Raw genomic sequence first — 230686 nt, 5'->3', positions numbered from 1 at the left:
TGACGTGGGCGTTGGTCCCGCTGATCCCGAAGGACGACACCGCCGCACGCCTGGGCCGGCCCGTCTCCGGCCACGGGCGGGCCTCGGTGAGGAGGGAGACCGCGCCCGCCGTCCAGTCCACCTCGGCCGAGGGTTCCTCGGCGTGGAGTGTGCGGGGCAGCTCTCCTCGGCGCAGTGCCTCGATCATCTTGATCACGCTGGCCACACCCGCCGCGGCTTGCGTGTGGCCGATGTTCGGCTTGATGGAGCCCAGCCACAGCGGCTGTTCCGGGTCCCGGTCCTGGCCGTAGGTCGCTAGCAGCGCCTGTGCCTCGATGGGGTCGCCGAGACTGGTTCCGGTGCCGTGCGCGTCGATGGCGTCGACCTGGTCGGGGGTGAGCCGGGCGTCGGCGAGGGCGGCGCGGATGACCCGCTGCTGCGAGGGGCCGTTGGGCGCGGTGAGGCCGTTACTGGCGCCGTCCTGGTTGATGGCGCTGCCCCGGATGACCGCGAGGACGCGATGGTTCTGCCTGCGGGCCTCGGAGAGGCGCTCCAGTACGAGGACGCCGACGCCCTCGCCCCAGGCGGTGCCGTCGGCGCCGGCGCCGAACGACTTGCAGCGGCCGTCCGGGGCCAGACCGCCCTGGCGGCTGAACTCCACGAAGATGCCGGGCGTCGCCATGATCGTGGCACCGGCGGCGAGCGCCATCCCGCACTCGCCGTTGCGCAGTGCCTGGACGGCCAGGTGCATCGCGACGAGGGAAGAGGAGCAGGCGGTGTCGACACTGACCGCCGGCCCTTCGAGCCCGAGGGTGTAGGCGAGGCGCCCGGACACGACGCTGGCGATCATTCCGGTGAGCAAGTAGCCCTCGGAGGCGCCGGCGTCCTCTTGGAGGAGGGAGACGTATTCCTGTCCGGCGACGCCCGCGAAGACGCCGGTGTCGGTGCCGTGCAGGGCGGTGGGGGCGAGCCCGGCGTTCTCTACGGCCTCCCACGCCGTTTCCAGCAGGAGCCGCTGTTGCGGGTCCATGGCCAGTGCCTCGCGGGGGCTGATGCCGAAGAAATGGGCGTCGAATTCATCGGCGTCGTGGATGAAATGGCCGAGGTTCGTGTACGACTTGCCGCGGGTGGTCGCGTCGGGATCGTAGAGTTCGGCGAGGTTCCAGCCGCGTCCGGTGGGGAATTCGGAAATGGTCTCCGTGCCGCCTGCGACGATGTTCCACAGGTCCTCGGGGGACCGTGTGTCGCCGGGGAACCGACAGGCCATGCCCACCACCGCGATGGGTTCGTGGTTGCGGGACTCGATGTCGTTCAGACGCTGACGGGCCTGGTGCAGGTCTGCCGTGACGCGCTTGAGATACCCGCGGAGCCGGTCCTCGTTCGCCATGTGACGCCCAGCCTTCTCGAATGCCTACCGGTCGGTCACGAACCAGTGGATTGGTGGTCGGAGCATTCATGGTCGAGAAGACGTCTTAAGTGGCTCTTGTTTGGGCCTTATGGGGTGTTGGGAGGATTATTTCCGATGTGTTGTGGGACTGTTTTTCGGGGGACCGGATTACCAGGCGACGGGCAATTCCAGTACACCGTAGGTGTTGTGTCCCACGCGTGTCGCGATGTCCTGGGAATCGTCGGCGAGTCGAAGCCCGGGAAGGCGCCTGAACAGCTCGGGAAGGCCGATCCTCAGCTCGGCGCGGGCCAGGTTGTGTCCGATGCACTGATGGATTCCGTGCCCGAAGGCGAGATGGCTGTTCTCGGTACCGTGGAAGTCGAATACGTCGGGGTCCGGGAAACGCCGGGCGTCACGGTTCGCGGCGGAGATGGACAGCGTCACCGTCTCGCCCTTGCGGACGAGGACGCCGCCTATCTCGATGTCGGCGAGTGCGGCCCGTGAGGTGAACTGCACGATGGACAGATAGCGCAGGAACTCGTTGACCGCCTCGTCCGAGAGGACCGTGACGCCCGTGAGGCCGGCGCGGACCTTCTCGTCCCGCAGCGCCAGATACGTGCCGAGGCTGAACATGTTCGCGGTCGTCTCATGGCCCGCGACGAACATGAGGAAGGCCAGTCCGGTCAGCTCCTCGTCGGTCATCTCGCCGTCGGCGATGAGCACGCTCAGCAGGTCGTCCGACGGATCGCGGTGCTTGCCGCGGACGAGCTCCGCCATGACGGCGTTGGTGGCGCGCACCGCCGCGCCGGCCTCCTCCGGGGGCGTGGCCGGGTCGAGCGTGAGGGCGCGCAGGCGCGAGATCTCCTCGCTGATGCCCGGGTCGGCGCCCAGGAGTTCGGAGATGACCTGCACCGGGATGGGCAGCGCGAAGGAGCCCACCAGGTCGGCGGGCGGTCCCTGCCGTTCCATGGCGTCGATGTGCCGCGCGACGATCCGCTCGATGGCCGGTTCGAGCTGCCGCACCCGGCGCACGGTGAAGTGCCGGTTGAGCGGCTTGCGGTAGCGGGTGTGCTCCGGCGGGTCCATGCCGATGAACATGCCCGGCGGGGCCGGCATGGGCTTGATGGCCATGGGCACCGGGGAGCTCCTGAGCTCGTGCCGGGAGCTGAAGTCGGGGTGGGTGAGCAGCTCACGGCCGAGGTCGTGGTCCGTGACCAGCCAGCCCAGGGTTCCATCGGCGTACGACATCCGGGCGATGGGGCGCTTCTCGCGCAGCTCGCCGAGGGCGTCGGGCGGGCTGAAGGGGCAGCTCCGGGCGGTCGGGAGTCCTTCGATGATGATCTCTTCGCTGTCGGTCATGTCCTTGCCTCTCTCGGTGGGGCGGGGTGGTGGCCGGCCCGGCGGGCCCGATGGTGCGTTCTGCGGTGTGCGCCGGAACGGCGTGTCTCAGAGGGGTCTCACAGCTCGTTCTCGATGAAGTCGAAGATCTCCTCGTCCGAGGCCGTGTCCATCCGGTCGGAGATGTCGCGCGGGTCGGGCGAGGCGGGGTCCGAGGCCGAGGAGCTGTCGGAGCCGTCCAGCCGGAAGAGGAACTCCCGCAGCCGGGAGGCGAGTTTGGCGCGGGTGGCCGCGTCGAGGTCGTCGGTGAGCACGGCCGACTGGAGCCGGGCGAGCTCGGCGAGGGCCGGGGCCTCCGCCATGTCCTCCTCGGGGGCGAGCCGTTCACCCAGATAGGCGGCGAGGGCGGCCGGTGTCGGATGGTCGAAGACGACCGTCGCGGGCAGCCTCAGTCCCGTGGCCGTCCTGAGGTGGTTGCGCAGCTCCACCGCGGACATGGAGTCGAATCCGATGTCCTTGAACGCCTTCGCCTCCTCCACATCGGCGGCCCCACTGTGCCCGAGCACCGACGCGGTGAAGCCGCGCACCGCGTCCAGGAGCAGCCGGCCGCGCTCGGCCGCGCTCTTTCCGGCGAGCCGCTGCGGCAGCGTCGCCGCGGCGGGACCGGAACCCGCGGCGGCCGCCGGCCGCGTACGCGGGCCCACCAGCGCGCCCAGCATCGACGGTACGGCCGCCCCGCCGGACGCCTGGCCGCGCAGCGCCGGCAGATTCAGCCGGGCCGGGACGAGCGAGGCCCGTTCCGAGGCGCAGGCCGCGTCGAACAGGGCCAGGCCCTCCTCGGTGGCGAGCGGCAGCACACCGCTGCGGGCCATGCGCGCCCGGTCGGCGCCGTCGAGCTCGCCGGTCAGTCCACTGGTCTGCGCCCACAGTCCCCAGGCGAGGGACTGGGCGGGCAGGCCCTGGGCGCGGCGGTGCTGGGCGAGCGCGTCCAGGAAGGTGTTGGCGGCCGCGTAGTTGCCCTGCCCCGCGTTGCCGAGCACACCGGCGGCCGACGAGAACAGTGTGAACAAGGCGAGATCCCTGTCCTTGGTCAGCTCGTGCAGGTTCCATGCCGCGTCCGCCTTGGGCCGCAGCACCCGATCCAGGTGCTCCGGAGTGAGTGACGGAACGATGCCGTCGTCCAGGACTCCGGCCGTGTGGACGACACCGGTCAGCGGCCGGTCGTCGGGAATCGCGTCCAGCAGGTCACCGAGCGCCCGCCGGTCTCCCGCATCACAGGCGACGATCTCGATGTCGGCGCCAAGGGCCCTGAGTTCCCGGGACAGTTCGGCGGCCGACTCGGCGTCCGGCCCGCGACGGCTGGTCAGCAGCAGATGCCGTACGCCGTGTTCGGTGACGAGATGACGGGCCGTCAGCGCGCCCAGGGTGCCGGTGCCGCCGGTGACGAGCACGGTGCCGTCGGGGTCCAGCGGCGCGGGGACGGTCAGCACGAGCTTGCCGATGTGCCGTGCCTGACTGAGGTACCGGAACGCCTCCCCCGCCCGGCGGATGTCCCAGGTGCGCAGGGGCGCCGGCACGAGCACACCGCTCTCGAACAGGTCCACCAGCTCGGCGAACATCTCCTGGATCAGATCCGGATCGGTGCCGACCATCGCGAACAGGTCGTACGCCCGGTAGCTCACCCCGGGATGGTCGGCCGCCACCTCCTCGGCGTCCCGCAGATCGGTCTTGCCCATCTCCAGGAAATGACCGCCCTTGGGCAGGGTGCGCAGCGAGGCGTCCACGAACTCATGGGCCAGCGAGTTCAGTACGACGTCCACGCCCTGGCCGTCCGTGGCGTCCAGGACGGCGCGTTCGAAGTCGAGGGTGCGGGAGTTCGCGATGTGGGCGTCGTCGAAGCCGTCGGCGCGCAGCACGTCCTGCTTGGGCGGGCTGGCGGTCGCGAACACCTCGGCCCCCGCATGCCGGGCCAGCTGTACGGCGGCCATGCCGACGCCGCCCGTGGCGGCGTGCACCAGCAGCCGCTGCCCCGCCCGCAGCCCGGCCAGCCGGAACAGGCCGTAGTAGGCGGTCAGGAAGGTCACGGGCAGGGACGCGGCCGCGACGAGGTCGAGACCCGCCGGAACACGGCACACCAGCCGCTGGTCCGCCACCGCGACCGGACCGAGCCCGGTGGTGAACAGCCCCATCACCCGGTCGCCCGGCGCCAACCCGGTCACCTCCGGCCCGACCTCGACCACCACACCGGCGCCCTCGCCGCCGATCACCGCGTCGTGCCCGGGCAGCATGCCCAGCGAGATGAGCACATCCCGGAAGTTGAGACCGGCCGCCCGGAGCGAGACCCGCACCTGACCGGGGAGCAACTCCCGGGCGGCTTCGGGGCATTCCTCGTACACGAGCCGGTCGAGCGTGCCGGTCCCGGCGGCGGCCAGCCGCCAGGCCCGGTCGGCCACGGCACCGGAGAGGAGCGGCGCGGCGGTGGCACCGTCGTCCCTGCCCCCGGCGGCCGGGGTGCGGGCCAGGCGGGGGGCCAGGACCTGCCCGTCGCGGATCGCCGTCTGGGGCTCGGCGGAGGCGAGGGCGAGGAGCAGGAGGTGGGTCGGGTCCGCTGCGGTGGCTGAGGGGTGGCCGGCGTCGGCACCGGTGTCCGGCGTGGGGGTGTGGTCGGTGTCGATCAGGAGGAAACGATCCGGGTTCTCGGTCTGGGCGGTCCGGACCAGCCCCCACACCGCCGACCGGGCGAGATCGAGCACGTCCTCGTCGTCACGGGCGGCCACGGCGCGCCGGGTGACCAGTGCCAGACGCGTGCCGCCGAGCCGGTCGTCGGTGAGGAAGCGCTGGAGCAGCCCCAGGACGGCGTGGGTGGCCCGGTGCGCGGCCGTGCCGGGCTCCGCGGAGGTGTCCGGGTCGGCGCACAGTACGACGGCGGTCTCGGGGACGGCTGCCCGCGCGTCGATCGCCGCGACCAACGCGTCCAGACTCGGGTACGCGTCCACGGAGGCGTCGCCGCCCGTGAAGTCGAGGCCGTCACCGACGAGAGCGAGGGCCTTCGGCAGCAGGGCGTCGTCGACGGGAGCGATCGGCTCCCAGGCGACATGCAGCAGGGAATCCTGGCCGCCGCCGTCCCGCACCACGACCTGCTCGGCGGAGACCGGACGGGTCGTGAGGTCCGCGACGCTGATCACCGGAATGCCGTCGAAGTCGGTGACATCGAGCGACACGGACTGTTGACCGGTGACGGCCAGGTGGACGCGCAGGGCCGTCGGCCGCGTGGAGTGCAGGGAGACCCCGGACCAGGAGAACGGCAGCCGCGCCGCCTCCTCCCCGGTGTCGATGAACGCGCTGACATGGAGGGCGGCGTCGAGGAGGGCGGGATGGACGCCGTATCCGGTGGCGTCGAGGTCGTGGGGGAGCTGGACTTCGGCGTAGAGGTCGTCGCCGTGACGCCAGGCGGCGGTCAGGCCCTGGAAGGCCGGCCCGTACGACAGGCCGAGCCCCGCCAGATGCGTATGGACCTCGTCGACGGCCAGCGGAGACGCGGGCGCCGGGGGCCAGGCGGTGAATCCGGCGTCCGTCCGCGCCTCGGTGTTCTCCGTGGTGGTGAGGGTGCCGCTCGCGTGGAGGACCCAAGGACGTTCTACGTCGGCGCTAGGGCCGTCCGCTGCTGTTGCGGGGCGTGGCCGCGAGTGGATGGTCAGGGAACGGGCCCCGCTCTCCTCAGGCGTACCGACGGCGACGTGGAGGTGGACGGCTTGGTCGTCGGAGAGGGTCAGGGGAGCGTGCAGGGTGAGTTCCTCGATGTGAGGCGCGCCGGTCTGCTCACCGGCGTGCAGAGCGAGGTCGAGGAGCGCGGTACCGGGGACGACCGTGACGCCGTGCACCCCGTGATCGGCCAGCCAGGGGTGAGCGGCGGCGGAGAGACTTCCGGTGAACAAGTGACCTGCCTCGTCGGGGAGTTCGGTCATGGCGCCGAGGAGGGGGTGGGTGGTGGGGGTTTGGCCGAGGTGGGTGGCGTTGGTGGGGGTGGGGGTGTGGTGGAGCCAGTAGGGGTGGTGTTGGAAGGGGTAGGTGGGGAGGTCGATGGGGGTGGGGTGGTGGGGGGTGTAGAGGGTGGTCCAGTTGATGGGGGCGCCGTGGGTGTGGGCGGTGGCGAGGGCGGTGAGGAGGGTGTGGTCTTCGGGTTTGTGGGGGTGGAGCACGGGGACGGCTGTGGCGTCGGTGGTGGAGCGGGTGAGTGTGGTGAGGGTGCTGTCGGGGCCGAGTTCGATGTAGGTGGTGGCGTTGAGGTGGTCGATGGCGGGGTGGAAACGGACTGCTTCGCGGAGCTGTCGCGTCCAGTACTCCGGGGTGGTGAGGTCGTCTGCTTCTGCCGCCTGGCCGGTGAGGGTGGAGACGATGGGGATCGTCGGCGGGTGGTAGGTGAGGGTTTCGGCGACTGCTCGGAAGTCGTCGAGGATGGGGTCGAGGTGGGGGGAGTGGAAGGCGTGGCTGACGTGGAGGGATGTGACCTTCCGGCCCTGCTCGGCGAATGAGGCCGCGATGCGTGCGACGGTGTCGGTGTCGCCGGAGATGACGGTGTTGTTGGGGGTGTTGAGGGCGGCGATGGTGACGCCGTCGTGGCCTTGCAGTGCGGTGAGTACTTCTGTTTCGGTGGCTTGGAGGGCGGTCATGGCGCCACCGGTCGGGAGGTCATGCAGCAGGCGGGCGCGGGCGGCGACCAGGGTGCAGGCGTCGTCGAGGGTGAGGATGCCGGCGGCGTGGGCTGCGGCTATCTCGCCGATGGAGTGGCCGACCAGGTAGTGGGGTGTGACGCCGAAGTGCTGGAGGAGGCGGAAGAGGGCTGTCTCCAGGGCGAAGAGGGCGGGCTGGGTGTAGAGGGTGTCTTCCAGCAGGGCTGCCTGTTCGGTGCCTTCCTCGGCCCACATGACCTGGCGTAGGGGTATGTCGAGGTGCGGGTCGAGCAGGGCGCAGACCTCGTCCAGGGCTTGGGCGAAGACGGGTTGGCTGTTGTACAACTCCCGGCCCATGCCGGGGCGTTGGCTTCCTTGCCCCGCGAACAGGAACGCGGTCTTGCCTGATCCGGCAGCTGATCCTCGTACGAGATGGGGATGCTCGCCCCCGTCGGCCAGCGCGTCGAGTCCGGCCAGGAAGTCGTCCCGGTCCTCGGCTACGACGGCCGCCCGCCGCTCCAGATGCGCCCGGGTTGTGGCGAGGGAGAACCCGACGTCCGTGAGCGGAAGGTCGCCGCTCGCCAACTCCCGTACCCGCGCCGCCTGTTCCCGCAGCGCGCTCTCGGTCTTGGCGGACAGTACCCATGCCGCAGGCCCACCGGGCGCTTCCCGCGTCGGCGTTTCCTGAGCGGGCGCCTGTTCCAGGATGATGTGGGCGTTGGTCCCGCTGATCCCGAACGACGACACCGCCGCCCGCCTGGGTTGGCCCGTCTCCGGCCAGTCCCGCTGCTCATCCAGCAGAGCGACCGCTCCCGCCGACCAGTCGACATGCGGAGTCGGCTCGTCGACGTGCAGGGTCTGTGGCAATACGCCGTGTCGCATCGCCTCGATCATCTTGATCACGCCGGCGACACCGGCTGCGGCCTGGGTGTGGCCGATGTTCGACTTGATCGAGCCCAGCCAGAGCGGCCGCTCGGCATCCCGGTCCTGACCATAAGTGGCGAGCAGCGCCTGCGCCTCGATCGGGTCGCCCAGACTCGTCCCCGTGCCGTGTGCCTCGACGGCATCCACCTGATCGGCGGTCAGTTGGGCGCTGTCGAGGGCCGCCCTGATGACGCGTTGCTGGGAGGGTCCGTTGGGGGCGGTGAGGCCGTTGCTGGCGCCGTCCTGGTTGACGGCGCTGCCTCGGAGGACGGCGAGGATGCGGTGGCCGTGGTGTTGGGCGTCGGAGAGGCGTTCGACGAGGAGGAGGCCGATGCCTTCGCTCCAGCCGGTGCCGTCGGCGGCGGCTGCGAAGGGCTTGCAGCGGCCGTCGGGGGAGAGTCCGCGTTGGCGGCTGAATTCGATGAAGGTGGAGGGGGTGGCCATGACGGTGACGCCGCCGGCGAGGGCGAGGTCGCATTCGCCGTTGCGCAATGCCTGCGCGGCCAGGTGCAGGGCCACGAGTGAGGAGGAGCAGGCGGTGTCGATGGTGACGGCGGGCCCCTCCAGGCCCAGGGCGTAAGCGACACGACCAGAGGCCACACTCGCCGAGGCCCCGATGCCGAGGTATCCCTCGAAGTCCTTGGGGATGTGGTTCTGGAAGCGGCTGCCGTAGTCGCCGTACATGATGCCGGTGAAGACGCCGGTGCAGCTGCCGCGCAGGGATTGGGGGTCGAGCCCGGCGCGCTCCAGCGTTTCCCAGGCGGTTTCCAGGAGGAGGCGCTGCTGGGGGTCGGTGGCGAGGGCCTCTCGCGGGCTCATGCCGAAGAAGTCGGGGTCGAAGTGGTGGGCGTCGTGGAGGAAGCCGCCGTGGCGGGTGTAGCTGGTGCCCGTGTGGTCGGGGTTGGGGTTGTAGAGGGTGTCGAGGTCCCAGCCGCGCGTGTTCGGGAAGGGGGTGATGGCGTCGGTGCCGTCGGCCACGAGTTGCCAGAGTTGCTCCGGCGATGTCACGCCGCCCGGGTAGCGGCAGGCCATGCCCACGATGACGATCGGGTCTTGCTCCGGGGTGGCGCGCAGGGCGGTCGGCTGCCGGGCGCCGACTTGCTTCTGAGCGGGTGACATGGGGAGCTGGGTGGCGATGTAGTGGGCCAGACGAGTCGGCGTCGGGTGGTCGAAGACGAGGGTGGCGGGTAGGCGTAGGCCGGTTGCCGCAGTGAGGCGGTTACGGAGTTCGATGGCCGTGAGGGAGTCCACGCCGAGGGACTGGAATGCGGCGAGGGGGTCGACGGTGTGGCCCTGTGCGTGGCCCAGGACTGTGGCGGTGTGGGCGGAGACCAGGTCCAAGAGTGCCTGGGTCCGTTCCTCCTGGGGGAGGGCGGTGAGTTGGTCGACCCACGGCGAGGACACCGTGGCGAGTTTCGGGCGTGCCGGGACGAGCTGTCGGTACAGCGTGGGGAGCTGATCCACCTGGGCGCGGAGGGCGGCCATGTCCAGCAGCGCCGGGACGAGGTGGGGGTGGGGAGTGGTGAGTGCTGTGTCGAGGTGGGTGAGGGCTTGGTGGGTGGGGAGTGGGTGGATGCCGCTGCGGTTGAGTCGGGCGCGGTTGGTGGTGTCGAGGGTGGCGGTGATGGTGCTGGTTTCCGCCCAGGGTCCCCAGGCGAGGCTGGTGGCGGGGAGTCCTTGGGTGTGGCGGTGGTGGGCGAGGGTGTCGAGGAAGGTGTTGGCGGCGGCGTAGTTGGCTTGGCCGGGGTTGCCGAGGACGCCGGCGGCGGAGGAGTACAGGACGAAGGCGGCCAGGTCGAGGTGCTGGGTCTGGTGGTGGAGGTGCCAGGCGGCGTCGACCTTGGGTTGGAGGACGGTGTGGAGCTGGTCGGGGGTGAGGGTGGCGAGGGTGGCGTCGTCGGTGATGCCGGCGGTGTGGATGACGGCGGTGAGGGGGTGTTCCGCCGGGATGCGGGCGAGGAGGTCCGCGAGTTGGTCGGGGTTGCTGGTGTCGCAGGCGGTGATGGTGACTTGGGCTCCCAAGTCAGTGAGGTCCGCTTGGAGTTGGGTGGCGCCGGGGGCGTTGGGTCCGCTTCTGCTGGTGAGGAGGAGGTGGTGGGCGTTGTGGTGGGTGATGAGGTGGCGGGCGGTGAGGGCGCCGAGGGTGCCGGTTCCGCCGGTGATCAGGACGGTCCCGTCGGGGTCGAGGGGACGGGAGCCGGCGGGAATGTCGGCGTGAGTCAGGCGTGGAACCAGGAGGGCGCCGTCGCGCAGCGCCAATTGGGGCTCCCCGGCCGCTACAGCAGTGTCGAGAAGCCCGACCGGGATCTCGGCGCAGTCGACGTCGAGAAGCAGGAGACGGTCGGGGTTCTCCGACTGAGCCGCGCGGACCAAGCCCCAGACGGCGGACGCACCCAGGTCATGGACACTTCCGCTCCCGTCGGCGGCGACGGCTCCGCGCGTGATGACGAGAAGCCGTGTGGACGCCAGAGCATCGGTGCTCAGGAAATCCTGGAGAACGGCCAGGATGTCCTCCGACGAGCGGTGAGCGGATGCCACCGGGTCCGAGTCCCGTTGTGGGAGCGACGCCACCGCGATGGCGGAAGGAGCCGGGCTCCCGTCGCCGATCGCCGCGATGAGCGACGGGAGGTCGCTGTGTGCATTGACCGGCGACGGGTCATCGTCCCCGGTGGCGACGAGCGAACCGGTGCCCTTGCCGACCAGCGCCCATGCGCCGCCGGCTGCCGCCGCGTCGGGGCGAGGGACGGCCTTCCAGGTGACCTGGAAGAGGGAAGTGCGGTGCGCATGTCGCGTGGCGGCGTGCAGGGTGTCGCCGACAGGGCGCGTGGTGAGTGACTCGATCGTGGCGACGGGCAGGCCGTGCGGGTCCGACACGCTGAGGGACAGGGTGTTGGGCGCCGAGGCCGTGAGCCGCACACGCAGGGCTGTCGCGCCCGTGGCGTGCAGGGTGATACCCGACCAGACGAAGGGCAGCCGTAGGTCGCCGTCGGCCTGCTCGGTGAACGCGGCGGCGTGCAGCGCGGCATCCAGGAGGGCGGGGTGCACGCCGTACCCCGTGGCTTCGACCTCGCGCGGCAGTCCGACCTCCGCGTAGACACTGTCCCCGGCCCGCCAGGCCGAGCGAATTCCTTGGAACAGCTCGCCATACTCGTATCCACGATCCGCGAGGGTGCCGTACAGATCCGTGGTGTCGATGGGGGTGGCCTGCGCGGGCGGCCAAGCGGAGCTCTGGAAGGCCGTATCGGGCGCAGCGGATTCGGCAAGAGTAGTGACCGTCGCGACAGCGTGCCGCGTCCACTCGGAACCGGAGTCCGGGTGGTCTCCCTCAGCCTGGGAGTCGATGGTGAGCGAGTGACGTGCGTCGTCGCCGGAGCCCTCGACCGTCACCCTGATGCGCACGCCGGCTTGCTCGGGAAGGAGGAGGGGTGCCTGAAGCGTCAGTTCCTCGATGTGGTTGTGGCCGGTGTGGTGGGCGGCGTGGAGAGCGAGGTCGAGGAGCGCGGTACCGGGGACGACGACAGTGCCTTGGAGTGTGTGTTCGGCCAGCCAAGGATGGGAGTCGAGAGACAGGCGGCCAGTGAACAGGTGGGCGTCGTCCGGGAGTTCCGTCATCGCGCCCAGAAGCGGGTGGGCTGTGGGGGAGAGTCCGGCGGCGGTGACGTTGTGGGCGCCGGTGGGGCGAAGCCAGTAGGGGTGGTGTTGGAAGGGGTAGGTGGGGAGGTCGGTGCGGGTGGGGTGGTGGGGGGCGTAGATCGTGGACCAGTCGACGGGAACACCGCTGGTGTGGGCGGTGGCGAGGGCGGTGAGGAGGGTATGCGTTTCGGGCTTGTGGGGGTGGAGGAGGGGGACGGCTGTGGCGTCGGTGGTCGTGCGGGTGAGTGTGGTGAGGGTGCTGTCGGGGCCGAGCTCGATGTAGGTGGCGTTGAGTTGCTCGATGGCGGGGTGGAAGCGGACCGTTTCGCGGAGTTGGCGGGTCCAGTAGTCGGGGGTTGTGAGGTCGTCAGGTCCGGCGGCTTCTCCGGTGAGGGTGGAGATGATGGGGATGCGGGGTTGGTGGTAGGTGAGGGTTTCGGCGACGGCGTGGAAGTCGTGGAGGATGGGGTCGAGGTGGGGGGAGTGGAAGGCGTGGCTGACGTGGAGGGATGTGGCCTTCCGGCCCTGCTCGGCGAACGCCGCCGCGATCTGGGCGACAGTGTCGGTGTCGCCGGAGATGACGGTGCTGTTGGGGGTGTTGAGGGCGGCGATGGTGACGCCGTCGTGGCCTTCCAGTGCGGCCAGTACTTCTGATTCGGTGGCTTGGAGGGCGGTCATGGCGCCGCCGGTCGGGAGGTCGTGGAGGAGTCGGGCGCGGGCGGCGACGAGGGTGCAGGCATCGGCAAGGCTGAGGATGCCGGCCACATGGGCGGCCGTGATTTCGCCGATGGAGTGGCCGACCAGGTAGTGGGGTGTGACGCCGAAGTGCTGGAGGAGTCGGAAGAGGGCTGTCTCCAGGGCGAAGAGCGCGGGCTGGGTGTAGAGGGTGTCCTGAAGAAGCCCGGCCTCCTCACTGTCGTCATCGGCGAACATGACGTGCTTCAGGGGTATGTCCAGGTGCGGGTCGAGCAGTGCGCAGACGTCGTCCAGGGCTTGGGCGAACACGGGCTGGGTGTCGTACAACTCCCGGCCCATGCCGGGGCGTTGGCTTCCTTGCCCCGCAAAGAGGAACGCGGTCTTGCCTGCACCGGCAGCTGATCCTCGTACGAGATGGGGATGCTCGCCCCCGTCGGCCAGTGCTTGGAGTCCGGCCAGGAAGTCGTCGCGGTCCTCGGCTACGACTGCGGCCCGCTGCTCCAGGTGCGCCCGCGTGGTGGCCAGCGAGAACCCAATGTCCGCGAGCCCGAGGTCGCCGAACGCCAACTCCCGTACCCGCGCCGCTTGTTCCCGCAGCGCACCCTCGGTCTTCGCGGACAGCACCCACGCCACCGGCCCACCCGGCGTAGGCGTCACCCCGGCCGCCGCGGCTTCCTCCTCCGGTGCTTGTTCCAGGATCACGTGGGCGTTCGTCCCGCTGATGCCGAACGACGACACCGCCGCACGCCTCGGCCGGCCCGTCTCCGGCCACGGGCGGGCCTCGGTGAGCAGAGCCACCGCGCCCGCCGACCAGTCGACATGCGGGGTCGGCTCGTCGACATGCAAGGTCTGCGGGAGGGTTCCATGCCGCATCGCCTGGACCATCTTGATGATGCCTGCGATACCCGCCGCGGCCTGCGTGTGGCCGATGTTGGACTTGATCGATCCCAGCCACAGAGGCCGCTCGGCATCCCGGCCCTGGCCATAGGTGGCGAGCAGCGCCTGTGCTTCGATCGGGTCGCCGAGACTCGTCCCTGTGCCGTGTGCCTCGACGGCATCCACCTGGTCGGCGGTGAGGCGGGCGTCGGCCAGTGCCGCGCGGATGACGCGCTGCTGGGACGGCCCGTTCGGTGCGGAGAGTTGGCTGCTGGCGCCGTCCTGGTTGACGGCGGAGCCACGCAGCACCGCCAGGACCGGGTGGCCGTGGCGCCGGGCGTCCGACAGGCGCTCGACCAGCAGCAGGCCGACGCCCTCGGCCAGCACGGTGCCGTCGGCCGAAGCCGCGAAGGACTTGACGCGGGCGTCATGGGCGAGGCCCCGCTGGCGGCTGAACTCCAAGAGGCCGGCCGCGGTGGCCATGACCGTGACGCCGCCCGCGAGGGCGAGGTCGCACTCGCCGTTGCGCAGCGCCTGGGCCGCCAGGTGCAGGGCGACCAGGGATGACGAGCACGCCGTGTCGACGCTGACCGCGGGGCCCTCGAAGCCGAAGGTGTAGGCGACGCGCCCCGACGCGACGCTCTGCGAACTGCCCGTGACGAGGTAGCCCTCGAACCCCGCGGGCACCTGATGCATCACCCGGGACCCGTACTCGCCGTACATGATGCCGGTGAAGACGCCGGTGCGGCTGCCGCGCAGGGACTCGGGGTCGAGGCCCGCGCGTTCGAAGGTCTCCCAGGCGGTCTCCAGGAGGAGGCGCTGCTGGGGGTCGGCGGCCAGGGCCTCGCGCGGGCTGATGCCGAAGAATTCGGCGTCGAACTCATGGGCGTCGTGCAGGAATCCACCCTCGCGGATGTATATCTTCCCCGCCTTGTCCGGGTCGGGATCGTAGAGCGCGTCGAGATCCCAGCCGCGTTCGGTCGGGAAGCCGGACATCGCGTCCGTGCCGTCGGCGGCGAGGCGCCACAGGTCCTCCGGGGAGCGCACCGACCCCGGGTACCGGCACCCCATCGACACGAGGGCGAGGGGTTCCGACGCACCCGACTCCGCCTCAAGGAGCCGCTGCCGCGTCTGGTGGAGCTCGGCCGTCACACGCTTCAGATAGTCGCGAAGCTTGTCTTCGTTCGTCATGGGGCGTTGGCTCTCCGGTGTGGCGGGGGACATTAGGAGATTCCGAGCTCGTTGTCGATGAAGGCGAAGACCTCGTCGTCGCTCGCCGACTCGATGCGTGTCGTGACGGTGGAGTCCGAGGTGTCCTCGGCTGTGGACTCGGCGGCCTCGTTGAGCCTCAGGAGGGCGTCCTGCAGACGGATGGTGAGTGCCGTCCGGGCGTCCTCTGACAAGGTGTCAAGTGCTGTGTCGAGACGGTCGAGCTCGGTGAGTACGGCGTGATGGGCCGTGGACTCTCCGGGTCCGAACGCCTCGTACAGATGCCTGGCGAGCGAGGCCGGTGCCGGGTGGTCGAAGAGGAGCGTGGTGGGCAGGCGCAGTCCGGTGGCCGTGATCAGACGGTTGCGGAGTTCGACCGCGGTGAGCGAGTCGAAGCCCATGTCGAGGAAGCCGCGCCCGGCCTCGACCAGGGCGGGCGAACCGAGACCCAGGACCGCCGCGGCATGTGTCCGCACCACGTCGAGCAGGGCCTCGACGCGCTCCTCCTCCGACAGGGCGCCCAGCCGTTCCCGGAGCGCCGAGGCCGCCCCGTCCGCCGCCGCCGGGGCGGCGCTCGGACGTGCCGGGGCGCGGACGAGGCCGCGCAGCAGCGGAGGCAGGTCGCCGGATGCGGCCTGCCGCTGAAGCGCGGCGAGATCCCAGCGCGCGGCCAGGACGAACGGTAGGCCCTGTCCCGGCGCGAGTGCCGCGTCGAATCCCGCGAGCCCCGCGTCGCTGCTCATGGGAAGCAGACCGGACCGAGCGAGCCGGTCGCGGTCCACGCCGCCGAGAGCCGCGGCCATACCGCTCTCCTGCTCCCACAGGCCCCAGGCGATGGACACGCCCGGTCGGCCCTGCGCCCTGCGGTGCTCGGCGAGGGCGTCGAGGAATGTGTTGGCGGCCGCATAAGCCGACTGACCCGCCGTGCCGAGGCTTCCGGCGGCGGACGAGAAGAGAACGAAGGCGGTGAGATCCAGGTGCGCCGTGCAGTGATGGAGATTCCAGGCCGCGTCGGCTTTCGGACGCAGGACCGCGTCCACCCGTTCGGGAGTCAGCGTGCCGACGGTGGCATCGCCCAGCACGCCCGCCGCGTGGATCACCGCGGTGAGGGGGCGCTCGGGCGGTATCGCGTCGACGACCGCGCGCAGAGCCTGCGCGTCAGCGGCGTCGCAGGCCACCACGGACACCGTGACAGCACCGTCGGAGGTCAGTTCCGCCACGAGTTCGGCGGCCCCCTCGGCGGCCTCGCCCCGTCGGCTGACCAGCAGCAGATGGCGTACGTCGTGCTCCGTGACCAGATGACGGGCCAGCAGGCCGCCGAGGGCTCCGGTGCCGCCGGTGATCAGTACGGTCCCCGACGGGTCGAACGGGGCTTTCGCGCCCGCGACTTCGTCCGAAGAAGCGCCCACAGCGGAACGCACGATCCGGGGAACGAGAACCCTTCCGTGGCGCACTGCCAGCTGGGACTCGCCGCTCGCCACGGCATCGACGAGCCGCTCCAGGTCCTGACGGCCGGGCGCGTCAGGGCCGTCCTCGGGGTCCAGGTCTACGAGGACCAGGCGGCCGGGGTGCTCCGTCTGGGCCGCACGGAGAAAACCCCACACCGAGGAGGCCGCCAGATCCCGGAGTTCGTCCTCGCTCCCGGTGGACACGGCTCCCCGGGTCACGACCACCAGACGCTCCTCGGGACGGCCTGGCGACGGGTCGTCGCTCTTCGCGAGCCACTGCTGTACCTGCGCGAGTGTCCGGTGCAGCAGCCGATGGGTCTCCGCTACGGGCGAGTCGTCGGCCGGAGCCGCGGAAGCGGCGGTGAGGAGAGTGAGGTCGGCCGCCGTGATCCTCGTGTCCCCCGTGCCGGAGGTCTCCGCCAACGGCGTCCAGTCGATACGGGCCAGCTCGGCGCCGGCCCCGAGGTTCGCGGAGGCCGCCGCCACCTGCTGCGCCGAGACCGGACGTACGGCGAACGACTCGACCGTCGCCACCGGCCGACCGTCCGTATCGGTCAACTCCAGAGAGAATACGGCGGGTTCGGCGCCGTCGGTGGACTGGGCGGATTCGCCGGCCGTGAGTCGCACGCGGAGGGTGGAAGGCCGAGTGGAGTGGAGCGTCACGCCGCTCCAGGAGAACGGCAGCAGGATCTGCGGGGCCTGCTCCCCGGTGCTGAGGAAGACCGTGTGCAGCGCGGGGTCGAGCAGCGCGGGGTGGATCAGATGACCGCCGGGGGAGAGTTCGTCGGGGAGGCGGATCTCGGCATAGACGGTGCTGCCCTGCCGCCAGGCGGCGCTCATCCCATGGAACGCGGGGCCGTAGCCGAGTCCGAGATCGGCGAGATGCCGGTACAGCTCCTCGACATCGACCGGCGTGACGTCGCTCGGCGGCCAGGCGGTGCCGCTGTCGCCCGCGTCGAGTGGCTGAGTGGTGGGCGGGGTGGTGAGGGTCCCCGTGGCATGGAGGGCCCACTCGGAGCCGTATGTGGAGCTCTCGGGCTGGGAATGCAGGGTGAACGTCGTCTTGTCGTCGTCGCCGTCGCCGGTGGGGGCGGTGGTGAGACGGAGCCGGGTTGCTCCTTGCTCGGGGAGGGCGAGGGGCGCGTGGAGGGTGAGGTCCTCGATGTGGTGATGGCCGATGTGATCGGCGGCGTGGAGGACCAGGTCGAGGATGGCGGTGCCGGGGAGGATCGTCGTGCCCAGGACGGTGTGGTCGGCGAGCCAAGGGTGGTCGTTGAGGGAGAGGCGGCCGGTGAAGAGGTGGGTGTCGTTGGGGAGTTCGGTGGTGGCGGGGAGGAGGGGGTGGGTGGTGGGGGTTTGGCCGAGGTGGATGGCGTTGGTGGGGGTGGGGGTGTGGTGGAGCCAGTAGGGGTGGTGTTGGAAGGGGTAGGTGGGGAGTTCGGTGCGGGTGGGGTGATGGGGGGTGTAGATCGTGGACCAGTCGACGGGAACACCGTGGGTGTGGGCGGTGGCGAGGGCGGTGAGGAGGGTGTGGTCTTCGGGTTTGTGGGGGTGGAGGAGGGGGACGGCGACGGCGTCGGTGGTCGTCCGGGTGAGTGTGGTGAGGGTGCTGTCGGGGCCGAGTTCGATGTAGGTGGCCTTGAGCTGCTCGATGGCGGGGTGGAAGCGGACCGCTTCGCGGAGTTGGCGCGTCCAGTAGTCGGGGGTGGTGAGGTCGTTCGGTCCGGCCGCTTCTCCGGTGAGGGTGGAGACCACAGGGATGCGGGGCTGGTGGTAGGTGAGGGTTTCGGCGACGGCGTGGAAGTCGTCGAGGATGGGGTCGAGGTGGGGCGAGTGGAAGGCGTGGCTGACGTGCAGCGGTGTTGCCTTCCGGCCCTGCTCGGCGAATACGGCCGCGATCTTGGCGACCGCGTCGGCGTCGCCGGAGATGACTGTGCTGTTGGGGGTGTTGAGGGCGGCGATGGTGACGCCGTCGTGGTCGTCGAGTGCGGTGAGTACTTCTGTTTCGGTGGCTTGGATGGCGGTCATGGCGCCGCCGGTCGGGAGGTCGTGGAGGAGGCGGGCGCGGGCGGCGACGAGGGTGCAGGCGTCGTCGAGGGTGAGGATGCCGGCGGCGTGGGCTGCGGCTATCTCGCCGATGGAGTGGCCGATCAGGTAGTGGGGTGTGACGCCGAGGTGTTGGAGGAGGCGGAAGAGGGCTGTCTCCAGGGCGAAGAGGGCGGGCTGGGTGTAGAGGGTGTCCTGAAGAAGCCCGGCCTCCTCACTGTCGTCATCGGCGAACATGACGTGCTTCAGGGGTATGTCCAGGTGCGGGTCGAGCAGGGCGCACACAGCGTCGAGGGCCTGGGTGAAGACGGGTTGGCTGTCGTACAACTCCCGTCCCATGCCCAGGCGTTGGCTGCCCTGTCCGGCGAAGAGGAACGCGGTCTTGCCTGTTCCGGTGGCTGATCCTCGTACGAGCCGGGGATGCTCGTCCCCGTCGGCCAGCGCGTCGAGTCCGGACAGGAAGTCGTCCCGGTCCTCGGCTACGACTGCGGCCCGCTGCTCCAGATGCGCCCGCGTGGTGGCGAGGGAGAACCCGATGTCTGCGGGCCTGAGGTCGCTGCTCGCCAACTGCCTTACCCGGGCTGCCTGCTTCCGCAACGCACCCTCGGTCTTCGCGGACAGCACCCACGCCACCGGCCCACCCGGCGAGGGCGTCACCCCGGCCGCCGCGGCTTCCTCCTCCGGTGCCTGCTCCAGGATCACGTGGGCGTTGGTCCCGCTGATCCCGAACGACGACACCGCCGCTCGCCTGGGCCGGCCCGTTTCCGGCCAGTCCCGCTGCTCATCCAGCAGAGCGACCGCTCCCGCCGACCAGTCGACATGCGGAGTCGGCTCGTCGACATGCAAGGTCTGCGGCAGTACCCCGTGTCGCATCGCCTGGATCATCTTGATCACGCCGGCGACGCCGGCTGCGGCCTGTGCGTGGCCGATGTTCGACTTGATCGAGCCCAGCCAGAGCGGCCGCTCGGCATCCCGGTCCTGACCATAAGTGGCGAGCAGCGCCTGTGCCTCGATCGGGTCGCCCAGACTTGTCCCCGTGCCGTGTGCCTCGACGGCATCCACCTGATCGGCGGTCAGTTGGGCGCTGTCGAGGGCCGCGCGGATGACGCGTTGCTGGGAGGGGCCGTTGGGTGCGGTGAGGCCGTTGCTGGCGCCGTCCTGGTTGACGGCGGAGCCGCGCAGTACCGCCAGGACCGGATGACCGTTTCGGCGGGCGTCCGACAGGCGCTCCACCAGGAGGAGGCCGACGCCCTCGGCGAAGCCCGTGCCGTCGGCCGAGGCGGCGAACGCCTTGCAGCGGCCGTCCGCCGACAGGCCGCGCTGGCGGCTGAACTCGATGAACGTCGCTGGTGTGGCCATCACGGTGACGCCGCCCGCGAGGGCGAGATCGCACTCGCCGTTGCGCAGTGCCTGGGCGGCCAGGTGCAGGGCGACCAGGGACGACGAGCAAGCCGTGTCGACACTCACCGCGGGGCCCTCGAAGCCGAAGGTGTACGCGATGCGGCCGGAGGCGACGCTGCCGTGGCTGCCGTTGCGGAGGTAGCCCTCCAGTTCCTCGGGTGCGCGTTGGAGCCGGCCGCCGTAGTCGCCGTACATGATGCCGGTGAAGACGCCGGTGCGGCTGCCGCGCAGGGATCGGGGGTCGAGACCGGCGCGCTCCAGGGTTTCCCACGCGGTTTCCAGGAGGAGGCGCTGCTGGGGGTCGGTGGCGAGGGCCTCTCGCGGGCTCATGCCGAAGAAGTCGGCGTCGAAGTGGTGGGCGTCGTCGAGGAAGCCGCCGACGCGGGTGTAGACGGTTCCCGGGTGGTCGGGGTCGGGGTCATACAGGGCGTCCAGGTCCCAGCCCCGGCCTGACGGGAAGCCCGAGCGGGCCTCGCCGCCCTCCGCGACCAGCCGCCACAGTTCTTCGGGGGAGCCGATCCCGCCGGGGAAGCGGCAGCCTATGCCCGTGATGGCGATGGGGTCGGAAGAAGGGGTGGTCGCCGACCGCGTCGACGTGGTGGCCTGTGCCGGGGAGCCGGTGAGTTCGGCGTGCAGGTGACGGGCGAGCGCGCCGGGCGTCGGGTGGTCGAAGACGAGCGTGGCCGGCAGCCGTACTCCGGTGGCCGCGGCCAGCCGGTTGCGCAGGTCGACCGCGGTCAGCGAGTCGAAGCCGAGGTCCTTGAAGGCCCGTTCGTCGGCGATGCTGTCGGCGCCGCCGTGGCCCAGCACGTCCGAGATCTGTCCTCGGACGAGCGTCAGGACGGTCTCCTCCTGCTCGGTTTCCGGCAGGCCCTCCAGGCGGGCGCGCAGGGCGTTCGCGCCGGTGGGCGCGCCGGCCGACGTGCGCCGTACGGTGCGTACGAGGCCGCGCAGCACGTCGGGCAGCGTTCCGGCCGCCGAACTCGCCCGCAACGCACCGGCGTCGAGGCGCGCGGCGACGAGAGCGGCCTGGTCGGTGGTGTGCGCGGCGTCGAAGAGGGACAGCCCCTCCTCGGCGGAGAGCGGTACGAGGCCGGTGCGGGCCATGCGCGTACGGTCGGCGTCGCTCATCCCGGCGGTCATGCCGGAGGAGTCCTCCCACAGGCCCCAGGCGAGTGAGCGCGCGGGCAGGCCCAGAGCGCGGCGGTGGTGGGCGAGCGAGTCCAGGAAGGCGTTCGCCGCGGCGTAGTTGGCCTGGCCCGCGCCGCCGATGGTGCCGATCACGGAGGAGAAGAGCACGAACTCGGTGAGGGGGAGAGACCGCGTGAGGTCGTGCAGCAGCCAGGCGGCTTCGGCCTTGGCCCGCAGGACGGTGTCGAGGCGTTCCGGGGTGAGGGAGCCGATGACGCCGTCGTCGAGGACGCCGGCCGCGTGCACGACCGCGGTCAGCGGGTGTTCGTCCGGCACGGACGCCAGCAGCGCGGCGAGAGTGCCGTGGTCGGCCGTGTCGCAGGCGGCCACCGTGATCCGCGCGCCGAGTTCCGTCAGCTCCGCGACGAGTTCCTCGACACCGTCGGCGGCGAAGCCCCGTCGGCTCGCCAACAGCAGGTGCCGGGCGCCGTGTTCGATCACGAGGTGCCGGGCGAGGAGCCTGCCGAGGGTTCCGGTGCCGCCGGTGATCAGAGTGGTGCCGTTCGTGTATCCGGCGCCGGCGCCGGGCGCGGAGGCGTCCTGCTCGGTGAGGGCGTTGTCCTGCGGCAGGTCGGTCCGGGCGAGCCGTGGGGCGAGGGGCACGCCCCCGCGTATCGCCAGCTGCGACTCCCCGGCGGCGAGCGCGCCGGCCACCACCGGCAGGTGTGCCGCGTCCCATGGCCCGTCGACGTCCAGCAGGGCGAAGCAGCCCGGATGTTCGGTCTGCGCGGAGCGGACCAGCCCCCACACGGGTGCCTCGACCGGTCCTCGTACGGCCGAGGCGTCCCCGGCATCGAGGGCATCGTCGTAGCCCGCCGTGCCGATCGCGCCCTGCGTGACGAACACCAGCCGTGACCTGCGCAGCGACTCCTCGTGGGCCAGCCACTCCTGGACGAGGCCGAGGGCTTGATGGGCGGCGGTCCGTGACTGCGCGAAGGAGCGGTACGCCGCTGCCGCACCCTCGTCCGCCGACGCCGCGTCCTCTTCCGCCGACGGCGAGGCGAACACGTACGCCGGCGCCGCCGCACCCCCCTCGACGGCCTCCAAGACAGCGGCGAGCCCCTCCGTTCCCCGGACGAACAGGACGTCCTCCGCCCCGAAAGGCGGCGGCACCACGGAACCCTCCACCGGCGACCACACCACCCGATGCAGACCACCAGCGCGCGCGCCCCGCCCGTCGCCGAGCCGGTCCACCGCGGCGGGGCGCAGGGCCAGGGCCTCGACGGTGGCCACGGGCACGCCCGAGGGTGTGGCGAGGTCGAGGGTCACCGTGTCCGTGTCCTGCCCGGTCGCCGTCCAGCGGACCCGCAGCGTCTGTGGTCCGGCGGTGTGCAGGGTGACGCCGGTCCAGGAGAAGGGGAGCCGGAGGCGGCCCGTCGCGTCCGCGCGAAGAGGGCCGTCGCCGAGGGCCAGTGCGTGCAGGGCGGTGTCGAGCAGCGCGGGATGGACGGCGAACCGTGCCGCGTCCGACCGTAGTTCCTCGGCGAGCGCCACCTCCGCGTACACACTGTCGCCGTGCCGCCAGGCGGCCCGCAGCCCCTGGAACGCCGGCCCGTACTCGTAGCCCTCGTCCATCAGCCGCTCGTACAGGTCGTCGATCGCGACGGCCGTCGCACCCGGCGGGGGCCATGCCTCGCCGGGCTCCACGGGCCGCCGCCCGCTCGCGGTCAGCGCCCCCGTCGCATGCCGGGTCCAGGCCGGGTCCTGCCCGGCGGCGGCCGATTCGGGCCGGGCGTGCACGGTGAGCGGACGCCGCCCGGACTCGTCCGGTGGGCCCACTGCCACCTGGAGCCAGATCTCGCCCTGTTGGGGCAGTACCAGCGGGCTCTCCAGGGTGAGGTCGTCGAGGCGGTCGCAGCCGGTGTGCCCGGCGGCGCACAGGGCCAGTTCGACGAAGGCGGTGCCCGGCACGACCACGGTCCCGGACACCGCGTGGTCCTCCAGCCAGGGGTGGGTGCGGCGGGAGAGGCGTCCGGTCAGTACGACCCGGTCCTCGTCGGCGATCTCGACGGCGGCGGCGAGAAGCGGGTGGTGCCCGGTGTCGGACAGACCGAGGCCCGCCGCCGACCCGGCCGCCAACGGCGCGGTGAGCCAGTGTCGTTCGCGCTGGAAGGCGTAAGTGGGCAGATCGACGACGCGCGCCGTGCCGTCGTAGACGGTGTGCCACGGCACGTCCGCGCCGTTGACATGGATCTCGGCCAGGGAGGCGAACAGCCGCCGCGGGCCGCCCTCGTCCCGGCGCAGCGAGCCCGTCACGACGGTCGGCGCCGCCCCCTGGGTCGCGTCGATCGTCTCCTGGAGGCCCACCGTGAGCACGGGATGCGGGCTCGACTCCACGAACACGCCGTACCCGTCGCGGAGCAGGGCCCGGGTGGCACGCTCGAACTCCACGGTCTCCCGCAGATTCCGGTACCAGTAGTCGGCGTCGAGTTCCCCGGTGTCGACCGGCTCGCCGTACACCGTGGAGTAGAAGGCGACGTCGCAGGAGCGCGGCGCGATCCCGGACAGCAGGTCCGCCAGGCGTTCCCGGATCGCTTCCACATGGTGCGAGTGCGAGGCGTAGTCGACGGGGATCCGGCGCGCCCGCACCCCGTCCGCCGCACACTGCGCGAGGAGCTCGTCCAGCGCCTGAGGATCACCCGATACGACCGTGGAGGCGGGCCCGTTCACGGTGGCGACGCCCAGCCGCCCCGGCCAGCCGCCCAGAAGGGCGCGGACCTCGGCGGCGGGCAGCGGCACGGAGACCATGCCGCCGGTCCCGGCGAGGGCGACCAGCGCCTGACTGCGCAGCGTGACGATGCGGCAGGCGTCGTCGAGCGTCAGCGCCCCGGCGACGCAGGCCGCGGCGATCTCGCCCTGCGAGTGGCCGACGACGGCGTCCGGTCGTACCCCGAGGGAACGCCACAGCTCGGCGAGCGACACCATCACCGCGAACAGCACCGGCTGCACCACGTCGACGCGATCCAGGCCCGGAGCTCCCTCGCGGCCCCGCAGCACATCGACGAGCGACCAGTCGACGTACGCCGACATCGCCGCCGCGCACTCCTCGACACGGTCGGCGAACACCGGGGCGCTGTCCAGCAGTTCGAGGGCCATACCGGCCCACTGCGAACCCTGTCCGGGGAAGACGAACACGGTCTTGCCCAGCGCGCGGGCCCGGCCCCGCACCACACCGGGTGCGGACTCGCCCCGCGCGAGCGCCGTCAGGGCGTCCGAGAATCCGGCACGGTCCGCCGCCACGATCACCGCGCGCTCCTCGAACACCGTGCGCGTGGTGGCCAAGGAGAGGCCGACGTCGGCGGGGGCGAGCCCCGGATCGGCGTCGAGCAGATCACGCAGCCGCCCGGCCTGCGCGGCCAACGCACCCTCGGACCGCGCGGAGACCGGCCACGCGTTGACCGGCCAGGCGGTAAGCGATCGCGTGGAGACCGACCTCGCGGAGGCGAGCCCCCCGGACGCCTCGTCCGTGGCAGCCGGGATTTCTGCCTCCGCCCCTGGTGCCTGTTCCACGATGAGGTGGGCGTTGGTGCCGCTGATGCCGAACGAGGACACCGCGGCCCTGCGCGGGTGGTCCGTCTCCGGCCAGGGGAGGGCCTCGGTGAGCAGGCGGACCGCCCCCGACGACCAGTCGACGTGCGGCGTGGGCTCGTCGGCGTGGAGGGTTCCGGGCAGCACACCATGGCGCAGGGCCATGACCATCTTGATGAACCCGCCCACCCCGGCCGCCGCCTGAGCATGACCGATATTGGACTTCAACGACCCCAACCACAGGGGACGTTCGGGATCGCGGCCGCGACCGTACGTGGCCAGCAGGGCCTCCGCCTCGATGGGGTCGCCCAGCTTCGTACCGGTGCCGTGGGCCTCCACCACGTCGATCTCGGGGCCGGCCAGCCCCGCCGCGGCCAGCGCCTGCTGGATCACGTCCTCCTGCGCGGGGCCGTTGGGAGCCGCCAGGCCATTGCTCGCCCCGTCCTGGTTGATCGCCGATCCCCGGACCACGGCCAGGACACGGTGGCCCTGGCGCCGCGCGTCGGAGAGCCGCTCCAGCACCACCATGCCCGCGCCCTCGGCCCACCCCGTGCCGTCGGCCGACGCCGCGAAGGCCTTGCAGCGGCCGTCGGGAGACAGCCCGCGCTGGCGACTGAACTCCACGAACATGCCCGGCCCGGCCATCACCGTGACACCCCCGGCCAGCACCAGCGAGCACTCGCCCTGGCGCAGCGCCTGCGCCGCCAGATGCAGCGCGGTCAGCGATGACGAGCACGCGGTGTCCACCGTGACGGCGGGGCCGCGCAGCCCGAGGGTGTAGGCGATCCGGCCGGAGGTGACGCTGGTCGTCGTGCCGGTGAGCAGATAGCCGTCCAGCCCCTCGGCACCCTCGGACAGACGGGGCCCGTACTCCTGGGCCGTGGCGCCGACGAACACTCCGGCCGCCGTGCCCGTCAGGGTCCGCGGATCGATGCCGGCGCGTTCCAGCGCCTCCCAGGACGTCTCCAGCAGCAGCCGCTGCTGCGGGTCCATCGCGGCGGCCTCACGCGGGCTGATGCCGAAGAAAGCCGGGTCGAACAGGTCGGCGTCGTAGAGGAAGCCGCCCTCCCGTACGTAGGAGGTGCCGGGGGTCTCGGGGTCGGGATCGTAGAGCGCGTCCAGGTCCCAGCCGCGGTTGTCCGGCAGCGGACCGATCGCGTCCCGGCCCTGCGCCACCAGGTCCCACAGCTGCTCGGGCGAGCCCACGCCGCCCGGGAACCGGCAGGCCATGCCCACGACGACGATCGGGTCGTCGGCCACCTCGGCGGGTGCCGCCGGCGTGAGGGCGCTGGGCGCGTCGGAGGCGTCGAGTTCGGCCTGGAGCCGGTCCACCAGCGCGCGGGGCGTGGGGTGGTTGTAGAGCAGGGCGGTGGGCAGGCGCAGGCCGGTGACCGCGCCGAGCTGGTCGCGCAGCTGCACCGCCGACATCGAGTCGAAGCCGAGGTCCTTGAACGTACGGCCCGTGTCGACCGCATCCGACGTCAAGTGCCCCAGCGCGATGGCCACTTGGGTACGCACCAGCTCATGGAGGAACCGCTCGCGCTCCTGAGGGGGCATGTCCGCGAGCCGGTGGCGCCAGGAGGCCGCGCCGTCCTCGACGCCGGCGTCCGCGCCGTACGGGGCATCGGGCTCCGCGGCGTACGGGGCATCGGACTCCGGGTGGGCCGCCGCTTCGGAGAGGACGGGGGCCGCCGACGCGCCGACAGGCAGCCCCGCCGACCCCATCGGTGCAGCCGGCCCCGCCGATCCAGCCGACCCCGCCGATCCCACCGCCTCCCTTCGGATCTCCGGCCAGAACCGGCGCCGCTGGAACGCGTACGTCGGCAAGGCGACCCGGCGCGGGGTCCACGGGGCGAAGACGGGCCGCCAGTCGACCGGCACCCCGTGCGCGTGGAGTCGGGCGAGCGTGGCGAGGACCGCCTCCGGTTCGGGCCGGCCGGGGCGCAAGGTCGCGGCCAGCAGCGTGCCGGAATCGGCCGGACCGTCCTGGCCGGCCAGGCACTCGCCGGCCATCCCCGTGAGGACACCACCGGGGCCCAGCTCAAGACAGGCCGTCGCGCCGAACTCCCGCAGGGCCAGGACGCCGTCGTGGAACCGCACCGCCTCGCGCACATGGCGGACCCAGTACGCGGGCGAGTCCACCTGCCCCGCGACCGCGAGCCGTCCGGTGAGGTTGGAGACGACGGGAATGCGCGGCGCCGCGTAGTCGAGCTCCCGCGCGATTCGCTCGAACTCGGCCAGCATCGGCTCCATGTGTGGGGAGTGGAACGCGTGGCTGACCTGGAGACGCCGCACTTTGCGGCCCCGTTCCCGCCAGTGCGCGGCCAGCGCCGTGACGGTCTCCTCGTCGCCGGAGATCACCACGGACCGGGGGCCGTTGACCGCCGCGATCGAGACCTCGTCGGTGTGCTCGGAGACGGCCTCGTTGACTTCCTCCTCGGCCGCCTCGACGGCGACCATGGCACCGCCCTCCGGCAACGCCTCCATCAGCCGTCCGCGCGCGGCCACGAGCGTGGCGGCGTCCGGAAGGGACAGCACTCCGGCGACGTGAGCGGCGGTCAGCTCGCCGATGGAGTGGCCGGCCACGACCTGCGGGGTGACCCCCCAGTGCGCGAAGAGCCGGAACAGCGCGGTCTCCACGGCGAACAGCGCGGCCTGCGTATAGGCCGTCCGGTGCAGCAGACCGGACTCGACGCTGCCCTCGTCCGCGAACACCACGTCCCGCAGCGGCCGTTCGAGCAGCGGGTCCAGGTGGGCGCACACCTCGTCGAAGGCCTGCGCGAAGGCGGGATGCGCGCGATGGAGCTCGCGGCCCATGCCCGGGTACTGGCTGCCCTGACCGGTGAACAGCACGGCCAGGCCGCCTTGTTCGGCGGTCCGCCCCTGTACGACGGCCGCCCCGGGAGCACCCTCGGCCAGGCCCCGCAGCCCCGCCATTGCCCCCTCGCGGTCATGGCCCAGTACGACGGCCCGGTGCTCGAAGGCCGTACGCGTCGAGGCCAGCGACCAGCCGATGTCAGCGAGCCGCTCCTCGGGCCGCTCCCGCAACCAGCCTTCCAGAGCGGCCGCTTGCCCGCGCAGGGCGGCGGTGTCCCGGGCGGAGACCACGAAGGGCAGAGGGGCGCCCCGCACCATCCCCGTCGAGTCGTCGGCCGGAGCCCGATCACTGCCCCCCACCGCCGGCGCCTCCGCGAGGACGACATGGCAGTTGGTGCCGCCCATGCCGAAGGAGCTGACGCCCGCGACCAGCGGCAGCTCGGGTGCGGGCCACGGTCCCGCCTCCGTCTGTACGCGCAGCCCCAGCGCGTCGAGGTCGATGTCGGGATGCGGCGAACGGAAGTTGAGGGACGGCACCAGGCGCCGATGCGCGATGCTCAGCACTGTTTTGACGAGGCCGGTGATGCCCGCCGCGCCCTCCAGATGACCGACGTTGGTCTTCGCGGATCCCACCCTCAGCGCCGTGTCCGGGGTGCGCCCGGTGCCGTGGACCGCGCCGAGGGCCGCCGCCTCGACGGGGTCGCCGACCCGTGTTCCGGTGCCGTGCAGCTCCACGTACTGCACCTCGTCCGGGGTGATCCCGGCCCGCAGGCAGGCCAGGCGCAGTACGTCCGCCTGCGCCTGGCTGCTGGGCACCGTCAGCCCCTCGGACGCGCCGTCGTTATTGACCGCGCTGCCCCGGATCACGCAGTGGATCCGGTCGCCGTCGGCGAGCGCGCGCGACAGCGTCTTGAGCACCACCACGGCGCCGCCCTCGCCGCGTACGTATCCGTTGGCGCGGGCATCGAACGTGTAGCACCGGCCGTCCGGCGAGAGGGCGCCGAAACCGGCGGCCCTGGCGGTGCTCTCGGGGCCGATGATGAGGTTGACGCCACCGGCGATGGCGAGGTCGGACTCGCCGCCGCGCAGGCTCTCGCAGGCCAGGTGGACGGCGACCAGCGACGAGGACTGGGCGGCGTCCACGGTGAAGCTGGGGCCGCGCAGACCGAGGGCGTACGAGACACGGTTGGCCAGCAGTCCCCGGCTGGTGCCGGGCAGCGAGTGCGGGGTGAACGCGCCGTCGCGGTGACGGGCGAGCAGGGCCGCGTAGTCGTCGCCGATGGCACCGACGAAGACCGCGCCGGTCCCGGAGCGCAGGGTGCCCGGCACGATGGCCGCGTCCTCCAGGGCCTCCCAGCTCAGTTCGAGCATCAACCGCTGCTGGGGGTCCATCTCCGTCGCCTCGCGCGGGGAGATGCTGAAGAAGCCCGCGTCGAATCCGTCGACGCGGTCCAGGACGGCACCGTGTTCGATACCGGCGGCGGCGGTGGCCTCGGTGCCGGGCGCGAGCCCCGTCTCGTCCGTCCAGCGCGCGCCCAGGGTGCGCGTGACGGCGCTCGACCCCGTCGACAGCAGCCGCCAGAACGCCTGTGGGTCGGGTGCCTGGGGAAGGCGGCAGGACAGCCCGACGACCGCGATGGCACGGGAAGGTCCGTCCGCGTCGGATGACGTGTGATTGCCGAGGCTCGACATCGCTTTGTGCGCCACCTTTTCTGTCCCCGTGTGCCGGCCGGTGCCACTCGGACGGAGAGCGAGCGCGCGGCGGCCGCACACATCCTGATCGTTCTCACACGCTCACCGACGGGCCTAACCGGGCCCTTTGCAGCGGCTAAAGCGCCCTGGACGAAGCCGCCGGAGCATCGGAGCGCCGGAGCCCCAGCGGCTGAAGCGCCCTGGGCCAGCCTCCAGACCAAGCCTCCCGAGCGCCGTGCCCGCAGGGCTAAAGCGCCTTGGAAGGCGCGCCGAACCAGTTGGTCAGCGCCGAGCGCAGCCCCTGCCGCGGGTCCCGGGCGGGCGGCGACGCCGGCCCCGGCGCCGACATCGCCCACGCCACATGGCCGTCGGGCCGGATCAGCAGGGCGTCGGCCGGGGGAGCGGGCTGTTCCGTGCGCGCGGCCACCACGTCCACGCGGTCCTTCCAGCCCTCCGTCACGATGTCGTGCAGCGGCCCGTTCCCCCCGAGGTCGAGCAGGACGGGCCGTCCGGCGTGCAGCAGTTCGGCGAGCCGGGCCGGGCCCTGCGTGGTCCGCAGCGGCAGGTCGGGCGCCCACCGGCCGAGCAGCGGATGCGCCTCGCCGTCGGGCGCGTGGCCCCCGTACCGTACGTCCTCGCCGTGCAGCCGCTCCGCGAGGTGCTGGATCGCCCGGGGCAGCCGCAGCACCTCCTCGAACAGATCGCGCAGTACGGCGGACTCCTCGCCCACGGCCATCAGGACGGCCTGCGCCTTGGTGTGGGCCAGCACCTGCTCGCCCACCGCGTGCCGCTCGTCGTGGTACGTCTCCAGCAGGCCCTCCGGTGCCGTCCCGTTGACCTGCGCGGCCAGCTTCCAGCCCAGGTTCACCGCGTCCAGCATCCCGGTGTTGAGCGCCGAGCCGCCCGCCGGGAAGAGATGGGCGGCGTCGCCGGCCACCATGACCCGGCCCGCCCGATAACGGTCGGCCAGCCGGCTGCTCGCCACCGTCCGCGACAGCCACAGGGGATTGCTCATCGGCAGGTCCGCGCCGAGGATGCGGCGCACGCTGGAGCGCAGCTCGCCGAGGGTCATCGCCGCACCGGCGTCGACGGGCAGTCGGTCGTTCTCGGCCGCCGTCACCACATGCACACCGGGCTTGAACGACATCAGCCCGATCTTGCCGCGCTCCGTGTACGTCCAGCCGAGCCGCAGCCGTCCCGCGCCCGGCACCTCCACCTCGCCGGTCTCCGGCACGAGCAGGGACGCGGGCAGCGAGACATGCCCGATGCGCGTCACGAGTGAGCCGGTCGACCCCGGGAAGCCGATGCCGGCCTGCTTGCGCACGGTGCTGTGCGCGCCGTCGCAGCCGACCGCGTAGGCGGCGCGCAGAGCCCCGTTGCCGCCGGGCCCCTGGGTCTCCAGCGTCACGCCCTCGGCGTCCTGCGACAGGGCCACCACGCGCTGTCCGCGGCGGATCTCAGCGCCCAGCGCGACCGCGCTCTCGGCCAGCAGACTCTCCAGACGGGGCTGCGGGATCACCAGCAGATGCAGCGGATTGTGCTCCAGGACCGACAGGTTGAGGGGGACCGCGCCGAAATAGAACGAGGGGGCCGGACCCACGTGCCGGGACCCCTCAGCGAACCGGTCGAGCAGGCCCCGGTAGTCGAGCAGCTGCACGATCCGGCCGACCAGCCCGTTCGCCTTGGGCTCGGTCCGCGGCTCACTCTGCTGTTCGAGGACGATGGGGCGCACTCCGGCCAGGGCCAGCTCGTAGGCCAGCATCAGCCCCGTCGGGCCACCGCCGACCACCACGACGTCTGAAGTCATCGGGGTCTTCCGCTTTCTGTCGGGGCTGTCAGTTCCCCGCATGCTCCGCAGCGCCGCTAAAAACGCTCTAGGGCTCGCCTTGGCGCCGGGGCTCGTCCCCAGGGCGTGTCGTGGCGAACACCAGGCCACGAATCCGACGACGACCGGGCCTCGACACCCCCCGACGGGCCGGCCTCGACACGCCCCGACGACCTGGCCTCGACACCCCCGACGGCCCGGCTCGACACACCCCGACGGGAGCCGATTAGCAGCGCTTTGGCGCGGATTCAGTCGCGGCGGATCGTATGGAGCCCGCTCAGCACTCCCCTCACCGTGCGCCCGGCGGCCACGGACGGGGCACCATCCGGCGCCGGCCACCGGCGGGGACACGGAGTAACCCATGCGCGTGCTGTTCATTCCCCTGGCTGCGGCCAGCCACTACTACCCGATGGTGCCGCTGGCGTGGGCGCTGCGGACCGCGGGCCACGAGGTGTGCGTCGCGGCCCAGCCCGGCGTCGCCGACGCCGTGGTCCGTTCCGGCATGCCGGTCTGCCCGGTCGGCGCCTCCTACGACCTGCTCGCCGGACTCGGCAAGGCCCAGGAGGTACTGCGCGAGGAGACCGGCCGCAGCCTCGTCGGATTCGGCGAGATGGCCGCCATTCCGGAGGACGTGCGCAGGCGCTACGTCGCCCAGCGCAACGCGGCCCACATCGGCGCCGCCGTCGCGATGGCCGACGAACTGATCGACTTCGCCCGGTACTGGCGCCCCGATGTGATCGTCGGCGACGTGGTCGCGTTGGTGGGCCCGCTGGTCGCCGAGGTCCTGGGCGTCCCCCTCGTCTACCAGGCGTGGGGGCCGCAGCTGCCGGCGATGGTCCGCTTCCCGGGCCACGGCGCACCGGTGGAGACCTGGCCCGTCGAACTCCGGGCGCTGTACGAGCGGTTCGGGGCCACGCCGCGCGCCGTCGGCGGGGTGCTCACGGTGGACCCGTGTCCGCCGAGCCTGCATGTCCATGAGCTGCCCAACCAGTTGGTCAGCCGCTTCGTGCCGTACAACGGCTCCACGGTGGTCCCCGACTGGCTGCGCACCCCACCGGGGCGGCCGCGCGTCGCAGTCTCGTGGAGCGTCTCCAACTTCGCGCACCTCGTCGGTCAGAAACCGCCGCTCGCCGTGGTGATCGAGGCCCTGGACGGCCTGGGCGCCGACGTGGTGGTCATGGCCGCCGCACAGGATCGCGCGGCGCTCGGCCCCGTCCCACCGGGCGTGCGCGTCGAGGAGGGGCTGCCGCTCAACCTGATCGCCGCGACCTGTTCCGTCGCGGTCAATCACGCGGGCGCCGGCACCCTGCTGACCGTGGCGGCCGCCGGAGTGCCCCAGGTGATGCTGCCCCAGGAGCCGGGCCAGTTGCGCAACGCGGAGACCGTGGCCGCCGTCGGCGCCGGCACCCTGCTCCGCGGCCCGCAGACCGAACCCGCACCGATCCGCGCGGCCGTCCAGGACCTGCTCGCCGAACGCCACTGGTCCGAGGCGGCTCAAAAGCTGCGCGACGAGAACGCCGCCCAGACCACCCCCGCCGAGGTCGCCCGGGTGATCGCGGACCTGGTCGCCGCACGGGAGTGACCCGCCCCGCGCATGCCCGTGGCCCACCACAGAGCCCGACGGGCGGGACATCATGACCGGCCCGCCCCGGCACAGATCGTCCCGTCTCCGAAGGATTGGTGTGAGAGACCCCGATGAAATCCCTCGTTCTGTCGGGCGGCACCGGATCGCGGTTGCGTCCGCTCAGCCACAGCATGCCCAAGCAGTTGGTGCCCGTCGCCAACAAGCCCGTGCTCTTCCACGCCCTTGAGGCACTGGCCGCCGCCGGCGTCACCGAGACCGGCATCGTCATCAACGCCGGCAACACCGCGATCCCGGCGGCCGTGGGCGACGGCGCGCGCTTCGGGATGACCGTCACCTATCTGCCCCAGGAGTCCCCGCAGGGCCTGGCGCACTGTGTGATGATCGCCCGTGACTTCCTCGCCGACGACGACTTCGTCATGTATCTCGGCGACAACATCTTCGGCTCCGGCATCGTCGAGGAGCTGGAGTCCTTCCGCCGTGAGCGGCCCGCGACCCAGCTCGTCCTGTCGAAGGTGTCCAACCCGAGCGCGTACGGCATCGCGGAGCTGGACGGCCAGGGCCGGGTCACCGCCCTGGAGGAGAAGCCCGCCCGGCCGCGCAGCGACCTCGCCGTCACCGGCGCGTTCTGCTTCACACCGGAGATCCATGAGGCCGTACGCAACACCAAACCCAGCTGGCGCGGTGAGCTGGAGATCACGGACGCCGTCCAGTGGCTGGTGGACCACGACCGTGAGGTGCGCGGCACGGTGTATCCGGGCTTCTGGAAGGACACCGGAACCCTGCACGACCTCCTCGACTGCAACCGCGTCCTGCTGGAGGCCGTCGAGCCCGGCGTCCAGGGCACCGTCGACACGCTCAGCAGGGTGTACGGCCCCGTGGTGGTCGAGCCCGGCGCGCGCGTCGAGCGTTCGGTCCTGGTCGGTCCCACCGTCATCGGCGCCGGAAGCATCGTCGAGGACAGCTATGTGGGCGCCTTCAGTTCGCTGGGCCGGGGCTGCCGGCTGCAGGACGCGGGCGTGGAGTCGTCGATCATCCTTGACCACGCCGCCGTCCGCGGAGTCCGCACCCTGTACGACTCCATCGTCGGCAAGGGCGGCGAGGTGCGGCTGTGCTCCGAACCCGTCCCCAGGCACCGGCTGATGGTCGGCGACGACTGCCGTATCGAGATTCCCGCGTGAAGGGCACCGGACCATGAAGTACTTCATCACGGGCGGGGCCGGATTCATCGGCGGCCACTACGTGCGCGCCCTGCTCGCCGGCGCCTTCCCGGGTACCGCCGACTGCGAGGTCACCGTCCTGGACAAGCTGACCTACGCGGCCAACCTGGACAACCTGCCCCTGAACCACGACCGGTTGACCTTCGTACGGGGCGACATCTGCGACGCGGCCCTGCTGGCGGACCTGCTGCCCGGACACGACGCCGTGGTGCACTTCGCCGCCGAGTCGCACGTCGACCGCTCGCTCGCCGACGGCACGCCCTTCGTGACGACGAACGTGCTCGGCACCCAGATCCTCCTGGACGCCTGCGCACGCGCCGGTGTCCCGCGGTTCGTCCATGTCTCCACCGACGAGGTCTACGGCTCGCTGCGGCACGGCTCCTGGACGGAGGAGACGCTCCTGGAGCCCAACTCGCCGTACGCGGCGTCCAAGGCGGCCAGCGACCTGATGGCCCGTGCCTATTGGCGTACCAGCGATGTCGCCGTCTCTGTCACGCGGTGCTCCAACAACTACGGCACCCACCAGTTCATCGAGAAGGTCATCCCGCTGTTCGTGACCAATCTGCTCGACGGCCTGGACGTACCCCTCTACGGGGACGGCCACCATGTGCGGGAGTGGCTGCACGTCGAGGACCACTGTCGGGCCCTGCACCTGGTGCTCACCGACGGCCGCGGGGGCGAGATCTACAACATCAGCGCCGGAACCGAGCTGACCAACCGGGAACTGACGGACCGTCTGCTCACGCTCTGCGGGGCGGACTGGAGCCGGGTGCGCGAGGTACCCGACCGGACGGCCCACGACGAGCGGTACTCGGTCGACACGTCGAAGATCCGTGAGGAGCTGGGCTTCACACCGCGCATCGGGCTGGACGAGGGGCTGGAGGAGGTGGTGGCCTGGTATCGCGACAACCGGGCGTGGTGGGAGCCGCTGCGCGCGCGGGCGGCCCTGCCCGCCTGAACCGAATCGCTCCGGCCACGGGTCGCGGGTGCGGTCGCCCTTACCGCAGCCGCGGCCCGTTGTTGAGATAGAGAACCGGTCGAGCGGCCGTTTTCCCTCGCCTTTTTCCGGCCACCTTCCGTGGCTTGTTCGTCGATCTCGGGAAGGCGCTTTTTGTTTCAATTACTGCCCGGGCCTTATCGTCACCCGCGATATGTGGGGAAGTTGTGATGAGTGCCGCTGGATGCGCCCGTGGAGATCGCGCCGCCATCCGATCGCGGCCCGCCGGGCGCGGATAATGTTCGGGGTGACCGACCCGATTGTGCGCGGTGCGCACCGGAATCGCTCGCCCGCTCGCCGTGGTGCTCTGACCTGGCCATTCATGGGATCGACGGCTTCTTTGGCGTGACCCTGCCGCGAGTGCGGCGCGATGGCGGCATGTAAAGGTTTGGTATTTTTGGAATCGAGTCCAATCGATTTCACGCCTGTTGCGCGCTTCTTCCATGCCCAGCTCGGTGAGGTAATGGACGGGTAAGCGGATTGCTGAAGTCCGGGTTGCCTGGAGTGCGGGCTGTTGCTCTTCGATCTCCGTCGTGTGCATCATCCTGTAAGGACCAAACATATTTCCCGGCGACCTGAACGGGTGTGCGTGTGGCCGATGGCCGCCCTGGCCGAAGCGTCACGCCGGCGCCCGTGGAAGGAGGGGGTTGTTGTGTTCAAGGTCGCCACTCTGTAAGTATTTACCGCACAGGCGTTTGGCGGCCGTGGTAGCGGCCCGCTCGCCGAACCGGGGGCAGGAGCGCATACCGCGCGTGGTCGACGGAGATCCCGCACAACGGTCGCCCCCGGTGATCTTCTCCGGAAGATGCCGCCGGACGAAGGGCGGCATCGTTGTCATGCGTTTCTGACGGAGGGATAAGAGTTGTCTCCTACCCCCGACGCAACAGAATCCTGGATGCGGCCTCTCCGGCCCCACGCTGACGCCGCGGTCCGGCTCGTGTGTTTCCCCCACGCCGGCGGATCGGCCACCTACTACCACCCCCTGGCCCACTCACTCGCGGAGATTCCGGGGGCCGAGGTGCTCGCCGTGCAGTACCCCGGCCGGCAGGACCGCCGCAGAGAGCCATTCGTCGACAGCGTCCCCCTCCTCGCCGACCGTGTCACGGCCGCCCTGGCGCCGCTGGCCGACCGCCCCCTCGTCCTCTTCGGCCACAGCATGGGCGCCACCCTCGCCTACGAAGTGGCGTGCCGCCTGCGTGCCCGACGGGCGGAGAGCGAACCCAGCTGGCTGCTCGTCTCCGGGCGCCGGGCACCGTCCCGCTTCCGCAGCGGAACGGTGCATCTGCGCACCGACACCCAACTCGTCGAAGAACTACGCCGCGTCGGCGGCACCGACCCCGCCTTCCTCGACGACCAGGAACTGCTGGACACCATCCTCCCGGTCATCCGCAACGACTACCGGGCGATCGAGAGCTACCGGTGGACCCCCGCGCCACCCCTGATGTGTCCGATCAGCGTCCTGGTCGGTGATCAGGACCCGCAGACCACCCTCGACGAGGCGGCCGCCTGGCGGGAACACACCACCGGTGCCTTCACGTTGCGGGACTTCCCCGGTGGCCACTTCTACCTGGACGTCCACCGGCGAGGCGTTGCCGACGTCGTCTCCGAGGTGCTGGAGCGCGTGGCCCGCCCGATGGAAAGGCTTGGAGGCAACGGACGATGAGGTACGAAATGCTTGGTCCGCTCCGCGTGGTGGACGGGACCCGGTGTTCGTTTGTGAATGCGCGTAAAGTGGAGATCCTCTTCTCGGTCCTTCTCATCCGCGCCGAACAGGTCGTCTCCTCCGAGCAGTTGATGGCGGAGATCTGGGGCGAGGACCTGCCGCGGCGGGCCACCGCGGGGCTTCATGTGTACATCTCGCAGCTGCGCAAGTTCCTGAAGCGCCCCGGCCGCTCCGGCAGTCCCGTCGAAACCCGCGCCCCCGGCTATGTGCTGCACATCGGCGACGACGAGATCGACGCCCATGTCTTCCCCCAACGGGTCGAGGAGGGACGGTCCTTCCTCAGGCAGGGCCGGTACGAAGAGGCCACGCGGTGCTTCGAGCAGGCGCTCGACCTGTGGCGAGGGCCGCTCCTGGGCCCGGGAGGCAACGGCCGGGACGCCCATGGCCCGATCATCGACGGATTCTCGACCTGGCTCACCGAAACCCGCCTGGAATGCCAGGAGATGCTCGCCGAGTGCCGACTCCATGTCGGGCGCCACCGGGAGACCGTGGGCACGCTCTACGCGCTCACCGCCGAGAACCCGATGCGTGAGACCTTCTACCGCCAGCTCATGCTGGCGCTGTACCGGTCGGAGCGGCAGGCGGACGCGCTGAAGGTGTATCAGGCGGCGCGCCGGACGCTGAAGGACGAACTGGGTCTGGAGCCCGGCCGTGCGCTGCAGGAGCTGCAGCGCGCCATCCTCGCCGGGGACAACAGACTGATGACGGTGCCGGCGGCCCGCTCCGAGCGCTGACCCCCGTCCCATCCGGATCCGCCCCGGCATGACGACCTCCTCGACCCCGTGACCCATGACCGCCCTTGCTCCTCCGTTTCCTCCTCCTCACGCCGAGTCCCCCCACAAGTACCGGCAGGTCGAGTGGGGGAGAGGCGAACCCTGGAGAGAGGAAGGGAGGGGCGCGACGGGGGATACACACCCCTCCCTTCCGGTCAGAGGACGGGGACCGACGCCTCCCCGGCGTGCTGTTGCTGTGTCGGCTTGCGGGACGGGATGAACAGCGCCAGCAGGACGGACACGATCACGAACCCGATGACCCACCAGAAGGTGGTGCCGTAGGCGCCGGCCAGGCTGTCGGGCGTGAGGTTCCGCGTTTCGATCAGATGGTCCATGCGGTTCTGGGCCACCAGGATGAGCACGGCCGAACCGAACGACGAGCCGATCTGCATGATGATCCGGTTGGCCGCGCTGGCCCGTGGAATCACCGGCCCCGGGATGTCCCGGATCGCTCCGGCCATGGCGGGCGCCATGACCATGCCGGTACCGGCACCGCTGAGCGCGAGCGCGGCGCCGAGGAGCACGACGTTGGTGTCCGCCGCCAGTTGTGTGCACACCAGCGCACCGACCGCGGTGAGCGCGAGTCCGCCGATGACGAGCAGCCGCGGCGATGTCCGGTCCGCGACCTTGCCGACGAGCAGCAGCGAGACGGCCATGCCGACGCCCTGCGGAGCGAGCAGCAGGCCGGCCTCCAGGGCGCTGTGGTGCCGCACCTGCTGGAAGTAGAGCGGCAGGACACCGACCGCGCCGAACAGGGCCACACTCGCGAAGAACAGCACGGCCGACGACGACAGGAAGCTGCGCACCTTGAGCAGCCGCAGGTCCAGGATCGGGTTCTCGGTGCGCAGCGCGTGCACCGCGAACGCGGCGAGCAGCGCGATCCCGATGGCGAGCGGGATCACCACATGACGGTCGGCGAACGACCCGTACTTGCTGGCCTGGGTGAGTCCGAACACGACCACCGCACAGGCGGGGGAGAGCAGCAGCAGACCGAGGACGTCGAGGCGGCCGGCGGTCGGCGACTTGCGCGAGGGCATGGTCCGCCAGGCGATCGCGATGGCGGCGATGCACACCGGCACGTTGATGAAGAAGATCCACCGCCAGTTCCAGTCGTCGACGATGGCGCCGCCCACCACCGGGCCGAGCACCGGTCCCAGCGCGGAGGGGATGCCCAGGACGCCCATGACACGGCCCAGCCGGCCCGGCCCGGCCTCCTGTGCGAGGACCGCCATGCCGAGGGGGAGCACCATGCCGCCGCCGAGGCCCTGGATGACCCGGAACGCGATGAGGCTGTGGGCGTCCCAGGCGGCACCGCACAGCACGGACCCGAGGAGGAAGAGGCTGATGCTGGTGATCCACATGGTCCGGGCGCCGAAGCGCTCCATGGCCCAGCCGGACAGCGCCATCACGGCGGCCATCGCCAGGAGGTATCCGGTGGTGACCCACTGGATGGTGAGCAGGGTGGTGTCGAACTCCTTGAGCAAGGTGTTGTAGGCGATGTTGGTCATTGTCGCGTCCATCTGCATCATGATCGACCCGAGGGCCACCGTGATCATGAGGCTGATGAGCCGGGGCGGTAGGCGATCGCCCGCTGCCTCCTTGACTTCCGTGGATGCGCTCATCGCGCGATCTCCTTCGCCATCGATAATGTGCGGTAAATGTTTACTGCGCAAAGGGTGTGTAGGTGCATCGTCCGTAAAAGGGTGGGGTGGTGGGGTGACCGGGCCCCGGATGGTCCGGGACCCAACGGCGGGCGATGTCGCCGGTTCGGCGCTACGCGATGGGTGCGGGGCCGGTCATGCCGTCAAGGAGCTGCCCGAGCGTCAGCTCCCGGGTCTTCTCCACGCCGAGTCCGGCGGTCTGACTGCTGATCAGTGCGTCTCCGCGCGGTCCCAGGATCGCGCTGCCGATGAGGGCGCTCATGGCGACACCGTGCGCTATCTCGAAGGGGCAGTCCGCGCGGAACACTCCTTCCTCCTGCCCGCGCTCGTAGAGCTTCTGCAGTTCGGTGGGGAGGGCGTCCGCCGACGGGAGGGGCAGGGTCTGCCAGTCGTTCAGCGATTCATGGAGCCAGAGGCCCACCAGGGAGGGCAGGCTGGCCAGGGCGTCGGCGAGGGCGGTGAGCGCCATGGCCATGCCGTCGTAGGGCGGCAGCTCCGCGGCTCGCTGCAGCGCTGGATGCCAGGCGTCGTGCAGTGCCTTCATCTGGTCTTCGAGAGCGGCTTTGTAGAGGCCCTCCTTGCTGCCGAAGTGGTGATAGATCATCCGCTCATTGACGCCGGCCCGGTCGACGATCGCTTGGATGCGCGTGCCTCTCAGGCCGTACTGGGCGAACTCTTCAGCGGCTGCCGCGAGCAGTCGAGCCCTACTTCCTGTCATGCAGTAAATGCTTACAGAGATCTGTCGGCGGTGCAAGCGTCCGGACGACACCGCGGCTCGGGCGGACGGGCCGGGCCGCACCATCCGGTCCTTAGCCCTGCTTAAGAGCCGGATTCAACGATGAGGTGCATGGCACCTACACAAAGGGCCCGGGACGACGGACCCGCCGACGCGCCCGGTCAGGCGGACGACGGACTGCGCGGCCGCACCGCCGAGTTGCACGAGATTCGTGCGCGGGCGCTGGCCGGGCCGGGTGAGAAGGCGACCGCGGCGCAGCACGCGAAGGGCAAGCTGACCGCCCGGGAGCGGATCGAGCTGCTGCTGGACGCCGGTTCCTTCCAGGAGGTCGAGCAGCTGCGCCGGCATCGCGCGCAGGGCTTCGGTCTGGAGGCGAAGAAGCCGTACACGGACGGTGTGATCACCGGCTGGGGCACGGTGGAGGGCCGGACGGTCTTCGTCTACGCGCACGACTTCCGTATCTTCGGCGGCGCGCTGGGCGAGGCCCACGCCACGAAGATCCACAAGATCATGGACATGGCCATCGCGGCCGGTGCCCCGCTGGTGTCGCTGAACGACGGCGCCGGCGCCCGGATCCAGGAGGGCGTCTCGGCGCTCGCCGGCTACGGCGGCATCTTCCAGCGCAACACCCGGGCGTCGGGTGTCATCCCGCAGATCAGCGTGATGCTGGGCCCGTGCGCGGGCGGTGCGGCCTACAGCCCGGCGCTGACCGACTTCGTCTTCATGGTCCGTGAGACCTCGCAGATGTTCATCACCGGCCCGGACGTGGTCAAGGCGGTCACCGGCGAGGAGATCACCCAGAACGGCCTGGGCGGCGCGGACGTGCACGCCGAGACGTCCGGCGTGTGCCACTTCGCCTACGACGACGAGGAGACGTGCATCGCCGAGGTGCGCTACCTGCTGTCGTTGCTGCCGCAGAACAACCGGGAGAACCCGCCGCGGGTGGAGTCCACCGACCCCGCCGACCGGCGCTCGGACGTGCTGCTGGACCTGGTCCCGGCGGACGGCAACCGGCCGTACGACATGGTCAAGGTGATCGAGGAGATCGTCGACGACGGCGACTACCTGGAGGTCCACGAGCGCTGGGCGCGCAACATCATCTGCGCGCTGGCCCGGCTGGACGGTCAGGTCGTCGGCATCATCGCCAACCAGCCGCAGACCCTCGCCGGTGTCCTGGACATCGAGGCCAGCGAGAAGGCCGCCCGCTTCGTGCAGATGTGCGACGCCTTCAACATCCCGCTGATCACGCTCATCGACGTCCCGGGCTTCCTGCCGGGCGTGGACCAGGAGCACGGCGGCATCATCCGGCACGGTGCGCAGCTCCTCTACGCCTACTGCAACGCGACCGTGCCCCGGATCTCCCTGATCCTGCGCAAGGCGTACGGAGGTGCCTACATCGTCATGGACAGCCAGTCCATCGGCGCCGACCTCACCTACGCGTGGCCGACGAACGAGATCGCCGTGATGGGCGCCGAAGGCGCCGCGAACGTGGTCTTCCGGCGCCAGATCGCCGCCGCGCCCGACCCCGACGCCATGCGCGCCCGCATGGTCAAGGAGTACAAGGCCGAGCTGATGCACCCCTATTACGCCGTCGAGCGCGGCCTGGTGGACGACGTCATCGACCCCGCCCGCACCCGCGAGACCCTCGTCAGGGCGTTGGCCATGCTCCGCAGCAAGCACGCCGACCTGCCCTCCCGCAAGCACGGCAACCCCCCACAGTAGTTCTGCGAAGGGAACAGCAGATGAGCGCCGCCGACATCCTGCGCGTCGAGAAGGGCCACCCCGACCCCGAGGAACTCGCCGCCGTCACCGCCGTACTGCTCGCCCGCAGCGCCCGGTCCGGCCCGGCGCCGGCGGACGCCGCCCCGGACCGGGCGGTCTGGCGCCGCCTGGAACGCGACGGCGGCTTTCCCGTGGCCCACAGCTGGCGATCGGCGGCCTGACCCGCGAAGGGGGCGCGCCCACCGCCCGGTGCGCGGGCGCCGTCACCCGGCGCGCACGCTGTACGGGCCCCCGGCCGCCCGGTGCGCGCGCCCACCGCACCGCATGCGCAACGCCGCTCGCCGCCGGCCGCCCGCCCCGCCCGCTGTTTTGGCGGCGCGCAATCCCCCCTTCAGCGGCCGCTGTTGAGCTGCCGGTGAATGTCCGGGCAGGCCCTTCAGGAGGCTCTGGGTGACTGAAGCAGCAGCTGATACCCCCTTCCGCGCATGGTGGCGGGAGCGAGCGTCGGCCCAGCGGTCGGAGGTGACACGCATCCCGTTCGAGGAGCTCGACGGCTGGAGCTTCGAACCGCACGGGGGGAACCTGGTGCACACGAGCGGGAAGTTCTTCACCGTCGAGGGCCTGCGCATCGAGCCCGACGACGGCCGACCGTACCGCCAGCCCATCATCCACCAGCCGGAGATCGGCGTACTGGGCATCCTGGTCAAGGAGTTCGACGGGGTCGTGCACTGCCTGATGCAGGCCAAGATGGAGCCCGGAAACCTCAACACCGTCCAGCTCTCACCCACCGTGCAGGCCACCCGCAGCAACTACCTGCGGGTGCACCGCGGCGGCAGTACCCGCTATCTGGAGCACTTCTGGGGAGCGGGACGCGGCAGGGTGCTCGTGGACGTCCTGCAGTCCGAACAGGGCGCGTGGTTCTGGCACAAACGCAACCGCAACATGATCGTCCAGGTGGACGGCGAGGTCCCCGTGCACGAGGCCTTCCGCTGGGTGGCGCTTCCCGAGCTGTTGTCCCTGCTGCACAGCGACAACCTCGTCAACATGGACGCGCGGACCGTACTGGGCTGTCTGCCGAGGGAGTTGCTGCCCCAGCACCGCCGAACGGACGCCTTCGCCGCGGCGCTGCGCCGCTCGTACGAGAGCGATGCCGGCTGTGAGGCCGCGCGCAGCTGGCTGCTCGATGTGAAGGGCCGGGGCCGCTGGACCACCCGGCTGATCCCGCTGAACCAGACCCATGGCTGGACCCGGAGCGGCGACGAGATCGGCGCCGACGACGGCTCGGGGTTCCGGATCATCGCGGTCCGGGTGCGCTCCCGCAGCCGCGAGGTCCCCGAATGGACCCAGCCGCTGCTGGCGCCCCGGGACGAGGGCCTGGCCGCCTTCCTGGTCCGGCGGGCCGGCGACACGCTGTACGTCCTGGTCCAGGCGCGCTACGAACCCGGTCTGCTCGAGCACGTGGAGCTGGCGCCCACCGTCCGCACACCGCCGGTCACCGCCGACGAGGAGGTGCCCTACCTCAAGGACGTGCTGTCCGCCGACCGCGGGAACATCCGCTTCGACGCCCTGCTGTCCGAGGAGGGCGGCCGCTTCCACCACGCGCTGACCCGCTACCAGGTGATCGAGGTACCGGCCGACCGTCCGCTCGAAGTCGGCGACAGCCACCGTTGGATGACGGTACGTCAGCTCATGGAACTGGTGCGGCACGGCCACTACCTGAACATCGAGGCCCGCAGCCTGCTCGCCTGCCTGCACAGCCTGCGATGACCGGGAACCGCGAAGCGAAGGGAACCAGGACCATGAACCCGACCACGGGTGCCACGGCGCTGCGCGTCGGCGTGCTCGGCTGCGCCGACATCGCCTGGCGCAACACCCTGCCCGCGATCCTCAGGACGCCCGGAGTGCGGCTCACCGCCCTCGCCAGCCGCGACCTGGCCAAGGCCCGCGCCTTCGCCGACCGGTTCGGGGGCACCCCCCTTGAGGGGTACGCCGGCCTTCTCGCCCGGGACGACGTGGACGCCGTCTACGTGGCACTGCCCACGGCGCTGCACCACCCCTGGGCACGCCGCGCGCTGCTGGCCGGGAAACACGTCTGGGCCGAGAAGCCGCTCGCCGCCACCGTCAAGCAGGCCGAGGACCTGGTCCGGCTCGCCCGCGCCCACGACCGGGTGCTCCGGGACGGCTTCTCCTTCCCGCACCACAGCCAGCACGCCGCCGTGGCCAAGCTGATCGCCGAGGGGCGCATCGGCGAACCCAGGGCGTTCTCCGGCGCCTTCGGCATCCCGCCCCGCCCGGACGACGACGTGCGCTACAGCGCCGAACTCGGCGGCGGCGCCCTGCTCGACGTCGGCGTCTACACCGTGCGCGCGGCCCAGCTCGTGTTCGGCGACGACCTCGCCGTCGCCGGATCCGTCCTGCGTATGGACCGGTCCCGGGGCGTGGACCTGGCCGGCTCCGCGCTGCTGCACACCCCCGACGGGCGCACCGCCTCCCTCGACTTCGGCTTCGACCGCAGCTACCGCTCCCGGTACGCGGTCTGGGGCAGCGAGGGCCGGCTGTCCCTCGACCGCGCCTTCACCCCGCCCGCGACGCACCGGCCGGTGCTCAGGGTCCAGCGCCAGGACCACTACGAGGAGCTCTCGCTCGCGCCCGACGACCAACTGGCCCACATCGTGCGGGCGTTCGCCGACGCGGTGCGCGAGGGACACGACCGCCGCCCCTACGAGGCCACCCTGCTTCGGCACGCGGCCCTGACCGACGAGATCAGGGTGAGCGCGCGACGCGTCGCCGACTGAAGCAGCCGGGGCGGCGACAGCCGCGTCGCCGCCCGACCGGCTCACGGAAAGGACACACACCCCCATGGAAGTCATAGGCAGGGGTTTCCTTGCCCGGCATCTCGCCTCGCTCGACAGCCGTCATCCCCACGTGACGGCACTGGCCGCGGGCGTGTCGACGACCGGCGACGTGGGACAGGCCGCCTACCAGCGGGAGGCGAGGCTGCTCTACGACGTGATCGAACGATGCCGAGACCAGGACCGCACACTGCTCTTCTTCTCGACGGCCTCCGCCGCCATGTACGGCGGCTCCGGAAGCCAGGGCCGCGAGGACGGGCCGGTCTACCCCCAATCCCCCTACGGGCACCACAAGCTGGCGCTGGAGAACGTCGTCCGGCTGTCCGGCGTACGCCATCTGATCATCCGGCTCAGTCATGTGCTGGGCCCCCATCAGCCCGCCCACCAAATGCTGCCGGCCCTGATCAGAGCGGTGCGCGCCGGCCGCGTCGACGTGCACCGGGGCGCCTGGCGCGACGTCATCGACGTGGCCGACGCGGTGTCCGGCGTCGACACCCTGCTGTGCGCCGGCGCCAGCGGCCAGGTGGTGAACGTCGCCTCCGGGGTCGCGGTCCGCGCCGAGGACATCATCGACCATCTGGAGACCCGCCTCGGTGGTCCCCTGGAACGACGGTTCGTGGATCGCCCCAGCCGCTACGAGATCTCCCTGGAGAAGCTGTCCGAACTGACCGCGGGCAAGGCGGGGCAGCCCTTCCCCGCGGACTACTACAAGCAGGTGATCGACAACTGTCTGAGCATGGCCGCACTGTGACACCTGCTCCCGGGAGGCCGGGCACAGCGGAGGAGGGGCCGGACGGCCCCTCCTCCGCTGTCCCGCGCCGCCGCCGGCTCGGCTATGTGTCCCGCTGGTACCGCTCGTACGAGGAGAGGTCACCGACCGTCAGTACGAGGCTGGTGATGTGGAATCCGGCTGTCCCGCAGACCAGCAGGAGCCGGTCGCCCTCGGACACCTCGCCCGCCGTGATGAGGTGCTCCAGGTCGTACACATGGTCGGCGGCGCCGACATGGCCGATGGAGCGGCCGTGGTCCCAGGTGGACCTGCTGAGCGGCAGACCCAGCTGCTGCATGACGATCGCGTCGATCTGAGCCCCGCCGACATGGGCGAACAGCACCTTGGTGAGATCCTCGGGCCCGATGCCCACGTCGTCCAGCGTCCGTGCCATGACCTTCTGGTACGCCTGGATCTGCAGGCGCTGGAGCTCCAGCCCGCTCTGGGCGCCGAGGGCGGCGTTCTCCCGGGCCCGGGCCAGCACATCGACCTTCGGCCGCAGCGGAGGGGTGGGCTCGATCAGCGGCAGGGCGCCGCGATGGAACTGCTCCATCTCCGGGACGGTGGTGGAGTTGACGGCCGAGATCTCCGCGAGGCCCGGCCGCCGCCCCAGCACGACCGCGCCGGCCCCGTCGCCGATCGCGATGCCGTACCCGGCGCTGCGCCAGCGGTCGATGGTGGGGGAGCCGTCGACCATGGTCGCCGTGGTGAGCAGGGCCGTGGAGTCGCCGCCGCGCAGGGCGAGCCAGCCCGCCGCCATCTCCAGCGAGGCGAGCATCCCGTTGCAGCCCTGGTTCAGTACCTGTCCCGTACCGTCCGGACAGCCGAGCTCCCGCAGGAGATATCCGGCGGGCGACCACTCCTCCGGGCCGTTCCAGAAGCACGGGGCGTGGATCAGCAGGTCGATGTCGGGCGGGCTGACGTCCGCCCGGCCGATCGCCTCCCGGGCCGCGGCCACCGCCATCTCGACCGGAGGGACTCCGGGGGCGATCTGCACGCCCTTCAGGTCGCCCTCGGGAAACTCGTCGTCGCACAGACCGGCCGCTCGCGCCTCGTCCGGGCTCATCCACTGGGTGGCGTGGTACAGCCCGATCGACTGGACGTGGATGCCGCTGACCTTCATTCGCCTCTCCCGATGCCTTCTGCCGCAGGTGACGCACCGGGCTTCCGGCGGAGCGCAGGGGCCGCCCCCGACCGGTCCGCCGGTGGCGACCACTGTCACGCCCGGCCCTTAAGGCTCCCTAACGCTGGATCACCCGACGCGGGCCCCGGCTCAGTCGCGGACCGACAGTTCCAGGCCGGGGGCCTCCGGCATCAGCGCCAGCAGGGGGGAGTCGGCGGGCAGGCCCTTCAGGCCGGCGGCCAGTTCGTCGCGGTCCTCCGGTGTGTGCCGGGGCATCACGCCGATCCAGCTGGAGCGGAAGCCGTTGCGCCGGTCGCGAACGTACTCCAGGTAGTCGGGCTCGGCGTTGTCGTTGACCAGGATGGCCCCGGAACGCAGCTGTGGCGCGAGGAGTTTGAGCACATCGAGGGCCAGCGACGTGCCGCCTTCGGCGGTCCAGCTGCCGTCGGTGGCGTGGAACCCGTCGACGATCGCGTAGTCGACCGGTCCGCCGACGTCGGCGAGCGTCTCACGGGCGTCGCCCTCGCGGATCTCGACGTAGTCCGTGAGTCCGGCCTCGTCGACATTGCGCCGGGCCGCCTCGACCTTGGACGGCACCAGCTCGGAGCCGATCACGAGTCCGCCGCCGTTGTCCCGTACGGCGGCCGCGAGGTAGATCAGTGAGGCCCCGACCGAGGTGGCGAAGTCGACGGCCCGGGTGACGCGTGCCGCCCGCGCCGTCAGATAGATCAGGTCGCCGGTCTCCGCGCCGACCGACAGCGGCAGTCGCGCCAGCGCGAAGGGGTCCCGGCTCCAGGTGCCGGTGGTGAGGGCCTGCCGGAACGAGTCGACGTTCTCCCGGTCGAGTCGCTGGAGGACCTTCTCCACCTTGGGGTCCTGGAGTGCTGCGGAGGTAGCCATGAAGACCGGCCTTTCGTCGGGGGTTCGGCGGTGCGACGGGTGCCATGTCCTGCGGTTCGCCGGACGGTGGCCGGCGCACAGGGGATCCCCGACCGCGATCGGCACGTCGTCGCCGACCGGCACCCGGGCCGGGGGAAGTCAGGAGAGGACGGACGTCGTCCCGCGGAACGCGGGTTCGGGCAGGGGGATGGACCGGCGCGTCCGGGTCATGCGGCCCTGCTCACATCAGCGTATCGACCGGACGCAGCGCGGACCCGCAAGATCTGCGCCATGCTCCTTGGCGCCCCGAAAAGGCCGAATGCGCCCCTCGCTGTTTCCCGGAAAGCGCCGATGAAGGCGCCTGTTGTCGAGAAAGACCCGATGGTGTTGCCTTCGCTGGTGCTTAGACCGCCTTAAGGGTCGGCCGTCACGCTCGTCGCAGCCTGGCAGACCAAGGAGGCGCGGTCGTGCGGACGCCCGACGTATTCATCAAGGCGACGGGGAGATTCCTCCCGGAGACGGTCAGCGTCGAGTGGGCCGTCGAGCACGGCCATTACTCGGCCGAGAACGCTGAACTGCATGAACTGGGCGGTGCCGCCGTCGCCGGGGACACCCCCGCGCCGGACATGGCGCTGTGGGCCGCGCAGCAGGCCGTCAAACGGTGCGGGCACCGGCCGGAGGACCTCGGCCTGCTGCTGTACGTCAACTCCTGGCACCAGGGGCCGGACGGCTGGCAGCCCCAGTACTACCTTCAGCGTCATCTCGTCGGCGGCGACGTCCTGGCGGTCTCGATCCAGCAGGGCTGCAACGGCGTGTTCAGCGCCCTCGAACTGGCCGCCGCACACCTGCAGGCGGGATCCCGGCCGGGCTCGGCCCTGGTGGTCGCCTCCGACAACTTCGGCACCCCGCTCTTCGACCGCTGGACCACGGGACCGGGCTACATCGCCGGGGACGGCGCCAGTGCCGTCGTCCTGACCACCGACCCCGGATTCGCGCGCCTGCTGGCCGTGAGGTCCCTGGCCGTGCCCGAGGCCGAACAGATGCACCGCGGCGCAGAACCGCTGTTCCCCCCGGGACCGACGATCGGCCGCCCGCTGGACTTCGCCTCCCGCAATGCCGCCTTCCGTGAGCTGAGCCTGACGGAGGGCCTGGGCACGGGGGCGCTCATGCGGGTGCACCAGCGGACCCTGGAAGTCGTCGAGAAGACCCTGTCCGACGCGGGGGTCACCCTGGACGCCATCACCCGCGTCGCCTACATGAACTTCTCCCGGGAGATCGTCGAACAGCGCTGCATGGCCGCCCTCGGCCTCCCGATGTCCGCCTCGACCTGGGAATTCGGCCGGACGCTGGGACATCTCGGCGCGAGCGACCAGATCGTCTCGCTGGACGAGCTGGTGACGACCGGAGAACTGGGCCCCGGCGACCACATGCTGATGCTCGGCATGGGGCCGGGCGTCACGCTCTCGTGCGCCGTCGTCAAGGTTCTCGCACCGGCCCCCTGGAGCGACTGACACCCCCGCCCGACCGGCTTCCCGCCGTCCAACCATCGACCGAGGAAGAGGCGATGACAGAAGAAGAATACGCGGCGAAACTCATCCCGTTCATTCAGGAGAACCTTCTGCCGAAAGACTCCGACATCACGGTGGACGCCTCGACTCCGCTGCTGGAGCTGGGAATTCTCGACTCCCTCAAGACGGCGATCCTGATGAACTACATACGCGGTGAACTCGGCGTCGTCATTCCTCCCGAGCAGCTGAGCAGCAGCAACTTCGCCTCGCCCGGCGCCATCGTCGCCGTCATTCACGACCTCGCCGCTGCGAACGCCGGCTGAACGACGACCAGGAGGACAGCATGCAGCCCGATTTCGACGCCGCGATCATCGGCGGCGGCCCGGCCGGTTCGGCCATGGCCTCCTATCTCGCCGACGCCGGTCTGTCCGTGGCCGTGTTCGAGAGCGAGATGTTCCCGCGCCCCCACATCGGGGAGTCGCTCGTCCCCGCCACCATGCCGGTCCTCGACGAGATCGGCGTGATGCCCGACATCGAGGCGGCGGGCTTCCCGAAGAAGTACGGGGCCGCGTGGACGTCCGCCGAGTCCCGCGATGTGCCGCACAACGGATTCACCGGCCTGGACCACGACTTCAAGGCCGCCGAGGTGATGTTCGTCGAGCGGGACCAGCCCGGTGTCCACCGCGACTACACGTTCCACGTCGACCGCGGGAAGTTCGACCTGATCCTGCTCAAGCACGCGGAGAGCCGCGGCGCCCAGGTGTTCCAGAAGACCCGCGTCCTCAAGGCCGACTTCGACACCGACCCCGATCTGGTCACCCTCAACTGCCGTCTGGGCCCGCGCTCGCTGGACTTCACGACCCGCGTGGTGATCGACGCCTCCGGCCGGCAGACGATGCTCGGCAACCAGCTCAAGGTGAAGGTCCCGGACCCGGTCTTCAACCAGTACGCCATCCACGCCTGGTTCGAGGGACTCGACCGCACGGCGATGGCCCTCGATCCCGCCAAGCGCGACTACATCTACATCCACTTCCTCCCGCTGGAGGACACCTGGATGTGGCAGATCCCCATCTCGGACACCGTCACCAGCGTGGGCGTGGTGACCCAGAAGCACCGGTTCAAGGCCGCCAGCGCCGACCGTGAGAAGTTCTTCTGGGACATCGTCTCCAGCCGCAAGGACATCTACGACGCGCTCCAGAAGGCCGAGCGGATCCGCCCGTTCAAGGCCGAGGGCGACTACAGCTACGCCATGCGGCGGATCTGCGGCGACCGGTTCCTGCTCATCGGCGACGCCGCGCGGTTCGTCGACCCGATCTTCTCCAGCGGCGTGAGCGTCGCCCTCAACAGCGCCCGGCTCGCCGCCAAGGACGTCATCGCCGCCCACCGGGCGGGCGACTTCGCCAAGGAGCGCTTCGCGACCTACGAGGACAAGCTCCGGCGGGCGGTGCGCAACTGGTACGAGTTCATCTCCGTCTACTACCGGCTGAACATCCTGTTCACCGCGTTCGTCCAGGACCCCCGCTACCGCATCGACGTACTGAAGATGCTCCAGGGGGACTTCTACGACGGTGAGGAACCCAAGGCGCTCAAGGCCATGCGGGACCTCGTGACCACGGTCGAGAACGATCCCGAGCACCTCTGGCACCCGTACCTCGGCACTCTGCGGGCCCCGTCGGCAGCCCCCACCTTCTGACCACCGACAGCGTCAAGGACCACAAGGAGCTTGATCGTGCACAGTCACGACGCTGCCCGTGCGGGCAGCCCGGACGTCGTCGAGGAGCCGATCGCCGTCCTCGGTATGGCGTGCCGGTTCGCGGGCGGGGCGGACACCCCGGAGGCGTTCTGGGACCTGCTGCTGGCGGGCCGGGACGGCATCAGCGAGGTGCCGGAGAAGCGGTGGCGGGTGTACGAGGAGGCCGGCCCCGATCACGCGGCGGCGGTGCGGCGGGCGACGCGGTGGGGTGGATTCCTCGACGACATCGAGGGGTTCGACGCGGAGTTCTTCGGGTTGTCGCCGCGTGAGGCGGAGTTGATGGATCCGCAGCAGCGGCTGCTGCTCGAAGTGGCGTGGGAGGCGCTGGAGCACGCGGGCATTCCGCCGCGGCGACTGGCGGGCACGGACGCCGGTGTGTTCGTGGGGATCGGCTCGGACGACTACGGCCGGCGGCTGCTGGAGGACCTGCCGGGCATCGAGGCGTGGACCGGCATCGGCAGCGCGATGTGCGCGGCGGCCAACCGGATCTCGTACGCGCTGGACCTGAAGGGGCCCAGTCTGGCGGTGGACACGGCGTGCTCGGCGTCCCTGGTCGCCGTGCACCTGGCCTGCCAGAGCCTGCGGGCGGGCGAGAGCGAGGTGACGCTCGCGGCCGGTGTGAACCTGATGATCTCGCCGGGGCTGACGCTGACGCTGGACGCGGCGGGCGCGACGGCGCCGGACGGGCGGTCGAAGTCCTTCGACGCCTCCGCCGACGGTTACGGCCGGGGCGAGGGCTGCGGTCTGCTGGTGCTGAAGCGGCTGTCGGACGCGCGACGCGACGGCGACCCGGTACTGGCGGTGATCCGGGGCAGCTCGGTGAACCAGGACGGCAGGACCAACGGCATCATGGCGCCCAGCGGTTCGGCGCAGGAGCACGTGCTGGACCTGGCCTGCCGCCGGGCGGGTGTCGACCCCGCCTCGATCGACTACGTCGAGGCGCACGGCACCGGCACCCGGCTCGGCGACCCCCTGGAGGCGGGCGCCCTGAGCGCGGTCTTCGGGCGCGGGCGGCCCAAGGACGAGCCGTGTCTGATCGGTTCGGTGAAGTCGAACATCGGGCATCTGGAGGCCGCCGCCGGCATCGCGAGCCTCATCAAGACGACCCTGGCGCTGAGCAAGGGCGAGATCCCGCCGAGCCTGAACTACTCGCAGGGCAACCCGGCGATCGACTGGGCCGGCTCCGGGCTGCGGGTCGTCACCGAGCGCACCGCCTGGCCGCGACGCGAGGAGCGCCCGGTCCGGGCAGGCGTGTCCGGTTTCGGCTACGGCGGCACCATCGCGCACGTGGTGATGGAACAGGCCCCTGAGCCGGGCCGGCCCGCCGGGACGGAGAGCGACGAGGGAGCCGCCGAGAGCGCCGACGGAGTCGCCGAGATCGCCGAGGGAGCCGGCGCGATCGTCGAGGAGCGGCTGTTTCCCCTCTCCGGCGGCTCGCGGGCGGGCCTGCGCGCCTACGCGGGGCGTCTGGCCGACCGGCTGTCGGCGGACGAACTGCCGCTCGACGCCCTGGGCCACACCCTCGCGCTGCGCAGGTCCGCGCTGGCGCACCGGGCCGCGGTGGTGGCGTCGGACCGCGCGGACCTGGTCGCCAAGCTGCGGCTGATCGCGCTGGGGGAGCAGACCCGGGAGGCCGTGATCGGCACGGTTCCCTCCGACCCCGGCGCCGGACCGGTGTGGGTGTTCTCCGGACACGGCTCGCAGTGGTCGGGGATGGGACGCGAACTGCTCACGTCCGAGCCCGCGTTCGCCGCGGTGATCGACGAGATCGATCCCGTCTTCCGGGAGGAGATCGGGTTCTCGGCCCGGCAGGCCCTGGTCGACGGCGACTTCGACACGGTCGACCGCATCCAGACGATGATTTTCGCGGTACAGGTCGCGCTGGCGGCGGTCTGGCGTTCCTACGGTGCCGCCCCCGCGGCGGTGATCGGGCACTCGGTGGGCGAGATCGCCGCCGCTGTCGCGGCGGGCGCGTTGTCGCTGACGGACGGGGCGCGGCTGATCTGCCGCCGCTCGCGGTTGTTGCGGCGGGTGGCCGGCCAGGGCGCCATGGCGATGGCGAGCATCTCCTTCGAGGAGGCCGGACAGCGGCTGGCGGGCCGTACGGATGTGGTGCCCGCGATCGCCGCGTCCCCGTACTCCGCCGTCGTCGCCGGCGACCCCGCGGCGATCGACGCCCTGGTGGAGGAGTGGCAGGCGCAGGACATCCAGATGCGCCGCGTCGCCTCCGACGTGGCCTTCCACAGCCCGCACATGGATCCCCTGCTCACCGAACTCGCGGCGGCCGCCTCGGACTTGACGCCGCGCGAGCCCGATGTGCCGGTGTACTCCACGGCGATGGAGGACCCCCGCTCCAAGGCACCGCTGGACGGCGCCTATTGGGCGGCGAACCTGCGCAGTCCGGTGCGGCTGCGGGCGGCGGTGACGGCGGCGGTCGAGGACGGCCACCGCGCGTTCGTGGAACTGTCCGCCCACCCCGTGGTCACGCACTCCATCGGCGAGACCCTGTCCGAACTCGGCCTGGAGGACGCCTTCACCGGCTCCTGCCTGCGCCGCAACCAGCCCGAGCGGGCCACCCTCCTCGCCGCCCTCGGCACGGCGCACTGCCACGGCATCACGGTGGACTGGGGGCGCCTGCAACCGGCCGGTGACCTGCTGGGGCTGCCGCCGGTGGCCTGGCAGCGCAGTCCGCACTGGCACGAGCGCGCCTCCGCCGCCACCGGCCAGGGCTTGCAGCACGACCTGGACTCCCACGCCCTGCTCGGCCCCCGGGTGCCCGTCGCGGGGCGGCCGCTGGAACTGTGGCGCACCCTGCTGGACGACGAGACGCGCCCGTACCCGGGCAGTCACACCATCAACGGCACGGAGATCGTCCCCGCCGCCGTCCTGATCAACACGTTCCTCGACGCCGCCCGCACCGCCGACGGAACGCGCCCCGTCCTGCGCGAGATGAGCCTGCGGCTCCCGCTGATCACCGGCGAACGCCGCGAACTCCAGGTCGTCAAGGACGACACCGCCCTGCGTCTGGCCTCCCGTTCCCTGGACGAGGGCGCCGCCTGGCTGACCCACACCACCGCCGCGGCGGCCGAGCCGGGCAGCGCGACACCGCCCGCGGCCGCGTCCGCCGACCTCCCGCTCGCCCCGGCCGACCCGGGAGACGTACGACGGCATCTGACGTCGGTGGGCGTGCCCACCATGGGATTCGACTGGACCATCGAGGAACTCGCTCGGGGCGAGGGCGTGTTGACCGCCCGCGTCAGTGTCGAACAGCCCGCGCGGGCCGAGGCGACGTGGGCGCCCCTGCTGGACGCCGCGCTGTCCATCGCACCGACCGCCATCCCCGGCCCGCCGGCCCTGCGCATGGTCGCCTCCCTGGAGGAGATCGTCACCCACGGCGCCCCGCCGACCGGACCGGTCACCATCCGGGTCGCCGCCGATACGACCCGTGAGAACACCGTCCACGTCCTGGTCGCCGACAGCGACGGACAGGTCGTGGCGTGGGTGAACGGCCTGCGCTACGGCGGCATGGACCAGGGCGCCATGGCGGCCGCGCATCCCAGGGACCTCGTCTTCGAGACGGCCTGGCGGCCGTTCGAGGCTCCCGTACGAGAGGACACGGCCGCCCGCCGGATCGTCCTCGTCGGCGCGCGGGACGCCGAGCCGCTGCGCGCGGCCCTGTCCGCGGCGGGCGTCGACGTCCGGGTCGTGGCGGAGCCGGCCGCACTCGACGGCCTCACCGACCTGGACGAGCACACGGACGTGGTCGTGGTCCCGGCACTCGCCGGGGACACCGCGATCCCGGAGGCCGCCGCCCGCGCCGCCTGGCTGCTGCTGGGCACGGCGCAGCGCGTCGCCGCCCGCGACACCCTGCGCTATCCCCGGCTGTGGTGCCTGACCACCGGAGTCCGCGAAAGCCTCGACGAGGCCGGGCTCGCCCACGCCCCGCTGTGGGGCCTGGGCCGGGTGATCGCGGGCGAGCACAGCGAACTGTGGGGCGGCGTCATCGACCGGGAACCCGGCGACGAGGACGTCACGACGCTGCTCGACGTCCTGCGCACCGGCGGCGGGGAGGACGTCGTCGCCCTGTGCGACGGCGCCGCGACCGTGGCCCGCCTCGCCGCCACCGACCGCGAGCCCACCCGCGCCCCGCTGGAGTGCCGCGCCGACGGGACGTATCTGATCACCGGCGGTCTGGGCACCCTCGGCCTGGAGGTCGCCCAGTGGCTCGCCGAGCGTGGCGCCCGCCGACTCGTTCTCGCCGGCCGCCGGGGGCTGCCGCCCCGCTCCACCTGGGACGAGGCCGTCGACCCCGACACCCGGCAGCGCGTCGACGCCGTCCGGGCCCTCGAAGAACAAGGCGTCACGGTCCGCGTGCTCCCCCTGGACGTCACCGACGCCCGGCGAGCCGCCGAACAACTGGACCCGGACGTCCTCGGCCTGCCGCCCATCCGCGGCATCGTGCATCTCGCCGGCGTCCTGGACAACCGTATGGCCACCGCCGTCGACGAGGACTCCCTGCGCACGGTGCTGCGGCCGAAGGCCGACGGCGCCTGGACCCTGCACACCCTCTTCCCGCCCGGCACGATCGACTTCCTCGTCCTGTTCTCCTCCTGCGGCCAGCTCCTCGGCCTGCCCGGCCAGGCTGCCTACGGCTCCGCCAACGCCTTCCTCGACCACCTCGCCACCCACCGGAACACCACCGGCGGGACCCCCGACACCACGAGCTTCGGCTGGACGTCCTGGCGCGGCCAGGGCATGGCCGTCAATGACGTCGTCGACAGCGAACTGCGCGCCCGGGGCGTCACCGACATCACCGCCCAGGAAGCCTTCGCCGCCTGGGACTTCGCCGCACAGCGCGGCCCCGGACACTACCCCGTCCTGCGCCTGCTGCCCCATGAGCCGGACATGGACCGACTGCCCCTGCTCGACGAGGTCCAGCGGACCCGGGCCGACGCACCCACCGCCGACTCCGGAGCCGGTGCCTACGCCGGTCTCGCCCCCGACGAGCTGCGGGCCCGCCTGATCGAGGAGGTGGCCACGCACATCGCCGCCGAGATGAAGCTGGCCACCGCGCAGCTGGACCCGCGCAAGTCCCTGGTGGAGCAGGGCCTGGACTCCGTGATGACGATCGTGATCCGGCGCCGCCTGGAGAAGTGGTCCGGCCACAAGCTCCCGGCGACGCTCCTGTGGCATCAGCCCACGGTGACCGCGATCAGCGAGCACCTGGCCGAGCTGCTGGCCCCCGAGCCGGCCGGGTCCGACGGCGCCGAGGCGGCCGAGCCGGCGGCGACCGTCTGAACAGCCGAGTAGCGACAGGGGAGTTCTCGTGCGCGTTCTGTTCACGCCGTACGCCTGGGCGAGCCACTACTACCAAATGGTCGGCCTCGTCTGGGCGTTCAGAGCGGCCGGCCACGATGTCCGCATCGCCGTACCCCCGTCCCTCGTCGGCGCGGTGACCGGTACCGGTGCCATCGCCGTCACGGTGGGCGGCGGGTACGACCTCGACGCGGGCATCGCCGACCTCGTGCGGACCCGGCAGGAACTGGACCGGCCCGGCAACAGGAACGCGCAAGGGGAATTCCGCCCGGAGATACGGCGCACCCTGCTCGGCCTGCGCATGGTCCCGCACATCAGGGCGGCCGAGGACATCGCCGGGGACCTGGTCGCCTTCGCCCGCGCCTGGCGGCCGGACCTCGTGATCTCCGATCCGCTGGTCTACGGCGCCCCGCTCGCGGCGGCCACGGCGGGAGCGCCTCTCGTCCGCCATCTGTGGGGTCCGGACATGACGCGGAACATCGTCATGCCCGGCTGCGGGGTCAGCGCGCGGGACGACCCCCGGGCCGCCTGGCCCGCCGAACTGTCCGCGCTCTACGAGCGGTACGGCGCCGAGCCACGGGCCGATGTCGCCGTGCGGACGCTCGACAACTGCCCGGCCAGCATCCAGCTCCCCGGGGTGCCGAACCGGACCCCGATGCGCTTCACCGCCTACAACGGCTCCGCGGTGGCCCCCTCATGGCTGTCCGAGCCCCCCGTCCGGCCCCGGGTCTGCGTCACCTGGGGCTCGGCGGCCACCGCGCTCCTCGGCGACGCGTCCTTCCTGGTGCCGCGGATCCTGGACGCGCTGTCCGGCCTCGACGTGGACATCGTCGTCGCCGTCAAACCGGCGGACGCCGCGCGCATCCCCACGCTCCCGGCCCGGACCCGGATCGTCGAGGGCATGCCACTGGAGCTGATCATGCCGAGCTGCGACGCGATCATCCACCAGTCGGGCGCCGGGACCACCCTCACCGCGGCCCTGCACGGCGTCCCGCAGCTGACCGTTCCTCAGGTCGCCGACCAGGGCCTGGTCAGCGAACGGCTGGCGCGGACCGGTGCGGGCATCGCGCTCGCGTCGGACGAGACCGAGCCCCACACCATCAAGGCCGCCGCGCAGAAGCTCCTCGTCGACGGCGAACACCGCACGGCCGCCGCCCGCCTGCGCGAGGAGATGCTGGCCCAGCCGGCCCCGTCCGAGATCGTCCCCGCTCTCGCGGACCTGGCCGCGGGGCATCAGCTCGGCTGACACCCCGCGGCACCGCGCGCACTCAGACCGTGGCGGCCGTGCGTTCGGGCGTGGTCTCGCCGTCCTGCGACGCGGCGGGCGTGACCGCGGCGGATGTGTCGGCGGCGGGCGAGGGGGTGCTGCGACGGATCGCCAGGCCGAGCATGGCCACGCCGATGACCAGCAGGAACGCCATGCCGGCGAGGGCGAAGCTCAGGGTGTACTGGCTCTCGGCGGGCAGGGCGGGAACGCCGGGAGGCAGGTTGTCGAGCGTCTTGGAGGCGAGCAGGGAGGTGATGACCGCGCTGCCGATCGCACTGCCGGTGGAGCGGGAGATGGAATTGATGCCGTTGGCGATGCCGGTCTGGTGGTGCGGGACGCCGGCCACGATCAGGGCGGGCATCGCGGCGTAGCCGAAGCTGATGGCGATGCCGACGACCATGCCGGCCAGGATCACCGACGCGGTGGTGCCGTGGGCGAGCGTCAGCCAGGCGAAACCGATCACGCCGAAGGCGGCGCCGGTGGCGAGGGTGAGACGCGCGCCGATGCGGCGTACCAGCACGCCTCCGAACTGAGCGGCGACGAGCGAGACCAGGGTGGAGGGCAGCAGGTAGACGACGGAGGCGCGCAGGACGGAGGCGCCGAAGCCGTAACCGGCGATCTCGGAGGGAGTCTGGACGAGGTAGGAGACGCCGATGAACTGGGAGAACATGGCGAATCCGACGAGCAGTCCGGCGAGGTTGGTGAACAGCACCGGGCGGTGGACGAACATCTTCATGTCGACCAGGGGGTCGCTGACCCGGCGCTCGACGAGGACCCAGACCACGGTCATGACGACGGCACCGGCGAAGAGGCCGAGCGTGCGGGCCGAGGTCCAGCCCCAGGTGTGCCCCTGCGAGATGGGCAGCAGAAGCAGAACGAGCACCAGGGCGAGGCCGGCGGCGCCGAGCCAGTCGGTACGCCCGCCCGCCCGGGTACGCGGCGCGGGGACGACGGCGGCGACCGCGATGAGGGCGGCGGTGGCGAGGGCGGCGGCCAGCCAGAAGACCTGGTGGTAGTCGGGGTGCGAACCCTGGGTCAGGAGCCCGGCGCTCACCAGGGCGAGGCCGCTGCCGAACCCGAGCGTTCCGCTGACCAGGGCCATGGCGCCGGGCAGGCGCGCGGGCTCGACCTCGGCGCGCAGCACGGACAGCGCGAGCGGGAAGATCGCGGTGGCGGCGCCCTGCATCACACGGGCCACGATGAGCAGCAGCATGGAACTCGTGCTCGCCGCGAGCACGGATCCCGCGACCATCAGCGCGAGCACGCCGAGCAGGGTCGGCTTGGTGCCGTGCTGGTCGCCGAGGCGGCCGAGGAGCGGCGTGAAGACCGCCGCGGACAGCAGTGTCGCGGTGGTGACCCAGCTGACCTGGGCCGTGGTGGCGCCGAGGTCGTTCTGGATGATGCCCAGGATCGGGACGACCAGGGTCTGCATCATCGACACGACCATGGCGGCGAGGCCCAGCACCAGAACGAGGGTGAGGCTGCCGGTGCGGCGCTCCGGCGCGGTGGCAAGGGAGGACTTCACGGTGTTCTTTCCGATTCGAAGGGCGGCCGAGGACCAACGATGGTCGAGGGTCCAAACCTTTGAGGTACTCGATACTTGAGGACATCAAACAATAAGAGCTGGTGAATGTCAAAGGTTGGGATACTCAAGCTTTCGCGGTACCCTCGACGTATGCCCGCCACCCCGTCCAAGGCGCAGCTCATGGAGCTGCTCGCCCACTCGGTCAGTACGCACTACGCCGACTTCACGGCCGCCGCCGCTGACATGGGCCTCACCGCCAGCCAGGCGAAGACCCTCTCGGTGCTGCGCCGCGCGCCCGCCTCGATGCGCTCGCTCGCGCACACCCTCTCCTGCGACGCGTCGAACATGACGGGGATCATCGACCGACTCGAAAAGCGTGACCTGGTCCATCGCGAGGTCAGCGCCACCGACCGCCGCGTGAAGAACGTCGCCCTCACCGAGGTGGGCGAGAAGGCGATCGACACGATCCGCGAGCGGATGGAACAGACGCAGACCGGACTCGACCAGCTGTCCGACGAGGAGCGCGCCGAACTCTTCCGCCTGCTGACGGTCGTCTTCCCGTACTGACGTCCCAGTGACGTTTCTCCGGTGAACCGGTTGCGCCATTGGGGTGAGGCAGGCGCGCCCAGGGGGAGAGTCATGCCTCGGTAACGAGAGGCTTTTGGCTTGGCAAAGGGGTGCCATCTCTGTACGGCACTCCCGCGCGCTGTGTCTCCCCTCAACCTCATTGGAGGACCCGGACGTTGAGTTACGGCAACAAGCTGCGGGAACAGATCGCCCGTCCGGGGACGACCCCGCTGATCGGCGTCTACGACATGTACTCGGCGTCGATCGCCGCCGAGCACTACGACGGCATGTTCGTCTCCGGATTCGGCTTCGCGGCCTCGTACTACGGGCTGCCCGACATCGGTTTCATCGCCTGGCCGGACATGGTGGCGTTCGTCCAGCGGCTGCGGGGCGCGTTCCCGCGGCACCACCTGCTGGTGGACATCGACGACGGGTACGTCGACCCGGAGGTCGCCTGCCATGTCGTCGAGGGCCTTGAGCGGATCGGGGCCTCCGGCGTCATCCTGGAGGACCAGAAACGGCCGCGCCGCTGCGGCCACGCCGACGGCAAACAGGTGCTGCCGCTGGACGAGTACCTCGCCAAGCTGGACATGGTGCTGCGCACCCGGCGCGACCTGGTCGTGGTGGCCCGCACCGACGCCACCGACGAGCAGGACATCCTGCACCGGGCCGGGACGCTGGCGGCCACCGACGCGGACGTGGTCCTCGTCGACGGCGTGCGCAGCGTCGAGTGGATCCGCCGGATCCGCTCCGTCGTGGGCGACAAGCCCCTGCTGTTCAACCAGATCGCCGGCGGCAAGTCCCCCCGGCTGTCCCTGACCGAACTGACCGAGCTCGGCGTCGACGTGGCGATCTACAGCACGCCCTGCCTGTTCGCGGCCCACGAGGCGATGGACGCCGCGCTGGCCGGACTCAAGCGGGCGGACGGCCGCCTGCCCGACGTCGACGCGGCCGACGGCGTCGGGGTGCGCGCCGCGACCGAACTGCTGGAACGCAACATCGCCCGACTGCGCGGCGAGCCCGGGCGGGTGGGCGTGTGAGCCACCCCGGTCTCCGGCTCGGCACCGCGACCGCGCTGGCCGCCGCCCTGCTCGGCGCGGCCGCGGTCCCGGCGGCCGCCGAGGGCAGCCTGATCACCGTGATCGACAACTCGCACGCGGACTCCGTCCTGGAGATCGACCGCGCCGCCAACATCCAGCAGGGCAGCAGCGGCACGGCAGGCAGCGATCACGACGGCAGCGCCGTCGACATGATGCAGGCACTGGTCGGCGCCGTGGGACCGCGCGACGACGATTAGGTACCCGGGCGCTGCTCGTGCGGTGGCCGGACGTCCGAGGCGGGGCGTTCGGTCGCCGCCTGCCGCGCTGTCCGGCCCATTGGTGGACTGTGCCTGGCATCGCCCCCAGGGACGAGCCTCAGCCGCCGACCGACGACGCGCTCGACTCGTCCGGCGCGGACGGATCGTCGTGCAGTTCGGTCACCGCGACGCCGGGACCGCCGACCGCCACCAGCAGGCCGCCGTCGGGCAGGGGCTGGGCGTCGACGCATGCGATGCCCGTACCGAAGCGCAGTTCGGAGATCAGCCGCCCGGTTCCCGGGTCCCAGACGCGCACGGTGGCGAAGTGCGAGGTGAGCATCACGTCCCGCTCGTCGACACGGGCGAAGGCGATCCACCTCGGCACGCTGGGCATGGGAATGAGCGGAGCGAACGGTCTGCCGGTCGCGGTCACGCGGAGCCGGACGCCCCCGGTCTCGGCGATCGCGAGGACGTCGGTGCCGTCGACGGTGCCCAGGGCGAGCGTCGTCGTCCATGGCGGGACCGGAATCGCGGCACTGCGGCGGCGACCGGTGTCCGGGTCGTACAGGTGCACGTGCTCGGCGAAGACCGCGGCCGGCACCGGCCCTTCGCGGCCGGACAGGAATGCGACGACGCGTGCGTCCTTGCTGGACCGGAGCCTGGTGACGGTCCGGGGGCGGCGCAGGTCGAACAGCTCGACCGGTCGGCGACGGCCGGCCGCCAGGGCGAACAGCATACGGTTCCCGTCGAGGGTCAGGGCGTGGGGCGGCCCGACGGCTCCCTCGAACGGATAGCTGTGCTCCGCGACGACCGGGAGGCGCCCGGAGCGCTCCGTGAGGTCGTGGATCCGTACGTTGCCCACGAAGTCGACGGCGAGCAGCGGCCGGCCGTCGACGACTCCCGGCACGACATGGGCCGTGGGCTCCGGCCCCTTGGCCCAACGGAACCCCGCTCCCGCCGGGACCACGTCCTGCGCCACCAGGGCTCCGTGCCGCGCCGACCAGACGTAGAACCGGCCGTTGTGCCCGGCCGCCGTGAGAGAGACGGAATCGCCGTGACGCAGAAGGGCGACCTGGCTGATCCGGTCGCGCTGGGCGGCCCGGGCGCCGGACGGCCTGACGGGATCCCACAGACGGGTGATGCCGTCCGCGCACGCCGTGGCGAGCATCACCCGACCGTCGACCTCGCCGAAGGCCAGCTGGTGGACGCTCAGCGGATGGGGCAGCGGAGGGAGGGGATCGCCGGTGAACGGCTCCCACAGCACGGCGGCGTGGTCGAAACTCGCCGTCGCCATGTACAGCACTCCGCCGACTTCGCCCAGGGCCACGTCGCGGATCTCCGCCTCGCGATGACACGGCGGTCCGGCGGGATACGCCGCGTCGGCGAGCCAGAGCCGCGCGAAGCCCGCTGAGGTGGCCGTCGCCAGCAGGGCCAGGGCGTTGTCGGGGGCCCACGCCACGGCGTTCACCTCGGCCCCGGCGTCGATCACAGGCCCGTGGATCACCGACTCACCCGTGAGGGTCCAGTGCTCGACCCGGCCGTCCTGTCGGCCTGCGGCCACACGACAGTGCCCCGACGCCTCGGTCGTCACGGCGACGCTCCGTATCGGCGCGCCCCGGCCCAGCGGTTTGCCGACGGGTACACCGCGCGCCGCGTCCCACAGCCGGAGCCGTCCGTGATCTCCGCCCCCGGCGATCACCGGCCGGCCGGCCAATTCTCCGAATGCCATGCTGCGCAGGCGGTCGCCCCGCGTGGGCAACTCGTACCGCAGCAGCCCCGTTTCGGCGTCCCACACGGGGAGGCCCAGGTCCTCGGCGTCGAGGGCCGCCACGACGACCGGTGCGCCCTGAACGGTGCCCATCGCCACCGCCCGCACCAGATCGGGGGCGTCGAACGGCAGCCCGATCGCCTGTCCGGTGGCCGCGTCCCACAGCCTGACCCGCCTGCGCTCACCGACGGCGAGGACCGCTCGCCCGGCGACCGTGCCGAACGCCAGCGTGGCGGGCCCGCGTTCCTCGCTGCTGACGACGGTCCCGCCCCACGACCACTCCGCCCACCGGGGCCGCCAGACGGGCGCCGTGGCCGGCGTGGGCCGTGCCGGGGCCCGGCCTCCGATTGTGGTCAGCGCCATGTCCAGCGCCGCCGCGTTGGCGTCGGGGTTGTCCCACGACCACCGGTGCCGGATGCCGCGCCATGCGCTCAGCAGCAGCCACAGCGGGGACTGCGGGGGCGCCTCGGTCAGCCGCAGCAGCCGGGACAGCCGTGTCTCGTCGAGGTACGGCAGCGACTGAGCGGTGAGGACGGTCTCGTCCAGAATGCCGCCCGCCGCGGCGTGGTCCGCGAGGTGACGGCGTACGTACGGCGGGGGAGGCCGGCACTGCTCGCTGTGGGCCAGGGGCAGCAGACGGCGGGCGATGAGCCGGTGGGCCTCCTCGGCGGTGAGGTGCAGGCCGGGTGAACCCGTCCCCGCCTGTTCCGGGCTGACGTAGCGAGTGAGACTGGCCCGGAGCGCGTCGTGGAACGGCCGGTACACCGTGACGCCGTCCTCGATGTCACGGACCAGGTAGCCCCCGACGCGCTGCCCGATGAGCCACTCGATGTCGCCGTCCCCGACCTGGTGGCCCGGTGGCGCGACGGCGTCGGCGACCGTGGCCCACACCTCCCGCCACGGGATGCCGCGTCCGAACGCGAGCGCCGACGCGGACAGCAGCAGCCCGGCACGGATGCGGGCCGCAGGGTCGGGGAGCGTCGCCGCCAGGTCGCGCTCCAGGAGGCCTGCCACGCCGCCCTCGACCAGCCGGGCCAGCGCCGGATCGCCTGCGTCGATGGGCTGGGGCAGGTCGACGAGGCTGCCGGCCACCAGCCGGGCCAGCAGATACGAGTGGCCGACCCCGGCTTCCACCGCGGCGGCCACCCGGCGCACCCGGTCCTCCTGGCCGCTGTACGGCGAGGACTCCTGGGCCAGGATCTGGGCGACGTAGGCGGCCAGGTCGCCGGGCTCCCAGTACGTCGCCGCGTCGGCGGCGACGCGGTCGGCCGACAGCGCCGTGGTGACCAGGTCCGCCAGCTCCCCGCCCGGACCGCTCTCTTGTGCCTGCGCGCCGCCCTCCTCGCCCTGCTCCGACGAGCGGACCCCGATGACGAGGCGCAGACGGCGTTCACCCGCCGGGTTGAGCCGCTTGAGCACCGACAGGACCACCGCGGCCGGATCGGAGGCCTCATCGAGGGCGTCCACCACGACGGTCGGCGGGTCCTGGCGTCGGCGGAGGGCGGACTCGACGGCCTCCATCACCGCGTCGAGTCGTGCCGTGCCGGGCGGCAGCGGCGCGGGTTCCCGCCCGACGGCCCCCAGCGCGCCCGCGATCTGGTCGGCGATCTGCTCCGGCGTCTTCCCGGTGGCCAGCACCGCGATGTCGACGGCGCCTTCCGGCGGCACCAACGAACCTGGGACGAGCGACGCGCCCTGTGCCGCCCGGAAGGCGGGGTCACTACAGGTGACCAGACGGGCCAGGACCGCCGACTTGCCGCTGCCGGCGCTGCCGCCCACCACCAGGGTCCCCGCCGGTCCCGTCGCGAAGGCGATGAGCCGCGCCATGAGCCGCTCCCGCCCGACGAAGGCCCAGCCGGTGCCGTCCTGAGCCGGGACGACGAGGGCGCGCGGCCCCCAGTGCGCGGCCATGTCCTGCTGGAGCACGGCGAGGTCCTGCCGCGCCGGCTCGGTCTCCACCCGGTCGCGCGGCGTCGGATCGTATTTGGGGTTGGGCAGGCAGTGGGAGAAGCCGTAGGGGTCGGCGAGGGTGACCAGGTCCTGGTCCCGCTCCCGGAGCCGACCGATGACGTGCCGGATGAAGATGCTCGAATCCAAGTACGGTTCGAGCGGGGTGTTGTAGCGGTCCGAGCCCTCCCGCAGCTCGGCCAGGGCCTCCCGCACCGCGTCGGTGAAGGCCCCGACCTTCGCGTCGGTGCCGGCCGCGGTGGTGAGCAGGGCGATCCACCCGCGCTGCAACTTGCGCCGCAGCCCCGCCTTCACCTCGTCGGCCACGTCACCGGCCTCGCACAGGTCGATGACCAGCAGCACGTGCTTGAGCGCGTCGTGCCCGGCCAGCCAGGTGATCAGATCGATGGTGCGCAGTGCCGTGGCGGGGAGATCGTCCGGAACGCTGTGTTCCAGGACGGTGTAGTGGGTGGAGTCCTGGCTCTGTCCGTGACCGGTGACGTAGAGCACCACCGCGTCGGCGGATCGGAACGACGCCGTGCGGCGGCCGTCGACATAGCCCGTCACCATGGTCTTGATGGCGTCGGCGGACGGCTGACGGGCCAGGGGCTCGAAGCCCGACGGGTCGAAGCGCCGATCGCCCAGGGCCGGGTCGCAGAGCCAGTCGCGCAGCGTCCGCACCTCGCCCTCCACGTCCAGAGCGCCGTAGGTGCCATTCGCGTCGAAGGTGCCGGTGGCGATCGCGATGAAGGTCCGCCGCAGGACGTCCCGGTCGCCGGCCATGACACACGACCTTTCGGGGCCCGTCAGGGTGCGAGGCCCGCCACCACGGCCTGCCCTGTCTCCCGCTTGCCCAGGTAGCGGTTGACCGCGTGCGGTGCGTCATCATTGCCGACCAGACGGTCGACCACGTCCGTCCAGTGCGGGTGCAGGCCGCCGCCGCAGGCCACGGCGTCGTGCGGGTCGTAGACATTGACCCAGCGGACGACACCGGGCGGCAGCGCGGGGATGCGGGACCGGGAGCACGGACGCAGCCCGTCGCGCACGCCGCGCAGCGCGAGTGGGGATCCCAGAGTGATCAGGGTGCCGACACCGTGGTCGGGGACCAGACAGAGAACCTCGTACGCGATGACGCTCCCCAGCGAGTGACCGATCAGCACCTTCGGGCGCGCGGCGAGGAGCCGCTTCGCCCGCTCGAACACCTCGGCCGCGAGGTCCTCGTCGCGCTGGTAGCGGCGGACCTGGATCAGGTCGCCGAAGAAGAGGATCTTCCCGGACAGCGAGAACCGGTTGTCGAGCCAGGCGGCCAGCCTGGCCACCGGCGTCGGCAGTTCCTTCAGTCCCTTCCTGGCCACCGTCGGGTCGGTGGGCTCGGAGGGGTCGACGATCTCCTGCTGGAGGTCGATGAGGAAGCGCAGGGAGTCCGGGTCCAGCTCGTCCAGGACAGCGGGTCCCTTGGCCCTCTCCACCGACTTCAGGAAGAGGTCGCCGTAGTACACCAAGTCCAGACTCGGAGGGTTCGAGCCGAAGCCCACGGTCTGCTCGATCCCGTCGCGGAACGCGGGCGTCCAGGCGTCGAGCAACTGGTTGCGGCCGAGCTGCTGCTGCGCGATGCCATGGATTCCGACGACGTCCGTCATCGCAGCCTCCCGTACTTCAATGCTGCTCCTGACGGGGGGAGTTCGCATCTCGCGGGCCGCGTCGCCCGGGGCGGAGGCTACCGCTCCACCGCGACCTCCAACGGGGCGCGGAAGGACAGCAGGCCGAGCATCGGCGGGCTGTCCTTCCCCGTCGCCGGACGGATCCCCGGCAGGTGACGGGCCGCGGCCCTGAGGGCCACGGCCGCCTCGGTGCGGGCCAGGGAGGCGCCGGGACAGCGGTGGCGGCCGGCGCCGAAGGCGAGGTGCCGGCGGATGTCGTCCCGGTGCGGGCACATGTCCTCGGGGGCGGTGAAGACCTCGGGGTCCGAACCGCTGCCCATCAGCATCAGCAGCAGCGGCGCGCCCGCGGGCACCCGCACGCCGCCCAGGTCGACCGGGCGTGCCGTGACGCGGCGCCAGGTGGTGACGGGTGGCTCCCGGCGCAGCACCTCCTCCACCCAGGCCTCCGCCAGGCCGGTTTCGCCGGCGGCGCGGGCCCACAGGCCGGGCTCGGCCAGAGCCCTGCGCAGCACCGTGGCGATGAGCTGTCCGGTGGTGGACTGCCCGGCGATGAAGACGAAGAAGCAGGCGCCGACGGCGGTCTCCACGTCGAGCGGCTCGCCGCCGGGCAGGCGGTGCGCGGCCAGGGCGCCGATGAACGAGTCGGGCGAGGCACGGCCGTCGGTCACGGTCCGGGTCAGCCACTGATGGAACTCGGCCACCAGCGCGGCCAGTTCGAGCTGGCGCTCCGGTGCGGGGCGGCCCCAGAACAGCTCCAGCGAGGCATCGCTCCACCGGATCAGCGTGGCCGGGGAGACGTCCTCGATGCCCAGCAGCTCCATGAGCACGCGGCACGGCAGGACCTGGGCGAAGGAGGAGAAGAGTTCGCCGCTGCCGGAGGCGTCGAGCCGTTCCCGGGCCGGGGCCAGCAGTTCGTCGGCGACCCTCTCGATCACCGGTACGGCGGCCGCGACGCGCCGGGCGTTGAAGAAGCGGTTGACGACGCGGCGCAGTCCGGGGTGGCTGTCCGTGCCGTTGTTGGCGAGCGCGGGCGCGAGTCTGACGCCGGCCCGGGCGAGGATCCGCAGCGCGGCGACGGGCAGGGGAGTGACGGCGTGCTGGGCGTTGTCGGGGTGGAACGTGTCCGGGTCGAGCAGCACACGGCGGATGTCCCGGTGGCGGCTGACCAGCCAGAGCCCGGTGCCCGGATCGAAGTGCACCGGCGCCTGTGCGCGCAGCGCGTCCAGCCAGGGGTAGGGGTCGCGGACGAAGCCGTCGCCGAACAGATCGAGCAGTCCGAGCGGCGGGGACACGTCCGGCTCCAGGGAAGTCACGGCCGGACGCTAACACGCGCTCCGCCCGCCCCCGTCCGCGTGTGCGCGGCATCACTCACGCTCTGTGACGCCCCTGACCTGCGCGCTAGCATGTGCCCCCGGCTCACGTCGTGGCGGTCGGCCGCCGTGTCGTCGCCGCCCGGTTCGACGTGACGTGAGGAGTTGTGATGCAGGTAGCGGTGGTCACCTTCGACGGGTTTAACGAGCTCGACAGTTTCATCGCCTCGGCGCTCATCAACCGGTGCCGCAAGGACGGCCTGGAGGCGTTCATCACGACGCCGACGCCGGTCGTCACCTCGATGAACGGCGTCGAGGTGAGCGGACAGCGCCCGATCGACTTCGTGACCGAGGCGGACGTGGTGCTGATCGGCAGCGGTGTGAAGACCCGTGACGTGGTGGCCGACGACCGGCTGCTGTCCCGGCTGCCGCTCGACCCCTCACGTCAGCTCATCGGCTCGCAGTGCTCGGGCGCGCTGGTGCTCGCGCGGCTCGGACTGCTGGGTGACATGCCCGCCTGCACGGACATGAAGAGCCGGCCTTTCGTCGAGGCGTGCGGCGTCACCGTGCTGGACGTGCCCTTCCATTCCGAGGGGAACATCGCCACGGCGGGCGGCTGTCTGGCGTCCCAGTACCTCGCCGCCTGGGTGCTGGCGCGGACGCTCGGGGAGGACGCGGTGCGCGATGTGCTCGGCTATGTGGCTCCGGTCGGCGAGAACCAGGAGACCGTCGAGCGCGCTCTGCGTGCCGTGCGCACGGGCGAGGTGGTACGGGGCTGACGTCCCGGAGCGGCGGTCATGCGTGTTACGCATACTGCATGAGTCACGGGTGCTACATTCGCCGTCATGGGCATGACTCTTGAGGAACGGGTCCGGTCCGCCGTAGCGGCCCTCCTGCACGCGACCGGCGAGTCGCAGACCGAACTCGCCGCCGCCCTGGGAGTCGGCCAGGCGCAGGTCAGCCGCCGCCAGTCCGGCACCGCCGCCTGGAGCCTGGCCGACTGCGAAGCGGTCGCCGCGCACTACGGCATCGACGTCCTCGACCTCCTCGCGGGACCGACCCGGGCCACCGAGGCGCTGCCGACCCCACGGCGCCGCGCCCCCGGCCGCCACGCGCACCCCGCCCGCTCCGCGGCCGTACCGGACGGGGGAACCCGATGACGGACTTCGACGCGATCGACGCGCTGCTCGCCGGCGCCAAGCAGGAGGTCCCGCTGCCTCCCGCCGGGGAACGGCGTGCCCTGCGCGAAGAGCTGAACGTCTCCCGGGCCCAGCTGGCTCAGGTGTTGAACGTCAGCCCGTCCACGGTCGGGGGCTGGGAGTCCGGACGTGACCCGAGCGGCGAAGTGCGGGAGAAGTACGCGTACTTCCTGGACGGAGCGCGCACCAAACTGGACGCCGTCGCCGCCGCGGACGCCCCGGCGGACGAGACCGGGCCCGAGGAGGACGTTCCCGCGCCCGCGGGCGCGGCCGAGGCCGGGCACGCCCTCGGTCAGGACGACGACGGCGACGACCTTCCCAGCCCCGAGCCGTGTGTGCTGTGCGGGCAGCCGGCCCGGCAGCAGGTCGCGGGATTCCCTCAGCACCTGGACCCGGCGGAGTGCGGCACGACCCGACTGGCGCGCCCGCCCGAGCCCGCGGAGTGCGGCACGACCCGACCGGCGCGCCCGCCCGAGCCCACTCCCGCCGGCAGCAGCCCTGAGCGGGCGGCGCGCGGAGTGAAGATCGTGCCCGTCGGCCGTCGTCTGCGGACCGCCGACACGCCCGACCTGATCGCCGACGCCGTGACGGCCGCGCTCGCCGAGCACGCCGGCGACGTCGACGCGGCGACCAGGGCACTGGTGAGGCGGGCGATCCCGGACGCGATGGCGCTGTTGGACCACAGCCGCATGGGCGGCCGTTACGACATCGTCGCCCACCCCTGGCTGCCCGACATCCTGCGCAAGGAGACGGCGCGGGGCTCCGACCGGATCTGGGAGGCCCGGCCCAGGTGGTCGCGGGCCGAACTGCCGCCCGGCCGGCACGAGGTGACCGCGCTCGACGTCAACGGCGCCTACCTGTCCGCGCTCAAGACGCATCTTCCGCTGGGCCAGTTGGAGCACTCCACCGGCGACCACCACGACCGCCGTCGCGCCGGCGTCCACCTGATCACGCCGCCCGCCTGGGAGCACGACGCCTACCTGCCCAACCCGATCGGCAGCCGGGACGAGCCGGGTCCCCTGTGGGTGACCGAACCGACCCTGCGCCTGCTGCTGCGGCTCGCGGGACCGAAGTACGGACTGTGCGACCCGCCGGAGATCCACGAGTCCTGGACCTCCGGAGCCACGGAAGGCCTGCTGGAGAAGTTCCGCGTCGCCCTGAAGGACGCCCGGGACCGGGCGATCGCCGAGGACGACGAGGTGACGCTGGAGTACGTGAAGGCCATGTACGCGAAGTTCGTCTCCACGCTGGGGGAGTCCAACTACAACCGGGAGCTGTACCGCACCGACTGGATGCATCTCATCCGCTCGCAGGCCTTCGCCAACCTGTGGTGGAAGGCGCATCGCGCCTACGACGAGGGTCTCATGGTGGTCCGCGCGATGGGCACCGACGAACTGCACGTGATCGGCGACTGGCGCGCGGTCTTCCCGGAGGGCCGGGGTGTCACCGAGGTGAAGGTCAAGGACGTCTACACCGTCGGCACCCCGGAGACCACGGAATGAGCACGGCGCCGGAGATCACCGCGGAGCTGGTCCGGGACCTGCTGCGCGACCAGCACCCCGACCTCGCCGACCGCCCCGTGAGGCTCGGGGCGCGCGGGTGGGACAACCAGCTGTGGCGGCTCGGCGACGACCTCGCCGTCCGGCTGCCGTGGGCGACGACGTCGGCGGACGCGTTGCTGCGCAAGGAGCACGCCTGGCTGCCCGCGCTCGCCCCGCGGCTGCCCCTCCCGGTTCCCGTGCCGCAGCGCCTCGGTGAGCCCTCCGAGCGGTTTCCACGGCCCTGGATCGTCACCACCTGGGTGCGGGGAACGCCCGCCGACCGCGCCCCCGTTACGCGCGGCGCGGAGGCGGCCGACACCCTGGCCGCGTTTCTGACCGCTCTTCACCGGCCCGCTCCCGACGGGGCGCCGGCCGGTCGTGACCGGGGCGGGCCGCTGGCCGACCGGGCCGAGGGCTTTGCCCGGGGCCTGGCCGAGGCCGCCGAGTTTGGGCTGATCCCCGACCCGGACGCCGTCCGCGCGGTCTGGGAGGACGCCGTCGCCGCGCCCGAGTGGACGGGGCCGGCGCTGTGGCTGCACGGCGATCTGCATCCGGCCAATGTGCTCACCGCGGACGGCACCTTCTGCGGTGTGATCGACTTCGGGGATCTCTTCGCGGGGGATCCGGCCTGCGATCTCGCCGCCGCGTGGATCCTGCTGCCCGACGGCGCCGCCGACCGCTTCTTCGACGCCTACCGGCCGGCCCCGGACGCGGCGACCCTGCGCCGTGCCCGGGGCTGGGCGGTGCTGAAGGCCCTCGCCTGCCTCCTCATCGGAGAGGCGGGCGTCCGCGGCCGCTCCGGCGGCAAGCCCACCTGGGGCCCGCCCGGCCGGGCGTCGCTACGACGCCTCGCCGGGCGATGAACCGATGGCGAACCGGCCACGCGCATCTCGGGGATCCGTCAGGTGCCGGTGTGGATGGTGATCTCCCAGCTGCGCAGCGTTCCGGCGGCCGGCTTGACCGCATCCGTGATCTTGAGCTGCCAGTTGCCCGCCACCGCGTCGCCGACCAGCGGTGCGAGCAGCGAAGGCGGCTGTGAGGTCAGTGTGAGCCGCAGGTTCTTGGTGTCGCCGCCCGTACGGTTGTGGATCACGGCGCGGCGGCCCGAGGGCGCCAGCAGGACGACCCGCAGATCGCCGATGCGGCCGTGCTCGATGTCGAGCTTCAGCGTCAGGTCCCGGACCGTGCCCAGCCCTTCGAGCGCGATCTCGTCGGTCAGGCCGCCGATGGCCTCGGGGATCGCGGCGTCCGGGGCCGACCGTCCGCTGACCTGCGCGCCGGAGACGGCCTGTTCGCCGGTGCGGAAGGTGATGACATCACCGGGAGGACCGATCTGGGAGAGGGTGAGCCCGGACTCGCTGCCGTCCCACCACAGGGACGCCGGGCGGCTGCTGTGCGAGACCGCGGTGCCGGCGGTCGGTCCGTAGAGGTCCCCGCCGTCGCCCATGTTGCGGCCGGTCTCCAGGTCCAGGTGGCCGTCCGCCTGAAGGAGCGCGCACTGGTAGTGGCGCACCGCGGTGCCCTGCTGGAACTCGTTGGACCCCTTGATGTCGCAGTGGTAGACGGCGAGTCCGCTGGAGGTCAGCCGCGAGTCGAAGCCCAGCCTGCTGCGGTTCTCGACCAAGTAGTACTCCACGCCCGGGCGTTGCGGGTTCTCATAGATCAGCGCCTTGTCGTACTCGCCCTGCCTGGCCTCGTAGGAGCCGGGCGCGGAGATGTCCTCGTCCCGTGTCCAGCCCACCAGACGGCGCAGATAGACGCTGACCGCGGACGGCAGGAAGCCGTTGCCCAGTTGGTTCCCGGCGGACATGGTGTCGTAGGTGCCCAGGCCCGAGCTGGTGAAGTCGTCGCCCTCGCGTTCGACGGTGCCGTAGTCGTAGAGGTCCGGCCATCGGCACAGCAGGTGGCCGCTCTCGTGGCAGAACGTGCCGATGCTCAGGTCGGCCGTCGTCTCGCCGATGCTCGTGAGGGTGTAGAAGTCCGTCTGCACGCCGTCGATCTCCGCGGGGAAACGCGAGTTGTGCGGCCAGAGGTCCTCGCGGAACTCCGTCCGGCCCGCGTACATGATGCAGACGGAGTCGACGACGCCGCGCCCGAGGGAGTCGAAGCGGCTGAAGTCGACACCGGCGTCCACGGCGGCCTGAAGCGCCTCCGGCACCAGCTTGCCCCTGTTCGCGGCCAGCCCGTACGCGAGCCGGCGCCGGCTCATGCGGAAGGGGCCGACGACGGTGTTGGTGAAGACGAGCTTGCCCGTCGACATGGTGCGGAAGAACTCCTTCACGGAGCAGCGGTTGCCGCTGGCCGTGAAGTGGGGGCTGTTGAGCAGCGCGGAGACGTCGTCGGGGGTCACCGCGGTCTGTTCGTCGGGGAAGTCCACGAGGATCGTCAGACCCTGCACCTCGCCCTCCGTCAGGGCGAAGCCGGGCAGCAGGCCCTTGTTCGGGCCGAAGGTCAGGAGCGTGTCGGGGTCGGTGTCGGCCCGCTCCTCCTTCGGGACCATCTGCAGGATCCGCTGCTTGACGACCTCTCTGCGGTAGATCTGCCCCTCTCGCAGATGGCGGGGCAGTCCCTCGGGCGGCGGTTCGGAGATGAGGGTGCCGCTGGAGACGAAGCGGCGTGCGGCGCCGGCGTGGTCGGTTTCCGCGTAGCAGTACGCGCCGCGGTCGGGGTCGTAGACGACCGAGTAGCCGTCGGGGGTCTCGTACCGCGCGTACTTGTCGTCACCGAAGGCGACGAGTTGGACACGGTCACCTTCTTCCTGGCCGAAGGTGAGGGTGTCGCCGAAGATGCCACTCATCGCACACATCTCCCTGAATCGGGGCGCCAGAGGGCTCGTTCTCAGTGTGGCGGGCCCGCGGGGCCTCGCACAGGGCAGAAGAACCCACGGCGGTGCGGGGCAGCGTTACCCCTGCCGGGTGGCCGCGGGGATGATGTCGTGCGTGATCGCGAAGCGCGTCAGATCGGCCCGCCGCCTGGAGCCGATCTTGTCGCGCAGCCGGTCCAGATGGGAGTGCACGGTGTGCTCGCTGATCCCCAGCCGGACCGCGATGCCGTGGTCGGTCTCCCCGTGGGCGACCAGCTCCAGGATCTGCCGCTCGCGGTCCGTGACATGACACGACGGCTCCGTGTCCGGTCGTATGGCGAGGTCGGCGGAGATGTACGAGGAGCCGCCGGCGAGGAGCCGGAGCGCGGCCAGCAGCTCGCGCTCGTCGGCCCGCCGGCTGAGGCAGCCGCGGGCACCGGCGCGCAGGACGGGCACGGCGTGGTCGTCCCGGCCGGAGGAGAGGACCAGGACCGAGACGCCCCGGGCGGCGAGCCGCCCCACCACCTCCGCCAGGCATCCGGACGGCAGCTGGAGGTCGACGAACGCGATGTCGCCCGGCCCGAGGTCCCGCGCGGCCTCGTCGGCCGAGCGGGTGACCAGGGCGAGCGCGAGCCCGTCGGCGGCTTCGACGGCACGTGCCACGCCCCCGCGCAGAAGCGGGCAGTCGCCTACGACGGCGACACGTGGCACGTCCGCACTCATGGGCGCCTCACTCCGACCGGCCGACGCCCGCGCGCGGGCCCGGCCTCTCGACACCAGTCTTGGGCCTCGCGCACGGTCCGGCATGCCGGAGGGCCGGAAGGCGTCCTGGTTCGGCCTGCCCGCCGCCCCTCAGCAGCCGCCGCAGTTGTAGTACAGGACGTCCCAGTGGCTGCCCTCGTCGGCGTAGATGTTGCCGGAGCCCGAACGCCACTGCGGGGCGCCGTCGCCGCGCAGGCCGATGTACGTGAAGTTGTTCTTGATGTAGTTCCCGACGCAGGTGTACTTGCTGTAGTCGAGCTTGTAGCCGTTCCAGTGCGAGTAGGTGCCCGAGGCGTGCCCGGTCTCCGTCCCGCCGGTGATGTTCAGCGCGCATCCACTGGCCCGCTTCAGGGTCTGGGCGCCCTGCGCGGTGGCCAGGTTGAGCTGCTCGAAGGACGTACACGTGGGGGTGTTCCGGTCGGAGCAGTTGCCGGACGACGACCAGGTGATGCCGACCTCGCGGAACATGGATCTCGCGGTGGCGTCAGAGATCTTCGTGACGGCGAACGCGTCGCCCGCGCCACCGATCACGACGGCACCCGGAGCGACGACGAGCGCGAGCGCGGTCAGGATCGATCGGACACGGAGACCTTTCGGAGCCTTCATACGGAGCCCTCCCTGCGATGAGTCATACGGCCGGTGCGGTGACGGTGCAGGCGGTGCAGGGAGATGATGGCGGAGGTCTACGCGTGTTCGCCAGAGGGCACCAGCGTCCCGCCGACCACCAGCCCGACCGCGATGGCCGTCACGATGGTGACCAGCTTCAGCAGGTCCTCGAAGCCCTCGACGGGGTAGCCGCCGGCCAGCGTGGTCAGCCCGCGCATGGTCGCGGCGGCCAGGACGACCGCGGGGACGAACGTCCCGCCCGTCTCCCCGACGAGCTTGGTGAACCCCGACTGCGCCCCGACGGTGACGTAGACGAGCAGGAGCAGCGGCCACCAGAAGCGCGTCGGGATCGCGAAGGCGAACAGCGTGCCCGCCGTGAAGACGATCCACGCCAGGAACAGCGCCCAGCGGGGCAGATCCGCGTCCGCGGCGACGTCGAAGAGGGCGTGGGTGGACGTGCCGGTGACGAAGACGCGCCACGGGCGCGATCCGGCTCGCCTACTCGGTGATCAGTCCCGCCACGGCGCTGAGATAGTCGCCGGGCACGAAATAGAAGAGCGCCGGCAGCATCAGCAGGACCGGGCCGCCGTGCGCCGGGTCGTCGGCGAACAGCTCGAACGTGACGACGGAGACGGCCGTCGACACCACCAGGGGCAGGATCCTGGCCAGCCGCGGCACACGGTCGGCCGTCACGGCCAGCGCCGCGGACAGGGCGCCCAGCACCGCGGTGGTGGCCACCTCGTACCAGGTGGGCTGCATCAGCGGGGCGAAGCCGAGCGCGAACAGCACGATGCCGAGGAATTTCAGCCACCACGGGTACGGCGCCGGCGCCGCCTCGATGGCCGCCAGCGCGCGGTGCGCCCGCGCGATGTCGGTCCGGCCCGAGGACACCGAGACGAGGAGCGGCTTGAGCGCGGCGACCTGGTCGAGCCGGAAGACCTCCGGGAAACCGTGCACGGTGACGGCTCGGGTGCGGCCGTCCGCCGCGGTGACCGTGAGCGCGGCCGCCTCCGGCACCAGCAGCAGGGACGCGGAACCGCCGAAGGCGCGGGCGGCCTCGGCCACCAGCCGCTCGACGAGGTGGGCGCCCTCGCCGGAGGAACGCAGCAGCAGCCCGGTCAGACGCGCCAGGAACGCCGTGAGGTCGTCGAGATCCGCGGCCGCAGGCTGCTCCACGCCCGCCTCCTCGCGCTCCGGGGCACCGGAGTTCCAGGCTGCACGGCCCCGCCTCGCTCGGCACCCCGGGCGGGTCCGGCGGGCGGCGTCAGTCGCGCGCCGACCGGTGCCGTCGCCGCCACTGCCAGACCGCACCCGCCACCAACGAGCCGACGGTCAGCACGATCCCCAGCACCGGCCAGTTGCTCCCGGCGATCTCCAGGTCGGCGAAGACGATCGCGAGGATCAGGACCACCGGCAGCAGCAGCGACAGCAGGGCCTGGCCCGCCCCCGCCAGCGCGGCCGGGTCCAGCCGTCCACGGGGCGGCAGGCGCGCGTCGTCCGTGAAGTAGTAGCGCACGGCCCGATCGGTGAGACGGGTCGTGGCACGGTCGTACGAGACCGCCATGTACGGCAGCCACACCAGCGGGGCCACCAGGCCCACCAGGAACACCGCGCCGACGAGCAGCCAACGACCGGTCTGCGCCAGCCACCGCGATCCACTGGTCGGCTCGGCGGGCGTGACCAGCCCGAGCAGGCGGGCCATCCGCCATGTCACGTCCCACAGCGTCGTCAGGCGCAGCCGGCGCACCGGCGGGGGCGGGCGCAGGCCGGTGAGCGCGGCGCGGGCGGTGTCCAGATCCCCGTACACGCCTTGCAGGACGAGCAGTTCGGCCGCGCGCTCCTCGTCCGTCGGGTCGCGTCCGTCGAGGGCGGCCAGCTCCAGCAGCGTACGGGCCTGACGGAGGATGGCCAGACAGAACGCGAAGGGGACGAACACCAGGAACGGTCCGCCGACGAAGGAGCCCTCGATGGTCGTGGCGCGCCGGCCCCGGCGGATCGACTCGTGGTAGCGGGCGGCCAGATCGGCGTCCGGCGGCAGCGCCGCGACCGTCCGCCGGGCCGGTTCGCCCCGGTGCCGTACGGCGAACAGAGCCAGGTGCTCGGGCAGCCCTCGCGGGTCGGCGAGGACCTGGCGCATCAGCGTTCGTTCCCGGGACGGCACGGTGCGTCAGTACCGCGGTGCTCCGGCCACCGGCCAGCGGGCCATGACGCCTCCCTCGCTCTCGGCCCCCGGAACCAGTGAAGCGCCTCCCGTCGGAGCCCGCATGCCGACGCCACCCTCTGCGACGGGCGCCCGGCGAGGGGTATGAGCCGCACCGCGAGGGGGTCACACGGGCAGGTCGGTGCGGAGCAGCGCGTACAGGACTCCGTCCCGCCACGCGCCGTCCCTCCAGCCGATGCCGCGCATCACGCCCTCACGGCTGAATCCGGCCTTCTCCAGCGCCCGCTGCTCGGCGATGTTGTCGACCTCGGTGTCCGCCTCCAGCCGGTGGGCGGTCGTGTGCGCGAACAGATAGCGCGCCAGCAGCCGGTGCGCCTCGGTGCCGTGGCCCCGACCCCGGGCGTGCGGGAGCAGGGCGATACCCATCGTCCAGCAGAAGGCCCCCGCCGGTGTCGTCTGCTTGCGGCGCCAGTTCACATAGCCGAGCGACTCGCTCCCGCGGACCACCATCAGTGTTCCGCCGTCCTCGCCGATCAGCCGGTTCTCCGCCCACTGGCGCCGGTGACGGCCCGGATCGAACCAGCCGAACCGCGAGAACTCACCCGCCGTCTCCGGATCCTGGGTCAGTCGCTCCAGCACGGTCAGATCGTCCTCGGCCACCGGCCGCAGCGTCACATGATCCGTCACACCCACGATCATGCCGCGATCATGCCGCAGCCGCCGAAGGCGGGTCGTCGGCGCTCACCCCGGCTCCGCCGTCCCGCCCTGCCGGTCCGCCTCCACCAGGCTTCTGGGGCGCATGTCGGTCCAGTGCTCCTCCACCCATGCCACGCACTCCGCGCGCGGCGCGTCGTCCAGCTCGACCGTCCAGCCCTCGGGGACGTCCGCCCACTCGGGCCACAGCGACCGCTGCCCCTCGGCGTTGACGAGGACCTTGAAGATCCCCTCTTCGTCGTCGAAGGGATTCGACGACGAAGAGGAGGCCGCACTGGTCATGACGCGAACTCCGCCACATCGCCCAGCGCCTGGTCGACGGCCACGACGATCTCCTCGATCTCGTCGGAGGAGACCACCAGCGGCGGGATGATCATCACCGCGGGCCACTTGGCGAGCGTCGACACCAGTACGCCCCTCGACTCCATGGCCAGCCGCAGCAGATCCGGTTCGTCCAGCTCGATCGCGTACATCAGTCCCGTGCCCCGCACCGAGGTGACCTGCGGATACCTCTTCACCACCGCGGCCAGACGGCGTTCCAGCTCCGCGCCGCGGGCCAGGACGTTGTCCAGGACACCCTCGGTGGTCAACGCCTCGATGACCGCCATCGACGCGGCGAGGGACAGCGGATGCCCGTCGTTCGTGGAGCCGATGAAGAACTGCTGGTCGTAGGGCAGGGCCCGGACCGTCTCATACACCTCGTCCGACAGCACGACGGCCGACAGCGGGGCATAGCCCGAGGTCAGCCCCTTGCCGAGGGTGAGGATGTCCGGCCGCAGCCCCAGCTGCTCCGAGCGGGTGAACGCGCCGGTCCTGCCCATCCCCGTCGTGACCTCGTCGACGATGAGATGGATGCCGTGCCGGCGGCAGAAGTCCGCCAGTGAGGTCAGGTACTCGCGCGTCAGCACGTGCCCGCCCTCGCCGACCACCGGCTCGACGACGACGGCGCTGACCCGCTCCGGGCCGAAGTCCGTCATCAGCTGTTCGAGATCGCTGGTCCGTCCGTCACCGTGCGACTCGAACGGACCGGGCGCGTGCATGACGTCCGGCAGGAGCGGTCCGGCCTGATAGTGGACATAGGGGATGCCGGTCAGCGCCCCTCCGCCCGCGCCGAGCCCGTGGAATCCGCGCCACATCCCGAAGACCGTGGTGCGCTCCGGCGCCCCCTGGGTCCGGTGCAGGAACCGGGACAGCAGGACCGCCGTCTCCACCGCCTGGGAGCCGTTGCCGCAGTACCGGATCTTGTTGAGGTGCGGCGGCAGATGCGGCACCAGCGCCTCCGCCGCCTCCATCGAGATGGCGCTGGGCCGCCCGTAGCCGATCAGGTTGGCGTACGGCAGCCGGTCCAGCTGCCGTGCGATGGCGGCCTTGACGCCCGCGTGGTCGTAGCCGAGCGTGACGTTCCACAGGCCGGAACGGGCGTCCAGCAGCCAGCGGCCGCCCCCGTCCCGCACCCGCACGCCCCGCCCCTCGACGAGCATCGTCTCCGGGGAGACCGTCTTGAGGTAGGCGGCCATCGCGGGGCTGTTCCACAGCGGATAGTCGTCAGAGCTGATCATTCGTCACCGGCGACAAGCTCGTCGATCGCCTTGGCCAGCTCGGTGATCGTCGGGTTCTCGAAGAGCAGCATCAGCGGCAGCTCGTTGTCGAACTTCTCCCGCAGCTTGTACGTCGCGAGGGTCGCCAGCATCGAGTTGCCGCCGATGGCGAAGAAGTCGTCGCCGGCGTTGAACGTGTCCTTCTTCAGCACCTCGACCCAGACCTCGGCGACCGTCTTCTCGGTCGCGGTCTCGGCACCGTCCACGTTCGGCGTTCCCGTTTCGGAGCTCATGACACGGTTCCCTTCGGTGACGTCCCGGCGAGCCGGGACAGCGGAGTGTGCGGAGCGCGCAGAGCCGTGTTCAGCACGCGTACGAACGCGCCGCACAGGTACTCGACCCGGTCCGGGCCGAAGACATCGAGGCTGTACTCCACGGCGGCGGACACACCGTCGTCGCCGCGGGTGAGCAGGACGTCCAGGTCGAATTTCGACGTCCCGTTGTAGACCTCCAGCACGTCCGCCCGGACGCCCGGCAGCCGCAGGGCGCGGCCGCGCACGTCCTGGAGGGAGAACATGACCTGGAACAAGGGGGAGTAGAGCGTGTCCCGTTTCGGGTTGAGTGCGCCCACGAGGTCGTCGAACGGCAGGTCCTGGTGCGCCCAGGCGCCCGTCGTCGTGTCCCGGGCCCGGTCCAGGATCTCGGTGAAGTCGGGGTCCCCGGACAGATCGGTGCGCAGGACCAGCGTGTTGACGAAGAATCCGATGAGCCCCTCGGCGGCGGGGTCCGTACGGCCGGACACGGCGGTTCCCACCGCCAGGTCCGTGCTGCCGGTGCACCCGGCCAGGGCGGCCTTCAGACCGGCCAGCAGCCCGGTGAACTCGGTCGTGCCGTGCCGCGCGCACAGGGCGGCGAGCCGCTCTGCGCCGTCGCCGTCCAGCAGCCGGAAGCGGTGCAGCCCACCGGCTCCCGAGGGCCGGGACGGCCGGGGAGCCCCGTCCGAGAGGTCCAGGGGCGGCATTCCGGCGAGCCTGGCCCGCCAGTACGCCAGGCTCCCGGCGGCGCCGGACTCCGGGGAAGCGGTGACGTCCCGGTACTGCAGGGGCAGCGGCGGCAGCGCCGACGGACCGCCGCGGTACAGGTCCTCCACCTCGGACAGCAGGATCTCGGCGGACCGCCCGTCGAAGACGGCATGGTGGACGACCAGCGCCAGCACATGCTCGTCGGGGGCGACGCGGATCAGGGTGGAGCGGATCAGCGGGCCCGCCGCGAGATCGAACGGCCGCCGCGCGTCGTCCTCGGCCAGCCGGAGGGCGTCGGCCAGGGAGTCGGCCCGCGCCGGCACCGTACGGAACGTCTCGGCCGGTTCCACCTGTTGCACCGGCCGGCCGTCGTCGCCGAGCACGAACCGGGAGCGCAGCACCTCGTGCCGGGTCACGATCGCGTGCAGCGCGGCGAGCAGCGCGTCACGGTCCAGATCGCCCCGCAGCCGCAGGACGAGCGGAACGTTGTACGTCGCCCGCCCCGGCAGCAGTTGGTCGAGGAACCACAGCCGCCGCTGGGCCGCGGACAGCGGCGCCGGCCCCGCCGGGCGCACCAGGCGGCCGACGTCGGGGACGGTGGCGGCGGGCGGCTCGGACCGGGCCAGCTCCCGGGCGAAGTCCGCCAGGACCGGGTACGTGAACACCGAGGCCAGCGGCACCGTGACGCCGAGCCGGTCGGCCGTGCGGGAGGCGACCCGCACGGCGCGCAGCGAGTCACCGCCGAGCTGGAAGAAGTCGTCCTCCGCGCCCACCTGGTCCAGCCCGAGGACCTCCGCCCAGACGTCCGCCACGGCCGACTCGTAGGGGGTCCGGGGAGCGGTACGGCCCGCCGTCCGCGCGTCGGGGCGGGGGAGCGCGGCGCGGTCCACCTTGCCGTTCGGCGACAGCGGCAGGGCCGGCACCTCGACGAACGTGCCGGGCACCATGTACTGCGGCAGCCGTTCCACCAGGTGGCGGCGCAGGTCCTCGGTCGCGGTGCCGTCGGTCGCGACATACGCCACCAGCTCCGTCGCGTACCCGTCCCCCGCCCGGGTGACGAACGCCTCGCTCACCCCGGGGTGGTCGAGCAGCACCGCCGCGATCTCGCCCGGCTCGATACGGAACCCGCGGAGCTTGACCTGGTCGTCGACGCGCCCCTCGAACTCCAGCACCCCGTCGCGGCGCAGCCGCACCAGATCGCCGGTGCGGTACATCCGCGCCCCCGGCGCGCCGAAGGGATCCGCCACGAACCGGGACGCGGTCAGCCCCGCCCGGCCGACGTAGCCGCGCGCGACTCCGGCGCCTCCGACGTACAACTCGCCGATCGCGCCCGGCGGGACGGGCCGCAGCCGGGAATCGAGCACGTAGGCGTGCGTGGCGCCGATCGGGCGGCCGATGGGCACCGAGCGGGCCCCGTCCAGCGTTTCGACCCGGTAGGTGGCCGCGAACGTCGTGGTCTCCGTCGGGCCGTAGCCGTTCACGACGGTGAGGTCCGGCAGGGTCGTCCGCAGCCTGCGGATGTGCGGCACCGACAGCGCCTCGCCGCCGGTGACGAGCATCCGCAGCGGACGCAGCGCCTCGGGCTCGGTGTCCACCACCAGATTGGTCAGCTGGGACGTCAGCCAGAGAACGGTCACGTCCTCCTCGACCAGCACCGCGCCGAGTTCCTTGGGGCCGACCCGGCCCGGCGGGCACACCGCCAGCCGCGCCCCGTGGACCAACGGCGTCCACACCTCGAAGGTGGCCGCGTCGAAGGCCGCCGGCGCGAAGGACAGGAAGGTGTCCTGCGCGCCGACGTCCAGGTGCGCGAGGCCCCGTACGAGCCGGACCACCGCCCGGTGGGGGACCGCGACCCCCTTGGGCCGGCCGGTCGACCCCGAGGTGTACATGACGTAGGCCACGTCGTCGGGTGAGACGGTCACCCTGGGGCCGGGCGGCGGTGTCCCGGCGGGCAGGGCGTCGACCGCCACGGCGGAGGGGAAGTCCGCCGCCCTGTCGCGGGTGGTGACGACGGTGGAGGCGCCGCTGTCGGACAGCAGGAAACGGGTGCGTTCAAAGGGCTGTTCCGGGTCGATGGGCAGATAGCACGCCCCGGTCATGAGGACGGCGAGCTGTGCGACCATCAGGCCGGTGCCCCGGTCCAGACAGATCCCCACCACCTCGCCGGGACGCACGCCCCGCTCGGTCAGATGGCCGGCCAATCGCCGTGCGGCGGCGTCGAGTTCGGCGTAGGTGAGGCGCTCGGGGCCGCAGGAGAGGGCGACGTCGGCCGGGGTGCGCCGCGCCTGTCCGGCGACGAGCGAGACGATGGTGTCCGTCGAGGTGTCCACCGGGGCTCCGGACAGTCCCGCGGGCTCCTCGTCGGACTTCAGGGCGAGGGCGGAGAGCCGGCGGTCCGGCGCGGCGACCGCGCAGGAGAGCAGGGCGCGGTAGTCGTCGGCGAGACGCTCGGCCGTGGCGCGGTCGAACAGGTCGGTGCTGTGCAGCACGGATCCCGTCAGGCGGCCGTCCTGCTCCTCCTGCACGACGAACGACAGATCGAACTGGCTGGTGCCGTTGTCGAAGGGGACCGGTTCGGCCTCGATCCCGGGCAGCCGCAGCCACCGGCCCGGCGTCTGGTACAGCTGGAACGTGACCTGGAACAGGGGGTTCCGGCTGAGGTCGCGATCGGGGGCGAGTTCGGCGACGAGCCGTTCGAAGGGGACGTCCTGGGCGGCGAACGCGTCGTTCACGGCGGACTGCGTGGCCGTCAGCACCTCGCGGAACGAGGGGTCGCCGGCGCAGCCGACCCTCAGCACGGCCATCGTGGAGAGGAAGCCGATCACCCGGTCGAACTCCTCGCGGGTCCGGTTCGCCAGCGGTGTGCCGAGGACGACGTCCCGTGACCTGGAGTACCGGGCGAGCAGCGCCGCACAGGCGGCGGCCAGGGTGGTGAAGAGGGTGACGCCCGAGGCTCTGCTCAGCTCACGGGCCGCGGCGGCCGCCTCGTCGTCGATCGCGAAACGGACGACGGCGCCCCGATGGCTCGGCACCGCGGGCCGGGGCCGGTCGTAGGGCAGTTCCGCCTCGGCGGGCGCTCCGGCGAGCCGGGCGCGCAGCCGGGCCAGCTGCTCGTCGTACGCGTTCCGCTGCTCCAGCAGGGTCTGCGACCAGGCGAAATCGACGTACCGCGCACCCTGGGCGGGCGGCCGCGGCGGGCGGGCGGCCACGGCCGCGGCATACAGCTCGCCCAGTTCCTCGAAGAGGATCTCCGTGGACCGGCCGTCGGAGACCAGGTGGTGCATCACCAGACACAGCACATGGTCCTGCGCGCCCAGCCGGATGAGGGCGGCGCGCACCGGACGACCGGCGGAGAGGTCGAACGGCGCGGCGAACTGCCGGGCGAGCACCGGGCGTACGGGGTCGGGGACGTTCGCGTCGCCGACCCCCGTCAGGTCGACCTCCGCCCCGTCGATTCCCGTCAGGTCTTCCTCCGCCCAGTCGATTCCCGTGGCCGGGAGGACGACCTGATACGGCACCCCGTCGCGGACCCTGATCGCCGTGCGCAGGGCCGCGTGCCGCTCCACGAGCGTGTCCAGCGCCTGCCGCAGCGCCCCGCCGTCGAGCGGACCGCGCAACCGGTGGGCCTCCAGCACGTGGTAGGCCGAGCGCAGCGGGATGACCGAGTCCGTGAACCACAGGGAGCGCTGTCCGGGCGACAGCGGGAGCTCGTCCTGGCGAGGTGCCCGGGGCAGCGGTTCCGCGTCACCCTTCGCCTCCGCGATGACGCTCGCCAGCCGGGCCGGGGTGGGCCGGCGCAGCAGCTCGGCGACCGGCACCTCCACCCGGAACTCGCTGCGGACCAGCGCGATGAGGCGGATGAGCTGCAGACTGCTGCCGCCCGCGCGGAACATGTCGGTGTCCGGGGACAACTCCACCCCGGGCATGGCCTTCGCGATGCACCGTTCGTACAGCCTGCGCTCCAGAGCGGTCACCGCGGCCGGCCGGGCCGGGCTCCTCCCGGCCGACGACGACACGCTCCGGCGCGCCAGGGCGGCCATGTCGACCTTGCCGTTGGCGGTGAGGGGTATCCCGGATACCGTCACCAGGCGGCTGGGCACCATGGAGCGGGGGAGGCGTTCGGCGAGGTGCTCCCACAGCGCGTCCGGGTCCGGTGAGCGGCCGGGCTCCGGCACCACGTAGGCGACGATCCGCCCGCCGTCCGGTCCGGCCGACAGGTCCACGACGGTGCTGCGCACATCGGCGTGTTCCAGGAGCGCGGCCTCGATCTCGCCCAGCTCGACCCGCTGGCCGCGCACCTTGACCTGGCGGTCGGCGCGTCCGACGAAGACGAGGTCGCCGCCCGTGTCGAGGCGGACCAGATCGCCGGTGCGGTACAGCCGCTCGCCGGGGGTGAAGGGGTCGGCGACGAAACGCGACGCGGTGCGCGCCGGGTCCCCGTAGTACCCCCGGGCGAGCCCGGCTCCGCCCAGGTACAGCTCGCCGACCGCCCCGGCGGGCACGGGGCGCAGCCGCTCGTCCAGGACGAGCGCCCGGTGGCCGCGGACCGGACGGCCGATCGGCGGCGGGACGCGCATGGTGCCGGAGCAGTCCTTGTAGATGACGCCGACCGTGGCCTCCGTGGGCCCGTAGCCGTTGACGACGCGACGGCCGGCGGACCACCGGGTGACGAGGGACCCGGGGAACGGCTCGCCGCCGACCGAGGCGATGCGCAGGTCGGGGAAGGCGCCGGGGTCCATGGTGTCCATCAGGACGGGCGGGAGTTCGGCGACGGTGATCCGTTCCCGGCGCAGGACGCGCGACAGCTCCTCGACCGACAGCCGCTCGTTGTCGTCCACGAGACGCAGGACGGCCCCGGTGAGCAGCGCCGTGAAGACCTCCTGGACCCATACGTCGAAGCCGGGGGAGGCGTACTGGAGGATGCGGTCGTCCGGGGTGAGCGCGAACAGGTCCTGGAGCGACGCCGCGAAGTTGACTGCGTTGGCGTGTTCCACGACGACCAGGCGGGGAGAGCCGGTGCTGCCCGAGGTGAAGATGCCGTAGGCGGCATTGCGCGGCGTGGTGCGCGGCGCAGGGCAGGCGGTGGGGTGGGCGGCGATACGGGGGGCGTCCCGGTCGAGGTCGACCAGGTGCCAGGGCCGTTCGGCGGTGAAGCGCCCGTCGGAGACGACGACCTTGACCTCGGCCTGCCGGAAGAGCCGCTCCCCTCGCGCGGCCGGGGTGTCGGGGTCCAGCGGAACCCAGGCGGCTCCGGCCTTGAGGACGGCGAGACAGGCGGTGACCCAGCGGGGATCGCCCCGGGAGATCAGAAGGCCGACGCGGTCCTCGACACCGACCCGCAGCTCGCGCAACTCGTTGGCCAGACGCCCTGCGTCGGCATCGAGTTGACGATACGTCAGTAAGGATCCGGAGGAGGACGTGACCGCCGGACGGTCGGGGAAGCGGCGGACGATCTCGTCGAAGAGCCGGGTGAGACAGGCATCGGCCGGCGGGGGGCCTTCGGCCGGCTCTCCACGAAGCTCGGGCACGGGGTCGAGGTCCGCGTACGGCCAGGACCACAGCGGGCGTTCCGGGTCGCGCGCACCACGGCTCAGCAGCGCGCTCGCGTGCCGCAGTACGGCCCGGACGGTGGCGGTCTCGTGGCGGTCGGGGTCGAACTCGGCGACCAGGCGGTCCGGGGTCTGTTCGACGTCGATCAGCAGATCGGCGTCGCGCCAGGGATGAGGGTCGAGCAGGACGTCGTACGGGCGCCGCACGCGAAGGACGATGGGCGGGGTCTGGCGCGCCGGGCGGGCGGGGGACCGGGTGATCCGGTCGGCCAGGGCGCCGAGCCCCTCCGCGCCCGAGACCCGGCACTCGATCAGCGCTCCGGGGGCCGAGAGATCCTCGACCAGTCCGAAGTGCAGCTCCCGCTGCCCGGTGAAGTCGCTCAGCGCGGCGACGACGGCGGCGAGGGGGAGCCCGCCCGCCGGTGGCGCGGCCAGCGGTTCCCTCATCCGCACGCGGGTGGGCGCGGGGGGTTCCCCGACCGCCGTGGCCCGGGGAAAACGGGTCGGTGAGTCGTTGACCGGATCTGTCTCGGAATGGGATCCCGCAGCAGTCGTTGCCGTATGAATCCTGGTGAGGAACCGTGTTCGGCGATCATTGGTGCGTAAGAACTCGGGCGCGCGCACAACGGACCCCCTGTCGTCACTCGTGCCCCGGCTCCTGCAGTCCGAGAACGGACTCTACATCCGGTCTCACGGGTGATCCACCCCATCACACTGGTGACATGTGCATTTGCGGTTGGTATGCTGCGGCGCCGCCACCAGTGATCGGGGGACGGATGGATTTCGGCCATTCGGCAGAAGAGACGGATTTCCGTGATCGAGTCGGTGAGGTTCTGGCTGATCCCCGCGTACGCGGCCTGATCGAGCGCGTGAACAGCGCCCACCGCGACGAGCCGGACGAGCGGCCGCTCTACCGTTTGCTCGGGGAAGCCGGACTGCTCGGCGTGGACTGGCCCACGGAATACGGCGGACAGGGACTGTCGTCCGCCCATACGTCGATCGTGAGCGAGGAAATCGTCCGCGCAGGGGTGCCGGATGCGCTTTTCGTGAACAGCGTTCTGACGGTCGGGCGGCTCCTTCTCAAGGTGGGCACGGAGGAACAGAAGAACCGGATTCTGCCGGGGCTGGCCCGTGGTGAATTGTTCGCCGGTGTGCTGTACAGCGAAGCGGGGTCCGGCTCGGATCTGGCGAGTCTGGAAACAACGGCGGAGGAGACCCCGGAAGGATTCTCCATCAGTGGGACAAAAGTGTTCGGACTGAAGTCCCGTATCATCGACATCGGGCTCTGCGCGGCCCGGACATCGGCCGACGACAAATACGGTGGCATCACCCTCTTTCTGGTCGACATGCATGCGGCCGATGTGCATGTGACACCGTTGGACAGCGTGCCCGACGAGCGCTTTCACGTCGTCACGCTCGACGGCGTACCGGTCGTCCCGGCCGATGTGGTCGGCGGAGTCGGGAACGGCTGGCCCGTTCTCGTCGAGGCATTGCCGCTCGAAAGGATCGGATTCGACTTCTCCATGCGGGCCGAGCGCTGGTATGACATGGCACTCTCGGCACCCGCGGAACCCGATTCCGCGGTGGAATCCGCGCGTTATGCCGCCCGCGTCGAAGCGGCCCGGCTCTTGTCCTGGAAAGCGTCCGCGACGGTCGATCCGGTACGCACCAGTGTCGCCAAGTGGTACGGAAGCGAACTCGCCGCGGAATTGGCCGGCTGGGCGCTGCGGCGGCACGCGCCCGAGGTCCCCCCGAGGGTCGACGCCGCCTATCGCGAGGCGCCGGGCCTGCTGCTGTCGGGCGGCACCTCGGAAATGATGCTCCAGACCTTGGCGGAGCATCTGCCGGACGCCGTGGACTGACCCTGCGCCGGGCCTCGGAGGGGCGGGCCCGCTTGCCCGGAACCGGCCCCCCGACCGGAACCGGCTCCCGGACCAGGACCGGGATCGGGTCGCTCGGGACCGGCCCGCCCGACCGGAACCGGCCCCCGACCGGGACCGAGCCACCGAGCCCCCCACCGCCGACCGGAGGATCTGACGTGGATCTGGAGCTGACGGACGCCGAGCGCGACCTGGCGCAGGCGCTGCGCGCCAAGCTGGACAGCGCCGCCCACCCCGACGACGTGCGCGGCTGCCTGGAGGAACTCGACCTGTACGCCCTGGAGGAGCCCGCCGAGCGGGGCGGGCTGGGCTTCGGGCTGGGCATGGGCGTCGTCGTGTGCGAGGAACTGGGCCGGCACGCGGCACAGGACGACTACCGCGACCTCGCACGGACCCGCGACGCGGAACAGCGGGGCGCCGAGCGGGCGACGTGGCGCGATCACACCCGTCAGGCGGCCTATCTGCTCGGCCTCGCGGTCGGCGCCCACCGCCTCGCGGTGCACCGGGCCCTGACCCGGCGGCAGTTCGGACAGCCCCTCGCGGAACACCAGGCCATCGCGTTCCCGCTGGCCGCGCAGTACGCCCACCAGGAGGCCGTACGCCTGCTGGTGCACCGGGCGGCATGGCTGGACGAGCGGGGCGAGGACGCCCGCCGGCCCGCGCTCCGCGCTCTCGCGTACGCCGCCGAACAGGCCCTGGAGACGACCGCGTGGGCCGTGCATGTGCACGGGGCGTTCGGCCTGACGCACCACGCGTCGGTGAGCCGTCACTACACGCTGGCGGCGCGCGAGGCGCTGCGCTGCGGAAGCCCCGCCACGTTGTGGCAGCGGGCAGGAGCCTAGGGAGGAAGTCGCATGGCCGAACGTGTCGCCGTCGTCACGGGGGCGGGCAGGGGCATCGGAGCGGCCACGGCCGCCCGGCTGGCCTCCGACGGGCTGTCGGTGGCCGTTGTCGACCGGGACGGGGCGGCGGCCGAGCGGACCGTGCGGGAGGTCGTCGCCGCGGGTGGGGCCGCGTGGGCCGTCGAGGCGGACGTGACGGACCCGGCGCGGGTCGCGGACGCGGTCGACGCGGTGGCCCGGCAGCTCGGGGCGCCGTCCGTGCTGGTGAACAACGCCGGACTGACCTGCGATCGACCGCTCGCGGAGATGACGGACGAGGACTGGGATCTCGTCCTCGACGTCAATCTGCGGGCGCCGTTCCTGATGTCGCGGGCCGTCCTTCCGTACCTGCGGCAGCACGGCTGGGGGCGGATCGTGAACGTCTCCAGCATGGCCGCCATGGGCACGGCCCATCAGGCCAACTACGCCGCCGCCAAGGCCGGGCTGCAGGGACTCACCCGCACCCTGGCCGTCGAACTGGGGCCCGAGGGCATCACCGTGAACGCGGTCGCCCCCGGGTACATCGCCACCGAGATGACTCAGGCGACGGCCGACCGCTCCGGGCAGGGCTTCGCCCGGGCACAGCGCGTGGCGGCCGCCCAGGCCCCGGTCCGCCGGGTGGGCACGCCCGAGGACGTCGCCGAGGCGATCGCCTTCCTGGCCCACGAGGACTCGGGATTCATCACCGGCCAGATCCTGCCGGTGACCGGGGGGCTCGTCGTGTGACGTTCTCGGTGTCGCGGCGACGTCGGGGGGTCAGCGCCGACGCACGGTCGTGGGCAGACTGAGGAAGCCGCGTGCCTCGGCCGACGTCACCCGTCGGGCCGCCGTCTCGTCGATCTCGAACTCGGCCACCTCCTCGGCCAGCGCGCCCAGCGCCACACGGGCCTGGAGCCGCGCCAGGCGGGCGCCCAGGCAGCGGTGCCGACCGCCACCGAAGGTGATCTTGCCCGGTGACTGCCGGGTCAGGTCGTAGCGGTCCGGGTCGGTGAAGACCTCGGGGTCGCGGTTGGCGGCCCCCGGTAGCAGCAGGATCCGGGCGCCCGCCGGGATCACGACGCCGTGCAGCTCGACGTCCTGGGCCGCGGCGCGCGCGGCGAACTGGTTCGGGGTGTCGAATCGGAGCGTCTCCTCCACCCAGCCGTCGATGTGTCCGGCCAGGGCGAGCCTGCGCTGATCCGGATGGCGGCCCGCCCAGTACCAGGCGTTTCCGAGCAATTGGATGACCGTGTCATTGCCCGCCGCGGCCAGGAGATTGAGAAATGCCACGATCTCCTCGCCCGTGATCCTCTCCCCGGGGCCGGGAACAGAGACGAGAAATGAGATCAGGTCGTCTCCGGGCGCCTGGCGCCGCAGCTCGACCAGTTCCTCGAAATAGGCCATCAGCTGGAGCGTCGCCTCGATGGCCTGGATCGGCGCGTCCGTCGTCCCGCTGTCCCTTTCCACCACCCCGTCGGCCAGCCGCTGCACCATTTCCGCATCGGCGGCCTCACCCGCCATGAGATGGCACAGCACTCGGATGGGAAATTTATTGGCGAAATCACGCACGAAGTCGAAGGAACTCCGGTCGGCCAGCTCGTCGAGGCAGGCCCGCACGGCACTCCGGACGAAAGGCTCCAGGCGAGCCGTGCTGCGATTCCCGAAGAATCCCGTGACGGCCGAGCGGACCCGGGTGTGCATGGGCGGATCCATCGCGAGAACCGAGGCATATTTGTAGGCGTTCGGGCCCCAGCTCGCCGGTTCTATGCTGTTTCCATAGGCGTTGGAGAAACGGGACTCGTCGAGCAGCACACGCAGGACGTCGGCATGCCGGGAAATGGCCCAGAAATCCCGTTCCTCATTACGGTAAACCGGCGCGCGCGACCGCAGCAGCGCATAGTAAGGATAAGGGTCCGCGCACACCAGGGCGTCGTACGGATCGTAGTGGATTTTTTCTGCGGTAACCATGGGTCCTCACTGTCTGGAAACGTCGGGACGCTACCTGGTACGGTCGAGCAATGAATGACGAAAAGAGCTCACCGGTTCTCGCCGGACGTCGTGCACTGGTCACGGGAGGCTCCCGCGGAATCGGGCGCGCGGTCGTCGAACGGCTCGCCGCGGACGGCGCCGCCGTCGCCTTCGGATACCGCAGCAGCGAAAAGGAGGCAGCGGAACTCGTCCAGCAGCTCACCGGTAGCGGAGCCCAGGCGCACGCCATACCGGCCGATCTCGCCCACGTGGCCGAGGTGCGACGGCTCTTCGCGACCGCAGAGGAATTACTGGGGGGTGTCGACATCGTCGTGAACAACGCGGGAGAATCACTCGTCGCGACCATCGCCGAGACCACGGAAGAGGATTTCGACCGGCTCATGGCGGTGAATGCCAAGGCGCCGTTCTTCGTCATCCAGGAAGCGTCGCGCAGACTCAGCCGCGGTGGCCGCATCATCAATGTCTCCTCGACCAATACGGTGCTCCACGCTCCGGGGATCGCCGTCTACGCCGCCGCGAAGGCGGCCCTGGAACAGTTCACCCTGGTGGCCGCCCGTGAGCTGGGGCTCCGGCAGATCACGGTCAACACCGTCTCGCCCGGCCCGGTCGACACGGACATGTTGCGCGCCGCCCAGTCCGAGGCGGCGCTCGACATGGCCGCCGCCATGACCCCGTTGCGGCGGATCGGCCGGCCGGACGACATCGCGGATGTGATCGCGTTCCTGGCGGGACCGGACGGGCGCTGGCTGAGCGGCCAGAACCTGCGGGCCGCCGGCGGACTGGCGTGAGGTGAGGACCATGGAGACGAAGACGGCGGGGACAGCGGGGACAGCGGAGAAGGCGGGGCGCGACGACGGTCGGCGCCGCGGCCTGGTCGGCCAGGTGGCGATCGTGACCGGTGCCGCCCGGGGCATCGGGGCGGCCACCGCGACGCGGCTCGCCGCCGAGGGAGCCGCGGTGGCGGTGGTCGACCTGAAGGCGGGGGACTGCGCGGACACCGTCGATCGCATCACCGCCGCCGGTGGCACGGCCCTCGCCGTGGCGGCCGATGTCACGGAGGACGCCCAGGTGCGTGACGCCGTGGAGGAGGTGGCCGCCCGGCTGGGGCCGCCGTCGGTGCTGGTCAACAACGCCGGGGCCGTGCGCGACCGGCTCCTTGAGGAACTGACCCGCGAGGACTGGGACATGGTGCTCGACGTCAACCTGCGCGGGGCGTTCGCCCTGTGCCAGGCCGTCCGGCCACACATGGTGGCACGTGGCTGGGGCCGTATCGTCAACCTGTCCAGCACCTCCGCGAACGGCAGCCGCGAACAGGCCAACTACGCGTCCGCCAAGGCCGGCGTCCAAGGACTCACCCGGACCCTGGCCATCGAGCTGGGCCCCGCCGGGATCACCGTGAACGCCGTGGCGCCCGGGTACATCGTCACCGACATGACGGCGGCGACCGCGGCCCGACTCGGTGTGGACTTCGCCGAGTTCCAGAAGATCGTGGCCGCCCAGACACCGGTGCGCCGGGTCGGCACACCCGAGGACATCGCGCACGCGATCGCCTTCCTCGCCGGCGAGGGCGCCGGATTCATCACCGGTCAGGTCCTCTACGTGACCGGCGGCACCGTCCGCTGACCCGGCGGCCGAGGGAGGCGGGGCGCCCCGCTCGCCCACGGTCAGCCGACCGTCGCGGGCAGTTGGGGCGTCCACTCGGGCAGCATCGACCGCAGGTGCAGTGTCATGCCCTGGCAGTAGGAGATGTTGTCCTCCAGCGGGCGGTCGGCGAGATAGGGCAGCTTGTCCTGCGGCGGGTGGGTCAGCAGGAGAGGCCCCTCGAGGTTCTGCCCCGACACGTCCAGTTCCACGAGGAGTTCGGTCACCTGGCGGGGCGCCGTCACACGGAAACCGCCGGCGTGCGGCTCGACCGTCAGCTGTTCGAACGTGTGGTTCGGCAGGACGGGCTTCTCCCGGTAAATGTACGGGCGGGCCAGGAGGTCCAGTTCGAACATGGCCCGGTTCTCCGGATCGCCCCAGAAGTCCTGTCCGCTGACGAACTCGTGCAGCAGCGCGTCGAATTCGGGCCGATCGGCGTGGAGTGTCATGTGCGCCAGGTGCCCGGCGTTGAGGAGGTAGTAGTTTCCGAGCCCGGCCACGGACTCCTCCATGTACGCGCAGACCCGGCTCTCCGCCGTGCGATTCCGGAAGAATTCCACCGCGGACTCGAACAGGTCCCCGAACGTCCGCTGTCCCGTGCGGTCCAGATGGTTGGCGAGGTAGTACAGCCCCCGCAGGTTGTACAGGGAGAGCATGGCGTAGTACAGCCAGACCCCCTGGTCGTACTGCTGCTCGTCGATCCAGTTGGTCCCGACGACCACGTCGGCCTCGGCCACCTCGTCCGGCACCCTGCGCACCTTCACCCCGAGCACCTCACGGCTCTCGTAGATGGGGGTGTTGTGCAGTAGCAATTGCGGATAGACGAGAATGGTGTCCGCCCGCGAACGGCACAGTTCCGTGATTCCGTTCTTGAAGGACTCGTTCGTCTCCCCGGGCAGCGGCCAGATCATCTCGATGTACGAGCTGATGTTCTGCTCACGTAATGTGCGCTGCAATGCGGTGTACGTCTCGGACTTGATGTTGCTGCGGTCGATGAGGCGCAGCACATCCTTGTCCATGGACTGGAGAGAAATCGGCTGACTGGTCAGAAGACCGCCGTCGACAAGGATTTTGGTGATGTCGGCCACGCGGTCCGGCTTGTTCTTGGCGGCGTTCATCGAAATCATCATCGGATACCCGTTCTTCTTTTTGCACTCCACCATGTGCCGGGTGAAGTCGACGTCTCGGGGCGCCATGCCCCAGTTGGCGTCGGCGAGGAAGATCGTGGTGTATCCGTTCTCGCTCATGTAGGTGATGTCGTCGAGCACCCGATCGGTCTCGAAACGGTTCACCTTGGAATTGGTCGCGGCTCCCCAGAAGCAGAACCCGCAGTTGTACGGGCAGCCTCGGTTCGACTCCAGGACGGCGAAGGTGTACTTCCCCTTCTCGAAATAGCCGGCCGTGTAGGGGGAGGGGATCTCGGACAGGTCCTTGATCCGCTCGGGCTTCTCGGTGGTCACGAGTTCCCCGTCGCGCCAGAAGCTGATGCCCGGGACCTGCGCGAAGTCCGGCTCCCCGGTCATCAGCTGGCGCAGGTACGCGTGGAAGGTGCGCTCGCCCTCGCCGTCGCAGACCACGATGTTGGTCTGGTCCGGCCGTACGTACTGGTGCGCGTGGTGCATGACCTGGGGGCCGCCCAGGATGAACAGCGCGTCGGGAACGGCTTGGGACAGCCGCTCGACCACCCAGCGGACCAGCTCCATGTTCCAGAGGTAGCAGCTCATCGCGTAGACATCGCTGTGCCGCTTCTCCAGCTCTTCGAGAATGGCGTTCCGGTCCGCCGTGACGGGCGCGTCGTAGATGTCCAGGGAGAAATTGGCGGTGATATCGGGGTCTTGGGAGGAATAGCTTTTCAGGTATGCTGTGGCGAGTGGCACGATCTTGCTGAACGCGGTGAGTTCGACGAGTGTGACCGTCTTCATCTCTGCCAATCCCCCATCGGCCGACAGTTCCTCTCGCTCTCCGGCGGGGATGCCGGTGAGTAGGCATGCGCTCGATAAAGGATGCACTCTCCGGGGCGAGTTGTGAAGAGGACGATGCCTGATGCAAGGGGTGGCGGAACCGGACAGCCGCGTGTCATGGTTGTCCGGTCAGCGGATCACCGACCGGGCCAGGAAGCGAGGCCGAGAGTGAACGGAGGGCTAAGCCCAACGTCAACGCTCCATCGCATGATCCAAATCCCTTCCCCCACCGGGGAGGAACGGGAGTTGGCCGAGTATCTCGTCACCGTGGCAAACCAGCTGGGGCTGGCCGGGAAGCTCGATGAAATCGGTAATCTGGTGGCCGAAATCGGGCCCCCGGACAGCCCGGAGATCATGCTTCTCGGCCATATGGACACTATTTCCAGCCAACTTCCCGTGTATCTCCGGGACGGTGTTCTGCACGGCCGGGGAGCCGTCGACGCCAAGGGCCCGCTCGCCGCGATGCTGTTCGCGGCAGCAGCGGCCGGCCCCGGCCTCCCGGCGCGGATCCGCGTGGTGGGAGCCGTCGGCGAGGAGGGCGACTCCGCCGGCGCCCGGCACCTGCTGGACGGCGAGGAACCCGACGCCGTCGTCATCGGCGAACCCAGCGGCGTCGGCACCGTCGTCCTCGGCTACAAGGGCGTCCTGCGCTTCCGTCTCGATGTCACCCGTCCCGCGATGCATCCCAGCCGTCCGGAGCCCAAGGCCGTCGAAGTGGCCGTGGAGTTCGCCCATGACGCGCTGGCCCATGTGACGTCCGGAGCCGCCGGCGGACCGGGACCGGGCGGCGACCGCATGTTCGACGTGCCCATCGCCACGGTCACCTCGCTGGAGGGCGACGCCACCCGCGCGCAGGCGGTGTTCGCGTGCCGCACCCCGCCCGGCTTCGACGCCGCCGCCTTGCGCGCCTGGCTGCGCGAACGCGCCGGCGCCGACCCGCTCACCTTCCTGGAGGAGGTGCCCGCGGTGCGCTCGACCCGCACGGACCCGGTCGTGTCCGCGCTGTCGGAATCCGTGCGCCGCCACGTGGGCCCGCCCGCGGTGAAGGTGAAACTGGGGACCTCCGACATGAACGTGGTGGGCTCCGTCTGGCCGGTGCCGATCGCCGCGTACGGTCCCGGGGACTCCACGCTGGACCACAGCGACGAGGAACGGATCGACCTGGCCGACTTTTTGACGTCGGTCGACGTCCTGACCGACGCGCTGGAACTGATCTCCGGCCAGCTGGTCCGCAGGACCCCGGTGACGGGACGTTCGCGGTGAGCACGGGAGAGCCGCTCGCCGTGCTCACGTCCCGCGTCCGGGTCGAGGAGAAGCTGCTGCTCCACGAACTCGACCGCCGGGGCGTCCCCTACGAGATCGTCGACACCCGGACCGCGACGTTCCGCCTGGACCGGCCGGACGCGCCGCGCCCGCCCTTCCGGGGCGCCCTCGCCCGCGAGATCTCCCACCACCGCGCCCACTACGCCGCCCGCCTCCTGGAACACTCCGGTGTGCCGGTGGTCAACGGCGCCGAGGTGATCGCGCTGTGCGGGGACAAGCTGCTCACCACGCTGGCCCTGCGCGCCGCCGGAGTACCGACCCCGCGCACCCTCGTCGCCCTGACCCCCCAGGCCGCGCTCGGCGAACTGCCGGACTTCGGGCTGCCCGCCGTGGTCAAGCCGCTCGTCGGCTCCTGGGGCAGGCTGGCGGCACGGCTCACCGACGACGACGCCGCCGAGGCCGTCCTGGAGCACCGCGCCGCGCTGCCGGGCGCCCAGCAGCACATCACCTACGTGCAGGAATACGTCGTCAAGCCCGGCCGGGACATCCGCGGGCTCGTGGCGGGCGACGAGATCCTCGGCGCCGTCTACCGCACCTCCGCCCACTGGCGGACCAACACCGCGGCGGGAGCGGTGACCTCCGCCTGCCCGGTCGGCGACGACCTGGCCAAGGTGCTGCTCGCCACCTCCGAGGCCCTGGGACCGGGCGTCTACGGCATCGACGTGGTGGAGGACGGCGACGGGCGGCTGTACGTGCTGGAGGTCAACCACACGCCGGAGTTCCACGGCGCCGCCGACGCCCTCGGTCTCGATCTGGTGGGCCGCTACGTCGACTACGCCCTCGAAAGGCTGGAGCGATGAGCGACAAACTGGCGATGTTCGGGGGCAGCCGGGCCGTCGCCCTGGACGACCAGGACCGCACCCTGCTGACCTGGCCGATCGTCACCGACGCCGAACGGGCCGCGGTGCTCGGCGTACTGGACGACGGGGGCTTCACCTCCGTCGGCGCCGGCGGCGCCGTCGTCGGCCGCCTGGAGACACGGTGGGCGGACTTCACCGGGACCCGGCACTGCGCGGCCGTCGCCAACGGCACCACCGCGATCGAACTGGCCGTCGCCGCCGCGGGGCTGGAACCGGGCGCCGAGATCGTCGTGCCCGCGCTGTCGTTCGTCGCCAGCGCCACCGCGCCCCTGCGGTACCAGGTCGAGCCCGTCTTCGCCGACATCGAGCCGCGCACCCTCAACCTGGACCCGGCGGCCGCCGAGGCCGCGATCACCCCCCGCACCCGGGCGATCCTCGCCGTACATCTGCACGGACTGCCCTGCGACATGGCCGCGTTACGTGCCCTGGCCGACCGGCACGACCTGGTGCTGATCGAGGACGCCGCGCAGGCGCACGGCGCCACCTACCGGGGCCGGCGGGCCGGGGCCCTCGGGGACATGGCCGCCTTCAGCATGAACGCGTCCAAGAACCTGCCGACCGCCGGCGAGGGCGGACTCCTCACCACGGACGACCCCGCCCTGCACGAACGGGCCGTGCTGCTGCGCCAGTTCGGCGAGCGCATCCCGGACAAGGGCCCAAGGCCCTACGCCTCCGAGGTGATCGCCGGCAACGCCAAACTCAGCGCGATCCAGGCCGCGTTCGCCCTCTGCCAGCTGGACCTGCTGCCGGAACGCGCGGCGGCGCGCACCAGGAACGTGACATCCCTGCTGGAGCGGCTCGACGGCCTGCCCGGCCTGGTGCTGCCGGACTGCCCCGAGGACCGCACCCACGCCTGGCACATGCTGCGATTCCGGTTCGACACGGCGGCCATGGGCTTCGCCGACGTGGCGCCCGGGGCGATGCGGTCGATCCTGCAACGGGCGCTGCGCGCCGAGGGCGTACCGGTGCAGCGCTATCAGTCCGTGCCCCTGCCCGCCCAGCCTGCCCTGGCCGCCCGGCGGCCCTACCGCGCCGGACAGCACCCGGTCACGGAGGCGGTCCTGGAGGACTCGCTGACCTTGCAGCGCTGGCACCTGAACCCGGCGTCCGGGCCGGTGCTGGAGCGCTGCGCCGAGGCCTTCCACAAGGTCTGGGCCCAACTGGACGTGCTCGGTTCCCTGGCGCGGCGGAGCCGGTCATGACGAGCGAGCTGAGGGCCCGCGCCCAGCGCGCGAGGGAAACGGTTCTCCGGATCGGGGCGACCGAGCACGGCACCCACGTCGGCGGCAGCCTCTCCGTGGTGGACATCCTCACGGTGCTCTACTCCCGGGTGCTGCGCGTACGGCCGCAGGAACCCGACTGGCCCGACCGGGACCGGCTCGTGCTGAGCAAGGGGCACGCGGCCGCCGCGCTGTACGCGGTCCTCTCCGAGCACGGCTACTTCCCGCCCGAGGAGTGCCTGACATACGGCCGGCACGGCGGCAGGCTGGCCGGCCACCCCCTCGGCCGGCTGCCCGGGGTCGAGTTCCCCACCGGCTCCCTGGGCCACGGCCTGTCCCTGGCCACCGGTATCGCGCTCGGCGCGCGGCGCACGGGCCGGCCCCTCCGTGCCTTCGTCGTCCTCGGCGACGGCGAGCTCCAGGAGGGGTCCAACTGGGAGGCGATCATGTCGGCGCCCCGGTTCGGCCTCGACAACCTGGTGGCCGTCGTCGACCGCAACGGCTGGCAGATCACCGGCAGGACGGAGGACTGCGTGCCCCTGGAGCCGCTGGCGGAGCGCTGGCGCGCCTTCGGCTGGGAGTGCGCCGAGGTCGACGGCCACGACCTGGACGCCCTCCACGACGTGTTCTGCGCGCCGCCCGCCACACCGGGCCGGCCGACCGTGGTCATCGCCCGGACGGTCAAGGGCCGCGGCGTGCCGATCTTCGAGGACCGCCGCAAGAGCCACTACGTGCACCTGACCCCGCGGCTGTACGAGCGGGCCGTCGCGGGGCTGCGGCGCGCGGAGGGAGCCGGGCGGTGACCTGGGAAGAGGAACACGCGGGCAGCACCCGCGAGATGTACCGCCGCACGCTCCTGGAGCTGGCCCGCGCCGACTCCCGGATCATGTGCGTCGACTCCGACACCGGCGGCCTGGAGGACACCTTCGGCGCCGAACTGCCCGAGCAGTACGTCAACGTCGGCATCGCGGAGGCCAACCTCATGGGCGTCGCGGCGGGACTGGCCTCGACGGGGCTGATCCCGTTCGCCCACACGATGAGCGCCTTCGCGACCGCCCGCGCCGCCGAACAACTGCGCAACGACGTGGCGGCGACGGGACTGCCGGTGCGGGTCGTCGCCACCCACGGCGGGCTCTCCGCGGGCCACTACGGGCCCAGCCACCACGCCCTGTACGACCTGGCCGTCCTGCGCACGATGCCCCGCATGACGGTGATCGTGCCGGCCGACACGGTCGAGACCCGCCAGGCGGTACGGGCCGCCGCCGCACTGCCGGGACCGGTGTTCATCCGGCTGGGGCGCGCGCCGACCCCCCTCGTGTACCGGCACCCCTACGCGTTCGCCCCGGGCACCGCGGTCGAGCTCGCCGCCGGTGACGACGTCACGGTCGTCGCCTGCGGGCCGCTGCCGGTGCGCACGGCCCTGGAGGCCCACCGGGAACTGGCACGTGACGGCGTGTCGGTCCGCGTGCTCAACATGCACACGATCCAGCCACTGGACCGCGCCGCCGTCCTCAGGGCCGCCCGGGAGACCGCCGGCATCGTCACGGTCGAGGACCACGTCGTGGCCGGCGGGCTGGGCGGCGCGGTGTGCGAGACCGTGTGCGGCGCCCACCCCTGCCCGGTCACCGTGATCGGCGCCGACTCGGCCCACGTCGACGAGGTGGGTGACGAAGAGGAGTTGCTGGCGCACACCGGCATCACCGCGGAACGCGTAGCAGAGGCAGCGGCACGGATCGCCGTGTCGCGCACGAGCAGACGAACGGAGAAGGTCCGATGACCCTGACGTGCCCCGAGTGCACGAGCGACCTGCGGCCCGCGGACGCGGTCCGGCAGCACGAGATCCTCGAATGCCCGGAGTGCCGGGCGGAGCTGGAGGTGATGGCGCTCGACCCGGTGGTGCTGGCGCTCGCACCCGAGATCGAGGAGGACTGGGGCGAGTAGTGGCGGGCATCCGAGCGGGCGTCTTCGGCGCGTCGGGCTACACCGGCGGGGAACTGCTGCGGCTGCTGCTCTGCCACCCCCGGGTCGCGGAGGTCACCGCCGTGTCCACCCGGCTGGCCGGGCGGCGGGTCGACGGCGCACACCCGAATCTGCGGGGCACCACCGACGCCGTCTTCACCGCACCCTCCGACCTGCCGTCCTGCGACGTGCTGTTCCTCGCCACACCCCACCGCGAGACCATGCGGCTGATCCCGGCGCTCCCGCAGGTGCCGTGCCTGATCGACCTCAGCGCCGACTTCCGCCTCAAGGACCCGCGGACGTACGAGAGTTACTACGGTGTGCCGCACGCCGAGCCGCGCCTGCTCTCCCGTTTCGTCACCGGCTGGCCGGAACGCCTGCGCAAGGAACTCACCGAGGCCGACCGGATCAGCGTGCCGGGGTGCACCGCGAACGCGGCCACCCTGGCCCTGTACCCCCTCGCCGCGGAGGGGCTGGTCGACTCCCGGGTGTGGGTGGACGGCCGGGTCGGCTCCAGCGGCTCCGGCTCGACGGCCACCACGACCAACCTGCACGCCGAACGCAGCGGCGCCCTGCGGGTCTTCGCCCCGCTGGGCCACCGGCACGAGGCGGAGGTCGGCCAGGCGACCGGTCTGGACGTCACCATGACCGCGACGGGCACGCCCGCGGTGCGCGGCGTCCAGGTCGTGTGCCGGACCCGGCTGTCCGCACCGCTCGACGAGGCCCGGCTGCGCCGCCTGTACCGCGCCCACTACCAGGAGGAGCCGTTCGTACGGATCGTGGCCCAGCGCCGGGGCCTGTACCGGCTGCCGGACCCCAAGGTGCTGCTCGGCTCGAACTTCTGCGACGTGGGCTTCGCCCTCGGCCCCGACGGACGCGATGTCGTCGTGGTCGCCGCCCTGGACAACCTGGTCAAGGGCGCCGGGGGCAACGCCGTGCAGTGCCTCAACATCCGTATGGGGTGGCCCGAGCGGCTCGGGCTGGAGTTCCCCGGACTGCATCCGCTGTGACCGCCCGCCGAACGCCGTGAGCGCTGTGAGGAGACCGTGACCGTAGTCGTGAAGTTCGGCGGGAGCGAGGAGCTGGACGCGGACGCGCTGTGCGCCGACGTGGCCGACCTGACCGCCGGTGGAACGCCCGTCGTGCTGGTGCACGGCGGTGCCACCGAGATGACCCGGCTCGCCGACCGGCTCGGGGTACGCCTGCGCACGCTCACCGCGCCCGACGGCGTGACCACCCGCTACACCGACGAGGCCACCCTGGACGTCCTGCTGCTCGCCCTGGCCGGCCGGGTGAAGCCGGCCCTGGTCGGCCGGCTCGCCCGCCACGGCGTACGGGCCGTCGGCCTGACCGGACTCGACGCCGGCCTGCTGCGGGCCCGGCGCAAGCGGGCCGTACGGGCCGTCGTGGACGGCCGTACGACCGTCGTCCGCGACGACCGCGGCGGCCGGATCGTGTCCGTGGACTCCGGGTTCCTGCGCTCCCTGCTGGCCATGGGCGTGGTGCCGGTGATCTCGCCCCCGGCCCTGGCCGAGGACGGAGAGCCCGTCAACACCAACGCGGACCGCGTGGCCGCGGCCGTGGCCGTGGCGCTGCGGGCCGACCGTCTGGTGTTCGTCACGGGCGCTCCGGGCGTCCTCGCCGACCCCGACGATCCATCCAGCGTGCTGGCCCAGTGCCGGCCGCCCGTCCCGGGGGCCGCCGGAGGCATGGCGATCAAGCTGGTGGCCGCCCAGGAGGCGCTGGCCGGCGGGGTCGGCGAGGTCCGCGTCTGCGGCGGTGACCGAAAGTCACCTCTGGCGGCGGCGCTGCGCGGTGAGACCGGGACCAGGGTTTTTCCACTGTCGACACAGGAAGGCTAGGTTCGTGCGATGCGTTGTGGGGTGAACGTACCGACGTTCGGGGAATTCGCCGACGTCCGCGTCCTGGCGGAGCTGGCCGGCCTCGCCGAGCGCTCCGGCTGGGACGGCTTCTTCGTCTGGGACCACGTGGTGTGGCCGTACGCCGACGAGATCGTCGACCCGTGGATCGCGCTGACGGCGGTGGCGCTGGGCACAGAGCGGATCCGGTTCGGCCCGCTGGTCGCACCGCTGTCCCGGCGCCGCCCGCACAAGGTGGCGCGGGAGACGGTGACACTGGACCGGCTCAGCGGCGGCCGCCTCGTCCTCGGCGTCGGATCGGGGGCCTTCCCCAAGGAGTTCGACGACCTGGGCGAGGCGGACGACGCGCGCACCCGGGCGGCGCTGCTCGACGAGGCGCTGGCCGTCCTGGCGGGGCTGTGGACCGGCGAGCGCTTCTCCTTCGACGGCGAGCACCACCGGGTGCGCGACGCGGTGTTCCGTCCGACGCCGCTCCAGCAGCCCCGTATCCCGGTGTGGGTCGGTGGCCAGTGGCCGTTGTCCGGGCCGCTGGGCCGGGCCCGCGCCTGGGACGGCTATGTGCCGCTCAAGGCCGAGCCGAAGCCCTTCAGCACCGCCGAGATCCGGGACGTCGTGGACCGGGTGGGAGCCGCCGACCGGCCCGGGTTCGACCTGGTGATCTGCGGCACGGAGGGAGACCTCGCGGGCTACGAGTCCGCGGGCGTCACCTGGTGGGTGCACACCCCGCCGCCGTGGGACGTCTCGCTGTCCGCCGTCCGTGACCGGATCGCGGCGGGGCCGCCCACCTGGTGACCCCGCGACGCCATGGACGGCGGCCGGTCAGACGCTGACCAGCGTCATGACCTGGCCGCCCTCCTCGAACAGCAGCCGCCGCTCGTCGAAGCGCGCCAGCAGCGAGCTCACCTGACCCTCGGGCAGCCCCAGTTCCGCCGCCAGCCGCTCCGGCCTGGCCGGTGAGGTGAGCCTGCGCAGCAGGGCCGCGGCGGTGTCGTCGACCGCGGTCCGCCTCGGCTCTCCCCACCGGGTGTCGTGGACCTCGCCGTCGCGCAGTTCCAGGACCGGCCGGTCCTCCTCCCAGGCCCGGCGCCAGCGCGCGATCGCCTCGTTCAGCGGCCCCAGCCACCGGGTGGCGTCGAGGGTGTACTGCGACAGGCTGTGGTCGGCGAAGAAGTACGCGATCTGCTCCAGCGCGGCGCTGTCGAAGGGGTACAGCAGCTCGTAGAAGGGCAGCGGGCGCAGATCCAGCCCGTAGCTCGCGCGTTCGGTGTGGTACGGGCTGAAGCGGTCGAAGCGGACCAGGTGGGCGCCGGTCGGCGGCGGCAGATGGGTCAGCAGCGGCAGGTCGCGCGCGTACTTCTCGTACACCTCGGCCCGCTCGCCGGGGAAGCCCATCAGCAGGTTCCACTCGGGGGTCATGGCGTGACGCAGGCAGTTCCTCAGGAACTGCAGGTTCAGGAAGGCCGTCGTGCCCTTGCGCATCAGGGTCAGCGTGCTGGTGGACAGGGCCTCGATGCCGGGCTGCACGCGGCGCACGCCGGCCCGTGCCATCGCCTCCAGGTCGCGGTCGGACACGGGGACCTTGATCTCGTAGAACAGCGAGACGTCGGCGGGCGCCTCCAGGCGGGCGAAGACCTCCTTGGGGTAGGACTTGGGCATGATGTTGTCGGTGCAGGCGAACGAGCGGCACCAGGGGGCGTACGCGAACAGCCGGCGGAACTGGCGCAGGGCGGTCTCCGGGGCCATCGCGCGGTAGCCCATGCCGAGGCCGTTGAGACCGCAGAAGGTGCAGTGCGAGCGCTGGCCCCACCAGCAGCCGCGGGAGGTCTCGAAGAACAGCTCCGGCTCGCGGCGGGCCGCGTCCCCGGCCAGCCCGGCGCGCGTGGTGTCGAATGCCGTGACGAACCCGGTGAAGTCCGGTGCGAAGAAGTCGTCGATGTCCCGGTCCCGCCCGACGGCCAGGCCGTACCGGGCCTGGGTGTGGTTGCCGCGGGTGATGACCCCCGGCAGCTGCTCCGCGGCGTCGGGTCTGCCGTCGAGCAGGCAGCGCAGGAAGTCGGGGAAGGTGTGCAGCGCCGGCCCGGAGAACACGTAGTCGACCGTGGGGACATGGGCCGCGATCACCGTGCCCAGGGGGGCCTCGCAGTTGGCGCCGCCCATGACGGTCACCACATCCGGATTGCGCTCCTTGATCAGCCGGGCCATCGCCAGGCTCGGCAGGTTCTGCGCGAACATCGAGGTGAACCCCACGACGTCGGCGGAGGCGAGTTCGTGCTCGTCGATCAGCCGGGCGCAGCGCTCGGTGAGACCCGCGCGCAGGTCGGTCACCCGCTCCCGGAACTCCCGCCATCGGCGCCCCCGGTAGTAGCGGCCGAAGTAGGCGTCCTCGTTGTCCGGGAGGTCCGGGAAGGCCACCGGCCGGAACATCCACTCCCCGAGACCGGACAGCAGATGGTCGAGCCCTCCGGCGATCGCGTCGTACAGGTCGGTGCCGAAGTACGGCAGAAGGTCGAGGTTCGGGTAGCAGACCCGCGCCTCGGCCTCTCGCGGGAAGTCACGGGCGACGAGCGCGGAGAGCTGGCTCAGCGCGAAGGACGGCCGGTTCCAGTCCGCGAACGGCATGTTGACCAAGGCCACCTTGAGCACGGGTCATCCACCTTCCCCACGGTCCTCGTGCTCGATTTCGTCCCGTTCCGGGACCAGCTCCGCGCAGCCGCGCACCGTGCCCAGCCGGTAGATGTCGCCCAGGGACACCGGCACACCGCGGTCAGCCAGTTCGGCGACCGCGCGCAGGGCGCTGAGGGAGTCGCCGCCGATCTCGAAGAAGTCGTCGTCGAGGTCGATCTCCTCCATCTCCAGCACCTCCTTCCACACGTCGGCGACCAGCCGCTGGGCGGGCGTGAGACCGGTCGCGGGCCGTGGCGGCGCGGGTGCCCCGGCGGGGTCGGGCAGCCGTGCCCGGTCCACCTTGCCGTTGACGGTCAGCGGCAGCTCGTCGAGGACGACGAGGGCGCCGGGCACCATGTACCCGGGCAGCCGCTCCCGCAGATGGCCGAGGATCCCCTCCCCGGAGTCCGGCAGGCGCGAGGCGGTGGTGACGTATCCGACGAGATCCCGCCCGTCGCGGCCCGCCACCACCACGGCCGACCGGACGGCGGGATGGCTGCGCAGGGCCTCCTCCACCTCCGCGGGCTCGATCCGGAAGCCCCGGATCTTGACCTGGTCGTCGTTGCGCCCCAGGACCTCCAGGGAACCGTCGGGCAGCCTGCGCACCAGGTCTCCGGTGCGGTAGAGCCGGGCGCCCGGCTCGAACGGGCTGGCCACGAAGCGCGACGCGGTCAGCGCGGGACGGCCGGCGTAACCGCGGGCGAGGGGGACCCCGCCGACGTACAGCTCACCGGGCACGCCGAGCGGCACGGGGCGTAGCCGCCGGTCGAGGACGTGGAGCCGGGCACCGGGCACGGGCCGCCCGATCGGGACCCGGCCGAACGGGGTGCGCCGCGTCGCGGGCCCGGTGGCGACCGCGACGGTGCACTCCGTGGGGCCGTAGCAGTTCAGCGTCGTCAGGCCGGGCCGGTGACGGACCCGCGCGACGGAGTCGGGGTCCAGGTGGTCGCCGCCGAGGTTCAGCCGGCGCACGTTCCCCAGCGCGGCGCCGTCGTGGTCGGCGAGCACCGCGAACAGCCCGGGGGTGAGGAGGAGCGCGGTGGCCTCGCCGAGGAGCCGGCGGTACTCGTCGGGGCCGAGCCGGCGGTCTCCGGGGGCCACGAGGAGCTGCGCGCCCGCGCACAGGGTGCTCCACAGCTCGTGCGTCGAGGCGTCGAAGGCCGTCGAGGAGTGCAGGGCCATCACGTCGTCGGCCGCCGGTGACATGGGCCGGCCCGGCGCCGCGAAGTTGGCCACGGCCGCGTGACTGATCATGACGCCCTTGGGCCGGCCGGTCGATCCGGAGGTATGGATGACGTACGCCAGATCGTCCGGACGGACCGTCGTGGGCGGCCGCCGGGACGGCCGATCCGCGTGGTCGGGCAGCGCGTCGAGTACGAGGGTCGGACGCGCGTCGTCCACGATCTGCCGCAGTCGCCGCTCGGGGTACGCCGGGTCGAGCGGCAGGTAGGCGCCGCCCGCCTTCAGGACGCCCAGCAGCGCCACCACGAGGTCGGCGCCGCGCGGCAGCCGGACGCCGACGAGACGGCCGGGGCCGACGCCCCTTTCCCGCAGGGCCCAGGCCATCTGGTTCGCCCGGCGGTCCAGCTCCGCGTAGGTCAGCCGGGCGCCGTCCGCGTCACGTACGGCGATCGCGTCGGGGGTGCGGTCGGCGTGCCGCTCGACGAGGGCGTGGACGAGCGCCGGGGCGGCGGCCGGGTCGGTGCCGGGCAACTCCCCCACCAGCAGCCGCTCTTCGTCCGGTCCGAGCATGCGCAGCCGTCCGACGGTGGCGCCGGGCCTCGCGGCATCCGCGAGCAGGTTCCGGAAGTGACCGGCGAGGCGCTCGATCGTGGCGGCGTCGAACAGATCCGAGCGGTATTCGAGATAGGCCTCGATGCCCGTCCCCGAGTCGTGGAAGATCACGTTGAGGTCGTTGGTCGCGGTGGTGCCGTCCGGCAGCGGCAGCGCCTCGGTGCGCACACCGGGGAACTCGGCGCCCTCCTCCGGGATCTCCTGCACCGAGAACATGGTCTGGAACAGCGGCTGCACGCTGAGGTCCCGCTGCGGGGCCACCGCCTGGACGAGCCGGTCGAACGGCAGGTCCTGGTGGTCGATGGCCTCCAGGGTGGCCCGGCGGGTCTGCGCCACGAGGTCGTCGACGGTCATGCCGTCCGCCGGTCGCAGCCGCAGCGGCAGCGGGTTGACCAGATACCCCACGAGGTTCTCGGTGCCCGGCAGATGGCGGCCGGACAGCGGAACGCCCACGATCACGTCGTCCTCGCCGCCGTAGCGCTGGAGCAGGCAGGCGAACACCGACAGCAGCACCACGAAACTCGTCGTGCGGTTGCGCACGGAGAGCTCCCGCACCGCGCTCACCAGAGGGCCGGGGAGGGCGAAGAGATGGCACGCGCCGGCGAACTCGCGGACGGGCGGCCTGGGTCGGTCGAGCGGGAGCGCGGGACCGGGCAGCGGACCGGCGAAGCGGCGCCGCCACTGGTCGAGCATCCGGTCAAGACGCTCCTCCCCGAGCGCGCGGTGCTGGCGCTCGGCGTACCGCGTGTACGTGAGGGGGAGCGGTTCGAACGACGGTGAACTCCCCGTCAGGGCGGCCTCGTAGGCGGTGCGCAGGTCCTGCCAGAGCACGCCCATGCCCCAGCCGTCGACGATGATGTGGTGCAGGGTCAGCAGCAGCCAGTGCTCCTCCGGGGCGACGCGCACCAGCAGCGTCCGGAACAGCGGCGCCCGGGTCAGGTCGAAGGGCCGGTCCTGGGCCTCGGCCAGCAACTCCCGTGCCGCCCGGGCGCGTTCAGCCTCCGGACGGCCTACGAGGTCGATGTGGACCAGGTCGGGCTCCACCGAGTCCAGGACGGCCTGGGCGGGCTTTCCGTCGATCACCTGGATGGACGTCCGCAGGGTCTCGTGCCGCTCGGTGACGGCGGCGAGCGCCGCGCGCAGCGCCGGGACACTGAATGCGCCGGTCATCCGCACGCCGCTGGCCACGGTGTAGGCGGCCCGGGTGCGGTAGAGGTGCTCCTCGGCGAACAGGCGTTGCTGCGCGGACGAGAGCGGCACGCTGGAGACGACGGTGCTCATCGGACCCCCATCTCCCGTGGTGTCAGGCCGAGTTCGGCACGCAGCACGGGCAGCAGGGCCTCGGCGCCGGCGGACAGGTAGTGGTGGCCGCCGGGGAAGCGGTGCACCGTGCAGGCGCCGGAGGTGATCCGGGACCACACCGTCAGATCGCGGCCCGTCAGCAGCGGATCGTCCAGCCCGCCGAGCACGGTGATGGGGGCGTCCACGCGGTCGGCGTCGACCGGCGCGTCGACGATCAGCCGCAGATCCGCGCGGAGCACGGACAGGAAGATGGCGCGCAGTTCGGGGTGGGCGAGGGCCGCTTCGGTGGAGGCGTCGACGGCCGTGACCGAGTCCAGCAGCACGTCGTCGCTGTCGCGGTGGCTCACCTTCAGCCGGGATCCCGCCGGCACGGACATCCCGGGGCCCGCGTGGCCCGAGACGAACAGGTGCCGCACCGGGGTGTTGGAGGCTTCCAGCGCCGCGCACACCTTGGTGGCGAGGACGGCGCCCATGCTGTGCCCGAACAGGGCGATCTGATCGAGGCCGGCCTGTCGCACGACCTCGGCGATCTGCTCCACCAGCGAGGACAGTTCGGCGGGAAGGGGGTCGAGGATGCGGTTCTCCCGCCCGGGTAACTGCACCGGCAGCACGTCGACGTCGTCGGAGAGCCCCGCCAGCCAGGTGCGGTACTTGGAGGCGCCGGCGCCGGCGTGCGGCAGGCAGACGAGTTGGACGGGATGTCGGCGGTGGGCAGGATCAGCGAGAAACCATTTGCCGCCCGTCGCCATGCCGTTGCCTCCCCGTAGCCGGCCGAACCTGCCTCGCCCGTGCGTTCCGACGACCTGCCCGGTGCTCCCGGAACCATGGGAGGCGGCGCCTCCGGAATCCCGTCGGCCACGGCAGGCCCAGCTGTGAAACGGTCATGCCCTGTGCGAGTATGGCCGCCGAGTGCTCCAGGCAGCAACAGGGGGTGCTCCAGGCAGCAACAGTCAGGTGCTGTTCCGCCAGTGGACCGCCGACGTCCAGTCCCGCTGCGCCGGTGCGGCATGACTCTTCGGGAGACTGGACATGCGCGCATACTTATCCCTGCTCCGCCGGCCGGAAGTGGCCCGCCTGGCGATCTCGGCCGTCACCAGCCGTATCGCGGCACCGATGCTGAGCCTGAGCCTGCTCCTGGCGGTGAAGTCCTCGCTCGGCTCGTACGGTTCGGCGGGTGGGGTCCTCTCCGGGTACGCCGCGGCGCTGGCCGTCGCCGTCCCGGTGGCCGGACGGCTGGTGGACCGGCTGCGTCCCCGCCGTGTCCTGACGGCCTACCTCGTGGCGCACATGGGGGCGTACGCCCTGCTGCTGTGGGCCCTCACCCAGCACGAGCCGGTGGGCGTGCTGATCGCCAGTGCGGCCGCGCTCGGCGCCACGACCCCTCCCGCGGGCCCGGTGGTGCGCTCCAGCTGGCCCGCCCTGGTGCCCGAGGACGAGCTCAAGACGGCGTTCGCCCTGGACGCGGTGCTCAACGAGGTCATGTTCGTCAGCGGCCCGCTGATCGTCTCGGCGCTGATGAGTTTCGCGTCCCCGAACGCCGCGGTGGTCTTCGCGGCGGTCAGCACGGCCGGCGGTGTGCTCCTGCTGCTGACGGTCCGTCTGCCGGAGCCGAAACGGGCGCGCGCGGAGCGGCACCCCCTCGGCCCCCTCGCGCACGGCCAGGTCCGGGTGCTGCTGGGCATCATCGTCTGCGACACCCTGGCCTACGGCGGCATGGTCGTGGCGATCGTCGCGCTGGCCGGCGGGGACGGCTCCGGCGGAGCGTCCGGTGTACTGCTGAGCGTGCTGTCCCTGGGCGCGGTGATCAGCGGGCTGATCTACGGGGCGCGTGAGCGCAAGGGACGTCCCGGGCCCCAGCTGGCCCTGTACCACGCGGCGTCGGCCGTTCTGCTCCTGATCAGCGCCCAGGTGTCGCACCTGGTGCTGGCCGGTGTCGTCCTGGTGCTGGTCGGCATGGTCGGTGGCCCCCGGGACACCCTGCACCAGGTCGTGCTGGGCGAGGCGGCGCCGGAGGAGTACCGCACCGAGGCGTTCGCCTGGATGAGCACCTTCATGTGGGCCGGCTACGCGCTCGGCTCGTCCCTCGCCGGTCAGCTCGTCAGCGCGGACGACGGCTCCCACGCCTGGGCGTTCACCGGCGCCGCCGCCGCGGCGGCGCTGGCCGCGGCGGTGTCCCTGCTCGTGCGCCCGGTCCCGGCCGCGACCGGCGCGGGGGAACAGGCGTCCACGAACGACGGGGCCGCTGCCAGTACGGCAGCGGCCCGTCAGGTCGGCGGCGAGGAAAGCGAGGAGGCTGGAATAAGGGAGTCTTGAGAAGGAAGCCCCCTCATGGCCTCGCCGCGGCCAACGCTAACACTCACGCGGGGATCAGGTCGCGCAGATTTTCGGGGGTGACGATCCGCGACTCGGGGTGCAGCCCGTCGGGCCGCTCCAGACCGATGTACGTGACGGGGCCCGCCGGGACCGTCCCGCCGTCCCACAGCGTCGTGGTCGTGGCGTGGCCGGTCATCAGGCCGACGAGATGGCGGACCGTGAGCTGCTCGCGCTCGACGATGCCGCGCAGCAGCGTCGCGACCGTCACCCGGTTGTCCTCGACCCGGTTCGACGACGGGCTGCCCTTCAGGTACAGGTGCAGCCACTTGGCGTGCCACCGGCCGTCGGCCCCGCGCAGGAAGGCCAGCGGCAGGGCGACCCGGCCCGGACCGCGCAGCTCCGACTTCATGCGCACGGTGCGCGGCTCGAACGGGCGGCCCTTCTGGTCGCTCCCGCGCAGCATGAACCCGAAGAACGACTCCTCGACCTCCTCGAATCCCTCCCCGGAGTAGATGTTGACCTGCGGGACGATGAAGGTGCCGCGCACGGCGCCCAGGCGCAGATCGATGAACTCCGAGGCCCCGTCGGGCGCGTCGGTGATGTCGCCGGAGTGCGCGCCCTCGAGGTCCCGGAGCTGGGTGTACGACAGCCAGGACACGGTGCCGTAGTCGCCGTTCAACAGCAGCGCCGACAGGTCGTAGTCGGTGCTCCGCTCGGTCTGCTTCCAGTACACGAAGAAGCGCAGCAGCTCCCCGTCGACGGGGGACAGCGAGCCGCGCGGCAGCACGCCGAGCCCGGACGCGGTCGCCTTGCCGCTGAGCGGCAGCGCCACGTCCAGGACGTCCGGGTCGATCAGCAGGTGGTCCGGGGCGGGCAGGCGGCGGCTCAGCTCCGCGTCGAGCGCGGCGATCAGCCGGTCGCGCTCGGGCGGCAGCACCGGCGGGCGGGTGTCGTCCGTGACCCAGGCACGGCCGAGGCGGTTGACGAAGACCCGCCGCTCGCCGGTCTGCCGGGCCCGGTTGTGCAGGTGTTCGCGCACCGACAGCACGACGCGGCCGGAGACGTCCGGGGCGACCCGCTCGGCGGCGTCGACGACGGCGTCGCGCTCGTCCTGGGTGAGCGCGTCGCGCAGCAGCCGGTCCAGGGAGCGGTACAGCTTGCCCGGCGCGGACGTGAGCAGTTCGACCGCGCCGGTGATGTCGTTCATGGCGAGCAGTTCCTCGACGCGGCTGTCGAAGGAGCGGGCCGTCTTCTCGCCGCGCGCGACGGCGAACACGTCGGCCGCGTGCGGCCACTGCGGGTACTCGTGCGGGTGCAGCCGCTCGCCGAGCCGCTTCCACATCTCGCGGTGCGGGTGCACGTCGGCGAGCTTGGCCGGCGCCGCCGATACGACGGCGTCGAGGCCCGAGAGCAGCGCGCGGCGCACGGCACGGGGGAGCGCCCGGAACCGCGTCGGCTCCTGGAGGCCGACGTCACCGCCCGACAGCGCGCAGGCCAGCCGCAGCGCGTCGGTGACGGTGTCCAGCAGCAGGCCCGCACCGGCCATCAGCCGCGCCTGGTTGACCACGGCACGGTTCTCCCGCACGGGGATCTGCTCGGGCTGCGGCCCGTCCGCGCAGTGGGCGGCGAGGTCGCCGAGGTCGCGCAGCTCCTCCTCGCCCAGGGGGGTGCTGCTGCCCGCCAACGCCAGGTAGAGAGCGGTGATTTCGTCGTCCACCGCGCCGCCCAGGTGCAGCACGGTCAGCCGGTCGCCCGCCGCCGTGATCAGCTCGTCGTGGTGGGCGAGCATCTCGGCGTACGTGTGCCGGTAGGTGCCGTACGACGGCAGGGTGAGCAGGTTCAGCACGCCGGTGCTCAGCTGCTGGAGCGTGCTGCGGCGGGCGGTGTCGTCGGCGAGCGCCTCGGTGACGCACCGCATCCAGAAGTCGAGGGTGTCCGGCACGTTGGCCGGGAAGTCGATGAAGTACGGGTTGTGCCGGACGTGGTCGCCGACCATCGCACGCACGGTGCTCAGGGCCGGCACGGCGGCGTCGACGACCGCGTCCTCGGACAGTCCCGACAGATGCTCCAGCAGGTCCGCCGAGAGCTTGAAGCCCACGGACATCAGCGCGGCGTCGAACCGCCGTGCCGCGGCGGCGCCTTCCCCGGGGGCGCCGGTGGGCGCGGGGAGACGATGGGCATGCCGGATGACCAGGGAGGCGAGACGGTGGGTCATGCGGGAATGCTCCCAAGTCACGGCGTGTGCCCGCACCCGGTTTTCAGCCGGAGCGGCCGGCTCTCGTCACTGGCCCACCCGACCGTCGACGCATTCGCGCAGCAGGTCGGCGTGTCCGCAGTGACGGGCGTACTCCTCGACCCGGTGCACCAGCAGCTCGCGGATCGCGATGCCGTCCTTCCCGACCCGTTCGCCCAGGTCCGGGTGGGCGGCCAACGCGGCGTCGGTCGCGGCCTGTTCGCGCTCCAGATCGGCGTACGCGGCGTCGACCACGGCCTGTTCGGCGACGGCGCCGTGGAAGTCCGCGTCCCTCGCGCCGTACAGCTTCGGCAGGGGTTCGTCGTCGCTGAGCCAGTTCCGCCAGTCGCGTTCCACCTCGGCGAGGTGGCGCAGCAGACCGAGCAGCGACATCGTCGAGGGCGGCACCGACCGGCGGGCCAGCTGCTCTGGGTCCAGGCCGTCGCACTTCATCCGCAGGGTGATGCGGTAGTTCGTCAGGAAGTCGTCCAGCGTGGCGAGTTCGCCCTCCGGACTGCTCTCGTTGTTGCGGGGGTCGTCGTCCGGGTCGGCCCACATGTCGGGGTAGACGGTCGCCTGGGTCCATCGCTCGGGTCGATCACTCATGCGACGCATGGTGGGCTTCGGCGGCCCCGGTCCGCCACGCAATATTCGGTGCGGACCGGGGCGGCCGCCGGTCAGTGGCCGTCGGTGGTGACCTGGTTGGCCGGGATCCAGTAGCCGGGCAGTTCCTGTGAGCTGACGCGGAGCATCGACCGCCCGTTGACCACGGAGCGGCGGTCGAACTGGAGGGTGTGCGGCTCGGCGTAGGACAGCTTCTTCAGGGTGCCGGCCACGCCGTTCGTGCCGAAGCTGATCGCTTCGACGCTGGTGTTCGGGGCGATGGTGAGGGTGCGCGGGCTGCGGTAGTCCACCGGCAGGTGCTCACCGCGCAGGAATGCCTTGGGGTAGGCCTCCCCGATCCACCAGCCCTTGTACGTTCCGGCGCTGATCCGGTACCAGACGCCGGCTCCCTGGATGCGCCGCCGCATGTCGATCGGCGCGCCGGTGGCACGGGCGAAGGTGGCCTTCTTGGTGCCGAGGATCTTGTCCGCCTTCTCCTTGACCCAGGAGCCGTTCGCCGCGGTGTCCACCTTGTACAGGGTGTGGGTGCCGGCGGCGATGGCGATCGAGGCGCCGGCCCTCACCCCGGGCGCCGGGAAGTCCTCGACCAACAGGTCCAGTTGGTGGGCGAAGCCCGCGGTGTTCGTCTGCTCGTGCAGCTGCGTCCACAGCTCGATGTGGTGCTGGTGGTAGGTGTTGGCCGGGATCCGATGCGTCTGGCAGTAGAAGGAGTACCAGCGCGGGTTGCGCAGCCGGGAGAAGTAGTGGGCCACTGTGGTGCAGATGCCGTCGTAGAACTGGGCCGCCACCTGGTTGCCGGTGAGCAGGTAGTAGTCCCAGACGCCGAACAGCGCGTAGATCATGCCGTTGTAGGTGTAGTCGCCCGTGCCCGCCGTGGCGAACGGGTACTCCTGGATCCACAGATAGCCCGCCTGGTCCTTGTTGACCACCCACGGCGAGGCGTTGTCGGCGCGCAGCAGCGAGGCGAAAGTGCCGTCGGCTGCGGTGCGGTACAGGGCGCGCTCGTCGTCGGTGAGACCGTCCTGGAGGCCGGCGAGCTGGGTGAACAGGCCGAGGACCTCGCCCTGGGCCATGCCGGAGTACCAGGGCGCCGTGTACGAGAAGCCGTGGCCGTGGTTGAGGTTGAAGGCGTAGGGGAAGTACCAGGCGCCGCGGGTCTCGACCCGTCGGGAGATCAGGCGGTCGGCCTGGGCCTTGGCGCGCTGGAGGAAGAACGCTTTGCGGTCGGGGTCCGTCGCGACGCGGTAGCTGCTGATGCAGCCGAGGCCGAACTGCGCCTGGCCGACGATGTGGTCGTACACCTTGCCGTCGGGGGCGTAGTACATCCACACGCCGTCGGCGTCGGGGTGGTAGGCGCCCGTCGTGGAGGTCGCGGTGGTCCAGGTGGCGGGCCGGTCGCGCCACGGCCGCATCGCCTCGGGCAGTTCGGTGTCGATGGTGTATCCGGACCGGTTGAACTCGAACGGCAGGGACGTCGGTACGTCGGTCTCGGTCGGGTCCGGAGTGCCCCCGGTGTAGGGGATGTGCACCGAGGAGCTCGGCGCGCTGACGGTGGCCCCGTCCAGCGGATCCGGCAGGGGTGTGACCGGCGTGGGTTCGACGGCCGCCCCCGTGGGCAGGCTGAGCGCGATCGAGCGCGGCATGGCGGCGTACGGGTCGGGGGTGGGGGAATCGAGGACCCCGGTCGCCATGGCGGTGAACGTCCCGCCTCCCACGACCGCGGCGCCTGCCGCCGTACCGCCGGCCAGTCGGATGAACCGTCTGCGGCCCAGCTCGGCACGCCTCTTTCCAGCCATGAACGGAGTACCCCCAAGGTGTCGATCAGCCGTTCGGATCCAAAGCGAGGTGGATCTTATGCGAAGGCTGTGGTGGGTCGTAGCGAGAGGAGAAGTTCAACCGACCTATGGATGGGGGTGATTGGTGTAAATAGTCGCTATTCAGGACAATTGAAGCGAGGGGCGGGGTTTCTGTGATGAAGTCGTGATCTCCTTCGGGGCTCCCCGTCGCACGGGTGTGCCCGAGGTGAACGCGCTGGCCGGTGGGTGGGCCGGGACCGGGCCGACTTCCAACTCCCGGAACGGGGCAGCCTCATGGATGCTGTGCCCGTGATCGGGGAATCACGCCGTACGACGTGACCGAGGAAACCGGAGGCCGACGAGTGCCACGCGAACACATCATCGACGCAAGCCGGGTGCACCACACATGGGATGCCTCCCTGGAACCCGCCCTGCGCATACAACCCGGCGACACCGTCCACTTCGACCTGAGAATGACCGGCCACGGCCAGATCGACCAGGGCGCCCCCCACCCGGGCATGAACGTGGACCTCGACACGCTCTACCACCTCCTCGGCCCCCTCCACATCGAAGGCGCCCGCCCCGGCGACGCCCTGGAGATCGACATCCTCGAACTCACCCCGGGGCCATGGGGCTGGTGTGCCGTCATGCCTCAGATGGGACTGCTGCCCGAGGACTTCCCCGACCCCTTCATCCGCTACTTCGACCTCACCAAGGGCGACGTCACCGAACTCGTCCCCGGCGTGCGCATCCCGGTCGACCCCTTCCTCGGCGTCATGGGCACCCTCCCCGACGGCATCGACACCGCCTCGGCGTTCCCTCCGCACCAGGGCGGCGGCAACATCGACACTCGCCACCTCGTGCAGGGCGCCACCCTGCTGCTTCCCGTCTTCCGCGACGGGGCGATGTTCTCCTGCGGCGACCCCCACGCCGCGCAGGGCGACGGCGAGGTGTGCGTCAGCGCCATCGAGACCGACATGCGCGCCACGCTCAGGTTCGGCATCCGCCGCCAGACCCTGTCCACCCCCCGCTTCACCGTCCCGGGGCCCGCCCGGCGGCAGACCGACGCCGACGGCTACTACGGCACGATGGGCATCCACGCCGACCTGATGCAGGGCGCCAGGACAGCCGTACGCGGCATGATCGACCTCGTGACCGAGCAGCACGGCCTGACACCCGAGGACGCCTACGTTCTGTGCAGCGTCGCCGGGGACCTGCGGATCTTCGAGATCGTGGACGCCGGTGTCTGGAACGTCGGCTTCACCCTGCCGCGCTCGCTGTTCGAAGCCTCCTGAGCGGATCCGGCGGCCGGGCGGCCTCAGGCCGCGTCCGCCTCGGCCTCCGCCGCGGACGCGGTCACCACCGCCGACAGCAGACCGGGGAACCGCTCCTCCATCTCCTCGGTGCGCAGCGTGTTCAGCTTCGCCGTGCCCGTGTAGTACTGGCGGATCACCCCGGCCTCGCGCAGCACATTGAAGTGGTGGGTGAGCGTCGAGGGCGACACGGGTGCGTCGAAGGTGCCGCACCTCATGTCCTCGCCGGCCCGAGCCAGCTGGGTCACCAGCCCGCGCCGCACCGGATCCACCAACGCCTCCAGGACCTGCTGCAGCGACACCTCGGACAGCTCGGGGTGGTCCACTGTGCGAGCGGCGGTACGGGAGCGGGCCACGGGGACTCCTTGGGGCGACAGCGATGCGGCCGGGCCATAGTACGACGCTCATCGAAGCTGGGGGTCTCTGCGTGCCGGGCGGACCACTCGACGGGGCTGAGTCGGGGCTGAGTCGGGGCTGAGACGGGGATGATCGGAGGCGGCGGTGAGTGACGGTGGCGAGTGCCTGGCGTGCGACCTGACGGCGGGCCGGGTACCGCTGCCGGGCGGGACCGTGTCCCGGTCCGCGTCCTGGGTCGTCGAGCACTGCGTGGGGCCACTGGGGCTGGGCACCCTGGTGGTCAAACCGCTGCGACACGTGCTGCACGTCGGCGAGTTGACGCCCCAGGAGTCCCTGGAACTGGGACCGTTGCTGCAGCGGGTGAGCGCGGCCGTCACGGCGGTGACGGTCCCGGAGCAGGTGTATGTGTGCCTGTGGTCGCATGCCGGCGGGGTTCCGGGCCACCTCCATTTCGTGGTGCAGCCGGTGGGGAAGCGGGACATGGCCCGGTTCGACGCCTTCGGCCCGGCGCTGCAGGTGGCGATGGGGAAGGCGGGGTGCGTGCCCGGAGCTGAGGACGTGGAGCGGGTCTGCGACCGGCTCAGAGAGGCCCTCGGCTGAATGTCAGTGGCGTGAGGTTCACTGTGTCCCATGTGGGACGGGGATGCGGTGGCCGCCATCGGGAAGATCGTCGAGGCGCCTGTCGAGAGCGGCCGGCCGGTGATCGTGTGGGCGCCGGAGGGCGCGGAGTTGCGGGGACTGGTCTCCGAGCTGGGCGGCTGGATGGGCGGACCCCGCAATCTCGCCATGGGCGGCTTCACCGACCCGACGCTCACCGAGCGCACCGGGCTCCCGCTCGTCGAGCCGTTCGGGGACGAACTGCTGGAGATGCGGGCCTGGGCACAGGGGCCGCACTGGATCGGGTGCGGCCGCGTCGCCACCCTGGACGGCGAGCGCGTGGTCGTGGTGATCGCCCACCGCGAGGACCCCGTCGTCACCGGGTTCCCCGACGGCGCCTCATGGGCCGAGAAGCTGCGCGCTCTCACTGGATGGGAGCCGGTGCCGCGGCCGCCCGTCGACTGGCCCGCGGTCGAGGCCGAACTGGGCACCGCGCTCCCGACCGACTACAAGGAGATCGTGGATCTCTTCGGCCCGGGCGGCTTCGACGAGTACGTCGACCTGCTGGTCCCCGGAGCCCTGGGCCTGGACCTCGTCGTCTGGGCCAAGAGCGAGGGCTTTCCCGAGCCGGACGGACTCCTGCGGTGGGGGTCCTCGGAGCAGGAGGTCGACTTCGTCTGGCGGACAGGCACCGCCGATCCCGACGACTGGCCCGTCCTCGTGGGCCAGTTCGGCGAGCTGGAGGAGTGCGACTGCGGCATGGGCGAATACCTGCTCCGCATGCTCACCGACCCCACCTATGGGTACCCCACCAGCCGCCTGGAGACCCACTCGTTCCAGAGCTACGACACCCCCGCCGCCGGGTAGTTCTGCGCCGAGCCCCGTGACCCAGGCGCACAGCCGAAGGCGGCCCGCTCTCAGACGGTGTACCCGCCGTCGACGGCGAGGGCGGTGCCCGTGATGAAGCGGCCGCCCGGACCGGCCAGGTAGGCCACCGCGTCGGCGATGTCCTCGGCCCGGCCGTAACGCCCCAGCGCGGTGAGGGAGCGCTGGAAGTCGGCGCTCTCCCCGTCGGCCGGGTTCATGTCGGTGTCGATCGGGCCCGGGTCCACGACGGTGGCGGTGATCCCGCGCGGCCCCAGCTCCCGGGCAAGTCCCTTGGTGAGCCCGGTCAGCGCGGACTTGGCCGTCGCCTGGAGGACGAAGTTCGCGCCGGGGACCCGTCCGTTGAAGCACGACCCGATGCTGATGATCCGCCCTCCGTCGCCCATGTGCCGGGCGGCGGCCTGGGCGGCCAGGAACACCGACCTGATGTCCACGGCGAGCACACGGTCCAGTTCGTCGGTGGACACCTCGTCGAGCGGGCCGTAGGTGAGAAAGCCGGCGTTGTTGACCAGGATGTCGATGCCGCCGAGTTCCCGTACCGTCCGCTCCACGGCTGCCACCGCCGCGTCCGGAGCCGTCAGGTCGGCCTGGACGACCACGGCTGTGCCGCCGTCCGCCTCGATCGCCTTCGCGACCTGGACCGCCTGGTCGGCGGCCCGGGCGTAGGTGAGTGCCACCGCGGCCCCCTCGGCGGCCAGCCGTTTCGCGATCGCCGCCCCGATGCCACGGCTGCCGCCGGTCACCAGGGCCACCCTGCCGGTCAGGTTGTTCATCGATGCCTCCGTTGTGGACGGTGTACGCGCCGTCCCGGAACGGTAGAACCTGCCACTGATGTCAGGTTCAAGTCGTCATCGCGGGCGGGGCGAGGCATCGAACGGCAATCCGGGCTTTGGCGAACGCGCCGCAGGGCGATCAGCCGACGTTGCCGAGGCGGGCGTCCTGCCACAGGTCGACGCCGCCGTCGGTGGCGTACTTGTCGATCTCGGCGAGCTCCTCCCCACTGAAGTCGAGGTTCTCCAGCGCGGCCACGTTCTGTTCGAGCTGCGCCACACGCGACGCGCCGACGACGAGCGAGGTGACGCGCGAGTCCCGCAGCGCCCAGGCGAGAGCCATCTGCGCGAGGGTCTGCCCGCGCCGGGCCGCGATGTCGTTCAGGGCGCGCAGCCGGTGCAGCATGTCGTCGGAGAGCCACGTGGCGTCGAACGACGTGCCCTGCGCGGCCCGCGAGTCCGCCGGGATGCCGTCGAGATAGCGCCCGGTCAGCAGACCCTGGGCCAGCGCGGTGAAGCCGATGACTCCGAAGCCCTCCTCCTGGGCGACGTCGAGCAGTCCGTCGGTCTCGATCCAGCGGTTGAGCATGCTGTACGACGGCTGGTGGATGAGCAGCGGGGTGCCCAGTTCGCGCAGGATGGCGGCGGCCTCACGGGTCCGGTCGGCGTCGTAGGAGGAGATGCCGACGTAGAGGGCCTTGCCCTGACGCACGGCGGTGTCGAGCGCGCCCATCGTCTCCTCCAGCGGCGTGCTCGCGTCGAGCCGGTGGGAGTAGAAGATGTCCACGTAGTCCAGCCCCATGCGGCGCAGCGACTGGTCGAGCGAGGCCAGGACGTACTTGCGGGAGCCACCGCCCTGCCCGTAGGGACCGGGCCACATGTCCCAGCCGGCCTTGGTGGAGATCACCAGCTCGTCCCGGTACGGCGCGAGGTCCTCCCTCATCAGACGCCCGAAGTTGATCTCCGCGGCGCCGTAGGGCGGGCCGTAGTTGTTCGCCAGGTCGTGGTGGGTGATCCCGAGGTCGAAGGCGCGCAGGGCGATGGCCCGCTGGTTCTCGTACGGCTGGTCGTCTCCGAAGTTGTGCCAGTACCCCAGGGACAGGACCGGCAGGTCGAGTCCTGAGCGGCCGGTGCGCCGGTAACGCATGGTGCCGTTGTAGCGCTCGGGGTCCGCGACGTGGTTCATCGGATGCTCTCCGGTCGTGCTGTGAGGGGTGGTGCGGTGAAGGGTGCCCTCCGGTTCGAGGGGCGGTGCCCCACAGTGCCCCTCCCAGGTCCGCAAGTCCAACAGCTCGCCCGTATCGGATTCAGCAGTGCCGTTTCTGAATCACCCCTGTGCCTCGGTGCCAGAGTCGTCGGCCGGTGCCTCGGCCGTCGTCGTCTCGGTCGCGTCGGGCGCGCTGTAGAAGACCGACTTGCCCTGCTTGGTGCGCTGGGCGCGGCTCCTGGCCACGAGTCCCTCCAGGGTGACGCGTACGACCTTGGTGGAGAAGCTGCGCTCTGGGTGGGCCTGGCCGAGCGCGGTGGCGATCTCCGCGGCGGAGCGCGGCTCGTGGTGGTCGCCGAGATGACTCCGGATGAGCTCCACCAGGGTGGGCTGTGCCGACTTCGTACCGCTCCCGACCGCCTTGGTCGCGGGCCTGGTGACCGGCTTCTCCTTCGCGGCGGGCTTCGCGACCGCCGGCTTCTCCTTCGTGGCCGTGGACTTACGGGTCCGTCGCTTCCCGTCGGACGCCCCGCCCGCCCTCTTCCGCGGCGAGGGCACCACGGCGGGCGCGGGCTCGGGCGCCGGCTCGGTCGCGGAGGTGTCCTGCGCCTGCGGGGCGCCGAGGGCCTGCCGCATGTTCACCAGGACGGTGTGGTCGCGCTGGAGGGTGGCCAGTTGCTCCTGGAGGGCGGCGATCTCCGCCTTGACGCGGTCCTGTTCCTTGATGTTGCGGTCGAGGTCACCGGTGACCTGGGCGATGTACTGCGATGTTAGTTCGGTGGTGGCGGTGGCGGTGGTGGGTGCGGTCTCGGACATGGCGCTGACCTCTCCTCGACAAGCGGCCGTCGGGCGGCCGTCAAGTGGCGGTGGAGTAGCGATGGTACGGACAGGCGGAGGCAGTTGTTCCCCACACGTCGCCTTTGGCTGTGTCGGCCCTGCCGAAGGGCCATGTGCGCGATGGCGGCGGCGCCGTAATATCGGTGATCTCTTGGGGGAGGTGGTCATGGGCAGACAGCACCTCGGGACGCCGACGCTGGAGGAGGTCGCCGCCCTCGCCGGGGTCGGCCGGGGAACGGTCTCCCGCGTCATCAACAACGCGGACGGCGTGAAGGAGTCGACGCGCCGCGCGGTGCGGAAGGCCATCGCGGAGCTGGGGTACGTCCCCAATCTGGCGGCCAGGTCCCTCGCCGGACGACGGGCCGACGCCGTCGCCCTGGTCATGACCGAGCCGGACTGGCGGCTGTTCGCCGAGCCCTTCTTCTCCGAGATCGTCAACTCGCTCGGGGACGCGCTGACCGACACCGGACTCCAGCTGCTGCTGACACTGGTCCGCTCGGACGCCGAGCGGCGCCGTTTCGTCGAGTACGCGCGCGGCGGCCGGGTCGACGGGGTCCTGATGATGTCCGTGCACGCCGACGATCCGCTGCCCGACATGCTCGCCAAGGCGCGTCTGCCGACCGTCCTGCTGGGCCGCCGCTCGGGCGACGAACAGGTGAGCTACGTCGACGCGGACAACGCCGGAGGCGCCCGTAGCGCGGTCACCCATCTGCTGGATCGGGGCCGGACGAAGATCGCCACCATCACCGGACCGCTGGACATGTACGTCGCCCAGTGTCGGCTGCGCGGCTACCACGAGGCCCTCGCGCTCGCCGGGCTGGCGGGGGAGCGCTCCTGGGTCGCCGAGGGCGACTTCACCGAGGAGAGCGGGCGCCGTGCGATGGCCGAACTCATCGCACGGCACCCGGACATCGACGGCGTCCTGGCCGCCTCGGACACCACGGCCGCCGGTGCCCTTCAGGCCCTGCGGGCGGCGGGACGCCGGGTGCCGGAGGACGTCGCTGTGATCGGTTTCGACGACTTTCCGCTCGCCCAGCGGACCGAGCCGCCGCTGACCACGGTGCGCCAGCCGCTGGAGGAGATCGGGCGGGCCATGGTCCGGCTGCTCCTGGACGAGCTGGAGGAGCCCGCCCTGGCGTGGCGGCACGTCATCCTCCGTACAGCGCTGGTGCTGCGCGAGTCGGCCTGAGCGCGGTTCCGCGCGTCGTGCGCGTCCGTCCGTTCTTCGGGAGCGCTCCCAATGGGCGCCGGTCCCGTCCGTCGGCCGCGTGAGTGGTGCTTCCCTCGTCTGACCTGGTGCTTCGAAATCCGTTCGACGCGCCCGTGTCCGCAGCCTTGTCAGGGACATGTGAGCGTCCCTACAGTCCCTGGCTGAACCAGTGATTGGGAGCGCTCCCACCGGCGCATGGCAAAGCCGGTGGGAGCAGACCCCGGAAGCACCACGCGTACTCCTCCTTCCCCACCCCGAGAGGACCCGCATGCGACCGCCCAAGCACCATTCGCCCACCGTGCGTGGCCTGTTGGCCGCGCTGCTCACCGCATTCGCCGTCGCCGCGGCGCTGCTGACGGGCACGCCGGCGGCACAGGCCGACACCACGATCTGCGAGCAGTACGGCTCGACCACGATCCAGGGCCGCTACGTCGTCCAGAACAACCGCTGGGGCACCAGCGCGACCCAGTGCATCAACGTCACCGACTCGGGATTCCGCGTCACCCAGGCCGACGGCTCGGTCCCGACCAACGGCGGCCCGAAGTCGTACCCGTCCGTCTTCAACGGCTGCCACTACACCAACTGTTCGCCGGGCACCAAGCTCCCGGCCCAGCTCAGCACCATCTCCAGCGCCCCCTCCAGCATCTCCTACGGCTATGTGAGCGGCGCGGTCTACGACGCCGCGTACGACATCTGGCTCGACCCGACGCCGCGCACCGACGGCGTGAACCGCACCGAGATCATGATCTGGTTCAACAAGGTCGGACCGGTCCAGCCCGTGGGCTCGCAGGTCGGCACCGCGACGGTGGCCGGCCGCCAGTGGCAGGTGTGGTCCGGCAACAACGGCTCCAACGACGTGCTGACCTTCGTCGCGCCCTCGACGATCGACAGCTGGAGCTTCGACGTCATGGACTTCGTCCGGCAGGCCGTCTCCCGTGGACTGGCCCAGAACAGCTGGTACTTGACGAGCGTGCAGGCGGGCTTCGAGCCCTGGCAGAACGGCGCCGGCCTGTCGGTGAACTCCTTCTCCTCGTCGGTCAACACCGGCGGCGGCAGCGACCCGGGCGGCCCCGGCACCCCGGCGGCCTGCACGGTCGCGTACGGGACGAACGTCTGGCAGGGCGGCTTCACCGCCGACGTCACGCTCACCAACACCGGCTCCTCGCCCGTCAACGGCTGGAAGCTGGCGTTCACCCTGCCCGCCGGACAGCAGATCACCAGCAGCTGGGGCGCCGGCCTCTCCCCGTCCTCCGGAGCGGTGACGGCGAGCAACCTGGCGTACAACGCGCAGATCGCGCCCGGCGGCAAAGTGACCTTCGGCTTCCAGGGCACCTACGGCGGCACCTTCGCCAAGCCCGCCGGCTTCAGTCTGAACGGCAGCGCCTGCACCACCGCCTGACAACCCCCGCACCCCAGGGCCCGCCCGCACGCCGACCGGGCGGGCCCCGACCGCCGTGGAACTCCGCCAACGACCGCGCCCCGCACGATCCCGCAGCACGTCCGGACCCTGGCGACCTGCGAAGACGTACCCCCGGAGCACACCTTTGCGACCATGGTCGTGTGGACGGAAACCCGCTCTTCGGCGAGGCCGAGCCCGTGGCGGCACTGGACGTGGCGCCGACGCCCCGGACAGCGGTGGCCTGGCTGCCGCCGAGCGCGCTCTGGTCGGCCATCCAGGACATCCGCTGGGAGCACGATCCGCAGGTGCGGCGGTGGCCCCCGCATGTGAATCTGCTCTTCGGCTTCGTGCCCGAGGAGGAATTCGCGCGGGCCGTACCGCTGCTGTCCGCCGGGGCGGCCCGGTGCACGGCCTTCCCCGCACGCCTGGCCGGTGTGCGCTACTTCCGGCACCGGCACCACGCGACGGTGTGGCTCGACCCGGCCGCGGCGGGCATGACGCCCTGGACCCGGCTCCACCAGGAGCTCCAGCTCAGGTTCCCGCTGTGCCGGTCACGGGGCGGCCGCTACACCCCGCACCTGTCCCTCGGCCGCACCCGGGACCCGAAGGGGCTCGCCGCCGAGTGCACCGTACGGCTCGACACGATGACGACGACGATCGAGGAGATCGTGGTGCTCTCCCGGCGCGGCGAGGGCCCCATGCGGCCCCGGGCCGTGATCACTCTGGGCACGGGCGCCGTTCGCCGGCCCGAGGAGGACCAAGGCGGCCCGGAGCCGCCCGACGGACTCCCGTTCTGAACGTCATGTCAGAGGGGCTTCCTCCCACCACGGCCGTATGCCCTCCTCGGCGACGAACTCATGGAAGTCCATGTTGCCGATCTCCAGATTGCAGGCCAGCGAGCCGACCTCACGGCAGGGGAGGACCGCGGGCTGCCCCGGTGTGTCGTACAGGTCGACGACGGTCAGCGGACGGCCGGGTTCGGCGAAGGTCCGGGCGTCGGCGAGCGCCACCAGCGTGGTGTGCTCCCCGGCCGGGACGAGCACCGGGACCAGACCCGGCTGGAGGCCCTCGAAGGCGGGGTCGTCGACGATCAGCGCCGCCAACGGGTAGTGCTCCACGTCGATCTCGTCCGGGTCCAGGTCCGAGCCGACCCAGCCGTCCCCGTCGGCCCCGCCCAGCTCGTCGAGCAGGGCCCGCCACCCTTCCTCGTCGTCGAAGCAGGTGCGGACCAGCAGGGCCGCCTCGGTGGCGGGGAGGGCCGGGAAGGGCCGGTACGGCCCCGCCGCCGGAGCCGGGAAGGCGGGGCGGCCGCCGTCGCCCTGATACATGCCGCACCGGTCCATGTCACGGACCAGCTCGTCGAAGCCGACCGTGCCGTCGCGCAGAGCGGCGAGGACTTCGCCCAGCCGGGCGGGCGGAACGCGGACGCCGCGCCCGGGCAGCGTCACGAGATCCACCAGCAGCGGTCCGTGCCCGCCGTAGACGACGGGGATGTCCGCCAGAACGGCGACCGGTGGAACGGGGTCGCCGCCCGGGACCAGCGCCGGGACGTTCCCGCCGCGCAGATCGTCCCACCCGGGGTCCTCGACCGGACGCAGCCGTACGCCGCCGTCGGCGAGGGCGATCACGCCGGCTTCACGGCGGCCGCCGATCTCGCCGAGCAGCCCGCCCCACAGGGCCGCGCCGTCCTCGTAGCACGTGCACACCAGGAGGACTTCGCCCGGTGCGGGCTGGGGAAGTGCGGGCAAGGACATGGCTCTCCTCCGAGGACCGGCCGGCAGGCGGGACACGATCATTGTGCGGCGCGGGGCATCGGGCGCTGTGCGGGGGTGCGGAGGGGCACCATGGGCGGGAGAGGAGGAGCGGCCATGGTCGAGCGTGTCGTCGTAGCGGACGGCGTCGAGTTGTGCACCGAGTCGTTCGGGGACCCCGCCGATCCGCCCGTCCTCCTCATCATGGGCACGGGGGCTTCGATGCTCTGGTGGGAAGAGGGCTTCTGCCGGAGGCTGGCCGAGGGCGGGCGCTTCGTGATCCGTTACGACCACCGCGACACCGGCCGGTCGGTCACCTACGAGCCGGGTCACCCCCGATACACCGGCGCGGACCTGGTCGCTGACGCCGTCCGCGTCCTGGACGCCCATGAGATCCCGGCCGCGCACGTGGTGGGCGTCTCGGCAGGCGGGGCGCTCGCCCAGTACCTCGCGCTCCACCACGCCCGTCGCGTCCGCTCGCTCGTCCTGATCAGCACGTCCTCCGCCGTGCCCGGCGAGGGCGAACTTCCGCCGCCGACCGATGAGTTCACGCGGTTCGTCTCGTCCGCGCAGGTCGACTGGTCGGCTCGCGACGCGGTGATCGACCATCTGGTCGCCTACGCGCGTGTCCTCGCGGGCGGACGGCGTCCGTTCGACGAGGCCGCCGCCCGCGAACTCGTCCGTCGTGATGTCGAGCGTGCGCACGACTTCACCGCCGTCCGCAACCACGATGTCCTTGCCGACGGAGACCTCTCCCCGGCGCCCCTGTCCTGGATCGGCGTGCCGACGCTGGTGATGCACGGCACGGCCGATCCCATGTTCCCGCTCCGGCATGGTGAGGCGCTCGCCGAACAGATCCCCGGCGCACGGCTGTTGACGCTGAAGGACGCCGGACACGGGGTCGAGCGTGCGGACTGGGCGACGATCGTCACCGCCGTCCTCGACCACACCGCCGAGAAGAACGCCGGCTGAATCCCCGCCCGGCGGCCGCCTTTATGGCGATGCGCCCGACCGGCGGCTCTGACTACCCTCCGCCCATGGAGCAGGACCGTCCCCCTCTCGTCCGCGACGTCTTCCCCGAACTCATCACAGAGCTGATCGCCCTCCTGGAGAGCGAGGGCGAACGTGAGCTGGCCATCTGCGCGTGGGATCTTCGCCTGGTCGCGGAGTGCGGCTGCGGCGACGACTTCTGCCAGAGCCTCCGGACAGCGGCACACCCCCGGGGGCAGCCGTACGGTCCGGGCCACCGGTGCGTCCCGCTGCTGCCCTCGCGCGGCATGCTGTGCCTGGACGTCGTGGACGGCCGGATCATGTACGTCGAGGTACTCGACCGCCCACCCATGCCCCGCCGGACCGGAACCGTCCAGTGACTCCGCTCGGACGACCGACCGCTGTCGAACCGCGCCACAGCGTCGCGCGGCCGCGACGGGGACTTACCCTGGCCGGCGTGATCAATGGTGGGCACGTCATCATCCACAGCCGCGACGCGGAGGCCGACCGGGCCTTCTTCAGGGATGTGCTGGAGTATCCGCATGTCGACGCGGGAGGCGGCTGGCTGATCTTCAAGCTTCCGCCCGCAGAGGTCGCGGTGCATCCCACGGACGGCCCGGAGAGGCAGGAGCTCTATCTGATGTGCGACGACGTCGACGCGACCGTGACGAACCTGGCCGCGAGGGGCGTCGAGTTCACCCAGCCGGTCACGGATGCGCGCTGGGGGCGCCTGACCAGGTTCCGCCTCCCGGGCGGCGGCGAGCTGGGCCTGTACGAGCCCCGCCACGAACGAGCCACCGACCTGTGACCCGCTCCGGAGGCGACCCGGCCTCGCGCACGGTGTCATCGCCGCCAGAACAGGTGATGGGTCACCCCGCTGGGGCTGGGTACGGCCTCCAGGTGGAAGCGGTCGAGCAGTTCCTCGGGGGAGTTCCAGAGCCGTAGTCCATGGCCGAGCTTCACCGGGGCGACCACGATGTGCATCGTGTCGACGAGGTCGGCGTCGAGGAACTCCCGAATGGTGGTGACCCCGCCGCCGAGTCGTACGTCCTTGCCCCGCGCCGCCTCCCGCGCCTGTTCGAGGACGGCGGCCGGCGTGCCGTCGACGAAGTGGAACGTGGTGTCGGACAGCGTGAACGAAGGGCGTGGGTGATGGGTCATGACGAACACCGGGGTGTGGAACGGGGGCTCGTCGCCCCACCAGCCGCGCCACTCATGGTCCTGCCAGGGCCCGCGCTGGGGCCCGAACTTGTGGCGGCCCATGATCTCCGCGCCGATATTGCGCTCGAAGTCCCGCGTGAAGTAGTCGTCGAGTCCCCGGCTGCCCCCGGGAGCGGTGCGCATCGGCCAGCTCGCCGTGGCCCCCGCCCAGGCGAACAGCCGCTCGGGACGCACATGACCGAACGGCCGCTCCAGCGTCTGGTCCTCGCCGGCGCCGATGCCGTCACTGGAGACGGTGAAGTTCTGGACTCTCAGTAGCTGCTCAGCCACGGGATCCTCCTGTCGTTGTCGATGACAGTGGTGAGACTTTCCGGGCGGCCCGGACTCATCGCCGCCGCCGGATCCGGCCTCATCCGAACGGCCCCAAAAAAATCTTGGCCGACCATGTCGAGAATCCGTGACCGGCTCCGTCCCCGTGGTGAAGCGACCACAATGGGTCGCACCAGCACCGAGGAGAAGCACCATGGCCAAGTACCTGCTGCTCAAGCACTACCGGGGCGCCCCGGCCGCCGTCAACGACGTCCCCATGGACCAGTGGACCCCGGAGGAGATCTCGGCGCACATGCAGTACATGCACGACTTCGCGGCCCGGCTGGAGAAGACCGGCGAGTTCGTCGACGGCCAGGCGCTCGCCCCCGAGGGGACATGGGTCCGGTACGACGGCGAGGGGCGTCCGCCGGTCACCGACGGCCCCTTCGCCGAGACCAAGGACCTCATCGCGGGCTGGATGGTGATCGACGTCGACACCTACGAGCGCGCCGTGGAGCTGGCCGGGGAGCTGTCGGCCGCCCCCGGCGCGGGCGGGAAGCCGATCCACGAGTGGCTGGAGCTGCGCCCGTTCTACGGCGTGCAGCCCACCATCACGGAGTGACCTCGTCGATGGACGAGGCCCTGCTGAGAAGCCTCACGCCGAGCGTGCTCGGAGTCCTCGTGCGCCGCGGAGCGGACTTCGCGGCGGCCGAGGACGCCGTGCAGGACGCGCTGGTCGAGGCGGTCCGCGTCTGGCCCGCCGACCCGCCGAGGGACCCGAAGGGCTGGCTGGTCACCGCGGCCTGGCGCAAGTTCCTCGACGCGACCCGGTCGGACGCCGCCCGCCGCCGGCGTGAGGACCTCGTCGACGAGGAACCGGCGCCGGGGCCGACGACCGGGGTGGACGACTCGCTCCAGCTGTACTTCCTGTGCGCCCACCCCTCACTGACCTCGTCCTCCGCGGTGGCGCTCACCCTGCGCGCGGTCGGTGGCCTGACCACCCGCCAGATCGCCCAGGCCTACCTGGTGCCCGAGGCGACCATGGCCCAGCGCATCAGCCGGGCCAAGCGGACCGTCGCCGGCGTGCGGTTCGACCAGCCCGGGGACGTGGCCACCGTGCTGCGCGTCCTCTACCTGGTGTTCAACGAGGGCTACTCCGGCGACGTCGACCTCGCCGCCGAGGCCATCCGGCTCACCCGGCAGCTGGCGGCCGCGATCGACCACCCCGAGGTGGCCGGACTGCTCGCCCTCATGCTGCTCCATCACGCCCGGCGCGCCGCCCGGACCGCGCCCGACGGCAGCCTGATACCGCTCGCCGAGCAGGACCGGGCCCGGTGGGACACCCGGGCGATCGCCGAGGGCGTCGAGATCCTTCAGGCGGCCCTCGCCCGCGACCGGCTGGGCGAATTCCAGGCCCAGGCCGCGATCGCCGCGCTCCACGCCGACGCGCCCACCGCGGAGGAGACCGACTGGGTGCAGATCGTCGAGTGGTACGACGAACTCACGCGTCTGACCGACAGCCCGGTCGTACGGCTCAACCGCGCGGTCGCCGTGGGCGAGGCCGACGGACCGCGCGCCGGCCTCGCCGAGCTCGCCCTGCTGGACGCCTCGCTGCCCCGCTACGCCGCGGTCGCGGCCCACCTCCACGAGCGGGACGGCGACCTGGCGACGGCGGCACGGCTGTACGCCGAGGCGGCGCGTAAGGCCCCGAACCTCGCCGAACGCGACCACCTGACACTCCAGGGCGCCCGGCTCAACGCCCGCCGCGGTCGCTGACGCACCGGCGCGTCCGCTGATGCAAGGGGCCCGGCTCCGGAGGATCGGTGGCGGGGAGGCCGGCCGGTACCGCCGTTCGGGTGACGGGCTGCGCGGGCACAACCCGTGGTCTGCCTCTACCGTGGTCGGAGAGGCGGCCCGCCCAGCTGGGCCGGTCCTGCGAAGGAGGCTGCCATGGAGGAGCAGTACGTCTGGGTCACCACGCGTCGCCTTCGACCTGACGCCCTGGAGGACTTCGAGAGGGCGTGGCGCCCGGAGCCCGGCCCTGAGGGGCTGCGCCGTGCTTTCGCCTACTGGTCCGAGGACGGACAGGAGATCACCGGGGTGTCGTTCTGGGAGTCCCAGGAGGCTTGTGACTCCTGGCGGACCTCGGAGGCGGAGACGCGTCGCCGCGCGGCGATGGCGCCGTACGTCGTGGAGGAGCGCGAAGGCTTCTACCGCGGCCGTGAACTCGCCGTCCCGCACCGGTAGTCCAGCCGGTCATGGACGCCGGGACGACCGCCGCGGCCCCCGTATCGCCGCAGCGCCCTCATGGTCCGACCACGAGGGCGCCGCTGGGGGAGATGTGTCACTGCCGCCAGGCCCAGTGCAGGCGGTCCAGCCCGCTCTGGTTGTTCACCGACAGGCTGAGGCAGGTGCCGGAGCCCTGGAGGGTGGTGAGGGAGTAGGTGTCGCCGTTGCGCAGACCGGGCCAGTAGACCGAGCCGAGACCCAGTTCACGGATGGTGTCGGTGGCCGCCTGGATGTAGGCGATCTCGCTGGAGCCGTTGACCGGGCCGTTGTAGTTCAGGCCCGAGGTCATCGTGGCGCCGAACTCGTCGAGGACGGTGCGCGAGGCGCAGCTGCCGATGCGCTGGCGGAAGTCCTCCTTCCACTGGTCGACGCCGGTCCAGTCGGTGTGCCAGAAGCCGTAGTTGTGCAGGGCCAGCCGGGTGCCGTCGAGGCGGCTGTCGGCGCACACGGGCTTGACGTCCTCGCTGTACTTGACCCCTCCGATCAGGATCCGGTCGCGGGGCACGAAGCGATGGGTGGTCACCCAGTTCGCCGCGATGTCACGCCATTCCTGGGAGGTGTAGCCGAACGGCTCGTTCATCGGCTCGAAGTACACCTTGGGGTTGCGTGCGTAGGCGGAGGTGATCCGGGCCCACATCTGGTCCCAGTCGGCCTGGTTGTCGATCTTGCCGTCCTTGGCGTCGTCGGCCTCCCAGTAGCCCAGGACGACCTTGAAGCCCTTGGCGGTGGCGGCGTCGATCGCTCCCCGGTAGGACTTCCAGAAGGGGCCGTTGACGGACGTGGGGTTGACCGGCAGCCGGACGGTATTGGCGCCCAGCTGGGCGAAACCGCCGATGATCGCCCTGGACTTGGCGTAGACGGTGGCGTAACTGTCGGAGGTGGACAGGCCCGAGGGCACGACCGCGTCGTGGGCGTAATTGTCGCGCGGGTCGGCCCAGTTGACTCCGCGGAAGTCGCTGACGGGCGGCGGCACGGCCGGGTCGGTGGACGCGGAGGCAGGGGCGGCGATGGCTCCCCCGAACGCCGTGACGCAGGCCAGCAGCGCGCCGAGGCACGCTGTCCGGCGGTGGTTCCTTCGTGGCACAACATCCCCTTCTGAGCAGTTGTGTTCGAGAAAACTCGCAGAAACAGACAGGAAGCTGGACGGCTTCCGAAAGCTAGACAATGAACCGAACAGGGGTCAACACATCTGCACACAAAGTTTCATGGCGCCTCCCGCTGTGAGGGACTTCCAGGAGGGACTTCCAGGGAGAGCCGTGCCGGGCTTCCGCGAGAGAGGACGTACGCCATGCCCGAGCTGCCGGACGTCGAGGGATTCCGCGAGGTGCTCAAGTCCTGTGCGCAAGGCAGGACCATCCGGCGCGTGGACGTGCGCGACACCGGCGTCCTGCACGACGTGAGCGCAAGGCGGCTGCGGGACGCGCTGGAGGGCCGGCGCTTCACCGAGCCGGAGCGGCACGGGAAGTGGCTGCTCGCCCGCACCGGCGGCCCCACCCTCATGCTGCACTTCGGCATGACCGGCCAACTGGTGTGCGCCCGTCCCGACGATCCGGTCGAGGCGCACGACCGCGTCCTGTTCACCGTGGCCCGCGACCGCCAGCTGCGCTACCGCGACCAGCGCAAGCTCCAGGGCCTCTGGCTGGCCGAGGACGAGTCCCAGGTCGTACGGCTCCTCGAACACCAGGGGCCCGACGCGTTGACGGTCGGCCGCACGGAGTTCGAGACCGCGCTCGCAGCACGCCGCGGCAGCGTCAAAGCGGCCCTCACCGACCAGTCCGTCCTGGCCGGACTCGGCAATCTCCTGGCCGACGAGATCCTGTGGCGGGCGCGGCTGCGACCCGCCTGCCAGGCGCGCGATCTCACCGAGGCCGACCGCCGTCGCCTGTACACCCACATGCGCCGCACCCTCCGCTCCGCCATCACCGCCGGCCGTGTGCCCCCACGCGGCTCCTGGCTCACCGGGCACCGCGACGACCCCGACCCCATCTGCCCGCGCTGCGGCACCTCCTTGCGCCGGTCCCGTATGGCGGGCCGCGCCACGGTGTGGTGCCCTCACTGCCAGTAGCACGGCCCGACGAGACGGCCCGTCGGGTGCGTGAGATCGCTTTCCTTGCGCTGACCCCCTGGAAGCGGTGAACCTCTCTTCGCACGTTCTGCCGAAAACCGTTATGCGGTGGCCCCTCGGGGATCTCCCATACGACGGACAGCACCATTCGGCGCCGACGACAGGGAAACCGCACATGAGTACAGGGCACACGATGGAGACCGCGGCACTGGTGACCGCTGCGCGAGCGGGCGACCAGGCGGCGCAGGACGCGCTGGTCGGCGCGTACCTTCCGCTGGTCTACAACATCGTGGGCCGGGCGCTGAACGGCTCGGTGGACGTGGACGACGTCGTGCAGGACAGCATGCTGCGCGCGCTGGACTCACTGGACACGCTGCGCGATCCGGAACGGTTCCGTTCCTGGCTGGTGGCCATCGTGATGAACCAGGTCCGCTCCCACTGGCAGCACCGCGATCCCGCCCGGAAGACCGTGGACGAGGTCGCCGACGTCGCCGATCCGGGCGCGGACTTCGTCGACCTGACCATCGTGCAGTTGCAGTTGTCCGGCCAGCGGCAGGAGACGGCGCGCGCCACGCGCTGGCTCGACCCCGACGACCAGGGGTTGCTGTCCCTGTGGTGGCTGGAGACCGTCGGCGAGCTGACCCGGGCGGAGGTCGCCGAGGCCCTCGAACTGACGCCGCAGCACACCGCGGTCCGCATGCAGCGGATGAAGGCCCGGCTGGAGGCGGCACGGGTGGTCGTCCGCGCGCTGGACGCGCAGCCCCCGTGCGAGAACCTGCGCGGCACCCTCATCGAGTGGGACGGCCTGCCCTCGGTGCTGTGGCGCAAGCGCATCGCCCGGCACGCCCGCGGCTGCGCGCGCTGCTCCGGCTGGTGGAGCGGACTGGTGCCCGCCGAGGGACTGCTCGCGGGCCTGGCGCTGGTCGCGGCATCACCCCTCCTCCTGGAGCGGATCCGCGCGGCCGCCGGTACCGTGACGGCGGCTAGCTCAGGCACCGTGACGGCGGCCGGCTCGGGCAATATGACGGCGGCCGGCTCGGGCAACATGACAGTGGCCGGCTCGGCCGCCCCGCTCACCGAAGGCGCGGCGAGCCTCGACGAGACCCCTCCCGCGGGCAGGCACCGCGGGCCGAAGGAGCAGACCCTCTCCCGTGGTGCGGCACGCCGCCGGCGGCGCACCCGCCGACGCGCCGCCGGGGGAGTGGCGGTCGTCGCGTGCCTGGCGGGCGGCGGCTTCACCTACTTCGCCGTGCAGCCGGGCAGCGGAACCGAGGACGGCGTCGCCGCCCACAACGCCGAGGACGCCCGGGCCCTCGTGTCGTCCCGGCCCACGCCCACCACCGCGCACGGCACCTCGTCGTCCCCCTCCGCGTCCCCGAGCCCGTCCGGGTCGGCGTCGCCGCGCGCGAGCCACTCCCCGACCGCGGCCCACGCCACCCCGACCCCGCAGCCCCGGCCGGACAAGGCCACCTCGGACCCCAAGCCCGCGCAGCCCCTCTCGTCCGACCCGGCGACCCAGGTGATCGCCCTCGTCAACCAGGAGCGGAAAGCGGCGGGTTGCGGCCCCGTCACCCAGGACGGCCGGCTGCGGGACGCCGCGCAGGCGCACTCCGACGACATGGCGGCACGCTCCTTCTTCGACCACGTCAACCCGGACGGCGCGGACCCCGGTCAGCGCATCACCGCCGCGGGATACCGCTGGTCGACATACGGGGAGAACATAGCCAAGGGCCAGCAGACGCCCGCCGACGTGATGAAGTCCTGGATGAACAGCCCCGGCCACCGGGCCAACATCCTCAACTGCTCCTTCCACAACCTCGGAGTCGGCGTGCACAACGGGTCGGGCGGCCCGTGGTGGACACAGGACTTCGGCACCAAGCTCTGACGGCCACGGATCCCCGTACCCGGGCGGCGGCCCGACCCGGCCCGTCGCCACCATTCACCGCGTGCCCCGTGGCCGGTGTCGGGTGATCCTGGAGGGGTGTGGGGCGTCCCGGCCGGGTGGATCCCGGCGGCCTACGCCGCCCCGGGCCGCCGGGCGGTGCGCGTGTCCCTGGTCGCCGCCACCGGTTTCTACCTCTTCCGCTACGGCCTGGACCGCCCGATCGGCGCCGCCTACGCCCTGTTCGCCGTGGTGGCGCTGGGCGGACTGTCCAGGGTCCCCGGCACCGGGCGACAGCGCGCCGCGCTCGTGGCACGCCTGCTGCCGGTGTGCTGGCTGCTGGTGGTCGTCGGCACCTATCTGTCGGTGCGCACCTGGAGCGCCGTCGTCGGCATGCTGGTCGTCGGCTTCGCCCTGGCCTTCGCCGCCGTGGGCGGCCCACGCCCGGCAGGGGCGGCACCGGGCCTGCAACTGCTGTACATGCTGCCGTCCTTCCCGCCCTACGACCCCGATTCGCTCGGCGAACGGCTGATCGGGACGACGGCCGGCCTGGCCCTCCTGATCGCCGCCGAGGCCCTGCTCTTCCCCGAACCCGTCCCGCCGACGTACCGGGCGAGGGCCGCCCTCGCCGCGCGGACCGCGTCGCACTGCGCCCGGCTGCTCGCCGCTCCGCCCTACGCCCTGGCCGCCGCCGACAGGGAAGCGGCGGAGGAGACCAGCCGGGCACTGCGGCCCTTGCGGGTGCCCGAGGCGGAACGCCCGGCGGGCCCGGGCGTGCGCGATCGCGCCCTGGCCCACACGGGCCTGGCCACCCGCACCCTGCTCATGCGCCTGGCCCGGCTGCCCACCCCACCGCGCATGCCGGAGGACGAGGTGCGGGCCGTCCTGCGAGCGACGGCGAACCTGGCCACGGCGAGCGCGGACTGCCTGCGGCCGGGGCCGTCACCGGTGACCGCGTTCGAGGAGCTGGGCGCGGCGCGCACCGGCCTGTCGGAGCTTTCGGCGGAACCGCGCCCCGGTTTCCCGCCCGCCGTCCTTAGCGAGCACGCCGCCGTGCTGGAAGTCGCCGACGCCGCGCTGGCCATGGGCGCGGCGGCCGACCGGGCCGTGCGCGGCCGGCACACGGCGGTCGAGGTGCCATCGGGCCGGTTCTGGTACACCACGACCCGGGCGCCCGCCCTGTGGTGGCACCGGATGCGCGGACACGCCGGCCGCCGTTCGGTGCTCTTCCAGAACGCGGTGCGCCTGGCCCTGGCGCTGACGGCGGCCCGACTCGTGGCGGGGGTGGACACCTTGCCGCACGGATTCTGGGCCACCCTGGCGACGCTCACCCTCACCCGGACCACGCTGGACGAGACCTGGCGCACCATCCGTCTCGCGCTGACGGGCACGCTGGCCGGTGCCCTGCTGGCCGCCGTCACCCTGACCCTCGTGGGCCCCCACACCACGGTCTACGCCGTCGTCCTGCCGCTGTGGATGCTGCTCGCCTTCACCGTCGGGCCGGTACGCGGGGTCGGCTGGGCCCAGGGCCTGTTCACCGTGCTCGTGGCGCTGGTCTTCGCCCAGCTCGCACCCTCCACCTGGCAGCTGGCGGAGGTGCGGCTGCTGGATGTGCTGGTCGGCAGCGCGATCGGCGCCGTCTTCGGGGTGCTGGCCTGGCCCCGCGGGGCCCACAAAGAGCTGCGCTACGCGGCCGCCGAGCTGCTGCGCAGGGCGGCGGAGATCGTGGTGGCGACCACCGCGTCGATGGCGGGCGGCCCAGCGGCGGCGCCCCGGTCGCCGGCACCCGGTCACCGGTCGCTGCACCACGCGGTCATCCTCGCGGAGTCCGCCTACGCGCAGTTCCAGAGCGAACCCGCACACCGCGGACAGGAGAGCGAGGGGACGACGCGGCCCCCGCCGCCGGTGGACTGGCAGTCCGCGCTGATCGCCGGCCACCACACCCTGTGGGGCTCCGAACGGCTGCTGACACCGCCGCTCACCGGCCTGCCCGCAGCGGCCGCGGCCTCGGTCGGCGCGCTGGGGGAGCGGGTCGCCGCCCGGATGCTGCTGCTGTCGGCGGCACTGGACCCGGGCGGCGACACCCCGGCCACCCCGTGGACCGGCACGGCCTTCACCGACTTCGCCGACGGCACCGATTTCACCGCCGAGCCGCCGGGCGCACCGCGGCTGTACTACGCGACGGTGGCGTGGCTCAGGTCGCTGGCCACCGACCTGGCCCGGATAGCGGGCGGCGCACCGGCGGTCGAGAGCGAGGCCGTTCGGGAGGAGGGTCGCGCACCCGCGTCCGAGCGGCGGGCCGTACCGGGAAGGGCCGACTGACCTTCGGCGCCGCCGCCCCACGCGTCGGCTTCACCCTGAAGACGCCTGCGCCCCACGCCTCCGTGCCGGTCGGCCGCGGGCGACGAGACACGCCGGTACGGCGACGGCGGCGCCGATGTACAGCAGCTCCGGATAGCCGAGTCCGTGCACGATCCGCCCACCGGCGGCGCCCGCCACGGACAGACCCACGAACAGGGCGCTGTTGTTCCACGACAGCATCGCGGTCGCCCGCTCGGGGAACATGTCGACAAGGTGACGCTGCTGGGCCGGGAAGAAGGCGTAGGCGGCCAGAGCGAACAGTCCCAGCGCGCAGGCCAGCGCCCACGTCACCGGGTACACCAGGCCCACGACTGCTTCCAGCACCGCCGTCAGCGCCAGCGCCGACCGGGTGACCCGTACGGCGTCGGCCCGGTCCGCGAACCGACCGCCCACCTGCCCGCCGACGACGGCGCCCAGGCCGTAGACGACCAGCAGCCACGTCACGGCGGTGGCCCTGCCGTCGGCGTGCAGCGCGACGGCGAGGAAGGTGTAGAGGCTGTACACGGAGAAGGCCCACAGCGCCGTCACCGCGACGGCGGACACCGCGACGCCCGGGCCGGGACGTCCGGCCCGCCGCGGCGGAACCCCCGTGCCGGGCGGCCCGGCCGACTGCGGCGCCCCGGACGAAAACGTGGCCGCCGGGACCGGCCGGGCACGCCAGACGAAGGCATGCGGGAAGGCCAGCAGGAAGGTGCCCGCGGCCAGCACGACGAAGGCGGACCGCCAGCCCACGTACCGTCCCAGCAGCGCCCCGGCCGGCGCTCCCACCCACAGGGCGGTGAGCAGACCCGAGCCCACCACGGCCAGCACCTGTGCCCGGGCCCGCGGCCGCGCACGTGTGCTGACCAGGGCGTACACGGTGGGACCGGTCGCGGCGGCCGCGATGCCGGCGACCACCCGGGACACCAGCAGCACACCGAAGCCCGGGGCCCAGGCGGTGCCGACATTGGCCGCCGAGAACAGCACCAGAGCCACCACCAGGACCGTGGCGCGGTCCCACCGGTCGGAGACCCAGCCGGCGCACGGGGAAGCCACCACGTAGGCGATCGAGAAGGCCGTGACCAGCAGACCGGTGCTCGAGGCGGAGATGTCGAACGAGGCGGCGATGTGCGGGAGCAGCGGCGCCACCACGAAGAGATCGGTCCCCACCAGGAACTGCGTCAGCCAGGCGAGTGCGACCGGCCCGGCGGACAGGCCGGGCACCGTGTCTTCGGCCGGCTCGTCGCAGGTCGAGTGCATGATCCGACGCTAGAACCTCCACCGGAGCGTGGCCATCGGGCGGCCGCCGGTGCCCGACGGCGCACCGGCGCACGTCCGCACCGCCTCAGGGCGGCCGCCGCGGCGATCCCGTGGGGCTCCGGTCTGGCTCCGATCGAGTGGACTCGCCCGGACGGGTGCCCGAGCGGCGACCCGCGCGCCGGACCGGAGTGGTGATGTTGCCGTTCGAAGCCCCTGTGACCTGGAAGAGGCGCCCCGTCATGCGACGTACCCCCTCCCGCCGCCGTCTGTTCGCCGCGGCTCTGCTCGTGGCGTCCGTGCTCGCCCCCGTGGCGGTGGCCCCCGCCACGGCCGTCCACGCCGCCACCGCACCGACCGGCGCCTACCGTTACGACCCAGACGACTGCCCGCCGCACGGCCTGGGGCCCGAGCTGACCGCCCGGCTCGACAAGGCCATCGAGGACGTCCGCCGACAGGTCGGCATCCCCGGCCTCGTCGTCGGGCTGTGGATGCCCGGCAAGGGCAGCTACGTCCGCGCGACCGGCGTCGCCGACACCACCACCGGCCGACCCATGACCAGCGACGTGTTCGTACGGATCGGCAGCGAGACCAAGACCTTCACCGCCACCGCCCTGCTCCAGCTCGTCGACGACGGCCGCGTCCGGCTCGACGACCCGATCTCCCGCTACGTCGACCATGTGCCGAACGGCGAGCACATCACCCTGCGGCACCTGGCCGAGATGCGCAGCGGCCTGTTCCCCTACAGCGCCGACCCCACCTTCCAGCACGACCTGTTCAGCGATCCCAGCCGTACGTTCACCCCCGACGAGCTGCTCGCCTACGCCTTCCAGCACGACAACACCTTCGCCCCGGGGCAGGAGTTCCAGTACTCCAACACCAACTACATCCTCCTCGGCCTCGTGATCGAGAAGGTCACCGGCCGGCGTCTCACCGACGTCATCGACCGGCGGATCCTGCGCCCCGCGCACCTGCGCCACACCGTGTTCCCGGACAACTCCGCAATTCCAGATCCCCACCCCCGCGGCTACACCAACCAGACCCTGAGCGGCCGGGTCGCCGACGCCACGGACTGGAACCCCAGTTGGGCGTGGGCGGCCGGGGCCATGATCTCCGACCTGCGCGATCTGCGCCGCTGGGCGAAGATCGTCGCCACGGGCACGCTGCTGAGCCCCCAGACGCAGGCGCAGCGGCTGAAGACCCTGCCGACGGGAATCCCCGGCACGAACTACGGCCTGGGCATCTTCGAGAGTGGCGGCTGGACCGGGCACAACGGCTCCATCCCGGGGTACGAGACGGTGACCGTCTATCTGCCCTCGCAGAAGGCGACCCTGGTGCTCATGCTCAACACCGACATCACCTACCAGGGAAAGGAGCCGTCCTCGCTGGTCGCCCGGGCGATCACCGAGATCGTGACCCCGGACAACGTGTACGACCGCCCGGTCCCCCCGCGCTGAAGACGTCGGCGCCGCCCCCAGCGCATCGCCACCGCGCGCACCCCCAACCGCCCCGTCCCGAAATCCGGCTGACGCGGAGTCGGTCACGTCGGGGCGGTAGCCTTGCGGTGCAGTCGCGTCGATCCACTCCGTAACGAAGGCACCGGCACCCCGTGTTCAGACCCAGCCCGATCTACGACCGTCTCGTCGCCGAGCGCGGCGACATCCCCATGCAGGTTCGCGCCGAGGCGGAACGGATCCAGCGGGAGCTCGACCGCATCATGTCCGCGCCGACGATGGCTGGTCTGTCCTCCCCGCCGTTGCCGCCCGGCCGGGCCCTTCCCTTCGGCACCCTGTAGTCCGGCACGCTCGACAGGTGGCCCGGCAGGCTCCTACAGGGCCCGGGCGATCAACAGCGCCACGTCGTCGTGGTCTTCGGGATGGCGCAGGCCGTACAGGAGCAGGTCGCACGTCTCCTCAAGGGAGCGCTGGGGTTCGTCGAGGAACCCCAGCAGGACGCCGAGACGCTCGTCGATGGGGTGCCGGCGCGTCTCGACGAGACCGTCGGTGTACAGCACCAGCAGGTCACCGGGGCCCAGTTCGACCGTGGTCGTCTCGAAGGCGATGCCGCCGACGCCGAGCGGGGCACCGGGCGGCAGCTCCAGCAGCACCGGGTCCCGGCCGGGACGGGCCAGCGCGGGCGGCATATGGCCCGCGTTGGCGATCCGGCACTGCCGGGTGTGCGGGTCGTACACGGCGTACAGGCAGGTCACGATGTAGTGCTCCAGATCGCAGGTGATCTTGTCCAGGTGCTGGAGCACGGCACCGGGGTCCAGGTCGAGGTCCGCGTAGGCGCACGTGGCGGTGCGCAGTCGCCCCATCGTGGCCGCGGCGTCGATGCCGTTGCCCATCACATCGCCCACGACCAGGGCGGTCTTGTCGTCGGCGAGCGGCAGTACGTCGTACCAGTCGCCGCCGACCTCGCTGGTGGCCTGGGCCGGCTGATAGCGGGAGGCGAGCTCCAGACCCTGCTGGTGCGGCGGGTGGTCGGGCAGCAGGCTGCGCTGGAGGGTGAGGGCGGTGTTGCGCACACTCTGGAACCAGCGGGCGTTGTCGATGGCCACCGCCGTCCTGCTGGCCAGCTCGCTCGCCAGGATGACGTCGTCCTCGTCGAACGGGACCGGATTGCGGGTGCGCTTGAGATCGAGCGCGCCGAGGACCTCGCCGTGGGCGATCAACGGCACCGCGAGATAGGAGTGGACCCCGGCCTGCGCCAGCAGCACCGCCGCCTCGGCGTCACGGGCGATGCGCGGCAGATCCCGGTCCTCGACGTGCCGCACCAGGATCGGCCGACCGGTGTGCACGCACAGCGTGACCAGCCGGTCACCCTCGTAGGCGGCGACGTCCCCGGGCGGGTCGGCGGCCCGTAGCGCCACCGTCGGGTGGTCGGCCTTGAGGGCGAGGGCGCGGAACAGCTCCGGGCCGTCGTCCGGCCGTCGTCTGGTGCGACAGGCCAGCGCGGAGTCGAGGACGTCCACGGCGACCACGTCGGCGAGCTCGGGAGCGGCGATCTCGGCCAGTTCGTGGGCGGTCCGCTCCACCTCCAGCGTGGTGCCGACGCGGGTGGAGGCATCGGCGATGAGGGCCAGCCGGCGCCTGGCCCGGTCGGCCTCGGCGGCCGCGCGGTGCCGCTCGGTGACATCGACGACCGAGGTGGCCGCGCCCAGGACCCGGCCGCCGGGATCCTCCAGCCGGTAGAACGACAGCGACCAGGCGTGCTCGTGCTCCGGATCGACCGGCGGCCGGCCCACGTGGTACTGGTCGAGCAGCGGGATGCCGGTGGTGAGCACCTGCCGCAGAGCCGACTCGATGGTGTCGATGTCCGTGAACGGCATCGTCTCCCGCAGTCCCCGGCCCACGTGATCCTCTGCGGGGACGCCGTCGATGCGCTCCAGTGCCGGGTTGACCAGCAGATACCGCAGGTCGGGGTCGAGGAGGGCGAGGCCGATCGGCGACTGGTTGACCAGCTGCTCGCACAGGGCCAGATCGGTCTCGACGCGCTGGAGCAGGGCGTGGTCGGCGGCGATGCCCAGCGCGTAGACATCGCCCAGGTCGTCCTGGAGGCGCATGTTGCGGAACTCCGTCACCCGGGTGCTGCCGTCCTTGTGCCGGATGGGGAAGGTGCCCGCCCAACTGCGGCCGGTATTGAGCACCTCCTCGAACAGATTCACCACGGACTGCAGATGCTCGGAGTGGACGAAGAGACGCGCCGCGTAGGTGCCGAGGGCCTCCCCGGCGGTGTAACCGAACAGCTCCTGCGCCTGCGGCGTCCAGAACACGATGCGTCCCTGGGCGTCGACGACCACCGCGGCGACGCTCAGCACATCCAGCAGACCGGTCGTTCGAGACGGCTGAGGATCGCCGTAGCCGTGGTTCTCGGACGCGGACGGAAGGGACTCGGCTGACATACCGGACCTCCTTCACCCTTCCATGCTCCCCCCGGCCCCGCCGCTTGCCCAGTCCGGCCTCCTCGCCCTGGCCCCGAGGCGGCAAACCCGTTTGCGGCCGCCCCCGCACCCCCAGCACTCTGGTAGTGATCACGAGCTGACCCCACCGACCCCCCGCGATCCGAGGAATCAGCCCCCATGCCCGTCCCCGCAGATCCGACGATCCTCCACCCCATGCCCGAGCAGCCGCGCGTGGTGCTGCTCAAGCCGCTGGTGACGTCCCCGCTGATCGAGGTGGGGGAGTACTCGTACTACGACGACCCGGACGACGCGACCGCCTTCGAGACCCGCAACGTGCTCTACCACTACGGGCCGGAAAAGCTGATCATCGGCAAGTTCTGCGCCCTGGGCACGGGCGTGCGGTTCATCATGAACGGCGCCAATCACCGGATGGACGGCCCCTCCACCTTCCCCTTCCCCGCCATGGGCGGCTCCTGGGCCGAACACTTCGACCTGCTCACCGGCCTGCCCGTGCGAGGGGACACCGTCGTCGGCAACGACGTCTGGTTCGGCCACGGGGTGACGGTCATGCCGGGCGTACGGATCGGGCACGGCGCGATCGTCGCCACCGGCGCCGTCGTCACCGCCGATGTCCCCGACTACGGCATCGTCGGCGGTAACCCGGCGCGCCTCATCCGGAGCCGGTACGACGACCGGGACATCGCCCGGCTGCTGGCGGTGGCCTGGTGGGACTGGCCGGCGGAGCACATCACCGAGCACATCCGGACGATCATGTCGGGCACCATCACCGACCTCGAAGCCGCCGCCCCGGCGAGCTGACTCACCCCTACCCGGCCGCGCACGCTGACGCACGGTCGTACCGGCCGCGTATCCTGCTGGCCGCCCGCGGTGGGAAAGCGGGGAGCCGGGGGAGGGGTACATGGAAGCATTGCAGGCGGCGGATCCCGTGGACGTGGCGGGATATCCGCTCCTGGGCCGCCTGGGCGCCGGGGGAATGGGCCAGGTCTATCTGTCCCGGACGCCGGCGGGCCGGCCGCTCGCGCTGAAGGTCGTCCGTCCGGATCTGGCCGCCGGTCCCGACTTCGAGGCACGGTTCGCCCGGGAGATCCGCAACAGTGACCTCGTCCGCTCGCAGTTCACCGTCTCCGTCGTCGACTACAGCCCACCCGGCCACCGCCCCCAGTGGCTCGCGACCGAGTACGTGGCGGCGCCGTCGCTGGCCGAGTGGGTCGCGGCGCACGGGCCGCTGCCCGCCCCCACCGTGCGGGCGCTGGCCGCCGAACTGGCCGCCGCGCTCGCGGCCGTGCACGCCTGTTCGCTGGCGCACCGGGACGTCAAGCCGTCCAACCTCCTCCTGGGCGGCGAACGGCCCATGCTCATCGACTTCGGGATCGCCAGGGCGGCCGACGACTCCCGGCACACGCACAGCGGCGGAGTCATCGGCTCGCCCGGCTATCTGGCACCGGAGCAGATCTCCCACGGCATCGTGACCGACGCCGGCGACGTCTTCTCCTTCGCCTGCGTCGTCGTATTCGCCGCGACGGGGCGCAGTCCGTTCCAGCACGCGGGAGAGGACGTCTCGGCGGCCTCGCTGCTGTATCGCATCGTGCACGAGCAACCCCATCTCGACGCCCTGCCGCCGGAGCTCGCGCCCATCGTGACGCGCTGTCTGGCCAAGCAGCCCGAGGAGCGACCCTCCAGCAAGGAACTGACGGACCTGCTGCCCCGCCGATCCGACGGCGGCTGGAGACAGGCCCTGCCCCCCGGCCTCAGCGACGAACTCACCGCCCGCCAGGCGGAGATCGCGCGGCTCGTGAAGGCACCCACCGCCTCGATGCCCGGCACTCCGCCGCTTGCCGCCCCCATCGCCTCTCCACCACCGGCAGGGCCGGGCACCGACAACGCGTTCGGGCCGCCCCCGTCCTTCGTCGCGGGCCCGAGCGGTCCCGGAGGCGTACCGCTCGCGGGAACCGGAACCGGGCAGCCCCCGGCGCGCCCGTCGCGCGTCCCGTGGATCGTCGCGGCCGCCGCCGTGGCCGTCGCCGCCCTGCTGGTCGCGCTGTTGCATCCGTTCAGCGGCCGCGACGACGATCAGGGAACGGATCCGGGCGGCGGCGAGACCCCCTCGCCGTCCCCCTCCGCGACGCCACTGGCGCTCCCGGAGGCATGGACGGGGGAGTGGACCGGCACCGGCCCGGGCAATCCCGAGGCCGACGGCCGACTCGCGCCCCGCACCACCTCGTTCAAGGTCACCCTGACCCTGCACCCGGCCACGGTCGGAGAGCTCGCCGGGAAGCAGGTCAGCAATGTCACGGAGGCCGGTACCCGGCGCGAGGTGGGCTGCACCGAAGCCCTCGAACTGCGCGGTGTACGCGGTTCCACCGTCACCCTCGAAGCGGTCACCAGCCACCCCACCGACCGCTCCGCCTCCCAGCTGACCTGCGAGAAGGGACACATCTACGTGGTCCGCCTGACGGACGACGACACGATCGCGCTCGGCGACGAGGGCGCGCAGTCCGCGGGCGCGCCCGCACGTCTGCGCCGCAGCCCGGGCAGCGGCTGAGCACCGGCGCCCTCGGTCACGCACCGCCCGGTTCGCGGGCCGCCGCGGCGGGGAGATGGACGGTCAGGCGGGGCAGGAAGAAGCCGACGAGCGGCCCCGTGCACAGCGCCACCAGCACGGTCCCGGCCCCGAGGATCCCCCCGAGGGCCCAGCCGACTCCGGCGACGGTGACGTCGATGCCGATGCGCACCGCCGCGACGGGGAGGCGGGTGAGCCGGACGAGCCCGGTCATGATGCCGTCGCGTGGCCCCGGTCCGAACCGCGCGCCGAGATAGAGAGCGTCGAAGAAGGCCAGTGCGACGAGGCCGGCGGCGAGATAGCCGATCTCGGCCCACGTCCCCTGAGGGCGGGGAAGCACGGCGGCGGTGGCGTCCGCTGCGAAGCCGACGATCGCCACGTTGAGGAGGGTGCCGAGACCCGGGAGTTCCCGCAGAGGTATCCAGGCGAGCAGCACCAGCAGCGAGATGAGGTTCGTCGCCCAGCCGAAGGAGATGCCGAGCGTCTTGGCGGTGCCGTCCGTGAGCACGCTCCAGCTGGCGGTGCCCAGATCGGATTGGACGAGCGTCATGACGGCGGCGCCGTACCCCACGAGGCCGACCAGCAGCTGGGGGATACGGCGTGCCGTTCGGCCCGCCCGCAGTTGGGCGAGGGCGTTCATGCGCGTCATCACGGGGCGTTCGTGACGTGTGGGGAGGGACAGGTGCGCGGTGGGAACAGGAGGAGCCATAGCGGCAACCCTCCGTGTCATCTGGACTCCGATTCCATAGCCAGATCGACTACGCTGGTCCGGTGAAGATCAGTTCGCACGCCGTCGCGCGCATGCTGGGGGCCTGGCAGGACGGCCCCGGACCGGCGCACCAACGCCTCTCCGACGGCCTGCGGTTGCTCGTCCTCGACGGACGGCTCTCCCTGGAAGCGGCGCTGCCGAGCGAACGGGACCTGGCCGCCGCGCTCGGCACCAGCAGAACCACCGTCGGTGCCGCGTACCGCACGCTCGTCGAGCACGGGTACCTCGCCACGAGGGCGCGGGCCAGGGCGACCGTGCGGCTCCCGCACGACAAGCCGTCCGAACCACCGGCGGGCGGGGGACCGGAGACCATCGACCTGTCGTTCGCCGCGCCACCGGCACCCGGCGGGATCCTCCACGCCGCCTTCGCGGCGGCCCTCGAACAGCTGCCGCGCCACTTCGAGCGGCACGGCTACGACCGGTACGGCACCGCTGAGCTGCGCGAGGCGGTCGCCGACTGGTACGGGCGCAGAGGGCTGCCCACCACACCCGGCCAGATCATGGTCACCAGCGGTGCGCAGCACGCCCTCGGCCTGCTGGCGCGCACGCTCCTGTCACCCCGCGACCAGGTCGTGATCGACCATCCCACCTACCCGCACGCGATCCGGACCTTCACCGAGGCGCGCGCCCGGCTGCTGCCCGTCGCCCTCGGGCCGTCCGGCTGGGACGTCGCGCACCTCCAAGCGGCCGGTCGCACCGCGCAACTGGCCTACCTGATCCCGGACTTCCACAACCCGACGGGGATGTGCATGTCCGCCGACGAGCGCCGCCGGCTCCGCATGGCCTGTCCCACGATCATCGACGAGACCATGACCGAGCTGGCACTGGACGGCACGCAACCGGAACCCTGCGCCGTCCATCTGTCGGCCGCGATCAGCGTCGGCTCGGTCTCCAAGAGCATCTGGGGCGGCCTGCGCACCGGCTGGATCCGTGCCGCGCCCGCACTCCTGGAACGCCTCGAACAGGCCCGCCCCGCCACGGACCTCGGCACGCCGGTCGTGGAACAGCTGGCCACCGCCATCCTCCTGAACGACCGTCAGACCGCGCGCCCCGAGACGCTCCGTCAACTGCGTTCCCAGCGCGACGCGTTGACCCGAGCGCTCGCCGAGGACCTGCCCGACGTCCACGCACCGCGCCCCGCCGGAGGCGTGACACTCTGGGCCACGTTCCCCGACCCCATCAGCTCGCGGCTGGCGGCGATCGCGCCCGACCACGGAGTGACCATCGCCGCCGGGCCGCGATTCGGGGTCGGCGGAGCGTTCCAACGCCACATCCGACTGCCCTACACGCTTCCGTCCGGTCAGCTCACCGAGGCCGTCCGCAGGCTCTCCCGGGCCCGGCAGGCCCTCACCCGAGGCGCCACCGGATCACACGCTCCGGCGGCGATCGCGTGAGCCTCAGTGGTGCGGGCCGTGCCGGCCGAGGGTGGTCACGGGGGTCGCACCGGGGCGGGTCCACTGCGGGACGGGACGGCTGGTCGGGCCCCACGTCGCGTTCCCGTCCGCGTCCGTACGCCAGGACCAGCACGCGGCGCCGCCTTCGGGCCAGCCCTCCGGGGTGTCCTCCCATGCCTCGCCGCGACCGTAGGGCGTCATGTCGAGCAGGCCGAGGGACCCGTTGACCCGCTCGTTGCCGCGGCCGGTCGTGGAGTAGGTGAGAAAGACGCAGTCGCCGTCGCGCAGGTAGCAGGTGAGGTAGCCCATGGGGCCGCCGGCGGGCCCGCTCACGCCCCGCACCGAGTACCAGGGCTGGGTGTAGCCCATGAAATCGACGTAGGCGGCCACTTCGTCCCAGGGGCCCGTGGTCAGGATGGCGAACGAGACGCCGCGGGCGTTGAGGTAGGCGGCGTCCTTCAGATGCCAGGCGGTGGTGGTGCAGCCCTCGCACTGCCCCTGGTGCGGCGCGCCGTCGTACCACATGTGCTTGTAGACCACGAGCTCGTCGCGGCCCTGGAACAGGTCGAGGAACGGGACCGGGCCGTCGGGTCCGACGACCTCGACCGTCCCGTCGAATTCCACCATCGGCAGCCGTCGGCGGGCCGCGGCGAGCGCGTCGCCCGCGCGGGTGTACGCCTTCTCGCGGACCAGCAGCTCGTCCCGGGCGGCCTTCCAGGCGGCCAGGTCGACGATGGGCGGGCGTCCGGGCAGCGCGTCGGTCCGGTCGTTCGGCGTGGTCGTCATGGTCTCCTCCGTGATGTCGGACGGCGGGCGGCGGACGGCGTCGTAGGTCGTCCCATGGCTGTCTTGGGAAGAGACTCGCGAACCGGCCGGAACTCATCGCGGGGCCGCGGGCTTCGATGGGCGCGCCGCAGGCGGTGGGCATACCTCCTGGGGTCGCTCTCGTAAAACCCCTTTGGCGAAACGTTCCCTCTTTGTGTGACAGATCAGCTGATGTGAGAACGCGACCGAGGGCACGTCGTTGATCGGCACATGGATACGACGGACCTGACGGACCTGGCGGACCTGACCGGGGTCGTGACCCGGGCGCGGCTGCTGGGCGACCACTGGATCGAGCCCACCGACGGCACGCGGGAGGAGTGCCCGTGCTTCGCCCCGGCACCGGCGCGGCGCTCCCACGGCGAGGTGCTGCTGATCACCGCGGCCGGCCTGGCCGGACTTCTGCTGGCCGCCATCCTCGCCGTGGTGGGGGCGGCCGTCACCGGCCCGCCCGCCAACGGCGGGGCGTCATACGCAAGCAACCACAGAGACGGCGCCGGTCGACCGGGTCAAGGCCCGGCGAGCACTCTCCGGGCGAGCGCGGCGCACACGGGCTCATCGCCGACGAGACCGAGCGCGACCCGGTAGATGGCGATTGCCGCAGCCGGGGGCCTGGCGCGCTCGCAGGGTTGCGCGTCGGGTGACGTCCGACGGTCTGGCGGTCCGGCGGGGTCAGGCGACGTCGAAGGTGTTCTCCTCGTGGTCGTCCGTGCCCGCTCCCGGGTTGACGTAGATCAGGACGGTGTGTGAGCCCTCCGTGAGGCGGCCCAGGGACTGATACCCCACGGCCGACTCGCCGGGTGCGAGGTCGTCCGACTGCCACTCGGCGACGAAGCTGTCGTCGACCTCGACCCCCACCCGGGCGATCCCGTTCTCGTCGCCCACGTTGGCGACCTCGAAGCTGACGCGGGTGCCGGAGTCGTGGTGCGGGACGTCGTGGTTGTCCGGGTTGTCGTCGGGGTCGGGCATCACTCCGATGCCGCCCGCTGCCAGCTTGAACATCGCAGTCATCGTGCGGGCCACCTCTCTCGCGGGTTGTCCTGGCCCTGTATTCCTGGTCCGTTTTTTCGGGATCTATTCTTATTCTCAGGCATATCGCACGTCCGGCCCCCCGGCCCACGGCACCGAGCGGCGGGCCCCGGCTACTTGGGCACGCGTGGTGACGCCCCGAGTCGCTGTCGAGGGATCGGCGCCCATGTCCCGGACCCGCACATCCGTCCGAGGCCCCGGGAGATCAACTCTCCTCGGCGGGCGCTAGGTTGCACGCCATGACCCAACTCGAGCCCGTTGCCTGGCCGCCAGCCCCGATAGCGACCGAACGGCTTGTGCTGCGTGAGTCCGAGGCCCGGGACCGCGGGGGGTTCATCGAGCTGTTCGCATCGCCGGAGGTGGGCACGTACCTCGGAGGCGCTCGGCCGCGCGACGAGCTCGAACGCGCGGTACCGGAGGTGCCCGGGCGGCGACCGGGCGTGTTCGTGATCGAACTCGACGGAGCGATGATCGGCACGGTCTCGATCGATCGGCGCGACGCGGACCGACCGGGTCACCTCCGTCCGGACGGCGGAGAGGCCGAACTCGGCTACATGTTCCTGCCGGAGGCGTGGGGACGCGGGTACGCCGCCGAGGCGTGCGCGGCGGCACTCGACTGGTTCGCCGAGGCGCTTCCCGGCGAGCCGGTGGTGCTCTGCACCCAGACCGCCAACGACCGCTCGGTGCGCCTCGCCGCGAAGCTGGGCTTCACGGAGGTGGAGCGGTTCGATGAGTTCGGCGCCGAGCAGTGGTTCGGCGTATGGCGCGGCGGCGACGGCCGGTCCGCGAGGGGGCGTTGAGGCTCCCGCCCCCGTCCCCGCGCCCCGCGGACCACTAGTCCATCAGCGTGTTCCCGAATCGACAGCCGGTACGGGCACGTTGCCGATGGCCCGCTTGAAATCGGGGCAGTCGACGATCGGATCGTGGTCGCAGGAGGCCGCGTGGTGGAGGCTGTCGCGCAGGCGGGTGAGCCGGCCGATCTGCTCGTCCAAATCCTGGGCCTTCGTGGCCATGCGGACACGCAGGTCCCCGTCGGACGGCCGCGCCACGAGGAACCGATGGATCTCGGCGACCGAGAAGCCGGCGCCGCGCGCGCAGGTGATCAACGCCAGGCGGTCCAGCACGCCGGGATCGTAGGTGCGGCGCAGACCGTTGCGGCCCGCGGGGGCGATCAGGCCCTTCTTCTCGTAGAAGCGCAGGGCCGAAGGAGCCAGCCCCGACCGTCGTGCCACCTCGGCGATGTCCAGCAACGCCCCGTCCATCGGCGCCTCCTTGACTTGAATCGCGGTTCAAGTAGCAGCCTAGTCGCCATGAAGATCCATCACTTGAACTGCGGATCGGTCCGCACCATCGAGGCCACCTACGACGGCCCGCAGCCCGCACCCGCCGTGAACCACTGCCTGCTGATCGAGACCGACACGGACGGCCTGGTCCTGGTGGAGACCGGGCTGGGCCTCGACGACGTCCGGGACCCGGCCGGAACACTCGGCGCCGAGTGGGTCGGGATGGCGGAACCCGCGCTCGACGAGAACGAGACAGCGATCCGGCAGATCGCCGGCTTCGGCTACGACCCGACCGATGTGCGCCACATCATCGTCACCCACCTGGACGTCGACCACTGCGGCGGCCTCCCCGACTTCCCCGACGCTCAGGTCCACGTGCTCGCCGCCGAACTCGACACCGCGCTCGCCGAAGCACCCAGCTTCCGCTATCGCCCGGCCCACTGGGCACACGGACCCCGCTGGGTCACCTACGATGCCGCGCCGGGCGAGGAGTGGTTCGGCTTCACCGCTCTGCCGCTGCGGGGACTGCCGCCCGAGATCCGGCTCGTCCCCCTCGGCGGGCACACCGCGGGCCACACAGGCGTCGCCGTGCACACCGGAGAGCGGTGGCTTCTCCACTGCGGCGACGCCTACTACTACCACCGCGAGATCGACGACTCGAAGGAACCGCACCCGCTGATGGACGTCGTCCAGACCCGCTCACAGGTGCATCCGGATCTCCGCCTCGGTACGCAGGCCCGGTTGCGCGAGCTGGTGCGGGACCACGGTGACCAGGTGGAGGTGTTCTCCGCGCACGATCCTTGGGAGCTGGCCCGCTACCGGCAGAACGGCGTGTCGTAGGGACCGGGAGGAGCCGGATTCCACCGGTCGTCCCGGCTGCTGGGGGAGTTCATCGAACGGCTGGGTCTGGACGGGGTGACTCGTCTCCGACCGTCCCGTGCTCGTCGTCCGGACGAGCGAGGACCGGCTGATGCCGCGTGAGCACGGCGGCCCTCGCCTCGCGGAGCTGTACCCACGCCGGCTGACCGCACCGACGTCCCCGGCCCAGGCCCCCGCCGAACCCGGCCGCCCCCCGATCGGTATGTTGACATGTGCCCACCGACATGGTGCCGTGAGGCGCTGGTCAGCGGACCTGCGCCGTCGCGTACGCCGCTCGGGCACCCATCGACGACCACTTGACCGGGGCGGCCGCCCCCCTTCCGGAACGAGGACCCATGCCACAGCGTGCCGCGACCATCGTCGGCGGCGGGATCGGCGGCCTCGCGGCGGCCATCGCCCTGCACCGGCGCGGCTGGCGTGTCGAGGTGCTGGAACGAGCCCCGGAGTTCAGCGAGATCGGCGCCGGCATCTCCCTGTGGCCCAACGCCCTCCACGCACTCGACGCGCTCGGCCTGGCCGACACCGTCCGCGCGCTCGGCGCCGTCGAGGCCACCGGCGGAGTACGCGACCGGCGCGGCCGCTGGCTGTCCCGTACGGACAACGCGGAGCTGGCCCGACGCTTCGGCCATCCACTGGTGGTCCTGCACCGCGCGGACCTGCTGCGGGCCCTCACCGAGGCGCTGCCCGCCGACAGCCTGCGGCCGGGCTGCGAGGTGTCCGCGGTCCGCCACGACGGCCACGGCCCGGCCGTCGACCACCGCGGGGGCGAGTCCCGGCCCGACCTCGTGATCGGCGCCGACGGGCTGCGCAGCGTGGTCCGCCACACGCTGTGGCCCGAGGCGGCCGGACCCCGGTACGCCGGCTACACCGCCTGGCGCATGGTCACCGGGCCCCTCGCCGTGCCGCCCCCGGACGGCGCCGCGACCTGGGGACGCGGGACCCGGTTCGGCTACACGGCGCTGCCCGGCGGACGGGCGTACTGCTTCGCGACCGCGTCACTGCCGGCCGGAGCGTCCTCGGGCTCATCGGAGTACGACGAAGTGCTGCGCCGCTTCTCCGACTGGCCGGAGCCCATCCCCGCGCTCCTCGCCGCCGTCCCGGCCGACGCCGTACTCCGCCACGACCTGTACGACCTGCCGCCGCTGCCCTCCTTCGTGCGCGGCCGGGTCGCGCTGCTGGGCGACGCCGCCCACGCCATGACTCCCAACCTGGGCCAGGGCGCGTGCCAGGCCCTGGAGGACGCGGTCACCCTCGCCCACTGCCTCGACAGCGCCCCCGACGTGACCGCCGCGCTCCGCTCCTACGATCTGCTGCGGCGGCCGCGGACCCAGGCCATCACGCGCCGCTCCGCCCGGCTCGGCGCGATCGGCCAGCTGTCCTGGCCGCCCGCGGTCCTGCTGCGCGACATGGCGGCCCGGCTGACGCCGTCACGGGCCACGCTGCGTTCCATGACGCCCGTGCTCGGCTGGACCCCGCCCGGTGCCCGGGTGACCGCGACGGAGAGCGAGAGCCACTGATGCCGGACTGGACGTATCACCCGCTGCGCGGCGCGGCCGCCACCGTCCTCGGACGTCGCCGCTCGCAGCGGGCCGCGCTGCGGCTGCTGGCCTCCGTCGGCTCCCGCCCCGCCGGCGCCCGCCTGGTCGCCTGGGCGTTCGGCCACCGCCATCCGCCCGAGCGGCTCGCGGGCGAGATCGCCGGTGTGCCCGTTGCCGTCCGGCTCGGGATATCCGTCCCGCCGTCGCTCGCCCGCGAGGCGATACGGGCCATGCCCCCGCTCGGAGCCGGTGTCGTGGAGGTGACGGCGGTGTCCGCGACCGACGTGGAGACCGTACGCGAGGCCGCCGCCCGCCGCTCGATCCCCGTCGTCGTCCGCACCCGTGACGCGGAGGCGGCGGCCGCTCTCAAACCCCATGTCGACGGGTTCACCAGCGATGACGACCCGCGCCTGGCCGAGGTGTCCGACCCGTCGGTCACCGCCGCGGCCGCCGCGCTGGCGGAGCCGGGCACCGTGGTGCTCGCCCGGCCCGGCGTGCTCGTCGAGGCCGGACCCGGCTGGTTCGCCCGAGTCACCGAGGCGGCCACGCCCACCGTCCGCGCCCCGCGTATGCGGGACATCGGCGCCAACCCCCTTCGCTGGCCCGCCTGGTGGTGGGCGCTGCTCGTCGGGCTCGGCATGACGGTCGCCGGACTCGGTGCCGCGGCGATCACGCTCGGGCCGGTGCTGCTCTGGTACGACCGCGACTACCTCGGCATGACGCTGCACGAACTGCACGCCGCCAACCACCATCTCGTGCACTTCCTCCAGCACGACCGGATCACCATGGCCGGGACGATGGTGGCGATCGGCGCCCTGTACACCGGCCTCGCCGTGGGCGGCATCAGACGCGGCTGGGCCTGGGCCCGCGAGGTGTATCTGCTCTCGGGGGCGATCGGCTTCCCCACCTTGTTCTACTTCCTGGCCACCGGCTTCGTGGAACCCCTGCACACGGCCACCGCCGTCGTCCTGTTCCCGATGTTCGTGGCCGCGGTCCGGCGGGCCCCGCACACACCCCGCTGGCGCCTGACCCCCGAGGGGCCGGAGCGGGAGCGCCGACGGGCGCTGACCGGTCAGCTGCTGCTGATCGTCACCGGAGCCGGACTGTTCCTGGGTGGAGCGGTGATCTCGGTGGTCGGCCTCACCGGCGTCTTCGTGCCCACCGACCTGACCTTCCTCGGGACCCGGACCCAGAACCTGGAGAGCCTGAACTCCCGGCTGGTTCCGTTCATCGCCCACGACCGCGCGGGGTTCGGCGGCGCCCTCATGTCCGCGGCGGTGGCGATCACGCTGCTCAGCGCGTGGGGCTGGCGGCGCGGTGAGGCCTGGGTGTTCTGGACCCTGACCGCGGCGGCGACGGCCGGCTTCCTCCCGGCCGTCGTGGTGCACGGCGTGATCCATTACACGGACTTCGTCCACCTGGCGCCGGTCTACATCGGCATGGCCCTGACCGGCACCGGCCTGCTGCTCGCGCGCCCCTATCTCTGCGCGAAGGCACCGACCGCACCCGGGGACTGACGGGAGCCCTGGAGTACGACGGAGCCATCGCGGACGCGGCCGGGCACAGGCGGAGACGTGGTCTACAGGTGCGCTTCCAGGGCGCTGTAGACCTTCTTCCAGGCGTCGGCCCCGGCCTCGGGGTCGTAGTCGGCCGGGCGGTCCGAGCAGGCGAAGCCGTGGCGGGCGCCCGGGTAGGTGACCAGCTCGTGCGGCACCCCGGCCGCGGTGAGCCGCTGCCCGGCCTGCTCCCACTCCTCGGCCGGGATGATGTGGTCCAGTTCGCCGCGAAAGCCCAGCAGGAACGCCCCGCCCTCGGCGATCCGCTCGCTGGTCTCCAGCGGTGGCACGGGGCCGACCAGCGGAAAGCCGCTGTTCAGCAACCATCCCGGATAGAAGACGGCGGCCAGCTCGAAGCGCAGCTCGGTCGCCGCGCGGACCGCGATGTGGCCGCCCATGCTCAGCCCCAGGAAGGCCACGCCCCGTTCCCCGGCATGAGCGCGCGCCGCCGACAGCGCCGCCGAGGCGTCGGCCACCAGCTCGTCGCGGTCCAGGGCGCGCATCAGCACCAGGCCGTTCTCGCGTTCCTCGGCGGAGTACCCGAGTTGGGTGCGGCGGGCGCTGCGCCAGTAGTAGTCGGGTGCCAGTGCCACGTATCCGGCCGCCGCCAACTCCGCGCAGGTGTCGCGGACATAGGCGTTCACGCCGTACAGCTCGGAGCAGACCACCACGGCGCCCCGCACCTCACCCTCCGGGCGGTGCACATACGCCTCGATGCCGCCGGCTTCGCCGACTGTCTCCCATTGACCGGTCATCAGTGCCCCCGTGCAGTGATCGCCAAATGTCGAGTCGATCCTAGTCCGGCTGGGTGTCGCGGGCGGCGCCCGCCGACGCGGCCACCACGCACAGCACCGCGATCCACTGCGACCAGCGCAGCGACTCGTGGAGCACGATCAGACCGATGAGGGCCGCCATCGCCGGTTCGAGGCTCATCAGAACGCCGAACACCCGCGGCGGGATCCTGCGCAGGGCTTCGAGATCCAGTGAGTACGGGATCACCGACGACAACAGCGCCACGCCGAGCCCCGCGACGAGGATCCACGGTTGAACGAGGGCCGTTCCGCTGTCGGCCACGCCGAACGGCACGGCCACCAGGGCGGCCACGGCCATGCCCAGAGCCAGGCCGTCGCCCTCGCTGGTGTGGCGGCCCAGTGCCGCGCCGAGCAGGATGTACAGACCCCAGCACGTCCCCGCGGCGAGGGCGAAGAGGAAACCGGCGAGGTCGAGGTCGCCGCCGCCCTCCATCAGCAGGACCACACCGCCCGTCGCGAGCAGGGCCCAGAAGGCGTCGAGCCAGCGCCTCGACCCGGCCAGGGCGACCACCAGCGGCCCGAGGAACTCGGTGGTCACCGCGATCCCGAGCGGGATGCGGTCCAGGGCCAGGTAGAAGCAGAGGTTCATCAGGCCGAGGGTCACGCCGTAGCCGAGCACCACGGCCCCCGCGCGACGACTCACGCGCAGGGACGGCCGCCACATCAGCAGGAGCACCGCCGCCGCGAAGAGCAGCCGCAACGCGACCGTCCCGAAGCTGCCCACCGCGGTGAACAGGTGCTTGGCCAGGGCCGAGCCCACCTGAACGCTGACAATTCCCAGCAGTATCAGTGCCGTTGGCGGTATCTCGCCGAAGGCACGGGCGGCCTGCGCGGTCAAGGAGGACCGGGAGGACGGGCCGCGTTCGGTCCTGTCGACGCTCATGGTTGCCACGCTGGGATCATCGGGGATCGGGCCCGGCGCGTCACCTGGTTTTCACCGGGACGCGGCGTCGGCTGGGACGTGGGGCAGGGGAGTCGGGACCTGGGAGCAGGGGGAGTTGAACGGCCTCCGGCTCCCAAGTCCCCCTGGTTCAGCGCAGGTCCAGCTCGGCGTAGACCTTGTTGTGGGTGTCGCGGACGGTGATCCGCGAGACGTCGAGGCCATCGTTGCCATGGCCCGCCGGAAGGTCGACGGTGGCGTACCAGACGCCCCAGCCGGGCTTGCCCGCGAGCTCCAGGAGGTTGCCGTGCACGACCCCGGCGGTGGTGCGGATCGTGACGCGCGAGGCGGTGCCGGTGCCGCCGTAGTACAGACCGGACAGGAGGTAGTGGTCGCCCAGGCCCTCCGACTGCATCGACACACCGGGCTGGCTGAGGTCGATGTTTCCGTCGACCACGCTGCGGAACTGCGGATCGGGGTTCTCCGGCGTCGTCCAGTGCTTGCCCTCCGCCGTCAGCCAGATCTCGGCGCCGCCGGGCACCTGCACGTGCTCTTCCGGGGCGACGATCCGGGCCGAAGGGGCCTTCCGCGCGACGGAGTCGGCGGTGACCGGCGCCGCCTTGTGCTGCGGTGCGGCGTATGCCGCCGTGGGCGTCCCGATCAGGGCGACGGCGACCGCGATGGCGGCGGCGTACTGGTGGATCCGGGTCATGGAACGAACAACTCCTTGCGGTGTACGCGACGTTCGGACGAAGGGAGGGCGCCTCTCCCTTCCCCTAGACCACCGTTGTCCGCCGAACGGTTGTCCACTCGCCGCACTGTGCGGCCTCGCACCAATTGGTTGTGCTCCCGCTCGCTGTGGAAGGCCCGCTCGCGTCACCACTCGGCGAGGAGGGGAGATTCCGGTTCGTGCCGCCGCCAGGCCTCGGTGAGACGGACGAGACGGGCGGGGTCGGCGATGCCGCGCACGGTCCCGATCCTGCCGCCCGCCAGGTCGAACGTCACGGCGCCGACGACCTGGTCGCCGCGCACGTTGAGGAGGGCGGGAGCGCCGTTGACGAGGGCGAAGTGGAAGGCGGACACGCCGCCCACAAATCGCCGTTTCGCGGGTGTGGGTCTGAAGCCGGCGCGTGCCACGGCGGCGACACGCTCCGGGGTGTCGTACCGCAGCAGCTTCTCGGCCAGGCCCGCCCCGTCGGAGATCGCGGTCGCGTCATCGGTGAGCAACGCCACCAGTCGTTCGGTGCGGCCCGAGGAGGCGGCGGCGAGGAACTCCTCGACGATCCTGCGGGCGGACGCCCGGTCGACTTCGGCGCCGCCCCGGCGCGCGGCGGTGATACGGCGCCGGGCCCGGTGCAGGTGCTGCTGGCTCGCGGACTCTGTGATGTCGAGGATCTCGGCGATCTCGCCGTGGCTGTACGAGAACGCCTCGCGCAGCACGTAGACCGCCCGTTCGTGCGGTGACAGGCGTTCCATGAGCGTCAGCACGGCCAGGGAGACCGATTCGCGCTGCTCGAAGGTGTCGGCCGGGCCCAGCATCGGGTCCCCGTCGAGGAGCGGCTCGGGCAGCCAGGCGCCGGTCGTGCGCTCGCGGCGGGCCCGCGCCGAGCGGAGCCGGTCGAGGCACAGGTTGGTGACGACCTTGGTCAGCCAGGCCTCCGGCACCTTGATCCGCTGCCGGTCGGCGGACTGCCAGTGCAGGAACGCGTCCTGCACGGCGTCCTCGGCGTCGGCGGCGGAGCCCAGCAGCCGGTACGCCAGCGAGGCCAGCCGGTCCCGGCCGGCCTCGAACCGACTGGCGTCGAAGCGATCGGCATCGGCGCGATCGACGTCAGAGCGATCGGCATCGGAGCGTTCGGTGTCGGTGCTGTCCACCCGGATCACTCTAGGCGGCCACGCGGTTCTCGGTGAACGCCGGTGTTGCGGCGGCCAGGTGGCGCTTGCGCTTGGGCAGGCAGAACGTCGGATGCGAGGTGGCCCACAGCGAGGTCCTGAGGATGCCCGCCTTGATCCGCGCGGCCTTTCGCCCACCCAGGTACGTCGGCTTCGCCCGCGCCTCGGCGTCGACCGTCTGCAGGATCCCGTCCCGCCGCCCGAGGCTGATGGTGTTGGCCACGTACTCCAGCTTGGTGTGGGGGACCTTGCGGCCGGTCAGGTTCCCCACGATCGCGGCGACTGCCTGCATGCCGGTGTAGCCGGCCGAGGCGCAGGACATCGGCAGGGCCCGGCCGTTGTCGCCGATGGCGTGGACGCTGTCGCCGACGGCGTACACGGTGGGGTGCGAGACCGACCGCATGGTGCGGTCGACGACGATACGACCGTCCCCGGTGACCTCGAGTCCTCCGACGGCGGCGATGGAACTGACCGCGAACCCGGCCGTCCACACCGTCGCGTCGGACGCCAGAACGGTGCCGTCGGCGCACAACACCCGTGTCTCTTCGACGGCTTCGACGAAGGTGTGCTCCAGGATTGTGATGCCCAGCCGGTCGCAGGCCTCGCGCACATGATCGCGGGCTCCGGCGGAGAGCGGAGCGGCGAGCTCGCCGCGGGCCACCAGCGTCACCGACAGGCCGGGCCGGGACTCGGCGAGCTCGGTCGCGGTCTCGATGCCGGTCAACCCGTCGCCGACGACCAGCACACGCCCGCCGTCGCCCCGCTCTTCCAGGCTGTCCAGACGCTCGCGCAGGCGGAGCGCCGCGGGTCGGCGGGTGACGTGGAACGCGTGCTCGGCCACGCCGGGGACACCGTGGTCGGCGACGTGGCTGCCGAGCGCGTAGACCAGCGTGTCGTAACCGAGTTCGCCGCCGCCTCCGGCGTCGGCCACGGCGACGACCTGACGCTCCGGGTCGACGGCGGTGACCCGGGCCAGGCGCAGGCGAATGCCCGTGCCCCTGAACACGTCGGTGAGTTGGGGAGCGTCGATCTCCTGGCCCGCCGCGAGCTGGTGCAGCCGCAGCCGCTGGACGAAGTCCGGTTCGGCGTTGACCACGGTGATCTCGCAGTCCGCCGGGGACAGCCGGCGGGCCAGGTTCCCGGCCACATAGGCCCCGGCGTACCCGGCGCCGAGGACGACGATGCGGTGCTTCATGCGTTGCTCCTGTCGTTGCGCTTGCTTCGGCTGGTTCCGCTGCTTGAGCGGAACAGCGGCCCGATTCCTGACAGGAACCGCATGTGGCGTGGGTCACAGGGTGACGGGGCCTGTACGACCATCGGTTCGCACCCTCGTCCTGGCCCCGAGGAGCGGTGGACCGGACCGGGATCACAGGGCGGAGCTGCGGGCTCGGGCCGACGCCGGTGATCGGAACGCCGCTGGTCGGCTGGGGGAGTTGCTAGCCAAGCAGGGCGACCGGGAAGGAGCCCTGCGGTTGTGGGCCCGAACGTACGGCGACAGAACCCCGCAGGGCTCCACGCGGAGTACCTCGACACGCTGGACGACAGTGAACGCGCGGACAGGTGGGGAATCCCTACGGCCCGAACGGCTGCCGCAGCCACGAGGCGAGGGTCGCGAAGTCCTCGTCGGTGAGCCCCGTCCGCGCGTCGACCCGGTGGAGCAGGGCAGGTCCCGGGTGGTGGGCGGCGACCCAGGTCCGGTCGGTGTCCGTGATCTCGTCATCGACCCAGACGAAGGGCCGTCCCGCCGCCCATGTGACGAGACCGCGGGTCTTCCAGTGCAGTCCGTCGCGTTCGTCCCGCTCATCGGCATCGGACGGTTCGGGCCAGGCCACGACCCTTAGCGGCGGGAGACCGATCAGCGGTGCGATGCACTGGTTCGCGTCGTCCATCCACGTCGTGGCCCAGACGACCTCGCACCCCAGCGCGGCCAGTTTGGGTCCGTGCTCGGGGTCGATCCTGGTCAGGAGCGGATTCGTGCCCGATTCCGGCAGAGCGAGAGCCGCCGCGTACGTCGGATACCGCTGCGGCTCCGCGCCGAACGGGATGAGCGGGCCGTCGACGTCGAGGAACAGCAACGGACGCCACGCGCAGTCGGTCACGTCACACAGGATAGTGAGGGACAGGGGTATCGGCCTCCGTGGCGACGGCCGACGCGGACAGGAGTGTCGTCGCGGCGAGGCTGCCCCAGAGGGCCGTGGAGCCGTAGGGCGCGAGGGTGGTGATCACCGCGGGGGAGACGGCGAGTCCGAAGCCCGTGGAGAGTTCGAAGCGGGCGAGGGTGCGGCCCAGGACGTGGGCCGGGGCGAGGGCGGTGACGAGTGCGGTGGCGCTGCCGGCGTAGATGATCTCGCCGATGGTGCAGACCACGGACACGGCGGCGACGGCCGGCGTCCCCCAGCCGTGTCCCAGTGACGTGGCGGCGAGGAAGCCGAGGTAGGACGCCGTGAGGACGACGCCGGCGAGAGCCAGCACGGTCCGCCGGGAGAAGCGGGACATCGCGACGGTGATCGGAACCTGCAAGGCGACCACCAGCACGGTGTTGGCCACGAAGATGGCCGCCGACCACACGGGGGACGCGTGCAGCTGGGTCACCAGGACCAGAGGGAGCGCGATCTCGGGGACGTTGAGGCAGAAGACGTAGATGACGTTGGCGGCCAGCAGCGCCCGCATACGGGGTGGGCGACCGTCGTCCCCGTCCCGGGCCGGGGCGGCGGCCGGATCCGTACGGAGGCCGACCGACCCCGCCAGGGCCGCCGCGGCGAGATAGGCCAGCCCCGTGACGGCGGCCAGCGCCCGCAACGCGGTGGTGCCGCCCGCCAGGCACACGGTGGCGATGAGCGCGCCCACACCGAGGCCGGCATTGCGCAGTGAGCGCGCCGCTGCCAGGGCCGCGTCCCGTTCCCGGCCGTGGGCGACGGTGGCCACGAGAGCCGCGTGGGCGGCCGGCCACGCCTGGTTGCCGATGCCGAGGAACAGCGCCGCCGTCGCGAAGAGCGAGACGTGGCCGGCCGGGGTGGCCAGCAGCAGCCCCACCCCCAGGACCCGCACCAGCATCGACGCGGCCACGACCGTGCTGCGTGCGCCCCGGTCCAGCCAACGGCCCACGCCGGGCACGCACACCAGACCCACGACGACGCCGACCGTCATCGCGGTGCCGGTCGCCGGCGCGGACAGCCGCAGGACCGTCACCCCGTACAGCAGCAGGAAGGGCCGCAGCAGGCCGGTGCCGAGCGCGTCCACGGCCAGGGCGACGGCGTAGCGGGCGCCGCCGGAGGCCCGGACGAGGGAACGGGGCCGGATCTTGGTGGTGGTTGTCATGACGTCAGACGGTGCGGTGTGCGGCCGGTTCGGCCACGCCGGTTGACGGATACCGTCAACCGGCGGAGTCGTCGGCCGTGCGGTCGGTGATGATGAGGGGTGACGTTGAGGATCGACATCAGCGGCCTGCCGTCCGAGCGACTGCGGTTCGCCGCCTCCCCGCTGGCCGAACTGACCGCGATGCTGCACGTGTTGGCCGAGCCGGGGCACCATCCGCAGCTCGCCGACTGGGCCGCGGAGGTCAGGACCCGGCTGCGGCCCGAGCTGGCCGAGCGGCTCATGGAGGCGGACTTCCTCTGGCGTTCCTCACAAGCGGACTTCCTCCTGCCCGCCCGGCCCCGGCCGACCCTCGCCGAGGAGCTGGACGAGGTGGACCGGATCGACGACGAGAAGTACGTCACCGCCGCGCTCGTCACGACGTGCGGCAGCAATCGGGTCCACTTCGGCGCCCCCTCACCGCTCACCGACGCCACCGCCCGCGAGCGGGCCCTGGACCTGGCCCAGGCCCGGGGCGCGCGGCAGGAGGCGTTCGCGGAACGGCTGCTCGCCGACCCGGCCGCCGTACGGGCGCGGGTGCGCCACACCCTCGAACAGTGCGCCGAGGCCTTCTTCGACGCCGCCTGGACGGACGTGGCCGTGCAGATCGCCACCGACCTGCGCCTGAAGAACGACCTGCTCAAGCGCCAGGGGATCGGCGCGGCACTCGCATCGGTCTCCGGCGCGGTCACGCTGGCACCGGACGGCGACTGCATCGTCGTGGACAAGCTCCAGGACAAGGCGACCTCCGCTCACCGCACCGGGGTCACCTTCATCCCCAGCGTCTTCGGCAGCCCCCACCTGGTGGTGGTCCACGCGCCCGGTTGGCAGCCCGTGGTGCAGTACCCCGTGGCCGAGCCGCGTCCGGCGGAGCCCGTATCGCTGGAAACGGTCACCCTACGGCTGGAGGCACTCGCGCATCCCGTACGACTGCGGCTGCTGCGCAGCCTGGCCCGTGGCCCGCACACCACCAGCGAGCTGGCGCACATGTGGGAACTCTCGCCGCCGGAGGTCTCCCGCCACCTCGCCGCTCTGCGCCGGGCGGGCCTGCTCGCGGCCCGGCGCCACGGCCGTTACGTCCGCTACACCCTGGACCTGACCGAGGTGACAACCCTGGGCGACGACCTGCTGGGGGCCGTACTGCGCTGAGCCCGTGGTCCCCTACTCGTCCGCCTGCGGCACCCGGACGACCGCGACCCCTCCGTCCAGGTCCACGGTCGTCCGGTGCGGCGGCGCCCCGTCCTCCTCGTCGTCCCGCATGACCAGGGAGGACTGCCGCTCCTTGAGTTCGTTCTGCTTTCCCGGCGAGAAGCTCGCGTGCAGCTGCTCGAAGCCGGTCGCCGATATCTGGCCCTGCCGGCCGCTGTTCCGCCACGGCAACAGGCCGGCGCGGCCGGCCCTGAGGAGGAGCTGGTCCGCGAAGGCCACGGCGGTCAGCGCGATGACCAGTCCCGGCAAGGTCATGAAGACGGCGAATCCCATGCCCCGATTATCGACGCCGGCGGCACGATGTCACCGGGCCTTGTTCCGGCTACCGACGCCGGCACAGCGCCGCGTCGACCGCCCCCTGGAGGTGCCGCAGGCTGCTGCCTTCGGCGGCCCAGGTCGTCGTGTAGACGGTCACGGTGCCGCGTTTGCCCGTGGCCCTGCCGCCGCCCACCGAGTCGCCCGGCAGATCGCCGCCGTGGCCCCAGTACACGCCGCCGCAGCTGAGCGGGATGGAGGCGACGCCGTAGCCGTAGCGGCTGCCCGCCGGGTAGACGTCGCGGCCGCCGACGTCGGTGGTGTCGTGGGTCATCAGGCGTACCGCCCAGCCCGGCAGGAGCCGGCCGCCGAACAGGCCGTCCCAGAAGGCGTTGAGGTCCCTGGGCGTGGAGACGAGTCCGCCGGACGCGCCGAACTCATAGCCGGGAAGCTCCGTCACATCCACTCGCCCGGCTTGCGGATGTGCCGGGTGGATGCCGTAGTTGCGGGCGTGCGGCCCCCGCAGGCCCAGCTCGCCGGGCGCGGGCCAGTAGGTGTCGTCGAGGTGCAGCGGACGCAGCACGGTGCGTTCGATGTAGGTGCGGAAGTCGACGCCCGCGGCCTTGTCGATCACCATGCCGAGGACGAGGTAGTTGGTGTTGGAGTAGCCCCAGTCGGTGCCCGGTTCGAAGAGCGGCTGCTCCTTGAGGGCGAGAGCGAGATAGTCCTCGGACGTGCCGGGCCGGCTCCAGTCGACCAGTGATGCGTACTCCGGCAGTCCACTGGTCTGCTTGAGCAACTGGCGTACGGTGATGGGGCGTTCGGCGAGCTGCGGCACGTAGGTGCCCGCCCGGTCGTCGAGTCGGATCCGCCCCTCCGCCACCAGACGCATCACGGCCGTCGCGGTGAAGGCTTTGGTGTTGCTGGCCAACCGGAAGCGGCCGTGCGCGTCGACCATCGGCCGGCCCGACTCCAGGTCCGCGACCCCGGCGGTACGGGTCGCCGTACCGTCGTACGCGAGGGCGCCCGGGACCCCGTCCCGTTGGACGAGCCGATCCAACTGCCGTTGCACCAGATCCGGTGATGCGGCCGCCGCCACCGGAGCGAACGCCCCGGTGAGTGTTGCGGCGAGCAGGACCGCGGCGGCAAGGCGCGTGCGGGACATGGCTGTTCTCCCCCTGGTCGTGGCCCGTCTCGCGCGGGCCGGTCGATCGCTCACGGACGACCTTTCCAGGGTCCCGGGCCGAGATCAGTACGACAGCCCCGCGCATCGGCGCTGGGGCCACCCCCCTTGACAAGGCCGCTCGTGTCACCCGCCCGTCCGATGGCCACGCCTGGCAGGATGGCGGCATGGAACGTGTGCTTGGCATCGGTGGCTATTTCCTGCGCGCCGCCGACCCGGTGGCCCTGAGCGCCTGGTACCGCGACTGCCTGGGCCTTGAGGCCGATGAGAACGGCGTGTGGCATCAGGGAGCCGGGCCGACGGTGTTCGCGACGTTCGAGTCGGACACCGACTACTTCGGGTCCCGCACCCAGCAGACCATGCTCAACTTCCGGGTCCGCGACCTCGACGCGATGCTCGCGCAGCTGCGCGGCAAAGGCGCGGACGTGGCCGAGGAGACGCAGGACATGGACGGTGTCGGCCGATTCGGCTGGGTCACCGATCCGGAAGGCAACCGGGTCGAGCTGTGGCAGCCCGCCTGACCCGGGTTGAATTCGGTGGCGCCGGGAGAGGAAGTGGGTCAGGCTCGCGCTCATGGTTTCGGTAGTGCAGAACGTGGCGATCGACTGCGCGGACGCGTATGAACTGGCCCGGTTCTGGAGCGGAGTGACGGGCCGTCCCTTGCATCCGGAGGACAGACCGGGGGCCCGCGAGACCCAGGTGCTGCTGGCGGAGGGTCCGGTGCTGTACTTCAACCAGGTGCCCGAGCCCAAGAAGATCAAGAACCGCATCCATCTGTGCCTGCGTCCTGAGACCTCGCGCGATCAGGAGGTGGAACGGCTGCTCGGCCTCGGTGCCACCTTCGTCACCGACCACCGGAACCCCGATGGCACCGGCTGGGCAGTCCTCGCCGACCCGGAAGGCAACGAGTTCTGCGTCCTGCGCAGTGAGTCCGACCGGGCCACGACGGATTCCTGACGCCCCACGCCGTCCTGGCCGCCTCCGGGACCGGTCGCCTCACGCCAAGCCGTTGTCAGGGGTCAGGCCGCTGAGCTTGTCGGGGTTCACCTGGAAGCGCAGGTTGTGGATGCGGCCGTCCTCGATGTCGTAGGACAGGGCGCCGACGGTGTGCCCGTCGAGCGTGGCCAGGATGCCGAGTTCGCCGTTGATGACGGCCGGTTCCATGGTCAGGGCGGCCAGTTGGGGCTTGGTCAGGAAGCCCACCAGCCAACGCGCGACGTGGTCGACGCCGTGGACCGGTCGGCGGGCCGCGGTGACCTTGCCGCCGCCGTCGGACCAGGCGGTCACCTCGGGGGCGAGCAGCTCCATCACGGCGTTGAGATCGCCGCCCGAGCAGGCGTCGAGGAAGCGGGCGGTGATCTGCCGGCGCCGGTCGGGGTCGGTGTCGTAGCGGGGGCGGCGGGCCTGGACATGTGCGCGGGCGCGGTGGGCGATCTGCCGGATCGTCGCCTCGGGGCGTTCGAGGGCCTCGGCGATCTCGCCGTGCGTGTAGCCGAAGACCTCGCGGAGCAGGAAGACGGCGCGTTCCACGGGGCTGAGGGATTCCAGCACGACCAGCATGGCCGTGGAGACGGAGTCGGCCAGTTCGGCCTCCGAGGCGATGTCCGGGGACGTCAGCAGGGGTTCCGGCAGCCACGGTCCGACGTAGGTCTCCCGGGTGGCCCGCGCGGAGGTGAGCCGGTTCAGGGCGAGGTTGGTGACCGTGCGCACGAGGTAGGCCTTGGGGTGGCTGACCGTGCCGCGGTCCGTGGTGCTCCACTTCAGCCAGGCGTCCTGCAGAACGTCCTCCGCGTCGGTGACGCTGCCCAGCATCCGGTAGGCCGTGACGAACAGCAGCCTGCGGTGTTCTAGGTACGGGTCCTGCCCGGCGTCGGTGTCGATCACCAGTTCATGCTGCCAGCGCCGTGACCCGGGCGGCAAGGCGTGGATCACGGCGCCGGGAGCCGGCGTGCCGGTCATGCCACGGGCGTACGCGTGGCGCGGCCGCCCTTGGAGACGAAGGTGGTGACGTTCATGCGCTTGCTGAGCCGGTACGTCGTCAGGGGGCTGCCGCTGACGAGTTCCTTGTACACGACGGCGGCGCGGCCGGTGAGGCACTGCCGGCGCGGAGTGAAGTCGGCCCTGGTGAACTGGATGACGGCGTCCCGGCGGCCGAGGCTGACGGGCCGGTGGTAGTAGCCGAAGCGGAACGGCTTGACGGCCTTGCCGCGCACCAGCCGCGCGATGGTGTCGGCGGTGTACTGGGCGGTGGGCAGTCCGCTCTGGCAGGAGCCGTGGAGCTGCCCCCAGGCCAGGCGGATCGCGGCGGCGTCACCGATGGCGTGGATCTCCGGGTGGGACACCGACCGCAGCGTGGCGTCGACCAGGATCAGCCCGCGCTCGTCGGTGGCGATCCCCGCGTCGGCGGCGAGCGGCGGCACCGTCACTCCGGCCGTCCAGAGGCAGGCGTCGGAGTGGATGTTCCGGCCGTCGGCCAGTTCGACGGCGTCGGGCAGCACCTTGGTGACGCGGGAGCCGGTCTCCCGGGTGATGCCGAGGCGGTCCAGCGCGCGGTGGAGATGGGCGCGGGCCTTGGTGCCCATCGTGGCGCCGGGTTCGTCGGAGCCGATCAGCGTGACGGCCGCACCGGGGTGGCTCTCGGCGATCTCCGTGGCCGCCTCGATGCCGGTCAGTCCGGCGCCGCACACGGTGATCGTGCCGCCGGCCGCGGCGACCTCGGTGAGCCGCGCGGCGAACCGGCCGGCGACCTCCGGGTCGTTCAGGGTGAACGCGTGGACGTCCGCGCCGGGGACCTTCGTGATGTCGGTCGAGCTGCCCAGCGCGTAGACGAGCGTGTCGTAGCGGAGCGAGGACATGGCGCCGTCGATGGTGATGCGCCGGGTGTCCGGATCGATGGCGGTGGCGGTGCCCTGGACGAAGGTGACGCCGGTGCCGGCGAGCAGGTCGGGGATCCGGTGGTCGGCGAGCTGCTGTCCGGCGGCGATCTGGTGCATCCGCAGCCGCTCGACGAACCGGCTCGTCGGATTGACCAGGGTGATCTTCACTCCGGGGCGGCGGGTGCGGTGCGCCAGCCGGACAGCGGTGAACATGCCCGTGTAGCCGGCGCCGAGTACGACGATGTGGTGGCTGCTGCTCATCTCGATCTCCCGAGGTCGGTCACCGGCCGTGGTGCCGATGACACCTAGGGGACAGACGGCGCCCGCCCGACGTGACAGGTCGCAGATGTGACCTGCGTCACACTATGTGTGGGGGGAGTCAGAGGCTGGAGAGCAGGGCGTCGAGCGGGGCCGGGACGTTGTCCGGGCCGAGGGCCTCGACGAGCACGCGGGCATAGTGGATCTTGCGCCCCTTCTTCGTCCCGAAGAAACGCCGGTACTGCCGCTGCGGGGCGCGGCCCTGCTGCGCGGGCTGGCGCAGGAAGGTCCGCAGGGCGCGCAGGTCCCCTTCCGCCTGTACGAGCTCCTCCACCTGCGGCACGCCCAGCGCGCGGATGAGTTCGTCCTCCAGATCCGCCGCGCAGACGAAGAAGCCGTGCGGCGTCGCGCCGGCCCGTTCGAAGCCGCGGGCGTAGAAGGAGCCCTCCGCCTCGTCGCACAGCCCGGTCAGCCGCAGCCCCAGGCCGGGAGGGCCGAGGAGGCGGGCGTAGTGGCCCACGCTCATCGCTCCGCCGATCGCCAGGACGCAGACCTCCTCGGCTGCCAGGTTCCGGCCGCGGCTCTCCGCCAGGGCGTTGACCGCGGCGACATCGCTCGGCCCTTCGAGCAGGACGGCCACCCGGACGGGCAGTCGCGCCGCCAGCTCCCGTGCCGCGTCGCCGGGGCCGCCCGCCGCCCACGCCGTGACCGCGTCCCGGAACGCCCCCATGTCAGCCATGCGAGCAGTCTCGGCCCGTTCCCGCCGCGGCGCGAGGGAATTTCCGCTGGTGCGCGGGCCCGGGTCGAGACGTGGCGTGCCCGAAGGTCGAGATTCTCCTGGCTGATATCTATCGCCATGGCTGGATCTGGTGCATCGTGGTGCCCACGGGATCCGCCACCCCCGGGTGGATCCCCTTGCCGGGCCCTGCCGAGCGATGTCCTGCCGGCAGGGCCCGCCGCGCCTCCCGGCTCCCCACGGGAGGCTTGCGGCTGCCCATGTCCCGCCGAACCCTTGTGTCGCCGACTCGCCGAAGCAATGGGCCTGTTGGCTGCATCCCGGTCGCCTCCCGCCGAGTCGGCGCGGCCCTGACCCTTTCGGCCGACCGGTTACGCGTCCAGCCCGGCCGAGCAGGGGAGAATGGGGCCGTAACTGACGGTCGACCCTTGCGGAGGAGCGGGGACATGCAGGACGCGCGAGCGGGACAGGTCGCCGGACCCGAGGACCTCATCGATGTGGCCCGCCTGGTCACGGCGTACTACGCGCTGCATCCCGACCCGGCCGAGCCCGGGCAACGGGTCGCCTTCGGCACCTCCGGACACCGCGGCTCGTCCCTGGCGTCGGCGTTCAACGAGGACCACATCGCGGCCACCAGCCAGGCCATCTGCGAATACCGCGCCGCCCAGGGCACCGATGGCCCCCTCTTCCTCGGCGCCGACACCCACGCCCTGTCCGAGCCCGCCCGGATCACGGCCCTGGAGGTCTTCGCCGCCAACGACGTGACCGTCCTCATCGACCAGTCCGACGGCTACACGCCCACCCCGGCGGTCTCGCACGCCATCCTCACGTACAACCGCGGCCGCACGTCCGGCCTCGCCGACGGCGTCGTGGTCACCCCCTCGCACAACCCGCCCGCCGACGGCGGTTTCAAGTACAACCCGCCGAGCGGCGGGCCGGCCGGTTCCGAGGCGACCTCCTGGATCCAGGACCGCGCCAACGAGATCATCACCGGCGGCCTGAAGGACGTACGGCGCATCCCCTACGCCCGCGCCCTGACCGCCCCCGGCACCGGCCGCCACGACTTCCTCGGCGCCTACGTGGCCGACCTGCCGAACGTACTGGACCTGGACGCCATCCGGTCCGCCGGCGTCCGCATCGGCGCCGATCCGCTGGGCGGCGCCTCGGTCGCCTACTGGGGCCGTATCGCCGAACAGCACGGCCTCGACCTCACGGTCGTGAACCCGCTCACCGACCCCACCTGGCGCTTCATGACGCTGGACTGGGACGGCAAGATCCGCATGGACTGCTCCTCGCCGTACGCCATGGCCTCGCTCATCGAGCGGCGCGACCGGTTCGACATCGCGACCGGCAACGACGCCGACGCCGACCGGCACGGCATCGTCACGCCCGACGGCGGCCTGATGAACCCCAACCACTACCTGGCCGTGGCGATCTCCTACCTCTTCTCCCACCGGGACCAATGGCCCGCCGGCGCCGGGATCGGCAAGACCCTCGTATCGTCCAGCATGATCGACCGGGTCGCGGCGGACGTCGGCCGGCCCCTCGTCGAGGTCCCGGTCGGATTCAAGTGGTTCGTGGACGGCCTGTCCGACGGAACCCTCGGCTTCGGCGGCGAGGAGTCGGCGGGCGCGTCCTTCCTGCGCCGCGACGGGTCGGTGTGGACCACCGACAAGGACGGCATCCTCCTGGCCCTGCTCGCCTCCGAGATCACGGCCGTCACGGGCAGCACCCCTTCGCAGCACTACGCCCGGCTCACCGACCGCTTCGGCGCCCCCGCCTACGCGCGCGTGGACGCCCCGGCCTCCCGCGAGGAGAAGGCGCTGCTCGCCAGGCTGTCCCCGCGCCAGGTCACCGCCGACACCCTCGCCGGTGAGCCGGTCACCACGGTGCTCACCGAGGCGCCCGGCAACGGGGCGGCCCTCGGCGGGATCAAGGTCGCCACGGCCAACGCCTGGTTCGCGGCCCGTCCATCGGGCACCGAGGACGTCTACAAGATCTACGCCGAGTCCTTCCTCGGCCCGGACCACCTGCGGCGGATCCAGGAGGAGGCCAGGTCCGTCGTCCTCGCGGCACTGAACGCCTGACACCGCAAACGGCGCAGCCGCCGGTGCCAGGCCGCCGCGCTCGCGTGGGTGCGTAGCGGGCCCCGCCCCCACGGAGGTCCGCGCCCGCTCAACGGCCGTTGCCGGGAACCCTCTTGCCCGAGTGTCATGGCACCGTCATCCTTGTCTCCGAACTTTCTACCCGCATAGACCCACAGAGACACGCTCCACGTGCTCCACCTGACAGTGCGACACCGACCACTCGCCCCAGGAGGATCGATCCACGTGAGACCTCGTCACACTCGCCGCGGCCTCGGCGCCGTCACGGCGACCCTGCTCGCTCTGTGTGCCGCACAGACCCTCGACACCCTGCCGGCCACGGCGGCCCCGCAGGCCACCCCCACCCCCATCCCCGCGTCCACGGTCCAGACAGCGGAGGAGCACGCCGCGCGGGCGATTGCCGACTCGCTCGGCGACCGCGCCTGGCGGGCCCGCCTCCAGCACGCGGCGCTCACCTCCGAGGAGGTGGACGTCACCACCCTGTCCGGCCCCGCCCTGAAGTCCACCCTGACCGCGGACGACCGCCAGATCGCCGCGGCGAAGGGCCTCGACGCCGAGGTCGGCCCGCTGCTGCGCCTGCGCCTCGGGGACGCCTCCATGCGCCCGGCGCTCGCCGCCGGGGTCACCCCGTGGGTGGCGGCGGCCACCTCCGACGACGAGGCCGCGCCCGTCACCGCTTACGACAGCCGCGGCCGGACGCATACGCTCGACGCGCGCAAGGCGCCCGCACACCCCGTCTACGTCGTCGATCTCGACGGCGCCAAGGCGCTCGCCGCCGGCCTGGACGTACTGAACAAGGAACTGGCGCGCCACGGCGTGCACTCCATCGCACCCGAGGCCGGTAAGCAGGCCCCGTCGGACGGCTCGCGCACCCAGGCGGCCACCGGGGGCTTCTGGACGTCCCGCATCACCGCGGTCGAACTCTCCGACGACGAGGAACCCTGGATCAAGGGCGACGCCGAGATCTACACCCTGGTCACCGGTTTCGGCCAGGACGGCAAGGTCCGCGTCGACCCTGTCGACATGCCGTATCTGGACAACGACGGCACGGTCTACCGCCCCAACCAGATCCTGGTCAACTGGTCGTTCTACAAGTACAACCTGGCCGACGCCGTGATGATGGAGGACGACGGCAGTACCAACTACCGCGACCTCGCCAAGGCGATCGCCGCCGTGCTGCTCACCGTCGCCGACCAGGGCACCTACATTCCGCTGGTGAACTCGGTGCTGGACGCCATCCCCAACGACTGGTGGACGGACGACCCGGATTACGTCGACTCCTGGTACACCCTGGCCCGGAGCGACAGCGGAACGCGCTACGGAGCCCGCGCGAACGGCTGGATGACCCTGGAGCCGTACTTCGTACAGGAGTTCTGACCGGCAGCCTCGTGCCCGCACCCGATCCGAGGAAAGTGCGGGGGCGGACGCGCACCGACGCGCGTCCCCCCTGCACCCCTGTCCATGCCCCTCGCTCAGGCGAGTTCCGTCCCGGCGAGGATGCGAAAGCGGTCCGGTCGCGCCGGATCACGGTCGACGACCTGGACAGGTGCCCAGGTCCATTGCCAGACGTCGATGCCCGGCGTGCGGGAGAACCGGATCCGCCCGCGGGTGCCGTCGACCGCGACGCGCGGCCAGGCCCCGGCCACGTCCGCCCGTTCCACGCCATGAGAACGCAGCACATCCGCGAGGACGGCGACCGTGTCGTAGCCCTCGAAGGCGACGAAGGAGGGCGCCTCGCCCAGCCGTTCGCGCAGGGCCTCGTCGACGCGTGTTCCGAGGGGGGTGAGGCGCTCGGGCAGGTAGCGCAGGAACGGGACCCCGGTGCCGTCGTCGCCCAGCGAGGCCGCCCATTCGGCGAACTCCGGCTGCCCGGCGGGAGCACCGATCAGGATCTCGGCGAGGCGCGGGTCCCGGCGTACGGACCTGACGATCGGAACGGCCGGATCCGGATGGCCCACCAGAAGAAGGAGGGCGGTCGCCTCCTGGGCGACGAGCTGGTCGCACAGGGCCGCGGGGGTGAGTTCGCTCATGTCCAGTTCGATGACGGTACCGCCGCGTTGAGCGAGGTGGTCCCGCAGTACGCGGGTCCCCGCCGTCCAGTAGACACTCGACTGGACCGCCGCGGCGATGCGGGTGTGGCCCGCGTCGAGGAGGAAGTCCGCGTAGACCCGCCAGCCGCGTGACTGCGGCGGGGAGAGCCGCGCGACCCAGTCCGTCGGCCGGTCGGTGAGCGTGTCGAGAACCGCCGACGAGCAGAGGTACGGCAGGCCGAGGGCGTCGGCCCGGGCGGCGGCGGCCCGGGCGGCGACGCTGTGGTATTCCCCCGCCAAGGCCGCTACGCCCAGGCGAGCCAGGTCGTCCACGGCCGCCGCGGCCTTCAGCGGATCGGCCGCGGTGTCCCGGACCACCAGCTCAAGCGGCCTTCCGCCGATCCCGCCGGTGTCATTGACCTCCCCGACGGCCAGTTCGATTCCGGCGAGCACGTGCCTGCCTGCCTCGACCCAGCCGGGCCGGGTCAGCGGAGCGAGAGCGCCGATCCGCACTGAGGGCGCGTCAGTCCGCCCTGCCCCAGGCGGTGATGGTGGCGTGTTCATGCGCGCCGACAGTAGCCGAGCCGAGCAGGTCCGGCCTCAGCGCCCCGTCCCCCTCGTCGGTCGACCGGCCCGCGCGCGTTCGCGGTCGAGCCCGGGGACCCCTCGCGATGTCGCGGAGTGTGTCCGCTCCGCGGCTCACCGCTATCGCGCTGATGGCGGGGCCGGTCCGGCTGCGCGCGACACATCTCGGCGAGGGTCTTTCAATGGAAGACATGAGCGCTTTCCGTTGGATCGCCGCAGCCGGGCTGACAGCGCTCCTGGGCGCCAACGCGCCAGGACCCTCGCCGCCCCCTCCGCAGCCGCCGCCCCAGCTGGACGACGCGGATGTGCAGCGGGCCGTCGGCCAGCTCGACGGGGTGGTGAAAGCGGCCATGAAACGCACCGGGATCCCGGGCGCGGCCGTCGGCGTCGTCCACGACGGCAAGGTGCTCTTCCTGAAGGGATACGGCATCCGGAAGGTCGGCGAGACAGCCGCCGTCGACGCCGACACCGTCTTCCAGCTGGCCTCCGTCTCGAAGCCCGTCGCCTCGACCGTCGTGGCCGGGGCCGTCGGCGTCGACGGCTGGTCCCAGCCCGTCGCCCCGCATGTGCCGGGCTTCCGCCTGAAGGACCCGTGGGTGACCTCCCATGTGACGGTCGCGGACCTCTTCGCGCACCGCAGCGGCCTGCCCGACCACGCCGGTGACCTTCTCGAAGACCTCGGCTACGACCGGGCGTACATCCTGTCCCACCTGCGCTACGAGCCGCTCACGCCGTTCCGCGCGAGCTACGCCTACACCAACTTCGGTCTGACGGCCGCCGCTCAGGCGGTCGCCGACGCCAAGGGCGTGCCCTGGGAGAAGCTCTCCGAGGACACCCTCTACAAGCCGGCCGGCATGGACTCCACCAGCTCACGCTTCGAGGACTACGCGAACGCCACCGACCGGGCCTGGGGTCACGCCAAGACCGCGAACGGCACCTGGCAGGCCCAGTTCGTCCGGGACCCGGACGCGCAGTCGCCCGCCGGCGGCGTCAGCTCCACCGCCCGCGACATGTCGACCTGGCTGCGGCTTCAGCTCGCCAACGGCAAGCTCGACGGCAAGCAGATCATCGACGCCGAGGCCCTGGAGCGCACCCACTGGCCCGAGACGGTGTCCAGCCCGCCCCACGCCCCGGCCGGCCGGACCGGCTTCTACGGCCTGGGCTGGAACGTCAGTTACGACGACGCGGGCCGCCTCAGGCTCTCGCACACGGGAGGGTTCGAGCTGGGCGCGCACACCAACGTCACCATGCTGCCCGGCGAGCAGCTCGGCATCGTCGTCCTGACCAACGCCTCACCGGTCGGGGTCGCCGACGCCGTCGCCCTCGACTTCTTCGACATCGCGGAGCACGGGAAGGTCGTCCGGGACTGGATCCCCCTCGTCGACGCGGTCTACCGACAGCAGATGGAAGAGGGCCGGTCGAAGACCGATTACGCCCACCCGCCTGCCGATGCCGCCCCTGCGAAGGCCGCCGGCACCTACACGGGTACGTACGCGAGCGACTACTACGGTCGGGCGCAGGTCGTCGCCGGTTCGGACGGTGCCCTGACGCTGCGTCTGGGGCCGAAGCCGCAGTCGTACAAGTTGACGCACTACGACGGCAACACCTTCAGTTTCCCGACCGCCGGCGAGAACGCCGTCGGCCTCACCGGGGTCACCTTCACCCCGGACGGGAAGTCCTTCACCGTCGAGTACCTGAACCACGAGGGGCTGGGCACGTTCACCCGCACCGCCGCGTCGCCCAGGTGACCGGGCGGCGCCGGGCGCGAGAGCGCGCTGCGGCGAGCCGAGTCTGCCGGCTCAGCCGCCGCTCGCGCACCGGGCCCGCGCCGCGTCGGTTCAGACCGCGGCGAGGCCGAGCTCGTGGTTCTTGATCGCTTCGCGGACGGCGTTCACGAAACCGTTCCAGAAGTGGTCGGCGTAGGGGCTCTCGGCGCTCGGCACGCCGGCCGTCGTCCTGCGCTTGGGGGCGCCCGAGAAGTCGCCGAACATCGCCTTGCGCAGCGCCGTGGAGAGCTCCAGCTGGGCGCCGGCGCCGGTGCGCGTGCGGTTGACGATGTTGGTCGGGTCGTCGCCGTTGATGGGGTCGGTGGCGCCGGCGAAGACCACGGTCACATCCCAGCCGGTGGTGGACGACGGAGAGGTCAGACCGTACTTCGTGAAGGCCGCCATCAGGTTGCGCTTCAGGCGCTCGTCCCGGCCACCGATGATGATCTTCTTGACGGTGGTGTCGTCGAAGCCGTGCAGGGCGACGGCGTACAGGTTGGCGGCGCAGACGGCGAGGGCGGCCGGGTCGTCGCAGTGGGTGGAGGTGACGTGCTGCTCGGTGGAGTTGGCCAGGGCCTCGAACATCCAGTAGTCCCGCTGCGGCTCCGACGGCACCGCCGCGCTCGCCGGGTCGGTGTTGGCGTCGAAGGGCGTGTACCCGGCGATGGCCAGGCACAGCTCGCTCGTGCCCGCCTCGATGCCACCGCCGTGCGGCGCGATCACCGCCGTGCTGCTGATGGCGCTGCTCGTGCTGCGGGCGTTGTCGGTGAGCTGGAGCGGCGCGCCGATGCGGAACCGGCGCATCCAGTCGGTGCCCTCCTTGTCCGCGGTGAGCGTGTACAGCTCGGTGTTGGACCCGTACCGGTCGGCTGCCGCGGCCGGCGTGGCGCCGTTGCCCACCACCGCGTTGAGGGTGGGCAGGGCGGCGGCGACGGCCGCGACGGACGTGAGGACGGTGCGTCTGCTGGTGTTGTTCACGGGGCTGATCCTGCATCATGCCCGGTCGGAGCCGTGCGCCGGGTCCCCTGAACATGACAACCGGGCGTCCTGGTGGTGATCCCGTGCTCCTAATTCCACGGTTCGGTCATGGCGGCGTGTTGTGCGCGACTCCGTGCGTCCGCTCTCGCAATATCGTCAGCCAGAAGTCCGACATTTAGGGTAAACAATGACAAAAACGGACGAGCTGGTTGAGGTCGCGGGCGACGTAGAGGTCGTGGCCGCCGGACCACCTCGACGCCGCCGCGTCGCCCGGCCGGTCGTGGCGTGGATCCTGGCGGCGCTGAGTGCGGCGGCGGTGCTGGCGGTCACGGGCCCGCACTGGATCGACCATCCGGCGGTCCAGGCCTGGCGCACCGTCTGTCTGGCCATCACCGTCCAGGCGCTGCCGTTCCTGCTCCTGGGCACGGTCCTGTCCGGCGCGATCAACGCGTTCGTGCCCGCCGACCTGTTCACGCGCGTCCTGCCCAAGCGAGCCGTCCTCGCCGTCCCCGTGGCCGGCGCGGCCGGAGCGGTCCTGCCCGGCTGCGAATGCGCCTCCGTGCCCGTCGCGAACAGCCTGATCCGCCGGGGCGTCACTCCGGCCGCGGCCTTCGCCTTCCTGCTCTCCGCGCCCGCCATCAACCCCGTCGTACTGACCGCGACCGCCGTCGCCTTCCCGAACAGCCCGGCGATGGTTGTGGCCCGGCTGGCCGCCTCGCTCGCCACCGCGGCCGTCATGGGCTGGCTGTGGCTCTGGCTGGGGAAGACGGAGTGGCTGCGGCCGGCCGTCCGGCACCTGGGGCATCAGCACGGAGGCCATCGCTGGACGGAGTTCCGGCTCGGCTTCCAGCACGACTTCCTGCACGCCGGCGGCTTCCTCGTCCTCGGCGCCATGGCCGCCGCCACCTTCAACGTCGCCGTGCCGCGTTCGGTCCTCGACACCTTCTCCGGATCGCCCTGGCTGTCGGTGCTCTTCCTGACCGGACTGGCCGTGGTGCTGGCGGTCTGTTCGGAGGCCGACGCCTTCGTCGCGGCCTCCCTCACCGGCTTCTCGCCGACCGCCCGGCTGGCGTTCATGGTGGTCGGCCCCATGGTCGACCTCAAACTGATCGCCCTTCAGGCGGGAACCTTCGGGCGGTCGTTCGCCTGGCGCTTCTCCACCGCGACCACCGTCGTGGCGGTCGCCGTCACCGCCCTGATCGGAGGCGCACTGCTGTGAAACGCCCCGTACAGGTGCTGCTCCTGGTCCTGGCCGGCATCGGCCTGCTGCATGCCGCCCTCTTCACCGACCTCTATCTGCGCTACGTCAAGGAAGGGCTGCGCCCGCTCCTCATCGTCTCCGGCGCGGCCCTGGTGCTGCTCGGCGCGGCCGGAGCCGTGCTCGACAGGGGACGCGAGCACCACCACCCCGGTCACGAGCACGACCACTCGGGCGCACCGCGCGTCGCCTGGCTGCTGTTCCTCCCCGCGCTGAGCCTCCTCTTCTACGCCCCGCCCGCACTCGGCGCGTACACCGCGTCCCGCTCCCACGACAAGGCGGTCGAGGAGCGCAAGGGCTTCGACCCGCTGCCCGCGACCTCGCCGCTGCCGATGACCCTCACGGACTTCACCACCCGCGTCCAGCAGGACCAGGAGCGGGCCATCCAAGGCCGTACGGTGCAGATGACCGGCTTCGTCACCCCGGCCGGAACAGGCGGCGGCTGGTACCTCACCCGGATCATCTTCACCTGCTGCGCGGCCGACTCACAGTCCGTCAAGGTACGGATGTACGGCACGCAGGCCCCGCCGGCCGACACCTGGCTGGCGGTGACGGGCACCTGGCACGCCCGGGGCACGCTCGGCACGAGGACGGCCGAGGCCGCCCTGGACGTCCACAGCGCGCGACGCGTCTCCCCGCCCGTCAACGCCTACACGGACGACCTGCCGCTCACCCCCTCTTCGTGATCGTGGGGGCGCCCGGTCGCGGGGATGCAGCGGATCCGGTGCGGATTTGTCACACATCCCGCACAAGATCCAGGGCACACTCTGCGTGTTGCAGACCACAGGAGAGGGAAGGCCCATGATCACGCTCACCAAGGAAGACGGCCCGGCAGATCTGGACGGTGTGACCCATCTGTCCATCGGCGTGTCCTGGGACCCCACATCGGGCAGCAGCGGCGGAGTGCTCGGCAAGCTGCGCCGTAAGACCGGCACCGATCTGGACCTGATCGCCATCGCCATGCAGGGCACGGACCCGGTGCGGCTCGCAGGCCTGGACTCCCTCGACCCCATGGGCAACGGCTCGCTGGTCCACAGCGGAGACAATCACACGGGCCACGGCGACGGGGACGACGAGTCGGTGACCGTCGAGTTCGCCCGGATACCGCCCCAGATCACGTCGATCGTCTTCGTCGCCGCCGCCTACAAGAAGGGCAGCGACTTCCAGAGGGCCCGCAACATCAGCTTCAAGGTCTACGACGCGACCGGGGGAAGCTCCCAGCAGGTCGCCGACATCTGGCCCAGCCTGCTGACGCAGGACAACGGTTGCGCGGTGGCCAAGGCCATGCGGGTCGGCGGCAGTTGGAAGCTGGAAGTGATCAACGTGACCGGGAAGATCAAGCAGGGCGACGAGCACTCCCTCATGCGCTTCGCGATCAGCAAGTAGCCGGGTTCACACGCCGCCCGGGCGCGGTTCCGGGCGGCGGAACCCAAACACGCCGACGAGAACGACGAGAACGACGAGAACGAGATGACCACGCAGCACCACCCCGTAGACCACGAACTCGTCCAGGCCGCGACGGACGTCGCCCGTACCCGCTGCCGGGGTGACAACCACACCATGGCGGCCGCGGCCCGCGCCGAGGACGGCCGGATCGTCACCGCGGTGAACGCCTACCACTTCACCGGAGGGCCCTGCGCCGAGCTGGTCCTCATCGGCGCGGCAGCCGCCCAGGGCGTCTACGAGCTGGACACGATCGTCGCCGTGGGCGACCGCGACCGAGGGGTGGTCCCTCCCTGCGGCCGCTGCCGGCAGGCGCTCCTCGACTACTTCCCGGCCCTCAAGGTCATCGTCGGCAACGGCGACCGCGTGCGCACCGTCGGCATCACCGACCTGCTGCCCGAGAGCTACGTCTGGGCCGACCACCAGCTCGACGCCGAGTGATGCATAACCACGGCTCGCCTCCCGGCACTTGACGAGGTGCCGTCGTCAGCCGGTGCCCGCCTCGGCGCGTGCGTAGAACGCGGCGAGCTCGTGGGGGTTCTTGGTGTAGACGTCGATCTTGCGCACCGTGCCGTCCTCGACCTGGTGGATCTCGACCATGGTCAGCGGGAACTCCTCACCGGTGGTGTGGGCCGTGAGCGTTCCGGTGAGCGTTCCGACGACGCCGGTCGGGCCCTCGAACACCTCGGCATCGGTGATGGCGACGTCGGCGTAGCCCATCATCGCGCCCAGGATCGACTGCACGAACACCTCGCGGCCCTGGTGCACGCCGCCGTAGGGGAGTTGGGTCGGCTCGTCGATGACCACCTCCGGGGCGAGCTTGGCCAGGACACCCGGCACGTCGCCCTTGCTCAGCGCGTCATAGAGCCCTCGCACGACCTGCGCCGGGCTCTCCGCCGGCGTCTTCATCTGGTTGCTCATCTTGCGTGCCCTTCAGTTTTGTTCCAGGACGGGAAAGGTCGGCCGGCCCGGGGACGCATGGGTCCTCGCACCGGTCGGGCCCCAGAGGATCGGGGCACGCACCATGCAACGGCAGTGGAGCGTGACGGGGGAGTTTCCGCTGTGAGGGGTACTGGCAGGGTCCCCCACAGCTCGCGTGGCCTGCCTACCCTGGCGTCATGGACAACCGGGACGCAGTCAGCGCTTTCCTCCGCTCCCGACGCGACAAGATCACCCCCGAGCAGGCGGGTCTGCCGACCTACGGTCAGCGGCGGGTGCCCGGACTGCGCAGGGGAGAGGTCGCCACGCTCGCCGGGGTCAGCGTCGAGTACTACACGCGCCTGGAGCGCGGCAACCTCCAAGGTGTCTCCGACAGCGTGCTGGACGCCCTGGCTCGCGCCCTGCGACTGGATGCCATCGAGCGCATGTACCTGTACGACCTCGCCCGCGCCGCCGGGTCGGCGCCGGGGGCGCGGGCACGGCAGCGGGAGGTCCGGCCGACGGTGAGGCCGAGCGTGGCGCGGATCGTCGAAGGCATGCCGGGGATGCCGGCATACGTGATGAACAACCGCCTCGACGCGCTGGCCGCCAACCCACTGGGCCGGGCCCTGTACTCGGAGATGTACGCCGACCCGGCCTGCGGGGCGAATGTCGCCCGGTTCGCGTTCCTCAATCCAGCAGCCAGGCGGTTCTACACCGACTGGGAGCGCATGACCCGCTTCGCCGTGGGCGCCCTGCGCGTCGAGGCGGGGAAGAGCCCCTACGACCGGGAACTGTCGAACCTGATCGGTGAACTGTCCACCCGCAGCGACACCTTCCGCGTGATGTGGGGATCCCACGACGTGCATGTCTTCCGCGAGAGCACCAAACGCCTCAACCATCCGCTCGTCGGTGAGCTGGAACTCGATCAGGAGACCATGAGCCTGCCGGACGAAAGCGGCCTGAGCGTGGTCGTCTACAGCGCACCCCCCGGAACCGCCGCGGAGGACGCCCTGAAGCTGCTCGCCAGCTGGTCCGCCACAACCGGCCTGGACCAGAACGCGCAATCCACGAGCGGCTCCTGACGATCGACCGACGCGGGGGCGGGCGGTCGGCTCAGGTGGTGTCGGCCGTGTGGAGTGCGAATCCGGAGACGCCCCCGGCCGCGCGGTCCGGCCTCAGTTGGAGGGTGTCGTCGTAGTCGCCGCCGCGCTCCGGCCGGTACGGGATCGGCTCGGCGGTGGCGACGTCCGCCAACCGCCGCCGGTACGACTCGGCCAGTTCGACGAAGCGTTCCTCGGTCAGATCGACCGCCCGGTGCGCCACGAACGGCGGCAGCACCTGGAAGCCGGTGAACCACAGCACGCCGTGGTTGATCGGGAACAGCAGGTCCTCCATGGGGCCGTTGACGCCGCGATCGGTGTAATTGCTCGCCCGACCGCCGGTGGTGGTGACGACCATGGCCCGTTTGCCGGCGAACGGTCCGTCCCCGTAGCGCGGTATGGCGGGACCGTACGCGAAGTCGTAGGTGAAGACCCGGTCGATCCAGCCCTTGAGGATCGCGGGCACGGTGAACCACCACAGCGGATAGTGGAGGATGACGAGGTCGGCGTCCATCAGTTTCCGCTGTTCGGCGCGGATGTCCTCGCCGAGCCGGGCCGAGGCGTACGCCTCACCCGAGGCGCGCATGAAATCCGGACCGGTGATGTCGTCGAAGTCGCCGTAATCGGCCTCGGACTTCCACTTCATGGCGTACAGGTCGCTGACCACGACCTCGTGTCCCTGGCCGCGCAGCGTCTCCACCGCCACGTCCTTGAGGGAGCCGGTCAGTGACGTCGGGTCGGGGTGCGCGTAAACGATCAATACCTTCATGTCGGCGATCCTCGGTCCGGTGCCCGCCCCGAACCAGAGGCATGGCTGACCGCGGATCCGTGATCCTAGGACTGGCAGGGCCACCGTCGCCGGCGCCACCGCGGCAGAGCGGTGCGCATACTGGGGGAATGGATGATCTCGGCGATCTCGGCGCGTTTCTCCAGTCACGCCGGGCGCGGGTGACACCGGCGTCGGTCGGCGTCACCGTCAGCGCCCGCCGACGGGTGTCCGGTCTGCGACGCGAGGAGCTGGCGCAGCTGGCCGGGGTGAGCGTCGACTACTACACGAGACTCGAACAGGGACGGGCCACACAGCCCTCGGAGCAGGTGCTGGACGCGCTGTCGCGCGCTCTGCGGCTCGACGACGCGGCGCGCGACCACCTGCACCGGCTGGCCCGGCTCCGCAACCGCCGACCGCCCCTGTGCCGCTACCCCGCCGAGATCCGCCCCCAGCTGCGGCAGGTGCTCGACGCCGTCCAGGACATACCGGCACTGGTCCTCAACCACCGCATGGACATACTGGCCCACAACACGCTGGCCGGACTGCTCTACGGCGACCTCGACACCGTGCCCGCGCCCGAGCGCAACCTGGCACGGATGATCTTCCTGGACGCCGACCGCTGCCAGCCCTACGTCGACCGGGAGTCGTGCAGCGCCGACACCGTGGCCCATCTGCGGCACGCGGCCGGCGAGTTCCCCGGCGACCCGGAGCTGGCCGCACTCATCGGTGAACTGTCCATCGGCAGCCGCCGGTTCAGCGAACTGTGGGGCGCGGCCCAGGTCAGCGTGCGCAGCCACGGACCCAAACGCTTCCGGCATCCCATGATCGGCGTGATCACCTTGCACCAGGAGCGGTTCGTCCTGCCGGACGGCTCGGGCCAGGAACTGATCACCCTGACCGCCGAGCCGGACAGCACCGACCAGGACAACCTGCGGCTGCTCGCCAACCTCGTCCCCTGACCTCGTCGTCCCCTAACCTCGGGGACGGACAGGTCGGTTGCCGGGGGATCCGCCGTGAGGAGGCCATGGTGCACGGTAGGGGTACGCGATGGCTCGTGGGCGCCTTGATCGTGACCTGCGTGGTGCTCATCGGCTCCCACGCGTCCGGCGGTGGCCCTTCGGCCGCAGGGTCCCTGCCCGCCGAGGCCGTCAAGCACGTCGTACCGAACCGGGTCGTCACCTGGAACATCTGCAACCCCTGCAAGGAGTCCAACACCGACAGAGCGGCGGAGATCGCCACGTACGCACCCCAGGTCATCGGCCTGCAAGAAGCCTGCGTGCGGGACGTCGAGAGCATCCGGGACGCTCTGAAGAACCATTACGGGCTGGTCTACCACGTGAAGTACGGGTCGGTGCTGCGCAAATGGAGCCGCTGCGGGGGCGCGCCCTGGAGTCCCGGGGCCTACGGCCAGGCGATTCTCTCGGCGACACCGATGACGGACCACGTCACCGTGAAATACCCCGACGGCGGTTCGGAGGCCCGCGGCTACATGGCGGTGACCACGACGGTGGGCGGTCGGTCCGTCCGTGTCTTCAACACCCACCTCGCCGAACGACGCCAGGAGAACGTGCGAGCAGGGCAGACCGCCGTACTCGCCGCGGCGGTCGCCCAGTACGACCACGCCATCGTCCTCGGCGACTTCAACGCCGTGCCGGACGCTCCCGAACTCACCGCGCTGTGGGCGCTGGCCGCGGACACCGACCCCCACTGCCGTCCCTCACCCACCGGCGACTGCGCCCCGACCACCGACTGGCAGAGCAAGTTCGACTACGTCTTCCTCCGGGGCGTGGCCCCGCTGCGGCACCGCGTCCACCCGACCCCCTACTCGGATCACCACCTGCTGGTGGCCGACGTCTCGGACCGAGGCGGCTCACGCGGGTAGGTTCAGCTGCCAGGAGACGCCGAAACGGTCGTTGACCCAGCCGAACCTGGCGCTGAAGCCATGGTCGCCCAGCGGCATCAGCGCCGTACCGCGTTCGACCAGGGCCGCGTAGAGACGGTCGATCTCGGCCTCGTTCTCGCACTGCACGAAGAGCGAGATCGCGGGGGTGAAGCTGAAGCCGTGTTGCACGGGGCTGTCGATGCACATGAACTGCTCGCCGCCGAGGGAGAACGTCGCGTGCTGCACGCTCCCCTCCTTGCCGGGGCCGTCGGCGCCGTAACGGGTGATGTGGACGATCTCGGCGTCGTCGAAGAGAGAGATGTAGAAGGTCATCGCCTCCTCGGCGTTGCCCTCGAACATCAGAAACGTGGTGATCTTCCGCGATGTCACGATCTCCATGCCACTTGCTCCTTCGGCGCAGCTGGGGGCGAGGAATTGATGCAGGTCAGCGTCGGCACGGCCGACCGTATCGCAGGCACCGGGCCGGTTCCGGCACCGAACCGGGGGCTTCTGCCGGCGTGCCGGGCCGCTGTCACCTCACGCGCCCGATCCCGTACAGTCCGTGGTGTCGTCGCTCCGGCGCGGCCAGGCCCAGCGGTTGACCCGGGGAGAAGGAACATGGACACCGAAGCCGGTCCCGGCTCCCTCCCGTTCGTCCGGGGAAGCGGGCGGCCCGTGCCCGAGGCCGAGCCCGGACTGGTGGAGCGGTGGCGGTCCGGGGGAGGGGAACTCGTCGACCTGCTGTCCCAGGTGCGCGAGCGGTGCGGCGGGATCGCCGCGTTCCGGCTCGGGCCGAGCCCGACCGTTCTCGTCACCGACCCGCAGGCGGTCCAGCACGTCCTCGCCCGGCACCCGGAGCGCTACGTCAAGCGCTCCCACCGCGCCCGTGTGCTGATCGGCGACGGCGTCCTCGCCGCCACCGGGGATGCATGGAAGCGGCAGCGCCGCTTGCTGCAGTCCCAGTTCACCGGGCCCGGGATGCGCCGCTACGAACAGCGGATCACCGAGGCCGCCCGGACCACCGCCGGGCGCTGGGAGACGTACGCCCGCACCGGGCAGACCGTGGACGTCGGGCAGGAGATGCGCCGCTTCGCCCTGGACGCCATCTGGCGCTCGCTCACCGGTCACGCCCTCGATGACACGACCGAACGAGAACTGGCCGCCGTGACCGCCGTAGCGGCCGCCCTTCCGACGCTGCCCGCCGACGCCACCGACGCCCAGGACGCCGTCGCCGGCGAACTCGCCCGCATCGACGCGGTCGCCCGGCACGCCATCGCCGCCGCCCGCAGCGGGGCCGTGGGGCCCGACGGACCGGGCCTGCTGCACGTACTGACCGACGCGGCCACCGAGCGCCCCGAGTACACCGACCGGCTGATCCGCGACGAACTGGTCACGCTGCTCGTGGCCGGGCACGAGACCACCGCCACCACCCTGACGTGGCTCTACCTGCTCCTCGACCAGTACCCCGCCGCCCGCGAACAAGCTCTCGCCGCGGGCCCCGAAGGCTCAGCTCAACGCCGTCAGGCCCTCCAGGCTCTGGTCCACGAGACGCTCCGGCTCTACCCCTCCGCCTGGATCCTGCCCCGCCACGCCGCCGAGGACGACACCATCGCCGGCTACGCCATCGAGGCGGGTACCGACATCCTGGTCTGCCCCTACCTCACCCACCGCGACCCCGCGCTGTGGCCCGACCCCGAGCGCTTCGACCCCCGGCGCTTCCTCACCCCGGACGGCCGACCGGCCCACCCCGGCGCCTACTTCCCCTTCGGCATGGGCCCCCGCGCCTGCCTCGGCCTGCAATTCGCGCTCCTCGAATCGACCATCCTGCTGGCCCACCTCCTGCCGGCCCACACCCTGACCTTCTCCGCGACCCCCACAAAGGCGATCCACGGCATCACCGTCCGCCCCGACGGCACCACGACCGCAACCTTGACTCCACCACCCAACGGGACCGTGTCGGCATAGGACCACGTACACGGACCCCGCCACCGCGAAGCTCAGCACCATGGTCGCGCGGTGCCGAACGGGCGGCGGTCACCCCGGAGGAGCAGCGTTTCCAGGGGGTGCGTGGAGGAGGGCGACTCCGACGGGTGTGGGGCTGTGGAGGGCCGTGTTGCGGCTTCGGATCGTGTGGATCAGACCGGCCTCGCGCAGGCTGGTGGCGTGTTCGCTCGCCGTGGCCGGCGCGATGCCCACGAGCGCGGCTAGTTGTGTGGTCGAGCAGGCGGGGTGTTCGGCGATGGCATGGAGGACCTCTGCCCGGGTGCGCCCCAGAACGGAGGCGAGCGGCGACGACACCACGGAGGACACCGGACCTGACGCCGGGTCGGACAGAGCCAGCACGCCAGATCCGTCGCCGAAGCGGGCCGGGTAGGTGAGTGTGGGCTGTGGCTCGGCCTCGAAGTCGATGACCGGTGCCTCGATACCGAAGACCGACGGAATGAGCAGCAGCCCTCTGCCCTCCAGCAGCAGGTCGCCCTCGAGGCCCGAGGCCATCGCGATCTCCAGAACGGGCGGGCTCCAGCGGATGCGGCGCGGGTTGAGGGAAGCGAGCAGCCTCTCCATGCCGCCCGCCGCCGATTCCCTGATGCGCGCTCGGTGGTCGGCCGCGGTGAACCCCGTGATCCGATCCCAGTACGGGTCCAGCAGATGGTCGTAGAGGTTCTCCAGGCCCGTGAAGAACGAGTCCCGCAGCCGGGGGTCGTCGGCCATGCGGCGGGTCCAGGCGGGCAGGGGCCCGCGCTCGGCCGCGGCTCCCAGACCGCTGTGGATCCGCGAGCGGGGAGTGGCACGCGCCCTTTCCAGCATCTCCCGCGGGCTGCCGGTGTCCGAGGGGGCCAGAAAGCTCGGCACCCAGCCCCGGGGCGGCGTCAGTTCGAGGACCATCCGGGCCTGGGGAAGGAGTCCGGCGACGGCACGCCGCCGCCAGGCCGCGAACCGCACCGGGTGACTGCGCTCCTGCAACTGCCGTACGGCGATGCTCAGTTCCCACAGCGGTGGCGGCGTCTCCGCGACTCTCGTGCGCGCCAGGTCCTCGACCGTGAAGTGAATGCAGTAGACCACTGTTCCCTCCGAGTCCCCTACGGCACGGTCTCGGCCGATCCTCCGGGAATGCCGTTGTTCGGACCAGACCGAATCACGTCGATCCGCCGCCGGGTGAGGAGCCAGGCTGTGGCTGCTCCCGATCGCGGAGGTCGGGAGGCGGGGGAGCGGGGGAACGCGCGCCCGCGGGCCGGTCCCGCGGGCGCGCGACCGCTTCGGCCGTCGCGTCCGCGCACCATGGCGGGAAGGGCATCGGCGTATGTTCAGGAAGCTGATGGCGAGCGGAGCGGCGATCGCCGCGGTCGGCATGGGCCCGGCCGTCGGATCGGCCATGTCGGCGGCGGCGGACGCGTGTCCGTCCGGCGCCCTGTGCGCGTACCGGTACTCGTGACGCTGCGCGCCTTCGGTTACGACCCCGAGGGCATCCCCGAACACCGCGCGTGGCTCGCCGGGTGATCGACACCGAGGACGGCAAGCGGTACGGCTCCCTGCCCTTCGTGGGGCGGTGAGCCGGCGGACCGGCCCGCCACTTCGGCGGGGACCTCCTGGGCTGTGCCCGGTCGAGGACTTCGACGGGGCGCAGTCTTCATCGCTGCGGTGCGGCCATGGTTCCGCCGCGGAGGACGGCTCGTCGGCTGACGGGTGCGCGATGGCCGTCGGGGTGGCCGCCGCCCTGCTGGCGGCAGCGGCAGGGGAGGAGGACCTGGCGGTCAAGTTGCCGGCCGGGCGGGCCTCGGGTTCACATCAGTGCACCGGCCGTCCTGACGGCGCAGTTCTTGGTGGTCTCCCAAACGTCGGTGACCACCTCCTCCAGAACCTTCCCCGGGTCCTGCTCCAGGACGTTGACCACGTCGTTCCAGGAACGGATGCCGAAGTTCAGTTCCGCGCTGGTGGAGACGAGCGTGGTGTCGAGGGCGCGCAGCGAGAAGGCGCCGCTGAGCCGGACCATCGCCCCCGTGGTGACGTCGACCTCGATCTCGCCTCTCACGTGCACCCCGACCAGCAGGCCGACGCCCAGCGGAATCCCCGCGATCCGGGCGTCACGGGGCAGGGTGATGTCGAAGCCGAGGTCGACCCGGGCACTGGCCTTCAGCCCCTGCTCGTTGAGGCGGCAGCGGACCGCCACCCGGGCGGTGACGATGTCCACGGCGAGGTCGAAGGCGAAGCCGCCCTGCGCCAGCAGAGCCTCGACGGCGAGGACGCGGTGCCCGAGCAGGGAAAGGCTGCCGGAGAGGTAGAAGAGCTTGTCAGGCAACCGAAGTTGCCTGAGGTCTCCGGTGTCGAGCAGGAACTGCGGGCCTTGGGTACCGTCGCTGCCGGCGAACGTGAAGACGCCGCCCAGTTCGATGGGGTGCCGTACCTGGCTGCAGACGTAGAGCCTCGTGGGCTCGATGCGTACCTGGAACTCCCAGGCGTCGGAGCCGAGAGAGATGTCGCCCCTGGCGTAGAAGCCCGGCTCCCAGTGCTGCCCGGTCGCCCGGTTGGTCCAGCCGTCCGGATCGGAGACGGCGCACAGGAGGAGTTCCCGGACGACCACCGTGTCCAGCGGGTCCAGGGCGGACGGCGGATCGGCTGCGACGATCTTGACCAGGTCGAGGATCGTCACCCCGCGCTTTCGGGACGTCGCGGCCAGCGAGAAGTAGAAGGCGCTGATCGACGGCGGGTTGCCGATCCTGCCGTGCACCGACAGTTCGAGGGACGCCGGTCCGATGTCGACGGAGCCGCCGCCGCCCAGGGTGAACCCGTTGAGGGCGCTGTAGGCCATCTCCAGGTAGAAGTACGCGATGTCGAAGCCGTCGATACCGAAGGCGTTCCGCCATGTGGGCCGCTGCTCCGCCGGCGGCACCGCGGGCACGGCCGGGAGCGTCCCGCCGGTGCGGGGGAGGGCGGCTTCGGCACGCGCGGGGCCCGCTTCGACTGTCCGGGTCAGCAGGATGTGCCCGGGTCGGTCGAGCATGACCGCGGACAGCTGACCGGGCGCGAGCTGCCCGGCCACGCCCGGGCCGCCGGTTTCGTCGGCCTTGAGGACCAGGCCGAGGCTCAGGAGCCAGCCCGTGGCGGCCTTCTCCACCGCCCCCTCGACGACGAACCGCAGGGTGGTCCCGGACGGTGACCCGAGGCCGGAGACATCGAGGGAGAAGATGGTGGAGAGCCCGATCTTCAGCTTCTTGGGAACGATGGTCAGATTCAGGGAGCCGAAGCCCTCACCGGTGTCCTCTTTGCCGATGGCGGCGGTGAACTCCGAGTCGGCGATCGGGCGGGCGAGTCGTGCGCTGAGCCGGATGCCCTCGGTGCCAGGGAAGATCTCTCCCAGGAAAGCGAGCGATTCACCCCAGCCGACCTCGCTGAAGAAGGTCAGGCCGCGGTCCAGCTTCTCGGGCAGGGTGTCGGGCAGCTTCGCGCCGGCTTCCAGGGTGACACCGTCCGCGGTGCAGATGGCCAGGCCCGACTTGCGGAAGGAGAGGTCGCCGAGGATGCCGAGGACGTCTCCCCAGCCCTCGACGTCCTTGGGCGACCACGACCAGTCCTGCTGCCAGAGGGCGGCGGCGAAGAAGGTGCCGTCGGCGGATCGGCCGGCCTTGCCGGTGAGCGTCACGGAGCGCTGGGTGCCGGTTCCGAAGGCGACGGTCGTGGACAGGCCGAGTTCGTAGTGCACGTCCGCAGCTGGTTGACCGGCCACGGCCTTGCTCGCGCTCAGCGTGGCTCGGGAACCCTTGAGCAAGACAGCCGGAGTCCCGTCGGGCAGGTCGAGCGGGCAGGACAGGCGGTCGAGCAACTCGGTGAGTTCGATGTCGGGGAGCCTCCCCTCCAAAGCGAAGGGCCTCGGGTGGGTCCAGGCCGCCGTGAAGTCGACGGTCTTGTCGCTGCCCTTGCGGCCGAGTTTCGCGGTGGCCGACACCTTGCTCGTGACGTCGTGAGTGGAGTCCGGGCGGTCCGTCGGTTCCTTCGCGGCTCCCTCCTTGCCCTTCTCTCTTTCCTTCTCGTCCTTCTCCTCCTTTCCCTCCTGCTCATCCTTTTTCTTCTTCTTCCGATCGAGCTTGAGCTCGGCGCCGGTGAGCGTCACTTCGGCCGCGCCCAGCGGGAGGGACCACGAGGTGGCGACCTTGGCCGTGAGGGAGTACTCGCCCTCCTTGGGGGTGGCGGATGCGCTGAACCCGCTCAGCGTCAGGTCGGGGAGGCCGGCCGGCGCATTGAGCTGGAAGGCCTTGAGGACGTCGGTGAGCTTGGCGGTGGTGTCCTTGTCCTGGGTGAGCCGGAAGGTGCCGGGCGGGATGAGGGCGCTGGCGGTCATCCGGAGCGCCGGGGTGACGGTGAAGGTGCCGTACCCGGTCACGGTGGCGCCTGGCTTGCGCGTCAGCGGTCGGGTGACGGTGAGCTTGGCGCCCACTTCGGTCACCTTGACGGACTCCGCCACCGGCCAGGCGACCGTGGGCCTGGCGGCGGCCTTGACGGTGACCTCGGTGACCGCCTCCTTCAACCCTTCGTCGAGCTTCTCCGGATCGATGACGAGGCCGAGTTCGGTGAGCAGCACGGTGTCGCCCAGCTCGAAGCCCTGGCCCGTCAGTTGCCGCATCGCACTTCCACTGCCGTCCCAGGACGCCAGGACGGCTGCCGGCAGGTGCGCGCCGGGCAGCACCTCCGCGGCGAAGGCCACCTTGTCGTTCCCGGAGGGCAGCGGCGCGCTGACCGTCGCCGTCATGCCCCGGTCGAGTGTGAGGTCGGCTCGCAGGCACACCGGGTGGGTCACCGTACTGGTGCCGTCGTCGGCGGTGATGGTGCGTGAGCCGGCCCACAGGAAGAAGGACGCCCCCAGCACCCCGGCACTCCGCGCCGGCGATGTCAGCGTGATCTGGGCCCGGCGCTTGTTCTCGGGACCGGAAGTGCGGGTGACGGGACCCGAGAGTGCGAGAGTGCCCTGGGCGAGGGTGAGCAGCTCGCCGAGCCATTCCGGTGCGTCCGGCTTCGTCACCCCGGCGCCGTGGAAGGTCAGCCCCGGCAGCAGGGGCGGTCGCCCGTCAGCCGCCGGCCGGACGGTGGAGCTGAGGAGGAACTCCGGTTCCCTGGTGAAGGCGAGCCGGGCCAGGTCGCTGTCCTTGGTCTCCGGGAAGGAGGCGGGGAATGTCCACGTAGTGGGGAGCGTGAAGGGGAGGTAGAGCGAGGGCCGCTGGTCGGCGGGGTCGAGACCGATCTCGATACCGGTGACCGGCCGGCCGGTCACTCCGAGCAGGTCGGTGGTTCCGTCCAGGACGACGGTCCCGTCGGGGCGGGCGTTGCGTGTCACCCCGGTGACGGTGAGGGCGCCGCCGAGCCATTCGGACACCAGCGGCGCAGCGGCAGCGCCGAAGTCGTCGCTGGTGAGCTTGACGCTGTCGGCTGTGGTGCGCTGGGTGACGAGGGCGTTCAGTTCCTGTACGTGCATGGGGGGATCCCGGAGGGTATGCCGCGGAGCGCGGCGGGCGGAAGGTGGTGGTGGGGGCGGCGGGGGTAGGCCGCACACCTGCCCGGCGCAGGGCTATTGCGTGAGGTTGGCGGCGATGATGTCGCGGGTGGCGGCGGTCAGGCCGGCGGCGATCGCGTCCTTCCGGGCGGTCGCCCGCGCGCGGATCTCCTGGAGGATCTTCGCCTTGACATCAACGGAGTTGAACAGCGTGCGGATCACCTCCCGGAAGACGTCGCCGGTGGCCACGTCCACGGTCAGCTCCCCGGGGGAGAGCTCCAGGTCGAGCGAGCGTACGGAGATCTGCAGGACGTCGGCGTCGGGACCGTCGAAGACCAGTCCCATCAGCAGCGAGGGCCGCAGGACGGTTGCCGTGATGTCTCCTTGGATGACGTCGTCCTCGTCCTCGTCCTCGTCCTCGTCGTCCGGCGGGAAGGCCGCCTCGAACCGGCCGCTGAGGAGCAGCGGGGGCTCGGGCACCCGGTGCGGCGAGCCGTCCGGGCCGCGTGTGCCCGGGATGTCGGGCCGGCCGGCGATACGGCCGAACCTCAGCCCCACGTCGATACCGCCGGCCGTCAGTCGCGCGTCCTCCGGCGGGATCAGCACGTTGGGGATGCCCTCGACGGTGATGTCGTGCAGGCGGACGCTGCTCAGCTCGATGTCGTCGATGGACTGCTCGCCGAGATCGAGGCTCGCGATCCGGAGGGGGGCGAGTCCGGGGTCCTGCACGGAGTGGACGACAGCCGGCGGGTAGAAGTCGGACGAAGGCGAGTTCACCGCGTACCTCACGCGGTCGAACAGGTACTGCTCCACCGGCTCCGCTCCGGCGTCGGACTCCCCGGTGGGCAGGGCGCCGTCCGGTACGGGACCCAGTACCCCGTCGAGCACCGCGGCGAGCTGCTGGGTGACGGTGGCGGAGAGTTCGTCGCGCTGGGCGGGGTCCGAGAGGGCGTCCTGCAGCGCGACGCGGAACGCGGCCTCCGCGTCGGGGCTGTTGATCGCGTCCATGGCGGCCCGCTTCCAACGCCGGATGTCTCTCGGAGTGGCCCGCTCGTCCTCGATGGTCAGATCCTCCTCGGCCAGTGAGAACGCGGGGGTGCTGCCGGCTGCGACGTCAATGGATTCGATCCGGGCCGCCAGGGTGCGGCCGGGCCCGCTGCCCGGAACACTGAGCGTGACCCCGACGTCGAACGCGAGGCCCCGGACGGTGAGTTCGACCTTTCCGCGCCCCTGCACCACCTGCTTCGGCCAGCTGACGCCCTCCAGGCCGCCTACCACCGTCGTCGTCGGGGGCAGCGGGCCGGTGGAGCCGTCCACGGGGTCGTCGGCGGCGACGACTTCCTGGCTCAGCAGATAGCGGGTGACGATCCTGATCCGGTTGCGGCCCTTCCACTCACCGGTGTCGTAGGTCCCCAACTCGATGCGGACCGTTCCCCGGTAGCCGTCGGCGGTCTTGATGAGCCCGGTGAGCTCTCGCACAGCGGCGTTGGGGAGGTGGTGGACTTCGACGGGGGAGAAGGACAGCACGGGCAGCGGGCTGTCCCTGCTCGGGCGGGCGGTGAAGGCATCCAGGTCGTCGGGGAGGTCCCGCAGCTCCGGCGGTACTTCCCGGTCGGCTTCCACCAGCATGTTCCGGCGGTCCAGGGCGACCTCGTGGGCCGCTGTGACCTCGTCCCACCAGCCGTCCGCGATGGTGGCGCCCACCGTTCCGCCGTGCTTGCCCCCGACCGTGCCGAGCTCCCACTTCGGAGCCCGCAGCGGCGTCAGGGTGCCCCCGTCCGGTGTCTGCACGCCCTTGAGCAAGGTCGGCAGCCAGTATCGGCTGTCGGGATTGTTCAACCGCTTCTTCATGGTGGTGTAGACGAAGCTGATGAGGGTGGTTCCCACGGTGACTCCCTGGAGACGGGCTCGGGGGTGCCGGGCTGCCGGAGGCAGCCGACCGGAAAGAGCGTCGGGCGGGCAGGGTGGCGGTGCTCCGCTCACGGGGACCGGTCCACCACGTGCAGGGTCAGATCGTGCAGGGCCCGGCGATACCGGTTGTCCGGGAAGGGGCGCAGGAACTCCAGGGCGTCGAGCGCCTGGGCGCGGGCATCCGCGTAGGCACGGGCGAAGCCGCCGGTGGCACGGACCTGCGCGAGGGCCCGGGCCAGCGCCGGCGGGTCGGCGGGTTCACCGCGCATGATCCGGCTGACCCGGTGGGCGGGCCCCAGCTCCGCCATGGCGTAGATCAGCGGCAGCGAGGCCCGGCCGCACAGCAGGTCCACCCCGCACGGTTTGCCGGACGCGTCCTCGGCCCGGGCGAGATCGAACAGGTCGTCCATGACCTGGAAGGCGCGGCCGACTCCGCGTCCGTAGAAGCCGGCCCGGCGGGCATCGCTGCTGTGCCCGTCGGCCAGGACCACCCCGGACTCGGCGGCCAGCCCGAACAAAACGGCCGTCTTGCGGTCGGCGGTCTGCCAGTAGCGTTCCACCAGGGCGGCAGGCTCCAGGGCGAGGTCGGTGCGCAGCTCATCCATCTCGCCGCGGCAGGTGTCGAACGCGCTGTCCAGCACCAGCTTGACCAGCGCCATGTCGCTGTCCCGGTCGATGGCGTCAACGAAACCGCGGACCGCCTGGACGAACTGGAGGTCGCCGATGATCACCGCCGTGCCCGGCCCGCGCGCGGCGTTCACCGACGGCATCCCCCTGCGCAGCATCGAGCCGTCCACCACGTCGTCGTGGATGAGGGTGGCGACGTGCAGCATCTCCAGCGAGACGGCGCCCTGGAGCACCTTGTCCGGCAGCGGGGCCGGTCCGTGCACCATACGGGCGGCAAGCAGCAGAATCGCCGGGCGAAGTCTCTTGCCCCGCCGGTAGATGGTGTACTCCGCGTCACTGAGGTATTCCTGCTGGGGCTCCAGCGCCGCTTCGAGGACCGCTTCGTAGCGGATCAGGTCCTCAGCCAGCAACTCCGCCCAGACGGTTCGGGCCACGTCCTCGGGGGCCGTACGACTATCGAGGATGAGCACGGGTCAGGCCTCTTGGGCGGGCAGAGCGTATCCGGGCAGGGCGGTGAGGGCGCTGTAGCGCAGTGCCTCCGCCGTGGAATCGTGCAGCAGTCCGAGGACGAAGGTCATCCCAGCGAGGCGTTCTTTCGCCACCTCCCCGGCGTTGCCCTCCCAGTGCTCGTCCTGCACGTCGAGGCCGAATTCCGGGAGGGCGACCTCGACATCCTCCGGATCGGTGGGGAAGCTGCCCGGCCCGTCGGGCAGTCGCAGGGTGATCCGCACGTCCTGGAGCCGGGCCGAGAGCCGCCCCATGTGCAGGGTGTTGTCGGCAGGGTCGGCCTCGGCGGCCTCCTGCTGGTAGAAAGCCCGGTGGAAGCAGTCGATGACCTCGTGGTCCTGCGCGGTCAGTTCCACCCAGCCGTCGGGTGTTGTCCCGGCGACCTCGCCGGGCCGCCCCCGCGGCAGGATCTCCTCCGGAGCCGCGGGCAGCCGGTAGCGCGCCATCGCCCCCGGGGGCGGCGGCGTCACCGTGCCCGGGTGGTCCTCGACCTCCTGGTAGATCTGCTGCTGGGTCAAGGGCGCCACGTTGTTGCCGCCGCTCCCCATCTGCTGGATCTCATGGGTGAAGGACTCGGCGGCGGCAGCCGCCGCGTCGTAGCGTGCGGCGGTCTCGGCGTCGTTGCGCTTCTCCGCCAGCGCGGCCTTCCGGTCGAGAGCCGTGACCAGAGCGGTCCGCTGACGCCAGGCATGGGCGTTGAAGGTGATGTCGGGGTTCTCCGGGTCCCGCCACTCGTTGACCGGTTGCTGTTCACCGGGGGAAGTGCCGGGGTCGGTGACGGAGTAGGTGTGCTCCCCCATACGGCGGGTGACACCGCCGCTCCGCCAGATGCCTCGCAGGGTTTTGCCGGCGACGTCGTTACCGGCGAAGACCTCGCAGTACGCGTCGTTGTGCTTGCCGTACTCGACCAGCAGCTTCCGGCCGTTCTCCGTCGTCATCAGGGTGTCGCGGTGGGCGCGGGCCCGCGCGTGCCACCGTTCCTGGCTCTCTTCGGGAGGGGGTGTGTGGGTGGCGGGCGCGGCGGCGAATGTCGGCTGCTGCTGCTCGGGGGTCAGCGGCTGGAAGGGGTTGCCGCCGGCGTCGATGTCGCTGATCGCGTCCGGCCGGGCGTCGAGCGCGTATCGGCCGGTCAGGGACAGGGCCGGGATGCGGTACGTGACCTTGGTGATCCCGCCCAGGACTTCGGTGCCCTCCGGTTCCGGTGCTCCCAGGGGACGCAGGGTGAGGTCACCGAAGCGGATACTCAGGGCGCCGGTGTCGTAAGAGACTGTGTCGATGTCGGCCGTGTCCACGCCGCGGGCCAGTGGGAAGCCGGGCGTGTCGGGAAGGCGGACGGGTTCGGCGGCGTAGGGCTCGCCGTCGGTCTGCGGATCGTTCATTGGGGAGGGGGCTCCGGGGAGGTGGGTGACAGGGGGTGGGTCAGGAGACGGAGGCGGTGCCGCTGATCATGAGCATCCCGTTGTGGGAGCCCAGTTCGGGCTGTTCGAGCCGCACCTTCACCTCGGTGTCACCGGCGGGGAAGGACGTTTCCAGGGGCCGATCGAGCGGCACGTCGAAAGTCCGGCCTTCGAAGAAGTTCCTGACCGCCGACGCGGCTGGTGCTGCCAGACCCGCGATCTGGTCCGCCACGAGTTTCGCGTTGTCGTTCGACGGGCTCAGGCGGACGGCGGAGAGGGTCAGCTTCGTCACCTCGACCGTCAACTTCTCGTCGGACACGTCGACAGCCCGGACGGTGACCGTCGGGGGGTCGGGCTCGGTGCTTGCTGAGAAGCTCATGAAGGCCATGGACGGTCCTGTCTTTTCGGAGGGCTTGTTCAGGCCAGCCTGGGCGTGGCCGTGAACCTGAGCATGCCGCCGCGGCTGCTCAGGGACGGGCCGTCCAGGCGGAGGGTGAGCTGCTGGCCGTTCACGTGCAGCGGCGGCGGCGCGGGGAGGGGCAACAGGTCGAAGGACTGGTCCTGGAGCATCCGGTGGCCGACCGCGGGCAGCAGGACCGCGAGGGTCTGGGCCACGGGCCAGGCGACCCCGGAGAGGATCAGTTCACCGACATTGCCCACGGGGCGGAGGGCGGCGACGAAGGGCGGTACGCCTTCCAGCGTCGCCCGGATCGCGGTGCCGGACAGGCTCAGCCGTACGCGCACCCGCAGCGGTGCGGGAGCGACGGAGGCGTCGTAGGAGATGCCGATGTCAGCCATGGGACTCCATGAGGGGGGGGCGGGTGCGGAGGGTCGGGTGTGCCGTCACCAGGGGAAGAGATCGCGGATGCGCTTGGCGGCGCGGTTCAGGGCCTCCCCGATGTCCGGGAAGAGGTCCACACCGGCCTCGGCGTGGACCGACAGGGAGATGTCGATGTCCAAGTCCAGCGGACGGCCGGTGACACTGGCCGCGGCGGCGTCCACCCGCACCCGGCCTTGGTACGTGGCCCGTCCGATCCCGAAGCCGGAGCTTCCGCGGGTGGACTCGGACCGGCCGACCAGGTCGGCGGCGGCGGTGCGAGCCGCGCGCTGGAGGGCGAAGGGCGACAGCAGTACCTCGAACGCGGGAGCCCGCGGGAACAGCACGGCCGGGTCGGGAACCCCGGCCGGGGACCGGTCGGCGGTGTTCGCGGCGCCCACCACCATGCCGGCGCCGACGGCGAGGGCGAAGTCGCCGAAGGAGAGCCCCGCCAGGTGGATCCGGGGCAGCGCGGCCCCGGCCAGCAGAGCCGGCGCGGCCTGGAGCGCCTTGGGTACCACGATGTGCCGGTACACCGCCCGATCGTTGGGATCGGGGACGTTCCGCAGGTCCACCTCGACGCCCAGCGGGGTGAAGACGAGCGTCCCGGACCGGGCGGCGAGCGTGCAGATGACCTTCACCGACCGGGTGGCCCGCTTGATGCCGGGGCCGCTGACGGTCAGTTCGGGCACCAGCACCGTGAACGCTCCTGCCACCCTGCGGGGTGGGACGCCGCGCGGGCCGATCGCCGCCCGCCACTCCTCGCCGGTGGGCTCGTCCAGGGAGAACACCGGCGGTTTCCCGAACGACCAGTCGAGCGGGACGGTCCGGTCGCCCGCGGGCACGTGAAGCGTGCCGGTCAGCAGACTGTCACGCAGGCCAGGGCGGGAAGCCAGGCTGGTGAGAAGGCCGTTGAGGGCGTCCTGTCCGAGGGCCACCACGAGATCGCATCCGGTCACGTCGTCATGCCCCGTCACATGTTCTGGGTGGCCTCGACGAGCGCGCAGCCCTCATCGGTGTCACTGGCGAAGAGTTTCACGGCGCCTTTCCAGGAAAGGTCCACACCGGCGGAGAGCCGGGTCGGGTCCTGGACCTCGACCCTCAGGTCCTTGAGCCCCCGGAAATGCGCTTCGAGCGTGACATCGGCCATCCCCAGCAGCGTCTCCTTGGCATAGACGACGGCCTCCTGCTTCTTCGCCTCCTGCTGCGCCGCCGCGCGGACGAGTGTTGTCATGAGCGCGGGGCTGACCAGGCAGAAGACCTCCTTGCCCGGCGGCCAGCCGATGGCGGGGACGGAGACAGCCCCCGGCTGCGACGAGGTGGCGAAGACCAGATACCTGTCGGTGACGTCCACGAGAACGGGCGTGAGGTTCACCTGCTGGCCGAAGAGGTCTTGGGCGGGGAGCCTGAGCCCCTTCAGCAGGCCACTGCCCAGTTTGAGCAGCCTGGGGACGAGGATCTGCCGAAGGACTGCGCGGTCGTTGCCGTCGGCAGGGGGAGTCTCCATCCACACCCCCAGCAGCTCCACCTGTACGGCACCGTCGACGACCAGTAGCCGGGCGGGCACCGCCACGCTGCTGCTCAGCTCACTGAGCGTGCCACCGTTCGAGGCCAGACTGAACCACAGCTGCGGCATCACCAGTTGGACCACACCGGAGGGGGGCAGCGCGCTGACGCCCTTCTGCTTCCAGGTCTTCTTCCAGCGCGCGGCGTCGGGAGCGCCCAGGGAGATCCTCGGCGGCTCCTGGAGGTCCCAGCTGACGGAGTACCGGACGTCGGAAACGACTTCCGTGTGGTCGCCCTTCAGTAGCCCCCGGTGGCCGGCGTGCAGCTGCTTCAGCCCAGCGTCCAGGGACCCCGAGGAGACTCCGACGGCGAGATCGAATGCGGGGGCGGTCATATGTGGATCTTGCCAGGCGAATGTGCCGCTACCTGCTCATTCCCACTCCTTTCACCCGGACGGGGAGTCGCGGCCCGACCCGCGCGAGCCGGGGTCGTGCGCCCACTCGGCGCGGCGTAGCCCCGTCCGCTGCGTCTACCTCGGACGGCGAGCACGCTTCGGCGGGGAAGGGGAGCAGACCGAACTGACCGTCTCGGGCCTGAGCGCACAGGTGATGGCCCGGGTCATGGCCGGACGACCGTTCCGCACTGCGGACCGTCGCCCGCCGGGAGCTGTGGCTCGCCGGACGCGACGCCGCCTGCCAGCAGTGGAGCGACCTCGCGCAGGCCGTGCGGATCGCCCAGCGAGCCGCCGCGGGCCGGCGGCAGGCGACGAAGCCGGCCGACCTCAGGAAGCGGGCGTTTCGCTCCGCCTCGTGAGCTGGATGCCGGGTGATCGCCTGGAACCTCGGCCGGACTGACCGGCCGTCACCCGTGAGCGGGCGGGACCGCCGAGAGCATCTCGACGGCCGCCTGTTCGACGTCGGCCTCGGAGACGAGGACCAACTGGGCCGCCTTCCCGAGCGGGATGAAGCTGTCCGCGCTCGCGACCCGGCGGATCGCGCCGGTGAATCCGGCATCGACCAGGGCGGTGACGACTCCCTCGGACACGCCTCCCGTACGGCGGGTCTCGTCGACCACGAGGACGCGTCCCGTCGCGCTGGCCTCGCGCAGCAGGTCCTCGACCGGCAGAGGCGCCAGCCAGCGCAGGTCGACGATCCGGCACGCGATGCCCCGCTGCTCCAGCAGGCGCGCGGCCCGCAGCGAGAGGGGCAGGCCGTTGCCGAAGGTGACGAGGGTCAGGTCCGCGCCCGTGCCGTACGTGCGAGCCCGGCCGATCGGTACGTGCTCCCCGGCCGGCGGGTACCCGGCGAGCCAGGCGTTGTCCCCGTCCGTGTGGAGATCGCGCGTGTGGTAGAGCGCGATCGGTTCGAGGAAGACGCTGACCGTTCCGTCCACCTTCGCGGCCGCCACACAGGTGCGCAGCATCGCGGCGGCGTCATCGGGACGGGACGGGGAGGCGATGACGAGACCGGGAATGTCCCGCAGGACGCCCAGCGCGTTGTCGTTGTGGAAGTGACCGCCGAACCCGCGCTGGTAGCCGTAGCCGGCGATACGGACCACCAGCGGGTTGGCGTACTGGCCCTGGGAGAAGAAGCGCAACGTGGCGGCCTCGCCGCGCAGTTGGTCCTCGGCGTTGTGCAGGTACGCGAGGTACTGGATCTCCGGCACCGGCAGCAGCCCGGACAGGCCCGCCCCCAACGCGAGGCCCAGGATGGCCTGTTCGTCGAGCAGGGTGTCGAAGACCCGAGCCGTGCCGAAGCGCCGCTGCAGCCCCCGGGTGAGTCCGTAGACCCCGCCCTTGCGGCCGACGTCCTCGCCGAAGACGACCATCTCCGGGTGGCTGCCGAGCAGATCGGCGAGGGTGTGGGTGATGGCCTGGGCGACGGTGACGGGCTCGCCCACGGCCACCGCGGGCCGGTCGCTCGTACGGCGTGCCGCGGCCGCCACGAGGTCGGGACGGCGGGGGGCGATGGGCGCGGCGATCTGCGCGGCGGTGGTCAGGGGCTCGCTCTCCAGGGACTCCTTGGCCAGGGCGAACACCCGTCCGCCCACCTCGTCGTAGCGGTCGAGGATCTGCCGCGGGGTGAGGACGCCGGTCGCCGTGAGCAGCCGGGCGGTGGCCACCAGGGGGTCGCGTTCCAGATCCGCGGCGACGTCGGACGGCATTCGGTAGGCGGCTTCGGCGTCCGAGCCCGCATGGCCGAGGAAGCGCACCATCGACAGGTGCAGGAAGGCCGGTTGCCGGCTCCTGCGTACATGGGCCACCGCCTCGCGGGCGGTGGCGAAGGCGGCGGACGGATCGCACCCGTCCGCGGCGAAGTAGGCGAGGCCGGGACGGTCGCCGTAGGCGCGGCGCACCCAGTCGTGCGGTGTCGGCACGCTGATGCCCAGGCCGTTGTCCTCGCAGACGAACAGGATCGGCATGGGCAGGCCCTGGTAGGCCGCGTGGCAGGCGCTGTTGATGGCGCCCGCCGCCGTGGAGTGGTTGACCGACGCGTCACCGAAGGAGCAGCAGACGACGGCGTCGCCGGGCCAGGCGCACTCGGCGCCGAGCCGCTTGGCGCGGGCGATGCTCCAGGCCACCCCGACCGCCCGGGGCAGATGGGAGGCGATGGTCGACGTCTGCGGGATGACGGCCAGTTCGCGGCGCCCGTACACCTTGTGCCGGCCACCGGCGATCGGCTCGTCGGCGCCCGCGGCGACGCCCAGCAGCATGTCCCTGACCGCGTCGACGTCGCCGGCCTGCCGTGCGCGGGCGCAGTAGAAGGCGCCGGAGCGGTAGTGCAGCAGTGCCGGGTCGGTCGGGCGCAGCGCGAGGGCGACTGCGGCGTTGCCTTCGTGCCCGCTCGATCCGATGGTGTAGTAGCCGCGGCCCTGTTGCTGCATCCAGCGCGCGGCGGCGTCGGTGTGCCGGCTCTCCAGCTGGGCGTCGAACAGGTCCAGCGCGGTACGGCTGTCCAGCGGCCCCGCGGCCCGGGCGGCGGACGGCGGACCGGCCACCGCCTCGCGGAAGTGCCGGTCCAGGTCCTCGACGCCGCTCACAGGCGGAAGGACAGGTCGGGTTCGAGCGTGGCCACGTCCATCTGCGCCTTCTGCAGGCGCCCGGAGTGGTCCCAGTTCATCGACTGCCAGCGGGTGAACTGGTCGAGCACCCACTGCCCCGACTGCCGGGAGCCGTTGCCCGACTTGCCGTTGCCGCCGAACGGGAGGTGCGCCTCGGCTCCGGAGGTGGTGTTGTTGACGCTGACCATGCCCGCTGAGATGCCGCGCCGGTACGTCCACACCTCGTGCGGATCGGTGGTGTAGATCGCGGCGGAGAGCCCGTAGCCGTGGGCGTTGGCCAGTTCGAGGGCCTCGTCGAAGTCCCGGTAGGTGGTCACCCCGACGATGGGGCCGAATGTCTCGTTGAGGAACAGGTCGTCGTCGCGGCGCACTCCGTCGACGATCACCGGGTGGTAGAACATGCCCCCCTCGGGGTCCCCCACGAAGCCCTTGCGCGGGTTGTCGGCCGTGATCCGCCCGACGCCGTCGGAGCCGTACGTCCGGTGGTGGTCCTTGATCCAGCCGAGGAAGGTCTCGTAGCGCTGGGCGAAACGCTCGTCGAGCATCGGGCCGTACAGAACGTCCTCGAACGCGTCGCCGATGCGGGCCGCGCGGCTCGCCGCGTCGAAGCGGGCGAGGAAGTCCTCGTGCACCGACTCGTGCACGATGAGCGTTCCGAGGGAGGTGCAGCGCTGTCCGGCGGTGCCGAATCCGGAGAACAACGCCCCCTCGACCGCCAGGTCGAGGTCGGCGCTCGGGGTCACGACCTGCGGGTTCTTGCCGCCGAGCTCCAGGCAGGGGGTCTGCAGGTGACGTCCGCACAGGGCGCCGATCTTCTGGCCCACGGCGGTCGATCCGGTGAAGCCGACCTTGTCGACCAGACCGGCGTCGAGGGAGGCCTCCAGACCGGCGTACGTCTGCTCCCCGTCGGCGAGTACGAGGTTGAGGACGCCGTCGGGCAGGCCGCCTCCGCGTACGAAGAGCTCGAAGAGGGCGTGGGCGCTCGCGGCGGCGTACTCGGCGGGCTTCCACACCACGGTGTTGCCCGTCACGAGCGCCGGTACGAGGTACCAGGCCGGCACGGCGACCGGGAAGTTGCCGGCGGTGACCACGGCGACCGTGCCCATGGGGTTGCGGAAGGTGAACAGCTGCTTGTCGGGCATCTCCGAGGGCACGGTCTGCCCGTACAGCCGACGCCCCTCGCCCAGGAAGAAGTCGCAGGTGTCGATGATCTCCTGGACCTCGCCGAGGGCCTCGGCCAGCGGCTTGCCGATCTCTTCGGTGACGATGCGGGCGAGGCGGTCCTTGTTGGCCTCGACAAGTCGGCCGATCTTGCCGATCGCGGATCCGCGCACGGGCGCCGGGATGTCGGCCCACGCCCGCTGAGCCGCCTTCGCGGCCCTGGCGGCCTCGGTGAACGTCGAGGCGTCCCCGAGGGAGACCTCGCTGACCAGCTCGGCGGTACGGCCGGGATTGGGGCGCTGAAGAGTCCCGCCGGGAGCGCCGGCGACCGGGTGGCCGGCAACGATCGAGACGACGGAACGGGCCATGGCTGGGCTCCTTGTCGGCTGGTGCGGATCAGTCGGTGATACGGATACGGCTCAGCGCAGGCCGGCGAGGACTCGGTCGAGGCCCCGCAGGGCCACCCCGAGTTCGTCCCGGGTGATGGACAGGGCGGGGCGGAAACGCACGGAACGCTCACCGCAGGGCAAGGCGATCACCTGTTCCTCGGTCCGCAGCCGGCCTACGACTTCGTCACGCACGCCGGTGTCGGACAGATCGATGGCGCACATCAGCCCGCGCCCCCTGGAGTTGCCCGTCATCGGTGCATGCCGGACCTCCAGATCACGCAGTTCGGCCAGGAACCACGATCCCATGGCAGCGGCATGGGCCACCAGATCGTCCCGTTCGATGATCTCCAGGATCCGGCGTGCCCGGACCATGTCGACCAGCCCGCCGCCCCAGGTGGAGTTGATCCGGCCGGAGACCCGGAAGACGTTGTCGGGCACCTGCTCGACCCGGCGGCCGGCCATGATGCCGCCGAGCTGGACCTTCTTGGCGAAGGCGACGATGTCCGGCTCAAGGCCGAGTTGCTGATAGGCCCAGGTGGTGCCGGTGAGCCCCACCCCGGTCTGCACCTCGTCGAGGACGAACAGGGCGTCGTACTCGTGACAGAGCGCCTGCATCGCCTGAAGGAACTCCGCGCGCATGTGGTTGTCGCCGCCCTCGCCCTGGATCGGCTCGGCGATGAAGCAGGCGATGTCGTGCGGGTTGTCCTCGAACGCGCGCCGCGCCTGGTCGAGGGCCGCTCGCTCGGCCTCCTCGACCTCGGCGAGGTGGCGTTCGAGCGGGAACCGGACCGCGGGTACGTCGATGCGCGGCCAGTCGAACTGCGGGAACCGGGCCGTCTTGGCGGGCTCGGTGTTGGTCAGCGAGAGGGTGTAACCGCTGCGGCCGTGGAACGCGTGCCGGAGGTGGAGCACTTGGGTACCGAGTCCGGGTGAGCGGCCCGCGGCCTCGTTGCGGCGGCTCTTCCAGTCGAACGCCGTCTTGAGCGCGTTCTCCACGGCCAGTGCCCCACCCTCGACGAAGAACAGTCTCGGCAGGTCCGGATCGCCCAGCACCCGGGCGAAGGTCTCCACGAACTCGGCGTAGTGCGTGGTGTAGATGTCGGGGTTGGCGGGCTTGTTCGCCGCGACCTGTGCGAGCAGGGCCATGAACTCCGGATCGTCCGCGATGCCGCGCGCGTTGAGGCCCAGCGGGGCGGACGCGAAGAACGAGTAGAGGTCGAGGAACCTCTCGCCGGTGCGCGCGTCGACGATCCACGAGCCCTGACTGGCGAGCGGGTCGAGCACCAGTTTGTAGCCGTCGGTCAGCACATGGCGACCGAGCCTGTCGTGTACTTCGTCCGGGTGGACCGTCGACGCAGCAGCAACCGTCATGGCGGCACCTACTCTCGATAGCCGTTCGCCGAAGAACTTTCGTCAAGCACGAGGATTGGCGAAAAATACTTTAGGTATGCCAGGGGAGAGTCGCAAGGTTTTGACCGCCGATCGTTGCTCCGGAAGAGGGCCGTCAGGGCAAGGGGTTCGCGCCGTGGATGACCTGCCAACCGGAGGCCAAGCTGCCCGAGGCGAGGTGATGGACACCGTCGCCTCGTAGCGCCACCAAGGCCGTGAGCCCGGTATCGAGTGCCGCCACACGATGCCCGTAGACGACAGCCTGCGTCATCGTCAGGTCGATCGCCTGCTCTGAACCGCCGAGCCGGTCGAAGCGGGCACCGCGGCGCACCGGTCCCCGCAGACACCGCACATGGACGGTGACCTTCTCGAAGGACGCAACGATGACTCGCTCGATCTGCAGTTCTACGCCCGGGCTGCCGGGGCTGCCGGGACTCCCGGGGCTGGGCCTCAGTCGGCTCATCGGCGGAGCCGGGGCGCGAGGGACGCGCGCACGGCCTTGGCCACCTTGCTCGCCGCGGAGCCGTCCGCTCCGTCGGGCTCCGGTTCCAGCGCGTGCTGGAACCGCAACAGGAGCTCGTTGGCCGACCGCCAGAGCGGGACGAACATACCGGCGACCGGTCCGGTGCCGTGGATCGGGCCGCCGGACAGGGCGGTGACCTCCTTGGCCGTCGCGACCGTCGCCGGGTCCCGAAGGATCAGGTGCAGCTCGTCGCCGACCACCCGGATCTCCATCTTGCGCGCGGCGGCCTCCTCCGGATTCGCGTCCGTGGTCGTCTCCGGATCGAGCTCGTCGATCTTGGCGGCGACGGCGTCCGCGTCGACCCCGAGTTCGCTCAGCACCCTGGCCGCCATGCTGTTCTCCGTCCGCAGCAGGGCCTCCAGCAGGTGATGGCTGCCGACCGGCGCGCCACCGGCCAGCGCGCCGGCGGCGGCCACGGTGTCCTCGGTGGCGGGTGTACCGGCCGGCCAGGGCCCGGTCGCGACGTCCTGCGGTGCCTGCACCGAGGCCAGCACGGCGGCACGGATCTTGCCGATCGGGCTGATCCGCTCGGCGAGCATCGTCGCGCCGACGCCCTCACCCTCTTTGACGAGGGCGAGCAGGATGTGTTCCGTGCCGATGTCGGTGTGGTGCAGCTGCTGTGCCTCGCGCAGCGCCAGCTCCAACGTCTTCTTGGCGCCGGGCGCGAACGGGATATGGCCCCTCGGCTCCTGTGTGCCGGGCTTGACGAGCGCGGCGATATCGGCTTCGGCCGTCTCCTTGTCGTACCCGAGCTGCCGCAGCACCTTCGCCGCCGTGCTGTCACTTACGTCGAGCAGCCCCAGCAGGATGTGCTCCGTGCCGATGTGGGTGTGCTTGAGCAGCCTCGCCTCCTCCTGAGCCGTGACGACCGCCTTGCGGGCTTTCACCGTGAACCTCTCGAACGTCATGGCTCCATGCTCTCAGCCCTGTCAATACACTGTTATTGACAGGGTCACCGTGGCGAAGGGAGGGTGTTCATGGAGACACCGTCGGAGTGGGAGGACCGGCTCGCGCGCTGGCAGAGCGAGCTGGAGTTGTTCGAGCGGCTGGATGAGACGCCGTGGGTCACGTTGGCCAAGGCGGAGGCCGAGACCGGCGTCTCCCGCTCGGCCCTGCGGTCCTGGTACCGCAATGGGGAGATCCGGTCCCGGCTCGTGGACGGCCCGAACGGGCCGCAACGCCTGGTCCAGCTGGACGCGGTCATCGAGCGCGCCGCCGCCTCACCGCGCATCCAGCGCAGAGCGGAACGAGAAGTCAGCCTGGAAGCCCAGGTCGCTCTCCTGCGGCACCGGGTCGACCAGCTGGAGCTGCGCCTGGCCGCACTGGAACGGGAGTGACCCAGAAGCCGGGCCGACGCCCTGAGTGACGCCCTGTCAGGACCGCCCGAGCCAGTGCGAAGAGGGCGGCGAGATGGGACAGCACGACGGTCCAGCCGAGTCGGCGGCGCAGCCAGAGCGCCGGCCGGTCAGTGGGCTCGGGTGGGGCGGTCGTGGCAGCCGGTGCCGTGCCGCAGTCAGGATGCGTTCAGGTATCCCGTGGCACGGTCGGGCCTCATGACATACGAGACGTCAGAGACGCCCGCGCCCTCGGCGGCCGGCACCCAGGCAGTGTCTTCCGGTCGTCGGCCGCGCTGGAACAAGGTGCCCGAAGTCACCGCGTACTTCTGGTCTCGGCCTGACCGGCGTGTCGGTGCTGACGAGCGCGCTGCTGGCAGTCGTACCTCGTCGTGCAGTTCCGTACCCGCGCCTACCGTGCGGGTGTGTACTGGCCGGCCGTCGCCCTGATCAGCGTCGTCGGCACGCTGATCAGCGACGACCTCACCGACAACCTGGGCGTACCGCTGGAGACCAGCACGACCGTCTTCGCGGTCCTCCTCGCGATCGTCTTCGTGGTCTGGTACCGGCGCGAGCGGACGCTGTCCATCCACCACATCGACACCACCGGACGGGAGTCGTTCTACTGGCTCGCCGTCCTGGCCTGGCCGGCAAGGGCTACTCGGCGCGTCCGTCGGCGACTACCTGTCCCAGCCCACCGGCGACGGCGGCCTGGGCCTGGGAACCGTCGTCACCAGTGCGCTGTTCCTCACGGTCATCCTCGGTCTGGTCGGGTATCTGTCGGTGACCCGCAAGGACGTGGCGCAATCGCAGTCGGGTGCCCGGTACGCGGCCTGAGCACGGGCGCGGCCTGCGTTCAGGATGCGTTCAGGTGGGCGCTGCCAAGATCGGTTCCGGCGATCACTCTTCGAGGTCGCCCCGTGACACAGGGTGCTCGCCCCTCTCCGGGGGCGGGCGTTCTGCCGTACGACCGAATCGGAGCCCCCCACCGTGCAGGAACCGGAAATGTTCACTGATCTCGACGTCGCGAGCGCGACGAAGTCGGTGATGAAGAAACTCCCCGAGGTCACGCTGGCGTTCTGGATCATGAAGATCGCCGCGACCACCCTCGGCGAGACAGCCGGCGATCTCTTCGCCCAGACCCTGAAGCTCGGCTACTTCCTCACCACGATCGCCCTGTTCCTTCTGTTCGTGGTGACCTTGGTCGTCCAGCTGAGGTCCAGCCGCTACCACCCGTTCTTCTACTGGACCGTGATCCTGTCGACCAGCATGGCCGGCACCACGATGTCCGACTTCATGAACCGCGACGCGAGCACCAGGTTCCTGTCCGGCGGCACCACTTCGCTCGGCTGGGGACCGCAGGGTCTCGGCCTCGGCTACCCCACCGGGGCAGCGATCCTCATCTCGATCCTGCTGGTCGTCTTCGCCGTCTGGAAGATGTCCGGGATGACCTTCCAGATCCGTGACATCGTCACCTTCCGCGGCGAGGCGCTGTTCTGGTCGGCGATCCTCGTCTCCAACACCCTCGGCACCTCCATGGGCGACTTCCTCTCCGACAGCTCCGGGCTCGGTTACGCCGGTGGCGCGCTGCTCGTGAGTGGGGCGCTCGCTGTGCTGGTCGCCCTGATGAAGGTGCCGGTGGTGCCGAATGTGCTGCTGTTCTGGATCGCCTTCGTCCTCACCCGCCCCCTGGGCGCCACCGCGGGGGACTTCCTGACAAAGCCGGTGGCCAAGGGCGGCCTGGACCTCGGCACCGCCGGGTCCTCGGCCGTGCTCCTGAGCGTCCTGCTCGGTCTGGTGGCCTACGCGCAGGTCCAGGAACGCCGGACCACCGCACCACGGCCGACGGGACGCGAGCCGCTCATTCAGCCGACCGACTGAGTCCGGTCATCCGACAGGCAGGTCGACCCGAAAGCGGGCCCCGTGGGTGTGAGCGCGATCGTGGGACACCTCGCCGCCGACGGTGCGGGCCAGGCGCCGTGCGAGCGGCAGTCCGAGACCCGCGCCGTCGTGCCCGTCGCCGGGGTCGGCGCGGCGGCCGGGCTGGAAGAGGTCGTCGGCGAACGCCGCCGGCACACCGGGGCCGTCGTCGGTGACATCGATGCGCACGCTGCCGGGCAGCTGCCGCGCGGACAGGGTCACCGCCGCGTGTGCGTAGCGGACCGCGTTGGCCAGCAGCGGACTGACGATGCGTTCGAGGAGGGCTGGCGCGACGCCTGCCCGCGGTCCTGGATCCCCCGCGTCGACGGATACCTTCACCCGCTCCGGTGCGTCGAGGCTCGCGACCAGTCGGTGCAGGACCGGTAGGACGGAGGTGGTGCCGGGGGCGGCCGAGGGGTTGTGCGCTTTGTCTCGGGCGTCGTTGAGCAGCGTGTCGCAGATGGTGCGCATGGACTGGGCGGCCTCGGCGATCACCTCATGGGTTGCGCGGGTTTCGGCGGCGGTACGCGGGCGCGTCCGCCACCAGTCGAGTTCGACGACGATCCGGGTGAGCGGGGTGCGCAGTTCGTGGGACAGCTCGCCGGTCAGCTGCTGCTCGTGGCGCAGTACCGTGCGGATGCGGTCCAGCAGAGTGTCCAACGAGGAGCCCAGGCGGGCGAGTTCGGTCGGGTGGTCGTCGGCGCCGAAGCGTTCGTCGGAGGTGACGGCGCTCCACTGGGTGGCCTGGTCGGTCATGGTGCGTACGGGCCGCAGCGCCCGTCCGACGGCCAGGCGTGTCAGGGCGTAGGTGCACGCGAGCATGACGGCGTCCAGGATCAGGGACCCCAGCAGCAGGGTGTCGGCCGAGCTCCGGTAGGGGCCCAGGTCCAGGGCCGTGACCACGGTGGCGCCGTGACGGCCGCCCACGAGATCCGAGCACAGGCGTATGGCGTGCGGGCTTTCGGGATCGACGGTCGAGCAGGCTCGCTCGCGTTGTGCGGCGAGCCGGCCGGCGGCTCGGGCCGGCGTGCTGTCGGCCGTGGTGGCGGGCGGCCGCTCCAGCAAGCGTGCCCCGGAGTAGATCCACACGTTCGCGTCGAGGAGGCGGTCGTTGACGGTCTCCAGGACCCGCACCCGGGGGCCGCTGGTGTCGATGGTCGTGGCGACGGCCGCGGCACGGTTGCGCAATTGGTCGTCCGCCTGGTGCTGCAGGTACCGGTCCATCACGGTGTTGAACGCCACCGTCAGTACGGTCATCAGCAGCGCGGCGGTGGTCAGGGCCACGAGGGAGAGCCGGCCGCGCAGGGTGCGGGGGGTCAGGCGGCGCAGGAGACGGTTCACGACAGGCGGTGCCCGACTCCGCGGGCCGTCGTCAGACTCAGGCCGCTGCCGGCCTCGCGCAGTTTGCGGCGCAGCCGGCTCAGGTACTGATCGAGGGTGTTGTCGCTGACCTGTGCGCCGTCCGGCCAGGCGGCCCTGACCAGGTCGCGCCGGCTCACGATGGCGCCGCCCGCGGCCACGAGGGTGGCCAGCAGCCGGAACTCCGTCGGTGACAGGTCGACGTCGGCTTCACCGGCCCTCGCACTGTGCCGGGTCGCGTCCAGGACCAGATCCCCGGCCGTGGTCACCGCCGCTGGCCCGGCGCGTTTGAGCGCGGCCCGCAGCCGGGCGACGAGTTCGGCAAGATGGAACGGCTTGGGCAGGTAGTCGTCCGCCCCGGCCGAGAATCCCGACAGTCTGTCGGTGAGGTGGTGGCGGGCCGTCAGGAAGATGACCGGGGCGGCGAAACCGTTGGCGCGCAGCGCCTGGCAGACGTCCCGGCCGTCGGCGTCGGGCAGCCCCACGTCCAGGACGACCGCGGCGATGCTGCCGGTGGCCAGCCGCAGGGCGGTGGCGCCGTCGGCGGCGAGCACGGGCTCGAAGTCCTCGTCGAGCAGGCCGCGGCGCAGTACATCACGCAGAGCGTGATCGTCCTCGACGACCAGGATCTTGTGGTGCATGGTTCTCCGCCAGATCTTCGGCCATGGAAAGGGGGCCCGAGATGAACGATGCGGGAAGCCAGCGGGCCATCCCGTACATGCACACTCCGAGCCATCCGGTGGCGAACAGCCAGCCGCCTATGACGTCGCTGAACCAGTGCACGCCGAGATAGACGCGGGACAGGCCCACCAGCACGCCCCAGCACCCGATCACGAGCCGGAGCGCGGTGGCGCCGCGCGGGACGCGCAGCGAGAGAGCGACGATCAGCAGTCCCGCGGTGAGAGCCGCTGTGGTGGTGTGCCCGGAGGGGAAGGCCCAGCCGCCCGCCGACGCCGCCCAGTCGGCGTGCGGCGGACGCGGCCGCTGGAGGAGTGCCATCAACCCGTCACGCAGCGCCTGCCCGCAGCCCAGGCAGGCAAGGCTCAGCGCGGCAGCCCACATCCGTTGCCACGCGGATTGCCCTGCGACCATGCCGGCCAGGATCGCGAGGGCGTACGGGACGGCGCCGCTGCCGGTATCGGTCACCCCGCGGGCCAGCGCCGTCGCCACGTCCGGGCGATGGCCGAGCGACCAGGCCAGCAGACCGTCGTCCGCCCACAGGGGAGCGCCGTCCTGGCCGATCACGACCCAGGTGAGAATGCCGAAGGCCATGAAGGCGCCGAGACCGGCCGTGCCCGCCAGGTCGGCGGCGTCGCGCCGGTTCATGAGGCCGTCACCAGCGGGCGCAGGCGGCCGGAGCGGATCCACCGGCCCAGGGAGGGCGACCACCGCCGCACGGCGGTCATCGACAGGAGCGCGACGAGCCCGCCGACCAGCACTCCGGCCACGACATCGTGCGGATAGTGCACGCCCACCCACACCCGGGAGACCGCCATGGCCACAGCGGCCACGGCCGCGGCCTCCCCCAGTCGGCGCGAGACGAAGAACAGGGCCATCGCAGCGGCAGCCGCGATCGCCGCATGGTTGCTGGGGAAGGACCAGTCCCCAGGCGCCGGACACGCCTCCACGGTCTTCACGCGCAGGCTCTGGCACGGCCGGTCCTCGCCCACCAGCAGCTTCACCACGGCATCCACGCCGTACGCGACGACCACGACAACCGGCACGGCCAGCGCCGTCACCGCCGCCGGGCCCCCGGCCCGGCGCGCGAACCACCAGCCGACGCCTGCCAGGACGGCGAACACCGCGAGCCCATACGTCGACCAGAACGACACCGCGCCGTCCAGCCAGCCCGGCGCATGCCCGGCCATACGCACCACGTGCAGGTAGGCAGCACCGTCGATCGACGAACCGTCGAAAGCCATGATCACCTGCTTTCCGCCTGGGAACCGGCGCTCCGACGCGACCGGCGCACCTCGGCAAGAACCGGGATCAGCGATACGACGACGATCAACGCCACCAGCGGGAGCAGGTAACGGTCGACGTTCGGGATCGACGAGCCCAGCGCAACCCCCGCGAGAGTGAGGCCGACGCTCCACACGAGTCCGCCGACGACCTGCCACAGCGTGAACGTCCGCACCGGCACTTCCAGCGCGCCCGCCATCGGATTGAGCACGGTCCGCACGACCGGTACGAAGCGGGCCAGCACGATGGCCTTCGCATATCCGTACCGCTCCAGCAGTTCCTCGGCGCGTTTCGCGCCCTCGTGCAGGCGCTGTGAGCGGCTGCGGGCCAACACGGCTCCGCCCGCCTTCCGGCCGAGCAGATACCCGCACTGCGCCCCGAGCAGCGCTCCTGCCGCAGCCGTGACCAGCAACGGTCCCAGGGACAGGTGCACACCTTGTGCGGTGGAGCCCGTGCACAGCAGACCCGCCGTGAACAGCAGTGAGTCGCCCGGCAGGAAGAACCCGATCAGCAGTCCCGTCTCGGCGAACAGCACCGCCCCCACCCCGACCACTCCGAAGGCGGCCAGCAGAGAATGGGCATCGAGCACGTTGACAGCGAGCTGCGACGATAGGTGGACGGGTGTGGACATCGTCGCGACCCCTTCGGTCCGGCGGAGCGGGCGCGTCGCGATAGCACCCACCAGTGACTACAATCGTGTAGACGGTCTACTGAACTGTAGACGATAACGGGGTGAGGATGGTTCTTATGACCGACCCGAAGGACGAACGTCGGCCGGCCGGCGAGCTCGAAGCAGCCGTGATGGCCGCCCTGTGGGCCGCCGGCGCACCACTCACCCCGGCGCAGGTCCAGGCCGAGCTCTCCTCCGGCCTCGCCCGTACGACGGTGACGACCATCCTGTCCCGCCTCTACGACAAGGGCGTCGTCGACCGCGAGCGACAAGGACGCGGCTACGCCTACATCCCTGTGCAGGACGCTCCCGGGCTGACCGCCCAACGCATGCACACCGAGCTCGACCGGGACGCCGACCGCGAGACCGTCCTCGCCCGGTTCGTCGCCCGGCTCAGCCCGGACGACGGGGAGCTGCTGCGCCAACTGCTGGAGGCCGACGAGCAGTGATCGCCCTCCTTCTGATTCCGCTCCTGCTGCCCTTCACGTTGCCGGTCCTGGGCCGTCGCGCCCTCGCACGCCTCGACCCGGTCACCGTCCTGCGCGCACTGACCGCCTGTGTTCTAGCGTGCGCCGGTGCAAGCGTGGCCGCCCTCGGCGCCCTCGTGCTGATCGGACTGCTCAAGCTCTCCCTCTTCGCGCAACTGGGCGAGCTCATCCACCCCCTGCGCACCCCCTCGGACCTGATCGTCTTCCCGGCCGCCGCGCTCGCCACCGGCGCGCTCACCCTCGGCACCTGGACCCTCGCACGCTCGGCCGTGCGGCAGATCCGGGCCTTCCGCACGGCTCGTACGGAGGCCGACCGCCGCCCCGCCGCCGGCGACCTGTGCGTCGTCGACTCACCGCACCCGGACGCGTACGCCCTCCCCGGCAGGCCCCACCGGATCGTCGTCACCACCGCGATGCTGCGCAGCCTCGACCCCGCCGAACGAGAAGCACTCTTCGCCCACGAGCGGGCCCACAACGCGGGCGGCCACCACTATTTCCTGGCCTGCGCCGAACTCGCCGCCCACTGCCACCCCGCGCTCCACGCCACGCGTGCCACCATCCGGCTCGCCGCGGAACGCGCCGCCGACGAGAGCGCCGCCGCAGCGGTCGGCGACCGCCGCCTCCTGGCACGGGCCATCGCCCGCGCCGCCCTCGCGGGGGACGCTCAGCTCTCCACCCGCCCGGACTTCGCCCCCGCCGCGACCACGGGCCCCGTTCCCCAGCGGGTCGCCGCCCTTCTCAACCCTGGCCACGGCCGCTCGAACACCAGGCCATGGATCGCCCTGCTCCTCACCGTCTGCGCGATCCTGCCCGTCGCGGCCGCGACCACCGGCGTGGCGGACTTCCATCACGAGGTCGAGGTCGCCCAGGGCGAAGAGAACCCGTAAGGGCTCGGCGCATCCCGCAGCCAGGGCCGAAGCTGTGGGAGTCCCTGGACACGTGCGTCGGACGACGGCTTCGGGGAACTCGAAACGCTGACCTCATCCCGACGAGAGGGAAAGCCGCGGGAAGAACGAGGAGGAGCGTCATGCCTGCCGGATCGAGTTCCAAGCGGGAACGGCAGTACGAGCACATCAAGAAGAGCGCCCAGGACCGGGGCGAGTCCACCGGACGGGCCAAGGAGATCGCCGCCCGGACGGTCAACAAGGAGCGGGCGAGGTCGGGCGAGTCGAAGACCGCGAGCAAGACGTCGACCCGTGACCCCAAGTCCGCGTCCCAGCGGGGCGGTCAGCGCTCGCACAGCGGTGCGCAGGGACCGACCAAGGACCAGCTGTACGAAGAGGCGAAGAAGCGCAACATCGAGGGCCGCTCCTCGATGACCAAGCAGCAGTTGCAGAACGCGCTCGGCCGTTGAGGCGGTGAGGCGGGTGCGGCCCGAGGTGGACCGGATCGCACGGCCCTGGGGCGACCGCACCCCCTACGGACGCGGTGAAGCCTGGCCGGTGCGGGTCGACTCGTATCTCGAACCCGGCGTCACCGCCGACACCGTCGAACGATGGGTCCCCACCGCGTCGCTGTTGCACTCCACCGGGGACGCGATGGACGTCGCCGTCGCCCACGGCCGGATCGTCGGGGTACGCGGACGGTCCGGTGACCGGGTGAACCATGGCCGGCTCGGGCCGAAGGACCTGTTCGGCTGGCAGGCCAACCAGGCCAAGGACCGGCTGACCACTCCGCTGATCCGCCAGGGCGGCCGCCTGACGCCCTGCGGCTGGGACATGGCCATGGACCGGATCGTGGCCCGGAGCCGGGAGTCGCTGGACGAGGGCGGCCCCGGCTCCGTCGGCTTCTACACCACGGGCCAGCTGTTCCTGGAGGAGTACTACACCCTGTCGGTGATCGCCCGCGCCGGGATCGGCACCAACCATCTCGACGGCAACACCCGGTTGTGTACGTCGACCGCCGCCGCGGCCCTGAAGGAGACCTTCGGCTGCGACGGCCAGCCCGCCTCCTACACGGACGTCGACCACGCCGACGTCATCGCGCTGTTCGGGCACAACATGGCCGAGACGCAGCCCGTGTTGTGGATGCGGGTCCTGGACCGCCTGGCGGGCCCGGATCCGCCGAGCCTGGTCTGTGTCGACCCCCGCCCCACCCAGGTCGCCCGCCACGCCAGGGTCCATCTCGCGCCGCGCGCCGGTACGAACGTGGCCCTGCTCAACGCTCTCCTGCACGAGATCATCCGCACCGACCGCGTCGACCACGACTTCGTCGACGCCCACTGTGTCGGCTTCGACGAACTCACCGAGCGCGTCGCCGACTGCACCCCCTCCTGGGCCGCCGGCATCTGCGACGTACCGGCCGGGAAGATCACCGAGGCGGCCGAGATCCTTGGCGGCGCCGAGCGGCTGCTGTCCACCGTTCTCCAGGGCGTCTACCAGTCCCACCAGGCCACCGCCGCCGCCTGCCAGGTCAACAACCTCCAGCTGATCCGCGGCATGCTCGGCCGGCCGGGCTGCGGGGTCCTGCAGATGAACGGCCAGCCCAGCGCCGAGAACACCCGCGAGTGCGGGGCCGACGGCGACCTGCCGGGCTTCCGCAACTGGGAGAACGAGGCACACGTCGAGGACCTCGCGCGCATCTGGAACGTCGACCCCTCCCGCATCCCGCACTACGCCCCGCCCACCCCCGCGATGCAGATCTTCCGCTTCGCCGAACAGGGCTCGATCCGCATGCTGTGGATCACCGGCACCAACCCGTTGGTCTCCCTCCCCGAGCTCCACCGGATCCGGGAGATCCTTGGCCAGGAACGGCTCTTCACCATCGTCCAGGACCTGTATCTCTCCGAGACCGCCCAGCTCGCGGACGTGGTCCTGCCCGCCGCGACCTGGGCGGAGAAGACCGGAACGCTCACCAACGCCGACCGCACCGTCCACCTCTCCGAGAAGGCCGTCGACCCGCCCGGCGAGGCCCGCGCGGACCTGGACATCTTTCTGGACTACGCCCACCGCATGGAGTTCCGCGACAAGGACGGCCGCCCGCTGGTCGGCTGGCACGACGCCGAGTCGGCGTTCGAGGCGTGGAAGCGGTGCAGCCGCGGCCGGCCCTGCGACTACACCGGGATGACGTACGACCGGCTGCGCGGCGCCGGTGGCATCCAGTGGCCCTGCACCGAGGACGCCCCGCACGGCAGCGAACGGCTCTACACGGACGGCATCTCCTGGGCGGCTCCGGACGACTGCGAGGATTACGGCAAGGATCTGGTGACCGGCGCGTCCGTCTCCGAGACCGAGTACCGCGCCCTCAACCCCGACGGCAAGGCGGTCCTGAAGGCCGCCGAGTACGTACCGCCGCACGAGACGACCGATGAGACCTACCCCCTCCAGCTGATCACCGGCCGGACCCTGTACCACTTCCACACCCGTTCCAAGACCGGCCGTGTCCCGCAACTGAACTCGGCCGCACCGGAGTTGTGGGTGGAGGTCTCCGCCGGCGAGGCACTGCGGCACGACGTGGCCGAGGGCGACCTGGTCGAGGTCACCAGCCCACGCGGCTCGGTGCGCGGCCGACTGCGGGTCACCGGCATCCGCGACGGCATGGTGTTCCTGCCCTTCCACTACGGCTACTGGGACACCCCCGAAGGCCACCGCCCCGGCGCGAACGGCGGCCGGGCGGCGAACGAGACGACGATCACCCAGTGGGACCCCGTCTCCAAACAACCCCTGTTCAAGACCGCAACCGCCCGCCTCGCTCTCGTCCAGCGCGGCGACGGGACCGGCTGCCCGGCCCCGACCACCACCGCGTCGGCCCCGGTGGACCCGGAGCATGTCCCGCCGACACGGGGTGGTTCAGCGGCCATGGCCGACCAGAGCGAAGGCGGAAGCGGACCGTGAGCGGCATCCCGATCGTCCTGTGCGCCCTGCACGACGGCGAACGCGGGCTGGAGTGGGACCTCCTCGCCGCTGCCGACCGGCATCGCGTCGAGCACGAGTTCCACCACGTGGCCAAGGACGTCGCCCGCTGGTCCCACGAACACGCCGATCGCATCGCCCGCGCCGCCGAATCGTACGACCTGCACCTGCCAGGGCCCGCGGAGCACCCGGAGCCCGGCCCGCTGGCGACCGTCCGGCAGAGCCTCAGCCGGGCCGTCGGCCGCCGGACCGCTCCCGGCCTGCTCCTGCTCCGTGATCTCCGCGACCTCCACCTCGCCGCCTCCGAGAACTCCCTCAGCTGGGAGATGCTCGCGCAGGTCGCACAGGCCACCAAGGACACCGAACTGCTCGGCCTGGCCGCGTCCTGCCACCCCGAGACCCTGCGCCAGATGCGCTGGACCAACACCCTGATCAAGACGCTGTCGCCGCAACTGCTCACCAGTCTGTGAGCTCAGCCCTCGACGCCCGTGGAGGTGTGGGCCGCGCCGACCGGCTTGGATTCGGGAGATCCGCGCTGACGCAGATAGACCGAGAGAATCGCCATCGACGCGACGGCCAGGAGTTCGGACTGCCAGTTCTGCAGCGTCCGGTTCCAGAAATCGGCCGAGCCCAGGTACTGCGGCCAGGAGACCGGTGCCTGGAGCTGACGCAGGTGCTGCTCGTTGTACGCGGCCACGCCGGTGATGGACTGGGCCAGCCACGACCACAGGAAGATCGCGCCCATGACGAGGCCCAGGGAACTCGCGTACACCTTCTGCCGCCATCCCGTGGACGCCGCCCAACGGGGTGAGGAGGAGCCGGCGTGGCCGCCGACCTTCTGTTCCCGATCGCTTTCCACACCGGCCATGTCCAGGCTCTTGGACTCGGGCGAGCCGCGTTGCAGCAGCCAGACGGTGCCGAGGACGTAGAGGAAGAACTGCAGATACTCCGACTGCCAGTTCTCGGTGACGTCCACGGCGAAGTCGGAGGTCGCGAGGTACGGGAGAAAGCCGATCGGCTGCAGCCCCTCGGTGACCAACTGGTTGTTGAAGTCGGCGTGGCCGGACACGGCCTGGCCCGCGAGAGTGAGCAGAAAGCCGGTCCCGAAGGCCAGCGTGAGGCTGTTGTGCTTCACGAACCGAGTCAGGCGGCTCACCGGTGCATCAACCCCACGGCGGTGAAGTAGCCGAGTCCGGCGCCGATCGTGAGCAGCAGCGACGTGAACAGGGTGCGCATCCTCCGGTCACCCCCCTTTGATCTGGCACTGGTAAGGCCGGTGAGGGCGCGGCACACAGCCTGCCGCGGTCACCTTCCAGCCGGACGGGAAGACCGACAGGAACAGCGTGTCGGCGGTGAGGACCACCCGTGCCTGCCGCCCGTAGACCTGGACCTCGCGCACCGCCCCCGCGGGGGACAGCTGCTCCTCGACGAGTGCCTTGGCGCAGGGCATCGTCGCCGACTGCCCGAGTTCCTGCCGTGTCCCGGGGGCCAGCGCCGCACAGGCGCGCGTCCCGTCGGCGCGCCGGACGCTCTCCTCGAAACGCACGGCTGCCCGGGATGCGGCGGCTTCCCGCTCACCGAGCGTGCTGCACGAGCTCAGACAGACGACGCAGGCGACCACCAGCAGGCCCGTGCCCCTCCAGCGCGACAAGGACGCCTCCACTCGTTGCCGTCGGGTCCGTCCGGCCATGCTGAGCGGCGGACGAAGCCCCGCGACGCAGCCGCGCCGTGCCGCCAGGCGGACGTAGATCTATCGGGCTACGCCCGCCTCTGGCGTACCCGCTGGTCAGCGGGGTGTGTGTGAGGGCATGGCGGTGCCGGGTCTGCGCGTTTCAGCGGTCTTCAGGGCCTCGGCGCGGTAGTCGTGGGGCGTGGTGGCGTAGGCGGCGCGGAAGGCGCGGCTGAAGGTCGACGCGCTGGTGAAACCCCAGCGGGCGGCGATGGTTTGAATGGGCTGGTGGCGCAGGCCGGGGGAGGCCAGGTCGGCGCGGCAGTGTTCGAGGCGACGCCGGCGGATCGATGCCGCGACTCCCTCGTGCCGGCCCTCGAACAGCTCGTACAAGCTGCGGAGCGAGACATGGTGGCGGTCGGCGATCAGTCGGGGAGTCAGGCCGGGGTCTCCAAGGTGGTGCTCGATGTAGGCATCGATCTGCCGGAGCAACGCGTTGGCCCGGACCTCGGCAGGCATGTCCCTTGTGGCGCCGATCTGCTGGGACAGACACGAGGTGGCCAGTTCCACGGCCATGTTCCCGAGCCCGTTCAGATCCTGGGGCCGGCAGTCGGGGCCGTTGTCGGCGAGCGCGAGCAGGAACTGGGCCAGGATCGCCCCCATGCCCGCTCCCGCCGGGAAGCGCTGCGCCAGGAGCCGGTCGGCCTGCTGGGAGGGCAACAGCATGTGCGCCTTGGGTATCTGAAGGACGAACACCTCGACGTTCTGGCCGTCCGTCCCCGAGCCGGACTCGTACGGGCGGGAGGTGTCCCACAGCGCCATGTCGCCGACGTGCAGCTCGGACTCGTGACCGTGCTGTGCGAACCACGCGGATCCCTTGGTCACCAGGCCCAGTTGGTACTGCTCCGGGTCTCCCCTGCGGATCAGTGCGGGTGTGCGACGCGACAGGAGGGGGGAGTAGGAGAACTTCGACACCTGGACCGTTCCGAGGTCCAGCACCGCGCCCTCGGCGTAGAAGCCGGTCGTGTCGTGCGGGCTGAACGCCGTCGGCATCAACGCACTGGACACCATGTCCGCGAACCAGTCGAAGCTGTCCGCCGCCGGCACGGATGCTGTCGAACCGCCTTGCCACATCGTGAGTCCCCCATGTCTCGCTGCTCACTGCCGATGATGATCTTTGTGATGATCAGCAGTTTGCTGATGGGGGCTCAAGAGGCGGCACCGGCTCGCCGCACGCAGTGCGCAGGAAAGCCGCACGGCATGCACACACGCGTCCGTTCGGCGCTGACAGGATCACGACATGCGAAAGATCAACAAGGTAATCCTCACGGTCGCGTCCGCCATCACCCTCACTCTCGGCGTCTCCACCGCCGCCCACGCCGACGGCACGGTCACTTGGCAGAACGTCGACCCCGACACCCATATCTGCCTCGGCCACATCACCGACTTCTGGGGCACCCCCGACGATGTCGCCATGCGGGGCTGCTCCAACGGTGAGGCCAAGTGGTACGACCAGAACCTCGGCGGGAACGAATGGCTGCAGCGTGACGACGCCGACAGAAACTACTGTCTGACCGCCTACTCCGACCACGACGTCTACATGGAGCAGTGCAGCGGCAACGACTGGCAGCGCTGGTACGAGGAGAAGGTCAACGGCCACTGGCACCTCCACCACAAGGCCACCCAACAGTGCCTGCAGGCCGACGACCTCGGCAAGGGCATCGTCGTCCGGCCCTGTGACTACTCGGCCGAGAACCAGATGTGGGACTGAGGAACGCGAGGAAGGCGCGGGACTGGGCTCCTCGTCGAGGACCGCGCCTTTCCTCGATCGACGCGCGTCAGATCAGGCGCTTGAGTACGCCCTCGACGGCGTCCACGAGAGCATCGCCCTCGGTGCCGGGGCGGCGGACCAAGCCGACCTCGACATCGGGGAGTTGAGGCAGACCACGCACGGCGGTCCCCGCTTCGGCGGTGGCGGGGAGGAGGGCCGCGGCGCCCAGTCCGGCGCGGACCGCCGCCCGGACACCCGGCAGGCTGGTGCTCTCGAAGGCGGTGCGCCAACCGCGTCCGGCCGCTTCGAGGGCATCGAGCAGTGGCCGGCGCCAGCGGCACGGCTGGGAGAACAGCACCAGGGGGAGCGGGTCGAGCATCGTGTCCAGGCCGGGCGCCGCCGACCAGACGAGCGGGAGGCGCACGGTCCAGCGCGGTGGCTGGGGCAGGTACGCCGGGTCGCACAAGGCCAGCTGAATACGGCCCTGCTCGTACGCCTCGCGGAGAACGGGGCCGGGGCCGCTGATGAGCTCCAGCGTGGCGTGGGGGTTCACGCGGGTGAAGTCGGCCAGCGCCTGGGGGAGCGGTGCGGCGGTGAGATCCTCCAGCAGACCCACCCCGCAGTGACCCTGGACGGCCGGTGCGGTGGCGGTGAGCGCTTGAGCGGACAGGGCCAGAATGCGTTCGGCGTACGGCAGCAGGGCCTCGCCGGCCTTGGTGAGGGTGACACCGGCGGCGGTGCGATGCAGCAGCGACTGCCCGACGGAGCGCTCCAACCTGCGTAGCTGCTGGCTCAGCGCGGGCTGGCTGTGTCCCAGCACGGTGGCGGCGCGGCTGATGCTGCCGGAACGGGTGCAGGTGACGAAGACCCGCAACTGTGCCATGTCGAGATCCAAGCTCATAACCAAGGATTATGCAGCCCCTTCGAGATTCGTCACTTCCTTCTGGCTCCGGCGGACCGTAGCGTCGGCCGCATGCACTACCGCCATGTCGATGTCTTCACCTCCGCGCCCTACAGCGGCAACAGCCTCGCCGTCTTCCCGGATGCCACCGGGCTCAGCGGTGCCCAGATGCAGCGGATCACCCAGGAGCTGCGGCACTTCGAATCGATCTTCCTGACACCTGACGAAGCCTCGGACAAAGCCACGGACGAAGCCCCTGACGCAGCGTCCGGCGGGGCCTGGCGTGCGAGGGTTTTCGACCTCGTCGAGGAACTGGACTTCGCCGGTCACCCGGTTATCGGGGCGGCCTGCGTGCTGCACGCCCAGCACGGCACGCACGAGCGGGAGACCTGGACGCTGCGGCTGAGGGCCCGCACGGTGGAGGTGACCACGCGGCGCCGCGCACCCGGGCGGTACGCGAGCGTCCTGGACCAGGGCCGGGCCTTCTTCCTCGGCCGCCCTGACCCCGAGCAGGTGAAGGACATCGCGGCGTGGTTCGGCCTCGACAGCGACGACCTGGACCCGCGTCTGCCCCCGGAGGTCGTCTCGACGGGACTGCGCTACCTGGTGGTCCCGGTCCGCGAGGGCGCGCTGGCCCGGGCTCGCATCGCCTCGGACATCACCGGGCGACTGGCCGCTCTCGGCGCCCAGTTCGCGTACGTCCTCGACGCCGACGCCCTGGAGGCGCGGCACTGGAACAACGACGGGCTGACCGAGGACGTGGCCACCGGCAGCGGGGCCGGATGCGCGGCCGCGTACCTGCGCCGCCACGGCCGTATCGACGACGGCACAGAGGTGACCCTGCGTCAGGGCCGCTTCACCGGACGGCCCAGCGAGATGACGATCAGCGCTCACGGTGAGGGGGAGGACATCCCCTCCGTACGCGTCGGCGGCGAGGTCGCCTTCGTCGGCGAGGGACGACTGGAGGTGCTGCCTTGATGGGCGCCGCCGCCCTGGACGTGATTCCGGCGTACGTCGGCGCGGACACCGTCCGTGCGGTCGTGGGCTACGAGGACGTCGTCGAACCCGTGGCGGCGGCCCTCGCCGACTACAGCCGCGGACTGGGTGACTCACCGGTGGCGGTGTTCTCACCGGCGGGCCGGGACGGCGATGTGCACGTGAAGTCGGCCTGGCTGCCCGGCCGATCGGTCTTCACGGTGAAGGTGGGCACCTGGTTCCAGGAGCGGGCCCGGCGGGGCGGCACCCCGGGGGCCGGTGTCGTCGCCGTGTTCGACGCCCGCACCGGCGACCTGCGGGCCCTGCTGGAGGACGAGCACCACCTGTCCGACATCCGCACCGCGGCGGCCGGCGCCCTGGCCGCCCGCACACTGGCCCGGCCGGACGCGACCGTACTCGGCGTGCTGGGTACGGGAGTTCAGGCATATCTGCAGACGCTGGCCGCGGCGGACGAACTGCCGATCCGGGAGGTACGGATCTGGGGGCGCCGAGAGTCCCGCGCACTGCGCCTGGCCGCCGCCCTCACCGCCCGCCGCCCCGACCTGCGCGTGGCCCCGGTGGGCACCGCCCGCCAGGCGTGCGAGGGCGCCGACATCCTGGTGACGGCCACCGCCAGTACCGAACCGCTGGTCGACGCGGCCTGGCTGTCGCCCGGCGTGCACATCACCGCCGTAGGGGCCGACGATCCGGCCAAGGCCGAACTGTCCCCGGCCTGCCTCGAACGCGCCGACCGGATCGTGGTCGACAGCCGCGCCCTGACCGCCGTCCACGGCGACCTCGCCCGGGCCGGCGCCGACGTCCAGGACTTCGCGGAACTGGGCGAGGTCCTCACGGGCGCGGCGCCGGGTCGCGAGCACGGCGACGAGATCACCGTGTGCAAGCTGATCGGCCTGGGTGTGCAGGACCTGGCCGCCGCCGAGGTCACCCTGGAGCGTCTACGAGACCCCGACCGAGGGCGCGTCCGGAGACCACCGGCCTCGGCGATTGACCTGAACGAACAAGCAGCTCCCGACCGTGCGGTCGCGAGGACCCGAACGCATCATGACGGCGATCAGGATCTCTTGCTGCCTCGAACCTGACGGTCCAGGAACTCGATCAGCCGAGTTTCCGAACCGGCAAGCCTCTCCCGCTGTTCAGGGGGGAGCGAGGCGAGGGCATCCACCAGGACGCGCTTCCGCGGGATGCACACCATGTTGCCGGTATAGACCCGGCAACCGGAACACCAGGCGAGCCCGACGCACCTCTCGAAGAAGGAGGACTCGGGCGGATAGAACCGGTACTGGTACGAGCGGACGGGCGTCGCGCAGGCGGCGCAGATCCGACGGTCCCCATCGGCGACCGTGTCCCACGTCCCGACCTTGCGCCAGTGCTGTCGCCCGGCCCGTTCTCTTCAAGTCGTCATGCCCGGCATTATTTCCCACCCCGAGTCCTCCGGCGCAACCGTCCCGGTGGAACTCGGCAGCGCTCACGATCCCGAGCGCAGTCCCAGGACGCTGTGCTCCACCAGGCCGGCGGGAAGGTCGCTCTTTCCCGAGGCCCGGGCGGTCAACTCCACAAGGCCGGCGCGGAGATCGGTCGCGGGCTCGCCGAGGACGATCGCGCTGATGATCAGTTCCAGCATCAAACAGTGGTAGTCGTCGCTCATGCTCCGAAGGCGCTCGGGATCGGCTTCCACGGCGGCGGAGGCGATCTTCCACCCGCCGCCGGTGACGGGGACGAAGGACGCCTCATAGACGCCGTGACCGGTCCAACTCCGGTGCAGGAAAAGGACATCGCCTTCGGCGAAGACGTTCCACTTCTCATCCATGTCCCGGGCTCGGTATCCGCGCCGGATCCGGTCCCAGTCCGCGTCGGTCCAGACTCGGTCCGGCAACGGGTGCACCGGCCGGGGCGTGTTGATCCGATGGAGGCGCCGGAACGACTCTCGGGTCAGTGGGGCATCGGCAGTCATGACGTGATCCTACGGAGGGCGCCACCCCGAGCGGATGTCCGGAGCTTCGAGTGAATCCCCTTGCGCAATGGTCAAGAATCGTTGACCATTGCTCGCATGCCTGCCGATGACCTTCCCGAGACGTTTCACGTCACCACCGACGAACAGCTGCGCGCCGTCTCCAATCTGACGCGCCATCGGATCATGGCCGTGCTCCGCTTCGAGCCGGCGACCATCACCCAGATCGCCGAGCGGGTGGGCCTCGCGAAGGGAAGTTCCAGCTATCACGTGCGGCTGCTGGAGCGGGCCGGCCTGGTGAAGGTGGTTCGGACGCGGAAGGTGCGCGGTGTCACCGAGCGGTACTACGCGATGGCCGCCCGGTCGATCGCGCTGCCGGATCCGGGCGAGGGAGGGCCGGACGTGCTGATGCGGCACGCCGTGGCCGACCTGGAGGCATCGCCGAAGGACGGCGAGCGGCACGTACGGATGGCTCATCTGCGGCTCACCGACGAGCAGTTCGCGGAACTGGGGGCGCGGCTGCAGGCCCTGGCGGACGAGTACCGGGAGTTGTCCGACCCGTCCCTGCCGGACGCGTCGCTCGTCTTCGCACTGTTCCACCCGGCACGCGGCGAGCAGGCCGAGGAGGAGACCAAGTGACCTCAGACATCCGGAAGTTGCCGTCCGGGTTCGGACGGCTGTGGACCGCGCAGACGGTGTCCTCCCTCGGTGACGGTGTGTCACATGCCGCACTGCCGCTGCTCGCGCTGACGCTGACGCGGGATCCGATGGCGCTCGCCGTCGTCACGGCCGCCGGGACGCTGCCGTGGCTGCTCTTCGGGGTGCTCGGCGGTGCGCTGGTGGACCGCTGGGACCGCCGGCGCACGATGTGGGTCATGGACGCGGCGCGTGCGGTGCTGCTCGCGATACCGGCCGCGGCGGCCGCTCTCGACGCGCTGAGCATCGCGCTGCTCGCGGCCGTCGCCTTCCTGCTCGGCCTCGGCGGACTCTTCTTCGACACGGCCGCCACGGCCTATCTGCCGGACCTGCTCGGCCGGGACCCCGCGCTGCTGGAGCGAGCCAACTCCCGGTTGCGCGGCGCCCAGACCGCCATGTCCGGCTTCGCGGGACCCCCTGCGGGCAGTGCGCTGCTCATGCTCGGGCGGGCGGTTCCGCTGCTCGCCGACGCGCTGTCGTTCACGGTCTCCGCCCTGCTCGTACGGTCGCTTCCCGCCCTGCCCCGGCCCGTGCCGGAGGTCCGGGAGTCGCTGCTTGGGCAGGCGCGGGCCGGGGCCTCGTACGTCTTCCGGGACCGTTTGCTGCTCGGGCTCGCGCTCCGCCCGGCGGTCGGGAACATCGCCTTCCTCGCGGTGGAGACCGTGCTCCCCCTCTTCGCGCACGACCGCCTCGGCATCGACACCTACGGCTTCGGCCTGCTCCTCACGGCGGAGGCCGCCGGCGGCCTGCTCGGTGCCGGTATCGCCTCCCGCCTCGGCCGGCGTCTCGGCACCGGCACCGCACTGACCTGCACGGCCGCCCTCGAAGGGCTCGCCGTCCTGGGCCTTGCCGCTGCCCCCGACCCGTATGTGGCCGGGCTGGCGCTCGCCGTCTGCGGGGCCGGGATGGGCGCCACGATGGTGCTCGCGCCCTCGCTCCGGCAGGCGATCGTCCCGGCCCATCTCATGGGCCGGGTCGCCTCCACCTCCCGCATGCTCGCCATGTGCGCCGCCCCCATCGGTGCCTTCCTCGGCGGCTGGCTGGCCACCACCTACGACCTCCGCACCCCGCTCTACGCCGCGGCCGCCCTCCTGCTGGCGATGACGGCCGTCACGGCGTCCATGACCGACAACCGCCGGGTCGAGGCGGCCCTGCGTGCCGCGGCCCCGGGCGACGCTCCGGGTGACCCGGCAGCGACCCGGGCGGCGGGCAAACCGGCGGAAAAGCTGGAATCCGTCTAGGCCCCCGGGTCGGTGGCGCCCAGAGTGTGGCGTGGAGATGATCGGGTGACGCAGGGGGTGTGATGGCCACGCGCTTCGCGATCCTGGGGACCATCGAGGTGTGGCGGGACGGGGTCCCGATCGATGTGGGGCACGGGATGCAGCGGCGCGTGCTGGCGGCGTTGCTCGTCGACGCGGACCGGGCGGTGTCGGCCGACGCGCTGGTGGACCGGGTGTGGGGGGACGCGGAGGCGGCGTACGGCCGGAGGAATCTGTACGGATACCTCTCCCGGCTGCGGCGAGCCCTGGCCGCCGACGGCACCGCCATCACGCGGGAGCGGGGCGGGGGCTACCGGCTGGCGGTCGAGCCCTCGGTGGTGGACGCACACCGCTTCCGCGATCTCTCGGCCCGGGCCCGGCAGGCGGGCAGTGACGTAGCGGCGGAGGCCCTGTGGCGGGAAGCCCTGGCGCTGTGGCGGGGCAGCCCGTTCGCCGGGGCGGACACCCCCTGGTTCAACGCGCAGCGCGACCTCCTCGACGGCGAGCGGCTTGCCGCCGAGCTGGAACTGGCCGACGTGCGGCTGCGCCTGGGGCGGCACGACGAGATGGCGAGCGAACTGGCCGCCCGGGCCGAGGCGTATCCCCTCGACGAACGGGTGATCGGGCAGCTGGTTCTGGCGCTGTTCCGCTGCGGACGGCAGGCCGAAGCGCTGGAGGTGTACGAACGCGCCCGGCGGCGACTCGCCGACGAGCTGGGTGTCGACCCCGGCGCGGCCTTGCGGCGGCTGTTCGAGCGCATCCTCAATGGCGACCCCGAACTGGCCGCGCCCCGCTCCGGCGCGCCGCCCGCCACCACGAAAACCGTCGGCACGAGCGGCACGGCGGCGAACCCGCCGGCGGCACGCCAGCTCGTACCCCGGCTCCTGCCGGCGGACCTGTCCCTCTTCGTCGGCCGGGAGGCGGAGGTGGAGGAGGCGTGTCGGCTGCTGGGCGAAGAACGGCCCGGTCCGGTGACGCTGCTGGTCACCGGCCCCGCCGGAGTGGGCAAGAGCGCCTTTGCCATCCGTACGGGGCACCGGCTCGCCGACCGTTTCCCCGATGGTCAGCTGCACGCGGATCTGCGAGGCTTCGACGACGAGCCGGCCGAGCCGTTCACGGTCCTCGGCACCTTCCTGCGCGCGCTCGGCATCCCCGGCGGTACCGTGCCCGCGGAACTGACCGGCCGCGTCCATCTCTACCGCACCCTGCTGGCGGGGCAGCGGATACTCGTCGTCCTGGACAACGCGGCCAGTGCCCAGCAGGTCAGCGACCTCCTGCCCAGCGGCGCGGGCTGCGCCACCATCGTCACCAGCCGCACCACCATGGCGGAACTGGGCGGCCGCCGGCTCCCCTTGGGCGTCCTGGCCCCCGCGACAGGGCTCGACCTGCTGCGCGAGATGCTGGGCCGGGACCGCACCGACGCGGAGTCCGGGGCGGCCCGCTCCATCGTGGAGACCTGCGGCGGCCTTCCCCTCGCGGTGTGGGTCGCCGGTGCGCGGCTGGCCGCCCGACCGCACTGGCCGCTGGCCAGGGTGGCGCGCGCCCTCGCCGACGAGCGGCGCAAGCTCGACGAGTTGGCGGTCGGCCACATCGCCGTACGGGCCAGCCTCGAACTGACCTACCAGCAGATGACCCCGGTGACGCGACATGCCCTGCGGATGGTCGCCCTGCTGCCCCGGCCGAGCTTCTCCGCGTGGGCGCTGGCCGCGCTGCTGGACATGGGATTGTCCGAGGCGGAGGCGGTCCTGGACGACCTGATCGAGGTGCACCTGGTGCAGACCGGGTCGGTGAACGCGACCGGCATCCGCTATCAACTGCACGACCTGGTACGGCTGTTCGGCAGTGAGCGCGCGGAGCAGGACGTCCCGGAACGGGATCGCGGGGCCGCGCTCAGCCGGCTGCTCGGGGCGAGCCTGCACCTCGCCGACCGGGCCGCGGACACCCTGAAGGTCGACTTTCAAGGCATCTCGCAGCTGGACCTGGCCTCCTGGCGGCTGGGCTCCGCCGAGGCCGATCAGCTGCTCGCCGATCCGCTCGCCTGGTTCCACGAGGAACGCCAGTTCCTGATCGACGTGGCGGAGCAGGCGCTGGACACCGCGGAGGGCGTCGCACCCGCCGCCGGGCTGGCCACCGCCCTCACCACCCTCTTCCAGGTCGGCAGCCACTTCGACGACTGGGAGCGGCTCCAGAACCGGGCGCTCAAGGCGGCCCTGAGCTGCGGCGACCGGCACAGCGCCGCGAAGGTCCACCGTTGCCTCGGCGAACTCACCACCATCCTCGACCGCTACCCGGAAGCACTGGACCACTTCGAGCAGGCTCTGCTGCTCGCCGAGGGCGAGGGGCCCACCTACCGGGCCAGTGCCACGGCCGGGCTGGCGTATGTGCACCGGCTTCTCGGCCAGTACGCACGCGCCGTGCCCCGTTTCGAAGAGGCCGCCCAACTCGCCGAGTCGGCGGGCAATGTCAACTGTCTCGTCTACGCGACCAACGGCCTCGGCGTCATCGACCTCGAACAGGGCCGCGTCGAGGACGCGATCGCACGGTTCACGACATGCCTGCGGGTCAGCCGGGTCGCGGGATACCGGCCGGGGGAGGCCCAGGCCCTGCGATGTCTGGGCCAGAGCCACCGTGCACGCGGCGCGTACCCGGCCGCCGCCGACGCCTACCGGCGGGCTGCCGCGATCAGCGAGGACCTCGGCGACCATCTCAGTGCCACACACGCCACCTGTTGGCTGGGGGACGTCCTCGTCCGGCAGGGCGAGCATTGGGAAGGACGCCGTCTGCTGGCCCGCAGCCTGTGGACGTACCGGGAACTGGGCAACCTCTGGGGTGAGGCGGCGACCCTGTACGCACTCGCCGAGGCGCACCTCGCGGTGGGCCGTCCGGCGCAGGCCCGCCGACGCGCCGAAGCCGCCGTCAGGCTCTGGAGGCAGATCGGCTCCAGCAGGTGGCTGGCCGTCGGCCTCGACACCCTGGCCGAGGCACATGCCCTGGCCGGCGATCACACGGCAGCGGCTCGTGCCCGCGAGGAGGCGGAAGAGGTACGTGCGGCCTGAAGGTTCGGTCACCGGCCCAGGCGTTGTCAGGGGATCCGGGCCGCGGCGGTGTCGCGGAGGAGTCCGGCGAAGGTCTGGGCGGCGGGAGTGAGCGAGTGGTCGGCCATGCGCACCAGGAGGATACGGCGGATGGGGGCCGGCGGCTGGAGCGGCAGGACGGTGACGCCGGGCCGGATGCCCTCCAGGGCCAGGGTGGGGGCGAGGGCGACGCCGATGCCGGCGGCGGCCATGGCCTGGGCTTCCTGGTAGTCGTGGGCCTCGTAGGCGATATGGGGCTCGAAGCCGAGGGCGCGGCAGCCGCGGACGAGGGCTTCGGCCACCGGGTGATGGTCGGCGCGGGTGATCCAGGGGTCGTCCGCGAAGTCGGCGAGTGAGGCGGTGCCGCGGCCGGCGAGCGGATGGTGGTCGCTGACGAGCAGGGCCGGCGGGTCGTCGAGGAGGGGAGTGACGACGATGTCCTCCCGGTCGATGCGGCTCCAGTCGTAGTCCCACATCAGCGACATCTCGATCTCCCGGTTCTCCAGCATCGCCCAGAGCCCGGCGATACGGGCGCTGCGGACGGTCAGCCGAACATCGGGGTGGGCGTCCCGGAAGGCGATCACGGCCTGCGGGAGGAGCGAGGCGCCGACGGTGGGGAAGGTGCCGATGCGCAGGGTGCCCGCGCGCAGTCCGGCGTAGTCGGCGAGTTCGTTCTCCGCGGCCTGCAGTTCGCGTGCGATCCGCTTGCCCCGTTCGGCCAGCGCCCGTCCCGCGTCGGTGAGGGTGACGCCCCGGGCGTGGCGTTCCAACAGCGGCTGGCCTGCCTCCGCTTCCAGGCGGCTGATCTGCTGCGACACCGCTGACGGCGTGTAGTTGAGGGCGCGGGCCGTCGCGGTCACCGAGCCGCGCCGGGCGACCTCCGTGAACAGCAGGATGCGTCGGACGTCGAGCATGGCGCCACCTCCAGCGTTCACTTCACCTTAATAGCCATACAGATTTCCGAGATTGTACTTCACGCTGCCGTAACCCACCGTGGAGGACACCACGCGCGGCGGGACCGCCGGTGGACTTCCCCTTCCACGTCTGTGAGGAGCCAGTTGTGCTGCGTCTGCAGGGCGAGATGATCCGCGGAGGAACCAGCAAATGCTGGATCTTCGACCACCACGACGTGGCCGCCACCGGCGTGGACGTCGACGCCCTCCTGCTCGCCGCGTTCAACGCCGCCGACCCCCGCCAGATCGACGGCGTGGGCGGCGCCTCGTCCACCACCTCCAAGGCCGCCGTCGTCCAGGCGTCGACCCGACCCGGCGTGGATGTCGAGTACGCCTTCGCACAGGTCGGCATCGGCGACGAGCGCGTGGAATGGGCCAGCAACTGCGGCAACTGCGCCACCGCCGTGGCCCTGTACGCCGTCCACCACGACCTCGTGCCGATCACGTCGGACACCACCACCGTCCGCATGCTCAACGTCAACACCGGGGCACGCCTCACCGGTACGATCCCCACCCCCCTGCGTATCGCCCCGGAGGAGGGCAGGGCCGTGGTGCCGGGTACGGCGGCGCCGGGCGTACCGGTGCTGCTCGGGTTCCAGGACCCGGCCGGCTCGACGACCGGGCGCGCACTGCCGACCGGCCGGGCACTGGACGAACTCACCGGCCCGGACGGACCCGTCGAGGCAACCCTGGTGGACGCCGGCGCACCGGCCGCGCTCTTCGAGGCCAAGGCGTTCGGCCTCGACGGCACCGAATCCCTCACCGAGTTCGCCACCGCCGTACCCGCGCTGACCCTGCTCCGCCGCCAGGCGGCGCTGGCCATGGGCCTGGCCCGCGCGGGCGACCCGGTCAGCCACGCGGTGCCGAAGGTGGGCATCGTCGCCCGCCCCGCCCCCTACCGCACGACACAGGGCACACTCGTCAACCAGGACGAGTACGACCTGGCCGTGCGCATGGTCTCCATGCACGCCCCACACCCGGCGATCGGCCTGACCTCCGCCGTGGCCCTGGCCACGGCCGCCGCCACCCCCGGCACCCTCGCCCACCGCGTCGCCCGGCAGACCGCCGACGGCACGCTGCGCCTGGGCACCCCCGCCGGAGTGGTCACCACCCGAGCCGTCCCCGCACCGGACGACGCGTCCCCCACGGTGCTGCTGCACCGCGCCGCCCGGCGTATCGCCCGAGCCGAACTCCTCGTTCCCGTCCTGGAAGGACGCCCCGCATGAGCCGCAACGACGCCGCCCCGGGTACCGTCACCGCCCCACCCGGCCGCATCCGCCGGACGTTGTCCCACCTGTATATCCAGTGCCTGATCGCCGTCCTCCTGGGCGCCGCCGTGGGCGCGCTGTGGCCCTCCTTCGGCGCCGATCTCAAGCCGCTCGGCGACGGCTTCATCGCGCTGGTGAAGATGTTCATCGCGCCGATCATCTTCTGCACCGTCGTCCACGGCATCGCCTCCATGGGGAACGCCCGGGCCGTCGGCCGCGTGAGCCTGAAGGCGCTGGTCTACTTCGAGGTGCTGACCACCGTGGCCATGGTGATCGGCCTGATCGTCGTCAACGTCGTCAAGCCGGGCAGCGGTCTGCACATCGACGTCTCGACCCTGTCCACCAAGGGCCTGCCGGAGGAGGCGACCGCGGCCCACGAGGGCTTCGCCGACTTCGTCCTCGCCATCATCCCCACCACCCTGGTCAGCGCCCTGACCGGCAACGAGATCCTGCCGGTTCTGCTGGTGTCGGTGCTGTTCGGCTTCGGCCTGCACGCCAGCGGCGAGGCCGGCCTGAGCATCGCCCGAGGCATCGAGAAGTTCTCCACGGTCCTGTTCACGCTCATCCGCTGGATCATGCGGCTCGCCCCCATCGGCGCGTTCGGCTCGATGGCCTTCACCATCGGCCACTACGGCCTCGGCACCCTGCGCCATCTGGCCCTGCTGGTCGGCTCGTTCTGGCTGACCGCCCTCTTCTTCGTCCTGGTCGTCCTCGGGACCGTGATGCGCCTGAACGGACTGCGGCTGCTGCCCTTCCTGCGCTACATCAAGGAAGAGCTGCTCATCGTCCTCGGCACCTCCTCCACCGAGCCCGTCCTGCCCCGCATGATGGCCAAGCTCCAGCACGCGGGCGCCTCGAAACCGGTCGTCGGCATCACGCTGCCCGCCGGGTACTCCTTCAACCTCGACGGCACCGCCATCTACCTGACCATGGGCTCGGTCTTCCTCGCCCAGGCCCTCGGCATCGACCTCAGCCTCACCCAGCAGCTGTCCATGCTCGCCGTCATGCTGCTCACCTCCAAGGGCGCCGCGGGCGTCACCGGCTCCGGCTTCATCGCCCTCGCCGCCACCCTCAGCGCCGTCCCGCACGTCCCCGTCGCCGCCCTCGCGCTGATCTTCGGCATCGACCGGTTCATGTCCGAGGCCCGCGCCCTGACCAGCCTGGTCGGCAACGGCGTCGCCACCCTGGCCGTCGCCCGCTGGGAGGGCGAACTGGACGAGGACCGCGCGAGGGCCGTCCTGCGCGGCGAGATCCCCTACGCCCCCACCCCCACCTCCTCCGCGGTGACCGTCGACCCCGGTCCGCAGGAGACACCCACACCGACCCGCGACCCCGTTCCCGCCGCGAGCTGAGATGACGCGGGAGGACCGGCCGGGAGTCGTTGCTCCGGGCCGGCCCTCCCGTCTCTCCGTTGCGCGAGATCTGGCCGCGAAGGCATCGCCAGGTGGGAGGACCCATGACCCCTCGCTGCCGCTGCCGCTGCCGATGCCGCACCTGCCAATTCCTTTGCGGGACGGAGAAGTTCACCCCTAACGTGCGGGCGCATGAAGTGTGCGCCAGGGCAGCGCGCCACACGAAGGGGAGCAGCGTCGTGGGAACCATGGTCTCGGTCAGGGGCTGGCTGCAGTGTGACGAGGGACAACTGGCCCAGATCAAGGAGATCGTGGAAGCAGACGATCCGGAGCGCACCTACAGCGGGGGCTGGGCGTTCCCCTCCCGGCAGTACAACGCCGCCAGATGGGCCTTCTACGGGGGCGACATCCGCGCGGTGTCCCTCGGCTGGTTCGAGGAGAGGCTGCGTCAAATAGCCCAGATCCCGGCCACCTACCCGGACGAGGTCTACGACGAGAGGCCCCGCGGGCTGTTTCTGGTCAGCCATGATGCCGACGGCATGAGCGAGTGGAGAATCCACAACGGCGCCCTGGAAATCGGCCTCCCGGATGGGGATTACCACTACCTCGACGCCTGAGAAGCCGTAGTCGTACCGAGCACGGACGAGTCCTGCGGTGGCGACGAGCGCGGTGGGTTTCGTTCTCAGGGTGTCGGACCGGTCTCGGGTCTTGCGGCGCGGGCGTAGCGGGCGGCGAGGTCTGCGAAGGCGGTGGCCAGCTGGGGCGGGCCGACGACGTCGATGTCGGTGTCGAAGCGGCCGATGGTCGCGGCGAGTCCGTTCCACGTCCAGGAGCCGAGGACGAGTCGGCAGCGGTGCGAGTCCAGTTCCTCGACGATTCCGTCCGGGGCGAAGGGTGCGACCTCGGCGGCCGGGAGGTGGAGGATGACTTCGCCTCGGCAGGGCCAGTCGGTTGTGGTGCCGTCGTTGCCGCGGAACCGGCCGGTGACGAAGGTCGCCACGTTGCCGCCGGGGAGTTCGCGGGGCGTGAAGCGGGGGCCGGTGGGCGTCCGCGGTCGGATGCGGTCGACGCGGAAGGTGCGCCAGTCCTGGCGGTCGAGGTCCCAGGCCACGAGGTACCAGTGATGACGCCAGGTGACCAGGTGGTGGGGTTGCACCCGGCGGGGATGGTCGGCTGAGGTGCCGGCGGCTGGGGTGTAGTCGAAGCGAAGTTCCTCGTGGGCGCGGATGACGCGGCTCAGGTCCATCAGAACCTGTGGGTCGACCTGGGACGTGTCGCGGGCCACGGATGGAACGGCGGTGACGCGCAGCAGGTCGATGCGGTGGCGCAGGCGGGGTGGCATGACCTGGCGGAGGGTGGCCAGGGCGCGAGTGGCGTCTTCGGCGACCGCGGTGCCGGCGGCCGCGGTCTGCAGCGCGACGGCCAGGGCGACGGCCTGGCCGTCGTCGAACAGCATGGGCGGCACGTGGGCGCCGGCCTCCAGGCGGTAGCCGCCGGCCGGTCCTTTGACGGCCGTGATCGGGTAGCCGAGTTCGCGCAGCCGGTCGATGTCACGGCGCACGGTGCGCGACGTGATGTGGAGACGCTCGGCGAGATCCTCGCCGGACCAGTCACGGTGCGTCTGGAGCAGCGAGAGCAGCGAGAGCAGCCGGGAGGACGTCTTGTGCATGAGATCCATTGTCGCCGCAGTACAGGACACTCCCTGTCCTCTACCTCCGCCAGAGTGGCGTTCGAGCCGGTCAGGAGGCATCGCTCCTGTTCACGGCAGCCGTCACCGACGGGCCAGGACCGTCGGCGGCGTATTCGTCACAGCGAGGCAAGGAGCAGGGCCATGTCCCTTACGACCACCACCCACCTGAACTTCCGGGGCACCGCGCGCGAGGCGCTGGACTTCTACCAGTCCGTCTTCGGCGGACGCACGGTCGCCGTCACCTACAAGGACGCGGGCGCCGTGCAGAACGAGAGCGAGGCGGACTGGGTGATGTGGGGCGAGGTGGCCGGCGACAACGGCTTCCACGTCATGGCCTACGACGTGCCCTCGCAGCTGCCCTGGAACCAGGGGCAGGATCCGTTCTTCGTCTCCGTCCGCGGCGACGACGCCGAGGAGATCGGCGCCCTGTGGGGCAGGCTCGCCGAAGGCTCGACCGTTGTACGTCCGCTGGAGCCCGCGCAGTGGGCACCGCTGTACGGCATGCTCACCGACCGCTTCGGCGTCACCTGGGTCCTGGACGTCACCGCCCCGTACAACGGCTGATCCAGCCGACCTGACACGCCTGCGCCGTCCGGGCCGCCGCTGCCCCACTGGCGGTCCGGACGGTGCAGGCCCCCCCAGAGACCTGACGTGAGAACGCGATGACCGTCCTTGACACCCGCGCCCTCAACCGGGCCACCCTCGCCCGCCAGCACCTGCTCACACGCAGCGACACATCCGCGCCCGAGGCGGTGGCCCACCTGTGCGGCCTGCAGGCACAGGAGCCTCAGGAACCCTTCATCGGGCTGTGGTCCCGCCTGACCGACTTCGAGCCGGAGCAACTGGACGATGCGCTGACCGGCCGCACCGTGGTGCGCACCCACCTGATGCGCCGCACCGTCCACCTCGTCACCTCCGACGACGCACTCGCCTGGCGGGCTCGCCACGACACCATGCTGCGCCGGCGAGTGCTGGGCACCTACCCGCGCGAACTGGTCGGCATCGACCTGGACGAGGTCGCCTCCGCCGGCCGCGCGGCCATGGCCGACCGGCGGCCGCGCACCATGCGCGAACTCGTCCAGGCCCTCGAGGACCGCTGGCCCGACCCACCGCGCCGCGTCCTGGGCGAACTGCTCGTCGCCGCCCTCATCCCCATGGCCCAGCTCCCGCCCCGAGGCCTCTGGCAGCAGACCGCCGGCGTGCGCAACCTGCCGCTGGCCACCTGGCTGGGACGGGACATCGACCCCCTGCCCGCCGATGACGGCGATCCCGTGGGGCAGC

183 protein-coding genes and 1 pseudogene (2 of these 184 running past the window's edge) are annotated in these 230686 nt (G+C 71.6%); 96 read left to right on the top strand and 88 right to left on the bottom strand.

Annotated elements, in window-relative coordinates:
* From ACZ5NW_RS29405 to ACZ5NW_RS29385, 5 genes are all read right to left on the bottom strand, one after another.
* On the bottom strand, positions 1–1366 hold part of the coding region annotated (locus ACZ5NW_RS29405) for a type I polyketide synthase (RefSeq protein ID WP_468746972.1) (this coding region is incomplete at its 3' end). Its footprint begins 691 nt before the window's first position; 1366 of 2057 annotated nt are visible.
* 168 nt (positions 1367–1534) lie between these two features.
* A complete protein-coding gene (locus tag ACZ5NW_RS29400; protein ID WP_468746971.1) occupies positions 1535–2725 on the bottom strand; it encodes a cytochrome P450 in 1191 nt (396 codons plus the stop codon).
* A 98-nt stretch (positions 2726–2823) separates the two neighbouring features.
* Complete coding sequence (locus ACZ5NW_RS29395; protein WP_468746970.1) at positions 2824–14694, bottom strand: SDR family NAD(P)-dependent oxidoreductase; 11871 nt, start codon at positions 14692–14694, stop codon at positions 2824–2826.
* Positions 14695–14726: 32 nt separating this feature from the next.
* Positions 14727–28835 carry a type I polyketide synthase gene (locus ACZ5NW_RS29390; RefSeq protein WP_468746983.1) on the bottom strand — a complete coding sequence of 4703 codons (14109 nt, stop codon included), beginning with the start codon at positions 28833–28835 and terminating at the stop codon, positions 14727–14729.
* Positions 28836–29082: 247 nt separating this feature from the next.
* Positions 29083–30642, bottom strand: coding sequence for an FAD-dependent oxidoreductase (locus tag ACZ5NW_RS29385; RefSeq protein WP_468746969.1), 1560 nt, complete (start codon positions 30640–30642; stop codon positions 29083–29085).
* 379 nt (positions 30643–31021) lie between these two features.
* On the opposite strand from ACZ5NW_RS29385, the gene ACZ5NW_RS29380 reads away from it, so the two are divergent.
* The 5 genes from ACZ5NW_RS29380 (at position 31022) to ACZ5NW_RS29360 (ending at position 36916) form a co-directional block, all read left to right on the top strand.
* Positions 31022–32242, top strand: a complete 1221-nt coding sequence (locus tag ACZ5NW_RS29380; protein ID WP_468746968.1) for a nucleotide disphospho-sugar-binding domain-containing protein — start codon at positions 31022–31024, stop codon at positions 32240–32242.
* A gap of 113 nt (positions 32243–32355) precedes the next feature.
* On the top strand, positions 32356–33423 hold the full coding sequence (locus ACZ5NW_RS29375) for a glucose-1-phosphate thymidylyltransferase (protein WP_468746967.1): 1068 nt from the start codon (positions 32356–32358) through the stop codon (positions 33421–33423).
* A 13-nt stretch (positions 33424–33436) separates the two neighbouring features.
* Positions 33437–34420 (top strand): dTDP-glucose 4,6-dehydratase, encoded by a 984-nt coding sequence (gene rfbB, locus ACZ5NW_RS29370; protein ID WP_468746966.1) that lies wholly within the window; start codon positions 33437–33439, stop codon positions 34418–34420.
* Positions 34421–35396: 976 nt separating this feature from the next.
* Positions 35397–36122 carry a thioesterase II family protein gene (locus ACZ5NW_RS29365; protein ID WP_468746965.1) on the top strand — a complete coding sequence of 242 codons (726 nt, stop codon included), beginning with the start codon at positions 35397–35399 and terminating at the stop codon, positions 36120–36122.
* Positions 36119–36916, top strand: a complete 798-nt coding sequence (locus tag ACZ5NW_RS29360; RefSeq protein ID WP_468746964.1) for an AfsR/SARP family transcriptional regulator — start codon at positions 36119–36121, stop codon at positions 36914–36916. The genes ACZ5NW_RS29365 and ACZ5NW_RS29360 overlap by 4 nt, the downstream gene beginning before the upstream one ends.
* Positions 36917–37110: 194 nt before the next feature.
* Here the strand turns inward: ACZ5NW_RS29360 and ACZ5NW_RS29355 are convergent, their stop codons facing one another.
* Entirely contained in the window at positions 37111–38577 is a 1467-nt protein-coding gene (locus ACZ5NW_RS29355) for an MDR family MFS transporter (RefSeq protein WP_468746963.1), read from the bottom strand.
* Between the two features lie 151 nt (positions 38578–38728).
* Complete coding sequence (locus ACZ5NW_RS29350; protein WP_468746962.1) at positions 38729–39334, bottom strand: TetR/AcrR family transcriptional regulator; 606 nt, start codon at positions 39332–39334, stop codon at positions 38729–38731.
* A gap of 129 nt (positions 39335–39463) precedes the next feature.
* On the opposite strand from ACZ5NW_RS29350, the gene ACZ5NW_RS29345 reads away from it, so the two are divergent.
* The 5 genes from ACZ5NW_RS29345 (at position 39464) to ACZ5NW_RS29325 (ending at position 44677) form a co-directional block, all read left to right on the top strand.
* Positions 39464–41074 (top strand): acyl-CoA carboxylase subunit beta, encoded by a 1611-nt coding sequence (locus ACZ5NW_RS29345; RefSeq protein WP_468746961.1) that lies wholly within the window; start codon positions 39464–39466, stop codon positions 41072–41074.
* Between the two features lie 20 nt (positions 41075–41094).
* Positions 41095–41295: an acyl-CoA carboxylase subunit epsilon gene (locus ACZ5NW_RS29340; protein ID WP_468746960.1), complete on the top strand. Its 201-nt coding sequence runs from the start codon at positions 41095–41097 to the stop codon at positions 41293–41295.
* A gap of 229 nt (positions 41296–41524) precedes the next feature.
* Positions 41525–42841, top strand: coding sequence for an NDP-hexose 2,3-dehydratase family protein (locus ACZ5NW_RS29335; protein ID WP_468746959.1), 1317 nt, complete (start codon positions 41525–41527; stop codon positions 42839–42841).
* A gap of 32 nt (positions 42842–42873) precedes the next feature.
* Positions 42874–43869 (top strand): Gfo/Idh/MocA family protein, encoded by a 996-nt coding sequence (locus tag ACZ5NW_RS29330; protein WP_468746958.1) that lies wholly within the window; start codon positions 42874–42876, stop codon positions 43867–43869.
* A gap of 64 nt (positions 43870–43933) precedes the next feature.
* A complete protein-coding gene (locus ACZ5NW_RS29325) occupies positions 43934–44677 on the top strand; it encodes an NAD-dependent epimerase/dehydratase family protein (protein ID WP_468746957.1) in 744 nt (247 codons plus the stop codon).
* A gap of 82 nt (positions 44678–44759) precedes the next feature.
* Here the strand turns inward: ACZ5NW_RS29325 and ACZ5NW_RS29320 are convergent, their stop codons facing one another.
* Together ACZ5NW_RS29320 and ACZ5NW_RS29315 are read right to left on the bottom strand one after the other, a co-directional pair.
* Positions 44760–45818 (bottom strand): ketoacyl-ACP synthase III family protein, encoded by a 1059-nt coding sequence (locus ACZ5NW_RS29320; RefSeq protein WP_468746956.1) that lies wholly within the window; start codon positions 45816–45818, stop codon positions 44760–44762.
* A gap of 150 nt (positions 45819–45968) precedes the next feature.
* Entirely contained in the window at positions 45969–46718 is a 750-nt protein-coding gene (locus tag ACZ5NW_RS29315; RefSeq protein WP_468746955.1) for an O-methyltransferase, read from the bottom strand.
* A 446-nt stretch (positions 46719–47164) separates the two neighbouring features.
* Between ACZ5NW_RS29315 and ACZ5NW_RS29310 the strand changes: the two genes are divergently transcribed.
* From ACZ5NW_RS29310 to ACZ5NW_RS29290, 5 genes are read left to right on the top strand one after another with little or no spacing between them, the layout of a single operon-like run.
* Positions 47165–48208, top strand: coding sequence for a ketoacyl-ACP synthase III family protein (locus ACZ5NW_RS29310; protein ID WP_468746954.1), 1044 nt, complete (start codon positions 47165–47167; stop codon positions 48206–48208).
* A 53-nt stretch (positions 48209–48261) separates the two neighbouring features.
* The gene (locus ACZ5NW_RS29305; RefSeq protein WP_468746953.1) at positions 48262–48528 is read left to right on the top strand and encodes an acyl carrier protein; all 267 of its coding nucleotides are present in this window, start codon (positions 48262–48264) and stop codon (positions 48526–48528) included.
* A gap of 20 nt (positions 48529–48548) precedes the next feature.
* A complete protein-coding gene (locus ACZ5NW_RS29300) occupies positions 48549–49898 on the top strand; it encodes an NAD(P)/FAD-dependent oxidoreductase (RefSeq protein WP_468746952.1) in 1350 nt (449 codons plus the stop codon).
* A 36-nt stretch (positions 49899–49934) separates the two neighbouring features.
* Positions 49935–55256 (top strand): type I polyketide synthase, encoded by a 5322-nt coding sequence (locus ACZ5NW_RS29295; RefSeq protein WP_468746951.1) that lies wholly within the window; start codon positions 49935–49937, stop codon positions 55254–55256.
* Between the two features lie 28 nt (positions 55257–55284).
* The gene (locus tag ACZ5NW_RS29290; RefSeq protein ID WP_468746950.1) at positions 55285–56520 is read left to right on the top strand and encodes a nucleotide disphospho-sugar-binding domain-containing protein; all 1236 of its coding nucleotides are present in this window, start codon (positions 55285–55287) and stop codon (positions 56518–56520) included.
* Positions 56521–56542: 22 nt separating this feature from the next.
* On the opposite strand, the gene ACZ5NW_RS29285 is transcribed toward ACZ5NW_RS29290, so the two are convergent.
* Positions 56543–58066 carry an MFS transporter gene (locus ACZ5NW_RS29285; protein ID WP_468746949.1) on the bottom strand — a complete coding sequence of 508 codons (1524 nt, stop codon included), beginning with the start codon at positions 58064–58066 and terminating at the stop codon, positions 56543–56545.
* 150 nt (positions 58067–58216) lie between these two features.
* Here ACZ5NW_RS29285 and ACZ5NW_RS29280 point away from each other — a divergent pair, with 150 nt between their 5' ends.
* The 3 genes from ACZ5NW_RS29280 (at position 58217) to ACZ5NW_RS29270 (ending at position 59930) form a co-directional block, all read left to right on the top strand.
* Positions 58217–58633: a MarR family winged helix-turn-helix transcriptional regulator gene (locus ACZ5NW_RS29280; RefSeq protein ID WP_468746948.1), complete on the top strand. Its 417-nt coding sequence runs from the start codon at positions 58217–58219 to the stop codon at positions 58631–58633.
* A gap of 176 nt (positions 58634–58809) precedes the next feature.
* Positions 58810–59673 carry an isocitrate lyase/PEP mutase family protein gene (locus tag ACZ5NW_RS29275; protein WP_468746947.1) on the top strand — a complete coding sequence of 288 codons (864 nt, stop codon included), beginning with the start codon at positions 58810–58812 and terminating at the stop codon, positions 59671–59673.
* Positions 59670–59930, top strand: coding sequence for a hypothetical protein (locus ACZ5NW_RS29270; protein WP_468746946.1), 261 nt, complete (start codon positions 59670–59672; stop codon positions 59928–59930). The genes ACZ5NW_RS29275 and ACZ5NW_RS29270 overlap by 4 nt, the downstream gene beginning before the upstream one ends.
* A gap of 118 nt (positions 59931–60048) precedes the next feature.
* Here ACZ5NW_RS29270 and ACZ5NW_RS29265 read toward each other — a convergent pair whose 3' ends face one another.
* From ACZ5NW_RS29265 to ACZ5NW_RS29255, 3 genes are all read right to left on the bottom strand, one after another.
* Positions 60049–64428, bottom strand: a complete 4380-nt coding sequence (locus ACZ5NW_RS29265; protein ID WP_468746945.1) for an AAA family ATPase — start codon at positions 64426–64428, stop codon at positions 60049–60051.
* 23 nt (positions 64429–64451) lie between these two features.
* Complete coding sequence (locus tag ACZ5NW_RS29260; protein ID WP_468746944.1) at positions 64452–65285, bottom strand: lipase family protein; 834 nt, start codon at positions 65283–65285, stop codon at positions 64452–64454.
* A 77-nt stretch (positions 65286–65362) separates the two neighbouring features.
* Entirely contained in the window at positions 65363–66619 is a 1257-nt protein-coding gene (locus ACZ5NW_RS29255) for a cytochrome P450 (RefSeq protein ID WP_468746943.1), read from the bottom strand.
* A 167-nt stretch (positions 66620–66786) separates the two neighbouring features.
* On the opposite strand from ACZ5NW_RS29255, the gene ACZ5NW_RS29250 reads away from it, so the two are divergent.
* The 4 genes from ACZ5NW_RS29250 (at position 66787) to ACZ5NW_RS29235 (ending at position 70219) form a co-directional block, all read left to right on the top strand.
* The gene (locus tag ACZ5NW_RS29250; protein WP_468746942.1) at positions 66787–67395 is read left to right on the top strand and encodes a type 1 glutamine amidotransferase family protein; all 609 of its coding nucleotides are present in this window, start codon (positions 66787–66789) and stop codon (positions 67393–67395) included.
* A 66-nt stretch (positions 67396–67461) separates the two neighbouring features.
* Positions 67462–67776, top strand: coding sequence for a helix-turn-helix domain-containing protein (locus tag ACZ5NW_RS29245; RefSeq protein WP_468746941.1), 315 nt, complete (start codon positions 67462–67464; stop codon positions 67774–67776).
* On the top strand, positions 67773–69317 hold the full coding sequence (locus tag ACZ5NW_RS29240) for a helix-turn-helix domain-containing protein (RefSeq protein WP_468746940.1): 1545 nt from the start codon (positions 67773–67775) through the stop codon (positions 69315–69317). Before ACZ5NW_RS29245 ends, ACZ5NW_RS29240 begins: the two co-directional genes overlap by 4 nt.
* A complete protein-coding gene (locus ACZ5NW_RS29235; RefSeq protein WP_468746939.1) occupies positions 69314–70219 on the top strand; it encodes an aminoglycoside phosphotransferase family protein in 906 nt (301 codons plus the stop codon). The genes ACZ5NW_RS29240 and ACZ5NW_RS29235 overlap by 4 nt, the downstream gene beginning before the upstream one ends.
* Before the next feature lie 38 nt (positions 70220–70257).
* Here the strand turns inward: ACZ5NW_RS29235 and ACZ5NW_RS29230 are convergent, their stop codons facing one another.
* The 11 genes from ACZ5NW_RS29230 to ACZ5NW_RS29180 form a co-directional block, all read right to left on the bottom strand.
* Complete coding sequence (locus ACZ5NW_RS29230) at positions 70258–72153, bottom strand: M6 family metalloprotease domain-containing protein (protein WP_468746938.1); 1896 nt, start codon at positions 72151–72153, stop codon at positions 70258–70260.
* Positions 72154–72258: 105 nt separating this feature from the next.
* The gene (locus tag ACZ5NW_RS29225) at positions 72259–72882 is read right to left on the bottom strand and encodes a response regulator transcription factor (protein WP_468746937.1); all 624 of its coding nucleotides are present in this window, start codon (positions 72880–72882) and stop codon (positions 72259–72261) included.
* A 129-nt stretch (positions 72883–73011) separates the two neighbouring features.
* Positions 73012–73527: a hypothetical protein gene (locus ACZ5NW_RS29220; RefSeq protein WP_468746936.1), complete on the bottom strand. Its 516-nt coding sequence runs from the start codon at positions 73525–73527 to the stop codon at positions 73012–73014.
* 77 nt (positions 73528–73604) lie between these two features.
* Complete coding sequence (locus ACZ5NW_RS29215) at positions 73605–73745, bottom strand: hypothetical protein (protein ID WP_468746935.1); 141 nt, start codon at positions 73743–73745, stop codon at positions 73605–73607.
* A gap of 280 nt (positions 73746–74025) precedes the next feature.
* Positions 74026–74703, bottom strand: coding sequence for a threonine/serine exporter family protein (locus ACZ5NW_RS29210; protein WP_468746934.1), 678 nt, complete (start codon positions 74701–74703; stop codon positions 74026–74028).
* An 88-nt stretch (positions 74704–74791) separates the two neighbouring features.
* Positions 74792–75664: a hypothetical protein gene (locus ACZ5NW_RS29205; RefSeq protein WP_468746933.1), complete on the bottom strand. Its 873-nt coding sequence runs from the start codon at positions 75662–75664 to the stop codon at positions 74792–74794.
* A gap of 189 nt (positions 75665–75853) precedes the next feature.
* Positions 75854–76387 (bottom strand): GNAT family N-acetyltransferase, encoded by a 534-nt coding sequence (locus ACZ5NW_RS29200; protein WP_468746932.1) that lies wholly within the window; start codon positions 76385–76387, stop codon positions 75854–75856.
* A 42-nt stretch (positions 76388–76429) separates the two neighbouring features.
* Entirely contained in the window at positions 76430–76684 is a 255-nt protein-coding gene (locus ACZ5NW_RS29195; RefSeq protein ID WP_468746931.1) for an MbtH family protein, read from the bottom strand.
* Positions 76681–77961, bottom strand: a complete 1281-nt coding sequence (locus ACZ5NW_RS29190; RefSeq protein WP_468746930.1) for an aminotransferase class III-fold pyridoxal phosphate-dependent enzyme — start codon at positions 77959–77961, stop codon at positions 76681–76683. The genes ACZ5NW_RS29195 and ACZ5NW_RS29190 overlap by 4 nt, the downstream gene beginning before the upstream one ends.
* Positions 77958–78233: a phosphopantetheine-binding protein gene (locus ACZ5NW_RS29185; RefSeq protein ID WP_468746929.1), complete on the bottom strand. Its 276-nt coding sequence runs from the start codon at positions 78231–78233 to the stop codon at positions 77958–77960. The genes ACZ5NW_RS29190 and ACZ5NW_RS29185 overlap by 4 nt, the downstream gene beginning before the upstream one ends.
* Positions 78230–84958, bottom strand: a complete 6729-nt coding sequence (locus ACZ5NW_RS29180; RefSeq protein ID WP_468746928.1) for an amino acid adenylation domain-containing protein — start codon at positions 84956–84958, stop codon at positions 78230–78232. The genes ACZ5NW_RS29185 and ACZ5NW_RS29180 overlap by 4 nt, the downstream gene beginning before the upstream one ends.
* 329 nt (positions 84959–85287) lie before the next feature.
* On the opposite strand from ACZ5NW_RS29180, the gene ACZ5NW_RS29175 reads away from it, so the two are divergent.
* The 3 genes from ACZ5NW_RS29175 to ACZ5NW_RS29165 all read left to right on the top strand — a co-directional run bounded on the left by ACZ5NW_RS29175 (position 85288) and on the right by ACZ5NW_RS29165 (position 87998).
* The gene (locus tag ACZ5NW_RS29175; protein WP_468746927.1) at positions 85288–86373 is read left to right on the top strand and encodes an acyl-CoA dehydrogenase family protein; all 1086 of its coding nucleotides are present in this window, start codon (positions 85288–85290) and stop codon (positions 86371–86373) included.
* A gap of 176 nt (positions 86374–86549) precedes the next feature.
* Positions 86550–87233: an acyl-CoA dehydrogenase family protein gene (locus tag ACZ5NW_RS29170; protein ID WP_468746926.1), complete on the top strand. Its 684-nt coding sequence runs from the start codon at positions 86550–86552 to the stop codon at positions 87231–87233.
* Positions 87234–87245: 12 nt separating this feature from the next.
* Complete coding sequence (locus ACZ5NW_RS29165; RefSeq protein ID WP_468746925.1) at positions 87246–87998, top strand: SDR family oxidoreductase; 753 nt, start codon at positions 87246–87248, stop codon at positions 87996–87998.
* A gap of 30 nt (positions 87999–88028) precedes the next feature.
* Here the strand turns inward: ACZ5NW_RS29165 and ACZ5NW_RS29160 are convergent, their stop codons facing one another.
* Positions 88029–89219 carry a cytochrome P450 gene (locus ACZ5NW_RS29160; RefSeq protein ID WP_468746924.1) on the bottom strand — a complete coding sequence of 397 codons (1191 nt, stop codon included), beginning with the start codon at positions 89217–89219 and terminating at the stop codon, positions 88029–88031.
* Between the two features lie 50 nt (positions 89220–89269).
* On the opposite strand from ACZ5NW_RS29160, the gene ACZ5NW_RS29155 reads away from it, so the two are divergent.
* On the top strand, positions 89270–90028 hold the full coding sequence (locus tag ACZ5NW_RS29155) for an SDR family oxidoreductase (protein WP_468746923.1): 759 nt from the start codon (positions 89270–89272) through the stop codon (positions 90026–90028).
* A gap of 10 nt (positions 90029–90038) precedes the next feature.
* Positions 90039–90863: an SDR family NAD(P)-dependent oxidoreductase gene (locus ACZ5NW_RS29150; protein ID WP_468746922.1), complete on the top strand. Its 825-nt coding sequence runs from the start codon at positions 90039–90041 to the stop codon at positions 90861–90863.
* 41 nt (positions 90864–90904) lie between these two features.
* Here ACZ5NW_RS29150 and ACZ5NW_RS29145 read toward each other — a convergent pair whose 3' ends face one another.
* Complete coding sequence (locus ACZ5NW_RS29145) at positions 90905–92803, bottom strand: radical SAM protein (protein WP_468746921.1); 1899 nt, start codon at positions 92801–92803, stop codon at positions 90905–90907.
* Between the two features lie 246 nt (positions 92804–93049).
* On the opposite strand from ACZ5NW_RS29145, the gene ACZ5NW_RS29140 reads away from it, so the two are divergent.
* The 9 genes from ACZ5NW_RS29140 to ACZ5NW_RS29100 are packed head-to-tail and all read left to right on the top strand — an operon-like array spanning position 93050 to position 100876.
* A complete protein-coding gene (locus ACZ5NW_RS29140; protein ID WP_468746920.1) occupies positions 93050–94105 on the top strand; it encodes a M20/M25/M40 family metallo-hydrolase in 1056 nt (351 codons plus the stop codon).
* A complete protein-coding gene (gene lysX, locus ACZ5NW_RS29135; RefSeq protein WP_468746919.1) occupies positions 94102–94965 on the top strand; it encodes a lysine biosynthesis protein LysX in 864 nt (287 codons plus the stop codon). The genes ACZ5NW_RS29140 and lysX overlap by 4 nt, the downstream gene beginning before the upstream one ends.
* Positions 94962–96227, top strand: coding sequence for a DegT/DnrJ/EryC1/StrS family aminotransferase (locus ACZ5NW_RS29130; protein ID WP_468746918.1), 1266 nt, complete (start codon positions 94962–94964; stop codon positions 96225–96227). The genes lysX and ACZ5NW_RS29130 overlap by 4 nt, the downstream gene beginning before the upstream one ends.
* Positions 96224–97048, top strand: a complete 825-nt coding sequence (locus ACZ5NW_RS29125) for a transketolase (protein ID WP_468746917.1) — start codon at positions 96224–96226, stop codon at positions 97046–97048. Before ACZ5NW_RS29130 ends, ACZ5NW_RS29125 begins: the two co-directional genes overlap by 4 nt.
* Entirely contained in the window at positions 97045–98022 is a 978-nt protein-coding gene (locus ACZ5NW_RS29120; protein ID WP_468746916.1) for a transketolase family protein, read from the top strand. Before ACZ5NW_RS29125 ends, ACZ5NW_RS29120 begins: the two co-directional genes overlap by 4 nt.
* A complete protein-coding gene (gene lysW, locus ACZ5NW_RS29115) occupies positions 98019–98186 on the top strand; it encodes a lysine biosynthesis protein LysW (protein ID WP_468746915.1) in 168 nt (55 codons plus the stop codon). The genes ACZ5NW_RS29120 and lysW overlap by 4 nt, the downstream gene beginning before the upstream one ends.
* 8 nt (positions 98187–98194) lie before the next feature.
* Positions 98195–99214 (top strand): N-acetyl-gamma-glutamyl-phosphate reductase, encoded by a 1020-nt coding sequence (gene argC, locus ACZ5NW_RS29110; protein ID WP_468746982.1) that lies wholly within the window; start codon positions 98195–98197, stop codon positions 99212–99214.
* A 36-nt stretch (positions 99215–99250) separates the two neighbouring features.
* On the top strand, positions 99251–100066 hold the full coding sequence (locus ACZ5NW_RS29105) for a [LysW]-aminoadipate kinase (RefSeq protein ID WP_468746914.1): 816 nt from the start codon (positions 99251–99253) through the stop codon (positions 100064–100066).
* Positions 100067–100087: 21 nt separating this feature from the next.
* Positions 100088–100876 carry an LLM class flavin-dependent oxidoreductase gene (locus tag ACZ5NW_RS29100; RefSeq protein ID WP_468746913.1) on the top strand — a complete coding sequence of 263 codons (789 nt, stop codon included), beginning with the start codon at positions 100088–100090 and terminating at the stop codon, positions 100874–100876.
* 27 nt (positions 100877–100903) lie between these two features.
* Here ACZ5NW_RS29100 and ACZ5NW_RS29095 read toward each other — a convergent pair whose 3' ends face one another.
* From ACZ5NW_RS29095 to ACZ5NW_RS29085, 3 genes are read right to left on the bottom strand one after another with little or no spacing between them, the layout of a single operon-like run.
* On the bottom strand, positions 100904–102727 hold the full coding sequence (locus ACZ5NW_RS29095; protein ID WP_468746912.1) for a RiPP maturation radical SAM C-methyltransferase: 1824 nt from the start codon (positions 102725–102727) through the stop codon (positions 100904–100906).
* Between the two features lie 3 nt (positions 102728–102730).
* The gene (locus ACZ5NW_RS29090) at positions 102731–105823 is read right to left on the bottom strand and encodes a non-ribosomal peptide synthetase (protein ID WP_468746911.1); all 3093 of its coding nucleotides are present in this window, start codon (positions 105821–105823) and stop codon (positions 102731–102733) included.
* On the bottom strand, positions 105820–106593 hold the full coding sequence (locus ACZ5NW_RS29085) for a thioesterase II family protein (RefSeq protein WP_468746910.1): 774 nt from the start codon (positions 106591–106593) through the stop codon (positions 105820–105822). Before ACZ5NW_RS29085 ends, ACZ5NW_RS29090 begins: the two co-directional genes overlap by 4 nt.
* Positions 106594–106873: 280 nt before the next feature.
* On the opposite strand from ACZ5NW_RS29085, the gene ACZ5NW_RS29080 reads away from it, so the two are divergent.
* Entirely contained in the window at positions 106874–108157 is a 1284-nt protein-coding gene (locus ACZ5NW_RS29080; RefSeq protein WP_468746909.1) for an MFS transporter, read from the top strand.
* 43 nt (positions 108158–108200) lie between these two features.
* Here ACZ5NW_RS29080 and ACZ5NW_RS29075 read toward each other — a convergent pair whose 3' ends face one another.
* From ACZ5NW_RS29075 to ACZ5NW_RS29065, 3 genes are all read right to left on the bottom strand, one after another.
* Positions 108201–110372, bottom strand: a complete 2172-nt coding sequence (locus tag ACZ5NW_RS29075) for a TerD family protein (protein ID WP_468746908.1) — start codon at positions 110370–110372, stop codon at positions 108201–108203.
* Between the two features lie 66 nt (positions 110373–110438).
* Complete coding sequence (locus tag ACZ5NW_RS29070; RefSeq protein ID WP_468746907.1) at positions 110439–111005, bottom strand: mycothiol transferase; 567 nt, start codon at positions 111003–111005, stop codon at positions 110439–110441.
* Positions 111006–111067: 62 nt separating this feature from the next.
* Complete coding sequence (locus tag ACZ5NW_RS29065) at positions 111068–112810, bottom strand: D-glucuronyl C5-epimerase family protein (RefSeq protein WP_468746906.1); 1743 nt, start codon at positions 112808–112810, stop codon at positions 111068–111070.
* A gap of 395 nt (positions 112811–113205) precedes the next feature.
* On the opposite strand from ACZ5NW_RS29065, the gene ACZ5NW_RS29060 reads away from it, so the two are divergent.
* Positions 113206–114105, top strand: a complete 900-nt coding sequence (locus ACZ5NW_RS29060; RefSeq protein ID WP_468746905.1) for an acetamidase/formamidase family protein — start codon at positions 113206–113208, stop codon at positions 114103–114105.
* A 23-nt stretch (positions 114106–114128) separates the two neighbouring features.
* On the opposite strand, the gene ACZ5NW_RS29055 is transcribed toward ACZ5NW_RS29060, so the two are convergent.
* Complete coding sequence (locus ACZ5NW_RS29055) at positions 114129–114479, bottom strand: ArsR/SmtB family transcription factor (RefSeq protein WP_468746904.1); 351 nt, start codon at positions 114477–114479, stop codon at positions 114129–114131.
* A 145-nt stretch (positions 114480–114624) separates the two neighbouring features.
* Here ACZ5NW_RS29055 and ACZ5NW_RS29050 point away from each other — a divergent pair, with 145 nt between their 5' ends.
* Together ACZ5NW_RS29050 and ACZ5NW_RS29045 are read left to right on the top strand one after the other, a co-directional pair.
* Positions 114625–115080 carry an HIT family protein gene (locus tag ACZ5NW_RS29050; protein WP_468746903.1) on the top strand — a complete coding sequence of 152 codons (456 nt, stop codon included), beginning with the start codon at positions 114625–114627 and terminating at the stop codon, positions 115078–115080.
* 30 nt (positions 115081–115110) lie between these two features.
* Entirely contained in the window at positions 115111–115944 is an 834-nt protein-coding gene (locus ACZ5NW_RS29045; RefSeq protein WP_468746902.1) for a hypothetical protein, read from the top strand.
* A gap of 50 nt (positions 115945–115994) precedes the next feature.
* On the opposite strand, the gene ACZ5NW_RS29040 is transcribed toward ACZ5NW_RS29045, so the two are convergent.
* The 3 genes from ACZ5NW_RS29040 to ACZ5NW_RS29030 form a co-directional block, all read right to left on the bottom strand.
* Positions 115995–116735 carry an SDR family NAD(P)-dependent oxidoreductase gene (locus ACZ5NW_RS29040; RefSeq protein ID WP_468746901.1) on the bottom strand — a complete coding sequence of 247 codons (741 nt, stop codon included), beginning with the start codon at positions 116733–116735 and terminating at the stop codon, positions 115995–115997.
* Positions 116736–116874: 139 nt separating this feature from the next.
* On the bottom strand, positions 116875–117918 hold the full coding sequence (gene mgrA / locus ACZ5NW_RS29035) for an L-glyceraldehyde 3-phosphate reductase (RefSeq protein WP_468746900.1): 1044 nt from the start codon (positions 117916–117918) through the stop codon (positions 116875–116877).
* A 141-nt stretch (positions 117919–118059) separates the two neighbouring features.
* Positions 118060–118755 (bottom strand): hypothetical protein, encoded by a 696-nt coding sequence (locus ACZ5NW_RS29030; RefSeq protein ID WP_468746899.1) that lies wholly within the window; start codon positions 118753–118755, stop codon positions 118060–118062.
* A gap of 187 nt (positions 118756–118942) precedes the next feature.
* Here ACZ5NW_RS29030 and ACZ5NW_RS29025 point away from each other — a divergent pair, with 187 nt between their 5' ends.
* From ACZ5NW_RS29025 to ACZ5NW_RS29015, 3 genes are all read left to right on the top strand, one after another.
* Positions 118943–119965, top strand: coding sequence for a LacI family DNA-binding transcriptional regulator (locus tag ACZ5NW_RS29025; RefSeq protein WP_468746898.1), 1023 nt, complete (start codon positions 118943–118945; stop codon positions 119963–119965).
* A gap of 289 nt (positions 119966–120254) precedes the next feature.
* Entirely contained in the window at positions 120255–121385 is a 1131-nt protein-coding gene (locus ACZ5NW_RS29020) for a glycoside hydrolase family 12 protein (protein WP_468746897.1), read from the top strand.
* A gap of 161 nt (positions 121386–121546) precedes the next feature.
* A complete protein-coding gene (locus ACZ5NW_RS29015; RefSeq protein ID WP_468746896.1) occupies positions 121547–122182 on the top strand; it encodes a 2'-5' RNA ligase family protein in 636 nt (211 codons plus the stop codon).
* A gap of 3 nt (positions 122183–122185) precedes the next feature.
* Here ACZ5NW_RS29015 and ACZ5NW_RS29010 read toward each other — a convergent pair whose 3' ends face one another.
* On the bottom strand, positions 122186–123139 hold the full coding sequence (locus ACZ5NW_RS29010) for a DUF6924 domain-containing protein (protein ID WP_468746895.1): 954 nt from the start codon (positions 123137–123139) through the stop codon (positions 122186–122188).
* Positions 123140–123253: 114 nt separating this feature from the next.
* Here ACZ5NW_RS29010 and ACZ5NW_RS29005 point away from each other — a divergent pair, with 114 nt between their 5' ends.
* From ACZ5NW_RS29005 to ACZ5NW_RS28995, 3 genes are all read left to right on the top strand, one after another.
* A complete protein-coding gene (locus ACZ5NW_RS29005) occupies positions 123254–124108 on the top strand; it encodes an alpha/beta fold hydrolase (RefSeq protein ID WP_468746894.1) in 855 nt (284 codons plus the stop codon).
* 65 nt (positions 124109–124173) lie between these two features.
* Positions 124174–124506: a hypothetical protein gene (locus ACZ5NW_RS29000; RefSeq protein WP_468746893.1), complete on the top strand. Its 333-nt coding sequence runs from the start codon at positions 124174–124176 to the stop codon at positions 124504–124506.
* A 77-nt stretch (positions 124507–124583) separates the two neighbouring features.
* Complete coding sequence (locus tag ACZ5NW_RS28995; protein ID WP_468746892.1) at positions 124584–124934, top strand: VOC family protein; 351 nt, start codon at positions 124584–124586, stop codon at positions 124932–124934.
* Positions 124935–124969: 35 nt separating this feature from the next.
* Here the strand turns inward: ACZ5NW_RS28995 and ACZ5NW_RS28990 are convergent, their stop codons facing one another.
* Complete coding sequence (locus ACZ5NW_RS28990) at positions 124970–125617, bottom strand: dihydrofolate reductase family protein (RefSeq protein ID WP_468746891.1); 648 nt, start codon at positions 125615–125617, stop codon at positions 124970–124972.
* Between the two features lie 193 nt (positions 125618–125810).
* Here ACZ5NW_RS28990 and ACZ5NW_RS28985 point away from each other — a divergent pair, with 193 nt between their 5' ends.
* The 3 genes from ACZ5NW_RS28985 to ACZ5NW_RS28975 all read left to right on the top strand — a co-directional run bounded on the left by ACZ5NW_RS28985 (position 125811) and on the right by ACZ5NW_RS28975 (position 127843).
* Positions 125811–126218, top strand: coding sequence for a YciI family protein (locus tag ACZ5NW_RS28985; RefSeq protein WP_468746890.1), 408 nt, complete (start codon positions 125811–125813; stop codon positions 126216–126218).
* 8 nt (positions 126219–126226) lie between these two features.
* Positions 126227–127372, top strand: coding sequence for an RNA polymerase sigma factor (locus tag ACZ5NW_RS28980; RefSeq protein ID WP_468746981.1), 1146 nt, complete (start codon positions 126227–126229; stop codon positions 127370–127372).
* A gap of 174 nt (positions 127373–127546) precedes the next feature.
* The gene (locus ACZ5NW_RS28975; RefSeq protein WP_468746889.1) at positions 127547–127843 is read left to right on the top strand and encodes a hypothetical protein; all 297 of its coding nucleotides are present in this window, start codon (positions 127547–127549) and stop codon (positions 127841–127843) included.
* Positions 127844–127940: 97 nt separating this feature from the next.
* Here the strand turns inward: ACZ5NW_RS28975 and ACZ5NW_RS28970 are convergent, their stop codons facing one another.
* Positions 127941–128969, bottom strand: a complete 1029-nt coding sequence (locus ACZ5NW_RS28970) for a glycoside hydrolase family 5 protein (RefSeq protein ID WP_468746888.1) — start codon at positions 128967–128969, stop codon at positions 127941–127943.
* A gap of 204 nt (positions 128970–129173) precedes the next feature.
* Here ACZ5NW_RS28970 and ACZ5NW_RS28965 point away from each other — a divergent pair, with 204 nt between their 5' ends.
* The 3 genes from ACZ5NW_RS28965 (at position 129174) to ACZ5NW_RS28955 (ending at position 134154) form a co-directional block, all read left to right on the top strand.
* Positions 129174–129950 (top strand): Fpg/Nei family DNA glycosylase, encoded by a 777-nt coding sequence (locus ACZ5NW_RS28965; protein WP_468746887.1) that lies wholly within the window; start codon positions 129174–129176, stop codon positions 129948–129950.
* Positions 129951–130125: 175 nt separating this feature from the next.
* Entirely contained in the window at positions 130126–131835 is a 1710-nt protein-coding gene (locus tag ACZ5NW_RS28960) for a sigma-70 family RNA polymerase sigma factor (RefSeq protein ID WP_468746886.1), read from the top strand.
* A 96-nt stretch (positions 131836–131931) separates the two neighbouring features.
* The gene (locus ACZ5NW_RS28955) at positions 131932–134154 is read left to right on the top strand and encodes an FUSC family protein (RefSeq protein ID WP_468746885.1); all 2223 of its coding nucleotides are present in this window, start codon (positions 131932–131934) and stop codon (positions 134152–134154) included.
* Between the two features lie 30 nt (positions 134155–134184).
* Here the strand turns inward: ACZ5NW_RS28955 and ACZ5NW_RS28950 are convergent, their stop codons facing one another.
* On the bottom strand, positions 134185–135432 hold the full coding sequence (locus ACZ5NW_RS28950) for an MFS transporter (RefSeq protein WP_468746884.1): 1248 nt from the start codon (positions 135430–135432) through the stop codon (positions 134185–134187).
* 239 nt (positions 135433–135671) lie between these two features.
* Here ACZ5NW_RS28950 and ACZ5NW_RS28945 point away from each other — a divergent pair, with 239 nt between their 5' ends.
* Complete coding sequence (locus ACZ5NW_RS28945) at positions 135672–136886, top strand: serine hydrolase domain-containing protein (RefSeq protein ID WP_468746883.1); 1215 nt, start codon at positions 135672–135674, stop codon at positions 136884–136886.
* 152 nt (positions 136887–137038) lie between these two features.
* Complete coding sequence (locus ACZ5NW_RS28940) at positions 137039–137224, top strand: hypothetical protein (protein ID WP_468746882.1); 186 nt, start codon at positions 137039–137041, stop codon at positions 137222–137224.
* Positions 137225–137257: 33 nt separating this feature from the next.
* Here the strand turns inward: ACZ5NW_RS28940 and ACZ5NW_RS28935 are convergent, their stop codons facing one another.
* A complete protein-coding gene (locus tag ACZ5NW_RS28935) occupies positions 137258–139333 on the bottom strand; it encodes a SpoIIE family protein phosphatase (protein ID WP_468746881.1) in 2076 nt (691 codons plus the stop codon).
* Between the two features lie 177 nt (positions 139334–139510).
* Between ACZ5NW_RS28935 and ACZ5NW_RS28930 the strand changes: the two genes are divergently transcribed.
* Both ACZ5NW_RS28930 and ACZ5NW_RS28925 read left to right on the top strand, forming a co-directional pair.
* Positions 139511–140152, top strand: coding sequence for a CatB-related O-acetyltransferase (locus ACZ5NW_RS28930; RefSeq protein WP_468746880.1), 642 nt, complete (start codon positions 139511–139513; stop codon positions 140150–140152).
* 100 nt (positions 140153–140252) lie between these two features.
* A complete protein-coding gene (locus ACZ5NW_RS28925) occupies positions 140253–141896 on the top strand; it encodes a serine/threonine-protein kinase (protein ID WP_468746879.1) in 1644 nt (547 codons plus the stop codon).
* A gap of 16 nt (positions 141897–141912) precedes the next feature.
* Here ACZ5NW_RS28925 and yczE read toward each other — a convergent pair whose 3' ends face one another.
* Entirely contained in the window at positions 141913–142563 is a 651-nt protein-coding gene (yczE, locus tag ACZ5NW_RS28920) for a membrane protein YczE (RefSeq protein WP_468746980.1), read from the bottom strand.
* A gap of 122 nt (positions 142564–142685) precedes the next feature.
* Between yczE and yczR the strand changes: the two genes are divergently transcribed.
* Entirely contained in the window at positions 142686–144077 is a 1392-nt protein-coding gene (gene yczR, locus ACZ5NW_RS28915) for a MocR-like transcription factor YczR (protein ID WP_468746878.1), read from the top strand.
* 3 nt (positions 144078–144080) lie between these two features.
* Here yczR and ACZ5NW_RS28910 read toward each other — a convergent pair whose 3' ends face one another.
* Positions 144081–144863: a DUF899 domain-containing protein gene (locus tag ACZ5NW_RS28910; RefSeq protein ID WP_468746877.1), complete on the bottom strand. Its 783-nt coding sequence runs from the start codon at positions 144861–144863 to the stop codon at positions 144081–144083.
* Between the two features lie 249 nt (positions 144864–145112).
* On the opposite strand from ACZ5NW_RS28910, the gene ACZ5NW_RS28905 reads away from it, so the two are divergent.
* A complete protein-coding gene (locus ACZ5NW_RS28905; protein ID WP_468746876.1) occupies positions 145113–145487 on the top strand; it encodes a hypothetical protein in 375 nt (124 codons plus the stop codon).
* A gap of 84 nt (positions 145488–145571) precedes the next feature.
* Here ACZ5NW_RS28905 and ACZ5NW_RS28900 read toward each other — a convergent pair whose 3' ends face one another.
* Complete coding sequence (locus ACZ5NW_RS28900) at positions 145572–145901, bottom strand: hypothetical protein (RefSeq protein ID WP_468746875.1); 330 nt, start codon at positions 145899–145901, stop codon at positions 145572–145574.
* A 266-nt stretch (positions 145902–146167) separates the two neighbouring features.
* On the opposite strand from ACZ5NW_RS28900, the gene ACZ5NW_RS28895 reads away from it, so the two are divergent.
* The gene (locus ACZ5NW_RS28895) at positions 146168–146728 is read left to right on the top strand and encodes a GNAT family N-acetyltransferase (RefSeq protein ID WP_468746874.1); all 561 of its coding nucleotides are present in this window, start codon (positions 146168–146170) and stop codon (positions 146726–146728) included.
* A 42-nt stretch (positions 146729–146770) separates the two neighbouring features.
* On the opposite strand, the gene ACZ5NW_RS28890 is transcribed toward ACZ5NW_RS28895, so the two are convergent.
* Positions 146771–147190, bottom strand: coding sequence for a MerR family transcriptional regulator (locus tag ACZ5NW_RS28890; protein WP_468746873.1), 420 nt, complete (start codon positions 147188–147190; stop codon positions 146771–146773).
* A gap of 48 nt (positions 147191–147238) precedes the next feature.
* Between ACZ5NW_RS28890 and ACZ5NW_RS28885 the strand changes: the two genes are divergently transcribed.
* The 3 genes from ACZ5NW_RS28885 to ACZ5NW_RS28875 all read left to right on the top strand — a co-directional run bounded on the left by ACZ5NW_RS28885 (position 147239) and on the right by ACZ5NW_RS28875 (position 151145).
* Positions 147239–148051: an MBL fold metallo-hydrolase gene (locus ACZ5NW_RS28885; protein ID WP_468746872.1), complete on the top strand. Its 813-nt coding sequence runs from the start codon at positions 147239–147241 to the stop codon at positions 148049–148051.
* A gap of 374 nt (positions 148052–148425) precedes the next feature.
* The gene (locus tag ACZ5NW_RS28880; RefSeq protein ID WP_468746871.1) at positions 148426–149607 is read left to right on the top strand and encodes an FAD-dependent monooxygenase; all 1182 of its coding nucleotides are present in this window, start codon (positions 148426–148428) and stop codon (positions 149605–149607) included.
* Complete coding sequence (locus ACZ5NW_RS28875) at positions 149607–151145, top strand: hypothetical protein (RefSeq protein ID WP_468746870.1); 1539 nt, start codon at positions 149607–149609, stop codon at positions 151143–151145. The genes ACZ5NW_RS28880 and ACZ5NW_RS28875 overlap by 1 nt, the downstream gene beginning before the upstream one ends.
* Before the next feature lie 62 nt (positions 151146–151207).
* Here ACZ5NW_RS28875 and ACZ5NW_RS28870 read toward each other — a convergent pair whose 3' ends face one another.
* The 7 genes from ACZ5NW_RS28870 to ACZ5NW_RS28840 all read right to left on the bottom strand — a co-directional run bounded on the left by ACZ5NW_RS28870 (position 151208) and on the right by ACZ5NW_RS28840 (position 158087).
* Entirely contained in the window at positions 151208–151939 is a 732-nt protein-coding gene (locus ACZ5NW_RS28870) for a dienelactone hydrolase family protein (protein ID WP_468746869.1), read from the bottom strand.
* Between the two features lie 40 nt (positions 151940–151979).
* Positions 151980–152879: an EamA family transporter gene (locus ACZ5NW_RS28865; RefSeq protein WP_468746868.1), complete on the bottom strand. Its 900-nt coding sequence runs from the start codon at positions 152877–152879 to the stop codon at positions 151980–151982.
* Between the two features lie 148 nt (positions 152880–153027).
* Positions 153028–153588 carry a hypothetical protein gene (locus tag ACZ5NW_RS28860; RefSeq protein WP_468746867.1) on the bottom strand — a complete coding sequence of 187 codons (561 nt, stop codon included), beginning with the start codon at positions 153586–153588 and terminating at the stop codon, positions 153028–153030.
* 164 nt (positions 153589–153752) lie between these two features.
* The gene (locus ACZ5NW_RS28855) at positions 153753–154751 is read right to left on the bottom strand and encodes a sigma-70 family RNA polymerase sigma factor (RefSeq protein WP_468746866.1); all 999 of its coding nucleotides are present in this window, start codon (positions 154749–154751) and stop codon (positions 153753–153755) included.
* A 10-nt stretch (positions 154752–154761) separates the two neighbouring features.
* A complete protein-coding gene (locus ACZ5NW_RS28850) occupies positions 154762–155964 on the bottom strand; it encodes an NAD(P)/FAD-dependent oxidoreductase (protein ID WP_468746865.1) in 1203 nt (400 codons plus the stop codon).
* A gap of 376 nt (positions 155965–156340) precedes the next feature.
* Positions 156341–156868, bottom strand: a complete 528-nt coding sequence (locus ACZ5NW_RS28845) for an HAD domain-containing protein (RefSeq protein ID WP_468746864.1) — start codon at positions 156866–156868, stop codon at positions 156341–156343.
* A 1-nt stretch (position 156869) separates the two neighbouring features.
* Complete coding sequence (locus ACZ5NW_RS28840; protein ID WP_468746863.1) at positions 156870–158087, bottom strand: MFS transporter; 1218 nt, start codon at positions 158085–158087, stop codon at positions 156870–156872.
* A 99-nt stretch (positions 158088–158186) separates the two neighbouring features.
* On the opposite strand from ACZ5NW_RS28840, the gene ACZ5NW_RS28835 reads away from it, so the two are divergent.
* Positions 158187–159272 (top strand): DUF5937 family protein, encoded by a 1086-nt coding sequence (locus tag ACZ5NW_RS28835; protein WP_468746862.1) that lies wholly within the window; start codon positions 158187–158189, stop codon positions 159270–159272.
* 12 nt (positions 159273–159284) lie between these two features.
* Here the strand turns inward: ACZ5NW_RS28835 and ACZ5NW_RS28830 are convergent, their stop codons facing one another.
* Both ACZ5NW_RS28830 and ACZ5NW_RS28825 read right to left on the bottom strand, forming a co-directional pair.
* On the bottom strand, positions 159285–159605 hold the full coding sequence (locus ACZ5NW_RS28830) for a DUF6191 domain-containing protein (protein WP_468746861.1): 321 nt from the start codon (positions 159603–159605) through the stop codon (positions 159285–159287).
* A gap of 49 nt (positions 159606–159654) precedes the next feature.
* Positions 159655–160752 carry a serine hydrolase domain-containing protein gene (locus tag ACZ5NW_RS28825; RefSeq protein ID WP_468746860.1) on the bottom strand — a complete coding sequence of 366 codons (1098 nt, stop codon included), beginning with the start codon at positions 160750–160752 and terminating at the stop codon, positions 159655–159657.
* 185 nt (positions 160753–160937) lie between these two features.
* Here ACZ5NW_RS28825 and ACZ5NW_RS28820 point away from each other — a divergent pair, with 185 nt between their 5' ends.
* Together ACZ5NW_RS28820 and ACZ5NW_RS28815 are read left to right on the top strand one after the other, a co-directional pair.
* Positions 160938–161291, top strand: coding sequence for a VOC family protein (locus tag ACZ5NW_RS28820; protein ID WP_468746859.1), 354 nt, complete (start codon positions 160938–160940; stop codon positions 161289–161291).
* A gap of 52 nt (positions 161292–161343) precedes the next feature.
* Positions 161344–161727: a VOC family protein gene (locus tag ACZ5NW_RS28815; protein ID WP_468746858.1), complete on the top strand. Its 384-nt coding sequence runs from the start codon at positions 161344–161346 to the stop codon at positions 161725–161727.
* A gap of 39 nt (positions 161728–161766) precedes the next feature.
* On the opposite strand, the gene ACZ5NW_RS28810 is transcribed toward ACZ5NW_RS28815, so the two are convergent.
* From ACZ5NW_RS28810 to ACZ5NW_RS28800, 3 genes are all read right to left on the bottom strand, one after another.
* Positions 161767–162729 (bottom strand): RNA polymerase sigma-70 factor, encoded by a 963-nt coding sequence (locus tag ACZ5NW_RS28810; protein WP_468746857.1) that lies wholly within the window; start codon positions 162727–162729, stop codon positions 161767–161769.
* A complete protein-coding gene (locus tag ACZ5NW_RS28805) occupies positions 162726–163907 on the bottom strand; it encodes an NAD(P)/FAD-dependent oxidoreductase (RefSeq protein ID WP_468746856.1) in 1182 nt (393 codons plus the stop codon). Before ACZ5NW_RS28805 ends, ACZ5NW_RS28810 begins: the two co-directional genes overlap by 4 nt.
* A 118-nt stretch (positions 163908–164025) precedes the next feature.
* Positions 164026–164643, bottom strand: coding sequence for a TOPRIM nucleotidyl transferase/hydrolase domain-containing protein (locus tag ACZ5NW_RS28800; RefSeq protein ID WP_468746855.1), 618 nt, complete (start codon positions 164641–164643; stop codon positions 164026–164028).
* 443 nt (positions 164644–165086) lie between these two features.
* Here ACZ5NW_RS28800 and pgm point away from each other — a divergent pair, with 443 nt between their 5' ends.
* Both pgm and ACZ5NW_RS28790 read left to right on the top strand, forming a co-directional pair.
* Positions 165087–166727 carry a phosphoglucomutase (alpha-D-glucose-1,6-bisphosphate-dependent) gene (gene pgm, locus ACZ5NW_RS28795; RefSeq protein ID WP_468746854.1) on the top strand — a complete coding sequence of 547 codons (1641 nt, stop codon included), beginning with the start codon at positions 165087–165089 and terminating at the stop codon, positions 166725–166727.
* A 243-nt stretch (positions 166728–166970) separates the two neighbouring features.
* Positions 166971–168122 (top strand): DUF3103 family protein, encoded by a 1152-nt coding sequence (locus ACZ5NW_RS28790; RefSeq protein ID WP_468746853.1) that lies wholly within the window; start codon positions 166971–166973, stop codon positions 168120–168122.
* Between the two features lie 95 nt (positions 168123–168217).
* Here the strand turns inward: ACZ5NW_RS28790 and ACZ5NW_RS28785 are convergent, their stop codons facing one another.
* Complete coding sequence (locus tag ACZ5NW_RS28785; RefSeq protein WP_468746852.1) at positions 168218–169339, bottom strand: ABC transporter substrate-binding protein; 1122 nt, start codon at positions 169337–169339, stop codon at positions 168218–168220.
* A 212-nt stretch (positions 169340–169551) separates the two neighbouring features.
* Between ACZ5NW_RS28785 and ACZ5NW_RS28780 the strand changes: the two genes are divergently transcribed.
* Positions 169552–171108, top strand: coding sequence for a serine hydrolase (locus tag ACZ5NW_RS28780; RefSeq protein WP_468746851.1), 1557 nt, complete (start codon positions 169552–169554; stop codon positions 171106–171108).
* A gap of 90 nt (positions 171109–171198) precedes the next feature.
* On the opposite strand, the gene ACZ5NW_RS28775 is transcribed toward ACZ5NW_RS28780, so the two are convergent.
* Positions 171199–172104, bottom strand: a complete 906-nt coding sequence (locus tag ACZ5NW_RS28775; protein ID WP_468746850.1) for a poly-gamma-glutamate hydrolase family protein — start codon at positions 172102–172104, stop codon at positions 171199–171201.
* 187 nt (positions 172105–172291) lie between these two features.
* Here ACZ5NW_RS28775 and ACZ5NW_RS28770 point away from each other — a divergent pair, with 187 nt between their 5' ends.
* From ACZ5NW_RS28770 to ACZ5NW_RS28755, 4 genes are all read left to right on the top strand, one after another.
* Complete coding sequence (locus tag ACZ5NW_RS28770; RefSeq protein ID WP_468746849.1) at positions 172292–173323, top strand: permease; 1032 nt, start codon at positions 172292–172294, stop codon at positions 173321–173323.
* Positions 173320–174048 (top strand): TIGR03943 family putative permease subunit, encoded by a 729-nt coding sequence (locus ACZ5NW_RS28765; protein ID WP_468746848.1) that lies wholly within the window; start codon positions 173320–173322, stop codon positions 174046–174048. Before ACZ5NW_RS28770 ends, ACZ5NW_RS28765 begins: the two co-directional genes overlap by 4 nt.
* Before the next feature lie 115 nt (positions 174049–174163).
* Positions 174164–174748, top strand: a complete 585-nt coding sequence (locus tag ACZ5NW_RS28760; protein ID WP_468746847.1) for a TerD family protein — start codon at positions 174164–174166, stop codon at positions 174746–174748.
* 84 nt (positions 174749–174832) lie between these two features.
* Positions 174833–175246 (top strand): cytidine deaminase family protein, encoded by a 414-nt coding sequence (locus tag ACZ5NW_RS28755; RefSeq protein WP_468746846.1) that lies wholly within the window; start codon positions 174833–174835, stop codon positions 175244–175246.
* A gap of 45 nt (positions 175247–175291) precedes the next feature.
* On the opposite strand, the gene ACZ5NW_RS28750 is transcribed toward ACZ5NW_RS28755, so the two are convergent.
* A complete protein-coding gene (locus ACZ5NW_RS28750) occupies positions 175292–175726 on the bottom strand; it encodes a nuclear transport factor 2 family protein (protein ID WP_468746845.1) in 435 nt (144 codons plus the stop codon).
* A 197-nt stretch (positions 175727–175923) separates the two neighbouring features.
* Here ACZ5NW_RS28750 and ACZ5NW_RS28745 point away from each other — a divergent pair, with 197 nt between their 5' ends.
* Positions 175924–176808 carry a helix-turn-helix transcriptional regulator gene (locus tag ACZ5NW_RS28745; RefSeq protein WP_468746844.1) on the top strand — a complete coding sequence of 295 codons (885 nt, stop codon included), beginning with the start codon at positions 175924–175926 and terminating at the stop codon, positions 176806–176808.
* Positions 176809–176839: 31 nt separating this feature from the next.
* Here ACZ5NW_RS28745 and ACZ5NW_RS28740 read toward each other — a convergent pair whose 3' ends face one another.
* Complete coding sequence (locus ACZ5NW_RS28740; protein WP_468746843.1) at positions 176840–177595, bottom strand: NAD(P)H-dependent oxidoreductase; 756 nt, start codon at positions 177593–177595, stop codon at positions 176840–176842.
* Between the two features lie 128 nt (positions 177596–177723).
* On the opposite strand from ACZ5NW_RS28740, the gene ACZ5NW_RS28735 reads away from it, so the two are divergent.
* Together ACZ5NW_RS28735 and ACZ5NW_RS28730 are read left to right on the top strand one after the other, a co-directional pair.
* Positions 177724–178554: a helix-turn-helix transcriptional regulator gene (locus ACZ5NW_RS28735; RefSeq protein ID WP_468746842.1), complete on the top strand. Its 831-nt coding sequence runs from the start codon at positions 177724–177726 to the stop codon at positions 178552–178554.
* 65 nt (positions 178555–178619) lie between these two features.
* Positions 178620–179477, top strand: a complete 858-nt coding sequence (locus ACZ5NW_RS28730) for an endonuclease/exonuclease/phosphatase family protein (RefSeq protein WP_468746841.1) — start codon at positions 178620–178622, stop codon at positions 179475–179477.
* Here ACZ5NW_RS28730 and ACZ5NW_RS28725 read toward each other — a convergent pair.
* Positions 179466–179876: a VOC family protein gene (locus ACZ5NW_RS28725; protein ID WP_468746840.1), complete on the bottom strand. Its 411-nt coding sequence runs from the start codon at positions 179874–179876 to the stop codon at positions 179466–179468. The two genes, ACZ5NW_RS28730 and ACZ5NW_RS28725, sit on opposite strands and share 12 nt — an antisense overlap.
* Positions 179877–180095: 219 nt before the next feature.
* Between ACZ5NW_RS28725 and ACZ5NW_RS28720 the strand changes: the two genes are divergently transcribed.
* Entirely contained in the window at positions 180096–181442 is a 1347-nt protein-coding gene (locus ACZ5NW_RS28720) for a cytochrome P450 (protein WP_468746839.1), read from the top strand.
* A gap of 69 nt (positions 181443–181511) precedes the next feature.
* On the opposite strand, the gene ACZ5NW_RS28715 is transcribed toward ACZ5NW_RS28720, so the two are convergent.
* On the bottom strand, positions 181512–182540 hold the full coding sequence (locus ACZ5NW_RS28715; RefSeq protein ID WP_468746838.1) for a winged helix-turn-helix domain-containing protein: 1029 nt from the start codon (positions 182538–182540) through the stop codon (positions 181512–181514).
* 238 nt (positions 182541–182778) lie between these two features.
* On the opposite strand from ACZ5NW_RS28715, the gene ACZ5NW_RS28710 reads away from it, so the two are divergent.
* On the top strand, positions 182779–182910 hold the full coding sequence (locus ACZ5NW_RS28710; protein ID WP_468746837.1) for a hypothetical protein: 132 nt from the start codon (positions 182779–182781) through the stop codon (positions 182908–182910).
* 348 nt (positions 182911–183258) lie between these two features.
* On the opposite strand, the gene ACZ5NW_RS28705 is transcribed toward ACZ5NW_RS28710, so the two are convergent.
* The 13 genes from ACZ5NW_RS28705 to ACZ5NW_RS28645 form a co-directional block, all read right to left on the bottom strand.
* The gene (locus tag ACZ5NW_RS28705; protein WP_468746836.1) at positions 183259–186939 is read right to left on the bottom strand and encodes a hypothetical protein; all 3681 of its coding nucleotides are present in this window, start codon (positions 186937–186939) and stop codon (positions 183259–183261) included.
* A 93-nt stretch (positions 186940–187032) separates the two neighbouring features.
* Entirely contained in the window at positions 187033–188844 is a 1812-nt protein-coding gene (locus ACZ5NW_RS28700; RefSeq protein WP_468746835.1) for a hypothetical protein, read from the bottom strand.
* A gap of 92 nt (positions 188845–188936) precedes the next feature.
* Positions 188937–189965, bottom strand: coding sequence for a polyprenyl synthetase family protein (locus ACZ5NW_RS28695; RefSeq protein ID WP_468746834.1), 1029 nt, complete (start codon positions 189963–189965; stop codon positions 188937–188939).
* Between the two features lie 3 nt (positions 189966–189968).
* Positions 189969–191381, bottom strand: a complete 1413-nt coding sequence (locus ACZ5NW_RS28690) for a hypothetical protein (RefSeq protein ID WP_468746833.1) — start codon at positions 191379–191381, stop codon at positions 189969–189971.
* A 40-nt stretch (positions 191382–191421) separates the two neighbouring features.
* The gene (locus tag ACZ5NW_RS28685) at positions 191422–191778 is read right to left on the bottom strand and encodes a hypothetical protein (protein WP_468746832.1); all 357 of its coding nucleotides are present in this window, start codon (positions 191776–191778) and stop codon (positions 191422–191424) included.
* 38 nt (positions 191779–191816) lie between these two features.
* Positions 191817–192197, bottom strand: a complete 381-nt coding sequence (locus ACZ5NW_RS28680; RefSeq protein ID WP_468746831.1) for a hypothetical protein — start codon at positions 192195–192197, stop codon at positions 191817–191819.
* 45 nt (positions 192198–192242) lie between these two features.
* Positions 192243–193193 carry a hypothetical protein gene (locus ACZ5NW_RS28675; protein ID WP_468746830.1) on the bottom strand — a complete coding sequence of 317 codons (951 nt, stop codon included), beginning with the start codon at positions 193191–193193 and terminating at the stop codon, positions 192243–192245.
* The gene (locus tag ACZ5NW_RS28670; RefSeq protein WP_468746829.1) at positions 193190–194116 is read right to left on the bottom strand and encodes a hypothetical protein; all 927 of its coding nucleotides are present in this window, start codon (positions 194114–194116) and stop codon (positions 193190–193192) included. Before ACZ5NW_RS28670 ends, ACZ5NW_RS28675 begins: the two co-directional genes overlap by 4 nt.
* 467 nt (positions 194117–194583) lie before the next feature.
* The gene (locus ACZ5NW_RS28665; protein ID WP_468746828.1) at positions 194584–196761 is read right to left on the bottom strand and encodes a thiamine pyrophosphate-dependent enzyme; all 2178 of its coding nucleotides are present in this window, start codon (positions 196759–196761) and stop codon (positions 194584–194586) included.
* Positions 196758–198311: an aldehyde dehydrogenase family protein gene (locus ACZ5NW_RS28660; protein WP_468746827.1), complete on the bottom strand. Its 1554-nt coding sequence runs from the start codon at positions 198309–198311 to the stop codon at positions 196758–196760. The genes ACZ5NW_RS28665 and ACZ5NW_RS28660 overlap by 4 nt, the downstream gene beginning before the upstream one ends.
* A 51-nt stretch (positions 198312–198362) precedes the next feature.
* The gene (gene lat / locus ACZ5NW_RS28655; RefSeq protein WP_468746826.1) at positions 198363–199703 is read right to left on the bottom strand and encodes an L-lysine 6-transaminase; all 1341 of its coding nucleotides are present in this window, start codon (positions 199701–199703) and stop codon (positions 198363–198365) included.
* A gap of 133 nt (positions 199704–199836) precedes the next feature.
* Positions 199837–200184 (bottom strand): hypothetical protein, encoded by a 348-nt coding sequence (locus tag ACZ5NW_RS28650; RefSeq protein WP_468746825.1) that lies wholly within the window; start codon positions 200182–200184, stop codon positions 199837–199839.
* The gene (locus ACZ5NW_RS28645) at positions 200181–201152 is read right to left on the bottom strand and encodes a Clp protease N-terminal domain-containing protein (RefSeq protein WP_468746824.1); all 972 of its coding nucleotides are present in this window, start codon (positions 201150–201152) and stop codon (positions 200181–200183) included. Before ACZ5NW_RS28645 ends, ACZ5NW_RS28650 begins: the two co-directional genes overlap by 4 nt.
* A 69-nt stretch (positions 201153–201221) precedes the next feature.
* Between ACZ5NW_RS28645 and ACZ5NW_RS28640 the strand changes: the two genes are divergently transcribed.
* The 3 genes and pseudogenes from ACZ5NW_RS28640 to ACZ5NW_RS28630 all read left to right on the top strand — a co-directional run bounded on the left by ACZ5NW_RS28640 (position 201222) and on the right by ACZ5NW_RS28630 (position 203459).
* Positions 201222–201581, top strand: coding sequence for an excisionase (locus tag ACZ5NW_RS28640; RefSeq protein WP_468746823.1), 360 nt, complete (start codon positions 201222–201224; stop codon positions 201579–201581).
* Positions 201582–201797: 216 nt separating this feature from the next.
* A pseudogene (locus ACZ5NW_RS28635) lies at positions 201798–202415 on the top strand (COG4705 family protein).
* A 168-nt stretch (positions 202416–202583) separates the two neighbouring features.
* A complete protein-coding gene (locus tag ACZ5NW_RS28630) occupies positions 202584–203459 on the top strand; it encodes a COG4705 family protein (protein WP_468746822.1) in 876 nt (291 codons plus the stop codon).
* Positions 203460–203465: 6 nt separating this feature from the next.
* Here the strand turns inward: ACZ5NW_RS28630 and ACZ5NW_RS28625 are convergent, their stop codons facing one another.
* The 5 genes from ACZ5NW_RS28625 to ACZ5NW_RS28605 are packed head-to-tail and all read right to left on the bottom strand — an operon-like array spanning position 203466 to position 207450.
* A complete protein-coding gene (locus ACZ5NW_RS28625; RefSeq protein ID WP_468746821.1) occupies positions 203466–204839 on the bottom strand; it encodes a sensor histidine kinase in 1374 nt (457 codons plus the stop codon).
* The gene (locus tag ACZ5NW_RS28620) at positions 204836–205498 is read right to left on the bottom strand and encodes a response regulator transcription factor (protein ID WP_468746820.1); all 663 of its coding nucleotides are present in this window, start codon (positions 205496–205498) and stop codon (positions 204836–204838) included. Before ACZ5NW_RS28620 ends, ACZ5NW_RS28625 begins: the two co-directional genes overlap by 4 nt.
* Positions 205452–206183, bottom strand: a complete 732-nt coding sequence (locus ACZ5NW_RS28615; protein WP_468746819.1) for a phosphatase PAP2 family protein — start codon at positions 206181–206183, stop codon at positions 205452–205454. The genes ACZ5NW_RS28620 and ACZ5NW_RS28615 overlap by 47 nt, the downstream gene beginning before the upstream one ends.
* Positions 206180–206785, bottom strand: a complete 606-nt coding sequence (locus ACZ5NW_RS28610) for a phosphatase PAP2 family protein (RefSeq protein ID WP_468746818.1) — start codon at positions 206783–206785, stop codon at positions 206180–206182. The genes ACZ5NW_RS28615 and ACZ5NW_RS28610 overlap by 4 nt, the downstream gene beginning before the upstream one ends.
* Positions 206782–207450, bottom strand: a complete 669-nt coding sequence (locus tag ACZ5NW_RS28605) for a DedA family protein (RefSeq protein ID WP_468746817.1) — start codon at positions 207448–207450, stop codon at positions 206782–206784. The genes ACZ5NW_RS28610 and ACZ5NW_RS28605 overlap by 4 nt, the downstream gene beginning before the upstream one ends.
* A 116-nt stretch (positions 207451–207566) precedes the next feature.
* Here ACZ5NW_RS28605 and ACZ5NW_RS28600 point away from each other — a divergent pair, with 116 nt between their 5' ends.
* From ACZ5NW_RS28600 to ACZ5NW_RS28580, 5 genes are all read left to right on the top strand, one after another.
* Positions 207567–207938 carry a BlaI/MecI/CopY family transcriptional regulator gene (locus ACZ5NW_RS28600; RefSeq protein ID WP_468746816.1) on the top strand — a complete coding sequence of 124 codons (372 nt, stop codon included), beginning with the start codon at positions 207567–207569 and terminating at the stop codon, positions 207936–207938.
* The gene (locus tag ACZ5NW_RS28595) at positions 207935–208864 is read left to right on the top strand and encodes a M48 family metalloprotease (RefSeq protein WP_468746815.1); all 930 of its coding nucleotides are present in this window, start codon (positions 207935–207937) and stop codon (positions 208862–208864) included. Before ACZ5NW_RS28600 ends, ACZ5NW_RS28595 begins: the two co-directional genes overlap by 4 nt.
* 140 nt (positions 208865–209004) lie before the next feature.
* Entirely contained in the window at positions 209005–209331 is a 327-nt protein-coding gene (locus tag ACZ5NW_RS28590; protein WP_468746814.1) for a plasmid stabilization protein, read from the top strand.
* Between the two features lie 13 nt (positions 209332–209344).
* Positions 209345–211810, top strand: coding sequence for a molybdopterin oxidoreductase family protein (locus ACZ5NW_RS28585; protein WP_468746813.1), 2466 nt, complete (start codon positions 209345–209347; stop codon positions 211808–211810).
* A complete protein-coding gene (locus ACZ5NW_RS28580) occupies positions 211807–212298 on the top strand; it encodes a hypothetical protein (protein ID WP_468746812.1) in 492 nt (163 codons plus the stop codon). Before ACZ5NW_RS28585 ends, ACZ5NW_RS28580 begins: the two co-directional genes overlap by 4 nt.
* A 2-nt stretch (positions 212299–212300) precedes the next feature.
* Here ACZ5NW_RS28580 and ACZ5NW_RS28575 read toward each other — a convergent pair whose 3' ends face one another.
* The 3 genes from ACZ5NW_RS28575 to ACZ5NW_RS28565 form a co-directional block, all read right to left on the bottom strand.
* Positions 212301–212984, bottom strand: coding sequence for a DUF6766 family protein (locus ACZ5NW_RS28575; protein ID WP_468746811.1), 684 nt, complete (start codon positions 212982–212984; stop codon positions 212301–212303).
* 87 nt (positions 212985–213071) lie between these two features.
* Positions 213072–213479: a hypothetical protein gene (locus ACZ5NW_RS28570; RefSeq protein WP_468746810.1), complete on the bottom strand. Its 408-nt coding sequence runs from the start codon at positions 213477–213479 to the stop codon at positions 213072–213074.
* A 135-nt stretch (positions 213480–213614) separates the two neighbouring features.
* Complete coding sequence (locus ACZ5NW_RS28565; protein ID WP_468746809.1) at positions 213615–214604, bottom strand: AraC-like ligand-binding domain-containing protein; 990 nt, start codon at positions 214602–214604, stop codon at positions 213615–213617.
* Between the two features lie 193 nt (positions 214605–214797).
* On the opposite strand from ACZ5NW_RS28565, the gene ACZ5NW_RS28560 reads away from it, so the two are divergent.
* Positions 214798–215268 (top strand): ricin-type beta-trefoil lectin domain protein, encoded by a 471-nt coding sequence (locus ACZ5NW_RS28560; protein ID WP_468746808.1) that lies wholly within the window; start codon positions 214798–214800, stop codon positions 215266–215268.
* A gap of 67 nt (positions 215269–215335) precedes the next feature.
* Here the strand turns inward: ACZ5NW_RS28560 and ACZ5NW_RS28555 are convergent, their stop codons facing one another.
* Entirely contained in the window at positions 215336–216169 is an 834-nt protein-coding gene (locus tag ACZ5NW_RS28555; RefSeq protein WP_468746807.1) for a LysR substrate-binding domain-containing protein, read from the bottom strand.
* 72 nt (positions 216170–216241) lie between these two features.
* Here ACZ5NW_RS28555 and ACZ5NW_RS28550 point away from each other — a divergent pair, with 72 nt between their 5' ends.
* Both ACZ5NW_RS28550 and ACZ5NW_RS28545 read left to right on the top strand, forming a co-directional pair.
* On the top strand, positions 216242–217147 hold the full coding sequence (locus tag ACZ5NW_RS28550; RefSeq protein WP_468746806.1) for a PhzF family phenazine biosynthesis protein: 906 nt from the start codon (positions 216242–216244) through the stop codon (positions 217145–217147).
* A complete protein-coding gene (locus ACZ5NW_RS28545; protein WP_468746805.1) occupies positions 217147–218244 on the top strand; it encodes an ornithine cyclodeaminase family protein in 1098 nt (365 codons plus the stop codon). The genes ACZ5NW_RS28550 and ACZ5NW_RS28545 overlap by 1 nt, the downstream gene beginning before the upstream one ends.
* 386 nt (positions 218245–218630) lie before the next feature.
* On the opposite strand, the gene ACZ5NW_RS28540 is transcribed toward ACZ5NW_RS28545, so the two are convergent.
* The gene (locus ACZ5NW_RS28540) at positions 218631–219116 is read right to left on the bottom strand and encodes a hypothetical protein (RefSeq protein ID WP_468746804.1); all 486 of its coding nucleotides are present in this window, start codon (positions 219114–219116) and stop codon (positions 218631–218633) included.
* Positions 219117–219212: 96 nt separating this feature from the next.
* On the opposite strand from ACZ5NW_RS28540, the gene ACZ5NW_RS28535 reads away from it, so the two are divergent.
* The 3 genes from ACZ5NW_RS28535 (at position 219213) to ACZ5NW_RS28525 (ending at position 224124) form a co-directional block, all read left to right on the top strand.
* Positions 219213–219752, top strand: coding sequence for an ArsR/SmtB family transcription factor (locus tag ACZ5NW_RS28535; RefSeq protein ID WP_468746803.1), 540 nt, complete (start codon positions 219213–219215; stop codon positions 219750–219752).
* Positions 219749–221050: an MFS transporter gene (locus tag ACZ5NW_RS28530; protein WP_468746802.1), complete on the top strand. Its 1302-nt coding sequence runs from the start codon at positions 219749–219751 to the stop codon at positions 221048–221050. Before ACZ5NW_RS28535 ends, ACZ5NW_RS28530 begins: the two co-directional genes overlap by 4 nt.
* 62 nt (positions 221051–221112) lie before the next feature.
* Positions 221113–224124 carry an AfsR/SARP family transcriptional regulator gene (locus ACZ5NW_RS28525; RefSeq protein ID WP_468746801.1) on the top strand — a complete coding sequence of 1004 codons (3012 nt, stop codon included), beginning with the start codon at positions 221113–221115 and terminating at the stop codon, positions 224122–224124.
* A 26-nt stretch (positions 224125–224150) separates the two neighbouring features.
* On the opposite strand, the gene ACZ5NW_RS28520 is transcribed toward ACZ5NW_RS28525, so the two are convergent.
* On the bottom strand, positions 224151–225056 hold the full coding sequence (locus ACZ5NW_RS28520; protein WP_468746800.1) for a LysR family transcriptional regulator: 906 nt from the start codon (positions 225054–225056) through the stop codon (positions 224151–224153).
* 146 nt (positions 225057–225202) lie between these two features.
* Here ACZ5NW_RS28520 and ACZ5NW_RS28515 point away from each other — a divergent pair, with 146 nt between their 5' ends.
* From ACZ5NW_RS28515 to ACZ5NW_RS28505, 3 genes are all read left to right on the top strand, one after another.
* Entirely contained in the window at positions 225203–226321 is a 1119-nt protein-coding gene (locus ACZ5NW_RS28515) for a PrpF domain-containing protein (protein WP_468746799.1), read from the top strand.
* Positions 226318–227715 carry a dicarboxylate/amino acid:cation symporter gene (locus ACZ5NW_RS28510; protein WP_468746798.1) on the top strand — a complete coding sequence of 466 codons (1398 nt, stop codon included), beginning with the start codon at positions 226318–226320 and terminating at the stop codon, positions 227713–227715. The genes ACZ5NW_RS28515 and ACZ5NW_RS28510 overlap by 4 nt, the downstream gene beginning before the upstream one ends.
* Positions 227716–227963: 248 nt before the next feature.
* The gene (locus ACZ5NW_RS28505) at positions 227964–228332 is read left to right on the top strand and encodes a hypothetical protein (protein WP_468746797.1); all 369 of its coding nucleotides are present in this window, start codon (positions 227964–227966) and stop codon (positions 228330–228332) included.
* A 65-nt stretch (positions 228333–228397) separates the two neighbouring features.
* Here ACZ5NW_RS28505 and ACZ5NW_RS28500 read toward each other — a convergent pair whose 3' ends face one another.
* Positions 228398–229384, bottom strand: a complete 987-nt coding sequence (locus tag ACZ5NW_RS28500) for a helix-turn-helix transcriptional regulator (RefSeq protein WP_468746796.1) — start codon at positions 229382–229384, stop codon at positions 228398–228400.
* A 162-nt stretch (positions 229385–229546) separates the two neighbouring features.
* Between ACZ5NW_RS28500 and ACZ5NW_RS28495 the strand changes: the two genes are divergently transcribed.
* Together ACZ5NW_RS28495 and ACZ5NW_RS28490 are read left to right on the top strand one after the other, a co-directional pair.
* Entirely contained in the window at positions 229547–229969 is a 423-nt protein-coding gene (locus tag ACZ5NW_RS28495; protein WP_468746795.1) for a VOC family protein, read from the top strand.
* Positions 229970–230067: 98 nt separating this feature from the next.
* Positions 230068–230686: the 5' portion of a winged helix DNA-binding domain-containing protein gene (locus tag ACZ5NW_RS28490; RefSeq protein ID WP_468746794.1), read on the top strand. Its footprint extends 476 nt past the window's final position; only the first 619 of its 1095 coding nucleotides appear in the window; the start codon lies at positions 230068–230070; its stop codon lies off the right edge, out of view.

Source organism: Streptomyces sp. NPDC032126 (assembly GCF_055580085.1).
The sequence above is the reverse complement of the archived record's forward strand: the minus strand, read 5'-3'. Positions and strand labels throughout refer to the sequence as shown.

What these genes read in the sequence shown, in the direction of transcription:
- ACZ5NW_RS29195 (WP_468746931.1), bottom strand. Translation starts at nt 76,684, where the DNA reads ATGACCAGTGCGGCCTCCTCTTCGTCGTCGAATCCCTTCGACGACGAA.
- ACZ5NW_RS28720 (WP_468746839.1), top strand. Translation starts at nt 180,096, where the DNA reads ATGGACACCGAAGCCGGTCCCGGCTCCCTCCCGTTCGTCCGGGGAAGC.
- ACZ5NW_RS28540 (WP_468746804.1), bottom strand. Translation starts at nt 219,116, where the DNA reads ATGACTGCCGATGCCCCACTGACCCGAGAGTCGTTCCGGCGCCTCCAT.
- ACZ5NW_RS29380 (WP_468746968.1), top strand. Translation starts at nt 31,022, where the DNA reads ATGCGCGTGCTGTTCATTCCCCTGGCTGCGGCCAGCCACTACTACCCG.
- ACZ5NW_RS29085 (WP_468746910.1), bottom strand. Translation starts at nt 106,593, where the DNA reads ATGGCGACGGGCGGCAAATGGTTTCTCGCTGATCCTGCCCACCGCCGA.
- ACZ5NW_RS28785 (WP_468746852.1), bottom strand. Translation starts at nt 169,339, where the DNA reads ATGAACACGCCACCATCACCGCCTGGGGCAGGGCGGACTGACGCGCCC.
- ACZ5NW_RS28830 (WP_468746861.1), bottom strand. Translation starts at nt 159,605, where the DNA reads ATGGGATTCGCCGTCTTCATGACCTTGCCGGGACTGGTCATCGCGCTG.
- lysW (WP_468746915.1), top strand. Translation starts at nt 98,019, where the DNA reads ATGACCCTGACGTGCCCCGAGTGCACGAGCGACCTGCGGCCCGCGGAC.
- ACZ5NW_RS29305 (WP_468746953.1), top strand. Translation starts at nt 48,262, where the DNA reads ATGACAGAAGAAGAATACGCGGCGAAACTCATCCCGTTCATTCAGGAG.
- ACZ5NW_RS28860 (WP_468746867.1), bottom strand. Translation starts at nt 153,588, where the DNA reads ATGACCCGGATCCACCAGTACGCCGCCGCCATCGCGGTCGCCGTCGCC.
- ACZ5NW_RS28805 (WP_468746856.1), bottom strand. Translation starts at nt 163,907, where the DNA reads ATGAGCAGCAGCCACCACATCGTCGTACTCGGCGCCGGCTACACGGGC.
- ACZ5NW_RS28620 (WP_468746820.1), bottom strand. Translation starts at nt 205,498, where the DNA reads ATGCACCACAAGATCCTGGTCGTCGAGGACGATCACGCTCTGCGTGAT.
- ACZ5NW_RS28685 (WP_468746832.1), bottom strand. Translation starts at nt 191,778, where the DNA reads ATGAGCTTCTCAGCAAGCACCGAGCCCGACCCCCCGACGGTCACCGTC.
- ACZ5NW_RS28910 (WP_468746877.1), bottom strand. Translation starts at nt 144,863, where the DNA reads ATGACGACCACGCCGAACGACCGGACCGACGCGCTGCCCGGACGCCCG.
- ACZ5NW_RS28880 (WP_468746871.1), top strand. Translation starts at nt 148,426, where the DNA reads ATGCCACAGCGTGCCGCGACCATCGTCGGCGGCGGGATCGGCGGCCTC.
- ACZ5NW_RS28590 (WP_468746814.1), top strand. Translation starts at nt 209,005, where the DNA reads ATGCCTGCCGGATCGAGTTCCAAGCGGGAACGGCAGTACGAGCACATC.
- ACZ5NW_RS28650 (WP_468746825.1), bottom strand. Translation starts at nt 200,184, where the DNA reads ATGAGCCGACTGAGGCCCAGCCCCGGGAGTCCCGGCAGCCCCGGCAGC.
- ACZ5NW_RS28740 (WP_468746843.1), bottom strand. Translation starts at nt 177,595, where the DNA reads ATGAAGGTATTGATCGTTTACGCGCACCCCGACCCGACGTCACTGACC.
- ACZ5NW_RS28555 (WP_468746807.1), bottom strand. Translation starts at nt 216,169, where the DNA reads ATGAGCTTGGATCTCGACATGGCACAGTTGCGGGTCTTCGTCACCTGC.
- ACZ5NW_RS29145 (WP_468746921.1), bottom strand. Translation starts at nt 92,803, where the DNA reads ATGAAGACGGTCACACTCGTCGAACTCACCGCGTTCAGCAAGATCGTG.
- ACZ5NW_RS29225 (WP_468746937.1), bottom strand. Translation starts at nt 72,882, where the DNA reads ATGAGTGCGGACGTGCCACGTGTCGCCGTCGTAGGCGACTGCCCGCTT.
- ACZ5NW_RS29140 (WP_468746920.1), top strand. Translation starts at nt 93,050, where the DNA reads ATGATCCAAATCCCTTCCCCCACCGGGGAGGAACGGGAGTTGGCCGAG.
- ACZ5NW_RS28770 (WP_468746849.1), top strand. Translation starts at nt 172,292, where the DNA reads ATGACAAAAACGGACGAGCTGGTTGAGGTCGCGGGCGACGTAGAGGTC.
- ACZ5NW_RS29180 (WP_468746928.1), bottom strand. Translation starts at nt 84,958, where the DNA reads ATGAGGGAACCGCTGGCCGCGCCACCGGCGGGCGGGCTCCCCCTCGCC.
- ACZ5NW_RS29340 (WP_468746960.1), top strand. Translation starts at nt 41,095, where the DNA reads ATGAGCGCCGCCGACATCCTGCGCGTCGAGAAGGGCCACCCCGACCCC.
- ACZ5NW_RS29080 (WP_468746909.1), top strand. Translation starts at nt 106,874, where the DNA reads ATGCGCGCATACTTATCCCTGCTCCGCCGGCCGGAAGTGGCCCGCCTG.
- ACZ5NW_RS28815 (WP_468746858.1), top strand. Translation starts at nt 161,344, where the DNA reads ATGGTTTCGGTAGTGCAGAACGTGGCGATCGACTGCGCGGACGCGTAT.
- ACZ5NW_RS28925 (WP_468746879.1), top strand. Translation starts at nt 140,253, where the DNA reads ATGGAAGCATTGCAGGCGGCGGATCCCGTGGACGTGGCGGGATATCCG.
- ACZ5NW_RS28495 (WP_468746795.1), top strand. Translation starts at nt 229,547, where the DNA reads ATGTCCCTTACGACCACCACCCACCTGAACTTCCGGGGCACCGCGCGC.
- ACZ5NW_RS29020 (WP_468746897.1), top strand. Translation starts at nt 120,255, where the DNA reads ATGCGACCGCCCAAGCACCATTCGCCCACCGTGCGTGGCCTGTTGGCC.
- ACZ5NW_RS29400 (WP_468746971.1), bottom strand. Translation starts at nt 2,725, where the DNA reads ATGACCGACAGCGAAGAGATCATCATCGAAGGACTCCCGACCGCCCGG.
- ACZ5NW_RS28975 (WP_468746889.1), top strand. Translation starts at nt 127,547, where the DNA reads ATGGAGGAGCAGTACGTCTGGGTCACCACGCGTCGCCTTCGACCTGAC.
- yczE (WP_468746980.1), bottom strand. Translation starts at nt 142,563, where the DNA reads ATGACGCGCATGAACGCCCTCGCCCAACTGCGGGCGGGCCGAACGGCA.
- ACZ5NW_RS29260 (WP_468746944.1), bottom strand. Translation starts at nt 65,285, where the DNA reads ATGACGGACGTCGTCGGAATCCATGGCATCGCGCAGCAGCAGCTCGGC.
- ACZ5NW_RS28810 (WP_468746857.1), bottom strand. Translation starts at nt 162,729, where the DNA reads ATGACCGGCACGCCGGCTCCCGGCGCCGTGATCCACGCCTTGCCGCCC.
- rfbB (WP_468746966.1), top strand. Translation starts at nt 33,437, where the DNA reads ATGAAGTACTTCATCACGGGCGGGGCCGGATTCATCGGCGGCCACTAC.
- ACZ5NW_RS29235 (WP_468746939.1), top strand. Translation starts at nt 69,314, where the DNA reads ATGAGCACGGCGCCGGAGATCACCGCGGAGCTGGTCCGGGACCTGCTG.
- ACZ5NW_RS29090 (WP_468746911.1), bottom strand. Translation starts at nt 105,823, where the DNA reads ATGAGCACCGTCGTCTCCAGCGTGCCGCTCTCGTCCGCGCAGCAACGC.
- ACZ5NW_RS29215 (WP_468746935.1), bottom strand. Translation starts at nt 73,745, where the DNA reads ATGCGCGGGCTGACCACGCTGGCCGGCGGCTACCCCGTCGAGGGCTTC.
- ACZ5NW_RS29125 (WP_468746917.1), top strand. Translation starts at nt 96,224, where the DNA reads ATGACGAGCGAGCTGAGGGCCCGCGCCCAGCGCGCGAGGGAAACGGTT.
- ACZ5NW_RS28710 (WP_468746837.1), top strand. Translation starts at nt 182,779, where the DNA reads ATGTTCAGGAAGCTGATGGCGAGCGGAGCGGCGATCGCCGCGGTCGGC.
- ACZ5NW_RS29005 (WP_468746894.1), top strand. Translation starts at nt 123,254, where the DNA reads ATGGTCGAGCGTGTCGTCGTAGCGGACGGCGTCGAGTTGTGCACCGAG.
- ACZ5NW_RS29245 (WP_468746941.1), top strand. Translation starts at nt 67,462, where the DNA reads ATGGGCATGACTCTTGAGGAACGGGTCCGGTCCGCCGTAGCGGCCCTC.
- ACZ5NW_RS29280 (WP_468746948.1), top strand. Translation starts at nt 58,217, where the DNA reads ATGCCCGCCACCCCGTCCAAGGCGCAGCTCATGGAGCTGCTCGCCCAC.
- ACZ5NW_RS28660 (WP_468746827.1), bottom strand. Translation starts at nt 198,311, where the DNA reads ATGGCCCGTTCCGTCGTCTCGATCGTTGCCGGCCACCCGGTCGCCGGC.
- ACZ5NW_RS28745 (WP_468746844.1), top strand. Translation starts at nt 175,924, where the DNA reads ATGGACAACCGGGACGCAGTCAGCGCTTTCCTCCGCTCCCGACGCGAC.
- ACZ5NW_RS28960 (WP_468746886.1), top strand. Translation starts at nt 130,126, where the DNA reads ATGAGTACAGGGCACACGATGGAGACCGCGGCACTGGTGACCGCTGCG.
- ACZ5NW_RS29200 (WP_468746932.1), bottom strand. Translation starts at nt 76,387, where the DNA reads ATGATCGTGGGTGTGACGGATCATGTGACGCTGCGGCCGGTGGCCGAG.
- ACZ5NW_RS28510 (WP_468746798.1), top strand. Translation starts at nt 226,318, where the DNA reads ATGAGCCGCAACGACGCCGCCCCGGGTACCGTCACCGCCCCACCCGGC.
- ACZ5NW_RS29130 (WP_468746918.1), top strand. Translation starts at nt 94,962, where the DNA reads ATGAGCGACAAACTGGCGATGTTCGGGGGCAGCCGGGCCGTCGCCCTG.
- ACZ5NW_RS29230 (WP_468746938.1), bottom strand. Translation starts at nt 72,153, where the DNA reads ATGAGTGGCATCTTCGGCGACACCCTCACCTTCGGCCAGGAAGAAGGT.
- ACZ5NW_RS28605 (WP_468746817.1), bottom strand. Translation starts at nt 207,450, where the DNA reads ATGTCCACACCCGTCCACCTATCGTCGCAGCTCGCTGTCAACGTGCTC.
- ACZ5NW_RS28615 (WP_468746819.1), bottom strand. Translation starts at nt 206,183, where the DNA reads ATGAACCGGCGCGACGCCGCCGACCTGGCGGGCACGGCCGGTCTCGGC.
- ACZ5NW_RS28690 (WP_468746833.1), bottom strand. Translation starts at nt 191,381, where the DNA reads ATGAACGATCCGCAGACCGACGGCGAGCCCTACGCCGCCGAACCCGTC.
- ACZ5NW_RS28945 (WP_468746883.1), top strand. Translation starts at nt 135,672, where the DNA reads ATGCGACGTACCCCCTCCCGCCGCCGTCTGTTCGCCGCGGCTCTGCTC.
- ACZ5NW_RS28980 (WP_468746981.1), top strand. Translation starts at nt 126,227, where the DNA reads ATGGACGAGGCCCTGCTGAGAAGCCTCACGCCGAGCGTGCTCGGAGTC.
- ACZ5NW_RS29385 (WP_468746969.1), bottom strand. Translation starts at nt 30,642, where the DNA reads ATGACTTCAGACGTCGTGGTGGTCGGCGGTGGCCCGACGGGGCTGATG.
- ACZ5NW_RS28500 (WP_468746796.1), bottom strand. Translation starts at nt 229,384, where the DNA reads ATGCACAAGACGTCCTCCCGGCTGCTCTCGCTGCTCTCGCTGCTCCAG.
- ACZ5NW_RS29300 (WP_468746952.1), top strand. Translation starts at nt 48,549, where the DNA reads ATGCAGCCCGATTTCGACGCCGCGATCATCGGCGGCGGCCCGGCCGGT.
- ACZ5NW_RS28930 (WP_468746880.1), top strand. Translation starts at nt 139,511, where the DNA reads ATGCCCGTCCCCGCAGATCCGACGATCCTCCACCCCATGCCCGAGCAG.
- ACZ5NW_RS28755 (WP_468746846.1), top strand. Translation starts at nt 174,833, where the DNA reads ATGACCACGCAGCACCACCCCGTAGACCACGAACTCGTCCAGGCCGCG.
- ACZ5NW_RS28965 (WP_468746887.1), top strand. Translation starts at nt 129,174, where the DNA reads ATGCCCGAGCTGCCGGACGTCGAGGGATTCCGCGAGGTGCTCAAGTCC.
- ACZ5NW_RS29040 (WP_468746901.1), bottom strand. Translation starts at nt 116,735, where the DNA reads ATGAACAACCTGACCGGCAGGGTGGCCCTGGTGACCGGCGGCAGCCGT.
- ACZ5NW_RS29190 (WP_468746930.1), bottom strand. Translation starts at nt 77,961, where the DNA reads ATGATCAGCTCTGACGACTATCCGCTGTGGAACAGCCCCGCGATGGCC.
- ACZ5NW_RS29345 (WP_468746961.1), top strand. Translation starts at nt 39,464, where the DNA reads ATGGCACCTACACAAAGGGCCCGGGACGACGGACCCGCCGACGCGCCC.
- ACZ5NW_RS28950 (WP_468746884.1), bottom strand. Translation starts at nt 135,432, where the DNA reads ATGCACTCGACCTGCGACGAGCCGGCCGAAGACACGGTGCCCGGCCTG.
- ACZ5NW_RS28905 (WP_468746876.1), top strand. Translation starts at nt 145,113, where the DNA reads ATGGATACGACGGACCTGACGGACCTGGCGGACCTGACCGGGGTCGTG.
- ACZ5NW_RS29205 (WP_468746933.1), bottom strand. Translation starts at nt 75,664, where the DNA reads ATGCGCCAGGTCCTCGCCGACCCGCGAGGGCTGCCCGAGCACCTGGCT.
- mgrA (WP_468746900.1), bottom strand. Translation starts at nt 117,918, where the DNA reads ATGAACCACGTCGCGGACCCCGAGCGCTACAACGGCACCATGCGTTAC.
- ACZ5NW_RS28825 (WP_468746860.1), bottom strand. Translation starts at nt 160,752, where the DNA reads ATGTCCCGCACGCGCCTTGCCGCCGCGGTCCTGCTCGCCGCAACACTC.
- pgm (WP_468746854.1), top strand. Translation starts at nt 165,087, where the DNA reads ATGCAGGACGCGCGAGCGGGACAGGTCGCCGGACCCGAGGACCTCATC.
- ACZ5NW_RS28705 (WP_468746836.1), bottom strand. Translation starts at nt 186,939, where the DNA reads ATGCACGTACAGGAACTGAACGCCCTCGTCACCCAGCGCACCACAGCC.
- ACZ5NW_RS29185 (WP_468746929.1), bottom strand. Translation starts at nt 78,233, where the DNA reads ATGAGCTCCGAAACGGGAACGCCGAACGTGGACGGTGCCGAGACCGCG.
- ACZ5NW_RS28890 (WP_468746873.1), bottom strand. Translation starts at nt 147,190, where the DNA reads ATGGACGGGGCGTTGCTGGACATCGCCGAGGTGGCACGACGGTCGGGG.
- ACZ5NW_RS29375 (WP_468746967.1), top strand. Translation starts at nt 32,356, where the DNA reads ATGAAATCCCTCGTTCTGTCGGGCGGCACCGGATCGCGGTTGCGTCCG.
- ACZ5NW_RS29150 (WP_468746922.1), top strand. Translation starts at nt 90,039, where the DNA reads ATGGAGACGAAGACGGCGGGGACAGCGGGGACAGCGGAGAAGGCGGGG.
- ACZ5NW_RS28865 (WP_468746868.1), bottom strand. Translation starts at nt 152,879, where the DNA reads ATGAGCGTCGACAGGACCGAACGCGGCCCGTCCTCCCGGTCCTCCTTG.
- ACZ5NW_RS28670 (WP_468746829.1), bottom strand. Translation starts at nt 194,116, where the DNA reads ATGACCGCCCCCGCATTCGATCTCGCCGTCGGAGTCTCCTCGGGGTCC.
- ACZ5NW_RS28900 (WP_468746875.1), bottom strand. Translation starts at nt 145,901, where the DNA reads ATGTTCAAGCTGGCAGCGGGCGGCATCGGAGTGATGCCCGACCCCGAC.
- ACZ5NW_RS28545 (WP_468746805.1), top strand. Translation starts at nt 217,147, where the DNA reads ATGGGCGCCGCCGCCCTGGACGTGATTCCGGCGTACGTCGGCGCGGAC.
- ACZ5NW_RS29065 (WP_468746906.1), bottom strand. Translation starts at nt 112,810, where the DNA reads ATGGCTGGAAAGAGGCGTGCCGAGCTGGGCCGCAGACGGTTCATCCGA.
- ACZ5NW_RS28560 (WP_468746808.1), top strand. Translation starts at nt 214,798, where the DNA reads ATGCGAAAGATCAACAAGGTAATCCTCACGGTCGCGTCCGCCATCACC.
- ACZ5NW_RS29360 (WP_468746964.1), top strand. Translation starts at nt 36,119, where the DNA reads ATGAGGTACGAAATGCTTGGTCCGCTCCGCGTGGTGGACGGGACCCGG.
- ACZ5NW_RS28885 (WP_468746872.1), top strand. Translation starts at nt 147,239, where the DNA reads ATGAAGATCCATCACTTGAACTGCGGATCGGTCCGCACCATCGAGGCC.
- ACZ5NW_RS29010 (WP_468746895.1), bottom strand. Translation starts at nt 123,139, where the DNA reads ATGTCCTTGCCCGCACTTCCCCAGCCCGCACCGGGCGAAGTCCTCCTG.
- ACZ5NW_RS29160 (WP_468746924.1), bottom strand. Translation starts at nt 89,219, where the DNA reads ATGGTTACCGCAGAAAAAATCCACTACGATCCGTACGACGCCCTGGTG.
- ACZ5NW_RS29220 (WP_468746936.1), bottom strand. Translation starts at nt 73,527, where the DNA reads ATGAAGGCTCCGAAAGGTCTCCGTGTCCGATCGATCCTGACCGCGCTC.
- ACZ5NW_RS29045 (WP_468746902.1), top strand. Translation starts at nt 115,111, where the DNA reads ATGTGGGACGGGGATGCGGTGGCCGCCATCGGGAAGATCGTCGAGGCG.
- ACZ5NW_RS29355 (WP_468746963.1), bottom strand. Translation starts at nt 38,577, where the DNA reads ATGAGCGCATCCACGGAAGTCAAGGAGGCAGCGGGCGATCGCCTACCG.
- ACZ5NW_RS28800 (WP_468746855.1), bottom strand. Translation starts at nt 164,643, where the DNA reads ATGGCTGACATGGGGGCGTTCCGGGACGCGGTCACGGCGTGGGCGGCG.
- ACZ5NW_RS29075 (WP_468746908.1), bottom strand. Translation starts at nt 110,372, where the DNA reads ATGACCCACCGTCTCGCCTCCCTGGTCATCCGGCATGCCCATCGTCTC.
- ACZ5NW_RS29315 (WP_468746955.1), bottom strand. Translation starts at nt 46,718, where the DNA reads ATGGCTACCTCCGCAGCACTCCAGGACCCCAAGGTGGAGAAGGTCCTC.
- ACZ5NW_RS29030 (WP_468746899.1), bottom strand. Translation starts at nt 118,755, where the DNA reads ATGTCCGAGACCGCACCCACCACCGCCACCGCCACCACCGAACTAACA.
- ACZ5NW_RS29155 (WP_468746923.1), top strand. Translation starts at nt 89,270, where the DNA reads ATGAATGACGAAAAGAGCTCACCGGTTCTCGCCGGACGTCGTGCACTG.
- ACZ5NW_RS28760 (WP_468746847.1), top strand. Translation starts at nt 174,164, where the DNA reads ATGATCACGCTCACCAAGGAAGACGGCCCGGCAGATCTGGACGGTGTG.
- ACZ5NW_RS28985 (WP_468746890.1), top strand. Translation starts at nt 125,811, where the DNA reads ATGGCCAAGTACCTGCTGCTCAAGCACTACCGGGGCGCCCCGGCCGCC.
- ACZ5NW_RS28895 (WP_468746874.1), top strand. Translation starts at nt 146,168, where the DNA reads ATGACCCAACTCGAGCCCGTTGCCTGGCCGCCAGCCCCGATAGCGACC.
- ACZ5NW_RS29325 (WP_468746957.1), top strand. Translation starts at nt 43,934, where the DNA reads ATGGAAGTCATAGGCAGGGGTTTCCTTGCCCGGCATCTCGCCTCGCTC.
- ACZ5NW_RS29070 (WP_468746907.1), bottom strand. Translation starts at nt 111,005, where the DNA reads ATGCGTCGCATGAGTGATCGACCCGAGCGATGGACCCAGGCGACCGTC.
- ACZ5NW_RS28600 (WP_468746816.1), top strand. Translation starts at nt 207,567, where the DNA reads ATGACCGACCCGAAGGACGAACGTCGGCCGGCCGGCGAGCTCGAAGCA.
- ACZ5NW_RS29025 (WP_468746898.1), top strand. Translation starts at nt 118,943, where the DNA reads ATGGGCAGACAGCACCTCGGGACGCCGACGCTGGAGGAGGTCGCCGCC.
- ACZ5NW_RS29330 (WP_468746958.1), top strand. Translation starts at nt 42,874, where the DNA reads ATGAACCCGACCACGGGTGCCACGGCGCTGCGCGTCGGCGTGCTCGGC.
- ACZ5NW_RS29165 (WP_468746925.1), top strand. Translation starts at nt 87,246, where the DNA reads ATGGCCGAACGTGTCGCCGTCGTCACGGGGGCGGGCAGGGGCATCGGA.
- ACZ5NW_RS29240 (WP_468746940.1), top strand. Translation starts at nt 67,773, where the DNA reads ATGACGGACTTCGACGCGATCGACGCGCTGCTCGCCGGCGCCAAGCAG.
- ACZ5NW_RS28735 (WP_468746842.1), top strand. Translation starts at nt 177,724, where the DNA reads ATGGATGATCTCGGCGATCTCGGCGCGTTTCTCCAGTCACGCCGGGCG.
- ACZ5NW_RS28725 (WP_468746840.1), bottom strand. Translation starts at nt 179,876, where the DNA reads ATGGAGATCGTGACATCGCGGAAGATCACCACGTTTCTGATGTTCGAG.
- ACZ5NW_RS28750 (WP_468746845.1), bottom strand. Translation starts at nt 175,726, where the DNA reads ATGAGCAACCAGATGAAGACGCCGGCGGAGAGCCCGGCGCAGGTCGTG.
- ACZ5NW_RS28640 (WP_468746823.1), top strand. Translation starts at nt 201,222, where the DNA reads ATGGAGACACCGTCGGAGTGGGAGGACCGGCTCGCGCGCTGGCAGAGC.
- ACZ5NW_RS29395 (WP_468746970.1), bottom strand. Translation starts at nt 14,694, where the DNA reads ATGACGAACGAAGACAAGCTTCGCGACTATCTGAAGCGTGTGACGGCC.
- ACZ5NW_RS28730 (WP_468746841.1), top strand. Translation starts at nt 178,620, where the DNA reads ATGGTGCACGGTAGGGGTACGCGATGGCTCGTGGGCGCCTTGATCGTG.
- ACZ5NW_RS28780 (WP_468746851.1), top strand. Translation starts at nt 169,552, where the DNA reads ATGAGCGCTTTCCGTTGGATCGCCGCAGCCGGGCTGACAGCGCTCCTG.
- ACZ5NW_RS29320 (WP_468746956.1), bottom strand. Translation starts at nt 45,818, where the DNA reads ATGAAGGTCAGCGGCATCCACGTCCAGTCGATCGGGCTGTACCACGCC.
- ACZ5NW_RS28525 (WP_468746801.1), top strand. Translation starts at nt 221,113, where the DNA reads ATGGCCACGCGCTTCGCGATCCTGGGGACCATCGAGGTGTGGCGGGAC.
- ACZ5NW_RS29265 (WP_468746945.1), bottom strand. Translation starts at nt 64,428, where the DNA reads ATGGCCGGCGACCGGGACGTCCTGCGGCGGACCTTCATCGCGATCGCC.
- ACZ5NW_RS29175 (WP_468746927.1), top strand. Translation starts at nt 85,288, where the DNA reads ATGGATTTCGGCCATTCGGCAGAAGAGACGGATTTCCGTGATCGAGTC.
- ACZ5NW_RS28935 (WP_468746881.1), bottom strand. Translation starts at nt 139,333, where the DNA reads ATGTCAGCCGAGTCCCTTCCGTCCGCGTCCGAGAACCACGGCTACGGC.
- lat (WP_468746826.1), bottom strand. Translation starts at nt 199,703, where the DNA reads ATGACGGTTGCTGCTGCGTCGACGGTCCACCCGGACGAAGTACACGAC.
- ACZ5NW_RS28505 (WP_468746797.1), top strand. Translation starts at nt 227,964, where the DNA reads ATGGTCTCGGTCAGGGGCTGGCTGCAGTGTGACGAGGGACAACTGGCC.
- ACZ5NW_RS29350 (WP_468746962.1), bottom strand. Translation starts at nt 39,334, where the DNA reads ATGACAGGAAGTAGGGCTCGACTGCTCGCGGCAGCCGCTGAAGAGTTC.
- ACZ5NW_RS29000 (WP_468746893.1), top strand. Translation starts at nt 124,174, where the DNA reads ATGGAGCAGGACCGTCCCCCTCTCGTCCGCGACGTCTTCCCCGAACTC.
- ACZ5NW_RS28630 (WP_468746822.1), top strand. Translation starts at nt 202,584, where the DNA reads ATGTTCACTGATCTCGACGTCGCGAGCGCGACGAAGTCGGTGATGAAG.
- ACZ5NW_RS28550 (WP_468746806.1), top strand. Translation starts at nt 216,242, where the DNA reads ATGCACTACCGCCATGTCGATGTCTTCACCTCCGCGCCCTACAGCGGC.
- ACZ5NW_RS28680 (WP_468746831.1), bottom strand. Translation starts at nt 192,197, where the DNA reads ATGGCTGACATCGGCATCTCCTACGACGCCTCCGTCGCTCCCGCACCG.
- ACZ5NW_RS29250 (WP_468746942.1), top strand. Translation starts at nt 66,787, where the DNA reads ATGCAGGTAGCGGTGGTCACCTTCGACGGGTTTAACGAGCTCGACAGT.
- ACZ5NW_RS28840 (WP_468746863.1), bottom strand. Translation starts at nt 158,087, where the DNA reads ATGACAACCACCACCAAGATCCGGCCCCGTTCCCTCGTCCGGGCCTCC.
- ACZ5NW_RS28820 (WP_468746859.1), top strand. Translation starts at nt 160,938, where the DNA reads ATGGAACGTGTGCTTGGCATCGGTGGCTATTTCCTGCGCGCCGCCGAC.
- ACZ5NW_RS28520 (WP_468746800.1), bottom strand. Translation starts at nt 225,056, where the DNA reads ATGCTCGACGTCCGACGCATCCTGCTGTTCACGGAGGTCGCCCGGCGC.
- ACZ5NW_RS28850 (WP_468746865.1), bottom strand. Translation starts at nt 155,964, where the DNA reads ATGAAGCACCGCATCGTCGTCCTCGGCGCCGGGTACGCCGGGGCCTAT.
- ACZ5NW_RS29390 (WP_468746983.1), bottom strand. Translation starts at nt 28,835, where the DNA reads ATGTCGAGCCTCGGCAATCACACGTCATCCGACGCGGACGGACCTTCC.
- ACZ5NW_RS28870 (WP_468746869.1), bottom strand. Translation starts at nt 151,939, where the DNA reads ATGACCGGTCAATGGGAGACAGTCGGCGAAGCCGGCGGCATCGAGGCG.
- ACZ5NW_RS28875 (WP_468746870.1), top strand. Translation starts at nt 149,607, where the DNA reads ATGCCGGACTGGACGTATCACCCGCTGCGCGGCGCGGCCGCCACCGTC.
- ACZ5NW_RS28645 (WP_468746824.1), bottom strand. Translation starts at nt 201,152, where the DNA reads ATGACGTTCGAGAGGTTCACGGTGAAAGCCCGCAAGGCGGTCGTCACG.
- ACZ5NW_RS28535 (WP_468746803.1), top strand. Translation starts at nt 219,213, where the DNA reads ATGCCTGCCGATGACCTTCCCGAGACGTTTCACGTCACCACCGACGAA.